The 230,686-nt window shown below is 42.6% G+C and carries 176 protein-coding genes, 2 tRNA genes, 1 pseudogene and 2 riboswitches (2 of these 181 cut by a window edge); of the genes and pseudogenes, 73 read left to right on the top strand and 106 right to left on the bottom strand.

The window, feature by feature from the left end; all coding sequences use genetic code 11:
- The 4 genes from gldG to AC59IL_RS21810 form a co-directional block, all read left to right on the top strand.
- A protein-coding gene (gene gldG / locus AC59IL_RS21825) for a gliding motility-associated ABC transporter substrate-binding protein GldG (RefSeq protein ID WP_496554319.1) crosses the window boundary here: on the top strand, window positions 1–1,061 show its 3' portion. The gene continues 661 nt to the left of window position 1, outside the view; 1,061 of the gene's 1,722 nt are visible here — the last part of the coding sequence; the start codon falls outside the window, past its left edge; the stop codon is at window positions 1,059–1,061.
- Window positions 1,062–1,236: 175 nt separating this feature from the next.
- Complete coding sequence (locus tag AC59IL_RS21820; RefSeq protein ID WP_496554318.1) at window positions 1,237–2,202, top strand: TerC/Alx family metal homeostasis membrane protein; 966 nt, start codon at window positions 1,237–1,239, stop codon at window positions 2,200–2,202.
- A gap of 13 nt (window positions 2,203–2,215) precedes the next feature.
- The gene (locus AC59IL_RS21815) at window positions 2,216–4,708 is read left to right on the top strand and encodes a bifunctional UDP-N-acetylmuramoyl-tripeptide:D-alanyl-D-alanine ligase/alanine racemase (RefSeq protein WP_496554317.1); all 2,493 of its coding nucleotides are present in this window, start codon (window positions 2,216–2,218) and stop codon (window positions 4,706–4,708) included.
- 56 nt (window positions 4,709–4,764) lie between these two features.
- The gene (locus AC59IL_RS21810; protein ID WP_496554316.1) at window positions 4,765–5,439 is read left to right on the top strand and encodes a lipoprotein signal peptidase; all 675 of its coding nucleotides are present in this window, start codon (window positions 4,765–4,767) and stop codon (window positions 5,437–5,439) included.
- 164 nt (window positions 5,440–5,603) lie between these two features.
- Here the strand turns inward: AC59IL_RS21810 and fumC are convergent, their stop codons facing one another.
- The 3 genes from fumC to AC59IL_RS21795 all read right to left on the bottom strand — a co-directional run bounded on the left by fumC (window position 5,604) and on the right by AC59IL_RS21795 (window position 9,272).
- Window positions 5,604–7,001: a class II fumarate hydratase gene (gene fumC, locus AC59IL_RS21805; RefSeq protein WP_496554315.1), complete on the bottom strand. Its 1,398-nt coding sequence runs from the start codon at window positions 6,999–7,001 to the stop codon at window positions 5,604–5,606.
- Window positions 7,002–7,259: 258 nt separating this feature from the next.
- Window positions 7,260–8,273: a LacI family DNA-binding transcriptional regulator gene (locus AC59IL_RS21800; RefSeq protein WP_496554314.1), complete on the bottom strand. Its 1,014-nt coding sequence runs from the start codon at window positions 8,271–8,273 to the stop codon at window positions 7,260–7,262.
- 204 nt (window positions 8,274–8,477) lie between these two features.
- Window positions 8,478–9,272, bottom strand: coding sequence for an enoyl-CoA hydratase/isomerase family protein (locus AC59IL_RS21795; RefSeq protein ID WP_496554313.1), 795 nt, complete (start codon window positions 9,270–9,272; stop codon window positions 8,478–8,480).
- A 159-nt stretch (window positions 9,273–9,431) separates the two neighbouring features.
- On the opposite strand from AC59IL_RS21795, the gene AC59IL_RS21790 reads away from it, so the two are divergent.
- Complete coding sequence (locus AC59IL_RS21790; protein WP_496554312.1) at window positions 9,432–9,851, top strand: cobalamin B12-binding domain-containing protein; 420 nt, start codon at window positions 9,432–9,434, stop codon at window positions 9,849–9,851.
- Window positions 9,852–9,967: 116 nt separating this feature from the next.
- Here the strand turns inward: AC59IL_RS21790 and gltX are convergent, their stop codons facing one another.
- Window positions 9,968–11,494 (bottom strand): glutamate--tRNA ligase, encoded by a 1,527-nt coding sequence (gltX, locus tag AC59IL_RS21785; RefSeq protein ID WP_496554311.1) that lies wholly within the window; start codon window positions 11,492–11,494, stop codon window positions 9,968–9,970.
- 390 nt (window positions 11,495–11,884) lie between these two features.
- Between gltX and AC59IL_RS21780 the strand changes: the two genes are divergently transcribed.
- Window positions 11,885–12,820, top strand: coding sequence for an ARPP-1 family domain-containing protein (locus tag AC59IL_RS21780; RefSeq protein ID WP_496554310.1), 936 nt, complete (start codon window positions 11,885–11,887; stop codon window positions 12,818–12,820).
- Window positions 12,821–12,853: 33 nt separating this feature from the next.
- Window positions 12,854–13,495, top strand: coding sequence for a polysaccharide deacetylase family protein (locus tag AC59IL_RS21775; RefSeq protein WP_496554309.1), 642 nt, complete (start codon window positions 12,854–12,856; stop codon window positions 13,493–13,495).
- A gap of 131 nt (window positions 13,496–13,626) precedes the next feature.
- Here the strand turns inward: AC59IL_RS21775 and AC59IL_RS21770 are convergent, their stop codons facing one another.
- The gene (locus AC59IL_RS21770) at window positions 13,627–14,544 is read right to left on the bottom strand and encodes a hypothetical protein (protein ID WP_496554308.1); all 918 of its coding nucleotides are present in this window, start codon (window positions 14,542–14,544) and stop codon (window positions 13,627–13,629) included.
- A gap of 106 nt (window positions 14,545–14,650) precedes the next feature.
- Between AC59IL_RS21770 and AC59IL_RS21765 the strand changes: the two genes are divergently transcribed.
- From AC59IL_RS21765 to AC59IL_RS21750, 4 genes are all read left to right on the top strand, one after another.
- Window positions 14,651–15,424, top strand: coding sequence for a TatD family hydrolase (locus AC59IL_RS21765; RefSeq protein WP_496554307.1), 774 nt, complete (start codon window positions 14,651–14,653; stop codon window positions 15,422–15,424).
- Between the two features lie 147 nt (window positions 15,425–15,571).
- Window positions 15,572–15,658, top strand: a tRNA-Ser gene (locus tag AC59IL_RS21760).
- 44 nt (window positions 15,659–15,702) lie between these two features.
- Window positions 15,703–15,981: a GIY-YIG nuclease family protein gene (locus tag AC59IL_RS21755; RefSeq protein WP_496554306.1), complete on the top strand. Its 279-nt coding sequence runs from the start codon at window positions 15,703–15,705 to the stop codon at window positions 15,979–15,981.
- Window positions 15,982–16,267: 286 nt separating this feature from the next.
- The gene (locus tag AC59IL_RS21750) at window positions 16,268–17,347 is read left to right on the top strand and encodes a fatty acid desaturase family protein (RefSeq protein ID WP_496554305.1); all 1,080 of its coding nucleotides are present in this window, start codon (window positions 16,268–16,270) and stop codon (window positions 17,345–17,347) included.
- 92 nt (window positions 17,348–17,439) lie between these two features.
- Here AC59IL_RS21750 and AC59IL_RS21745 read toward each other — a convergent pair whose 3' ends face one another.
- The 5 genes from AC59IL_RS21745 to AC59IL_RS21725 all read right to left on the bottom strand — a co-directional run bounded on the left by AC59IL_RS21745 (window position 17,440) and on the right by AC59IL_RS21725 (window position 21,763).
- A complete protein-coding gene (locus tag AC59IL_RS21745) occupies window positions 17,440–18,213 on the bottom strand; it encodes a class I SAM-dependent methyltransferase (RefSeq protein WP_496554304.1) in 774 nt (257 codons plus the stop codon).
- A gap of 102 nt (window positions 18,214–18,315) precedes the next feature.
- Window positions 18,316–19,599, bottom strand: coding sequence for a hypothetical protein (locus tag AC59IL_RS21740; RefSeq protein WP_496554303.1), 1,284 nt, complete (start codon window positions 19,597–19,599; stop codon window positions 18,316–18,318).
- A complete protein-coding gene (locus AC59IL_RS21735; protein ID WP_496554302.1) occupies window positions 19,580–20,584 on the bottom strand; it encodes a FecR domain-containing protein in 1,005 nt (334 codons plus the stop codon). Before AC59IL_RS21735 ends, AC59IL_RS21740 begins: the two co-directional genes overlap by 20 nt.
- Window positions 20,585–20,605: 21 nt before the next feature.
- Window positions 20,606–21,160: an RNA polymerase sigma-70 factor gene (locus AC59IL_RS21730; RefSeq protein ID WP_496554301.1), complete on the bottom strand. Its 555-nt coding sequence runs from the start codon at window positions 21,158–21,160 to the stop codon at window positions 20,606–20,608.
- 117 nt (window positions 21,161–21,277) lie between these two features.
- Window positions 21,278–21,763: a GNAT family N-acetyltransferase gene (locus AC59IL_RS21725; RefSeq protein ID WP_496554300.1), complete on the bottom strand. Its 486-nt coding sequence runs from the start codon at window positions 21,761–21,763 to the stop codon at window positions 21,278–21,280.
- A gap of 167 nt (window positions 21,764–21,930) precedes the next feature.
- Between AC59IL_RS21725 and AC59IL_RS21720 the strand changes: the two genes are divergently transcribed.
- The 3 genes from AC59IL_RS21720 to AC59IL_RS21710 are packed head-to-tail and all read left to right on the top strand — an operon-like array spanning window position 21,931 to window position 24,190.
- A complete protein-coding gene (locus AC59IL_RS21720) occupies window positions 21,931–23,043 on the top strand; it encodes a serine hydrolase domain-containing protein (protein ID WP_496554299.1) in 1,113 nt (370 codons plus the stop codon).
- Window positions 23,044–23,069: 26 nt separating this feature from the next.
- Complete coding sequence (locus tag AC59IL_RS21715) at window positions 23,070–23,501, top strand: DUF2147 domain-containing protein (RefSeq protein WP_496554298.1); 432 nt, start codon at window positions 23,070–23,072, stop codon at window positions 23,499–23,501.
- Window positions 23,502–23,536: 35 nt separating this feature from the next.
- Window positions 23,537–24,190 (top strand): DUF7832 domain-containing protein, encoded by a 654-nt coding sequence (locus AC59IL_RS21710; RefSeq protein WP_496554297.1) that lies wholly within the window; start codon window positions 23,537–23,539, stop codon window positions 24,188–24,190.
- 386 nt (window positions 24,191–24,576) lie between these two features.
- On the opposite strand, the gene AC59IL_RS21705 is transcribed toward AC59IL_RS21710, so the two are convergent.
- The 3 genes from AC59IL_RS21705 to AC59IL_RS21695 all read right to left on the bottom strand — a co-directional run bounded on the left by AC59IL_RS21705 (window position 24,577) and on the right by AC59IL_RS21695 (window position 30,384).
- Window positions 24,577–27,282: a CHAT domain-containing protein gene (locus AC59IL_RS21705; RefSeq protein WP_496554296.1), complete on the bottom strand. Its 2,706-nt coding sequence runs from the start codon at window positions 27,280–27,282 to the stop codon at window positions 24,577–24,579.
- Window positions 27,283–27,337: 55 nt separating this feature from the next.
- Window positions 27,338–29,326: a PKD domain-containing protein gene (locus AC59IL_RS21700; RefSeq protein ID WP_496554295.1), complete on the bottom strand. Its 1,989-nt coding sequence runs from the start codon at window positions 29,324–29,326 to the stop codon at window positions 27,338–27,340.
- Window positions 29,327–29,421: 95 nt separating this feature from the next.
- On the bottom strand, window positions 29,422–30,384 hold the full coding sequence (locus AC59IL_RS21695) for a hypothetical protein (protein ID WP_496554294.1): 963 nt from the start codon (window positions 30,382–30,384) through the stop codon (window positions 29,422–29,424).
- A gap of 256 nt (window positions 30,385–30,640) precedes the next feature.
- Here AC59IL_RS21695 and AC59IL_RS21690 point away from each other — a divergent pair, with 256 nt between their 5' ends.
- From AC59IL_RS21690 to AC59IL_RS21680, 3 genes are all read left to right on the top strand, one after another.
- Window positions 30,641–31,213, top strand: a complete 573-nt coding sequence (locus AC59IL_RS21690) for an RNA polymerase sigma factor (protein WP_496554293.1) — start codon at window positions 30,641–30,643, stop codon at window positions 31,211–31,213.
- 174 nt (window positions 31,214–31,387) lie between these two features.
- The gene (locus AC59IL_RS21685; RefSeq protein ID WP_496554292.1) at window positions 31,388–32,119 is read left to right on the top strand and encodes a tetratricopeptide repeat protein; all 732 of its coding nucleotides are present in this window, start codon (window positions 31,388–31,390) and stop codon (window positions 32,117–32,119) included.
- 11 nt (window positions 32,120–32,130) lie between these two features.
- Window positions 32,131–32,361: a DUF3820 family protein gene (locus AC59IL_RS21680; protein WP_496554291.1), complete on the top strand. Its 231-nt coding sequence runs from the start codon at window positions 32,131–32,133 to the stop codon at window positions 32,359–32,361.
- Between the two features lie 23 nt (window positions 32,362–32,384).
- On the opposite strand, the gene AC59IL_RS21675 is transcribed toward AC59IL_RS21680, so the two are convergent.
- From AC59IL_RS21675 to AC59IL_RS21665, 3 genes are all read right to left on the bottom strand, one after another.
- On the bottom strand, window positions 32,385–32,900 hold the full coding sequence (locus AC59IL_RS21675) for a hypothetical protein (RefSeq protein ID WP_496554290.1): 516 nt from the start codon (window positions 32,898–32,900) through the stop codon (window positions 32,385–32,387).
- Window positions 32,901–32,968: 68 nt separating this feature from the next.
- Window positions 32,969–34,117: a PepSY-associated TM helix domain-containing protein gene (locus tag AC59IL_RS21670; RefSeq protein ID WP_496554289.1), complete on the bottom strand. Its 1,149-nt coding sequence runs from the start codon at window positions 34,115–34,117 to the stop codon at window positions 32,969–32,971.
- Window positions 34,118–34,581: 464 nt separating this feature from the next.
- Window positions 34,582–35,484, bottom strand: coding sequence for a DMT family transporter (locus AC59IL_RS21665; RefSeq protein ID WP_496554288.1), 903 nt, complete (start codon window positions 35,482–35,484; stop codon window positions 34,582–34,584).
- Between the two features lie 221 nt (window positions 35,485–35,705).
- Between AC59IL_RS21665 and AC59IL_RS21660 the strand changes: the two genes are divergently transcribed.
- Entirely contained in the window at window positions 35,706–37,304 is a 1,599-nt protein-coding gene (locus AC59IL_RS21660; protein ID WP_496554287.1) for an FAD-dependent oxidoreductase, read from the top strand.
- A gap of 117 nt (window positions 37,305–37,421) precedes the next feature.
- Here the strand turns inward: AC59IL_RS21660 and AC59IL_RS21655 are convergent, their stop codons facing one another.
- Entirely contained in the window at window positions 37,422–42,728 is a 5,307-nt protein-coding gene (locus tag AC59IL_RS21655; protein WP_496554286.1) for a S8 family serine peptidase, read from the bottom strand.
- A gap of 282 nt (window positions 42,729–43,010) precedes the next feature.
- Here AC59IL_RS21655 and AC59IL_RS21650 point away from each other — a divergent pair, with 282 nt between their 5' ends.
- Window positions 43,011–43,343, top strand: a complete 333-nt coding sequence (locus AC59IL_RS21650) for an ArsR/SmtB family transcription factor (protein ID WP_496554285.1) — start codon at window positions 43,011–43,013, stop codon at window positions 43,341–43,343.
- Between the two features lie 121 nt (window positions 43,344–43,464).
- Here the strand turns inward: AC59IL_RS21650 and tig are convergent, their stop codons facing one another.
- The 3 genes from tig to AC59IL_RS21635 form a co-directional block, all read right to left on the bottom strand.
- Complete coding sequence (gene tig, locus AC59IL_RS21645; protein ID WP_496554284.1) at window positions 43,465–44,844, bottom strand: trigger factor; 1,380 nt, start codon at window positions 44,842–44,844, stop codon at window positions 43,465–43,467.
- Between the two features lie 265 nt (window positions 44,845–45,109).
- A complete protein-coding gene (locus tag AC59IL_RS21640; protein WP_496554283.1) occupies window positions 45,110–45,931 on the bottom strand; it encodes a universal stress protein in 822 nt (273 codons plus the stop codon).
- 187 nt (window positions 45,932–46,118) lie between these two features.
- Window positions 46,119–46,200 (bottom strand) — tRNA-Leu (locus tag AC59IL_RS21635).
- A gap of 129 nt (window positions 46,201–46,329) precedes the next feature.
- Between AC59IL_RS21635 and AC59IL_RS21630 the strand changes: the two genes are divergently transcribed.
- The 6 genes from AC59IL_RS21630 to AC59IL_RS21605 all read left to right on the top strand — a co-directional run bounded on the left by AC59IL_RS21630 (window position 46,330) and on the right by AC59IL_RS21605 (window position 56,600).
- On the top strand, window positions 46,330–48,561 hold the full coding sequence (locus tag AC59IL_RS21630; RefSeq protein ID WP_496554282.1) for a RelA/SpoT family protein: 2,232 nt from the start codon (window positions 46,330–46,332) through the stop codon (window positions 48,559–48,561).
- 475 nt (window positions 48,562–49,036) lie between these two features.
- Window positions 49,037–51,964: a SusC/RagA family TonB-linked outer membrane protein gene (locus AC59IL_RS21625; RefSeq protein WP_496554281.1), complete on the top strand. Its 2,928-nt coding sequence runs from the start codon at window positions 49,037–49,039 to the stop codon at window positions 51,962–51,964.
- Between the two features lie 17 nt (window positions 51,965–51,981).
- Window positions 51,982–53,286 (top strand): RagB/SusD family nutrient uptake outer membrane protein, encoded by a 1,305-nt coding sequence (locus AC59IL_RS21620; RefSeq protein ID WP_496554280.1) that lies wholly within the window; start codon window positions 51,982–51,984, stop codon window positions 53,284–53,286.
- Between the two features lie 155 nt (window positions 53,287–53,441).
- The gene (locus AC59IL_RS21615; RefSeq protein ID WP_496554279.1) at window positions 53,442–54,707 is read left to right on the top strand and encodes an adenylosuccinate synthase; all 1,266 of its coding nucleotides are present in this window, start codon (window positions 53,442–53,444) and stop codon (window positions 54,705–54,707) included.
- A gap of 94 nt (window positions 54,708–54,801) precedes the next feature.
- Window positions 54,802–55,275, top strand: a complete 474-nt coding sequence (locus AC59IL_RS21610) for a hypothetical protein (protein WP_496554278.1) — start codon at window positions 54,802–54,804, stop codon at window positions 55,273–55,275.
- Between the two features lie 35 nt (window positions 55,276–55,310).
- Complete coding sequence (locus AC59IL_RS21605) at window positions 55,311–56,600, top strand: anthranilate synthase component I family protein (RefSeq protein WP_496554277.1); 1,290 nt, start codon at window positions 55,311–55,313, stop codon at window positions 56,598–56,600.
- Window positions 56,601–56,739: 139 nt separating this feature from the next.
- Here AC59IL_RS21605 and AC59IL_RS21600 read toward each other — a convergent pair whose 3' ends face one another.
- The 6 genes from AC59IL_RS21600 to AC59IL_RS21575 form a co-directional block, all read right to left on the bottom strand.
- Window positions 56,740–57,831 (bottom strand): lytic transglycosylase domain-containing protein, encoded by a 1,092-nt coding sequence (locus tag AC59IL_RS21600; protein ID WP_496554276.1) that lies wholly within the window; start codon window positions 57,829–57,831, stop codon window positions 56,740–56,742.
- Window positions 57,832–58,008: 177 nt separating this feature from the next.
- The gene (gatA, locus tag AC59IL_RS21595; protein ID WP_496554275.1) at window positions 58,009–59,454 is read right to left on the bottom strand and encodes an Asp-tRNA(Asn)/Glu-tRNA(Gln) amidotransferase subunit GatA; all 1,446 of its coding nucleotides are present in this window, start codon (window positions 59,452–59,454) and stop codon (window positions 58,009–58,011) included.
- Window positions 59,455–59,513: 59 nt separating this feature from the next.
- Entirely contained in the window at window positions 59,514–59,765 is a 252-nt protein-coding gene (locus AC59IL_RS21590; protein ID WP_496554274.1) for a Sec-independent protein translocase subunit TatA/TatB, read from the bottom strand.
- A 184-nt stretch (window positions 59,766–59,949) separates the two neighbouring features.
- Complete coding sequence (gene rplS / locus AC59IL_RS21585) at window positions 59,950–60,327, bottom strand: 50S ribosomal protein L19 (RefSeq protein ID WP_496554273.1); 378 nt, start codon at window positions 60,325–60,327, stop codon at window positions 59,950–59,952.
- 90 nt (window positions 60,328–60,417) lie between these two features.
- A complete protein-coding gene (rny, locus tag AC59IL_RS21580; protein WP_496554272.1) occupies window positions 60,418–61,980 on the bottom strand; it encodes a ribonuclease Y in 1,563 nt (520 codons plus the stop codon).
- Between the two features lie 296 nt (window positions 61,981–62,276).
- Window positions 62,277–62,567: a cell division protein ZapA gene (locus AC59IL_RS21575; RefSeq protein ID WP_496554271.1), complete on the bottom strand. Its 291-nt coding sequence runs from the start codon at window positions 62,565–62,567 to the stop codon at window positions 62,277–62,279.
- A gap of 142 nt (window positions 62,568–62,709) precedes the next feature.
- Here AC59IL_RS21575 and AC59IL_RS21570 point away from each other — a divergent pair, with 142 nt between their 5' ends.
- Window positions 62,710–62,964 (top strand): hypothetical protein, encoded by a 255-nt coding sequence (locus AC59IL_RS21570; RefSeq protein WP_496554270.1) that lies wholly within the window; start codon window positions 62,710–62,712, stop codon window positions 62,962–62,964.
- A 10-nt stretch (window positions 62,965–62,974) separates the two neighbouring features.
- Here the strand turns inward: AC59IL_RS21570 and AC59IL_RS21565 are convergent, their stop codons facing one another.
- The 3 genes from AC59IL_RS21565 to AC59IL_RS21555 form a co-directional block, all read right to left on the bottom strand.
- Complete coding sequence (locus AC59IL_RS21565; RefSeq protein ID WP_496554269.1) at window positions 62,975–63,262, bottom strand: hypothetical protein; 288 nt, start codon at window positions 63,260–63,262, stop codon at window positions 62,975–62,977.
- Between the two features lie 41 nt (window positions 63,263–63,303).
- Entirely contained in the window at window positions 63,304–65,742 is a 2,439-nt protein-coding gene (gene pheT, locus AC59IL_RS21560; protein WP_496554268.1) for a phenylalanine--tRNA ligase subunit beta, read from the bottom strand.
- A 327-nt stretch (window positions 65,743–66,069) separates the two neighbouring features.
- Complete coding sequence (locus AC59IL_RS21555; RefSeq protein WP_496554267.1) at window positions 66,070–66,318, bottom strand: hypothetical protein; 249 nt, start codon at window positions 66,316–66,318, stop codon at window positions 66,070–66,072.
- A 722-nt stretch (window positions 66,319–67,040) separates the two neighbouring features.
- Here AC59IL_RS21555 and dnaB point away from each other — a divergent pair.
- From dnaB to AC59IL_RS21540, 3 genes and pseudogenes are all read left to right on the top strand, one after another.
- The gene (dnaB, locus tag AC59IL_RS21550; RefSeq protein WP_496554266.1) at window positions 67,041–68,612 is read left to right on the top strand and encodes a replicative DNA helicase; all 1,572 of its coding nucleotides are present in this window, start codon (window positions 67,041–67,043) and stop codon (window positions 68,610–68,612) included.
- Window positions 68,613–68,889: 277 nt separating this feature from the next.
- Window positions 68,890–69,093 (top strand): annotated as a pseudogene (locus AC59IL_RS21545) (type II toxin-antitoxin system RelE/ParE family toxin); the annotation flags it as partial.
- A 52-nt stretch (window positions 69,094–69,145) separates the two neighbouring features.
- Window positions 69,146–69,871 (top strand): RsmE family RNA methyltransferase, encoded by a 726-nt coding sequence (locus tag AC59IL_RS21540; protein ID WP_496554265.1) that lies wholly within the window; start codon window positions 69,146–69,148, stop codon window positions 69,869–69,871.
- 109 nt (window positions 69,872–69,980) lie between these two features.
- Here the strand turns inward: AC59IL_RS21540 and AC59IL_RS21535 are convergent, their stop codons facing one another.
- On the bottom strand, window positions 69,981–70,904 hold the full coding sequence (locus tag AC59IL_RS21535) for a TerC family protein (protein ID WP_496554264.1): 924 nt from the start codon (window positions 70,902–70,904) through the stop codon (window positions 69,981–69,983).
- A 175-nt stretch (window positions 70,905–71,079) separates the two neighbouring features.
- Window positions 71,080–72,198: a quinone-dependent dihydroorotate dehydrogenase gene (locus AC59IL_RS21530; RefSeq protein WP_496554263.1), complete on the bottom strand. Its 1,119-nt coding sequence runs from the start codon at window positions 72,196–72,198 to the stop codon at window positions 71,080–71,082.
- Window positions 72,199–72,533: 335 nt separating this feature from the next.
- Here AC59IL_RS21530 and AC59IL_RS21525 point away from each other — a divergent pair, with 335 nt between their 5' ends.
- From AC59IL_RS21525 to AC59IL_RS21500, 6 genes are all read left to right on the top strand, one after another.
- Complete coding sequence (locus AC59IL_RS21525; RefSeq protein ID WP_496554262.1) at window positions 72,534–73,712, top strand: acetyl-CoA C-acyltransferase; 1,179 nt, start codon at window positions 72,534–72,536, stop codon at window positions 73,710–73,712.
- A gap of 208 nt (window positions 73,713–73,920) precedes the next feature.
- Complete coding sequence (locus tag AC59IL_RS21520) at window positions 73,921–75,615, top strand: DUF1800 domain-containing protein (RefSeq protein WP_496554261.1); 1,695 nt, start codon at window positions 73,921–73,923, stop codon at window positions 75,613–75,615.
- 19 nt (window positions 75,616–75,634) lie between these two features.
- Window positions 75,635–77,224: a DUF1501 domain-containing protein gene (locus tag AC59IL_RS21515; protein WP_496554260.1), complete on the top strand. Its 1,590-nt coding sequence runs from the start codon at window positions 75,635–75,637 to the stop codon at window positions 77,222–77,224.
- A 326-nt stretch (window positions 77,225–77,550) separates the two neighbouring features.
- Window positions 77,551–78,195, top strand: coding sequence for a response regulator (locus tag AC59IL_RS21510; RefSeq protein WP_496554259.1), 645 nt, complete (start codon window positions 77,551–77,553; stop codon window positions 78,193–78,195).
- 155 nt (window positions 78,196–78,350) lie between these two features.
- The gene (locus tag AC59IL_RS21505; protein WP_496554258.1) at window positions 78,351–80,189 is read left to right on the top strand and encodes a tetratricopeptide repeat-containing sensor histidine kinase; all 1,839 of its coding nucleotides are present in this window, start codon (window positions 78,351–78,353) and stop codon (window positions 80,187–80,189) included.
- Between the two features lie 234 nt (window positions 80,190–80,423).
- Window positions 80,424–80,867, top strand: a complete 444-nt coding sequence (locus tag AC59IL_RS21500) for a DUF2721 domain-containing protein (protein WP_496554257.1) — start codon at window positions 80,424–80,426, stop codon at window positions 80,865–80,867.
- A 56-nt stretch (window positions 80,868–80,923) separates the two neighbouring features.
- Here the strand turns inward: AC59IL_RS21500 and AC59IL_RS21495 are convergent, their stop codons facing one another.
- From AC59IL_RS21495 to AC59IL_RS21475, 5 genes are all read right to left on the bottom strand, one after another.
- Window positions 80,924–83,203: a GH92 family glycosyl hydrolase gene (locus tag AC59IL_RS21495; protein ID WP_496554256.1), complete on the bottom strand. Its 2,280-nt coding sequence runs from the start codon at window positions 83,201–83,203 to the stop codon at window positions 80,924–80,926.
- 414 nt (window positions 83,204–83,617) lie between these two features.
- A complete protein-coding gene (locus AC59IL_RS21490; RefSeq protein WP_496554255.1) occupies window positions 83,618–84,058 on the bottom strand; it encodes a DUF983 domain-containing protein in 441 nt (146 codons plus the stop codon).
- Window positions 84,059–84,281: 223 nt separating this feature from the next.
- On the bottom strand, window positions 84,282–86,069 hold the full coding sequence (locus AC59IL_RS21485) for an ABC transporter ATP-binding protein (RefSeq protein WP_496554254.1): 1,788 nt from the start codon (window positions 86,067–86,069) through the stop codon (window positions 84,282–84,284).
- A 258-nt stretch (window positions 86,070–86,327) separates the two neighbouring features.
- Window positions 86,328–87,641 carry an O-antigen ligase family protein gene (locus tag AC59IL_RS21480; RefSeq protein ID WP_496554253.1) on the bottom strand — a complete coding sequence of 438 codons (1,314 nt, stop codon included), beginning with the start codon at window positions 87,639–87,641 and terminating at the stop codon, window positions 86,328–86,330.
- Window positions 87,642–87,669: 28 nt separating this feature from the next.
- Window positions 87,670–88,494 carry a YveK family protein gene (locus tag AC59IL_RS21475; protein WP_496554252.1) on the bottom strand — a complete coding sequence of 275 codons (825 nt, stop codon included), beginning with the start codon at window positions 88,492–88,494 and terminating at the stop codon, window positions 87,670–87,672.
- 74 nt (window positions 88,495–88,568) lie between these two features.
- Between AC59IL_RS21475 and AC59IL_RS21470 the strand changes: the two genes are divergently transcribed.
- Both AC59IL_RS21470 and AC59IL_RS21465 read left to right on the top strand, forming a co-directional pair.
- Window positions 88,569–89,909 carry a flippase gene (locus tag AC59IL_RS21470; RefSeq protein ID WP_496554251.1) on the top strand — a complete coding sequence of 447 codons (1,341 nt, stop codon included), beginning with the start codon at window positions 88,569–88,571 and terminating at the stop codon, window positions 89,907–89,909.
- A 20-nt stretch (window positions 89,910–89,929) separates the two neighbouring features.
- A complete protein-coding gene (locus tag AC59IL_RS21465; protein ID WP_496554250.1) occupies window positions 89,930–91,138 on the top strand; it encodes a hypothetical protein in 1,209 nt (402 codons plus the stop codon).
- Window positions 91,139–91,320: 182 nt separating this feature from the next.
- On the opposite strand, the gene AC59IL_RS21460 is transcribed toward AC59IL_RS21465, so the two are convergent.
- Both AC59IL_RS21460 and AC59IL_RS21455 read right to left on the bottom strand, forming a co-directional pair.
- Window positions 91,321–92,496: a DUF1972 domain-containing protein gene (locus AC59IL_RS21460; protein WP_496554249.1), complete on the bottom strand. Its 1,176-nt coding sequence runs from the start codon at window positions 92,494–92,496 to the stop codon at window positions 91,321–91,323.
- Window positions 92,493–93,572 carry a glycosyltransferase family 4 protein gene (locus AC59IL_RS21455; RefSeq protein WP_496554248.1) on the bottom strand — a complete coding sequence of 360 codons (1,080 nt, stop codon included), beginning with the start codon at window positions 93,570–93,572 and terminating at the stop codon, window positions 92,493–92,495. Before AC59IL_RS21455 ends, AC59IL_RS21460 begins: the two co-directional genes overlap by 4 nt.
- Before the next feature lie 274 nt (window positions 93,573–93,846).
- Here AC59IL_RS21455 and AC59IL_RS21450 point away from each other — a divergent pair, with 274 nt between their 5' ends.
- Complete coding sequence (locus AC59IL_RS21450) at window positions 93,847–95,157, top strand: O-antigen ligase family protein (protein ID WP_496554247.1); 1,311 nt, start codon at window positions 93,847–93,849, stop codon at window positions 95,155–95,157.
- Window positions 95,158–95,346: 189 nt separating this feature from the next.
- Here the strand turns inward: AC59IL_RS21450 and AC59IL_RS21445 are convergent, their stop codons facing one another.
- The 15 genes from AC59IL_RS21445 to AC59IL_RS21375 form a co-directional block, all read right to left on the bottom strand.
- Window positions 95,347–96,084 carry an ABC transporter ATP-binding protein gene (locus AC59IL_RS21445; protein WP_496554246.1) on the bottom strand — a complete coding sequence of 246 codons (738 nt, stop codon included), beginning with the start codon at window positions 96,082–96,084 and terminating at the stop codon, window positions 95,347–95,349.
- A 2-nt stretch (window positions 96,085–96,086) separates the two neighbouring features.
- Window positions 96,087–96,884 (bottom strand): ABC transporter permease, encoded by a 798-nt coding sequence (locus AC59IL_RS21440; RefSeq protein WP_496554245.1) that lies wholly within the window; start codon window positions 96,882–96,884, stop codon window positions 96,087–96,089.
- On the bottom strand, window positions 96,884–99,028 hold the full coding sequence (locus AC59IL_RS21435) for a glycosyltransferase (protein WP_496554244.1): 2,145 nt from the start codon (window positions 99,026–99,028) through the stop codon (window positions 96,884–96,886). The genes AC59IL_RS21440 and AC59IL_RS21435 overlap by 1 nt, the downstream gene beginning before the upstream one ends.
- A gap of 87 nt (window positions 99,029–99,115) precedes the next feature.
- Window positions 99,116–99,856, bottom strand: coding sequence for a glycosyltransferase family 2 protein (locus AC59IL_RS21430; RefSeq protein WP_496554243.1), 741 nt, complete (start codon window positions 99,854–99,856; stop codon window positions 99,116–99,118).
- A 1-nt stretch (window position 99,857) separates the two neighbouring features.
- Entirely contained in the window at window positions 99,858–100,694 is an 837-nt protein-coding gene (locus AC59IL_RS21425; protein WP_496554242.1) for a hypothetical protein, read from the bottom strand.
- Window positions 100,694–101,437: a rhamnan synthesis F family protein gene (locus AC59IL_RS21420; RefSeq protein WP_496554241.1), complete on the bottom strand. Its 744-nt coding sequence runs from the start codon at window positions 101,435–101,437 to the stop codon at window positions 100,694–100,696. Before AC59IL_RS21420 ends, AC59IL_RS21425 begins: the two co-directional genes overlap by 1 nt.
- Window positions 101,438–101,534: 97 nt before the next feature.
- The gene (locus AC59IL_RS21415; protein ID WP_496554240.1) at window positions 101,535–103,136 is read right to left on the bottom strand and encodes an ArnT family glycosyltransferase; all 1,602 of its coding nucleotides are present in this window, start codon (window positions 103,134–103,136) and stop codon (window positions 101,535–101,537) included.
- Between the two features lie 27 nt (window positions 103,137–103,163).
- Window positions 103,164–103,922 (bottom strand): class I SAM-dependent methyltransferase, encoded by a 759-nt coding sequence (locus AC59IL_RS21410; protein WP_496554239.1) that lies wholly within the window; start codon window positions 103,920–103,922, stop codon window positions 103,164–103,166.
- 50 nt (window positions 103,923–103,972) lie between these two features.
- Window positions 103,973–106,108 carry a DUF8201 family protein gene (locus AC59IL_RS21405; RefSeq protein WP_496554238.1) on the bottom strand — a complete coding sequence of 712 codons (2,136 nt, stop codon included), beginning with the start codon at window positions 106,106–106,108 and terminating at the stop codon, window positions 103,973–103,975.
- An 80-nt stretch (window positions 106,109–106,188) separates the two neighbouring features.
- On the bottom strand, window positions 106,189–106,908 hold the full coding sequence (locus tag AC59IL_RS21400) for a glycosyltransferase family 2 protein (protein ID WP_496554237.1): 720 nt from the start codon (window positions 106,906–106,908) through the stop codon (window positions 106,189–106,191).
- Between the two features lie 31 nt (window positions 106,909–106,939).
- Window positions 106,940–107,902, bottom strand: coding sequence for a glycosyltransferase family 2 protein (locus AC59IL_RS21395; RefSeq protein WP_496554236.1), 963 nt, complete (start codon window positions 107,900–107,902; stop codon window positions 106,940–106,942).
- Window positions 107,903–108,020: 118 nt separating this feature from the next.
- On the bottom strand, window positions 108,021–111,230 hold the full coding sequence (locus AC59IL_RS21390; protein ID WP_496554235.1) for a glycosyltransferase: 3,210 nt from the start codon (window positions 111,228–111,230) through the stop codon (window positions 108,021–108,023).
- 194 nt (window positions 111,231–111,424) lie between these two features.
- Window positions 111,425–111,790, bottom strand: coding sequence for a hypothetical protein (locus AC59IL_RS21385; protein ID WP_496554234.1), 366 nt, complete (start codon window positions 111,788–111,790; stop codon window positions 111,425–111,427).
- Window positions 111,791–111,808: 18 nt separating this feature from the next.
- On the bottom strand, window positions 111,809–112,936 hold the full coding sequence (locus AC59IL_RS21380) for a glycosyltransferase (protein WP_496554233.1): 1,128 nt from the start codon (window positions 112,934–112,936) through the stop codon (window positions 111,809–111,811).
- Window positions 112,937–113,034: 98 nt separating this feature from the next.
- The gene (locus tag AC59IL_RS21375) at window positions 113,035–113,880 is read right to left on the bottom strand and encodes a glycosyltransferase (RefSeq protein ID WP_496554232.1); all 846 of its coding nucleotides are present in this window, start codon (window positions 113,878–113,880) and stop codon (window positions 113,035–113,037) included.
- 465 nt (window positions 113,881–114,345) lie between these two features.
- Here AC59IL_RS21375 and AC59IL_RS21370 point away from each other — a divergent pair, with 465 nt between their 5' ends.
- Window positions 114,346–115,104, top strand: a complete 759-nt coding sequence (locus tag AC59IL_RS21370) for a sugar transferase (RefSeq protein ID WP_496554231.1) — start codon at window positions 114,346–114,348, stop codon at window positions 115,102–115,104.
- Here the strand turns inward: AC59IL_RS21370 and AC59IL_RS21365 are convergent.
- Together AC59IL_RS21365 and AC59IL_RS21360 are read right to left on the bottom strand one after the other, a co-directional pair.
- Window positions 115,091–115,498 carry a hypothetical protein gene (locus AC59IL_RS21365; RefSeq protein WP_496554230.1) on the bottom strand — a complete coding sequence of 136 codons (408 nt, stop codon included), beginning with the start codon at window positions 115,496–115,498 and terminating at the stop codon, window positions 115,091–115,093. The genes AC59IL_RS21370 and AC59IL_RS21365 overlap by 14 nt on opposite strands.
- A 435-nt stretch (window positions 115,499–115,933) precedes the next feature.
- Window positions 115,934–116,200, bottom strand: a complete 267-nt coding sequence (locus AC59IL_RS21360) for a magnesium chelatase subunit ChlI family protein (RefSeq protein WP_496554229.1) — start codon at window positions 116,198–116,200, stop codon at window positions 115,934–115,936.
- An 89-nt stretch (window positions 116,201–116,289) separates the two neighbouring features.
- On the opposite strand from AC59IL_RS21360, the gene AC59IL_RS21355 reads away from it, so the two are divergent.
- Window positions 116,290–117,078, top strand: a complete 789-nt coding sequence (locus tag AC59IL_RS21355) for a hypothetical protein (protein WP_496554228.1) — start codon at window positions 116,290–116,292, stop codon at window positions 117,076–117,078.
- Between the two features lie 88 nt (window positions 117,079–117,166).
- On the opposite strand, the gene AC59IL_RS21350 is transcribed toward AC59IL_RS21355, so the two are convergent.
- The 7 genes from AC59IL_RS21350 to AC59IL_RS21320 form a co-directional block, all read right to left on the bottom strand.
- Window positions 117,167–117,706 (bottom strand): hypothetical protein, encoded by a 540-nt coding sequence (locus tag AC59IL_RS21350; protein WP_496554227.1) that lies wholly within the window; start codon window positions 117,704–117,706, stop codon window positions 117,167–117,169.
- Window positions 117,707–117,967: 261 nt separating this feature from the next.
- Complete coding sequence (locus tag AC59IL_RS21345; protein WP_496554226.1) at window positions 117,968–118,474, bottom strand: hypothetical protein; 507 nt, start codon at window positions 118,472–118,474, stop codon at window positions 117,968–117,970.
- Window positions 118,475–118,545: 71 nt separating this feature from the next.
- A complete protein-coding gene (locus AC59IL_RS21340) occupies window positions 118,546–120,090 on the bottom strand; it encodes a YifB family Mg chelatase-like AAA ATPase (protein WP_496554225.1) in 1,545 nt (514 codons plus the stop codon).
- Window positions 120,091–120,251: 161 nt separating this feature from the next.
- Window positions 120,252–121,478, bottom strand: a complete 1,227-nt coding sequence (locus AC59IL_RS21335; RefSeq protein WP_496554224.1) for a M57 family metalloprotease — start codon at window positions 121,476–121,478, stop codon at window positions 120,252–120,254.
- A 125-nt stretch (window positions 121,479–121,603) separates the two neighbouring features.
- Window positions 121,604–123,193, bottom strand: coding sequence for a M1 family metallopeptidase (locus tag AC59IL_RS21330; protein ID WP_496554223.1), 1,590 nt, complete (start codon window positions 123,191–123,193; stop codon window positions 121,604–121,606).
- A 590-nt stretch (window positions 123,194–123,783) separates the two neighbouring features.
- Complete coding sequence (locus tag AC59IL_RS21325; RefSeq protein WP_496554222.1) at window positions 123,784–125,097, bottom strand: MutS-related protein; 1,314 nt, start codon at window positions 125,095–125,097, stop codon at window positions 123,784–123,786.
- A gap of 29 nt (window positions 125,098–125,126) precedes the next feature.
- Window positions 125,127–126,533 carry an amidohydrolase family protein gene (locus tag AC59IL_RS21320; RefSeq protein WP_496554221.1) on the bottom strand — a complete coding sequence of 469 codons (1,407 nt, stop codon included), beginning with the start codon at window positions 126,531–126,533 and terminating at the stop codon, window positions 125,127–125,129.
- A gap of 33 nt (window positions 126,534–126,566) precedes the next feature.
- On the opposite strand from AC59IL_RS21320, the gene AC59IL_RS21315 reads away from it, so the two are divergent.
- Window positions 126,567–128,264 (top strand): hypothetical protein, encoded by a 1,698-nt coding sequence (locus AC59IL_RS21315; protein ID WP_496554220.1) that lies wholly within the window; start codon window positions 126,567–126,569, stop codon window positions 128,262–128,264.
- A gap of 385 nt (window positions 128,265–128,649) precedes the next feature.
- On the opposite strand, the gene AC59IL_RS21310 is transcribed toward AC59IL_RS21315, so the two are convergent.
- Both AC59IL_RS21310 and AC59IL_RS21305 read right to left on the bottom strand, forming a co-directional pair.
- Complete coding sequence (locus AC59IL_RS21310) at window positions 128,650–129,432, bottom strand: LytR/AlgR family response regulator transcription factor (RefSeq protein WP_496554219.1); 783 nt, start codon at window positions 129,430–129,432, stop codon at window positions 128,650–128,652.
- 28 nt (window positions 129,433–129,460) lie between these two features.
- Window positions 129,461–131,278 (bottom strand): tetratricopeptide repeat-containing sensor histidine kinase, encoded by a 1,818-nt coding sequence (locus AC59IL_RS21305; protein ID WP_496554218.1) that lies wholly within the window; start codon window positions 131,276–131,278, stop codon window positions 129,461–129,463.
- Window positions 131,279–131,590: 312 nt separating this feature from the next.
- On the opposite strand from AC59IL_RS21305, the gene AC59IL_RS21300 reads away from it, so the two are divergent.
- Window positions 131,591–134,704, top strand: a complete 3,114-nt coding sequence (locus AC59IL_RS21300) for a T9SS type A sorting domain-containing protein (RefSeq protein WP_496554217.1) — start codon at window positions 131,591–131,593, stop codon at window positions 134,702–134,704.
- 159 nt (window positions 134,705–134,863) lie between these two features.
- On the opposite strand, the gene AC59IL_RS21295 is transcribed toward AC59IL_RS21300, so the two are convergent.
- The 4 genes from AC59IL_RS21295 to ubiE all read right to left on the bottom strand — a co-directional run bounded on the left by AC59IL_RS21295 (window position 134,864) and on the right by ubiE (window position 137,809).
- The gene (locus AC59IL_RS21295) at window positions 134,864–135,496 is read right to left on the bottom strand and encodes a porin family protein (protein ID WP_496554216.1); all 633 of its coding nucleotides are present in this window, start codon (window positions 135,494–135,496) and stop codon (window positions 134,864–134,866) included.
- 105 nt (window positions 135,497–135,601) lie between these two features.
- Window positions 135,602–136,219, bottom strand: coding sequence for a porin family protein (locus AC59IL_RS21290; RefSeq protein ID WP_496554215.1), 618 nt, complete (start codon window positions 136,217–136,219; stop codon window positions 135,602–135,604).
- A 124-nt stretch (window positions 136,220–136,343) separates the two neighbouring features.
- Window positions 136,344–137,093, bottom strand: a complete 750-nt coding sequence (gene porT, locus AC59IL_RS21285; RefSeq protein WP_496554214.1) for a type IX secretion/gliding motility protein PorT/SprT — start codon at window positions 137,091–137,093, stop codon at window positions 136,344–136,346.
- Complete coding sequence (gene ubiE / locus AC59IL_RS21280) at window positions 137,057–137,809, bottom strand: bifunctional demethylmenaquinone methyltransferase/2-methoxy-6-polyprenyl-1,4-benzoquinol methylase UbiE (RefSeq protein ID WP_496554213.1); 753 nt, start codon at window positions 137,807–137,809, stop codon at window positions 137,057–137,059. Before ubiE ends, porT begins: the two co-directional genes overlap by 37 nt.
- A 219-nt stretch (window positions 137,810–138,028) precedes the next feature.
- Here ubiE and yihA point away from each other — a divergent pair, with 219 nt between their 5' ends.
- On the top strand, window positions 138,029–138,682 hold the full coding sequence (yihA, locus tag AC59IL_RS21275; protein WP_496554212.1) for a ribosome biogenesis GTP-binding protein YihA/YsxC: 654 nt from the start codon (window positions 138,029–138,031) through the stop codon (window positions 138,680–138,682).
- Window positions 138,683–138,826: 144 nt separating this feature from the next.
- On the opposite strand, the gene AC59IL_RS21270 is transcribed toward yihA, so the two are convergent.
- The 18 genes from AC59IL_RS21270 to AC59IL_RS21185 form a co-directional block, all read right to left on the bottom strand.
- A complete protein-coding gene (locus AC59IL_RS21270) occupies window positions 138,827–139,300 on the bottom strand; it encodes a ribonuclease H-like YkuK family protein (protein WP_496554484.1) in 474 nt (157 codons plus the stop codon).
- Between the two features lie 62 nt (window positions 139,301–139,362).
- Window positions 139,363–140,949 (bottom strand): T9SS type A sorting domain-containing protein, encoded by a 1,587-nt coding sequence (locus tag AC59IL_RS21265; RefSeq protein ID WP_496554211.1) that lies wholly within the window; start codon window positions 140,947–140,949, stop codon window positions 139,363–139,365.
- A gap of 57 nt (window positions 140,950–141,006) precedes the next feature.
- A complete protein-coding gene (locus tag AC59IL_RS21260) occupies window positions 141,007–141,462 on the bottom strand; it encodes a hypothetical protein (protein ID WP_496554210.1) in 456 nt (151 codons plus the stop codon).
- A 192-nt stretch (window positions 141,463–141,654) separates the two neighbouring features.
- On the bottom strand, window positions 141,655–142,023 hold the full coding sequence (locus AC59IL_RS21255; RefSeq protein WP_496554209.1) for a CoA-binding protein: 369 nt from the start codon (window positions 142,021–142,023) through the stop codon (window positions 141,655–141,657).
- A 181-nt stretch (window positions 142,024–142,204) separates the two neighbouring features.
- Window positions 142,205–143,308, bottom strand: a complete 1,104-nt coding sequence (locus AC59IL_RS21250; protein ID WP_496554208.1) for an epimerase — start codon at window positions 143,306–143,308, stop codon at window positions 142,205–142,207.
- A 25-nt stretch (window positions 143,309–143,333) separates the two neighbouring features.
- The gene (locus AC59IL_RS21245) at window positions 143,334–144,176 is read right to left on the bottom strand and encodes a thiol-disulfide oxidoreductase DCC family protein (protein ID WP_496554207.1); all 843 of its coding nucleotides are present in this window, start codon (window positions 144,174–144,176) and stop codon (window positions 143,334–143,336) included.
- 166 nt (window positions 144,177–144,342) lie between these two features.
- Window positions 144,343–144,849, bottom strand: a complete 507-nt coding sequence (locus tag AC59IL_RS21240) for a GbsR/MarR family transcriptional regulator (protein WP_496554206.1) — start codon at window positions 144,847–144,849, stop codon at window positions 144,343–144,345.
- A 161-nt stretch (window positions 144,850–145,010) separates the two neighbouring features.
- Complete coding sequence (locus AC59IL_RS21235) at window positions 145,011–145,457, bottom strand: energy transducer TonB (RefSeq protein WP_496554205.1); 447 nt, start codon at window positions 145,455–145,457, stop codon at window positions 145,011–145,013.
- Window positions 145,458–145,544: 87 nt separating this feature from the next.
- A complete protein-coding gene (locus AC59IL_RS21230) occupies window positions 145,545–146,036 on the bottom strand; it encodes an energy transducer TonB (RefSeq protein WP_496554204.1) in 492 nt (163 codons plus the stop codon).
- A 32-nt stretch (window positions 146,037–146,068) separates the two neighbouring features.
- Complete coding sequence (locus tag AC59IL_RS21225) at window positions 146,069–146,809, bottom strand: energy transducer TonB (protein ID WP_496554203.1); 741 nt, start codon at window positions 146,807–146,809, stop codon at window positions 146,069–146,071.
- Window positions 146,810–147,009: 200 nt separating this feature from the next.
- Complete coding sequence (locus AC59IL_RS21220) at window positions 147,010–148,596, bottom strand: hypothetical protein (protein WP_496554202.1); 1,587 nt, start codon at window positions 148,594–148,596, stop codon at window positions 147,010–147,012.
- A complete protein-coding gene (locus tag AC59IL_RS21215) occupies window positions 148,580–149,719 on the bottom strand; it encodes an NAD(P)/FAD-dependent oxidoreductase (RefSeq protein ID WP_496554201.1) in 1,140 nt (379 codons plus the stop codon). The genes AC59IL_RS21220 and AC59IL_RS21215 overlap by 17 nt, the downstream gene beginning before the upstream one ends.
- Window positions 149,720–149,819: 100 nt before the next feature.
- A complete protein-coding gene (locus AC59IL_RS21210) occupies window positions 149,820–150,539 on the bottom strand; it encodes a methyltransferase domain-containing protein (RefSeq protein ID WP_496554200.1) in 720 nt (239 codons plus the stop codon).
- Window positions 150,540–150,621: 82 nt separating this feature from the next.
- Window positions 150,622–151,722, bottom strand: coding sequence for a type III polyketide synthase (locus tag AC59IL_RS21205; RefSeq protein ID WP_496554199.1), 1,101 nt, complete (start codon window positions 151,720–151,722; stop codon window positions 150,622–150,624).
- Window positions 151,715–152,578 (bottom strand): UbiA family prenyltransferase, encoded by an 864-nt coding sequence (locus AC59IL_RS21200; RefSeq protein ID WP_496554198.1) that lies wholly within the window; start codon window positions 152,576–152,578, stop codon window positions 151,715–151,717. Before AC59IL_RS21200 ends, AC59IL_RS21205 begins: the two co-directional genes overlap by 8 nt.
- A gap of 147 nt (window positions 152,579–152,725) precedes the next feature.
- Window positions 152,726–154,315 carry a flotillin family protein gene (locus AC59IL_RS21195; RefSeq protein ID WP_496554197.1) on the bottom strand — a complete coding sequence of 530 codons (1,590 nt, stop codon included), beginning with the start codon at window positions 154,313–154,315 and terminating at the stop codon, window positions 152,726–152,728.
- Window positions 154,316–154,351: 36 nt separating this feature from the next.
- Window positions 154,352–154,951, bottom strand: coding sequence for a hypothetical protein (locus tag AC59IL_RS21190; RefSeq protein WP_496554196.1), 600 nt, complete (start codon window positions 154,949–154,951; stop codon window positions 154,352–154,354).
- Window positions 154,952–155,126: 175 nt separating this feature from the next.
- Window positions 155,127–155,684 (bottom strand): DJ-1/PfpI family protein, encoded by a 558-nt coding sequence (locus AC59IL_RS21185; protein WP_496554195.1) that lies wholly within the window; start codon window positions 155,682–155,684, stop codon window positions 155,127–155,129.
- 99 nt (window positions 155,685–155,783) lie between these two features.
- Here AC59IL_RS21185 and AC59IL_RS21180 point away from each other — a divergent pair, with 99 nt between their 5' ends.
- Window positions 155,784–157,631, top strand: a complete 1,848-nt coding sequence (locus tag AC59IL_RS21180) for an outer membrane protein assembly factor BamB family protein (RefSeq protein ID WP_496554194.1) — start codon at window positions 155,784–155,786, stop codon at window positions 157,629–157,631.
- Between the two features lie 70 nt (window positions 157,632–157,701).
- Here AC59IL_RS21180 and AC59IL_RS21175 read toward each other — a convergent pair whose 3' ends face one another.
- Both AC59IL_RS21175 and AC59IL_RS21170 read right to left on the bottom strand, forming a co-directional pair.
- Entirely contained in the window at window positions 157,702–159,363 is a 1,662-nt protein-coding gene (locus tag AC59IL_RS21175; RefSeq protein WP_496554193.1) for a pyruvate dehydrogenase complex dihydrolipoamide acetyltransferase, read from the bottom strand.
- A gap of 377 nt (window positions 159,364–159,740) precedes the next feature.
- Window positions 159,741–161,666 (bottom strand): DNA polymerase III subunit gamma/tau, encoded by a 1,926-nt coding sequence (locus AC59IL_RS21170; protein ID WP_496554192.1) that lies wholly within the window; start codon window positions 161,664–161,666, stop codon window positions 159,741–159,743.
- 419 nt (window positions 161,667–162,085) lie between these two features.
- On the opposite strand from AC59IL_RS21170, the gene AC59IL_RS21165 reads away from it, so the two are divergent.
- From AC59IL_RS21165 to AC59IL_RS21140, 6 genes are all read left to right on the top strand, one after another.
- The gene (locus tag AC59IL_RS21165) at window positions 162,086–162,718 is read left to right on the top strand and encodes a TetR/AcrR family transcriptional regulator (protein ID WP_496554191.1); all 633 of its coding nucleotides are present in this window, start codon (window positions 162,086–162,088) and stop codon (window positions 162,716–162,718) included.
- Between the two features lie 70 nt (window positions 162,719–162,788).
- Window positions 162,789–164,150: a TolC family protein gene (locus AC59IL_RS21160; protein WP_496554190.1), complete on the top strand. Its 1,362-nt coding sequence runs from the start codon at window positions 162,789–162,791 to the stop codon at window positions 164,148–164,150.
- A 10-nt stretch (window positions 164,151–164,160) separates the two neighbouring features.
- On the top strand, window positions 164,161–165,216 hold the full coding sequence (locus AC59IL_RS21155) for an efflux RND transporter periplasmic adaptor subunit (RefSeq protein ID WP_496554189.1): 1,056 nt from the start codon (window positions 164,161–164,163) through the stop codon (window positions 165,214–165,216).
- A gap of 184 nt (window positions 165,217–165,400) precedes the next feature.
- Window positions 165,401–168,439 carry an efflux RND transporter permease subunit gene (locus tag AC59IL_RS21150; RefSeq protein WP_496554188.1) on the top strand — a complete coding sequence of 1,013 codons (3,039 nt, stop codon included), beginning with the start codon at window positions 165,401–165,403 and terminating at the stop codon, window positions 168,437–168,439.
- A 110-nt stretch (window positions 168,440–168,549) separates the two neighbouring features.
- A complete protein-coding gene (locus AC59IL_RS21145; protein ID WP_496554187.1) occupies window positions 168,550–169,497 on the top strand; it encodes an NAD-dependent epimerase/dehydratase family protein in 948 nt (315 codons plus the stop codon).
- 136 nt (window positions 169,498–169,633) lie between these two features.
- A complete protein-coding gene (locus AC59IL_RS21140) occupies window positions 169,634–170,614 on the top strand; it encodes a DUF1444 domain-containing protein (RefSeq protein WP_496554186.1) in 981 nt (326 codons plus the stop codon).
- A gap of 6 nt (window positions 170,615–170,620) precedes the next feature.
- Here the strand turns inward: AC59IL_RS21140 and AC59IL_RS21135 are convergent, their stop codons facing one another.
- Window positions 170,621–171,784: a hypothetical protein gene (locus tag AC59IL_RS21135; protein ID WP_496554185.1), complete on the bottom strand. Its 1,164-nt coding sequence runs from the start codon at window positions 171,782–171,784 to the stop codon at window positions 170,621–170,623.
- 946 nt (window positions 171,785–172,730) lie between these two features.
- Between AC59IL_RS21135 and atpD the strand changes: the two genes are divergently transcribed.
- Both atpD and atpC read left to right on the top strand, forming a co-directional pair.
- A complete protein-coding gene (gene atpD / locus AC59IL_RS21130; RefSeq protein ID WP_496554184.1) occupies window positions 172,731–174,230 on the top strand; it encodes a F0F1 ATP synthase subunit beta in 1,500 nt (499 codons plus the stop codon).
- A 91-nt stretch (window positions 174,231–174,321) separates the two neighbouring features.
- Window positions 174,322–174,579, top strand: a complete 258-nt coding sequence (gene atpC, locus AC59IL_RS21125) for an ATP synthase F1 subunit epsilon (RefSeq protein WP_496554183.1) — start codon at window positions 174,322–174,324, stop codon at window positions 174,577–174,579.
- 249 nt (window positions 174,580–174,828) lie between these two features.
- On the opposite strand, the gene AC59IL_RS21120 is transcribed toward atpC, so the two are convergent.
- Both AC59IL_RS21120 and AC59IL_RS21115 read right to left on the bottom strand, forming a co-directional pair.
- On the bottom strand, window positions 174,829–175,989 hold the full coding sequence (locus AC59IL_RS21120; protein WP_496554182.1) for a sugar transferase: 1,161 nt from the start codon (window positions 175,987–175,989) through the stop codon (window positions 174,829–174,831).
- Window positions 175,990–176,039: 50 nt separating this feature from the next.
- Window positions 176,040–176,432, bottom strand: a complete 393-nt coding sequence (locus AC59IL_RS21115) for a response regulator (protein ID WP_496554181.1) — start codon at window positions 176,430–176,432, stop codon at window positions 176,040–176,042.
- 655 nt (window positions 176,433–177,087) lie between these two features.
- Between AC59IL_RS21115 and AC59IL_RS21110 the strand changes: the two genes are divergently transcribed.
- Together AC59IL_RS21110 and AC59IL_RS21105 are read left to right on the top strand one after the other, a co-directional pair.
- A complete protein-coding gene (locus AC59IL_RS21110; protein WP_496554180.1) occupies window positions 177,088–178,503 on the top strand; it encodes an FAD-binding oxidoreductase in 1,416 nt (471 codons plus the stop codon).
- 124 nt (window positions 178,504–178,627) lie between these two features.
- On the top strand, window positions 178,628–179,197 hold the full coding sequence (locus tag AC59IL_RS21105) for a hypothetical protein (protein ID WP_496554179.1): 570 nt from the start codon (window positions 178,628–178,630) through the stop codon (window positions 179,195–179,197).
- Window positions 179,198–179,293: 96 nt separating this feature from the next.
- On the opposite strand, the gene AC59IL_RS21100 is transcribed toward AC59IL_RS21105, so the two are convergent.
- Entirely contained in the window at window positions 179,294–179,833 is a 540-nt protein-coding gene (locus AC59IL_RS21100) for an LOG family protein (RefSeq protein WP_496554178.1), read from the bottom strand.
- Window positions 179,834–180,062: 229 nt separating this feature from the next.
- Here AC59IL_RS21100 and AC59IL_RS21095 point away from each other — a divergent pair, with 229 nt between their 5' ends.
- From AC59IL_RS21095 to AC59IL_RS21075, 5 genes are all read left to right on the top strand, one after another.
- Entirely contained in the window at window positions 180,063–181,601 is a 1,539-nt protein-coding gene (locus tag AC59IL_RS21095; protein ID WP_496554177.1) for a sodium:solute symporter, read from the top strand.
- A 512-nt stretch (window positions 181,602–182,113) separates the two neighbouring features.
- Window positions 182,114–182,752, top strand: a complete 639-nt coding sequence (locus AC59IL_RS21090; protein ID WP_496554176.1) for an O-methyltransferase — start codon at window positions 182,114–182,116, stop codon at window positions 182,750–182,752.
- A gap of 7 nt (window positions 182,753–182,759) precedes the next feature.
- Window positions 182,760–183,986, top strand: coding sequence for a glucosaminidase domain-containing protein (locus AC59IL_RS21085; protein WP_496554175.1), 1,227 nt, complete (start codon window positions 182,760–182,762; stop codon window positions 183,984–183,986).
- Between the two features lie 3 nt (window positions 183,987–183,989).
- A complete protein-coding gene (hpt, locus tag AC59IL_RS21080; RefSeq protein ID WP_496554174.1) occupies window positions 183,990–184,526 on the top strand; it encodes a hypoxanthine phosphoribosyltransferase in 537 nt (178 codons plus the stop codon).
- Window positions 184,527–184,595: 69 nt separating this feature from the next.
- Window positions 184,596–186,353, top strand: coding sequence for a vWA domain-containing protein (locus AC59IL_RS21075; protein ID WP_496554173.1), 1,758 nt, complete (start codon window positions 184,596–184,598; stop codon window positions 186,351–186,353).
- Window positions 186,354–186,576: 223 nt separating this feature from the next.
- Here AC59IL_RS21075 and dnaJ read toward each other — a convergent pair whose 3' ends face one another.
- Both dnaJ and AC59IL_RS21065 read right to left on the bottom strand, forming a co-directional pair.
- Complete coding sequence (dnaJ, locus tag AC59IL_RS21070) at window positions 186,577–187,734, bottom strand: molecular chaperone DnaJ (protein ID WP_496554172.1); 1,158 nt, start codon at window positions 187,732–187,734, stop codon at window positions 186,577–186,579.
- A 167-nt stretch (window positions 187,735–187,901) separates the two neighbouring features.
- Window positions 187,902–188,471, bottom strand: a complete 570-nt coding sequence (locus tag AC59IL_RS21065) for a nucleotide exchange factor GrpE (protein ID WP_496554171.1) — start codon at window positions 188,469–188,471, stop codon at window positions 187,902–187,904.
- A gap of 794 nt (window positions 188,472–189,265) precedes the next feature.
- Here AC59IL_RS21065 and AC59IL_RS21060 point away from each other — a divergent pair.
- The 4 genes from AC59IL_RS21060 (at window position 189,266) to AC59IL_RS21045 (ending at window position 199,379) form a co-directional block, all read left to right on the top strand.
- On the top strand, window positions 189,266–192,514 hold the full coding sequence (locus AC59IL_RS21060; RefSeq protein ID WP_496554170.1) for a SusC/RagA family TonB-linked outer membrane protein: 3,249 nt from the start codon (window positions 189,266–189,268) through the stop codon (window positions 192,512–192,514).
- Window positions 192,515–192,533: 19 nt separating this feature from the next.
- Window positions 192,534–194,369: a RagB/SusD family nutrient uptake outer membrane protein gene (locus AC59IL_RS21055; protein WP_496554169.1), complete on the top strand. Its 1,836-nt coding sequence runs from the start codon at window positions 192,534–192,536 to the stop codon at window positions 194,367–194,369.
- A 120-nt stretch (window positions 194,370–194,489) separates the two neighbouring features.
- On the top strand, window positions 194,490–198,086 hold the full coding sequence (locus AC59IL_RS21050) for a VCBS repeat-containing protein (RefSeq protein WP_496554168.1): 3,597 nt from the start codon (window positions 194,490–194,492) through the stop codon (window positions 198,084–198,086).
- A 120-nt stretch (window positions 198,087–198,206) separates the two neighbouring features.
- Window positions 198,207–199,379 (top strand): class I SAM-dependent rRNA methyltransferase, encoded by a 1,173-nt coding sequence (locus AC59IL_RS21045; protein WP_496554167.1) that lies wholly within the window; start codon window positions 198,207–198,209, stop codon window positions 199,377–199,379.
- Window positions 199,380–199,541: 162 nt separating this feature from the next.
- On the opposite strand, the gene AC59IL_RS21040 is transcribed toward AC59IL_RS21045, so the two are convergent.
- The 8 genes from AC59IL_RS21040 to AC59IL_RS21005 all read right to left on the bottom strand — a co-directional run bounded on the left by AC59IL_RS21040 (window position 199,542) and on the right by AC59IL_RS21005 (window position 210,303).
- Window positions 199,542–199,883: a T9SS type A sorting domain-containing protein gene (locus AC59IL_RS21040; RefSeq protein WP_496554166.1), complete on the bottom strand. Its 342-nt coding sequence runs from the start codon at window positions 199,881–199,883 to the stop codon at window positions 199,542–199,544.
- A 149-nt stretch (window positions 199,884–200,032) separates the two neighbouring features.
- A complete protein-coding gene (locus AC59IL_RS21035; protein ID WP_496554165.1) occupies window positions 200,033–200,518 on the bottom strand; it encodes a peroxiredoxin in 486 nt (161 codons plus the stop codon).
- 129 nt (window positions 200,519–200,647) lie between these two features.
- Complete coding sequence (locus tag AC59IL_RS21030) at window positions 200,648–201,220, bottom strand: hypothetical protein (RefSeq protein ID WP_496554164.1); 573 nt, start codon at window positions 201,218–201,220, stop codon at window positions 200,648–200,650.
- 596 nt (window positions 201,221–201,816) lie between these two features.
- Window positions 201,817–202,857: a PorP/SprF family type IX secretion system membrane protein gene (locus tag AC59IL_RS21025; RefSeq protein WP_496554163.1), complete on the bottom strand. Its 1,041-nt coding sequence runs from the start codon at window positions 202,855–202,857 to the stop codon at window positions 201,817–201,819.
- An 18-nt stretch (window positions 202,858–202,875) separates the two neighbouring features.
- Window positions 202,876–207,138: a PKD domain-containing protein gene (locus AC59IL_RS21020; RefSeq protein WP_496554162.1), complete on the bottom strand. Its 4,263-nt coding sequence runs from the start codon at window positions 207,136–207,138 to the stop codon at window positions 202,876–202,878.
- A gap of 495 nt (window positions 207,139–207,633) precedes the next feature.
- Window positions 207,634–208,053: a hypothetical protein gene (locus AC59IL_RS21015; RefSeq protein WP_496554161.1), complete on the bottom strand. Its 420-nt coding sequence runs from the start codon at window positions 208,051–208,053 to the stop codon at window positions 207,634–207,636.
- Window positions 208,054–208,080: 27 nt separating this feature from the next.
- Window positions 208,081–209,589 (bottom strand): carboxypeptidase M32, encoded by a 1,509-nt coding sequence (locus AC59IL_RS21010; protein ID WP_496554160.1) that lies wholly within the window; start codon window positions 209,587–209,589, stop codon window positions 208,081–208,083.
- Window positions 209,590–209,685: 96 nt separating this feature from the next.
- Complete coding sequence (locus AC59IL_RS21005) at window positions 209,686–210,303, bottom strand: class I SAM-dependent methyltransferase (protein WP_496554159.1); 618 nt, start codon at window positions 210,301–210,303, stop codon at window positions 209,686–209,688.
- Window positions 210,304–210,557: 254 nt separating this feature from the next.
- Window positions 210,558–210,786: riboswitch (cobalamin riboswitch) on the top strand.
- A 118-nt stretch (window positions 210,787–210,904) separates the two neighbouring features.
- On the opposite strand from AC59IL_RS21005, the gene AC59IL_RS21000 reads away from it, so the two are divergent.
- The 5 genes from AC59IL_RS21000 (at window position 210,905) to AC59IL_RS20980 (ending at window position 220,142) form a co-directional block, all read left to right on the top strand.
- Window positions 210,905–211,876, top strand: coding sequence for a ribonucleoside-diphosphate reductase small subunit (locus AC59IL_RS21000; RefSeq protein ID WP_496554158.1), 972 nt, complete (start codon window positions 210,905–210,907; stop codon window positions 211,874–211,876).
- Window positions 211,877–211,981: 105 nt separating this feature from the next.
- Window positions 211,982–214,354 carry a ribonucleoside-diphosphate reductase subunit alpha gene (locus AC59IL_RS20995; protein WP_496554157.1) on the top strand — a complete coding sequence of 791 codons (2,373 nt, stop codon included), beginning with the start codon at window positions 211,982–211,984 and terminating at the stop codon, window positions 214,352–214,354.
- 114 nt (window positions 214,355–214,468) lie between these two features.
- Window positions 214,469–214,617, top strand: a riboswitch (cobalamin riboswitch).
- Window positions 214,618–214,762: 145 nt separating this feature from the next.
- Entirely contained in the window at window positions 214,763–217,084 is a 2,322-nt protein-coding gene (gene metE, locus AC59IL_RS20990) for a 5-methyltetrahydropteroyltriglutamate--homocysteine S-methyltransferase (protein WP_496554156.1), read from the top strand.
- Between the two features lie 80 nt (window positions 217,085–217,164).
- Window positions 217,165–217,548, top strand: a complete 384-nt coding sequence (locus AC59IL_RS20985; protein ID WP_496554155.1) for an acyl-CoA thioesterase — start codon at window positions 217,165–217,167, stop codon at window positions 217,546–217,548.
- Window positions 217,549–217,661: 113 nt separating this feature from the next.
- Window positions 217,662–220,142: a hypothetical protein gene (locus AC59IL_RS20980; protein ID WP_496554154.1), complete on the top strand. Its 2,481-nt coding sequence runs from the start codon at window positions 217,662–217,664 to the stop codon at window positions 220,140–220,142.
- Between the two features lie 104 nt (window positions 220,143–220,246).
- Here the strand turns inward: AC59IL_RS20980 and AC59IL_RS20975 are convergent, their stop codons facing one another.
- From AC59IL_RS20975 to AC59IL_RS20960, 4 genes are all read right to left on the bottom strand, one after another.
- Window positions 220,247–220,744 (bottom strand): hypothetical protein, encoded by a 498-nt coding sequence (locus AC59IL_RS20975; RefSeq protein ID WP_496554153.1) that lies wholly within the window; start codon window positions 220,742–220,744, stop codon window positions 220,247–220,249.
- Between the two features lie 30 nt (window positions 220,745–220,774).
- A complete protein-coding gene (locus AC59IL_RS20970) occupies window positions 220,775–221,071 on the bottom strand; it encodes a hypothetical protein (protein WP_496554152.1) in 297 nt (98 codons plus the stop codon).
- Window positions 221,072–222,045: 974 nt separating this feature from the next.
- Window positions 222,046–222,846 carry a LuxR C-terminal-related transcriptional regulator gene (locus AC59IL_RS20965; RefSeq protein WP_496554151.1) on the bottom strand — a complete coding sequence of 267 codons (801 nt, stop codon included), beginning with the start codon at window positions 222,844–222,846 and terminating at the stop codon, window positions 222,046–222,048.
- A 385-nt stretch (window positions 222,847–223,231) separates the two neighbouring features.
- A complete protein-coding gene (locus AC59IL_RS20960; protein WP_496554150.1) occupies window positions 223,232–223,804 on the bottom strand; it encodes a hypothetical protein in 573 nt (190 codons plus the stop codon).
- A 423-nt stretch (window positions 223,805–224,227) separates the two neighbouring features.
- On the opposite strand from AC59IL_RS20960, the gene AC59IL_RS20955 reads away from it, so the two are divergent.
- The 5 genes from AC59IL_RS20955 to AC59IL_RS20935 form a co-directional block, all read left to right on the top strand.
- A complete protein-coding gene (locus tag AC59IL_RS20955; RefSeq protein WP_496554149.1) occupies window positions 224,228–225,325 on the top strand; it encodes a Nif3-like dinuclear metal center hexameric protein in 1,098 nt (365 codons plus the stop codon).
- A 113-nt stretch (window positions 225,326–225,438) separates the two neighbouring features.
- Window positions 225,439–226,194: a zinc ribbon domain-containing protein gene (locus AC59IL_RS20950; RefSeq protein ID WP_496554148.1), complete on the top strand. Its 756-nt coding sequence runs from the start codon at window positions 225,439–225,441 to the stop codon at window positions 226,192–226,194.
- Window positions 226,195–226,441: 247 nt separating this feature from the next.
- Window positions 226,442–227,929, top strand: coding sequence for a tetratricopeptide repeat protein (locus tag AC59IL_RS20945; RefSeq protein ID WP_496554147.1), 1,488 nt, complete (start codon window positions 226,442–226,444; stop codon window positions 227,927–227,929).
- Between the two features lie 125 nt (window positions 227,930–228,054).
- Window positions 228,055–229,713 carry a DNA repair protein RecN gene (recN, locus tag AC59IL_RS20940; RefSeq protein WP_496554146.1) on the top strand — a complete coding sequence of 553 codons (1,659 nt, stop codon included), beginning with the start codon at window positions 228,055–228,057 and terminating at the stop codon, window positions 229,711–229,713.
- A gap of 492 nt (window positions 229,714–230,205) precedes the next feature.
- On the top strand, window positions 230,206–230,686 hold the 5' portion of the coding sequence (locus AC59IL_RS20935) for a DUF2059 domain-containing protein (RefSeq protein ID WP_496554145.1). Its footprint extends 104 nt past the window's final position; the window shows 481 of its 585 coding nt (coding positions 1–481); its start codon is at window positions 230,206–230,208; its stop codon lies off the right edge, out of view.

Below are 230,686 nucleotides of genomic sequence, written 5' to 3'. Positions count from 1 at the left end.
AGGAATACCGTTTTGGTTTTGTACCCATCGACAGCGTGCCCGTGATTCCCCGTGTTTTTGATGCCCTGGTGATCGTAAAACCTACCAAAACATTCACTAATGAACAAAAACTGAAAATCGATCAGTACATCATGAATGGTGGTAAAGTAATGTGGCTGGTTGATAGGCTGTATGCTGAAATGGACAGCCTGATGCGTACACAAAGCGATTTTGTGGCTTTTGACCGAAACCTGAACCTCGACGATCTGTTATTTAAATACGGCGTGCGCATCAACGATAACCTGGTGCAGGACTTGCAGTGCGATAAGCTGCCACTGGTGGTAGGCAATTATGGCAATCAGCCGCAAATGCAGTTAATGCAATGGCCTTATTTTCCGGTGTTAAGCAGTTATTCAGGACATCCCATTGCAAAAAATCTTGATAATGTATTATCGATCTTTCCCAACTCCATCGATACCATAAAAAATAATATTCGAAAAACTGTTTTACTGGCTACTTCCGAACGATCACGCATCATAAGCACACCGGCCATTGTAACGCTCAACAGTATTAAAACCGAAGATGACCTGAAAACTTTTAATCAGAAGTATATTCCGGTTGCCGTATTGCTCGAAGGAAGATTTACCTCTTTATACACCAATCGCCTGTCGCCCGGCCAAATGGATACGATGGCCGGCATATATAAACAGCCGTTCAGGGCAGCCACCGAAAAAGAAGGGAAAATGATCGTGGTATCCGACGCCGATATTGTGGCCAATGTGGTAACGCAGCAACAGGGGCCTTTATATATGGGCTACAACCAGTTTACCAACTACCAGTACGCCAATAAAGATTTCTTTCTGAACTGTATTCAATACCTCACCGATTCGTCGGGCATTCTCGACACCCGGTCAAAAGATTTTACCCTCCGGTTACTCGATACCCAAAAAGTTCAGGAAGAAAAAAGCACCTGGCAGCTGATGAACATCGGTGCGCCCATTGTGCTGGTGCTGCTGTTTGGGGCTGTTTATCAGCAGGTGCGCAAGCGGAAATACCAGGGAGTTGTAAATAATAAGTTGTAAGTAATAAGTTATAAGTAATAAGTTATAAGTAATAAGTAAGGCAGAACGCAAAACGCCGAACGCTTAACGCGCGGGAAGCTTGAAAATTAATTTGTGAGCCTGAGTTTAAGGGACTTATCACTTACGACCTACAACTTACAACTAAAGCGTATCTTTGCCGACCATTAACATTGACATGACAGCTGAGCAGATTACGTTCATTACGTTTGGAAGTTTATTGGTACTGGCATTGGCATTTGACCTGGGATTGCTGAGTAAAAAAACTTCAGAAATTACCATTCGGAAAGCTATTTTGCAAACAGCCTTTTGGGTATCGCTGGCCATGTTATTTTTCGGTTTTTTGTGGTGGCAAAACGGCCACAACATTGCTCTTAAATACATCAGTGCATACCTGATGGAGTGGTCGCTGAGCATCGACAACATCTTTGTGTTCATTTTAATCTTCGGTTTTTTTCGCGTTAAGCAAAAATTTTATGCACGGGTGCTGCTGATAGGCATATTAATGGCCATCGTGTTTCGTATTGGATTTATTTCAATTGGAATAGGCCTGGTGCAACGATTTGAATGGATCCTGTACATATTCGGGGCCATTCTTGTTTATACCGGTATTTCAATGTTCAGGGCCAATCATGAAGAAGAAGCCGACCTCGAAAATAACCGGGTATACAAATTGCTGAAACGCGTTTTACCCATAACACCCGATGATGGCGGCGGAAAATGGACAATACGCACAGCAGGAAAAAAATATTATACAAGTTTGTTTGTGGTAGTAGTAATGCTGGCCACAACCGATATTGTTTTTGCGCTTGATTCAATTCCGGCGGTATTTGCCATTTCGCCCGAGCCGCTGGTGGTGTTTACTTCTAATATTTTTGCCGTATTGGGTTTACGTTCCCTGTTTTTTTTACTGAAAGGCGCAGCCAGCAAATTTGCACATTTACAACAGGGTATTGCCATTGTGTTGATTTTTATCGGATGCAAAATGCTGGCAGAGATTTTTCATATTGAAATACCAGTATATATATCATTGCTCGTGATCGTTACCTGCATTGCAGCTTCAATAATTTATTCCGTTACCGTCAGCAACCGCAACAACGAAAACAAACAGAACGATGCAGGAATGAACCGGGAAATTCACTGATCAATTTAACCGGGTGAAATACTTTATTGACAATATTGCTTCGGTAGTAAAAGGAAAGATGCTTGTTAAGCACGACAATGCATTGATTGAACATTTGCTGATCGATAGCCGTAAGCTCATTTTTCCGCAAACCTCTTTATTCTTTGCTTTAAAAGGCCCCCGCCGCGACGGGCATACGTTTATTGATCACCTGTACGAAAAAGGCGTTCGCAACTTTGTGGTAAGTGATGTGATAGATATCAGTCACATGCCCGGGGCGAATTTGCTGCACGTGAACGATACCCTGCAGGCATTGCAGGCGCTGGTAGCCCGGCATCGCAAACAGTTTACCATTCCGGTCATAGGCATTACCGGCAGTAATGGCAAAACCATTGTAAAGGAATGGCTGAACCAGTTGCTCGAAGAACAATACTCCATCATTCGCAGTCCTAAAAGTTATAACTCGCAAATTGGAGTGCCATTGAGCGTTTGGCCCATGAATGAACAACATGAGCTGGCCATATTTGAAGCGGGTATTTCGCAACCCGATGAAATGGAACAGCTGCAAAAGATCATTCAACCAACTATTGGCATTTTTACCAATATCGGCGAGGCGCACAGCGAAGGTTTTGTAAACCTGCGGCAAAAAGTAAATGAAAAAATGCGTTTGTTCACCCATGTGCAAACGCTGATATATTGCAAAGACGATCATGAAATAAACGGTGGTGTGGCCGGTTTATGGCAACAACTGCCCAATAACAAACGCTTTGAAATTTTTAGCTGGAGTACGGTAACCGATGCTACCCTGCAGATAAGCAACATTGTAAAAGAAGGGGCTAAAACCACCATTATTGCCACTTATCAGCAGGAAACTATTTCCATTACAATCCCCTTTACCGATAATGCTTCGGTTGAAAATGCCATTCATTGCTGGTGTGTACTGCTGCATTTGCAGGTACCCCAGGCTGTTATTGAGCGCAACATGTTGCAACTGGGGCCGGTAGCCATGCGGCTTGAGCTGAAAAAAGGCATCAACAACTGCTCTGTTATAAACGACAGTTACAGCGCCGATTTGAGCTCCTTCAACATTGCCCTTGATTTTTTAAGCCAGCAGCAACAGCATGAAAAACGAACCGTTATTCTTTCAGATATTTTGCAAAGCGGACGAAGCGAAAAAGATCTGTATACCGAAGTAGCGCGGTCGCTGCAGCAACGAAAGATAAACAGGCTGATTGGCATTGGAGAACGCATAACACATCACAGCAATATTTTTCAGGCAGCCGGTATTCCCGAGCAGTCTTTTTATTTGTCGGTTGAGGCGTTTAAAAAAGAAATGAGTCATTTGCCTTTTAAAGATGAAACCATTTTATTAAAAGGCGCCCGAATATTTGAACTGGAACAAATCGACCGGTTGCTTGAGCAAAAAGTGCATCAGACCGTACTTGAAATTGACCTCACCGCGGTAGCGCACAACCTGAAGCAGTTTCAAAAATTGCTGCAGCCTTCTACCGGAATAATGGCCATGGTTAAAGCTTTTTCGTATGGCAGCGGCAGTTATGAAATTGCCAATATATTGCAGTTTCATAAAGTCGATTACCTGGCGGTAGCCTATGCCGATGAAGGAGTTGAGTTAAGAAAGGGCGGCATTAACCTGCCCATTATGGTCATGAACCCCGACGAAAGCACCTTTGATGTGCTGCTGCAGTACGACCTTGAGCCCGACTTGTATTCGCCGGGCATACTGGCATTGTTTGAAGATTTTGTTAAAAAACAGGGCATTCAGCAGTTTCCCGTTCATATTGAACTGGAAACAGGCATGAACCGGCTGGGATTTTCCATGGCCGATTTGCCGGTGCTGATCGATGCTCTTCGAACGCCCTGTTTTAAGGTGCAGACTGTTTTTACCCACCTCGCAGCCAGCGAAGAGCCGCAACATGATGCCTTTACGCAGCAACAGGGCACTTTGTATATGCAGATGGCAGAACAACTACAGGCCGTTTTGCCCTATCAGTTCATCAGGCATATCAGCAATACCGCCGCCATCGTGCGCCACCCGCAATGGCAGCTCGATATGGTAAGATTAGGTATTGGTTTATACGGAGGCGACAGCAGCGGGGAAAACCGGCTCGATCTGCGCGAGGTTTCGACCCTGAAATCAACCATTGCGCAAATTAAGCAGCTGAAAGAAGGTGAAACGGTAAGCTATGGCCGTAAGGGTGTGATAACCAAAGATACCCGCATTGCAACTGTGCGCATTGGTTATGCCGATGGTTATCCGCGCCGACTGGGACATGGGGCCGGAAAAATGTGGGTGAACGGGCATCTGGCGCCAGTAGTTGGAACTGTTTGCATGGATATGACCATGATTGATATTACTCAAATTTCACATGTTCAGGAAGGCGATGAGGTAATTTTATTTGGCAGCGACCTGCCGGTAAAACAGGTGGCCCACTGGGCGCAAACAATTCCCTACGAGTTGATGGCCGGTATATCGCAAAGAGTGAAAAGGGTGTATTTTGAGGAGTAGAACATAGAACTTGGAAAAGAACAAAACATTATCTTTGGAAACTAAATTTTAGCGTAGTGAAGATCAGAACAGTTGCACTTGTAATATTAGCGATCATCGTCGCCGATCAGGCTTTAAAAATATGGGTGAAAACCAGTATGAACTATGGTCAGCAGATTTATTTGCTGGGCCGTTTTTTACGCCTCTACTTTATCGAAAATGAAGGGATGGCGTGGGGCTGGAAATTTGGCGGCGATTGGGGTAAACTGGCCCTTACCGTTTTTCGACTGATAGCTGTAATATTTGGGGTGTTTTATATCAAAAGCATTGTACAGAAAAAATATCACCGCGGTTTTATTCTGTGTGTTGCCATGATATTCGCCGGCGCCCTGGGAAATTTGATCGACAGCATGTTTTATGGAATGATATTCTCCCGCAGTGATGACGGATTACCTCTGGCTCAGTTGTTTCCACATGCCGGTGGTTATGCCGGTTTTTTACACGGCAAAGTGGTTGATATGATTTATGCCCCCATCATTGAAAATAAAACATTGCCTTCCTGGATACCTTTCTGGGGTGGCGAACGCTTCACCTTTTTCTCGCCCATCTTCAACATAGCCGATGCTTCAATTTCGGTAGGTGTGATTGCTATACTGATCTTTCAACGCAGGTTCTTCAAAAAGAATCCGCTCGAAGAATCAACATCTCTTGAAACCAGCACGCCTGTAAAAGATACAGTGCAGGTGTCGTAGATAAAAACTGAATAGTGAATTTTTAATAATGAATGTCGAAGTGAATAGCTTCGACATTTTTTTTACTCTTAGTGTCTGAAAAAAAATGTGCCGCGGGTATTAACCGCGGCACATTTGTTTTCAGAATGCCTGTGATTTAACCACAACCACAAACTTCAAACTAACTATATTTTACCTACCATTTTAGCGGGATCAACCCATTCGTCGAATTGTTCGGGTGTTACATAGCCAAGCTTTACAGCCATTTCTTTTAAGGTAGTGCCTTCTTTATGGGCCTTTTGAGCTATTTCGGCTGCTTTGTAATATCCGATCTTTGTATTGAGCGAAGTAACCAGCATCAATGAATTATCAACGTGCTTTTTAATATTGGCTGCAATGGGTTCAAGGCCAACAGCACATTTATCGTTGAAGCTTACACAACCATCGCCGATAAGACGGGCGCTGTGTAAAAAGTTATAGATCATTACCGGTTTAAATACATTCAGCTCAAAGTGACCATTAGCACCACCGATGTTAATAGCTACATCGTTGCCCATTACCTGTGCGGCGATCATGGTTAACGCTTCGCACTGGGTTGGATTTACTTTACCCGGCATGATAGAAGAACCCGGTTCGTTATCGGGAATAAACAATTCGCCGATACCGCTTCTGGGGCCCGAAGAAAGCATGCGAATATCGTTGGCGATCTTCATCAGGCTTACGGCAATTGTTTTTAAGGCGCCATGCGCTTCAACAATGGCGTCGTGGGCTGCCAGCGCTTCGAATTTATTTTCAGCAGTAACAAAAGGCAAGCCGGTTAAAGCGGCAATATGTTTGGCTACATTTTCACTATAATTGTCGGGGGTGTTTATGCCTGTACCAACAGCGGTACCACCAAGCGCCAGCTCGCTTAAATGCGCCAGGGTGTTTTTTATGGCGCGCAATCCATGATTCAGTTGTGATACATAACCGCTGAATTCCTGTCCTACGGTAAGCGGCGTGGCATCCATAAAATGCGTACGGCCGATCTTTACCACGTTCATGAATTTTTTGCTTTTTTCGGACAGGGTATTGCGCAGCAATTCGATACCGGGAATGGTAGTTTCGATAAGAATTTTGTAAGCCGCAATGTGCATGGCGGTAGGAAAGGTATCGTTGCTCGATTGCGATTTATTTACATCATCGTTCGGATGCAGAAATTTTTCTTTATCGGTTAATTTACCGCCTTTTACTACATGTCCGCGATAAGCTATCACTTCATTTACGTTCATGTTCGACTGGGTACCGGAACCGGTTTGCCAAACTACCAGGGGAAAATAAGCATCGAGTTTGCCTTCGAGAATTTCATCGGCAATCTGACCAATGAGGTCGCTTTTTTCTTTGGGCAACACGCCGGCCTCGAAATTGGTAATGGCGGCGGCTTTTTTCAGGTAAGCAAATGCCCGGATGATCTCTTTTGGCATTTTATTGATATCCTGAGCAATTTTAAAATTGTCGATACTGCGCTGTGTTTGTGCGCCGTACAGGGCATCGGCAGGAACCTGCACTTCTCCCATGGTATCTTTTTCTATCCGGTATTCCATATATAAAAATTTGTGGTGCAAATTTAGGAGAATGAAGGCAAATGGGGGATGTTGCAAATCAGGCCAATGACCTGTATTTGTCATTGAAATGGTTTGATTGTTTGATGGATTGATTGTTAGATGGTTGAATGGCAAACTACCTGAGACATGAACTGCTTAAACCGCGAAGCTAACCATCGATCCATCAAACAATTTAGCAATCCTTAACATGACTCATTTGAATAATTTGGAGGATATGACTTATTTGACTGAGTTGAACTATCTGACGATGAGTTCGCTTTTCAGCACAATATTCTCATACGGAACATCCTGTCCGGCGCTTTTTTTGTCGATCAGGCGGAATAATAATTCGGAGGCGCTTACGCCCTGATCGTAGGGGAATTGTTCAACCGAAGCCAGTGGCGGGTAATCAACATACTGTGTAACAGGTACGTTGGCATAGCTTACAAAGCTGATGTCTTTATTGATGATCATTTTTTTCTGGCGGGCATATTGAATGGCATCGAGGGTTACATAGTCGTTAAAAGAAAGTATGGCGGTAGGTTTTTTTCGTTGCTGCATCAATGTATCGAAGGCTTTTTGCGTACCGGCGGCCGACAAATCGGTGCTTACAATAAGTGATTCATCTATGAGGAGCTTATTTTTCTTATGCGCTTCGATATAGCCGTTCAGCCGCTCGTTTTTCATGTTCAGGGTAGGAGGGCCCTGCAGGTAGCCGATCCGTTTATGTCCTTTTTTGATCAGCCATTCCACCGCTTCAACCGAGCTGTCGTATAAATTACAACTTACCGAATAAATATCTTTTACATCGGGAACGCGATCGAAGAACACTACCGGTATATCATAGTTTTTCATTTGTTCAAAATGATCGATATGGGTGGTGCTGCTCGAAATAGAGGCCAGAATGCCATCTACACGGTGGTTCTTCATCGACTCTACCAGCTTTTGCTCGCGTTCAAGATTATCGTGGCTCTGCCCAATGAGAACGATATTATTGTGGTCGAGCGCTACTTCTTCAATGCCGTTGATGGCGGCTGAAAAAAATTCTTCACGCAGGTTAGGTACCACCAGGCCGATGGTAAATGTTTTACGCTGTTTGAAAAAAATAGCTGTTTGATTGGGTTCGTAATTCAGTTCGGCAGCCAGTTTTTTTACAGCCATTTTGGTGCGTAAGCCAATGCTGGGATGATCGTGTAATGCGCGCGACACAGTTGAGGCCGATATATTCAGGCGGCGGGCAATTTCTTTTATAGTGGGCAGTTTTTTTTCCATGATGCTGTTTGCCGGGTTTGGCGAATTGATTGCTGAACCCGAAGATAAACAATGCAATTGAAGCATCGGAAGGCAAACGATTGCACAGAAATAGTCAATGGTGAATGGTCAATGGTCAATGGACAATAGGCAATAGGCAATGGTCAATAGCAAAAGGGTTTTGTGAACTGAAGAACCACAAACTTCAAACTACAAACCACAAACTTACCTGCCAGTGAAATTCGGTTTTCGTTTTTCAAGAAACGCAGCTGCTCCTTCCTTCATGTCTTCGGTGCCAAAGCATTCGCCAAACAAATTAATTTCTTCGTTAAATCCGTTCTTGCTGTTGTCGAAGGCGGCATTGGCGCATTGAATGCAACGGCCAACTGCCAACGGCGCTTTGGTATTTGCCACATCGAGAATTGAACGTGCTTTGGCAAGCAGCTCTTCCTGCGGCACCACATAATTCACCAAACCGTATTGCAGCGCTGTAGCGGCATCGAGCATGTTGCCGGTGATCAGCAGTTCTATGGCCCTTCCCTTGCCAATTAACCGGGTTAAGCGCTGTGTGCCTCCGTAACCGGGTATTAAACCCAGATTTACTTCGGGCTGACCGAACCGCGCATTTTCTGAAGCGATCCTGAAATGACAGGCCATGGCCAGTTCGCAACCACCGCCGAGGGCAAATCCGTTTACAGCGGCAATAACCGGTTTGGGCGAATCTTCAATTTTATTGAAAATATTATGGCCTCTTCTTGCCAGGTCCATTCCTTCCTCGTGTTTCAATCCCTGAAATTCGCTGATATCGGCCCCGGCTACAAATGCTTTGACGCCCGAACCGGTGATAATGGCCGATCTTATGTCAGCATTTTTATATACTTCGTCTATAGCATCGCTTAATTCGTCCATTACCGTTTTGTTAATTGCATTCATTTTGTCGGGCCGGTTGATGGTAATGGTGCAGATGTGATTTTCAGTTTGAACAAGCAGGGTTTGATACATGATAGTGGCTTTTTTCAAAAATAGGATTTTTGCCACGTATTCATGTGTGCCGCCTTCGACTACGCTCAGGATACAGGTCCTTCGACTGCGCTCAGGATATTATGGGGTAATGAACGTGAAAACCATCAGCGTCTTGATTAAGAAACGTATTTTTGGCTCCTTAAAATTGTTGCTTGCATGAATCAGAAATTGAACCGGCCACTACGGGTATTGGTAGCCAAGGTGGGGCTCGATGGCCACGACCGGGGCGCTAAAGTAATTGCTACTGCATTACGCGATGCCGGTATGGAAGTTATTTATACAGGCCTTCGTCAAACACCCGAAATGGTGGTGAATGCCGCCCTGCAGGAAGACGTAGATGCTATTGGTATCAGTATTCTTTCGGGCGCCCATATGACCGTTTTTCCGAAAGTAGTGGCTTTGATGAAAGAAAAGGGTATGGAAGATGTATTGCTTACAGGAGGCGGTATTATACCCGAAGAAGATATGCAGCAACTGAATGCAATGGGAGTAGGTAAACTGTTTGCGCCGGGAACGGCTACCAAAGAAATTGCCGATTATATTGCAGACTGGGTAAGCGCACACCGCGATTTTTAAAATCAATAAGCAACAGGCAATTGACAATAAGCAAAAAATAAAAAAGCAATAAGCAATTGACAAAAATATAAAGCAGAATACAGTTGCCAATTGCTTATTGCCTATTGCCGGTTGGGCTAAAGTTGTTGCAGTACGAGATTGATCCTGTTAATAGTTTCTTCTTTACCAATGATGGCTGCAATTTCAAACACGCCGGGGCCGTATTTGCCACCTACCAGCATAATGCGTAAAGGCATCAGCACATCGCCGGGTTTAATTTGTTTGGCTGCAGCCAGCTCTTTAAAACCCTTTTCAAGATCTGCCGCTTCCCAGGTTGTTGTTTGTTGCAGATAATTTATTACATCAAAAAAGAACAGCTTTTTTGCTTCGTTCCATTTGGGTTTTATGGCATCCACATCCCATTGCTGCGGCGTTTGAAAAAAGAAACGCGCCTGTTCGTAAAAATCTGCAAGCAGGGTGCAGCGATCTTTTACTAAATTAATAACCTGAACCAGTTTGTTCTCATCTTCAATAGAAATATTTTGCTGTGCAAGGACATTTCTGACTTCTGACTTCAACCTTTCGGCTTCAGACTTCTTAATCCATTCGTGGTTGAACCATTTGGCTTTTTCAAAATCGAATTTCGCGCCGCCTTTGTGTACGCGCTCCATTGAAAATTTTTGAATCAGCTCATCGATGGTGAAAATTTCCTGGTCGGTGCCGTCATTCCATCCCAGCATGGCCAGCATGTTTATAAATGCTTCGGGTAAAAAGCCAAGCTCACGAAAACCTTTTGTAAGTTCATTTGCTTTTGGGTCCATCCAGTTCATGGCAAATACCGGAAAGCCCAAACGATCGCCATCACGCTTACTAAGCTTGCCATTTCCATCGGGTTTTAATATCAACGGAAGATGCGCCCATTGCGGCATATCCTGTTCCCAGCCCAGGTATTTCCATAATAAAATATGAACAGGTGCGCTTGGCAGCCACTCTTCACCCCTGAATGCATGCGTAATTTTCATTAAATAATCATCAACCACCACCGCAAGGTGATAGGTAGGCATGCCATCGGCTTTAAGCAATACCTTGTCATCTATCAGGCCGGTATGAAAACTCACTTCACCACGGATCATATCGGTAAATGTTACCGTTTCATTTTCGGGCATTAAAATGCGAATCACATGGGGGATACCGTCGCTCAGTAACCGCTGTGTTTCTTCGAAGGTAAGCGAAAGCGAATTGCGCATTTCCATTCGCACATTATGATCGTATTGTGGCGATGGGTTTTCGGCTGTTTTAAACCGTTCGCGCATAGTTTCCAGTTCCTGCGGGAGGTCGAAAGCATAATAAGCTTTTCCTTCCTGCACCAGCAACTCGGCATATTGCCTGTATAATTTTTTGCGTTCGCTTTGACGATAGGGAGCATATGGTCCGCCTGCCTGCGGACTTTCATCGGGTTGTAAACCGCACCATTTTAAACACTCGAAAATATATTCTTCGGCACCCTGTACAAAACGGGTTTGGTCGGTATCTTCAATACGCAACACAAATTCGCCGCCGTTCTGGCGGGCAAATAAATAATTATATAACACTGTTCTAACTCCACCTAAATGAAGTCCGCCTGTAGGGCTCGGCGCAAAACGAACTCTGACTTTTTTTGCCATAGAGCGCAAAGATAATATGTTCAAGGCACAAGGTTCAAGGCGCAGGAAAAAAGCTCAAGGCACAAGGTACAGGAAACCCGCCTCCGTTAAAGTATTAGCGACACGCGGCGGCGAACAAGCAAGGCACAGGTTGCGGATTACAGGTTTCAAGGTCCGGGGTCTGGCACCATGATCGCGTATTCAATGAAAAATTAAAAATGAGGAATGAGAAATGAAAAAGTAGGGGAACTGCAGTAAGGGTTCACTTTCTGATTCTTCATTTTTCATTTCTGATTTATCATTTCTGTATTGTGCCATCGTGCTTGCATCTTGCGCCTTCATCCTGTATCTTGTACCCGGTGCGCCCTGAACATTGTGCCTTGAATCCTGTACTTTGTAACTTTATATATTATGCCGAAGCCCCTGTTTGTCGTACTTTTTATTTTAATGTATAAGATACTTCCGGCGCAATTGACGTATCAAACATTGTATGTGGATTATGACAGTGCGTGGACATATAAAAATTTAAAAATTATTCCTATTCGTCCGAAAGGATTTGGCGGTGCGGCCAAAGTGGTTCCCGGTGTAATTACATTAAGCCAGGCGCTTGCAAAAGGATCGGTAAAAGTGAGTGAACGGGGATCGGCTTCTACCGAAAATGTGCATTGGTTACGTATTAATAATACTTCTGATCAACACGTTTTTATTGGTTCAGGCGAAATTATAATGGGTGGCCGGCAGGATAGGATGGTTGCAAAAGATACTATTTTACCGCCTTCGGCTTCGGATCAATATATTCCGGTTATGTGTGTTGAAGAAGGACGCTGGAGTGAAAAAGAAAAGAAATTCGCTTATAATAGCTATGCCAATCCCACCCTGCGAAAAATACTGGATCAATCGAAGAACCAGGTGCTTGTATGGAAAGAAATTTTATCTCAGTTAAATTATAGTGGTATCAACAGTCCTTCACTGGCCTATGCGGCCCACCGGGTCGATAAAAAATATACGCCCGAACAGGATGCGTATTACCAATACTTTTATAACAAATTCAAAAATAGCGATAGCACCGTTACCGGTATTGTATGTATAAGCGGCGACAAAGTAATTGGCTGTGATATATTTGCCGGTAATAATTTGTTGTACGGCGGGTTATCGCCTCTGCTGCATGGTTATATTGAAGAGGCTATTACGTTTGGCAATAAACCTGTAATTAAAGATGAAAAAGTAAAAGAATATCTGAATAATATATTGACTGACGAAACCACACAGGAAGCCTGGCTTAAAAAAAATGGTAAGGTTTATAAATACCACGATAAAGTGGTGCATATAACCGGGTACGCACAGTAATTTCAGTTATTTTTGTATTGAGGAAACGATCGCATGCTCTATTTTGTAAAAACTCCCTGGTGGCTGAAAAAGCTTTATCCGCGTTGTGTTTGGGACATACCCGTCAAAGAAAAAATTTTGTACCTCACATTTGACGATGGTCCCCACCCGGTAGTAACTCCGTTTGTACTAAACGCACTGAAACAATATAATGCAAAAGCTACCTTTTTTTGCATTGGAAAAAATGTAGCGGAACATCCTGATATTTACCGCACTATTTTTGATGAAGGTCACCGCGTTGGCAATCATACACTGAATCATTTAAACGGCTGGAAGGTCACCGACGAATTATATTTAAAAAATATTCTTGAAGCCGGTAAGTATATCGATTCGAATTTATTTCGCCCTCCATATGGCAAGATCACACGCTTTCAGGTAAAACTATTAACAGGCATTCGCAATTCACCGGTGAGCAGCAACTTTAAAATAATTATGTGGGATGTGCTGAGCGGCGATTTTGATATTGCGCTTACTGCCGAAACCTGCTCCCTAAACGTAATTAAAAATGCGCAACCGGGATCTGTAATTGTTTTTCACGATAGTGAGAAAGCTTTTCCACGATTAAAAGAAGCATTGCCAAAAACACTTGAACATTTTAGTAAGCTGGGCTACCGGTTCGAAGCTATCCGGCTGTAAAAATTACCCCTTGTACACAGGTGAGTTTTGCGACAGAATGTCCTTAAAAAAAGTTGGGCCTGGGTAGACACCCTGGCCCGTTTTTAATCCGTACCCTATGAAAACTGACTTAAAGGTATAAACTTTTTTGATTAATGCAAAGTAATTTCATGATCCACATTATTTACTGTAAAAATGGCCTTATTATCACAGGTTCCGGGCCCATAATCCAGCACTGCCACGGCGGCATTTCCCTTCTCCAGGGTAATGGTTCCCTTTGAAATCCACCGGCAGGCGTACCGTTTGACAAGTGGGGTGGTTATAATTGTTGACCATTGAAAGTATTTTCCGTCTTTCTGAACCGATCCGCTGGCTTGGCCTGTAATGGCAAAAACATCATCGATTGCCAGGGTAGGGGTAAGCATTCCATCTGTTTGACTGATGGTTTTTTCACTGTTCCACTCGCAGGCATTACCATTTGACTGGCTTAGTTTTGCATTGATAACCAATGTGGTATAGCTTTTTTTATCGATTGTGCCGGTGTTGGTTATTTTTTGCGTGCCTTCAACTTTTATATCATCTATATAATAACCGTCGAAAGTAAGCGTGGCCGAATTGCCCGGGTTTACGAGCCGGCCGGTATATACTATAATAATTTTTCCTTTGCGGGTTCTTCCATAACGATCGGTGCATCCGGCGCCAAAATCGATGGTTATTTGCAGCGGAAAGCGGGTAGCTGTGCTTAATTGAGTGATTGTCAATACATAACAAGTAGTCGAATCTACACCGGTGAGCCGGCTGGTACTGCCATCGGCGGCAGCGCTAACGTTCACACGGCCGAAAATACCGGTGCCGCCAATACCCACTTCGGAATTTACGCCCATGGCGTTATTGAAACCGTCATCAAATATTGATTCAGCCGTAGCATCTGTTTCGGCTGTGGCAGCAGCAAATTCTTCCTGGCCGGAAGCTCCGGCAGAGTTTTCCTGCTTTTTACAGGCCGAAAAAATAACGACTACTACAATAAAAGTAGCCAGTAACCTGGTTATCAGGCTGGGAGCAGTTTTCATAAAACAAATTAAGGGTATTTATGATAACTAATAACGCGGATATGACGCGCAACGGAGTAAATAGTTTAAAAGAATCATAATTTTTTTGAGAATTTTGCGCCTGATTATGAATATACAATTAATTGATACTCATTGCCATTTATACGGAAAGGATTTTACCGCAGACATTCAGGAGGTGATTCAGCGGGCTGAAAATGAAGGGGTTCAACGATTTTATTTGCCGGCTATAGATAGTGAAGTAATTGATGCCATGCTGAAGCTCGAAATAGATTTTCCCGGAAAATGTTTTGCCATGATGGGCCTGCATCCCTGTTCGGTAAAAGAAGATTTTGAAAAGGAACTGGAGCTGGTCAATGAATGGCTGAAAAAAAGAGCATTTGTAGCAGTGGGAGAAATTGGTCTTGATTATTATTGGGATAAAACCTTTGTAAAAGAGCAGCAACAGGCTTTTCACCGGCAAATTGAATGGGCTTTGCAGTACCACCTGCCCATTGTGATCCATTCCCGTGAATCGATGGATGATTGCATTCAAATTGTGCAGGAGCACCAGAAAGGTAATCTGGGAGGAATTTTTCATTGTTTTACCGGTACCCTGCAGGAAGCCCAAAAAATTATCGACGCCGGTTTTTACCTGGGCATCGGGGGCGTTGTAACTTATAAAAATACCCACTTGCGCGAGGTGATAAAAGAACTTTCGCTCGACCATATTGTGCTGGAAACCGATGCGCCGTACCTCACGCCGGTGCCTTTCAGGGGCAAACGTAACGAAAGCAGTTATTTAAAATATGTGGTTGAAAAGATTGCCGAGGTAAAAAATATGCCTGTTGAAGAGGTTGGGAGAATAACTACTGCGAATGCGAAAAAAATATTCGGGGAGTGAGTAGGGAAAATGTAAATTTGCTGCCCCCTGAAAAAATGGAGACTTGTCCGAGTGGTTGAATCCCGACTTTAGTCGGGACGGACACGTCGGGAGAAAGTGTGTAAACGGGAAACCGTATCGAGGGACAATGACAAAGAAATAAAAAAAGGAGACTTGTCCGAGTGGTTGAAGGAGCACGCCTGGAAAGTGTGTATACGGGAAACCGTATCGAGGGTTCGAATCCCTCAGTCTCCGCAGGTAATTAAGGCGTATAGTAGCATTAATAAAATCATGCTAATATGCCAACGCAAAAATTTTACGTGTATGTCCTTCAAAGTTTGAAGGACTTTTCTTTTTATGTGGGTCAATGTGATGATTTAGATAAACGGATGTCGAAACATTTTGATGGCTTTAGTAAATACACGGCTTCAAAAAGGCCTTTACGACTGGTGTACTTTGAAATGATGTATACCCGAAGTGAAGCAATTACAAGAGAGAAAGTTATCAAAAATCAAAAGAGTCGGATGTATATAGAAAAGTTAATTGAGGCCTGGCGAAATTCATGGTTTACTGAATAAATCAATATCATAGATATCCAATGCAAGTTCCCCTGGCTAATACAAAATCATTTTTTTATCCGCATAGACATTACTCAAAATTAATCTTTTTAATTACCTTGCTAACAGCCTTAAAATCAATGTATTTTGTAGATAAATTATTAATTTATAAATCTTCGGTTTGCATAAAAATTCATATAACACTTAATGCCTGGTGAAAGTGCAGTTCAATTCTATAACATTTATTTGATAATAAGTACCGAAAATAAAGGGTACCTTTCACACGTTATTCAAATTAAACCCGATAATGTCAAAAGTCGTCTTCAACAATAAAAATCCGATATTCTTTCAGTCATTGAAATTGGCCGTAGATAAATACTTTCAGGAAAATGGGTTAAAGAAGACAGGCACCCTGTCATTATATGCAAAAACGGTCATACTAATTACAGCAGCCATTGCACTATATATCACCATCATTAGCTTTTCACTTCCGGTAATAACTAACATTTTAATCAGTGCTTTTCTGGGATTTTTATCAGCATGTATAGGTTTTAATGTAATGCACGATGCAAATCATGGTAGCTATTCTTCGAAAAGCTGGGTGAACAATACGTTGGGCCTTACCCTAAATGCGTTAGGCGGCAATAGTTTTATCTGGAAGCATAAGCATAATATTATCCATCATACGTATCCTAATGTAGATGGCATAGATGATGATATTGCCAAAAGTCCGTTTATACGCATGTGCAGTACCCAGCCATGGTTTCCGATTTACAAAATTCAACATCTTTATACACCTGTATTGTATGGCATCAGCTCTATGATATGGATATTGTTCCAGGATTTTGAAAAATACTTCAAGCGGAAAATACACAACACCGATCTGCAGCCAATGAAAATAAAAGATCATTTTATTTTCTGGATCAGTAAGCTGTTGTATGTGTTCTTTTATATTGCTCTTCCTATAATGCTCACCGGCTGGCAGCAATGGCTCACGTTTTTTTTAAGTATGCACATCGGGTTAGGTTTTACGCTGGCAATTGTATTTCAACTGGCCCATGTGGTAGAAGAAACGGAATTTGAATTTGCTGCTGTTAATGAAACTACCCTAATCGAAAATGAGTGGGCCATACATCAGCTAAAAACCACCTCTAATTTTGCGCCCGGCAACAAAATCGTTTCGTGGTTTGCGGGCGGTTTAAATTACCAGGTTGAGCATCACCTTTTTCCCCGTATCAGCCATATTCATTACCCGGCACTGAGCGAAATAGTAAGGCTGAAATGCGCCGAATTCAATGTGCCCTATAATTGCATCCCATCGTTTAATGGCGCCGTTAAATCACATTTCCGTTTTATTAAATCATTAGGAAAAAGACCGGCACTATAATTTCTGATTTTGGGATTTTGTGATTTTTCGATTTCTTTAAACTTAGGATTGCCTTTAAATCTCAAAATCCAGAAATCTCAAAATTTCTAAATCTATTTTGTTGCTGTTACAAAATAATCCAGGCACTCATTTGAAACCTCATCCACATAAAAATCTTCGTAACCGATACCGGCTGTTATATCGGGCGCTTTGCGGGCGATCATAAAACGGTTAACGTTGTTCAGAACACTGTAAATACTTCTTAGCAAAAAGGCGGGAAAACGGTATTGAAAATTAAATATGTCGAAACGGGTGAGGCGCTCAACGTTCTTTTTGTTTTCGTGGTAATACTTCATTACAATATCGTTGCCATAAATACCCTGTACCGTATAGTTATTAAAATAACCGGCCACCAGTTGTTTCATTTCAAATGGGAGGTACTCTCTTATATGAAACGGATTTCTTGTTAATGACGTTAATTTGTTCGGAGTAGTTAAATATAAAGTGCCACCCGGTTTCAATACTCTTTTTATTTCGTGAAGTAAACGGCCGTCGTATTTAATATGTTCAATGACCTGGTAACAGATGATGGTATCGAACCGGTTATCTTCAATACCTGAAAGGGAAGGCAGATTGCATAGTTGAAACGACCTGTTTCCGTTAAATGATACTGTATCGGGCTTTTTTTTGTCAACGGCATGGTACGAATTAGTATGTGCACTTAGTATTTGCATGCCATATCCTTCGCCGCAGCCTAATTCAAGCGCCTGTTTGCCGGCTACCTGATTTTTTATGAACTGGTAAGCAAATACATGTCGCTGGTAAACATAATTGTTGGCATAGGTAAAATTGTTGGTACGTTCTGAGGTTTTCAGTAATGCGATCATTGCTACATTTTTGAAATAAGAATGAGGTGTGCGTTTTAACTTGTTATAATGACAGTTAAAAGCACATGTGCATTACTGATACACGTAACAATGAAAATACCCTTATTGCAATTTAAATAAATACAGATTATAGAAAACACTGACTTGCAATCCTACCCATAATTTGGTGCTTTGGATGTTTTTGAGAGTATAATTATCCGAGATGGTATAAATGGGCCGTATGAGTGTAAATTTTTTATCTGCATTTTCTTCTGTAAATGCCGGAGAAGCTTTTTCTCCATTTCGATAAAATGTTAATCGCATAATATCCAAAACAGGACCAAACTGAATGGTAAACCGGTCATTCAGATTTGTTTCTGCAATGATACCTGCCTTATGTAATTTCGTTTTAAACTGCCAGCTGAGGGAAATGGTATCTGCTGCTGAGGATGAATAATTGCCTGTAGTAAACTGTAAATGCAACTTCCAGTCTTCGTTAAAAGGAATGGAAAAACCGGCGCCATAGCGAAAGCCACTTATTCTAAAATTCGTGCTCCAAGAAGCAATACCATACAAATAAGGATGGCCTATGTGCAGTGTTGGACTAACATAAAAAACGTCATCTGCCGAAAAGCCGGGTTTTACAAACCGGTCGCTGAGTATTGAATTTCTTTCTTTGGCTGGTTTGTTTTTGGCCACGGGGTTGTTGCTGTTGCCTGCAGTGGTGCGGCTTTTAGCAACCGGTTTATTTATTGCTGAATCTTTATGAACTAAAATTGGTGCCGGTTTTTTTAATGAGTCTATACCTGCCTTAACGGCAAGGGTATCTGCAGGTGTTATATCATTTTTACCTGCAGGCGTTTCAGGCTCAGTTGTTGTTGTTTTGTTTGCAATATCAGCCGGGGTAACCGGCGACTGGCTTCTGTTACCTGTTGATAATGGCTTTGCAGTGGTGGGTTTATGGGAGTTTAACCGTGCCTGTGGTGACGTGGTTTTTGCCGGCAACCGGGCCGGTACTGTTTGCGATTTTTTTACTGCGTTAACCGGTTCACTTTTTTTTGTTGGCGGAGGATTGTCTAAAAGAATAATGTGGTCGCCGAGTAAAGCATAATATACGCCGGTATTTCGTTTTATTGTTTGTAACAGATCTTCAATAGTTTGTTTGCGCTGATTTATGTGAATTGATCTGCCGGCAGGAAATTTCCGGCTGTTCAAAGAAAATTTAGCTCCTGTTTGTTTGGTGATAAGGTGCAGCAGCGAATCGAGTTGAATATTGGTTGACTGAACAACAACCGGTTTATTCAGGTTTATGCTGTTCTGTTGTGCGTTTCCTTTTATTACCGTTGTTATCAGAAAAATAATAAAACCTGTTGCGATCACTGTTCTGCTACGTACAACTGTTACCACTGATATATACCGTTTTATTTTCAATTTTATATTGAATGTTTAGCGTCATTGCCAGCACTTCAAAGATGTATTCAACCGATTTATTATCGAAAGAACTGCTCAGTGTGCAGTTCTTTAATTTGTGGTTGTTGAATATGATCGTTATGTTATATGCTTTTTCAAGCTGTGCTGCAATTTCCTGTAAAGAAGCATTTTCAAAATTAAAGATCCGGGTGGCATAACCGATTTCATTTGGCCTGAAAGAATTTTCAACCAGAAACCTGCCTGCACCTGTATTATAAATACCTTTTTTACCTGCCTGTAATGTTATACTGTCGGTATTGCTTATCATGCGCACAACACCGGTTTTTACAGCTACTTCAATAGTTGAAGTGTTTTTTCGAATGTTAAAAGAGGTGCCGATCACTTTTACGCGTATGGGACCAACAGAAATTATGAAGGGCCGGGCAGCATTAGGTGTTACACTAAACCATGCTTCACCGTTTAGTTGTACATTTCTTTCGCTTTTATTGAATTGTGCCGGATATGTTAATGTAGAATGGCTGTTTACAATTGCGAGGGTACCGTCGGGTAACGTGTCGCGCAATACCTGTTGCTGTGTTGCACGGCTGATAACAGCAACAGCAGGGCTTGTTTGATCTTTAAGAAATATAGTAAACAGAAAGGCAGCACCTGTTATAAACAGAATACCTGCTGCAATGCTTAACCAGAATTTTGTTTTTTTCAGCGTATAAACTTTGGCCGTATGCTTACCGGGAACGCTGTTTTTAATCTGTTGAAAAAATGCTTCTTTATCCGGTAATGCGTATTGTTCGTCCTGTGAAAGCTCACCCCATAATTTGCACACATGTTCAAATTGATCGCGATTGTAAGGCGATGCCGATAACCATTGCTCCAGCTCAATTGCCTCGGCAGGAGACGCTTCGCCGGATAAGTACCGGCCAATAAGCGCGTAGTTAATTTCGGTATCACTGTTATTGTTCATGTTATAGGGTCGTTCACTAATTTATGATAGTGTTAAAAGAATAATAAACAAAATGTGCACTCCGGAAAGTTTTTCCCGTAATATTTTAAGTGCTTTACCAATCTGCACTTCTATGGTTTTTACTGAAAGGTTTAACTCCTGTGCAATTTCAGCATATTTCTTTTTTTCAAAACGGCTTTTGAAAAAGATCAGTCTGCATTGCGGCGGCAAACTTTCCAATGCGTCGGTGATGGTTTTAATATTTTCGCGGGTCACCAGCTGATCGCTGTTTATTTGCTGTGTTTGCTGGTTGTTTTGAACATATTCATTTCTTACTTTTTCCTTTCTTTTTACATTCAGGCAATAATTGTACACTGATGTGTATAAATACGATTGAACAGATTGCTGTTCATCGATGGTGGCTCTTTTTTCCCAGAATTTCACAAAAACCGATTGCACGGCGTCTTTCGCATCATCGTTATTTTTTAGTATGGTAAAGGCATAACGATATAAACCTTCAAAATACATTTGAAAGTAACCTTGTACGGCTGCCGTCAGCCTTTGTTCATCGTTTATTATGCCATCCTGTAAATCCAACCGCTATAAGTGCCCCTTTTCAAAAATTATATGTATTACACGCGAACAGTCAAATACCCTTATATCTCACCACCTCACCCTAAATCCCTCTCCTCAAGGAGAGGGACTAAGGTGAGGTCATAATTTGCGATACATGATATAAGCATTCGTTAACCCGTTTTTCGTGTGTTTAAATGCGTCGGGTATTTCGCCGATTATTTCAAATCCGATTTTTTTCCAAAGTGCTACTGCTTTTTCATTCGATTTTACAACAAGGTTGAATTGCATAGCGCTATAACCCAGTTTTTTGGCCTCCTCTAAAGAAAATTCTCCCATAAATTTTCCTATTCCACGACCTGCCATTTTTGAGGCAACCGCATAACCGGCATTGGCTACATGTGAACCCAGCCCCGGCTGATTATTCTGAATAAAAAAAGTGCCGGCAATTTCACCTTGTTCCAGGGCAACATAGGTATGCTTATCGGGATGACACCAGTAAGCAAGCATTTGTTGCTTTGATGAATTTTCAGGATAGGCAAAAACATCGCCCTGCTGAATGATTTCCTGTAAAATCACCCATATTTTGTCGCGGTCTGCCGGTATTGCTTTTCTTACTTCAGGCATATGATACTTCCCCGGATTCAATTATTGGCCCACAAAAGTAATTCACTAAATAATTATAAGAAGGAAAATGGGCATTAAACTATCCTTAATGGGCGAAATCAGAGTTACTACTTATTGCAAACTTTTTATATTTTGTTATTCGTTATATAAATAAAGCTGAACATATCATGAAACAGGCAGTCAATTCATATTTTATCAGGCTTTTTGCGCTGTGTATTTTTACTGGTATAACTACCATTGGCAGGGCACAATTCAATTTTACAAAAGTAGACAACTGGGTCGACGATAATGCAACCACTCTGGGTGGTCGTGTTTTTTTGATAGTGTATAAAGATGGAAAAATTGTACACAGCTATGCTGTTAATGATATGAACCGCCGGCAAAAAGCCGCAGGCCGGTTTGTAGCAAAAAGAACGGGTAAGGAACCTAACCTGCAGGATTATACTTCATCAACCCGGCAATCTATTGCCAGCTGCAGCAAGTGGCTCAGTGCGGCGCTGGTGATGACTTTTGTAGACGAAGGAAAAATTAAATTGACCGATACCGTGGGCATGTACCTGCCGGTACTTTCAACACACGGCAAAGGAAAAATTACCATCAGCCAGTGTCTTGCTCATTTAACTGGTATAAATGAGCCTCCGTTAAAACAAAGTATTAATGAGTTGAGAAGCGCCCGCAGCATGGATGAGACTATTGAAAAAATCGCCGCGTTTCCCATGGAAGGCGAACCCGGAAAAGTATTTCATTACAGTAATGCAGGATTGCAAATTGCAGGGGCGGTTATTGAAAAGATCAGCGGCAAAAGTTTTGAAACGTTGTTTGCCGGGCGAATAGCCGCACCGCTCAATATGAAAAATACCGATTTTGGTAAAGGGCCGGTAGCCTTGCCTGCAGGAGGAGCGAGCAGCACACCCGATGACTACATTAACTTTTTGATAATGATTTTGAACAAGGGCGTTTATAACGGTCGTCGTATATTGAGTGAAAGCAGCGTTGCGACAATGGAAGCAAACCAGGTTACAAAGGATGTAAAAGTGGCATATTCTCCTGCAGAAGCCGGAAACTTCGGTTATGGATATGGGGAATGGGTAATGGAGAATGCAGCAGCAGCCGGCAATGAAAACAAAGCCGTGTGCAGCCCCGGTTTGTTTGGTAGTTTTCCCTGGATTGATAACGAAAAAAGATACGCTGCCTTTTTAATGGCTTTTAACCTGAAAGTAAACGGCCGGCATGAACGCTATACAGCTATAAAAAAACTTGTTGATGAAGCTGTGCAATGAATTATTATTTAAACTTTCCTGTACATATGAACTACGGTAAGCATTTTTTGTTGATTGCAATCCTGGGCTTTTTGATGATCGATGGTAAAGCGCAATCATTCTCAACAGATGATATAACCGGTACCTGGTTAACGGCTGATAAAAGCGGACAAATTTCTATTTACAAAACCGGTACTAAATATTTCGGTAAAATTAAAAGCGGAACACGCCAGGAGCAGTTCGATGTGAACAATCCTGATAAAGCCCGAAGGAAAGATCTGTTGTTAGGCCTTGTAATTCTAAAAGACTTTACCTTCAACGGCAGCGATGAGTGGAAAAACGGCACTGTATATGATCCCGATAATGGAAAAACATACAGTTGTATTATTACGCTGGTAAATAAAAATAAATTAAAGCTAAGAGGCTACATTGGCTTTAGCTGGATTGGCAGAACCGAAGTTTGGACGAGGGCGAACTAATAACCCATGTGGAGCGTGTTATATAAAACTATATTATGACCATTTATCTTTCCAAAACAGAAAATGATAAGGTGCACCATTTCAGGGCCACAGTTGAACATAACGGAGTTGAAATAGTGCAGGGCGTTATGTACGAATGGATAGAAAAAGAATGGCTGAATTTTGAAGATCATACATCGGCAGCAGCGAAGCAAAATGAACTGGTTGAGGAGAAGATAAAAGAAGGTTTTAGGGTAAGTGAATTTCATGAAAGCCCCGAAAATACCCTGGATGTATATGATAAGGCCAAGTGGCATTATTCGGGCGATTTTCCCGATGAGCTGGAGGCTTTTCAGGGGTATGTGCATACCGGCATGTTCCTGGGCTGGTGTATGGATAATGACCTTGTAAGCGAAAGATTTAAAAGCGAACTCAACGAAGAAATAGAGCAATTCAGACAACATAAATTCACCGGCCCACAAATATTTAAACGTTGTTGCGACGGCGTTTTAATGCTCGAAGACTTAAACATAACCGGTAACCGGTTTGCCATGGCATATTTTGAATTTAATAATGGCAGGTATTTGATCGATTATGAACAAACGCTTGGGCAAAATCTTCCCTCGATTTATCATATTGCAGATACCTGGGAGAATTACGAAAAACTAACAAAGGTTATTAACGAAAGATATGCAGCCTGGACCCAATAGGCCGGTTCTTCAGCGCCGGAAGAACAGGAGGCTTCAACCCGCGGGAAAATATAAACCCGGTATAAAATAAAAAAAGGTCCACTGTAGAAACAGCTGACCTCTAACGATTGCTTGCCATATGAAAAAAAACGTAAGATCTTTGTTGTATCGCCCTGAGGCTTTAGCGCCGGGCGGTGAAGCTTTGCTTCTGTTTTTGTAGCCTTTCCCTTCTTTTTCTTTCGCCTCTGCTACTCCGTTGTTTGATGATGTAAAAGTACAGTGCCCTGCTCATATGCCATAACCAACATTTCGATGATTTTATTATGCCTAACGCTGCTGAATATTTGCAAAACCCGCGTCCTGACTGATCTGCAGACAATTTTGTGCATGATGCCCTCCGGGAGATCTTATTGCCGGCGTTTCTTTCTTAATAAAAAATATAATAAACCGGGAATTAGTAACAGGGCCGTTAACCAGTAGTATAATTTGTTTGATTTGATTACAGGCACCTGCACCTGCTGTAAATGGCCGCTATATATAAATCCTGCCCAATAATACGGCAAATACAACATGGCATTTTCCTGTTTTTGTTGTATCCATGTTTGTTTGGCGTTATGCAATGCGATGGCCACATCGCCCTTTTGTTGCAACTGGTTATAAAAAAGCTGCAGCAATGCAATGGCTGTTTTATCATTTACATTCCATAAACCTGAAATAACGCCACCTGCACCTGCTGCCGTAAATCCGCGGCTTATGCTATTCAATCCTTCTCCTTCAAGTAATAATCCATCGGCTGTTTTACAGGCGCTGAGCACCACCAGGGAAGGCGCAAAGTGTTTATACCGCAGGTCGAATAAATAAAATGGTTTGTCGTACAGTTGCAGATAAGGGAATGAGTCAGAGGCAGAAGAAACGGCGTGGGTGCTGATATGCAAAATACCGGTTGAATCGGTTGTTGTATTAAACACATTCCATGTTGCCTGTGTATTGGTATAAAATCGTCCGCTCACCTTTTTTTGCAGGGCTTCATATTCATCCTGTATGGCTAAGGCAACCTGGTTGGCGTTTTTTCCTTTTGATACAAAAAAACCGGTGAAGGTTTGTATGGGGTAATTGGCTGATTGTTGCTCAACCCAGGTGCCCAGCGAATAGGCCTGCGATAAAGTTGCCTGTTTAAAAAGATAAGGCCATTCTTTGAAATCATTGCGATAGCCGGGGCTGGTAAGCAATGCATCGAATGGTAAATAATTAAACATACCGTCGGGCAGTAAAATATAATGGCGATCTTTTTTCCAAACCCTGTTTTTAAAAAGGGCCTGGTATATACCATAACATTCATTGAAAAAAGGGCGAGGTTCGTTCATCATAGCCGATGGCCCATTGGCAAACCAGTGATGCATGAATGTTGCTATTCCTTTGTGCAGGGTGTCGCTTTGATTAATGAGGTGTACCGATTGAATGCCCTTACTATCTAATTCAATTATGAAACTGCTATCGTACCCGGCGAAAAATTCGAGCATGGTTACATGTGAAGGAATAACGGAAAACATACTATTCAGTTGTTGCACGGTAAGTATGTTTGCCTGCTGTTTCATTTGTTTTTGCAATAACGACAGTTCGTATTCGGTTTGCTGCAACAGCGTTGAAATATTTTTTTTGTCGTTTGCAGTAACCAGTTCATGCTGGTAGTATATGATGGCCTGTTGAAGTTGCTTTGTTTTTTTGAAAACCGGATCGGTTGTTGAAGCGCCTGCGGCTTCCATCTTCGACCGGCGTTCATCCATTAATACCTGGGCGCGCGACATTTCGGTGATCAGCAATAATTCATCGAGATATATTTTATTGTTAGAAACGATCCACAGGTTGTATGCCAGTTTTATAGCTGCTTCAACCCGTGAACGACTTTCCTGTAATTCCTGGAGCTTTGATTCTGCATAAAAGAACTCTTTTCTGCGTTTGGCTTCGGCATTAAAAGCAGTTATATAATGTTCGAGCGCCTGTTGGGGCTGATGCAATAGCTGCAGCGCCGCTGCTTTACCACACAACGCATCGGTGAGGGTATTTTCGCTGTATAATAAATTGTTGGCCGGTACTATGCTGAAATCAACCGGTTTAAAGCCGGGCATCAGAATTTGTAATGCCTGCTGATAATACGCAAGCGACTGACGTGCCTGTTGGGTTTGATTATAAATATCACCCAGCAACACATGTACTTTGGCTTTTTCGCGCTGGCGCGAATCGGGAAAATGAGTGTTAAAGATCTTTAAGGCCTGTTGGGCATAGCCGGCAGCCTGTTGGGATTTTTGCTGCTTCATGGCAATTTTAGCTGCCACCTGCAAAGCCGATGTATACCAGTATAAGGCCGCATCTTCGTTTTTATACTGCTGTAATTTTTTTAACGACTGATTACATACCACTGCAGCTGTATCGAACCTGTTCTGCGCTGCCAGTATATCGGCCAGTGTGCTGAGCAATAATCCGTATAATGAAGTTTGATGCGAAACATGCTTTATGCCTTCGCTGCAATATTGTGAAGCGGCTGTTACATCGCCTTGTGAGCTCGCGCATATCGCCATATTGCTATAGGTTGAAGCAATAAGGTTGCTGTAATTTTTTTTGAGCGCCAGCGACATCGTTTTGTGGTAAATGAACAAGGCCGTATTGTAATCGGCCAGTCTTGTATAATTATTGCCCAGCGGTTTTAAAACCGTTTCAATAATATCTGCATCGGGCAGGGGATATGATTCGTAAAAAGACAGCGCTGCTTCATAGGCGTTTATCGAAGCAACGATATTGCCTGTTTGCAACTGGCAATATCCCTGTGCGCTGAGCAGGTCGAACCAGGCCAGCCGTTCATCATAGGTTTTATAAGTTCGCCAGGCTTCCTGTTGGGTGCGCATAAGAAAGTTCACCCGTACAAACGGATCCTTTTCAACGTACATGAGGCGTTCATAGATCCAGTATTCCAGATCGTCTTCCTGTTTAAGTGCTGTTAATTTTTTTAATAATGATGAAGGAAGTGAAAGGCTGTCGGGTGATGCATATACCCGGCAAGCGGCAATAACTAAAAAGAAGAAAATATATAGAACTACCTTGCTCAGGCAGCGGTTCATGCGGTTAGCGATTTAGATAAAGGTAGGTAATTAGCCTGCCTCAATCGCAAATAACTTAAAACTTCCAGCTCGCATACAACATAATGTTCTGATAAGATGGATTAAAGTAGTGTAAAAAGCGTATACCAACAGCAGGACCTGCTCTTACTATTCCCAGCTGCGCATCGGCAAACAGGGCTCCTCTGAAAGTGGCAAACGATTCGTTTTGTTTACCTGTTTCTCCTTCGAACGTAACTGGTAAACCATTAGGGTTAGTTGCCTGTGCACGGATATAATTGGTAGTATTACGACTCACTTCAGCCGCCACCAATGCTCCTGCACCTACCGCAGCAAAGGAACTGAGGTTATACCTGAACTCAAGCGGCACAATTTCCATGGAAGTGATTTTCACTTTTTGGTAGCTGTCGCGGTATTGCACTTTATAAGTAACGCCATTAAGCGTTGTATCGCCTCCCGGCTGCCGGCCAATATATTGTTCAAACGAGCGGTACGACTGCAGAAATAGTTCGCACTGAAAATAACTGCGAAATGCGGCATATTCCGAAACAGTAAATCCAAGCGAATAATTTTTCGATGCAATATCGGCCGGTATTTTGCCGGGTACAGAACCGAATCCTATCATAATGCCCGGTGAAAAACCTTTTCTGAAACTGCCTTTGGAGCGGTTGGTATAAATCGGTTCATTTTTATCGAATACAATAGCAGCACGGCTTTCGAATGGTAACTTGTGCATCTTTTTTCCAAAACGAATACGGTATTTTATAAAACCTTTTGTTGAATCAGGATCCGATACACCGTCCTGTTGCGTGCCCGGCAGGTAAATATTATTGAAGATGAATTGTATGCTGTCTTTGGTAACCACGGTATCAATACAACTTTGTGTACCCGAATTAGCAGTACACCAGGCACATGCCGGTTTCATATCTACTATTTCTATCGAAGAAGTATTTAATAAACCCGGCACTGTTATAGTAATGGCTACTTTTTTTGCAGGGCCTTTGCCTGTATTCTGAAACTGCACCTTGTATGCATTTTCTCTGTTACGACTGGTAAAGCGATAGTTCAGTTTTTTATTTTTCAGCATCATACGGTTGGGATCGTGCGATGCAACCACCTGCATTTCGAGGCTGAATTCTTCCATGGCCATCGAAGGATCATCAGGAACAAATAAGCCCGTAATGGTTACTACTGCATTGGTATCTTTGATCATGTCGGGCAGTGTGTTGATGGTTACAAACATGAACTTTTCTTCGCCTCGTTGCACATTGTTTATCCGCCAGATATTGTGTTGACGAAAATTGTTCATTTGTTGTTTTATCCGTTGCATCATTTGCCGCCGGTCGGCAACAGGCGCATGCTCATTGCCGGATGCGGTAAATAAACCATGTTTGCCCGATTCGTGTTCTTCTATCATATCCGGTTCAGGCATCCATGCCATCATCGTTTCGAATCCAATAGCTTTTTCCTGATTGTAGCTGCGTACATCCGATATGTCGAAACTATTTTGGCGGAATTGTTTTTCGTTATACAACAACATAATTGATCCGCTAAGACCCGAAGCGCTGTTGCCCGATTTGTTGCGATAACCTACCAGCAGCACCATATCTTCGCCCGGTTTGGGCATCTGGTTACATTTAATTTCAAGCGAACCATCACCATTAAAAAACGGAGGTGTTTTATTTTCGGCCAGCATCGATCGTTTGCTTACCCGAAGCCGCCGGGGACGCATGTTGGGCTTTTTGCCGTCATCATAATTGTTAGTTGCATATAACCGTACATCATAATCGCCGGTATCTTTATAAATATGCACCGGTTCTTTTTCGAAGCTGTAAGTGCCATCACCAAACTCCCAGAAGAAAGAATAATATGAGGCCGGTGCGCCGGCTATTTGCTTTAATGGGCGCAATGCTGAACCAAACTTCACCCGGTTATTTTCTATTTGCGGATCTATTACTGCAGTGGCCGAATCATTTATCTGCGCATGTGCTGCATTGATCATACATAACAAAAATGCCGGCCATAACAGGGGTTTGTGTGATTTCATAAATATCAAAAGATTATATAAATGTAAATAATTGTATCTAAAAAACCCGGCCAACAAAAGTCGACCGGGAGAGTACGGATTATTTATAAGCCCCGTTATTTAATGGTAGCGAGGAAAGCATCTACTTCGGCCTGCGTTGACTTATGAATCGGTGCATCGATGTGCATGCCTGCACTGATAGTGATGGGCTGCGTGCCAAACTGAATGAATCCGTCGCTATCTTTTCCCATTATGACAAGGTCGGCTTGTGATCCTATTGGTAATGAATTTTGATAAGACTGGAATTTTTGTACAGTATTATCGAAAGGAAGTGTAATTACTGTAGTGATATTTTTAAACACCAGCATAACCTGCAGATTACTTACCTGGTTATTGTCCTGAAAAGCAGGCAATACAGTTATCGTTGTTTTAGGATTGGGATCACTGTAAAAACGGTCGCAGTTAACCCATGTAAAGCCGGGTAATGAAAAAGAGTAGCTGTTAGGACCATTGCCAAATGGATAGTAGGGGGCAGGCACCCATGTATAAGGGTTTTGTGGCTGGTCGTTGCCGCCGCTGCCGTTTGCTCCACCCTGTTGTCTTTTTTCCTGTACAAACAATCCCAAATCTTTGTTGTTCATCACTTTGGGAACTTCTATCTGCGCGCCTTTATTTTGAAGGGCCGGATTGAGTTGAAGGTCGGCGCCATCTTTTTTAGCTTTCACAAGAATTTCACCCCCCGATTCAAGCAACTGGCCATTCGATTCGGTCATTACACCCGAGAATAAAACATCTTTTTTACTTAATACTTCTTTCATGGTTACGGTTACATTGCCACTTACTACATTACCATTACCATCGACAAATGCATTGGAAGCAAATGTTACTTTCGTTCCTTTTTCACCAGTGATGGTAAACCCGGTGCCGGCATTTCCTGTAAAGGATTGTTCTTTGATGGCATGTGAGGCCATAAAATCATCGGCCTTTGCGTAATCCGGAGTGCTTTTGTCTTTTTTACAGGCTGTTGCACTTACAATTGCTGTAGCCAATATTGCGGCTGATAATAATTTGCGGTTCATAATAAACAGTTTTATTTGATATGGCGCCTACTCTTTTGGGGCTTTTCGGCATCCGCCCTTAGTCGTTTCAGGAGTATATCAACCGCATTGATTTTTTGTTACCCCCCTGCCGCAGATTTTTTTTAAGAGGCCTTAGCCTTCGTTGCGCCGGCAACGATATCCGTGGCAATCTTTTCGCAGAAATGTTATCTTCAATTAATATATTTGGTAGCGAAACCGGGACCATTGAGGTGTGGAAATCATTCACTTATAACTATTGCATATCGCTACTATTATTCATACCGATCAGCGTTATATTACCGCCCTGCTGCAAAATGATGTAGTGGTTGTACGGGAAATCTATTCTAAGTATGCCGGTAAAATCAAACATTATATTATTGCCAACAGTGGTAATGAAGATGATGCCGCCGATGTTTTTCAGGAAGCGCTTATAGATATATATCATCAGGCAAAAGACAAGGAGCTGCAGCTTACTTGCCCCTTTGAACCCTTTCTTTTACTGGTTTGTAAAAGAAAATGGTTAAATATTTTAAAAAAAAGAGGGCGGCAGCCGGTAACAAAAGACGCCGACGAAGTATCTATAGGAGAAGATGTATTTGCTTTGGCCGAACAAATGAAACAAAACGATCAAAGAATGCAGCTTTTTTTGCAATGCTTTGAAAAACTGGGCGACACCTGCAAAGAGATCATTAAAAAGTGTATGAGCGGTGAAGATCAGTCGCTCATTGCAGAGCAATTAAAGGTTACGTACGGATACCTGCGTAAAAAGAAAAGCGAATGCATGGCTGCTTTAACAAAAATGATTCATTCAAAAATGCAAAACGCCTAACGCAAAATGCGTAACGCGCAACGCATAATGCTTAACGCAAAATGCAAAACGCATAATGCCGAACGCAAAATGCACAAGGCGCAACGCATAATGCTTAACGGAAAAGGCAGAGGGTTTTATGAACGAGGGTACAGCGTTCAGCGTTTGGCGTTTAGCGTTCAGCTTTAAAAGATTATGACTACGTTCAACGATATCGCCCGGTATGCTGAAGGAGAAATGACCACCGATGAACAGGCGGCTTTCGAAACAGCATTGGCTTCGGATGAAGCACTGCGCAGGCAACTGGCTTTATACCACGAAGTACACGCCTCGTTGCAACAGCAATTTGGCGCCGATGAGCAGCGCGATCAGCTGCAGCACACATTGCAGTCGCTGCGTGGTGAATTCTTTGAGAAAAGTTCAACACCGGCAAAAGTAATTTCATTTAAACGGTATATGCGTGCTATTGCAGCTGCAGCCGCTATTCTGATTGCAGTGGTGTTTATCTGGCAACCCTGGAAGCAAAATGTGTTTAAAGAGTTTGCCGAAACTACTATGGTGGCGCCGGCTGAACGCGGAGGTACTACTGATAATTTATTGGAACAGGCCGTTGATGCATTTAATAAAAAAGATTTTACTGCCGCAGCTTCTTTATTGCAACAGGTAAGGCAGCAGGATACTGCCAACAGCTTTGCCGGTTTTTATTATGGGGTTGCTTTACTGCAAACCGACCGGTTATCAGAAGCAAGAGAAATCTTCAATATCTTATATGCGGGTCAATCGGCTTTTAAATTCGATGCTGCGTATTACCAGGCATTGGGTTATTTGAAAGAAAAAAATAAAACGGCTTGTGCTGAATGGTTGCAAAAAATTCCTGCTGATGCCAATAATTATAACAAGGCACAGGAATTGTTACATAAGTTATAATTCAACGAAAAATGACATACGGCGAAGGCCCCAATCCTGAAATATTACAACAACTGGTAATCATGAAAATGCCTTTCGGAAAGTATAAGGATACGATACTATGTGATTTGCCGGTTTCTTATCTCGAATGGTTTAAAAAGAAAGGGTTCCCGAATGGTAAGCTGGGTATATTGCTCGAAACGATATATGAAATAAAACTAAATGGACTTGCTTATTTATTGGAGCCACTGAAGAAAAGGTAGGTATTGGGATCACCCGGTTGGTTTTATGCCCGCATCCATTTGATCATATGTGGATAAGAAGGAATATGCAGGCGTTGTGCACTTTTTTCATTAGCTGTTAATCCGATCTTTTCGAGCATTGAAAGTCCGATATAACTTTTATCACTGCAGCTATTGGTTATAAAATCTTTGCCGCCTCTGTATCCCTGCTCATGAAAAACAAAACAAGGGTCAATCAGTAAATGCATACAGGCGGCATACGACCAGGCGATTGCCATAATTTCTTCACCCTCTCTGTTCTTTCGGCCAATGATCGATTTTTCTGACAGGCTCAAACGGTCTGAACCCGGAACTACAGCAATATGACCAGCTTCGTGCAAAATATCACCCGGATGTTCAAGGGCATCTTTGTCGATAATGATCGTTCCTTTATTGATCAAAAGGCCTGGTAAAAAACTTTTGTTGCCGATTTTTCTAAATGTGGTTTCAATGCCTATATTGTTCAAAAACGAGATACATTGTTCAAAAGCGGCCATTTCATCGAAGTCGTTATTACTCATTACAAGGGACGGCGTTTAAAATTGCAAACGGTGAATATACGACTTCTTTAGCAGAGCCCGGAGCTCCGTTAAATCACCGCAGCTTCTTCCTGCATCTCTATCACATTTCCATTTGCTTTTATAACTTTTTTCTTCTTTCGTCCCAGCCATATGAATAAGCCTGTAATGGGTAATGAAAAGGCAAAGAGCGCTGCAATCAGGGCTATGATTTTCGTAGGCCATCCATATAATTTTCCGGTATGAATGGGATATACTATACGCCGAACTTTATAACCTGTTGACGCATTTTTAAATAATTGTTCTTTCAACAGGTTGCCTGTGCCTTTTTCGTAGTATAAAAAGTCGGTGATGTTGCTTACCGATGCCTCATAATTTTGTTTGCTTACTGTTACCGACAAATTTTCTTTTTCAGGCATGGTAATCGTTACCAGTCCTTTGTAGGGTAATTTGTTATTGGCCTGTTGATATATTGATTCATAAAAACCGCCAGCAATTGGTTGCTGAACTTTATTGGCCGGCGCTTCCATTTTTTTCATGGGCTTGCCATCGAATAATAAAAAGATGGCATTGTTAAACCAGGGATAAGCCCAGGTTAAACCGGTTAATGCAATAGCGAATAAAACAAGGTGAACATAAAATCCGGTAACTGCATGCAGATCCCAGTTGAGGCGTTTCCACGGCGATGTCCATTTAATAGTGGTGCGTTGTTTTAACAGGCGCCAGCGTTTAGGCCACCATAAAACAATACCGGTTATGATCATAATTGCGAATATCAAACACGATGCACCGGTAATGGCTTTGCCTGTTTTTTCCATGCATAAGGTGCGATGCAGTTGCAAAACCACAGTAAAAAATCGCTTATTGTAATTAATGCCTTTGATCACTTGCCCGGTGTAGGGATTCACGGCAATTTGCCAGGTTTCTTTTTTCTTTTTGGCCATGAACAATACCGAACGATCGGGTTCAGAAGACTCAATGGCAATGCGTGTAATTTTTAAGCCTTTATTAAATGCAGCTGCAGCATGCACCAGACTATCAATTGGCAACCGTTGTGCATTGGGCGGCACGCTTACAAAATAAAATTTTTGATGGGCCCATTCGTCTAACTCTTTTTCAAATACCAGCAAGCTGCCTGTTGCTGCAACAATTAATACAACCAGTCCCGAAGCCAGTCCAAGCCATAAATGAAGTTTACCAATTACTTTTTTCGCCGTCATTGCCAATTACTTTAAAATATAAAAAGTCCCGATATTAATTAATATCGGGACACTAATCAGTGCCTTTGAACCTGGATGGATGATGTTTTATCAATTCAGCCAACCGGATTAAAGGCTATTTTTTAAAGTAGAATAAAAAGTTCCTGCAAAACCGGCAAACAGCAATAACTTTTACCTGTTATGTGCTGCCTGTAAGTGCAAGCTCTTATAAATTTCTACCTGCGTACACTAATGTAAAGAACTTAAAAGGTATATGCATAAATCCCTTTCATCGTTTTGCGCAAATTTTTGCGCAAATTTCTCAGATAACAGAAAGAATGCTTTACGGTATTAGAAAGAGTTTTTACGCAATGAGGAAAGATTAGGAATTGCTGATTTTGTGATTTAGGGATTTTTTGATTTGGGAGCGACCTCAGAATAAAAGAGATCTCAAAATCTCAAAATCCCGAAATCAGAAATACAAACTACGCTTTATCCTTTTGCACCAGATATAATCCCGCCAGAACCAATAACATACCGGTGATCGTAAACAGGCCAATGGGTTCATGCATGGTTATAGCAGCGATCACAAACCCCGAAACCGGGCAAAGAAACAGCCAGAATGACGCTTTTACTGCATTGTCTTTCAAAAGAAATAGCCATAGCTGTACACCCACTATCGAAACCGGTATCGCCAGCCACAATACCGAAAGGGTCATCTGAAGATTAAATACATTTAGGTTTTTGTCATATGTGAAGAGCGCCAAAGGCAACAAAAACAATCCGCCCAGGAAAGTTTGCCAGCCATTGATGGTGAGAATATGCAGGTTGCTCCAGTTTTGTTTTGAAAAATAAATAACACCGGCTGAATAAATAACCATGCATCCCATTAGCAAAGCTATGCCTCCCGGTGTAGCATGACTGCTTTTGAATAAAGGCCAGGCGGCGAGTAATACACCGCACATGCATAACAGCAAACTGATTAAAGTTATAAACCTTATACGGTGACCGAAAATTAATGCCGCCATCAGGTTAATAAGAACCGGATTGGTGGCTATCGCCAGCGAACCAAGTCCGGCCGATACATGTTGCATCGCCAGCACATATAAACCGAGGTATAACGAAATGTTCAGCAATCCATAAACAGCCAGTTGTTTCCATTCGTTTTTTTGCGGCAATCGTTTATGCATGAGGCCGTGGGCGATGAGCAACATGAGCAAACCGGCAATAAAAAAGCGGGTAATGCAAATCACAAATGGCTGAGCCACCTGCAACCCAAATTTGGTAGCAACCGCGGCCGATGGCCATAGTATCGAAAAGCCTAATCCTGTTAAAAACCACAACCAGCCTGTTGATTTTGTACGTTGTTTTTGCGTGCCGTGCTTCAATGATAAATTTTTTGCAGGGCAAAAGTAGGTTTAAGTTTTGGATCTCCCTTCTATGTTCGGTGTTCGTGAACCACTGGTATCAGCTTTGCAGTTTTGCAATGGACAATTGATTAAATCTTATCACTTTATTCTCATTTGTTTCTGCAATAAAAGTCCGTATTAATCGCCGGAGATGTAGATGATTTACCTCAAAATGAGATCATTAACGAAAAAGTATTGCCATGAAAAACATGTTTTCAAATGCAGGCTCTCTTACTTCGGGCGAAAATATTTCATACTGGATACAGTCGGTTGAACCATTACCGTTTGAACGGGTAAACCAGGATATTGATGCAGAAGTATTGATAGTAGGTGGCGGCATTGCCGGTTTAACAACGGGTTATTTGCTGGCTAAGGCTGGGAAACAGGTTGTGCTTGTTGATGACGGTTTAATTGGTAGTGGTGAAACAGGAAGAACAACGGCGCACCTTACCTGCGCATTGGATGACCGCTATTATAACCTTGAAGAAATTTTTGGTAAGGATGGAAGCCGTCTTGCCGCCGAAAGTCATCGCGAAGCCATTAATCAAATAGAAAGAATTGTACATGAATTGCGTATCGATTGTAATTTTCAACGGTTAAATGGGTATCTGTTCCTGCATCCATCCGACAAAAGAAAGAACCTCGAAAAAGAATTGCTGGCAACACAACAGGCCGGATTAAATACCCTGTGGCTCGAAAGTACGCCTGGCATGCCTGCCAGTGCTGGTCCCTGTATTGAATTTACCGATCAGGCACAGTTTCATATAATGAAATACCTGCATGGCCTGGCAAGAGGATTTACCTCACTGGGCGGAAAAATTTTTACGCAATCAAAAGCGGTAAATATTAATAAAAATGGAGCAGTATGTAATGGATATAAGATAAAGGCACGTCACATTGTGGTGGCAACCAATTCGCCGGTGAACGATCTGGTAACCATGCATACTAAACAATTTCCATTTCGCACCTATGTAATCGCTGCACCCATTCTTAAAGGAGCGGTACAGCCTGCACTATGGTGGGATACCGGTGATATGAAGTCGAAATGGTATACGAAGCCTTATCATTATGTGCGAACAGAGCCTTTTAATGAAAGTTACGACCTGCTGATCAGCGGCGGCGAAGATCATAAAACAGGCCAGGCCGATTCGGAAGATATTCCTGAAGAGGAACGGTACAGAAACCTGATTAACTGGACACGCAACCATTTCCCCGTAGTGAATGACATCGTTTATAAATGGTCGGGACAGGTACTGGAGCCGCTTGATTCACTCGCTTTCATTGGAAAAAATCCTGGCGATGAAAATGTGTACATTATAACCGGCGACAGCGGCAATGGTATGACGCATGGTACACTGGGTGGTATGATCATTACCGATCTGATAACGAGTCGCGAAAATCCATGGACATCGTTGTATTCACCTCGCCGGTTACCGGTTAAAGTACCGGGCATTTATCTGAAAGAAGTAGCCAACATGGCTGCGCAGTATGCCGACTGGATCACTAAAGCCGATATAAAAGATGCCGATCAGTTACGCCCCGGCGAAGGCGCCATTTTAAGTAAAGGATTGAAACGGTATGCTGTTTATAAAGATGAGCAGAATAATATTCATGCCTGCAGCGCCATGTGTCCGCACCTGGGATGCGTAGTGCACTGGAATGCCGAAGAAAGAACATTCGATTGCCCATGTCATGGGTCGCGGTTTACAAAAGAAGGAACAGTGATCAACGGGCCTGCTACAGCTGATTTAAAACAGGTACAGGTGGGCGATCTGGAAGAAGCCGGGAGCAGGAAGTAGTTTCAGTGGGCAGTAGGCAATGGTAAAAGAGCAAAAGTATTAAGGCTGAAAAAGAGAAAAGGAGCAACCCGAAACGAGTTGCTCCTTTTTCTATCCTGAGCGAAGTCGAAGGATTAACTATTCAATAAAAATCTTTTCAACTTTTTTGCCGCTGTCGGTTATTACGGTAATAAAGTACATGCCTTTGGCAACCTGTTGTACCGGTAACTGATTATTGTTGCCGGTTGCATTAACATATTTAATGAGCCGGCCGGTTGCATCTCGCAATTCAATGCGGTTGCAGTTAACCGAAGTAGTGATGTATGCTACACCTTTTACAATCGGGTTAGGCTTTACGTTTATAGTAAAATCATTATCAATGTTATTCAGTTTACGTACCGGCGACCAGGTGAATTTTCCGTCTTTATCTGTTAGTTTTAAACGATAGTAATTAATGCCGGTGGCCATTTGCTGATCGGTAAACTGGTAATTTGTTGCGGTTGAACTGTTGCCTGCGGCACTTACTGTACCTATTGAAGTGAAGGTAATACCGTCGGTACTTCTTTCAATAATAAACTGGTCGGTGTTTATTTCCTGGAATGTTGTCCATTGTAACAAAGCAGTAGCATTATTTTTTACTGCGGTAAACACACCTAATACCAATGGCAAAGGCTTGTTTTGTCCGGGGCCGCCGCTGTTGATCCAGAATTCTGAAAAGTTGCTTACCTGGTATTCGGCATAATACCCGTTGTCGTACGGTATAATATCAACTGCTGATGGACTAATAAAGTTATAGGTTCCGCTTCCGTTATCGGCTAATGTGCCATTTTCTTCTGCAGGCGCATTGCTGTATTGTGTAACGCCTGCTGCATATGCATCGGAAATGGTGCTGCAGGTACCGCAGCCTGTAGCATTGATCAGGTTGTTGGTTTCGGTATTCAGGAAATAATAGCGAACACTAACCGGTGACGTGGGGGCATTGGTGGGTTGAATTACAATATTTCTGTCGAGATAATATTGATATCCATCGTTGCGCACGCTGCCGGTATTGATGTACACTCTAACATCGGTGCTTCCTAAATTCTGTCCGTTTGGATTGATAGATACTACGCGGTTGCCGCCCGAATTAAAGTGTATCCAGTTGTTGCCGCTAACGCTTTGTGTTAATCCGCTTGTTATGTTGGCGCCGCTGTAAATGGCTGCTTTATCAAATACGTGAATGTCGTCGATGCCTACACCTTCATAAGTAACACCCGGGTCGCCGTACATAACAATTCTGAAGCGTACTGTGCCGGGGCTTGCCATTGTTGGTAAATCAAAGCTCGATACCTGCCAGCGGGTTACTGATGTTTTCCATGCCTGGTAGGTGGCATTGTCGTACCAGTTGGTTCCGCTGCCTGTGTTGCCCAGTTTAAGCCAGTTTTGGCCGTCGGTTGAGTATTCGACCCAGTGAAAATCGCAATTGCAATTATCTTCTGTTCTGAAAATATGGCTGAAAGATAATACCGGTTGCGTTAAACCGCTTAAATCGAAACAGGGCGAATACAGGTATGAATATTCATTGTTGTTATAATTACCTGTTAAATTGGTAACCCATGCATTGGTGCCATTGGCTGCTTTATTAATGATGGTACCAGCCGGTTGTCCCCATTGCCAGCTGCTGTTGATACCGCCGGTGTACCAGTCGCCTGCACTTGTTTCAAAACCTTCGAGATAAGGGAAGCTGGTAATAAGTGGTGACGTATGGAATGAATTGGAAATGGTATCGTTGCTTGTATAATTATCGGTTGCGTAATGCGCCCATGTGGTCAACGTATATTGCTGGTAGGCCGACAGGTTGGCTGTTTGCGCAAAAGGATAGTTTATGGTTGCGCCGGCTGCAATAGACGGAATGCTTTCGGTAACAATGGTTCCGTTATTGATTTGATACGAAACGGGCACATTGGTTAATGTAGCGGCACTGTAATTTTTTACCTGAACGGTAATTGTTTCTGCATTACTCATAGCGCATACATTGGTGGTTACCGGAGTAACCAGCTGTACCATGGCCACATCATCGGTTGCCAGCGTAATGGTGATGTCATCATAAGTGAAACCATCATCGAGGTTACCATCCGGTATAACCGAATTTGCAGACCGGTATCCCTGTTCTCCGAACCTGATCTGAAAACTGCTGCTTATTGTTTGTGCAGGAACGGCATTGGCTAAAGTTTCAGTGATATTTATGGGTGCTACAGCACGATATACGCCAAAGTCGGAAGAAGTGTAGGGTAGCGTGAATACAGGCAACCAGATGTCGTATTCACTTCCACGAATCCATATCTTGTTGGCACCGGCACTAAAATCAATTCCCTGGTTGCGGTAATAAAACGACAGCCATATCTGATCGGTAGGCAAATAGCTGCTCAGGTTAAAGGTAGTAAAGAGGCTATCAGCCGAAGCAGTGCCAGTGTATTTTTGATCGAGTGTTACAGCGCGGCTACCGCTACGGGCTATGCCGGTGTTTATAAAAGTACGGGCACGTCCGGTGGTTGTATTCGATGTGAAATCGCAGCGGTCGAGACCATCAAAACCAAGTGTTGTTGAATAATTGGTTTGATCGGTTGCGGTTTCAAAATCTTCTATATAAGATGGACTTAAAGTTATTGGATCGTTTTGCAGCTGCTTAACAATGGTAACCAGTGTATCGTTCGAATGCAGGGCATCGCTGGCATAATCAACCCATGCTTTTACTGTATAGGTTCCTGTGGCAGAAAAATCGAACGGCGTGCTGAATGTATATGTATAGGTTGAACCGGCCGCAATGCTTTGTGTAGATGCTTCGGTTACGGTTGAACCGCCATTTACCTGATAGGATATATTGAACGATCCTGAAGAAGCTACGGTGCTCAGGTTTTTAATGCGAACCTGTGGGGCAACCGATCCCAGTTGCGAACTGGTGTACATACGGCCGGTTACAGGCGCTACGAGTAAATCGGGCGTGAAATCGTTGTCGAATGTGGGCGAAGCGCAGGCCCCGCCAGATGGAACAACGCTTACGGCAATAGAGCGCCGGCCGGCGGTAGTGCCTATCACCGGTCGAACTGCAAGCCAGTAGGTGCTGTCTTTATTTAAACCGCCCAGTAAATAACCGGTGCCGGTGGTGGTGGCCACTGTTTGCATGTCGCTGCCTTTCAGCATCATAATATCGTAGCTGGTGGCAGAAGTAACCGCACTCCAGGTTAAATCGGCATAGCCCGGGCAAGTATTGGTAACAGTTATTGAAGTAGTATCTAATATTACAAAACTAAAATCACTTACATCGCTGTAGCTGGCGCTGTTTCGGCTTACCCGCATCAGGGCGTTTGTTGCAATGAGCGGTGAGGGTATCGTCCAGGCATACAACCGGCTGGTGGCCGATACGTTGTTATCGATGGTCGTCCAGGTACTGCCATTATCTATTGAATATTCAATGGTAAAGTTGCTGGTGTTGGGGTCCGAAGCGCTCCAGCGAATGATTTCCGATTCGCCGGGCACCAGAGTTTCTTCACCAAACGGATATTCGACTTTTATTTCGGGAGCAATTATCTGATAAACTACCACATAGCTCTGTGGTCCCTGTGGAATGCTGGTTCCGTTTACGGTTACCGTAAAATTGCCCGAAGGCGGATTGTTTATAACAACCTGCTCAATATTATTTTTGCTATCAACTCCTTCAACGGCTACATTGCCAACACTACCCGAAGCCGGATTCAGTATTAACGGATAACGAAGGGTAGCATCGGGCGCTGTAACAGTTAAATCGAGGTTGTTCACCAGGGTAGTGGCTGCATAAGGTGCTGCTGCCGCATCGTTCCAGTACAACATGATCTTAATTTGTGCTGTACCGGCTGGTACCGAAGGAATGGTAAAGGTTCCGGTTCCTCCGGTATTCATTATGCCGTTGAAGAAATAATTATTTTCAATAGCCTGCACGGCATTAAAGGCATTCAGGTTTCCAAAGCCATAAATAAAATCGGGCCCTGCATTACCTAAATCGTCGGCTGTGTTACAGGCCATTGCTTTTATTAATTCCGAGGAAGGGTTGGCGCCTCCATGCAACTGGCGGTAGCGTTCGTACAATAATCCCAGCGTGCCTGTAACTGTAGGTGTAGACATACTGGTACCTGAACTGGTGCCATAGTTATTGTAGGGAAGGGTTGAAACTATACCGGATCCGCCGGCTACAATTTCGGGTTTTAAACGGCCGTCGGCAACAGGCCCGCCACTTGAAAAAGTTGATATAATGTAATTTGAATTATTTACTGAACCAACGGTAAGTACGTTTTTGCCGCTTTGAAAACCCGATTTAACCGTGCCGTACATAGCGGGAAAGGGTGAACATGTTAAACTTCCATCATTACCCGCTGCAAATACATGCAACAGCGAAGGCTCGCTGGTCATTTGTGCATCGAGGTAATTACTCAATACATCGTACTGACCTTCGCCCGAGCAACCTGTGGCCGCTGAATGGTATGAATTATTGGTGAGCACCATGTTATAATCATACGCGTAATAAGGCGCGTTTACCAGTATATCGCTGAAATATTGACCAATTATTGTAGCCTGCGGGGCCATTCCTTTATTCTTCGGGTTCACAATACCTGCACCTGCCATGGTACCCATAGTATGCGTACCATGCGAAGCGGGGTTGGCCGGGTTTCTGTTGATCAAACGGCCCGAAAAATCGATATGGGTAGAAGCATCGCCATCGTCGCCAATACCTAATGTAACATTGCTGCCCTGCAAATTACGGCCGGCGGCAGCGCTTAGCATATTCACTGAATGGGCGCCCCGGTTTTTGTAATTGACGGCCACCGGTTTCATTTGCTGGCTGCTTACATAAGCAACAAATGGAAGCGTGGCAATTTTTTGAACAACGTTGGCAGCAGCATCGATAAACACAACGTGGGCCGGCTGAATTTTTGTTTCAGTTATATGGGCGCCGGCTTCTTTTAATTCGGCAATGGCTTCGGTTTTATTGATATTTCCAAAAATACTAACTGCAATCAGTTTGTCGGGATCGCGCATGGATTGTTTTAGCTGTTGTACCAGGTCGGGCGCTATCTTGTTTTTTGCATCCAGCGTATATACTCCGGCGATATTGCTTTTTTTAAGCGTAGCGGAACTAAGCTGATCATTTATTTCGGCCAGAAAAGTGTTGTCGGGAATATAGTCGAACAATAAAATACCCTCGCTTGCCAGTGCCTGCCGCTCAGCTGCATCGGGCAGTTTGTTAAACTGAACAAGTGTATAAAACCTGTTTTTGTAATGAAATTTATTTAATGAATCTGAAATGTGTACATCGTTCCGTAAGTTCTTTAACCTGCTAAGTGTACCGCTTTTTAAACGAACCGGCCGGGAAATGTCCTGAGCTGATGCGGCACCAATAAGCAATAAAAAAGAGAAGAGTAAAGGGTATTTCATCTACGGATTTTTTAATAGGAAAATGGGTTTGCAAGGTTATTGCCAATGGAGTTAAAATGCTGCCTGTTATAAACGGATTTAGGACAATATTATTATCGTGTATATTTCTGTGCAATTAGCTTAAAGTCAATTAAATAAGATTTGTGAAGTGTATAAATAATTCCTATTAAACAGTTGCGGGGAAATTATTTACTGTTTAACCAATGGCCGGGGCCGGTACCTGCTTGTTAACCGGCCGGTTATCGATAAATTTGCAACCGAATAGTTACATAAATTGATCTTATGCGACGTGATGTTTTTCAGGCAATAGCCGACCCCACCCGGCGGGAAATTATCGGCCTTTTGGCCATCAACACTTTGACGTTAAATGGTGTGGCCGAAAATTTTGATGTTAGCCGGCCGGCCATTTCAAAGCATATAAAAATATTAACCGAATGCGGACTGGTTGAAATTACCCAACAGGGCCGTGAACGGTATTGCCGGGTTAATTTCAATAAACTAAAGGAAGTGAGTGACTGGGTAGCGCAGTTTCATGAGTTCTGGTCGAAAAAGCTGGATGCGCTGGGTGATCTGCTGGAAGAAGGGGAGAAATTAAGAATGAAAAATAAAAAATGAGAAATAAGAAATGAAAAAGTAAGGGGAAAATAAAAACCGGAATTTGAGAGCGTTACTTCCAAATTCCGGTTTTTGTATTCTAAACTTATTACTTACAACTTACTACTTACTACTGTTTCTACTAATGATGATGGTGCTGATGTTTGTCTGTTTCTTTAGTAAATTCTTCAACGCTTACCGGTTTTTCGGTGGCTTTAACATGTTGTTCGGCCCATTCGAATACTTTTTCAGTTTGAATGCGATGGTAGCTGTCTTCAACAAACTTTTTGTCATTCATCATGCGGGTGATGTAATCGGCAATCCAGGGTTGCTCTTCTTCCTGCATGTTCATGCCCATATAACCGAATAACTGTTGTTTGGCAAAAGCCTCGATGTCTTCTTTCTTCACTTCAATATTGTTTTCCTGAACAACTTTATCGGTAATCAGCGTCCATTTAAGCTGGTTGATAAAGGTCGGGAATTCGTGCTCCACTTCATCCTGTGTTTTGGGCTCTTCGCCATTGGTTTGCATCCAGCGTTTGAGGAACGATTCAGGGAATTCGATTTTGGTATGGTCTACCAGTACGTGATATACTTCGTGCTGTAAATGATTTTTCGCCTGTTTATCCCAGTATCCCTGAATTTCTTCTTTTATTTCGTTACGAAATTCAGCTTCGGTTTTTATTTCTTTTTTGGGGTAAGCTGCTTTAAAGAATTCTTCATTCATTTCGGCCTTTTCAACCAATCCTACTTTGGTGATGGTCATTTTAAAGAATTTGCCGGCAGCGGCTGCATCGTGTTTATCAAGGCCAAGGTCGTTCAGTACCCATTCTCTTTCTTTTTCATCGAAAGTCTTGTTCAGCTGAATGGTGAACACATCGTCTTTCTTTTTGCCAATGAGGTTGCTGCGGAATGATTCTGCAAAGTATTTTACCAGTAACGAATTGTCTTTTGTAATGCCGCCTTCAACTTCGTTGCCGGCTTCATCGCTTTCGGTAAAAGTTACATTCAGCACATTATCGTCGCCGGTTACTGTTTCGGGATCGGTCATTTTACCATGGCGCAGCTGTAAACGGTTCACTTCTTCGTTGATCATTTCTTCGGTAACCGTTACTTTGTAGCGGGTCATTTTTTCTTTACCCAGATCGATAACGGAAAAGCCCGGTTTTAAACCCACTTCAAAATCAAATATATATTCCGTGGGGTTATTCATGTCGATCTTCGGACCTTCCGATTGAGGCAGTGGTAAAGGCTGGGCAAAGATTTCTATCTTTTCATTCACCATGTAACTGCTCAGTTCTTTTTCAACTGTTCTGATCACCTCATCGGCAAAAACCGACTGGCCATGCATTTTTTTGATGACTCCCGAAGGTACCATACCCTTACGGAATCCTGGTATATTTGCTTGTTTACTATAATTTTTGAGTGCTTTTTCAAAAGAAGGCAGATAATCTGCACCGGCTACCTTTATGGTAATCTTGTCGTTCAGCAGACCGATATTCTCCCTGGTTACTGTTGCCATAGCTCTTTTTTTTAAATTGGGTTGCAAAGGTAAGGCAATCGCGCAAATCGGTCAAATGAGTCGTAGTGTTCAAACGGACCGGACAGGCCTTTTGAGTCATTTTAATCAAAGATTGTGAGTTAGGGCAACCTTTCCGGAGCATAACCCTACTGGCCTGAACCATTGATTAGTAATTGTTTAATACTATACATTCCCTTTAATTGCCTGACCGGGCTCCCCCTCTTGGGTTCTGATAATTTTAGATTTTTTTGACTTTTTTCAACTTTCAAAGCTTATCCTGCAAAATCAGCAGGGGTACATGGGTTTCATAGGCCATGGCCGTAGTGTGGTTTTTTGAAAAAACCCTTTCAAGGAAAGTGTGCTTATGGGCAACCATTGCCAGCAGTTCGGCTGATTGCGATTTCAGGTATTTATTAATGCCCTGGGTTACGGCAGGGTCTTCGATAGTAACATACTCGTGGTTGTAACCTTCAAAAATTATTTCAGAATTTTTTTTGCCAACCAGTTCCTGTTCCGAAATACCGCCATGATTTTGGCGCACATATAAAATATGAATGGTGGCCTGAAAAGCTTTTGCCAGCTCAAGCAGGGGTTGAAATAGCTGAATACTCGTTTTATAGGTAAAGTCGCTGGCATAGGCAATATTTTTTACCGGCGTATAGGTGGCGTCGTGTGGAACAATCAATACCGGTGTTTTTACCTTGCGCGATACATTGGTGGTAGTGCTTCCTATGATTTTATCAAGGCCGCCGGCTCCCTTCATACCCATTACAATTAAACCGATTTCCTTTTCGCGGGTAATGGTTTTTATTTCGTCGGATGCTATGCCGATGCGTACCAGCCACTCGATTTCGAGCCCGTATTTCTGATGCAGGAAATCGGCCTCTTTTTTTATGGCCTCTTCATTTTCTTTTTGCAGGGAATCTACAGTAACCATGGCATATGGCACTTCACTGATAGGTGTTGGCAGCATATACGCATGAAAAAGAAGTAGCCTCGCATGTAACAACTTAGCCAGCTCGGCTGCAAATAAAGATGCGTTTCGCGAGGCGGGCGAAAAATCAACCGGCAAGAGAATCGTTTGCATACATAAATAGTTAAGGCTCTATAAAGTTAACAAGTTTGGGTATGTGACGGATAATAAACATCAGTAAAGTAAATGATGATGGTTAGGTAGTTGATTATTATCACTTTTTAGGGAAAAGCTTATGTCAGTTCGGGGAATAAAAAAAGGTGGATCACTTTTGAAAAAGTGATCCACCTTTTAACTTCTGTGCGCATGGAGGGACTCGAACCCCCATACCTCGCGGCATCAGATCCTAAGTCTGACGTGTCTACCAATTTCACCACATGCGCTTATTTTAGTTTTTTGTTCTATATTCTTAGTTCTCAATTAAGTTTAATAAACTTTGAACTCAGAACTTTAGAACTCAAAACTGAATTCGGGGTGCAAACATAGGGCATTTTTACGTAAATTCGTTAACTATGGATTCTGTTGCCGCGATACCGAAATATAATTTGAATGACGACCAAGAAAAAAAGCTCATACTTCGTGAATACCGCGCCCTGTTACGTGTGCTGAAACCCAAATTGAAGCCCGGGGATAAAGAATTGATCCGCCGCGCCTTTGAAATGGCCGCCGACGCCCACAAAACCATGCGCCGTAAAAGTGGAGAACCTTATATCCTTCACCCGCTGGCCGTAGCACGTATATGTGTTGAAGAAATCGGTCTGGGGGTGCGGTCAACTATTTGTTCCCTGTTGCACGACACGGTTGAAGATACCGACGTTACCCTCGAAGACATAGAAAGAGAATTTGGCAGCGAAATCGCCCGCATTGTAGATGGGTTAACGAAAATTTCGAATATAATAGATGTAAATGCTTCGGCACAGGCCGAAAATTTTAAGAAAATCCTTCTCACGCTAACCGATGACCCCCGGGTAATTCTTATAAAGCTGTCTGACCGCCTGCACAATATGCGTACGCTCGACAGCATGAAGCGCGAAAAACAGCTTAAAATTTCTTCCGAAACGGTTTATGTGTATGCCCCGCTGAGCCATCGTATGGGCCTATATAACATTAAAACCGAGCTTGAAGACCTGGCCATGAAATACCTTGAACCTGAAGCGTACAAGGAAATTGCCCGTAAACTGGCCGAAACAAAGCGCGAACGGTCGAGATACATTAATGAATTTATTAAACCGATCAAGGATAAGCTCGATAAAACCGGATACAATTTTGAAATATACGGTCGCCCCAAAAGCATTCACTCCATCTGGAATAAAATGAAAAAGAAAGGGGTGGCATTTGAAGAGGTGTACGACCTGTTTGCCATCCGCGTTATTTTAAACATTCCCCAGGAACAGGAAAAAGAAGGTTGCTGGAAAGTATATTCTGTAATTACCGACGAATATACCCCTTCGCCCGAACGTTTGCGCGACTGGCTCAGCAACCCCAAATCGAATGGGTACGAAGCCCTGCACACAACCGTAATGGGTCCCCAGGGTAAATGGGTGGAGGTTCAGGTGCGCACGCAACGTATGAATGAAATTGCCGAAAAAGGCCTGGCCGCTCACTGGAAATATAAAGAAGGCACTGCCGATGAAAGCCGTTTCGATAAATGGTTTCAACAGATTCGTGAAGTGCTGAATACCCAGGATAGCGATTCCATCGACTTTTTGCACGATTTCAAGACCAGTTTCCTGGCCGAAGAAATATATGTGTATACGCCAAAAGGCGATGTAAAAATGTTGCCGGTCGACAGTACCGCGCTTGATTTTGCTTTTGCCATTCACAGTGCCGTAGGATCGCAGTGTATTGGCGCCAAAATAAACCACAAACTGGTTCCCATCAGCCATAAGCTGCGCAGCGGCGACCAGGTTGAAATTATTACGTCGGCCAAACAGAAGCCAAATGAAGACTGGTTGAATATTGTAGTTACGGCCAAGGCAAAAAGTAAGATAAAGGACGCCCTTAAAGAAGAAAAACGAAAAGTAGCCGACGAAGGAAAGTATGTATTACAGCGGAAGGTCGAACATATGGGAGCCGCCTTTAACCAGCATAATGTTGATGTATTAACTACTTTTTACAAGCTGCAGTCGCCGCTTGATTTGTACTACCAGATATCTATCAAGGCCATCGACTTGAAAGAGCTGAGCGAGTTTCACGTGCTGGGCGATAAACTGGAGCCGCCAAAACCCGTTCGGTTACCTGAAATCAAGGAAACCACACATGCCTTATCGAAAAAAGACGCCGAGCTGATCATCTTTGGCGAAAGCAGCGATAAAATAATGTATACGCTGGCCAACTGCTGTAAACCTATTCCCGGCGATGATGTGTTTGGATTTGTAAGCACCGGAAAAGGGCTTACCATACATCGCACCAATTGTCCGAATGCCGCCAGGTTGCTGGCCAATTATGGACATCGGGTGGTTAAAACAAAATGGGCGAAAAATAAGGAGATATCTTTCCTTACCGGTTTAAAAATTGTTGGCCTGGACGATGTAGGCGTTATTCACAAGATCACCAACCTTATTTCAGGCGAAATGAAAATAAATATTAATGCCATGACCATTGAAGCCAGGGAAGGATTGTTCCATGGCAATATCAGGGTGTATGTGCATGATAAAGAAGAGCTCGACGATCTGGTAAACCGGTTAAAAAAACTACCCGGTATAGAAACCGTTGATCGTTATGATACCGAACAGCAAAATTAAACCGGCGCTTATCTTCCGCCATAACAGCTATAACGTTTCTCCTGTTATATGATACATAATATTATTCTGTTTGACAATACAAACAGCCGGTTATAGCATTATAGCTTTCTTCAGATTTTTCTAACTTCACATATGCATATGGTATACCGTTAGTTATAGTAGTATCACATCTTACTGTAATACATGGTTGAAAACTTTAGCGCATGTTGCACCCGCGGCATGTGCAGCTTATGCAAGGTTGTCTTTGTCTTCACCCACACAATGCCCCGCAACATTTTTTAAATCACGCAAAACCTTATCAGTATGCAATCTGCTTCAGGATAATAATATAACTTTTTCGTCCTCTGTCTTCAACTAACGTTTACGCTTATGTTTAAGCAGCGTTTTTCCTGTCTTTAAAGGGCCGGGACGGAATCCTATTTTCCCGCATTAGTCTCTTTTTTAATACATATTATAAATCAAAAGCTACATGAGTATGAGACAAACTTTGAAACAAGCCCTGCTTGTATTCATAGTGATTGCCTTGCCTGCAATCCTATTGGCACAGACTACTGTGTCTGGTATAGTTACCGGCCCATCCGGCCAACCGATTCCTTTTGCATCTGTTAAAGTGCGTAACACCGCTATTGGTACCGCTACAGATGCTAATGGAAAATTCATCTTAACGGTTCCGCGCAAAGGGACTGTGCTGGAATTTTCAATTATAGGTTATAAAACCCAATCAGTTACTGTAACTGAAAATAGCTCCGGCCTGGTGGTTCAGTTGCAGGAAGACGTAGCCAAATTGGATGAAGTAGTTGTAACGGGCCTGGCTACAAGTACCAAAAGAAGAAACCTGGCTAATGCCGTGGGTACCATATCTGCCAGAGAATTAACAGGTGGCGCGCCGGCACAAACGCTCGATGCAGCCATGAATGGCAAAATTACCGGTGCCTATATCAATGCCAATTCGGGTGCTCCCGGTGGTGGTATTTCTATCAAACTGCGGGGCGTAACCTCTGTATATGGCAATACACAGCCCTTGTTTGTTGTTGATGGAGTGTTTGTTGATAATTCAGCCACACCGGCCGGTTTAAATTCGGTAACCGCAGCAGCGAGGGGAGGCAATTCATCAAACCAGGATAATCCTTCAAGCCGTATAGCCGATCTGCGGGCCGAAGACATTGAGAGCATTGAAATTTTGAAAGGTGCTTCAGCCGCAGCCATTTATGGTTCAAAGGCCGCGGCCGGCGTAGTATTGATCACCACCAAACGCGGTAAACAGGGACAAACAAAAATTAGCTTTTCGCAAAGTCTGGGTTTTGTAAAAGCCCGAAAGCTGCTGGGTACCCGCTCGCTTACTGCCAAAATTGTGCAGGAGCAGAAATGGGATGTTGCTGAATACAATGCTGCCGTTGCTGCCGGCAAAATATATGATTACGAAAAAGAAATATATGGCGAAATCGGGTTTACCCGAAATAGTGCATTAAGCATTAGTGGCGGCAACGACAAAACCAGTTTTTATTTTTCTGCCGCACAAAAAGACGAACAGGGTATTATTAAAAGAACCGGATACCGGAATAATAGTATACGATTAAATGTAGATCACCGCTTAAACGATAATATCCGAATTGGCGTTTCAACCAATTATATCAATTCATCGGCCGACCGGGCATTAACCAATAACGATAATAATTCGGTGACGCTCGGCGTGGCGCTGTCTTCTACGCCTGGGTTTACTGAGCTGCACCCCGATTCACTGGGCAATTATCCAAAGAACAAATACAGCGCTTCGAACCCTATTGAAACAAGGGATAAGGTTACCAATAACGAAGCAATTGACCGTTTTGTAACAGGCGTAAACGTAGATGCCATTTTTCAAAAATCAAACCGCTCAACCACCCGTTTAATAGGCCGTGGAGGTATTGACTTCTATAGCATGAAAACAACTGCCTTATTTCCCAATTCATTACAATTTCAAACAGTAAGTCAGGGAACCAACATACATGGATTTACCAAAAGCCTGAATGCTAACTATATTCTTTCTGTTGTAAATAATTTCATGCCGCTGGAGAATCTTGGTTTTACTACTTCGGCCGGTATTACTCAGGAGCAGGGAGATTTTGATAACCTGTTGAATGTAGCCACCAAAACAGTAGCCGGCCAAACGAATGTTGACCAGGCCAGTGCATTAACGTCGACACAGTTGCGTAATAAATATCAGGACAACGGCATTTTTGTGCAGGAAGAAGCAAACATTTTCGATGCTGTTATTCTTACTGCCGGTATACGATTCGATAAATCAACCAATAACGGCGATGCGAATAAATATTATGCTTACCCTAAGGCTGCTTTATCATGGAATCTTACCCACATGGGTTTTTGGAATATTCCCTTTTTTGATAATCTGAAAATCAGAACTGCTTATGGCCAGGCGGGTAACTTTCCTGCTTTTGGAAGCAAATTCAGCACCATGAGCATATTTAACATTGATGGCAGCATAGGGTTATTGGTGAATACCCTGCGGGGAACTCCCAACATTAAGCCCGAAAGAACCTCTGAAATAGAAGGAGGGGTTGACTTTAGTGTTCTGAAAAGCAGGATTAATGTTGAGGTTACTTTTTATGAAAAAAATATTCAGGATTTTTTGCTGCAGCGTCAAACAGCAGGCTCCAGCGGTTTTTCGAACGAATGGGTGAATGCAGGCAATTTGCGTAACAGGGGTTTCGAAGCAAGTATAAACAGCCAGCCTGTATCTAACAAAAATATTCGCTGGAACACAACAGTAAATTTCTGGACTAATCGTTCCAAAGTAACCAAACTAAATATACCCTCTACCGATCTGGGCGTTTTTGGCCCTTCGTTAGGCACGTTCAGAATTGAGGAAGGGCAATCGGCCACGCAAATCGTTGGCTCGGCCGGCGCTGCGGGCGTAATTAAACTGGGAGATGCGGCGCCAAAATTCCAGATGAACTTTTTTAACGACATCACTTTTCTTAAAAATTTCAGCTTCCGCTTTCTGCTGCATTGGAAATACAAAGGCGATAATATTAACCTGAGCGAATTATTGAACGACTTCGGTGGTACCAGTCCCGATTATGATGAACCTACAAAAGATGGCAGTACAAAAGGTGCTCAACGACTTGCCCAGTACTCTGCAGGTAACAGACAATACCTTATACAAAATGCCAGTTATCTTCGTTTGCGCGAAGTGGCTTTGTATTATACTTTTGGCACTTTGCCGGTACATTTTGTGAAGAACCTGCAGGTAGGCGTTTCGGCAAATAATTATTTTACCCGTACCCCTTACAAAAACTACGATCCTGAAGTATCCAACTTCGGAACCGGTTTTTCTACAAACGTAGATGTAATGCCTTTCCCCTCTTCAAAGCGGGCCACCTTTCATTTATTGGTCGACTTCTAACAACAAAAATTATTATTATGAAGAATATTTTCATCAATTATATTACCTGTTTGCTGGTATTAACAGGTTTGCTGCCATCGTGCAAAAAAGAATATACCAGCATGAACGGTTCTACTATCGAAGACCTCACCGGCAACGCTACCAAATTTCAATTGAACAACGTTGTTACAGGAACAGAATCGGGTATGCGTAATGCCACAGATTTTTACCTCGATGCAGCAGGTGTTATTGGGCGTGAAATGTATCGTTTTGCAGGTTCAGAGCCCCGGTATACTTCTGACTTACTTGGTAAAGGCGCACAAACGCTCGATAATAATACTTTTTATTTAACCAATTCGTGGAACGCCCGTTACCGGGTGGTAAAGAATTGTAATATTTTGATAGCTGCAGCCGGTAATTCAACCTTAATTACTGCAGCAGAAAAGAAAGGATATTTAGGCTTTGGCAAAACAATTAAGGCGTATGAGTTATTATTGAATCTCAATGTGACTTATACCAACGGTGTACGGATCCAGGTCGAAGATCCCGATAAGCCGGGTCCTGTAATAGGGTATGCCGAATCGCTCACGGCCATTGCAGCTTTGCTGGATGAAGCCAATACTGATTTAAGCGGCGCCGGTTTTGCCTTTACGCTTTCTTCGGGTTTTGGCAATTTCGGTAGTGTGGGTGGTTTTATTAAATTTAACCGGGCGCTGGCAGCCAGAGTAGCTGTTTACCGTCAGCAATGGTCTTCAGCACTTACCTTATTGAATGAATCTTTTTTTGACCTGAATGGAGGTTTCAGTACCGGGGTGTTTCATGTATATTCAACAGGCCCCAATGATCAGTTGAACCTGGCATTTTTTCCGCAAAACAATAATGGAGAAGTAAGGGTGGCGCATCCGTCGTATGCTGCAGATATAGCTGCAGGCGACGACAGGATCGGGAAAGCTACTTTACGGGATGCCCCTGTTACCAACGATAATTTAACAAGTGATCGCGATGTTTGGGTGTATACTTCCAGCACAGCGCCTATGCCTGTTATTCGCAATGAAGAGCTGATTTTGATTTATGCCGAAGCCAAAATACAAACCAATGCATTTCCCGATGCAATTGTAGCCCTGAACCGAATCAGAACGGGTCATAATCTTCCGGCATATACAGGCGCCATTACACAGGCTGCTTTAATAACTGAAATGCTGAATCAACGACGGTATTCTTTATTTTTTGAAGGTCATCGCTGGGTAGATATGCGGCGGTATAACCGGTTGAATGAGTTGCCGCTTGACCGGCCCGATGACAATGTGTGGGAAAAATTCCCGCTGCCATTAACAGAAAATTGAGATTTATATAAGGTTAACTTTCAATAAGGTTAAAAACAGAGGCGATTATTTTTTAAAAAATCGCCTCTGTTTTATTTTTCCGGCTTTTACCACATTCGCCTATTTTTGCGCTCCCGTCACTGGCGGTATTTCAGCATTTATACAAAAATATTTCAATGGTAGATGTTTTATTAGGCCTTCAATGGGGCGACGAAGGTAAAGGTAAGATCGTGGACTTTTTTGCGCCTGATTATGATGTTATTGCACGTTTTCAGGGAGGGCCCAATGCAGGCCATACTTTATACGTGAACAATAAAAAAGTAGTTCTGCATCAAATTCCTTCGGGCATTTTTCACGAGAATACCGTTAATCTCATAGGAAATGGCGTGGTGCTCGATCCGGTTATTTTAAAAAGAGAATGCGAAACGGTTAAATCGTTTGGTATTGATTACCGGAAAAATTTATTTATTTCAGAAAGAACACATTTGATACTGCCCACACACCGGGCATTGGATAAAGCATCGGAGCTTTCGAAAGGGAACGACAAAATAGGTTCTACATTAAAGGGTATAGGACCTGCGTATATGGATAAAACAGGTCGTAACGGGCTTAGGGTAGGAGATTTGTTAGATAAGAGTTTTACCACCCAATACATCCGTTTACGCCTGAAACACCAGAAATTGCTCGATAGTCTTAACTTTCATGAAGATATTTCGGCCTGGGAAGAAGAGTTCTTTGAAGCGCTCGAGTTTATGAAACAATTCAAGGTTGTAAGTGGTGAATATTTCATAAATGAAAAAATCAGCCAGGGCAAAAAAGTTTTAGCAGAAGGTGCACAGGGAAGTATGCTCGATGTTGATTTCGGAACATTTCCTTTTGTAACTTCATCAAATACTATATCGGCTGGCGTTTGTACCGGTTTAGGCGTGGCCCCGCAAAAAATTCGTGAAGTAATTGGCGTAACCAAAGCTTATTGCACACGTGTTGGAAGCGGTCCTTTTCCTACAGAGTTACACGATGCAACGGGCGAAGAATTACGTCGTATAGGCAACGAATTTGGAGCAACCACCGGCCGTCCAAGACGTTGCGGCTGGATTGACCTGGTAGCCCTGAAATTTGCCTGTATGGTAAACGGTGTTACCAAACTGGTTATGACCAAAGCCGACGTACTGGATGCTTTTGAGGAACTAAATGTGTGTACCTCTTACGTAGTGAATGGTCAGAAAACCGAAGCTGTTCCTTTTCAGATGACTAAAGTGGATATTACACCGGAATGGAAGAGTTTTAAAGGCTGGAAAACGGGAATCGAAACATTTAGGTCGGCCAGTCAGTTACCTGCAGCAATGACAGACTATGTATCATTTATTAATTCATATTTAGGTGTGAATATAAAATATATTTCAAATGGTCCGGGACGCGAACAATTGATAGAAATTCAGTAGTTTTCATATCGGATTTTTGACAGAAAAAATTATTCTAAAAAATTTGGCGAATTAAAAACTTCGCTGAAATTTTACACCTCAATCTTACCAGACAATGGCAGCAAAATCTGACAAGGAAAAAAAGACTGGCGGAAACCCTGCACCAAAGTCTTCTAAGGAAACTCCCAAAAAGGCCTCATCGAAACCTAAGAAAGAAGAAGATGAGGATGATGAAGACATGGAAGATGAAGAGTTAGAAACGCCGAAAGTCGCTAAAAAAGCAGGTAAAGCATCTTCAAAAAAATCCGATGAAGAGGGCGATGACGATGATGACGACGATGCGGATCTTGATGATGAAGTAGATGATTGGGATAAACCCGAAGAGGAAGAAGACTGGGACCCTGACTTTGAAGAATTTGATTTACCCAAATCAAAAGGAAAAAAAGTTAGTGGTGGCAGTAGCGGTGGTGGTAGTGCCGGAAAAAAAGGGAAAGGAGGCGACGACGACGACCTCGGCATCGATGATGAGTTCAAAGATCTCGATCTGTTCAACGATCGTGGATTCGATGACGATGAGGAGGATTTTTAGTGATCACTAATGTAACTGCTCACCCTGTTTCTACAGTGCGCAGACAATTTATATCATTTCCCGTAGCTGATTTTCAGCAAACGAAATTACAAATGTTGAGCTGGGCTAACCGGTTCAACATTTGTTGTTTTCTCGACAACCAGCAATACCATTTGCCGCATCACAGCATCGAATGCATGGTGGCAGCCGGGGCAATTCATACCCTTACCACAACGGCTGGCAATGCATTTGACCAACTATTGCATGTATACGAAGAAAATAAAGACTGGCTTTTTGGTCATTTAAGCTATGACCTGAAAAACGAAACCGAAGGGCTTACCAGTCATAATGCCGATGGCATCGGCTTTCCCGACCTTTGCTTTTTTATTCCAAAAGTTGTTCTGCAGCTAAGCCAGCATGAATTAAGCATCGGCGCTTTTGACGGGCAACAGGAAGCTGTTTTTCATGAAATATGTGCCGCCGAACCGGTAACTGCATCGCCCGCTCAGTTGCTAACACATATCAACAGCCGCATAAGCAGGGACGAATATATTCATACCATACAGCAGTTGCAGCAGCACATTTTGCGCGGCGATTGTTATGAGATCAATTTCTGCCAGGAATTTTATTCCGAAAATGTTTCTATTGATCCGCTGCAGGTTTATTGTTCGCTAAGTAACACATCGCCCAACCCGTTTGCGGCATTTTATAAAACCGGCTACCGGTATCTATTATGCGCCAGCCCCGAACGCTATCTCAAAAAAACAGGCGATAAAATATTTTCCCAGCCCATCAAAGGCACTTCGCAACGGAATCTGTTTGATGTAAATGAAGATGTAAAGAATAAAGAACTTTTGTACTACAGCGCCAAAGACCGCTCAGAAAATGTAATGATCGTTGATCTGGTTCGAAACGATCTTTCGAAAATATGTGAGGAGGCTTCGGTGCAGGTAGATGAATTGTTTGGCATTTACAGCTTTCCCCAGGTGCACCAGATGATTTCTACCATCAGCGGTCAGCTTCGGCCCGATATACATTTTATTGATGCTATAAGAGCTACGTTCCCCATGGGTTCCATGACCGGCGCTCCCAAAAAAAGGGTGCTGCAGCTCATTGAGCAATACGAAAAAACCAAACGCGGTATTTTTTCAGGCGCTTTGGGTTATATAACACCTGAAGGAGACTTCGATTTTAATGTAGTGATCCGAAGCATCATGTACAATGCCCAAAGCAAATACCTGTCGTTTCAGGCCGGCTCGGGCATCACCTTTTACAGCGATCCCGAAAAAGAATATGAAGAGTGTTTATTAAAAGCCGCGGCGATTAAGAAGGTATTAGGGAGTTGATCCGTCGATCCTTCGACTACGCTCAGGATCGATTGTTTTATTCTTCGACTACGCTCAGAATAAATTCGACAAACCTCAAAATAAAAATGCCACCCTTTCGGATGGCATTCAGATAATTATTTTTAGCTGAGCCGAAAAATTATTTTCCTACCGTAGCGCCGCTTAACATCATTTGCACCGATTCGTTGAGGATAATATATTTATTGGCTACAAAAAGCTCCATTTTATCGGTTGGCAACTTCATTTCGTACGCATTATTATTGCTGGCCATAATGGCGTCGAAATCGGGATTATAGCGGTTAAATTCATTCAGGTCCATCATAATGTTTTTGGCAATGGCGGCTGAATAGTACTTACCCGACACTTCGAGGCTTTTGGCATCGTTCATTTCGGCGGTAGATAAACGCCGGTTTAACAGGTAAGTGGCCGTAACACCTATTTGTTCGGTTACTTCGGCCTTGGTTAAGGTGGTAACACTGCCCTGGCCTTCAAAAACATAGTGAGTGCCGATGAATTTCTTCACATGCATACGGGTTTCGGTTGGCAGGTAATACTGAATTTTCCAGAAGTTGCGGCTGCCCTGGCTTTTTTTGATGGCTGCATATACATTGACCGGACCTCCGTTGTAGGCGGCGATAACCAGCAGCCAATCGCCAAATTCCCTGTAAAGATCACGAAGGTACAAGGCGGCTGCCTGTGTGCTCTTGGTATAACTTTTACGTTCGTCGATGGAGCGGTTAACCTTTAGGCCCAGATCACGGGCTGTTTGAGGCATCAGTTGCCAGGGACCAACAGCGCCGGCCCATGAGGTGGCGGTTGATTTCAGCTCTGATTCAATAACGGCGAGGTATTTTAATTCAGAAGGCAAACCATATTTTTTCAGAACGCCATCTATCATATTAAAATACGGTCGTGCCCAGCCCTTCATTTTGCGAAGGTCATCGCCATTTTTTTCCATATAATCCTGCACAAACTGTATGGCGCGGGGATTAAGTCTGATGCCATTAGAGGAGTTATAACCCATTTCAAATGCATGGGTTAAATCGTCTTCCTGGGGATCTGCGGAATCATTGGCTATTTTTCCAGGGAATTCGAATTGTTGCGAAAGAACAATTGTGTTTAGCTTTTTAACCTTTGAGTCGGGGTTAATTGCAATTCCGTGGTCACTACTGTATGCCATGCACAACCAACCCAGACCTAATGAGCTTGCAATAAAAAGTTTTCGTTTCATCATCGTTTTTTAAAACTACTAATGATCGACCCGGCGGTATGGATTCAACGTAACACGTAACACGAACATGGTAACATGTTTGACACAGGATGAAACGGATGATGTTGTTTTCTTAGGATTCTTGGGAGAAACAGTTCCAGATTAAAGGCCGGGGGTCGAAGGGGTTTAGGCTTTTCATTAGCCGGCGTGCCTGAACTGTTGCATCCACTGTTGGGATAGCTGCAGCAAATATAACTCGGAAAATTGGTTTGTCATAATCTGCAGACCATAAGGCATACCATTACTGTGCCAAAAGAGCGGAATTGAGATGGTGGGAATGCCGGTAAGGTTCGAAAAAACTGTAAAAATGTCAGCTAGGTACATCGAAATCGGGTCTTCGGTCTTTTCACCGATCTTAAAGGCCGTGGAAGGGGCGGTGGGCAACAGTACAGCATCGAACTGGCTGAATATCATATTAATCTTATCAACCAGTAACTTACGCACCTGTTGGGCTTTCGTAAAATACGCATCGTAGTAGCCCGCGCTTAAAACGAAGGTTCCCAGCATAATGCGTCTTTTTACTTCCCATCCAAAACCCTCTGACCGGGTGGCACAATAAAAATCTGTTAAAGAAATGTTTTTGCCCGTATTCCGGTGCCCATATTTCACCCCATCGTATCGTGAAAGGTTTGATGAGGCTTCGGCGGTGGTTAATATATAATAGGCGGGAACAATATAATCGAGGTATTCAAAGTCAACTGCTTCAACCGTATGCCCATCGGCTTTCAGCTTTTCGGTAAAACCGAGAATCGATTCGCCAATCTCTTTATCAAGGGCAGGGCTTTCGAGCGCTTCTTTAAAATAGCCTATACGAAGCGGTTTTGCGGGCAATGCGGGTAGATCGCTGTAGGCATCCACTTTTTGAGGAGCACTGGTGCTGTCGAAATCATCAGCGCCGGCAACTACTTCCAGCACAATGGCCACATCGGGCACATTGGCGGCGAAAATGCCTATCTGATCGAATGAAGAGGCGTAAGCGATGAGGCCATAGCGCGAAATTCGGCCATAGGTAGGTTTAAGACCTACCACACCGCAAAAATCGGCCGGCTGGCGTACCGAGCCGCCGGTATCGCTGCCCAGGCTTACCATACATAAGCCAGCCTGCACAGCTACGGCAGAGCCTCCTGAAGATCCACCGGGCACTCTTTGTTCGTCGAGCGCGTTCAATACCTTGCCGAACGATGAATTTTCGTTGGTTGAGCCCATAGCAAATTCATCGCAGTTGGTAGAGCCGATGATAATGGCTTCTTCGGCCAGTAATCTTTCAACGGCCGTTGCATTATATATAGGAGTAAAACCTTTTAAGATTTGTGAAGCGGCCGAAAGCGGATGATCTTTAAAGGCAATCACATCTTTCAGCGCTATTACTACGCCATGCAGTTTGCCTGTGGAATGACCGGCCTTGCGGCGGGCATCCAGATCAGCAGCACGTTGTAAAGCTTCTTCTGAATAAGTATTTATATACGCATTTAAGTTTCTGCGTGCATCGATCTGCTGCAGGTAGTGTTGAACCGCTTCAACACACGTAGTGGTGCCGGTAAGCAGTTCATTTTGATATTGCGCTATTGAGTGATACTTAAACAATGCTTGTTACCGGCTTTGAAATACAAAACGGGTGCAAAATTTTTGTTATGTGAAGGCGATTAGTGGGTCTGAGAAGAAGTCGTAGTTGTAGATTGTTTGTTGTTGGTGTCCTTCTCATTAATACCATCTTCGATTTCCTTCTTCACGTTGTTTTTGGCATCGTTAAATTCTCTGATACCACGGCCGATACCGCGCATGAATTCAGGAATTTTACGTCCACCAAACAGCACCAGCACAGCCAGTACAATCAGCAACCACTCACTACCACCAGGCATTGAGATGAACAACAGGTTATTAATACTCACTAACATGATAAACTTTTTAAATAGTTATAAATGCAAAATTAAGTCCTTTTGCTATGTAAAACGCAGAAATGTGTTGCAAATTACATGATGCCATCGGTACAAATAGCCAATTAGCCGATGCTTAACATACTTAATTAACGAAAAAATCCCGCCTTATGCGGCGGGATTAAATAGTTTTATGTACCAGTGATTATGAAACCACTGCTGTAGGAGTAGTGTTAACGCGCTTTTCTTTGATACGGGCACTTTTACCACTGCGCTCGCGCAGGAAGTAAAGTTTTGCACGGCGAACACGACCTGTTTTATTCAACTCTATCGACTCGATATTGGGTGAATAAATAGGGAATGTTCTTTCAACACCCACACCATCGGAGATCTTACGAACGGTAAAGGTTGCGGTACCGCCCTGGCCCTGGCGTTTGATAACATCACCACGGAAGCTTTGGATACGCTCTTTACCACCTTCGATGATTTTATAGTTCACAGTTATATTGTCACCCGCTTTAAACTTCGGGAACTCTTTTTTTCCTGTCAACTGCTCATGTACAAATTGAACTGCTGCATTCATGACATTCAAATTTTGGGGAGGCAAAGGTAATTAAAAAATCCAATTTCTTACTTTTAATTTCCGAAACCTGCCTGATTACTGCATTTTTTTCTATTTCGCCACATTTACAGCCCGTTTTTCCCTGATCACGGTTACCTTGATCTGGCCGGGATAGGTCATTTCGGTTTGTATTTTCTGGGCTATATCAAATGAAAGCTTGTCTGAATCGGAATCGGTAACTTTTTCAGCTTCAACGATTACACGCAATTCACGACCGGCCTGAATAGCATAGGCTTTTTCAACCCCCTGGTATGCCATGGCCAGGTTTTCGAGCTCTTTAATACGTTGCAGGTATTGTTGCATGATTTCCCTGCGTGCTCCCGGGCGGGCGCCGCTGATGGCGTCGCAGGCCTGCACAATGGGGGAGATCACATACTGCATTTCCATTTCGTCGTGGTGGGCGCCGATGGCGTTTATCACAGCCGGGTTTTCGCCATATTTTTCGGCCAGCTTGGCTCCCAGCAGGGCGTGGCTCAGTTCAGATTCCTCGTCGGGCACCTTACCAATATCGTGCAGTAAACCGGCGCGTTTGGCCAGTTTGGGGTTCAAACCAAGTTCTGCAGCCATTACACCGCACAGGTTGGCAACCTCGCGGCTGTGCATGAGCAGGTTTTGACCATACGATGAGCGGAAACGCATTTTACCAACGATACGAACCAGCTCTTTATGTAATCCGTGAATACCCAGTTCAATAACTGTACGTTCACCTATTTCTATTACCTGTTCTTCGATCTGACGGCGGGTTTTTTCAACCACTTCCTCAATACGTGCCGGGTGAATACGTCCGTCGGCCACCAGTCGTTGCAAACTTAAGCGGGCGATTTCGCGGCGAAGGGGATCGAAAGATGAAAGAATGATAGCCTCAGGGGTATCATCTACGATAAGATCAACACCGGTAGCGGCTTCAATGGCCCTGATGTTACGGCCTTCGCGACCAATGATCTGACCTTTTATTTCATCGCTTTCGAGGTTAAATACTGTGATTGAATTTTCGATGGCCTGTTCGGCAGCAGTGCGTTGAATGGTTTGGATGATGATCTTACGGGCTTCCTTATTTGCTTTTTGACGGGCGTCGTCAACGATTTCCTGCTGCAGGGCAAGTGCCTGGGTGTGGGCTTCCTGTTTAAGACTTTCAACCAGTTGCTTTTTCGCTTCTTCGGCTGTTAAACCAGCAATTTTTTCCAACCGGCGGATGTGCTCTTCCTGATGCTTTTCGAGTTCGGTGCGTTTGAGGTTTACAACTTCTATCTGCCGGTTCAGGTTTTCTTTAATGGCTTCGTTTTCTTTAACCTGTTTTTCGAGCTGATCCATTTTTGAATTAATGGATTGTTCTTTTTGTCGTACCCTGTTTTCGGTTTCACTTAATTTACGGTTGCGGTCTAATACCTCTTTGTCGTGCTCGGCGCGCAGTGCCAGAAATTTTTCTTTTGCCTCAAGTTGTTTTTGCTGTTTAATTGTTTCGGCACTGGTTTGTGCATCTGAAACAAGTTTCCGGGCCTGTTTTTCTGCTTCGTCGATTTTTTGCTGTGTGTTCTTGGCAAATATGAATTTGCCGGCAACTATACCGGCCAGTAATGCCACTACCCCTATAATTAAGGTTAAAATGCTCTCCATTGTGTTTTACATGTTTAAAGGTTTCTACATTATCTCTCCCTCTCTATGTTTCGCAAGATTTAGCATAGTGAGATCTGAATGTGCGAAAATACAAAAAAAGAGGCAGTGGTACTTAAAGCATTTTGAAGTTCAGCCGTTTGAAGATTTGAAAATTTGGAAATCTGAGAGAATGATTGTTAAATGGTTGGATGGTTTGCCGGCTGAGGCTTCCAATAGTTTGAATTGTGTTAAAAAGCAGGGAAGGGCTGTTGCCAGTTACCGGTTACCTGGTACCCGGTGACTGGCAACTGGTAACTTCAATCCAGCAACATACGGTCGAGTAACTTTTCTATCGCATGTAATTGGGTCCCGGTTTCATTGTCGACCAGGGGCTGGCTGTCGCCGGCTTTTTGCTGGGTAGCGTACCAAAGTACCACCATGGCCACATAATCCTGCATGTCTTTGCCGGCAAAAGTGGTTTTAAATTCTAAAATTTTATCATTTATCAGCTTTAGTGTTTTACGAACCACTTCTTCGTCGGTTGGAGCAATACGAATGCGGTAGGTTCTGTCGCCGATTAACACATTTATTGGAATTAATTCTTCCATTGCTTGCAATTTTGAAATGCTTGTTCTATTTTTATCCACACACATTACACAAAGGAATATCTCTGGACTTCAAAGGATCGTTTTGGATGGTTTAATTCAAATTTCGTATTCTATGATTACTCACCAAAACCAAACGATTAACATGTTCGCTAAACTTAGGTCGAACGTCTTTATTGACGCGCTGACACTGGAGTTGATTGCGCCATTTCAATCCAGTATCAAAGCCATTTTACGTGACGAAACAGGTTACGAATGCAGCCGCCTCGAAGCAAACATTCCTAATGGTGATAAAACCGTAACCTGGAAAGGCTTAAACGATCTGCCATACGGTGTTTACACCCTGGAACTTTCACAGGGGGAAGATGAAATGAAAATGCGCCTCGTAAAACGTATTTGAACAAAAGCTATTATTCGCTTAATAAGGCAATGCACCGGTCAATTTCCCGGATGTAACGGTTGATTCTTTTTTCCACTTCTTTCTTTTCCGTTTCATTCAGTTGGCCGGTAGCGGTTTGCAGTGCCATCATTTTCATTTCAAGCTCATCAATACGTATTAACCGGGCTTTTTCTTTATCACGCAATATGACCACCTCTTTGTTCAATTGCTCATGCTCCTTTTGCAGCAACTGATAGCGGTGAACCACCTGTTGCAACTTTTCGGTTATGCGTTTTAATTGTTCCTGTAATCCCTCCATTGAACAAATTTTAGCCTGGCTTTACCTACCCTTCACAAACATCATTTTCTGATCTCTGCCTGCAGGGTTGTTTCCAGGGCATTCATAATTTTATTCATCATAGCGTCGATATCTTTATCGGTGGGTGTTTTTTCCTCATCAAGGAAAGTAAAGCTAACCGCGAGCGATTTTTTACCTGCTCCCAGTTTTTCACTTTCAAAAATATCAAACAGCTGTATTGACTGTAATTTGTCGAGTTTTACCTTTTTCACGGTGTTTTCAACGTCGGCAAAGGGAAGGGATTTGGGTACTATCATGGCGAGGTCGCGCCGTACGGGTAACTGCCTGGGCAGTTCTTTTGCTTTTAAAGTGGTAGCGGATATATATTTAAGCAATAATTCGTAGTCGAAATCGGCATAAAACACCGGCTGCTTTATATCAAACCGTTTCAGCTCCTGTTGTTTCACCTGGCCAAACTCAGCTATAACATCCTTATTTATAGTAACCTGTAGCACATTTTCCAGGTTATTGTCGAATACCTTTTCGCCGGCCGGGGTAAAGGCAGCTTTGGAAATGCCAGTCAATTGCAATATTCTTGCCACGATGCCCTTTAAATAAAAGATATCTGCCGCTGTGCCTTTGCCTTTCCAGCTATCTTCCTGTACCTGACCTGTAATATACAAACATAAATGCTCGTGTTCATTATAAACGCCCTGACCTGCGGTACTGTATGTTTTACCAAATTCAAAAAAGCGCAGGTCGTTGTTTTTGCGGTTAAGGTTATGCGCTATTGCCTCCAAACCGGTTTGCAGCATCGAAGGGCGCATGATATTATGATCGGCGCTGAGGTTGTTAAGCAGCTTTACGGCCTGGCGCAGTTCATCATCGCTGAAATATGCGGCGTTGGTAATTGAATTGGTAAAAATTTCATTAAAGCCCAAACCTACAAGGTAGTTGGCCGCTTTTTCGTGGTTAACGTATTTAATGCGGTTGGAATCTACCGAAGGTGAAATGGTGATCGCGGTTGGAATTTCAACATTGTCGAGCCCATCAATACGCATGATCTCTTCAACCACATCGGCCGGTAAATGAATGTCGGGTTTGCTGAAGGGAGCTGCTACCAGTACAGCATCGGCGCTTTCTTTCACGATATCGAAACCAAGCCCGGTGAGAATGGTTTTTACTGTAGCCGCATTATATGTTTTACCGCTCAGCTTATGCAGGAAGCTGTGCTTCAGCAGTACCTGCGATTTTTCGGCCGGTTGAGGATATAAATCTATTATTTCAGAAGTTATTTCGCCGCCCGCCAGTTCTTTGATCAGCAGGGCCGCGCGCTTTAACACATTTACTGTATTGCTGATGTCGATATTCTTTTCATAACGGGTAGCGGCATCGGTACGAAGACCGTGGCGGAACGATGTTTTGCGAATATCTACCGGGTTGAACCAGGCGCTTTCGAGGAAAATGCTTTTAGTAGCATTGGTTACGCCGCTGTGTTGCCCGCCGAATACGCCGGCAATGCTCATCGGTTCGTTGTTGCCGTTGCAGATCATCAGGTCTTCGGCGCTGAGCTTTCTTTCTTTTTCATCGAGCGTAACAAATGGCGTGCCTTCGGGCAGGTTTTTTACCAGCACTTTACCGGCAATGAAACCGGCATCAAAAGCATGCAGGGGCTGACCGGTTTCGTGCAATACAAAATTGGTAATGTCTACAATATTATTAATAGACCGCAGGCCGATGGCGCGTAATTTATCCTGCAACCATTGAGGGCTTTCCTTTACGGTAACATGGCTTATGCTTACACCGCTGTACCGCTGACAGGCTTTTGTATTTTCGATGGTAACGGCAATGGGCAGCGAATAGTTATCTACTTTAAATGCTTCTGTAGCCAGCGCCTTTACCTTTACTTCTTTTTTATCATGGAAAGATAAAAAAGCGCACACATCACGGGCCACTCCGCGATGGCTCATAGCATCCATACGATTGGGGGTAAGACCAATTTCATAAATCCAATCTGAATAAGGTTTAAAATATTCAGCTGCAGGTATGCCCACTTTTACATTGGCAGGCAATACCATAATTCCGGCATGGTCGTCGCTGAGGCCGATCTCATCTTCGGCACAGATCATTCCATGACTTTCAATACCCCGGATTTTGGCCAGTTTCATGGTAAGGGGATCGCCTTTTTTGGGGTAGATGGTTGCACCCACGGTAGCCACCACTACTTTTTGACCTGCAGCCACATTGGGCGCTCCGCAAACTATTTGCAGAGGTTCGCCCGAACCTATATTTACTTTGGTAACAGTTAATTTATCGGCATTAGGATGTTTTTCAGCAGCCAGCACTTCGCCAATTACCAGTCCCTGTAAACCGCCTTTCAGGCTTTCATATTTTTCCAGGCTTTCTACTTCAAGTCCAACCGAGGTCAATAATTTGCTCAGGCGCTCAGGATCAATAGTTACAGGCAGGTAGTCGTGTAGCCAGTTGTACGAAATGGTCATGAATCAGTGTATTGTTTGTTGTTTGTAGTTTGATGTTTGTGGTTTCCCGGCCGGCGTAGCTCCCGTTTATGGTAACTGCCTTGCAGAGATGGCAGCAAAGATAACGGATTGAGGGAAAAGGGAGCAAGACACGAGGCATAAAGGCATAAGGTATAGAGGCACAAGCACATCGACCTTTGTTCGACTTTTCTCCGACCTGAAGTCGGACAAAACCCGGACGAAAGTCGGACAAGACTCGGATAAAATACAAATCTTGTACGAAGCTGCTATGAAGCTGGCCCCTGCTAAAACAGCTATCCATTCTGATCTGTAGTCTATCGCGGGAAGTCAGTTTTTACAAACGATAAAGCAAAACGGGGGTATTTCGGCGGCGCTTAAAATGCGGTGGATGCGACCGGGGCGTTGCTCAACCCGGCCCTGTTTTAACCTGATCACCTCTACTGCGTGCGAAAAACTTATAGCATGTGCCGTAAGCAGATCGTAACATAGCCTTTCATAGTACAGCAGGTGCTGTGCCTCTTCACTATTTTCTTCCGGCATCATCACTTCATAATGCCTGAGCTGGTATACACGCATGGTCGGAATTGAAATTAAAGAATCTAATTTACGGTTAGTCTGTTAATATTTTAACCCGGTAACGATCTTTTTGTTTGACGGCTTAATTTTCGGTTTCCTGTTTTATATATACGCGAAATTTATGCCATGGGTTGAAAAAAATGCTGAAAAGTACGCGCATGGCCCGCTTGAAGGAGGTAATACCCCTGAAACAACCGACGATAGGGGGTTACAGCTATGCTAATACCGGAAAATGCTGTAGTGATAAGCGTTTTCACTAAGTAAATTTCGGAAATTCCCATCCCGCCTGAGTCTTATTTTTTCATGCTTTTCACCAAATATTCTGCCTATAATTCTTTCGCACACAATGTGTGCATTTCGTTTTAACAAGGGTGCCAAACTTTTGTAAATTGTGGATATATGCTGATCAACCTGTGGATAAGCGCCTTATTTTCGTGGATTGATTTGTGGATTACTGTGATTAAATATAGAACGGAAAAAAAAAATTTGGCGCAGTAGAGGGGTATATATTCGCCGTCCTGACCTAAAGGGGTAACATTGCGGTAACAGTGCAATAATATTTTCGTAACATAAACCTTATCTCCTATAACCCTAAGCGTCATTGGTTGGCAGTATTAAGAAGAAGTGGCACCACGCTAAAAAAAGCACTTCAGACCTTGAGAAATCCTGTTTTGTAAAAAACTTTATCAAACCAATGGTTTAATTTTTTGTAGTCGTTAAAGATGGATCTAACTAACCTTAACAAAGACCGGAAAGCACGTCGCCGTAGCTCTATTGATCTGAGTACCATGGTGTACGGCAAAGTTCCGCCCCAGGCTAAAGACCTGGAAGAAGCGGTGCTTGGCGCCATTATGCTCGAAAAATCTGCCTTCGACACGGTCGTGGAGATTTTGAAACCCGAGTGCTTTTACGTAGACGCACACCAGCGTATTTACCGCGCGATGCAAAGCCTGCAGCAAAAAAGCCAGCCGATTGATATTTTGACGGTGGTTGAAGAGCTGCGTAGCAAAGAAGAGCTTGAGATGGTAGGAGGTCCCTACTATGTTACCCGTTTAACCAATTCTGTTGTTTCTTCAGCCAACATTGAGGCGCACTCAAAAATAATTCTTCAAAAATTTATACAGCGCGAACTGATACGTATCAGCGGTGAAATCATCGGCGATGCGTATGAAGACAGCGCCGATGTATTTGACCTGCTCGACGATGCCGAGGCCAAATTGTTTGAAATTACCAATAACCACATGCGCAAGAACTTTGACAGCATTGATACGGTATTGGTTCAAACTGTTCAGCGTATTGAAGACATGCGCCACCGCACCGAAGATATAACCGGGGTGCCCAGTGGCTTTCCTACGCTGGATAAAGTAACCTATGGCTGGCAAAACTCTGACCTTATTATCCTCGCCGCCCGTCCTGCGGTTGGTAAAACGGCCTTTGCGCTGAACCTGGCCCGTAATGCAGCATTGAACAATTCGCGGCCAACGCCTATTGTATTCTTCAGCCTTGAAATGAGCTCGGCACAGCTGGTACAACGTATTTTGAGTGCCGAAAGTGAAATATGGCTCGAGAAGATTTCCCGCGGTAAAATGGAAGATTATGAAATGAAGCAACTGTACGCCAAGGGTATTCAAAAGCTGGCGCAGGCGCCGATTTTTATTGATGATACCGCAGCATTGAATATTTTTGAGCTGCGCGCCAAATGCCGCCGTTTAAAAAATAAACACAACATCGGTTTAATAATCATCGATTACCTGCAGCTGATGAGTGGCGCCGGTAAGAATACGAACCGCGAACAGGAAATCAGCCAGATATCGCGTGGATTGAAACAGCTGGCCAAAGAATTAATGGTGCCCATCATAGCCCTGTCGCAGTTAAGCCGTGCGGTTGAAACGCGTAAAGATGGTAACAAAATGCCACAACTGAGTGACCTTCGCGAATCGGGCGCCATTGAGCAGGATGCCGACATGGTTATGTTCATTTACCGTCCTGAGTATTATGATATCACCAGCAATGAAATGGGTGAAAGCAATAAAGGCGAAACGCACGTGCGCATAGCCAAACACCGTAACGGTTCGCTGGAGACTATTAAGCTGAAGGCCCTGCTGCATATTCAGAAGTTTACCGAGTTTGAAGGCGATGACTTCAGTGGTTTGGGTATGGGTGGCGGAAGCTGGAAGCCGGTGCCTACCGAAGGCGGCGGTGCCGCCGGTGGTGATGGCGCCAAACTATACATACAGGCCGGCAGCAAAATGAACGATATGCCGTTTGGTGATGATGATGAAGCTCCGTTTTAAAAAATAACGAATAACGAATGTAGAATGATGAATATCGAAGTAGAATACTGAGACCAGGCACTTCAACATTCGACATTGAACATTCAACATTCGATATTATAAATCTTTAGGTTGCTATTCTTATCAAAAAGCTTTCCGGAAACGGGAGGCTTTTTTGTTTGGGATAAGATCCAATGCCTTAGGCTAATCATTTTCATTTATCTCATTTAATCATAGAGGAGCGGCTGACGAAGAAATTTTTGAGGCATTTAAATAGTATGAACAACAATCGGCGGGCCTCGGTGATCGATTTATTTATGAGCTCGAATCAATATTTCAAAAATTAGCAGTAAACCCACATCATTATAAAACTGCAAGGTCTGTATTCAGACAAGCTTCCCTGAAATCATTTCCTTTTGTTGTATATTTTGAAATTGCCAATAACGCCATAATCGTTTACTCTGTTTTTCATACTAAAAGAAAACCCGGGAATCCATTTTAACTTAGCTTATTTCTGGCTTTAAAATTCTTATTACTTTGCACAAAAGAACACAATGAACCTGCCGCTTTTTTATGTTTCGGATGTGGCTGCCGGTCAGCCACAGATTATGCTGGATGAAGATACTTCAAAGCATGTGGTGAATGTATTGCGCATGAAAAAAGGCGAACAATTACATATTACCAATGGCAAAGGTTTTTTGCTGCTGACAGAAATTACCGACGATCATAAAAAACGCTGTACGGTAAAGGTGCTGAACGAAACGTTCATACAACAACCAAACCGAAAAACAAGCATTGCTATTTCATTGCTTAAAAATACCAACCGCTTCGAATGGTTTTTGGAAAAAGCCACCGAACTGGGCATTGCCGAAATTATTCCCATGATTTGCGACCGAACCGAAAAACAACATTTTCGTTTCGATCGCATGCAAAGCATACTGGTGAGCGCCATGGTGCAATCGCAACAGGCATGGTTACCTGTACTGCATCAGCCGGTTGGTTTTGGTCAGCTGCTGAAGCAGGAAGATGTAATTGCTGCCTCACAAAAGTTTATTGCGCATTGTATACCTGAGTCAAAACAAAATCTGGCCGAACTGGTGAACGAATCGCTTCCTTCGCAAATTATTTTAATTGGCCCTGAAGGTGATTTTACCAAAGAAGAAATATCCTTTGCCACCGACCATTATTTTATGCCTGTTAGTTTGGGTAATACCCGTTTGCGCAGTGAAACGGCGGGGGTGGCGGCAGCGGTGGTGTTGACGGTAGGCAGTAGGCAGTAGGCAATAAACAATTGACAATAAACAATTGACAATAAACAATTGACAATAAACAATTGGGAATTGCTGTTGGGGTTAAACTTGCCTATTGTCTATTGCGAATTGCCAATTGCTAAATTGTATTCCGTTCTTCTTTCTTAACAATCGGCTCGTGCAGTTCAACCGTTTTTTGTGTTTTGGCTCTTTTGCGCATCCACATGTTCAATATTTCTACACCAAATGAAAAGGCCATAGCAAAATAGATATATCCCTTATCGATATGGCTTTTATGTATCGGTTCCAAACCTTCAAAAAACAAACTGAAACCAACCATTAATAAAAATGCCAGGGCCAGCATTTTAAGTGTGGGATGTTTGTGTATGAAGTTGGCGATTTTATCAGAAAAAAAGAACATGATGATCATGGCTATGATCACGGCTATGATCATGATTTGAATTATACGCGCCAGTCCTACCGCAGTAATAATACTATCGAAAGAGAACACCATATCAATGATAATGATCTGGGCAATAATAGCGCTGAATGAAGTTTTTTTGGCATTGGCTTCGAGCATGCCTTCATCACCTTCGAGCTTGTGGTGAATTTCTTTTACGGTTTTATATAAAAGGAATAATCCACCGGCCAGCATAATCACATTGCGCAGGTTAAAAGAAAATCGCTGAGCGCCAAAATGGATGGGAAATAGCTCAGCATTTCCATTTTTCACCAGCCAGCCTATACCCATTAATAACCCTATACGAACGGCAATGCCGGCAACCATCCAAATGCGTCGTGCGTTGAGCTGTTGCCGTTTATCGAGCCGGCCCATTAAAATAGAAACAAAGATCACATTGTCGATGCCCAATACAATTTCAAGTATGGTTAAGGTTAATAAGCTGATGAATGCATCTACAGTAAACAATTGTTGCATGATGGAAGTATAAATATTATGTGGCTCAAAAATAAGCGGCTGTCGTGAAACGGTCCCGCTATGGCGGGATGAAACAGCAAACGTTTTCGATGGCCATCTGTCAATTACACAAAGCAAACGCCTCATTTTTGATGGTTACCCATTAGTAGCTACTGATGCCCCGATGTTTCAATAAACTTTATAAAATTTTTATACCAGCAGGAAAGACCGAAAGTCAGTAAAGTCGGAAAGTCAGAAAAGATTGAAGAAACCACAACCAGTGATCTACATCTTTTCGGACCGTCTTTCCGTCTTTCGGACTTTACAACATCCCATCAACAATCTTTTTCACAATACCCGGACCTTCATATATAAAGCCCGTCCACACCTGCACCAGTGAAGCGCCGGCGTTTAATTTTTCAATCGCATCTCCGGCGGTAAAAATACCTCCCGATGCAATAACGGGTAATTGTCCGTTGGTTTTTTGATGTATATATTGAACAATTTCTGTAGCGCGTTTGCGAACAGGTGCGCCGCTTAAGCCGCCTGCTCCTATTGCCTGCAGTTTGTTGTTTTCGGTTTGCAGTTGTTCGCGGCTGATGGTGGTGTTGGTAGCTACCAGTCCATCTAATTTTATTTCCATGGCGAGGTCAATCACATCGTCGATCTGTTGCCAGGTTAAATCGGGCGCGATCTTTAATAACAGGGGTTTGGGTTTTCGTTCGGCTTCCGTTCCGCTTTCCTGCTGGTTGATGGTTTGCAGGTGCGATAATATTTTACGAAGCGAATCTTTCTCCTGCAGCTCACGTAATCCCGGTGTATTGGGCGAGCTTACATTTACAACAAAGTAATCAACACAATCAAATAAGGCACGGAAACATATTTCATAATCTTTCCACGCATCTTCATTTGGAGTTACTTTGTTTTTGCCAATGTTGCCTCCGATTATTAATCGTGAATGGTTTATGGTCAATGGTGAATCGCCGGTTGCTCCCGCACTTTTTGGGGACCGATTGCCGATTGCCATTTGTTTTTCTTTCCATTCTTTCAATCGCTTAGCTACCACGGCAACACCATCATTATTAAATCCCATGCGATTGATGAGTGCCTTGTCGTTTGGCAAACGGAATAAACGGGGTTTGTCGTTACCGGCCTGTGGTTTGGGCGTTACGGTTCCGATTTCAACAAATCCAAAACCCAGGGCCTCAAGTTCGGTAAGGTACAGGGCATTTTTGTCGAAACCTGCGGCCAGTCCTACAGGGTTTTTAAACCCGATACCAAATAGTTCTTTGGATAATGACCCGTTTGCGGGGGCACATTTTGCAGTAATTATTTTCCTGATGAAACCTATATTGCATCCGAGCTTCATCATATTCATACTAAAATGATGTACTGCTTCGGGAGGAAAACAAAATAAAAGTCGGCGAAGTAAGTTGTACATAAGTCGGTGCGAAGATAATTGTAAAATCAGTTACAGGTTACAAGTTTCAGGGGCTGGTCACCGGTTACCGGATTCCGGATTCCGGTTACCTGATTCCGGGTTCCAGGAAACCGGTAACTGGTACCCGGCAACCTTCCTTTGAAAGCAGTTTTGCCATCACCGGGGCAATTCTTACCTTTGATATAGAAGGTTGCATAAACAACTAATGAGTTGTAAAGTCATAAGTTTTAAATTTAGCAGTTCACAGGTAGTGGTAACCAATTCACTACTGAACAACTTAAAAGCTGAAAACTCAATACTTATAACTTATTACTTAAAACTTAAAACTTTTTCATATGCAGGAAGCGTATATAGTAGCCGGTTATCGAACAGCGGTGGGAAAAGCAAAACGCGGTGGCTTCAGATTTTACAGACCCGATGACCTGGCAGTTGAAGTTATAAAAGGAGTAATGGCTTCGGTGCCGCAACTCGATGCCAAACGGGTTGATGATGTAATTGTTGGCAATGCGGTGCCTGAAGCTGAGCAGGGTTTACAGGTAGGCCGGATCATTGCCGCCCGCGCCCTTGGTTTCGAAGTGCCCGGCATGACTGTAAACCGTTATTGTGCCTCGGGGCTTGAAACCATTGCCATTGCCACCGCCAAAATACGTATGGGTTTGGCCGATTGCATTGTTGCCGGCGGTACCGAAAGCATGAGCCTGGTGCCAACAGCCGGATGGAAAACCGTACCGGCTTATTCCATTGCGAAAGATGAACCCGATTATTACCTGAGCATGGGCTTAACAGCCGAAGCGGTTGCCAAAGAATATAATGTTAGCCGCGAAGACCAGGATACCTTTTCGTACCAGTCGCACATGAAAGCGATCAATGCTATTTCGAACGGATATTTTAAAAGCGGTATTCTGCCCATTACCGTTGAGGAAGTATACCTCGATGAAAATAATAAAAAGAAAACTAAAACGTTTGTTGTTGATACTGACGAAGGTCCCAGAAAAGATACAAGCATCGACGTGCTTACAAAATTAAAACCTGTATTTGCTGTGAATGGATCGGTAACTGCAGGTAATTCGTCGCAAACTTCCGATGGGGCTGCTTTTGTAATTGTAATGAGCGAAAGAATGGTGAATGAACTGGGGTTAAAACCAATTGCACGACTGGTGGCCTGTGCATCGGCTGGTGTACATCCACGTATTATGGGTATTGGTCCGATTGAAGCCGTACCTAAAGCATTAAAGCAGGCATCGATGGATCTTAATCAGATCGATCTTGTTGAATTAAATGAAGCATTCGCATCACAGGCTATAGCAGTTATACGAAAACTCGGCATCAATCCTGATATCGTTAATATTAATGGCGGCGCTATTGCATTAGGTCATCCTTTGGGTTGTACCGGTTGCAAATTAACCATACAAATAACAAATGATCTGAAGCGGTTGAACAAAAAGTATGGTATAGTTACCGCTTGTGTGGGTGGCGGACAGGGAATTGCAGGAATTATAGAAAATATTAATTAGTAATAAATCGTGTTATGTATAAAGCTGCTTCTCAAAAAGAAGCAGCTTTTTTTTGGGGTAAATTTCTTACTATCAGGCACTTGGGCTGCATTGTAGTTTTCCCCCATTACATCATATGGCAACATTTTTGTTTGGTGTTCGCCATAATTAGATGGTTTTGTGTAGTCATAAGGCCGACTACCTGAAGCAATCTGCCAAAATCAACCTTATGGATAGAAGAGAATTCTTCACGCTGAAAAGAAGAGCTGCGGCTCCTTCTTCAAAGCCTTATGCCGGCTTGCGCCAGGTTTACTCGGGTTTGAATCCTTACTCAGGTACCTGGACAACCAAAGAAGTAGCACACCTATTGAAAAGAACGATGTTCGGAGCCCAGAAAGCAGACATCGATTATTTTTTAGCCATGTCGCCTTCACAGGCAGTTGATGCATTACTGACAGTTCCCACCGATTTGCCCGCACCTCCTTTAAAAAATTATGATAATACCGACATCGATGCAGCCGATGGCGATATTAGTGTAGCCACAGGCGCTACCTGGGTGAATACTGTTTCTGCCGATGGTACAGCCAACGGCCGCAGGGTTGAATCATTAAAGTCGTGGTGGATTGGAACAATGATCAATCAGGACAGAAGCATTCGTGAAAGAATGACGCTGTTCTGGCACAATCATTTTTCAACCGAAACCGCCACGTACGAAAGAGGTACCTACGGATACCGGTACAGCACCTTATTACGGCAAAGCGCAGTTGGTAATTTTAAAAAACTGGTGAAAGATGTAACGCTTAACATTGCCATGTTGCGTTACCTCAATGGTTACCTGAATACGGCCACTGCACCCGACGAAAACTATGCGCGTGAATTGCAGGAACTGTTTACACTGGGAAAAGAAAACAATCCCAACTACACCGAAGATGATGTAAAAACAGCAGCAAAAGTATTAACCGGCTGGCGTATTAAGGAAGATGATGAAACCATCTTTTTCAAACCGGCAGATCATGATAAAACCAGTAAAACTTTTTCTTCTTTCTATAACGGTACCACAATTGCCGGCCGAACCGATGCTGCAGGAGCAGATGCCGAACTGGATGATTTGTTTAACATGATCTTCAGTAAAAGTGTAGAGGTATCGGAGTTTATTGTAAAAAAATTGTACACATGGTTTTGTTATTACACAATTGATGCAGATACGATAACCAATGTTATAAAACCACTGGCGCAACAGTTTCGCGATGGCGGCTGGGAAATTAAACCCGTGCTGGCCACCTTATTAAAAAGCGAACATTTCTTTGATCCGCTGAACCAGGGTTGCCTTATTAAAAGTCCGCTTGAAATGATCATTATGATGATGCGCGAATTTCAGGTGACTTTCCCCGATAGCAGCGACTATGCCAATCAATACAACATGTGGGATTACCTGCATAGCGAGGCTGTTATGATGCAGCAAAGTATCGCCGATCCGCCAAGCGTATCGGGATGGCCTGCCTATTACCAGATTCCCATGTTTTACGAAATGTGGATCAATTCTGATACAATGCCCAAACGTGAGCGTTTTATCGATCAGCTTATCGTTAACGGGTATATGCGCAATAATATAAAGCTTATCATTGATCCGGTTGAGTTTACCAAAAAATTAATGCCCCAGGCACAAACCGCTCCCGGCGATCCCAATGCCCTGATCAATGCGGCAGTGGATTTATTGTACCGTGTGCCGGTTTCGGATACGTTGAAGGCAACCATCAAAACGCAGATATTGCTCAGCGGACAGGTGCAGGATTATTATTGGACCAACGCCTGGAATGCTTACATCGGCGCTCCCACCGATATGACAGCGTATAATATAGTATACACCCGCCTGCAAACGCTGTACAAGTATTTGATGAACCTGGCCGAGTATCAATTAGCTTAAACACTTTAACACCCGTCTTATGAAGCGCAGAGATTTTTTTAAACAAACCTTGCCTGCATCTGTAACGTTGCCAGCAATATTGAATGGCTTTTCGGTAAAAGCCTTCACCAATGCATCGCCCCTGGTACAAGCTTTAATGGGCGCTACCACCGACACCGACAAAGTGCTGGTAATGATCCAGCTCAATGGTGGTAACGATGGATTAAACATGGTTATACCCATTGATACCTATTCAGCTTATTACAATGCCCGTTCAAATATAGCGATCGCCCAAAATAAAATTCTTGCCTTAAACGGCACCTCAAAAACAGGTTTGCATCCCAGCATGACCGGTTTGCAAACGCTGTATAACGAAAATAAATTAGCTATTGTACAGGCGGTAGGTTATCCTTCACCCAACTTCTCGCACTTCAGGGCTACCGATATATGGATGACCGCTTCCGATTCGAACCAGGTGCTTAACAGCGGTTGGATCGGCCGCTATCTTAATGTTGAGTTTCCCAACTATCCAAACGGGTATCCAACAGCGCAAATGCCCGACCCGCTGGCCATACAAATCGGTTCGGTATCTTCACTTGCGTTACAGGGCCCTGTAGTAGGTATGGGTATGACTATCAGCGACCCTACAAGCTTTTATGATTTTCTCGATAACGTGGGAGATCCGGTTCCCAATACGCCCTGGGGTAAAGAGCTGGCCTACATAAGAATGGTGATGGGACAAACCGAACAGTACAGTAACGTAATCAGAGCCGCTGCTGCAAAAGTTACTTCACAAGGGTCGTATCCCGGCAACAACGACCTTGCACAACAATTGCGCATTGTTGCCCGCCTGGTGAAGGGAGGATTGAAAACGAGGGTGTACATGGTGAGTACCGGTGGATTTGATACCCATTCGAGCCAGGTAGAGGCTGCCGATACCACGGTGGGTTCACATGCCAAACTGATGGCCCGTGTTTCAGACGCTATTAAAAGTTTTATGGATGATTTAAAAGGCCTGGGTATCGAAGACCGAGTTATTGGTATGACCTTTTCGGAATTTGGCCGCCGTATTAAATCAAACTCAAGTTTGGGTACCGACCACGGAGCGGCTGCACCGGTATTTGTGTTTGGTAAGAATGTAAGACCCGGTATAGTCGGAACCAATCCTGCTATTCCTACCGGCGCTTCATCAAACGATAACGTTCCTTTTCAATACGATTTCCGAAGTATTTACGCATCGATACTTAAGCAATGGTTCTGTGTGAATGATACCGATCTGCAAACCATTATGCTTAAAAACTTCCAGAACATTCCCATAGCTATTAATGCTGCCTGCGGCAGCACGGGTGTTGATGATGTGATAAGGGGCGATGGCGAACAACTGATCGTTAACTATCCCAATCCGTTTGTTGAAAATACCAACATCACCTTTAATACAAAAGGCGGACATACCCTGGTGCAGGTAATTGACCCATTGGGCAGGGTAATCAAAACACTAACCGATAAAGTATATACATCCGGTACCTATACTGTAACATTCGAAGGGCATGGCCTGCCGTTGGGTGTTTATTATGCCCGTTTTCAAAACGGCAGTACCCAGCAGGTTCGGCCAATGCTGAAGACACGCTGACGTAGAAAAGTTTAATCCGTATATTAAAGGGCTTTCCCGCTTCAGCGGGAAGGCTTTTTTATGTTTTTCCCCTGGTTTGATAGCCCAAAGCGACGCCAAACCGGCACGCCAACGACCTGCTAAAGACAAAAAAAGGGCAACAGAAAAGTTTTTAAAAAGAGATTTATTGAAGAAATAGCGCTGAGTTTATATAAATTGTTTTGCTTTGCATGATTTATTTTTAGGGAAAGGCCTGTTTTTTGTTATCATTCTTTAATAGTTTAATTTGCCGTGGACCGGTACACCTGTATGATTATTCCCGAACCTCCCGGTCTGCCAATTTTATTATGCTTAAGGTTTTTATCACAGATGACCATGAATTATACCTGGAAGGGCTGGTATTGTTATTGAATAAACAGCCGGGCATCCAGGTTACGGGCTCGGCATTTACCGGAGAAAGCTTGTTGAACCAGTTACCCGATCAGGACATCGACATTCTGCTGCTCGACGTGCATTTGCCCGATATAGGAGAAGAAGAACTGTTACTGAAGATCCGGGAAATTAAACCTTCGCTCAGGATCCTTTACCTTACCATAATGCGCGGCACCCGCTATATTCATAAACTGCTCAAATATGATATACAGGGCTACCTTTTAAAAAATACCAACATCACCGAACTTACAAAAGCGCTTGAAACAGTAGCCGAAGGCAAAAAATACTTCAGTAAGGAAATAAATATTCTCGATACCAACCAGGACTTCAGAAATACGGTTACTATCGAAGACAAAAAGGTTGATGAAATATTATCAAAACGCGAAATAGAAGTACTTACGCTCATTTGCAAAGAATACAGTAATTCAGAAATTGCAAAAAAGCTTTTTCTGAGCGTTAGCACGGTCGAAACTCACCGCAAGAACCTCATCGCAAAGCTGGGCGTAAACAATACGGTAGGCCTGGTTAAGTTCGCCCTGAAAAATAAGTTAATTGATTAAAGCCGCCTACCCCCTGCTACCTAAAGGGGGCATTATGCCGAAAATATTTTAGGGTTTTCTCTTCTCACTTCAACAAACGGTAAATAAGCCGGGATTAATGGGGTTGACATAATAAGTAAAAACCATTAATTTGCTATTTCAATTCAAGGATACTATTGAAATACTTCCTGCTATTAGGGGCTTTGTTGGGATTCGCATGCTCATATGCACAGGTCGATACTGCTCAGTTAAAAAGCTTGTACGACCGATGCCTTGATTTTTCTGAGGATAAGATCGACTCTATTCATTACTATGCCGAATACATAGCAAAGGAAGCTGAACGCCTGCAATACAACAAAGGCGATGTATTGTCGCTTCGTTTAAAAGGGATATACGAAGACCTGAGCAATAATTATGAAAAGGCCATTGAATACTATTTGCAGTCGCTCGAAGCCTCGCGAAAAATTCATGCGCCCGAATATGAAATGGTTGCATTGAGCGATCTGGCCATTGCCTATTTTTCAATCAGGGAACCCGAAAAGGCAAAGCAGTTTTATATGCAATGCGCCCGTATGTCGGAACAAAGCGGCAAAATTCCAACTCTGATCAATACCTACAACAATCTCGCCGTTATATATACGCAGTTAAAGCAATACGATAGCTCGCGTTTATTGTTATATAAAGCGGTTCGGTTAGGAAAGCCATTGGAGCAGCAGGGGCGTATTAACCTGGCCAGCACCTATAATAACCTCGGTAACTTATATTTTAAAGAAAAGAAATTTGATGATGCCTTGCCGTATTTCAGGCGTAACCTCGAAACACATGCGCGTGATAGTAACCTGAACGGTTTGTGGGTAGCTATGCTTAATCTGGCCGATGTATATATTGAAAAGCATCAGTTCGATTCGGCCGGCCATTATGCTCAGGGCGCCATGCAGCTGGCGCAGCGGTTAAATTCAAAAAGCAAAGAGGCCGATAGTTATTCCATATTGGCCAAATTATTTGAATACCGGGGTAATTACAGCAAAGCCTATCAGTATATGAAAAACTGGTATGCATTGGATACGGCTATTCTGCACAGCGATACCTATAAAACCATTGCCGGTTTGCAGGAGCGGTTTCATGCAAGTGAGCGGGAGACGGAAAATAAACTGTTGCAGGAGAAAATCGAAAAGGAAACCATCAGAACGAGAGAGCTGGCGCTGATAGCGCTGGCTTTGGCCATTATAGGGATTTTGATTGCCGTAGGATTTGTTATTAAGCGAAATGCCCACCGGCGCCTGCAGGCTACCAATGAGCTGATTGTACAACAAAACGAAAAGCTGTCGGAGTTAAATTATGAAAAGAACTCGCTGATCAGCATTGTATCGCACGACCTGAATACACCTTTTGCTACCATTCAGATATGGGGGCAGGTGTTGCAAAACGAAAGCGATCATTTTACCGCCGAACAAAGAAAAGCCATGAGCCGCATAATTCAGGCCGGGGAATATGGCGAAAAAATGATCAGGCGAATATTGGATGTTGAGAAGGCCGATATCGGTAATCATAAAATGCAGCTTGAGAATTTTGATATGAAGTTGTTTGCCGAAGAAGTAATTGAAAATTTTAAACCAATGGCTGCCCGAAAGAACATTAAGCTGAATGCACAGTTTTTTGGAAAAGAAATGCATATAATGAGCGATCGCTACCTTGTTAGCCGCATATGTGAGAACCTGCTTTCAAATGCCATTAAGTATACGCCACAGGGCAAAAACGTATGGATCAATATCAGTGATGAACTGGATGCCATAAGCATAAAAATACGCGATGAAGGCGTTGGCATAGATAAGGAAGAACTGCCTTACCTGTTTTCGAAATACAGCAAGATATCATCGCAGCCAACAGATGGTGAAATGTCGAATGGTCTTGGACTATCTATCGTAAAAAGGATTGTAGAAGAACTAAACGGCAAAATTTCATGTGAAAGTGAACCGGGGAAAGGTTCTTTATTTACTGTAACATTGAAGAAATAGAATACCGGTGGCTATAACCCATAAAAGCGGATTAGGTAGTGCATAATAATAAGCGTATTTTAACGTTATTATTTAATGGGACTTACTAACCCACATTAATAGGATTAGAGAGCCCTGCCATCGGCGGGGCTTTTTTGTATTTCTGATTTATAGATTCAGGGATTTTGAGATTTAATTAAAGACTCCGAATTTCATATAATCACAAAATCCAAAAATTCCGAAATCCCGAAATATATGGAGTTATCTATTACTACACCTGCTTTATTATTCCCTGCTATTTCATTATTGATGCTGGCTTATACCAATCGTTTTCTGGCGCTTGCCACTCTTATAAGAACCCTGCACGAAAAATACAAGACAGATCCCAATCAAAAACATATTGTTGAACAGATACGTAACCTGCGTGCCCGTATACGGCTTATCAGATCCATGCAGGCATTTGGGGTAATAAGCTTTTTATTTTGTGTGGTGTGTATGTTTTGCATTTTCAAAGGGTGGAATACTGCAGCCTATATTATTTTTGCCCTTAGCATCATAGCGTTTGTTGTTTCTCTTATTCTTTCACTTATTGAAATAATACTTAGTACAAGGGCGCTTGAAGTAGCTTTGAGCGATATGGAAGAATTAACCCGTTCGAATTTATTTGGTGTAAAATTGAAAGATGATAAAGAAGAGTAGGTGCAATAATAGGTGTGCCACACTTTTGAAGTGTGGCACACCTTATTATCAAGCTTTTATTTCTTTGGCTTATCGCTCATATAAAAAACCAATGAGCCTCCATTTATTATGTCGTTGTGGGTAATAACCGGTTGGGCAAGTTGCTTTCCGTTGAGCATGGCCTTTTGCACATATACGTTTTTATCGCTTTGATTGATGGCTTCCACCGTAAACGTTTTTCCATTTTCAAGCTGAATGACGGCTTTGTTGATGGCCGGACTTCCCAACTGGTATTCAACCGAGCCTGGCGCTACCGGATAAAAGCCAAGCGTTGAAAAAAGATACCAGGCGCTCATTTGTCCGCAATCATCGTTACCGCCTAAACCGTCAGGAGCAGGCTTATATTGATTTTTCAGGATCATTCTTACGCGTTGTTGTGTTTTCCAGGGCTGTCCGGCAAAGTTGTATAAGTAAGCAACATGATGGGCTGGTTCGTTGCCATGTACATAGGTTCCAATAATACCGTCGCGGGTAATGTCTTCTGTTTCGGCAAAATATTTATCGGGCAGGTACATGGTGAACAGGGTGTCTAACCTGGCTGAAAAATTCTTTTTACCACCCATTAAGGTCACCAGCTCATTGGGTTCGTGCGGAACAAAAAAGCTGTAATTCCATGAATTGCCTTCAATAAAACCCTGTCCATGCGTGCTCAGTGCATCAAATTCATTTTTAAAGCTGCCATCTTCTTTACGGGCGTGCATAAAACCAACAGATGCATCGTACAGGTTTTTATAATTGGCCGAACGTTTTGTAAACTCATCATATATATCCTGTTTGCCCAGCTTTTTGGCTGCCTGTGCTATGCACCAGTCGTCAAAGGCATATTCAAGCGTGGTAGAGGCCGATGTGCCCAGTTTTTCGTCGGGGATAAACCCTTTGTCGATATAATATCCCAGGCCCTCATAACTTTTATGTGAGGCGGTGGTAACACAAGCCTGTAATGCGTTGACAGCATTGAATGAAGTATTGCCTTTGATAATAGCATCTGCAATAACCGAAACGCTGTGATAACCGCTCATGCACCAGTTGTCGTTGTTGTAATGGCTCCATATGGGCAACATCTTTAACACGCTTTGGTCGTAATGCGCCAGCATACTGCTTACCATATCGCCATTGCGGGTGGGTTGCAAAATGTTAAAAAGCGGGTGCAGGGCCCTGTAAGTATCCCATAATGAAAAAGTAGTGTAGTTGGTAAAGTTAGTGGCCGTATGAATGTTCTGATCTAATCCTTTGTAGCGGCGATCTGCATCCATATAAACGGTAGGGCCCAGAAAAGCATGATACATGGCTGTATAAAAATTTTGCTTTTCAGCTTCAGAAGCGTCGATCACTACTTTGTTCAATTCTTTATTCCAGGCCGCCTGTGCTTCCTGTTTGGTTTTATCAAAATCCCAGTGGGGCAATTCGGTTCTTAAATTAAGCAATGCGCCTTCGGTGCTAACAGAAGATAAAGCAAATTTGATCTTTATTTTTTCTTCAGCTTCTGTATTGAAGTCGAAATACATGCGCAGTTGTTTGCCTGCCAGATCGGGAAAGTTTTTGGTTTGATCGAACTTGCGCCAGAAGCCGCGGTATACCTGTTTTTTACTGAAATCTTTACAGCCATAAGCTACAAATGGTTTCGAGAATGTCATGGCAAAGTATACAGTGCGGGTACGGGCCCAGCCATTTGTTTGGCGGTAGCCTGTAACCAGGGTATCGTTTTCGACCCGTATAAAGGTCCATACATCCTTATCGTCGTAGTTATAAATGCCATGCATTAAATCGAAAATAATATGGGCTTCATTGCTTTTGGGAAAAGTATATTGATGAAATCCTACGCGGGTGGTAGCCGTTAATTCGGCAGTAATATTATCATCGTCGAGCTTTACCTTGTAATAACCCGCTTCGGCTTTTTCATTGGCATGTGAAAAGGCAGAGCGATAGCCGCTTTTGGGATCTGCTGCAGTGCCGGGGTTCAGTTGAAGCGGGCCGGCAGCAGGCATTATCAAAAAATCGCCCAGATCGCTGTGGCCGGTGCCGCTGAAATGCGTATGGCTAAAGCCTACAATCGTTTTATCGTCGTACTGGTACCCCGCACAGTACTTATATACATCGGTATTGTATTTGCCATTCATTTCATAAGGAATAGTATCTGTATCAGGACTTAACTGAACCATACCAAACGGAACGGTAGCGCCGGGAAAAGTGTGTCCCATGCGCTGGGTTCCGATCAACGGATTCACATACTGAATAACATTTTGTTGGGCAAAAGCAGATAAGGGTAACAGGAATAGTGACAAAAAGCAATTTCTCATGTGAAAATTTTGTTTTAGTAAGGTCTGACGAAAAGGAAGGTATAAGCGGCTTCGGTATTTCTGACTAACGGTACTAAATAACGAATACTGCACTATATAAACAAATGCAAAACTTTTTTTGCATTAAAGTTTGTTGTTAAAAGAACAGGCGCTTTTCGCCTGTAATGCAGTAAAAACAATGTAATTGTAAAAATTACACCTGTTATTATGTTTTTGTTTAATCTATTATGCGGTGAATATTGCCTTTGCTGGTGTAGTAAATGAGCTGTGTATTACAGCTGAATTTTTTTGTTCAGCTGCTAAAGTTTTTCAGCAGTAAAATAAGCAGAACGAAAAATTGATGCAATGGGCTGGCCTTACGGCAGAGCCATTCGAATAAAAATCCGGGGTTTAAAAATTATAATGGAAGTAGCGTTATTGCTGTTTGGGGGTTTCGCCTTCGTAATAGGAGCCGGTTTCGTAATCGAATTTTTTTACACCGGTACTTTTATAATTGGGATCGTACTTAACGAAGAAATACAGGTATATAACACGACTGAGACGCATGATCCAGGGTTGCATTACAATAAGCAGTACAACATTGAGACCCAGCCACCAGAAGAAGCGGTTATCTTTTGTTGACATGCCTATAAGAACAAACCAGGCAACAAAGCTGGTTACAGAAAGCGCAACAGACAGCGCATAGCTAACATAACCGGTACCATACCAAAACCCTACTTCCAGTTCAAAAGGCTGACCACATTCTTTGCAATGCTTCGGCATATCAAACACCTTCTTCAGATTCCATGGATTGTTGTTGTTGAACATGGATCCTCTGCGGCAACGGGGGCATTTCATGGTAAAAATGCTCCACATGAAATTGGGTTTGGATGAAGCGGGCATGCGCACTTGAGTTGATGAGCCGCAAAGATAGTTTAAAAGTTTGTGGTTTTAGGTTTGTGGTTTGTAGTTCTTCAGGTGCAGTTCACCTAATTACAATGTTAACATTTTGGATATAACACCTCGTAAAGGTTACCTAAACAAGGTATTTCCAGATCGCGGCAGCAACCACAAACTACAAACCACAAACCATAAACCTTTACGCAGCCAGTATTTTCTTGCGTTCGCCGATTTGCTGGCGCCACATGGCGTAATACAATCCTTTTTCTTCGAGCAGGCTGTCGTGGTTGCCTGTTTCAACGATATCGCCTTTTTCAAGCACATATATTCTGTCGGCATGCATAATGGTCGACAACCTGTGTGCTATAAGAATGGTGATCTGGTTGCGTTGTGAAGAAACTTCTTTGATGGTATTGGTAATTTCTTCTTCGGTAAGTGAATCGAGCGATGAAGTGGCCTCGTCGAATATCAATACCCGTGGTTTGCGCAAAAGGGCCCTGGCAATTGACAACCGTTGTTTTTCGCCACCCGATAGTTTTAAACCGCCTTCACCGATCATGGTATCCAATCCTTTTTCGGCCCGCGCCAGTAAATTGATGCAGGAAGCTTTTTTCAAAACATCGATCAGATCTTCTTCAGTTGCATATGGGTTTACGAACAACAGGTTTTCTTTGATGGTTCCTGAAAACAACTGGGTGTCCTGCGTTACAAAACCGATCTGGTTACGCAGGTCTTCGAAGTTGATATCGGTTTCGTCGATGCCGTTGTATAATATTTTTCCCTGTTGCGGGCGATATAAACCTACTAACAGTTTCATCAGCGTGGTTTTGCCTGAACCTGAGGGGCCTACAAACGCAATGGTTTCGCCGGTTTTTACCGAAAAGCTGATATCGTCGATAGCTCGTTGCTGAGCGGTTTGATGTTTAAAACCTACTGCCTGAAACACGAGCGATTGAATGTCGCCCAAATGTTTCGGTTCTTCGGGCATGCGTTCGGGCGCTTTCTGCATCAGGGTATTAAAGTTGTTCAGGGAGGCTTCGGCTTCGCGATAGGAAACTAATATATTGCTGATTTCCTGCAAGGGGCCAAACACAAAGAACGAATAGATCTGCATGGTAACCAGTTGTCCGAAATCCATTTTACCCTGGTAAATAAGCCACATCAAAATAAATAAGATCACCTGGCGCAACGTATTTACAAATGTGCCCTGCACAAAACTTATGCTGCGCACCCGTTTTACTTTGGTCAATTCAAGACCCAGTATCTTATAGGTGTTCTTATTCAGCCGTTCAACTTCCTGCGTGGTAAGGCCAAGGCTTTTTACCAGTTCAATATTGCGTAATGATTCAGTAGTAGAACCAGCCAGTGCCGTGGTTTGCGATACGATAGTTTTTTGAATGCCTTTTATTTTTTTGCTCAGCACGTTAGTGATCCAGGTGAGCAAAAAGATACCGAGAAAATACACAAAGGGAACCGACCAGTGGATTCTGGAAGCATATACCATTACAACAAGCACTCCTACAAGTACTCCAAATAATATATTGATAAAGTAGTTAATGAATTTTTCGGTATCGGTTCTTACTTTTTGTAAAACACTCAGGGTTTCGCCACTGCGCTGATCTTCAAATTCCTGATAAGGCAATTTCATGGCGTGCCGCAACCCATCGGTAAACACTCTGGCGCCAAACTTTTGCACAATAACATTTAAAAAATAGTCCTGAAAGTTTTTGGCAATACGGCTTATCATGGCCACGCCAATGGAAGCGCACAATAACCAAAGTACTCCCTTGATTGGTTGGGTAGTGGTTAAAAACGACCACCAGACGGGATAATGCTCAGGATGCGATTTATAGTCGCCTGCCAGGCGAATGAGGCTACCAAAAATGATGGGGTCCATCAACGAAAACCCCTGATTTATAGCAGCCAGCAAAAGCGTTAAAAAAACCAGCCATTTATATGGTTTCAGATACTGTAATAAAATCTTCATAAATGCATTTAACAGTTAAGTAGTTAGAATGTTTGAGTACGGTGAAACTGAAATGTTTTACAAGTTATACAAAATGACTAAAATGGCATTGCCGGGGTTGAAGAGTGCAGGTAAAACCGGGAAAAGTACAATTGAGACCGAAAGTCGGAAGTTGGAAAGTCCGAAAGTCAGAAGGGTAGGTTTCTCAGGTGGATGCGGCATGGCGCCGGAGCGAAAAACCTTTTTCTTAGCGTTCTTAAAGATCGCGAAGCGATCAATTTAGCGCCCTGGCGGCTTTGCGGGAATTTCCTGCCTCTTAATGAAGAGATCCGATTTTGTGAAAAACAGCGGCAGAAAGGTAAAGATCACCAGTCCGTACTGTGTTTCAAAAACCGATTCGTTAAAGGCATAGGCCAATAACAGAATAACAATGGCTGTAAGCAGACTATTTTTTTGCTTCACTGCCATGCGCACCATTTCAATGCAAATAAATATAAAAATTAATAAACCAAAAACGCCGGTTTGCAACAGCGATTCAAGAAACTGATTATGCGTATTATATCCTAAATATCCATGATTGCTGCTTCCGGGTTCGCCGGTGAACATATTAGTGGCCGTGTATTTTTTGTTAAGCAGGGTTTGGGCGTTTGCCGGCGATACGCCGGTTAACCAGGCTTTGTTCTCCTGCATAATTTCTTTTACAAAGCGCCATTGCAACAGGCGGAACTGAACACCGTTAAAATAGTTTCCGGGGCTGAAAGTGGTTTGTTGCACAATGCTGATATTACCGTGCATTACGTCGTTAAAGCGGCGGCTTACCGGATTATTCGTAAACAATAGGACGCTGCTAAACAATATGCCTGCAACAGCAACTATAGCAATGGTAAATTTTACAGAAGTATTTTTTTTAATGATCGTGAACAGGAAATAAAATAAGTAAGCTATCAAAAACAATATTACCAGTTTTGAAGAAAGCAATAAAATACCGCCAATAAAGTAAGCTACAATGCCTGCATGTATCACTTTGTTAACCAGGTATTCGCCTTTGGCGGCCATACGCAACAGGTAAATAAGCGCTGCAAAAATGATTATCGAAAACTGAACTGCATGATGGCCTAAAGAACTTACCAGCTGATGATAAAAAAATACCGTAGCCGGCGCCTGGTGAAACTGATATTCGATAAAGGCCGTTGTTAAACACCATGTGATTACTATAACAAGCATGGCCACCCAGGCTTTCATTAATTTACTGAACCTTGCAGGGTTTAAATAATTGCAACTATAAAAACACAGGGGAATGAAAAGTAAAGCGCTTTTTATTTGCACATGTTTCAGCCCTTCCTGTACATTGCCGGAATATAAAAGGGCGATTATTTGTAAAACAAAGAATAAGCTGCAGGCCGCCAGGTATCCGTTACGTAAACGGGGGTTGAAAAAAGAACCGGTATCTGCTTTGTTTTTGATGAACGAAGTGGCCAGTATACAACCTATCGAAATGCTGCTGACAGCCCGAAAAGCGCACACCATACCTGCCAGAAAGCACAGGTAAAAAAAGAATAGAAGTGCGTTGATCAGTTTATCTTTTTCGATCATGCGTGGCCATATAATTTCGGATTTGAAGTTACTGGTTTAGCCTTTTTCTGCGAACATGCAGAAAAAGAGCAATGAAAGTTCCCATCATTAGTCCGCCAGCCAGCCCTGTCAGCAACGATGTCACCAATTTAGGGTTTTCGGGTTTGGCAGGCGTATAAAAGTTTTGTAACACATGCACTGCAGATGTAAAGGTGAGGTTTTCTTCAAAAGATAATTTTTTTTCCTGTAAGGCTGCTATCTGGCCGCTGATGCCTGATACATCAACAATAATACGACCTGAAGAATTATTGTCTGATTGTAAATTGCTTTCAACTGCCGTTTGCATATTGTTCAGCCGGCCGAGTTCGTGCTGCACTGTTTGAATAAGGGATGACAGAATGCCTTTCCGGGCAATTAGCTTGTCTTTTATAAATTCACTATTATCGAGCCCATATACAATTCCTTTTTGTAATGGCCGCAGCACCGATGTGTCGGTTACCATTACCGAAAGTGTAAAAGCAGTATAATTGTTAGGGGCAAAGGATTTTTGCAACTCTTCGGCCGAAATAGATTTCACTTTTTTAAGCAGTTTTACATCTACCCTGAGTTGTTGTGCCAGTACGGGATATTCTTTTTTCTTTAATAGCAAAGTCCAGTTATTGATCAGTTCTATTTGTTCGGGGTCGCTAAGTATGGCTGGTTGTAACACCAGCGACGAAGCATAGGTTTTGGGTGTTATCCAGAACCTTAGCAATCCTGCCAATATACCGGCCAAAGCAACTGTCAATAATAGTTTTCCGTAATGGCTGAAGAAATAAATAGCCTTGTCGAACATTACGGTTAAATCGAGGTCGTCGGGGTGTTGATGTGCCACTATCTTTACCTGTTTCATCAACCTGCAATACGGAAATTAATAAATAAAGGTTGCGTTAATTGTTTTAATTTGAAATGGAAGCAGTTAGTAAATGGCGGGCAGCCGCCTGGTTGCAGAAGAGAAGTTATATTTACTATTTTTTTGAATTATTAAATATGGAAAGCACCAGTGGGCGCAGCCGGTTATTTTCGAATTTTTTGGCATTAAGTATTTTACAGGGAGCCAATTTTTTGCTGCCGGTGCTGGTAATGCCATTTGTAATAAAAAAAATTGGCGCCGATGGGTATGGGGTGGTGGCAGTGGCGCAGGTGATAATGCTGATCATGGGCACCGTGGCCGATTATGGTTTTAATTTAACCGCCACCCGGTCAATTGCCCTGAACAGGGGCGATGCACAAAAAAATGCGCGCTTGTTTTTTACGGTGCTCGCCTGTAAAATGTTTATCTGCCTTGTATTGCTGGGCATTTTATTGCTGCTTGTAACGCTTATTCCTTTTTTCAACAATCATGCATCACTTTACCTGTTGGGGTTTACTTACGTAATTGGTCAATCATTGCTCGTAAGCTGGTTTTTTCAGGGCGTTGAGAAAATGAAATACATTACCATTTTCACTTTACTGGCGCGTTTGCTGTTTGTTGTATTGGTGTTTGCCTTCATCAGGCAAAAGCAGGATTACAGGTTCTTTATTTTTTTTATGGGGGCAGGAAGCATGGCGGCAGGCCTGTTCAGCATTTACCAGGCGATACGAATTTTTAAATTGCCTGTGACCAGGCCTGTTTGGAGCGATGTAGTACATGAACTGAAAGAAGGCTGGCCGGTAATGCTGTCGAATATTTCGATAAACACATTTTTGAGTATCAATGTTTTCATATTGCGGTTGTTTACCAATGATCTGCTTGTAGGTTATTATAGCGTGGCAGAAAAAATTTTTCTGGCTACCCGGCAAATACCGGTAATATTTTCACAGGTTATATACCCGCCCCTGTGCCAGCTTGTTCAAAAAGGAAAACAACCTGTCAGTCGCTTTTTTAAATCGGTGTATTTGCCTTTTGTGGGGTTGATGTTTATTGCAAGTGCTGTACTGTTCGCGTTTTCTTCTTTCATTGTTTCCCTGTTTTTGGGCAATGAAAGCGGACCGGCTGTTTTGCTGTTGCGCTTATTTTGCCTTGGGCCATTAATTGTTTGTTTACATATTCCTGCGAGCCAGTTACTGATGGCGTTTAACCAAAAGAAAAGTTACCTGCGGGTATTAAGTTATGGAACCATCATTAACTTCATCAGCAATCTGTTGCTGGTTAATATATGGGGCGCTGTTGGTACTGTAACCAGCGTGTTAATAACAGAATTATTTATAACTATTGCATTTAACAGAGAATTGTTCAGGAATAAACTGGCCGGATATATTAGTAAATAGCTCAAACATTACGTGAATTCATGCGAATCAATAAATATTTACCAATTGCTTTATTATATTTCTTTGTTAACTCGCTGGGTTTGCCATTCGGATTAACCTATACGGCTTTATTAAGTCCGTTTTTGTATAGGTACGTTGTTTATGCAAGAAAGCAGGAAGTTATGTGGCCTTTTTTGCTGGTGTTGGCACCGTGGGTTATTATACATCTTGTTATGGGTGTTGACAATAAGAGTTATTTTATTTCGCTGTTGAATATGGCAACGGTGTATGTTTTTTGCCAGGCCTTTTATACGTTTTTACAAAAATGCGAGCATCCTTCAGCTATATTTAAGCCAATACTGATTATAAACTTTGTTCTTTGTATTGTTGCCATACCGCTTTTTTTTACATCGCAACACTGGTTGTGGTCGCAACAATTTTTAACTACCGGGGTGCATGATTTTAAAAGGCTGAGTTTGTTTACCTACGAACCATCGTATTATGCACTGTTGTTTACGCCTTTGTTTTTGTATTTCTTTCTGCAAATAATATTTAAACAAAATAGCAGCAATGTTTGGTTGTTGATGGCCATGCTTTTTTTGCCCTATATTCTTTCGTTTTCGCTGGGGGTGATCAGTGCGCTGGCAATAGCTGCTCTAATAACCTTTGTTGCGTATTTCAAAACGTTTATCAGCAAAAGGCGTGTAGTAAATATTATTTTAATGGCCGGCATAGCGGCCATAACTGCGTTGGCTGTAACAGTGATATTTTTTCCGGATAATATTCTTTTTGTACGAATAGCCAATGTATTGAACGGAAAAGATCCATCGGGTAAGGGAAGGACCTTTGAAGCCTTTTGGTTGTCGCAACAGTTGCTTGAGCAAAAAAGTTATTTATGGGGCATTGGTCCGGGGCAGATTAAAATACTGGGCTTTGATTTGATTCGCGATTATTACGGTTATGGAAAAGATACCATAAGAGTGGCTATTCCCAATGCGGCTGCAGAAACGCTGGCTATATTCGGATACGTTGGTTTAACGTTAAGAATACTGGTTGAGTGTGTGCTTTTCTTTTATACCCGTGTATGGACCAATTACTACCGCTTATTATTGTTTGTATTTGTTTTTGTTTACCAGTTTACGGGCAGCTTTATAACCAATATTGCAGAATATGTGATCTGGATTATGGCGTTTACCAGGGTGTTTCAACAGTTTGATGTGAAAAATAGGGCAATAGGCAGTAGGCAGTAGGCAATGGAAAAAGGCAATGGGCAGCCCTCCGGCTCCGCTCATGGCCAGTAGGCAACCCTTCGGCTCCGCTCAGGGTCACCAGGCAGCCCTTCGACTACGCTCAGGGTCATTCATGGCCAGAAGGTAACCTTTCGGCTTTGCTCAGCGCCACCAGGCAGCCCTTCGACTACGCTCAGGGTCGCTCATGGCCAGAAGGTAACCTTTCGACTCCGCTCAGGGCCAATGATCGCCCGTTCTCTATTCAATGCTGAGGCTTTTTTCAGCGCACATCTTTGAATAAAATCTTCATATTTTTTGATCACATTTTCCCAGCTGAAATGATCGTGAATTTTTTGCAGATTATTATTGATAAAAGATGCTTCGCTGCCATCGCGAACGGTGTTTTCAATAATAGCAGTAACCTGCTGCGCAGTAGAAAAATAAAACGAATCTTTCTGCAATACCGAATGGTTAAAGGGATTGTCGTGGGCAGCGATCAGGGAGCGGCTGGCCATGGCTTCGAGCAGGGAAGGGTTGGTGCCGCCTACACTGTGCCCATGAAAATACAGGTTTGAATATAATTTAAGCGAATGAATTTTTTGAGGGCTGTTGTATATGCCGCCGGTAAACTGAATGCGCTGGTCGTGTTTATATTTTTGCACAAGCTGTTTGCCCAGTTTATTTTCAACGGAACCTACTACCAGAAATTTTTTATTTGAATGGCTGGCATGAAAGCCGTCGAGAATCATTTCGATGTTATTCTCGGCGGCCATTCGGGCCATCAAGATATAATATTCGTGTTTTTTTACACCATATTCCTGCAACAGGCTTTCGTCTTCGTTATTAAAAATTTCGGCGCCGTAAGGAATATGTTCGCTGGCTATGGCATATTTGTTTTGCAGGTACGATTGTATAACAACCGAATCGGCGATATAATAATTGCTGAACCGCACCGCCATTTTTTCGGCCAGTTTTAAAAACTGCTGAACCGGTTTTGAGTATTTGGTGCGCTTCCATTCCAATCCATCCATATTGAAGATAAGAGCGCTTTGGTTGGGGTAAAACCAGCCCCAGGCCGAGCTGCTGGTAAAACCCAGCATCAGAATTACATCGAACTTTCTTCGGCGTGCATCCAGTATGCAATTGAAGTCGTAAATAAACTGCCCGAAGCTTCCTAACTGATATTCGGGATCGTAACAATGGATCAGCTGCACATTTTTCCATTCAGTTTGCTGATACGGATGATTGTGCGAGTTATATACAAATACCTCATGTCCCTTTTCTACCAAACCGGTTGACAGGTATTCGGCAAATTGTTCAAATCCGCCATAATGATTGGGTATGCCTCTGGTTCCTAATATGCCTATGCGTAACGTCATTGTAATAAAACTTGTTTATAAGCGGCTGCCGTTTGAAAAGCTGCCTGTTGCCAGGTATAATGATCTGTTATTTTTTGCCGTAGTTTTTCGCTGTGGCTATTTGTAGCTGCTTTTTCAACAGCCTCTAAAATGCTGTGCGGTGAACCGGGGTCGCAATATGCTGCCTCGTTATCATAATACTCCCTCGTATATCCCTTGTCGGTGATCACAATATTGCAACCCATAGCGGCTGCTTCGAGCGATGAAAGACCGCAGGTTTCGAACCAGCTTGGTAAAATATGCACATTGGCTTTCTGGTACCACTTCACCAGTTGCTCCTGTGGCAAATGATTTATAAATGAAATGTTGGGCGCTGCCAGTTTTTTGCATTCGTTATAATACCACAGCTGGTTAGGGGCCGGCGCACCAATAATAATGAGCCGGTATTTTGTGTTATTAAGCGCTTTGATAAGATTTAACTGGTTTTTTATGCCTTCTATTCGTGCCACACATAATATCAGCGAAGGATCTTTTGGTATGCCGGTGTTATAGCTGAACAATGCCGGCTCAATGCCATTGTGAATTACTGTATAACCGGGCAGCCGGTTGCTGTACTCATACAATTGCTCATATTCCATTTTTGAATTTGGCAATATCAGTGAAGCCCTGTTCAAAATTTTTTTGATACTCTGCTTATGCCCTTGCCATAAGTAGGAGGGCGTCATCAGGGCATCGGTGCCCTGGGCCCACCGGGCAATAGTTTTTATGTATTCAGTACTGTTTTTCGATAAAATGCGAAACAACTTACCGGCCAGGCCCTGCCGGTATAACTGATCGTACTCATGATAGTTTACAAGGTTGGGCGATACAACAAAAGGTTTGTTCGATTTATCGATATGGTACACGATATCGGCCGGCCTTACAATATTGAAATAGTGTAACAGGTCGTATTTTTTGTAATCAATGTGCTTGTTGGTTAATTTAATATCAACCACTACTCCCAACCGGCGTAACTGTTGGGCTGTATTAATGATCTGAAAGGTATCTCCGCCTTTTACCGTAAATAATGTTGACCGGGTGATGAATGCTATTTTCATGTTAACCTTCCTGAAAATATTATTCGTTGTATTGGCTCCTTAAGTTGCCTTGATGGAATTTTATTTTGATCTGTGGGTAGCCGTGCCCGCTGAAGGGGCCGGCAGATGCCTGAAAAGAATAGTGAAGAGGGGTAAATAAGCAGGTTTTAACAGGGGAGGAAGGTCCCGGGTGCCATATTGTCGTTTGAATAAGGAAATCGTTAAACCCTGCGTATAATATTACCTTAAGTAACCCGGTAAATGTATTTTTGCCGGCAAAGGAGAAAAGATATTTATGCGATCCCTGTTTTTGATGGATGATCAGGCGACTCAATTAAGTAAAAAAGAAAAAATATTATATGCGCTGATAGTACTGTTTATTTTCACCTTTTACCTGCCCAAAGTACCCGTTATAAACAATATTGTTATCGGGGGTTTTTCCTTTTTCTGGTTTTTTTATAATTCTTTTAGTGAAAAACTTAACCTGTTGCGCCGGCGAAAAGAGGTTGTTTTAATGATATTGTTTTATGTGCAACATGTAATCAGCGCTTTTTTATCGAATAACCAGCACGAAGGATTTTCGTGGGTAATTATCAGAATGCCGCTGCTGGTATTTCCGGTTACTTTAGGTTTAATGTATATACGGCAACCACTGAAAGAAAGGATTATTTATGCATGGGCCGTTATTACCACCATTGCTGCGTTTGCCTGCATCGTATGGGCGGTTAAACGAATTATTTCTACTGCCGATGCTTCGCTTTTGTATAATGATAATTTAACCGACCTGATCGATAAACAATCAGTATACGTGGCGCTGATGGTGAACCTGGCTATTTTTTGTTACGGTTATTTATTGAGCATTCAATCGGCTCTTGTTTCAAAACGGGCCTTTGTTTATACCGGCATCTTTGTTTTGCTGATAGCGAATTTTTTGATGGCAAGCCGCATTAACATAACCATTTTATATACCGGCATTTTTTGTTACACGGTATGGTATGCAATAAAGAAAAAGCGATTTATGCCGTTTATCGGGGTTGTGGCAGGTGTAGGTATTGCGTGGTTATTGCTGGTTAATTTCTTTCCTAAAACAATAAATCGCTTCAGGGAACTGGGTTATACAAACTATGAATATTCGCACCACGGGGTCGAAAGCCATTTTAATATGGAGGTAAAAAGTGATCAATGGAACGGCGCCAACATTCGGCTGGCCGTATGGACCTGTGGCTGGGAAGTGGTTAAACAACATCCGTTGGTGGGCGTGCAGTTAGGCGATAAAGTAGATAGTTTGATGAAAGCATATGCCGAAAAAAAATTTGATTTTGGCTACGACAGCCGCCGCAATATGCATAACAACTATCTCGACATACTGGAGTCATTTGGCATAGTGGGATTGCTGTTGTTTTTGACAGGATTTATACTGATGCCCCTGTTTAAATGTATTCGTAGCAAAGATTATTTTGGAGTAGCGGTTATACTGGCGTTTATGCTGGTTTTTGTACCTGAAACCTATTTCGACCGAAGTATGGGGAATATGGTCTTTGCCTTCTTTATTTCTCTTATTATAAGCTATAAGGGCGCCAGCGCCTCCCGCCTTGCGGGACAGTAGCGCTAAGAGCTTAAAGGAGCAAAAGAGAAGAAAGAGTTGTTGATATACAATTTAACGTTTCCGATTGCCTATATAGACATTGAAATTTTGAGAACAAAATATCTCTTTTTTCTTTTTTTACTCTTATACCCTCTTAGCTAAAAAAGAGAAGTCCCGCGAAGCGGGACTAAAAGAGTATATCCCAGAAAATTATTTGTGGTTATCGTCAACATACATTTGAACCGCTTTGTCGGTATCGCCAAAATACACCAGGCTGCCATTTTTCATAAAGGCTGTGCGGTTACAGTATTTCTGAATAACACCCATACTGTGGCTAACCAGTATTACTGTTTTACCTTCTATCCAGCTCGATTCAAATATCTTAATGGCTTTTTCCTGGAATTTCATATCGCCTACAGCGAAAATTTCATCGAGGAACATAATGTCGGCGCCTGCATTAACGGCAATGGAAAAGCCCAGGCGCGCCACCATACCTGATGAAAAGTATTTGATCTTGGTATCAACAAACTCTGTCAGTTCGGCAAAGTCAACGATCTGATCAAAAATTTTGTCGATCTCTTTAATTTTTAAACCCAATAGTGAAGATGAAACGTAAATGTTTTCGCGTGCAGTAAGCTGGTGGCTCATACCAACGCCCAGGTTCATTAACAGGGTGCTGCCATAGATATTGATCTGACCTTTATCAACGGGGAACACGCCTGCCAGTATCCGTATCAGCGTCGATTTGCCGCAGCCGTTACGGCCCAGCAAGCCTATGCACTCACCTTTGTATACATCGAAGTCCATTGTTTTAATGGCTTCTACACGTTTTGAACGGGGGGGATTGAACAGGTTAAATAGCCGGTGTTTAACGGTATTATGACTGTCTTCAGAAATGTGAAACGTTTTACTGATTCCTTTGGCCCGTATCGCCAGTTCCTTTTCCATGTTTATAATTTTTCAGCTGCTTTGGATCCTAATTTATTTAAGAGGAACAACCCCAGCATAAGCAATAAAATGGCATATGAAAAATCGAACAGGAACAGTTTAAAATCGGGGTAGGTTCCTTGCATGGTTGCTTTTCGGGCATTTATAATGATGCCCGCTAAAGGATTAAGGTAATCAAAAGATGGTAGTCTTTCTTTAAAAGTATCGAGTCGGTATAGAATAGGTGATAAGAAAAAAAGAAATTGGGTAAATACCTGCCACACCTGTGCAATGTCTTTACCTATAATGTATATGTTAGACAAAATTAATGAAGTTGCCAGGGATAACATATACAGATTAACGAAAAGTGGAATGATCCAGAGCGTATTAAAATTACTTAAAGGCACTCCCTTTTCAATTAAATTAAAGAACAGCAAAAACATCACGAAATTGAAAAAGAATCCAATGGAATTGCTCAGCAGCGTGGAAACATAAATTTCCAGCTTATTCATATTGCTGTACTCGTACAGGTATTTCTTGGTATGAAGTATCTGTACAGTGCCGGTAGTTGATTCAACAAAAAAGTTCCAGGTTATTAAGCCGATAAAAAGATAAGATGCAAAAGCCGGAATATTTTGCTTTAATATGATTTGAAATACCACATAATAAATGGCAATATCCATTATGGGTTTAATCAATGCCCAAAAGAGACCAAGTTTGTTTTCGTAGTAACGTAATTTAAATTCAATTTTAGCAAGCAACCATATACGCTCGGACTTGTTGGATCGCCTGAACCAGTCCGTTAAAATTGCTATGATCATTATTTATTTTTTAAGCGTAATGCTATTTTTTTTAACGTTTTATTCTTCTTAATAATTGCTTTTGCCTTTCTGATAAGCCAGCTGTTGTTTTCGGTATTTGAAGATACTGTAACTGCAAATGTTGGATTATCAAAAAGAAAACCAGGGCCATTTGCATTCAGCAAATTATTTATTTGGGTTGCAAAGGTAGCATAATAACGGCTATGTTTTTCGGCTATGTATTTATAGGAGTAAAGTAGCTTTTCCCGGGTTATTTTTCTGATCATCGAATCCTGGCGTACCCGGTAATGGAAGAGAAATTCAGGGAGCACAACCCCGTTATAACCATTTGATATTAAATGTACTACACTTTCATAATCTTCCAAACCATAATCTACTTTTTTATCATTCAGGCCCGATTCCAGGAAGGCAGCTTTTTTATAAACAAGGCCGCTGCTGTTTACCGGGTTGTGCACAAGGGTATAAGGAGGCTGTGGATTAAACGTTGCCCATTTTCGGGGGGTATCGCCAAAATACTGTACAAAACAGCCCACGAAGAACACATTTTCGTATTGTTTTAGAACCCTGATGGCTTTTTCATAGTAGTCGGGTGTTACTATATCGTCGGCATCTAAAAATGCCAGCCAGTCGCCGGATGCCTTTAAAGCCCCGAAATTGCGGGTATGGGCCAGCCCTTCATTGGGCTTATGCAATACTTTAACGCCATAGGTACCCGGTAGTGTTTTTAAAAGCGCCTGATCTTCTGCTTCGGTACTTCCATCATCAATGATCAGAATTTCAATATCGGCATACGTAGAGGCTTTCACTGAGTTTATACATTCAATGATGTATTTACTCATGTTGTAATAAGGAATAACCACGCTCAGCAGGTTGCCACTGCTTTTAACCGGTTTATACTGGTTCTGATACAGAAAAGGAAAATGCGTACCGGTTTTTTTATTTTGGATGATGTTGTTCAGCAACTGTAATTTTTCTTTGCCAATGGTAACAGGATCATACATGGCTGCTACCTTTTCTTTGGCTGCATAACCAATGGCTGCTATTTGTTCGCTGGTCAGCGAAAGTACCAGTTTCAGTTTTTCTTCAAAGTCGCCCTCGATGGTATGATCGAATAAAAAGCCGTTAATGCCATGGTCGATCATTTCGCGCTGGCCGCCCTGTACCGATGCAAGCACCACTTTGCCCACGGTCATGGCTTCAATAACCACATAAGGCAAATTATCGACTATACTGGGCACAATAATTACATGCGCGCTTTGCAATTCATTTTCTATATCGGCTGGTTTTATTTTACCCCTGAATTGCAATAATCCCTGATTGATATACTTTTCATATTTTTTATTGAATATCTGACCCATTGTCAACTGCTCGGGGTGATAAACGATATCGGTACCGCCTATAATATGTAAAGCATGTGCAAAACCATTATCCCATAATTTTTTGAAATACGACATCAGCTCAAAGCTGCCTTTTTGCGGGGATAGCTTGCCATAAAAAACAATTTTATTGCGTTCAATGGCATGGGGCTTATTCAATGAGGGCTTGTAATAGTAAGGATTACGTATTACAATTTTATTTTTTTGGGTGATATCAACATAAGGCTGAATGGCATCGGCAATAAATGCGGTTGGAGCAACCAGGTAATCGGCCATTTTAATGGCCTCTTTTTCCATTTCGCAGGTATGAAAATCGGGGAACCTGTACACCGGCACCCGGTTGTACTCGAGGTACAAAAACGCGGGCGAATGAAGTGTAATAATGACGGGTATATCTTTTACGGCCGGATACAACAGGTGTTTATATTGAAGTAAATAATATCCGATACCGAGATAATCCTGTGCTTCGATTATATCGGGTTGTCCTTCAATTTCTATTATTTGTTGAACTATAATTGCAAATTCGTAGCTGAGCCGGGCCGTATAGCCTAAATAGTCGGCGGTTTTGCTTCGGTTGGTATTGAACCTGATAATCCTGTTGCCTTCGGGTGTATTGGAAATTTTATAGTCTGCAATTGTATCGTCGGGTACAAAAGTGGTAATCGTTATTTTCAGATCAACGAGCATACAGGCTGTATGGTAACAGTAGGTACTGATGCCACCGCCGTGAAATGGGGGATATTCTGTTGTAAGAAGCCAGTAATTCAAATTATACTATTTGATTGGCCGCAAAGTAATGAAATCTGTGCGATATCCCCTTTAACGCACCCCACCTCAATGCTATCGAACAATCAATTACCACTTCTTTTTGAAATCGCCCCTTGAAAAGAATTTTTCAATGAGGCAATAGAGGTAAATAAAGAAATAGCGGCTTCCCATTTCCCTGATCTTGAGCTTCGATTCGCCCGATTTTCGGTTTCGCCACGAATTGGGGATGCTGGTATAAGAGTAATTTCTTACTATGGCTTTGAGGGATAATTCGAGGGTTAAATTAAAGTGTGGTGATAAAAAAGGTTTTAATCCCTGTATGGTTTCTCTTTTATATAATTTAAAAGCATTTGTAAGATCGTTGTATCTGAGTGCCAGGCTCCAGCTGATGAGGTTGTTCACCAGCCTGTTTAAAAATCTTTTGGGCTGAGGATAATCGTATACTTTGCCGCCTTTCGTCCACCGGTTACCAAAAACACAATCGTAATTATGTTCAACCATGGTGAAGTAAAACTTTACCAGGTCGGCCGGGTCATCGCTCAGGTCGGCCATCATTATGGCAACACATTCGCCGGAAAACCTTTCCAGTCCGAACCTGATGGCAAAGCCAAAACCATTTGGTCCCGGGTTGGTATAATAAACAAGGGTAGGGATGTATGTTTTAAGCTGTTCTAATATTGATAGTGTATTATCTTTTGAGTTGTCGTTTATTACCAGTATTTCATGGTCGATATTTTCTTTTTTCAAAGTTTCATATAAAGTAGTTATTGTTTCGACAATACTTCCTTCTTCATTGTAGGCTGGTATAACTACAGATAATTTCATCATGTCAGCTTTTATACTTTTTTATATTATCGTTGAAAAGTGATCTGAATGTACGTTTGCCGGTAAAAACTTTTATTAAATGGCCCAGGCGCTTATACCATAACGGAAGCACCTCGTATTCGTTGTTATAATAGTTTTGCAGCGCAGTGGCCTGCGACGACGATCGTAAAATGCGATTGTGCTCAACCTGATTACTGATTTCCTGTTGGGCAGCGCCTGACAGCACCTCCAGTTGTTGTACCTGTTGCTGCAACTGTTTTACCCGTTGTTTTAACGCATACATCAACGGGTTTTGCTGCTGAAACAGCATTTCTTCTGCTGCAAGCGCCTGGTTAACCGCCATTGTATCGCCGGGTTGTAAAACTTTTATAAACAAGGCATTTTCGGGCGTCGTATTGTTTAATAAGTTATTGTACGCCTTTTGTATTAATGATGGATTGTTCGCTGTGTAAACTGCAGTGGCTTCATTTGCGCCGGGTTGCAGGTACTGTATTTGCAATTGCAAATAACCCTGTGCTTTTGCAACCTGTTGTAACTGATCGGCGCCGGCTTTCAGGTCATTTGCATTTACTGATTGCAATAACACCAGCGGTATTCCCTGTAGTTTATAATAATTGCCAAAGAAAAAGAAGGAAACAATATCCCTTGCTATTTCATGCGTAATGGCTTCGGTAATATTGAGGCATAAGCAAAACCGGTTGCTCACAGGTAATGCCGTAGCCGTTTTAAAACAAGCTGTGGCATTATCGCCCGGTAGGTTTATTTCCAGTACAGGTATGCTTTCGGCGATAGCTTCGGGCTGTATGCCCTGAGGTATTATATAAAAAACGTCGATTAACATTACACCCCCTTTATTTGAAATCCTTTACTGGTTACCAGCCAGCATAACAATCTTTCCCAGGCGTGGGTGGTGGTTGGCCCATCCACATCGGTAATATTGCCCGGTTCCAGTTCGCCGCGAATTTGTAATGGTGGGTTGATGCTGAAAAATTCCTCAAATAAAGATGCCCGTACCCAAAACATGGTGCCGGCTACATATTGTAATCCGGGCGGGTTGATGCCGTATTTATTTTTCAGATTTTTAATAAGGCCTGAATCGGTATAGGCATTGCTTTTTTGTTCGTTATCGAGCTCATTGCGAATGGCGTTTTCAGAAGCTACAATACCGGTTTGCGGATTATTGAACAGTTCAATTATTTTTTGCTGAAATTCTTTTTCGGCAATGCGAAAAAGGTCTTTTTTCCATTGTTTGCTGTGGCTGTGGTACGGACTGTGCTTATCGTGCAGTAATAAAATATAATCGCTTTTCAGCCCCAGTTTTAAATACGCATCCATCAACACGAGTTTGCCACCGATATCTTTACCCTGGTTGGTTGATTGTTTTACGATCAATTGCCTGCATTCTGAAGGCGGTTCGGTGTATAGTGAGTCTGTTTGGGAAATTCTGTAATACGAGCCGGCCACGCCATTATACAATAAATACCAGGGCAAGGTCAGTTCACTGGCAAAAAAGTTCATCCATTCCTGGTCGTTGCCATAGTAATTATGAAAGAAAACAGATAATATGGGCGTGGCTTTTTCCAACGGAGTATGGTATTTTTTGAAACGGGGTGAAAGTAGTGCATTTTTTGTAATCTTTCAGGTTCGCCGGGGCAATAATGGGGCTGGTGCCCAACAGCCTTTACGGACCCGGGGGCGTCCCGGGCATAAGTATGGCAGGCACTCGCAACACTTCTATCATAGGCTCTCCTTTCCAGTTAGGGAATACTTTATAAAGCTGCGCGTTAATATTATTTTTTTGCAGTGCGTTGAGAACATTTGCCCTGTTGCCCTTGAAATTTTCAAATTCAGGCCGTAAAGTATAAATGTATGTATCCTTCCCGCGGTTGATGTTTTTGAAAATAGTTACAGCATCTTCTTCTTTGGTGAATGAAGGCCATGCATCGTTAATATTTTCAAAAGATTTGCTGTTGCCAATGGCCAGGGTGCCCATTCCCCAATCGGTGCATATAAAATTGGCATCAGGATAATTTTTTACCAATAGAGCCGCCTTAGTATTTGCCGGATCCCAGTTTGAGTTGATCGGTTTGGCAAATGCCCTGATGCAAATAACGGTAGCAGTAATACTACCGGCTGCTACCAGCACCAGTGAAAAAAGAGTTGCAATTCGTACAGGTTTAATAGCAACACCATAGCTGCTCCATACTGCGCCAACAAGCGGCGCCAATATAAATTGCCATAATCCGCATAATATAGATGAATGGTGCGGACCGGTGGCTGTTTTTGTAAGTACAAAGGCCATTGTTACAAATGCGAATAATACAAGGGCCCATATAAAAAGGCGTTTGGCTTCTTCGTTTTTTATTATTTGTCTGATGCCCCATATGCCGATGATAATAGCAACCGCATATCCTGCCCAAAACCATGGTTCGGGGCGCAATCCATCGCCCGATATAAAATTAAGCGCACCTCCTCCGGAGAGTACATATCTGATCAGGTTTACAGCGTTACGAAGGCGGCTGCCCCAGCCGATATCAGTATGCTCGGCTACAGAAATACCTCGTACCACTGCTGCTGCAAGGCCACCGGTTGCCATCGCTGTTAATAACAAGGCATGGGTTGGACGATTGCGGGTAAATTCTTTCAATTTGCCTGAATACACTACAACCAGCGAACCGAATGCTGCACTCGCCATCCATATAAAATTCAACTTATCAAATATGCCCAATGCTGCTGCAATCGCTGCTATCCAGGCCCATTGTACTTTCATAGTGCGTATCCAGCTTACGATCGACAATACCAGCAAGCCTCTGAAAAAAAACATCAACGCATTCGGTCCCCAATCAAGGCGGGAATGTATTATAATGGTAGGATCTAATAAAATCATTACAGCCCCGGCTACAGCCGCACGCGGACCAAAGCCTCGCCACAGAGCGGCCACCAGCATCATTGCTCCGGAGGTACCAAACAAAATTGCAGGTAATCGCACACTCCAGGTGTTAACACCGAATATCGAAAAAATGGGATAATAGATCCATGCTTTCAACGCACCAATATACTCCATGAGAAATACGGGCACGCCCATAAACCGGTAATTGATGAAAATGTTTGATTTGCCGCCTAATGCAGCATTCACAAAAAGCATTTCATCATAATACAAACCCGGATTATTAAGGTTACAGCAAGCCAGAATAACGGCCGTTATAAAGCAAAACAAAAAAAACAGTACATAATAACGGTTGTCTTTGCTTTGGATTTCTGCAATAAAAGCACTTTTCTTCATTGAATATATGTGTGTTTGAGGTGCGAATTACATTTTTTGCAGTATTATATAGGAAGAAAACAATAGCTTCGACCATAATCCGTATTGAGACACTTCCATATCGTTTTTTTGATGCCCATACGATAAAAGCAGGTTTTCGAGATATACGTTTCTGCAATAACCCTTTTCAAGCGTAATTAAATTCAACGAATTTACATAAGCGCCTATTTCATCAAGATTTATGGGAGCAATGTGCGTATGGTCGTCGAAGAAGTTTATTGTTGTACAGGGAAATCCTTTTTCAATATAATGCTTTTTCGACGGCAGGTTTGCTGTATGCATTGAGGGTGTTTCAATATATATAACACCATTTGGTTTTAGAACCTTGTTGCACTTTTGAAGTAACAATTTCCAGTCTTTAACATGCTCAATTAAATGCGAAAGTATGATACAATCGAAAGATTCTTTTTCAAAAGGAAGCTCATCATTATCGAGGTTCAGTATTGCATATTTTTCATACAGATGAAAAAACTCACCTTTTTGCATGTCTACCACATTCATCTTCAGATCTTTTCTGACCGGCAGCAGATAATCCTTCCAAAAAAACAAACCACCGCTTCCTCCACCAACATCCAATATGTTTCCACCTGTTACTGAAAATATTTTAAATGATTTGAACCGTTGATGATATTGCCAATGTAATTTAATTAATTCATCCCGGGTATATGCGCCCAATGGCAGTGGTTTAAATGATTCCAGATAATCAATGGCGTTTTTAACCATCGGTTCTACATGTTGTGTAAACATAAAGTGCTTTTTGATGTATGGTTAACAATTAAACAAGGGTGTTTTAATTTTTATTTGCTCATGATTTCCTGGGTAAAAATTAAATAGGGAACGTTTTCAGATTTATGAACTATAACGCTATCAGAATCAACAGTAAATATTTTTTTGCCGGCAAATCTGTTATTGGTTGTATACCGGGTGCCGTTTATAACCAGGTCGTATTTATTGGGCAGTGAATACCAGTTATAAACAAAAGGCGCTTCCATGATAAAGGCCTTTACTTTATCGGGCGATTTGTAATTGAAATCGTTTCTCAGGTCGGGTGTGTTCTCGTCTTTAAGGGAATATTTGCCGGTTTTGATGGTGAATTTAGCGCTGTCGTAATAAACGATCTTAAACAGAAAAACCGGTTCATTAGGTTGTGTAAATTTGGGGTATACTTCGTACATATCAGCAACCAGATAACCTTTTTTATTCAGCGCCTCTATCATGCCCCCGTCGATAGACTCATTATTGGCGGCAACAAATAGATTTTTAGTTTGTGATTGCGGTCTTATTATATTTTTTTCGAATTGCTTTATTGAATCAGGTGTTCGCCCATAAGAAGTGAGATCGTAAACAGGCACCTTGTTGTTCAGTAGTTTGGAAAGCCCGTCCCAGGCAAACGGCTCCATGCTCACAAACGCATCAATTTTGGGAAGTATATTGCTTTTATCGATAACGGTATTGTAATCAGAGAGCATACGATTGAGATTCGCTTTTCTGATTTTTTTATCGTGCAGTAATAAAGAATAATTATGCCAGGATAAATTTACGTTTTTAATGTAAATGTTTTTTGTGGTGTCATATACCTGAAATAAAGCGGCAGCGAGCATAAGAGCAATCGCTGCTTTGTTTTGCAGGTACAGTAGCCATAAACTGATTGTTATACCATACAATATTTCAACAATAACGCCATACCGGTAATACCCTGTTGTTATGCAGCAGGCATAATCGAGTGCAATTGCCAACAGCGAAATGAAAAATATTATGCGAATGAATTCATTTGATCTTTGTTTTCGTGCCTGTATTAAGTAATACACAACCGATCCGATGCTTATAAAATAACCGAATAAAAGCCGGTAGCTATAGAGCGCCCATTCGTTGCACCGGTTTTTGTTTAACAACGTTACTACCGGGTAAATAAATAATTCGTAGGTTTTTTGGTAACCCCATCGCGAATCTTTCCAGTTTTCGGCGGGGAACAGCGTGGAATGAAATAATTTATTAAAGAACGGAAAAATAGGGTTGCCGGTTTCTATTTCATTATACAACAGATAAATTCCGGGAAATACGAGAATGGTTAACGGAATAGCGAACGTTTGAAGAAGCTTTTGAGCTTTAAAGTTTTGTATGAAATAAATTAAGCAAAGGATACCTACATAGGGCAGATAGGTTAGCTTATAGGTTAATGTTAATGACGCAAGGAGGAAAAAAAACAAATAATCTGTTGATTTGCGATCGTGTTGTTTTACGAAGAAGATGAAATATATCATTTCTAATAAAAAAGGAATTCCTATAAGATCGGGTTTATAGGATCCGATAGTAAAGAAAGTGTTATCGGCAAAAACAACAAACAATGAAAGCAACGCTGGTATTATCAGGTGAATGTTTCTGCCGGTACCATACAATGCAAGTATCTTTTTTAAAAAATCATATACAGATGCAATAATGGTAAGAAGAAAAAAAGTATTTAGTATGGTTCCAAGCCGGTAACCTAATATATGCCTGAATAACCCAAACACTCTTTCGGGTAGAGGAAAATAATAAGTTCTTATAGCTGCAGCGCCAAAGTTGGCTTTGCTTTCGGTAAAATCAAATTCCTGAAGATATAATTCAAAATGAAAAGTATCGAAGTTCGAATCGGGGAATACGCTTCTGAACAGCCCCAGCCCGATCACAGGCAGAGATACTATCAATAACAACAGCCATTCTTTTTTTCTGTGAGGCTGAAAGATGTTTTTAAGAAACTGATAACCGGATCTTTTATAGTTGAGGGCTACCCATGTGCACAAACCAATCAAAAAAATAAGACTACTGATTACGGTGCTATAAATGTGTTTATGGGGGCTGCTTATATGAAACAGGTAAAAAATAATGTTTATGACATCTGCGAGCCAGCAATAAATGCTAATTAAAACAATAAAAAGAAGAAATGTTAAGCGCATTTTTCATGTTTTAGCTTTAGGGGGTACCGGATCCGGTATTTGTTCGTGTCAGGGCATTCCTGAAAACACTTTCAGGAATGCTACAATTTAAATGCGCCATATTTCAGAATGCAGAAAATGGCCCGAATTCCATCCTTCCAGCTTATTTTTTTCCCTTCGGCATAGGTTCTTCCGTAGTAGGAAATGCCAACTTCATATATTTTAATATTCGGTATTCTCGAAATTTTGGCAGTGACTTCAGGTTCAAATCCAAATCTTTTTTCCTGTAGTTTAATATTTTGGATAATGTCTCTTTTAAAGAGCTTATAACAGGTTTCCATGTCGGTTAGGTTCAGGTTGGTAAACATATTCGACAACATGGTAAGGAACTTATTTCCGATACTATGCCAGAAAAATAAAATTCTGTGAGGCGATCCGCCCATAAACCTTGATCCGTAAACTACGTCGGCAGTACCTTTTAATATGGGTACTATTAATGTATTATATTCATCGGGATCATATTCAAGGTCGGCATCCTGAATCAAAATATAATCGCCTGTTGCTTTGGAAATACCTGTATGCAGGGCAGCCCCTTTGCCCATATTTACCTCATGTTTAAAATAGGTAACAGGCATGTCGGGATTTTTTTGCATATAGCTTACAATGGCTTCTTCCGTTTTGTCTTTTGAGCAATCGTTTACAATAATGATCTCTTTTTTAATATCATTAATTAACTCAACGTCGCGTACTCTGTCAAGTATCAGGTGAATGGTGTTTTGTTCGTTATAGGCAGGAATAACAACAGATAATTTTGTAATCATTGGCGCTATGTAAATAATGCTTAATTGTTAATTAAAAAATGGCACGATCAGCTTCTTTTTGCCAGGTTCTGTTTTCAATGAACTTGAATAAAGTTGATTGCTGCTCATGCAACATTTTCCCATGCTTTACTGTTGTGTCAAGGATCAGGCCGCAGGCAAATAGCAGCAGCGCAATTATTTCAAGAGAAGCTGCCAAGATAGTGGATGGTACTTTCCAAACGTATCCCTGCTCCATATATTCAATAACCGGGGGAACGCCAATAATTAAGCCCGAAATACATAAAACCAAACCCATGATGCCAAAAAATGCGAGGGGTTTATAATCTTTGAAAAGAGAAAACACAATTTTAAGCACTTTAAATCCGTCGGTATAGGTGTTTAATTTTGATACACTGCCCTCGGGCCGGTCGCGATAATCAATTGGAATTTCCTTTACTCTGTAATTATTATGTAATGACCAGATCGTCATTTCCGTTTCAATTTCGAAACCTTTACTAAGTACCGGAAATGTTTTAACAAAGTACCTGTTGAATACGCGGTAGCCGGTCATAATATCGTCTACGTTTGATTTAAACAGGGTATTAATCAGTTTTTTCACCAGATTATTTCCAAAACCATGAAAGGCTCTTTTGTTTTCCTTTGAATAGGCGCCATTTGAAATTCTGTCGCCAAGTACCATGTCGGCCTGGTTTTCTGCTACCGGTTGTATCAATTCGTGTACAAATTCTGCGGGATACGTATCATCTCCGTCTACCAGAACATATATATCGGCGTCTATATCTTTAAACAAAGTTCTTACTACATTACCCTTTCCCTGGCGTGGTTCTTTTAGTACAATTGCCCCATTTGCCAAAGCAATATTGTAGGTGTTGTCGCTTGAGTTGTTGTCGCATACATAAATCTTCGCTTCAGGTAATTGAGTAGCAAAGTCTCTTATTACTTTTTTGATAGTTGCTTCCTCGTTGTAACAGGGTATCAATACAGCAATTTTCATTTCGATTTATCGGGGTTTATAAGCAATTAGTTAGGGGTAATTGAATTTTATTATAAGTTTTATTTTGTCAACGACTTATTTGATTTGCTAAATCACACTTTTCCCGGCACCTTCTTTACTAAAGCTGAAACAGCGATTTAAAAAATTCCTTCGCTGCCTTTTTCGTAAAGTGTTGCCCGGAATATGCAGCGGTTCGCTCACTTAGCTTCTCAAGAGCATTGGCGTCATTATAAAGCGCTGTAATAGCGTTGGCAAAATCCTGAGCCGTATCGTAGGGTTGTAAGATATCGCCAAGATCATTTAATCCTTCGATTCCAAAGGAGGTGCTTACCACCGGTAATCCTTTTGCCATTGCTTCTACCGTTTTGCCTTTTAAACCGGCTCCAAAGCGTAGAGGAATAACTGCAATTTTACAGGTATTATATAACCGGTCTAATTCCTTGTCACTTACAAATCCTTTTATGACAACATTTTCAGAAGAAAATTTTGCTATTCTATCGGGAACATTTGACCCTGTTACAATAAACTGAATATCGGGAATTTGTTTGCGTATAATGGGAAGTACTTCTTCAACAAACCATATAACTGCATCAATGTTGGGTGAATGTTTAAAGCCCCCTACGAAAAGGAGGTTTTTCCGTTCATTGAAATTTGTAATGGGGCTGCCTATTTCATCGTAAAAGAATGCCGGCAGTACTTCAATTTTCTTATCGCGGAAGTCCTTACCGATTATTTCTTTTTCTTTTAAGGTTGGAGTAAGTACTACGTCTGAGTTCTTAAATAAATTATATTCAATGGTTTTCCACCGGTTAGACGATATCAGTTTCTTTTCGTCTTTGGTAATTTCATATTCTTTCAGCTCTCTGATAAAATGCAAATCGTGTCCGTAGTAAAAAATTTTAGCGTGTGTTCTGTTTTGCAGAATTTTTATATACTTCTCAGATATGTGTGGCCGGTTTAATAATATGTAGTCAAAGTTCTTTTCATTTTCCAGGAGCCATTTTTGATAATTTTTGGCGTAATAATTACCATATATTACTTCAATACCTTTTTGCTGGAGTATAGTTGAATAGGGCTCATATTTATAAAAATTATCGCCCATGAATTTCACGTTCATCCCCAGTTCGGTGAAAGCTTCAAGGTATTGATAGGTTGTTCTTGAGCCGGCATCTTTGTCGAACTGCGGTACGTAATGGTCAATTACCAGTATTGTTTTTTTGCCATAGCTTCTGTCTCTTGCATGAAAAACATCTTTTCCATTCGGTAATTGCCGCTGTAATTCTTCGTTCCATGTGGCAGCAAATTTCTTTTTATTTATTTCCTGGTATTGTTTGATATTGGTTAAACCGCTGTTTTTGTTTTGATCGGTGCCATGTGAAAAGCCTTCGTAATGAACAACCTCCGATAAAGGTTGATACACCACCTTCATATTCATTTTACGTATTTTAAAGGCAAAATCAGAATCTTCACAGTAGGCAGGTACATAGGCTTCGTCAAATCCGCCTAATTTATCCCACACCTCTTTCCTGATAAGAATGCTGGCCCCCGAAATGTAATCAACTTCTTTTACGTAGTTAAATTCGGAGGCATCAGGATTTTGTTTATGCCCGAAATTCCATCCCGATGCATCTTTCCATATAATACCTCCCGCTTCCTGCAAACGGCCATCGGGATATATAAGTTTTGAGCCGACCATACCAATTGCAGGATCTTTTTTCATCAGTTCTACCAGCGAGGTTAACCAGCCGCGGGTTACTTTTGTATCGTTATTGAGGAAATGTATGTATTCGCCCCTTGCAAAGGTGGCTGCATGATTACAGTTTTTTAAAAAACCCTGGTTGGTTTCATTTCGTACAACTATAATATTATTTATATAGCTCTCAATGTCTTTTGTTTCATCTGTAGATACATCGTCGGCAAAAATTACCTCATAGGTTACTCCATATGTATTTTGTTTAATGGAGTGAAGGCATTGGTAATTCATTTTCCAGCCATTATATGCGGGAATGATAATGGATACTTTGGGCTTTTCGTATACGGGAAATTCAATTATATCGAAACTGGTAATCTCAACTTCAGCTTCTCTCTTTAATTGTTCGCTATAATCGGTGATTACGTAGTCGTCGTTTTTTTTGTTTCTTAACTTATTGAATATTTTTTTTATTCTGTCATATCTTTTTGAACCGGGTGGCAATATTTTCGCTTTCAGCCTATAATAAACCGAAAGAAGTTTCCACCCTTCTGATGAATAGATTTCTGCCAATTTATTATTGATCTGATCGGCTTCCTGGTAAATGGTAGCGATGCGGTGGTTTTGATCGGATATGATATTTTCTTTTTCATTTAGAAGTTCTGATGCCTGATCTACATTTGTGATATGCTCGGTGATTTCTGCCTTCAGTTCTTCTATCGCAGCCGATTGTAACGCAAGATTTTTTTTGTCTTCAGCTGCTTCTTCGGTAAGTATTTTTATTTTTTCGTGCAGGGAGGCCAGTTGCATTTCGTATGCTTCTGTATTTGCTTCCTTCGGTTGATCGGTTTTCTGATCAACCAATTCATTTTTTTTCAAGGATGTGTTTTGATTAGTGGTTTGCATAAGCTCTTTATTTACCTGAAAAACTATTGAGGACAGGTTGTTATAATCTGCTACTTCTTTATCACTGGCAATGCAAATCAGGTATTTGCGGTTTACGTCTTTCAATTCTCTGTCCCAATTGCATACCTGCAACCGGGTAAGGTTCTTTATATTGTTGCCGGTTATTACACTTACAATTTCATATCCCTGTTCAAACGGGTACACGTATTTAAAATGAGCTTTTAAAAAAGAATGCAATTCTTCTTTTTGAAACTCTTTTATATGAAACTGATTATGAACATTGTGTGTGCCGGAATAAATGTCGGTATTGGGAGTAGAAATAATTAATATGCCATCTTTTTTTAAAACTCTTTTTATTTCATGTGCAAAAAGCTGCTGGGCATCTACGTTAACATGTTCAATGGTTTCAAAAGATATTATCACATCAACACTGCCGTCCTGAAGTGGAATATTTTCAATGGCCCCTTTCTTAAAAGAAAGCTTGTTATCAATGGCGCCATACCGGTCAGATGCCCATTGAATGCATGATTCATCAATATCAACGCCGTAAGCTTTTTGTGCATATTTTCCTATCAAAGCGGTACCATATCCTTCGCCGCAGGCAATGTCGAGAACAATTTTGTTGCGGATAAAGGGTATGATACAGTTATATCGATGCAAATGTTCGAAACCCATTTCATCGTTAATAAGCTCTTTAGTCGGAATAAACCTTTCCCCCGTAAATTCAAGCATAATAATTTTTTTGCAGCAGTTAATTATGGACTAAATGCTTCTTACGTGTTTAAGATAGGGGTGCAATTTTAAGAATACTTCCCGTTTTACAGGGTAACATATTTTAAATTCCGGCATATACAACAGTAACGGCCGTAAGGTTATTCAATGAAAATTAAATGCCAGGGGTAGCAAATTCCTGTCAGACTACACTATTATTTATTTTTTTTACCCGCTCCGCCTGAGAGTTTTTCTTTTAACAAGCCAAGAAAACTTCTTTTTTCATATGTGCGTCTGTACCAGTCCACATCATTTTGTAAGCGGCTGATATCTCCCAAAAGTTTATTGATCAGTTGTCGGTTGCCTTCGGCGGTTTCCTGAAATTCCCGGTTATTGGCTTCAAACATGCTTATTGCCACGTCTTTCTGTTGCAATGCTTTTTTCAGTTCATCAATTTCCCGGGCCTGTTCTTTTATGGTTTCTTTTTTTTCGGCCAGCTCTAATTCAATAAAACTCCTGATCTGATCAAGATTTTGTTTGATCATATCATGGCTCATCACACCGTTGAGTTGCTTCTCCATTGTAGTTAACAAATTTTATTATGCATTTACAAGGGCTGGCTTTAAGTATCCATCATCTTGTTTTCGGTTACCCTCGTACAAATACCTGTACCGGGTAAAGGTATGGTTAACATTAAAAGATTCCTTTCCATGCATGGCCGAATATTCTCCCATGATATTCAGCATGCTTACATTATTAAAATATTGAAGCAGTTTAATAATGGCTTCGGAGTGGTGTTTAAACAGGTCACCGTTTAAACACGATTTTACCAGATCACGGTTCCCTACGCTGTCTGTTAACAGAACCGGTTTTTTGAGTGCAAGGGCTTCCAGTACGGCGTATGGTAGCCCTTCAAAATTAGCTGTGGACAAATATACGTTAGCCGAGGAAATTAAGCGGGCAACATCTTCGCCGGGCTGCCAGCCGGTGACGGTAATATTTGAAGATGTTAGCAATTCTCTTTCGGGCCCATCGCCGATCCAGATAAATTCGAATTGTTTAAATTCTTCAAAATACCGGGCGATAGCGTTGAAAAGAGCGGGATTTTTTTGATTGATAATGCGTCCGCTGGTAACAATACAAAACTTTTTATTGGAAGGTTCCATATCGTACCCGCTGATCTTATCGAATGTGATACCATTATTGATGGTAATGGCCGGAATGCCGACTTTTTCATATTCGGCCTGTTCTGAGGGTGAGCAGCAAACCACCTGCCCTCCGAAACCATGGCCCAGCCGTTCGAGCTGCTTATAAAGAAAGTTTGAGATTTTACTGGTCCCTACCAGAAAGGGGGCTCCGTTAGGGGTATATATTACATTATTGATTCCCAATAACCTGCACACCATTCTTCCGATAAATCCGCTTTTTGAAGAATGTAAATGAACGGCATCTATCTGGTGTTGTTTTTTTAATCTTTTTAAAACCTTGTATAGTTCCCAAAATGCCGAGAAATCTTTACTTAGGCTAATGCTTCGCTGAGCCGAATGCCAGCGAACAAAACGGGCATTGGTTCGGGCGAATTGTTTTCTGATATCAGTAAAACTTGTAACATGAGCTCTTTCGCCATGAACAATAATATGCTCGTCGTTCGGTAAATTTTCAACCAGTGATTTTACAAATACAACGATGCCTCCTGCAAAAGCCTCAGCCACATGTACAATTTTCATAATAAATGGATTTAGACTTTGTTAAACAGCAAAAGTAAAATGTGTTACATTTTGCTTTTACGCCATGTATAAACTACTGATTTTCCCTTCATATGGCTTTATACCGGAACATTGTCTGTTGACCGTACTCCATATAATGCTCTTTTTAAGAAAAAAATGATATTATATGGGATGATCAGAAGCAATCTTAGTTTAAAAACGCCCAAATAACGTAAAACCCTATTTTTTCCGTATTCACGCACCACCTTTATACGACTTTTTAGCTGTTTTTTTCTGGAACTGATCGAAATGCCTTTGTGATTTATTTCGCAGGTTACCAGATATTCGGGAATAATAGCACATTCGCCTTTCATCAAAAGCTGGTAAAAAAAGCCATAATCTTCGGCATCAGGATAGTTTTCGGGGTAAAAACCACTTTCTTTCACAGCCTCACACCTCCACATAACAGTTGGATGGATGAAAATATTTCGAAAATGCATACCCCGGGTTATATTATTATGCCGGGTAGGGGTAATATACTTGTATGCAACATTTGTTGAATAATCTTTAAAAATGCACCAGCTACCTACCAGGTTTATATTGGAATATTGTGTTAAAAAGGCTACCTGCTTATAAAACCGATCGGCCGAGCAGGTATCGCCGCAATCGAGCCGGGCAATGAAATCGGCATTTTTTTGCTGCAGTATCCATTGTAAACCAGTATTTAAGGCAACGGTAATGCCCTGGTTTTGAGGCAACCGGATTATTTCGGTTTTTATTTCTGAAGCAATGTGCTGGTATAGCGTTTCATGGGTAATAGGATGCTTACTACCATCGTCAACAATCACCACAACAAACTTATCTGCATCATATTGTACACTGTGTAACGAATGAAGCAGGCCCGGAAGGTTATTGAAGAAGGGTATTAACAGGTAAAAATCAATTTTTTGGGGATAAGATTTCATCTTCAGTTTGCGGTTATGATTTAACCTGCATGCAACAATGTTTTATTTTTTATAATTGGTGCAAAGGTAAACGCTATTTTAAACATTACTGTATTTATGGAGCGCAATTTGCCTTAAAACGTTGCTTTACAGAATGAGTAAAATTTTTTTGAATGTGTGATTTGAACAATAACCGTGCAGTTTTCAGGAGTAAGCGTGCAGATTTGATATAAAATCGTGTAAATGACGGGTTTTAAAAAAATTGAAATAAAATTTTTAAACTTTTTTTGGTGCAACCTTTCTTAAGTTTGCCGTGTCATTGACAAGGGTTATAATTTTTTAAAATCCTGTTTTAACATTTAATTATTAACGAATTAAGCTGGTTTGGTGTTTTAGATGTTAAAACTGTAATTAAAGACATTTTCAGGTACTAATAACCTGTTTATTACGTTAACAAAATCCTTGAGGAACCCAAATACCTGTACTATGATTGAGCGACCCGATAATTTAGTTTATAAGCGAGTTAAGTTTTTTACCGAGCATCCCCCGTCACTCAGGTTATATTTGGAACGTAAGCAAGGGTATTTCGTTGCAAAACGGTGCTTTGATATAATGATATCTTTGGCGATAATAGTGTTTATGTTATCATGGTTACTTCCTGTTTTGATGGTGATGATAAGGCTCGATTCAAAGGGACCGGTGTTTTTTAAACAAAAGCGGGTGGGTTTTCTTGGACGTGTATTTTGGTGCTATAAGTTACGTACCATGTACATGAATTATGAAGCTGATATTCGTCAGGCCAGCGAGAATGATCCCCGTATTACCCGTATCGGCCGGTTTTTACGTGTTACCGGATTAGATGAATTTCCTCAGTTTTTCAATGTATTGTTGGGGCATATGAGTATTGTGGGTCCGCGCCCGCATATGTATGCCGACTGCAATAAATTTGCGAGCGCTATTAGTGGTTATAAATTCAGAAACCTGGTAAAACCTGGTATTACCGGTTTGGCCCAGATCAAAGGATATAAAGGCCCCACTAAAGATTTTGAAAGCATTTTTCATCGCTACCAGTTCGACGCTTTTTATGTACGCAATGCGAACTTTTGGTTAGATATTCGCATCGTTCGTAAAACCGGCGCTCAGATTATAGGTGAAGTTTTTTCAAGGATCTTTAAAACCAAAGATGCCGGTAAAACTACCGCCGAAGAATGGAACACGCCTTCTCTTAAAACTATACAGAACTGATAGAGTCAGTTGCTAACGATTGCTTGCTTTTTCTTCTTCTTTTCCTGCCATTGCTTTTTTGCCATTGCTTTCTGCCAGTTAATGTTTTCATGCCGCAGATCGAATTGAACGCTACACCTGCCTGAATTTTCATGCTGCAAGCTGAGTTGTATATATCACCTGCTTTTTTCTTCAGACCGCAAACTGAGTTGTAAACTACGCCTGCCGGTTTTTTCATTTGGCGAGTGGTGTTGAGCCTATAACCTGCCGGGCTTTTCATTCCGCAAGTTAAGTTGCACCCATCACCTGCTGTTTTTTTCATACCGCAAGCTGAGTCGTAGCCCTGACCTGCCAGGCATTCCATTCTGCAAGTTGAGTGATACTCTTTACCTGCCGGGATTTTCATTTCGCGCATTGGTTGTACCATTCAACATGCCGGGTCGTTCGTGCCGCCTATTGAGTATTAGGTACTGCCGTATCAGGTAGTGGTAACAACACGTCATGCGATAACTACTACCCGGCATGCGGCGCCATCAATTCGTGTTGCGGAAGCTACAACTCGTGTTGCGGTCGTTAAGACTCGACTGGTTGAACCCTAAACACGCGTTGCAGTGAGGTAAAATCAAATGGTAATGGTTAATTATCGGCATGCAGGCGTTATGATTCGGGTTGTCAGGGCATTAACTCAATGTGTTGAAGCTTATGCTCAGCGTGCAGAAAAGCTTAATACAGATTGCAGGCAGATCAATTGGGAGCGACAATGATTTAGTTGGCTAAGCAGTTTAAGGGTAAATGAGCCAATGGTATTTCACTTGAAAAGAATACCCAAAAACCAGATCAACGATATTTTTCACCCACCCCAACCTTCTCTATCGAGATTTCTATAGGTAATCGCCTCTGCCAGATGCTCGGGTTGAATACTTTCACTACCCGCCAGATCCGCAATGGTTCGGCTAACTTTTAAAATACGATCATAGGCGCGGGCAGATAAATTCAGTTTGTTGATGGCCGTTTTTAACAGGTTTTGGCCGGCTGCATTGATGGCGCATACCTTTTTCAGCAGCTTGTTGTTCCATACTATTTCAAAAAAAGTACCAATTGCATGGGGAAAATGCAATGAGTTGCCTGTTTTGAATATAATTTATTTTGTTTACTTTGTAATTCAAAGTGCTTTTATATAGATAGTTTAATCTGACATTGCAGCTAATGGGAAGGACAATAGACGAGATAAAACATAAAACTATTCGTGACCATCAACTCAACTTTTATTTTATGAGTATATCAAGCAGGCTTAATCGCGTGTATTATGAAGCAAAAGGAAACAAATGGTTTCATTATTTTGCCATTTTCTGTCGCATCATGTTGGCCCTGGCATTTATTATATCTGGGCTTGTAAAAGTCAGGGGAGAACGGTTCGCCAGCGGCTTATCCGTTAACAACCCAATGGGTCATTATTTAGAAGCACTATACCACACCGGATACTACTATACATTTATCGGAATTGCGCAGTTATTAATTGCTATTTTATTACTCATTCCAAGAACAGCATTTCTTGGTGCATTGATGTATTTTCCCATTATCCTGAATATTTGCATCCTGACTTATGCTGTCCGGTTCGAAGGCACCCGTAGCACAACGTTTATGATACTGGCCAATTTATATTTATTGTTTTGGGATTACGAACGTATAAAATATATTTTATCATTCAAACAAGTTAAAGAGCATGGTCCTTCAACAAGGGAAAAACAGTTGAGCAACAAATTCCCATTCCTGTTTTTCGGAAGTGTTGTGGCAATTCTTGCTGCAGTTATATTTTTAAACAATATCATTTATGACATTCGACCCGGCAATTCCCCAGAGGAATGCACAAATGGTTGTCCTGGCAATAGTGATCCAAAAGCCTGCGAAAAATTTTGTGATTGCATTTATAACCAGGGCAAACCGCTTGAAGAATGTCTAACCGAGTATAACAAAGCAAAGAGAACGAATCAATAGAATTGCGAACGAATTTTGTCCTCCCGCAAACAAGTGCTGCTGGTCAAGCCATGCTTTTACAAATGCATTTGTTGGCTGCTGTACATTGTCAAAATAGTTTCAGTCCAATTGATAAACTTAGTGAACCAAAATCTTCTTTGGCAACTCTTGTCCGATTAAACACATTTATGTAAGAAAGTTTTCCAGTCCATCTTTGAGTTTTAGAAAAATAAATCCCAAATGAAGGCTTAATGCCTAACAACGTCTGTCCGCTAATAAAACTTGGTCCTGCAACAAATGATAAATAAATATTTTGTTTTGGATGAAATGAAGAACCGACAAAAAGATTTACCATCCCACCAACAGTATTGTCGTTTTGAGGAATACTCCCATCAGGATTTAGCTTCAAAACTTTGTTGTCCTCTAAGTAAATGTCGCCAGTAAGCTCAAGTGTTGGCTTGAACTTCGTTTTGTTATTTAAAAAGGTTTGAAGTCCAAGTCCAACTCCCCACGGATTATTGCCAATTGTATAGTCGTAAAGTGTATGGTTATATTCTGTAAATAAATAAGTTGAAACTTTTCTTTGTGTCTGTCCAAAACTCTGTGTCAAAAGAAAACAGCAAAGAAAAATTGCAAATATTTTTCGCATATGAAAAGCGTTATGGAATTTGACAACTGCTTAAACGTAAACGTTGCTTTTGTATAGCAGTCAACGGCCAAGTATTGGCAAGGCTGGGAATAGTATTCCGTCCGCCCGGCTACCGATGATGAAAATAGAAAATAAAAGTTGATGTTTGATATTTGGCTGAAAGCTGCTTGTCAGCCCGAACAACTGACCAACGATGCTGCAACTGCTGAACCATAGCTTCCGTCTGCCCAGCTTTTGCCAATACCATGTTGGTGGCAGTTTTTAGTGGATATAGTTACCAAATTTAATTACAATTGTTTTGTTCTGGCTGTGAATAACCAGAACTCGTTCAAGACTACCATCTCTGGTGTCAATCAAATATTCAGTTCCATTTGGATGCCAATTTTCAAGAAACATAATTATTTGATCTTCTACTTTCTTTACTAAGTCCTTTAAATTATCATAATGAAACTCGCTTTCAAAAAGTTTTGGGACCTGACTAAAACCAACTATATGTTCTAAACACCATTGAAAATTTTCATTAATTCGCTTTTGGATAAAATTAACATTTGTCTTAGTTGGTAATATTCTTTCTTCGTAATATTCCTTTGTCCCAATCCAGTTATGTGTCTTATAAATAAATATTTCTTCATTCTCAATATTCTTTGTCAAGTCAATTGTCACAGATATTAATGCAGGGTTATATCCATCCGAAATAACATTAAAAAAGTCTGTTAAAAGACTAACGGAATTTTCTATAAGCTTACTCTTTAAATAATCTTCTTGCATTGCTGTACGGTTTTTTAAAATTGCCACCAACACATAAATATATGCCGTTATTTAAAAAATGACGTTGAGGTTCACCCTCCCCATCCCTCTCTATCCAAATTCCTATACGTAATCGCCTCCGCCAAATGTTCAGGTTGAATGGCCTCACTACCTGCCAGGTCAGCAATGGTTCGGCTAACTTTTAAAATGCGATCATAGGCGCGGGCCGATAAATTCAGTTTGTTGATGGCCGTTTTTAACAGGTTTTGGCCGGCTGCATTGATGGTGCATACTTCTTTTAATTGTTTACTGTTCATTTGGGCATTGCAATAAATACCGGGATTGCCATTATATCTTTCTGCCTGTATTTTACGGGCATCGATCACCCGTTGGCGAATTGCATCAGATGGCTCGCCGTTTTTTTGTTTACTTAAATCGGAAAAAGATACCGGCGTTACTTCAACGTGCAGGTCTATACGATCTAATAAAGGACCCGATATTTTATTCAGGTACTTATGAACGGCGCCGGGCGGGCACGAGCACTCCTTGTCAGGATGGTTATAAAAGCCACAAGGGCAGGCATTCATAGAACTGATAAGTTGAAAATTCGCCGGGAAGTCAATTGCTATTCTTGCGCGGGATATTGTTACTCTGCGTTCTTCCATCGGCTGGCGCATTACTTCCAGCACACTGCGTTTAAATTCGGGCAGCTCATCTAAAAACAATACGCCGTTATGCGCCAGTGATATTTCACCGGGTTGCGGCATGCCACCGCCACCAACCAGCGCTACATCACTGATGGTATGATGCGGCGAACGAAAAGGTCGTTTGGATATCAGTGTTGCATTGGCCGGCAGCTTGCCGGCAACCGAATGGATCTTCGTTGTTTCCAACGCTTCCTGCAAAGTGAGCGGCGGTAAAATGGTCGAAAGCCGTTTGGCCAACATGGTTTTACCGGCGCCCGGCGGACCGATCAATATAGCATTATGTCCACCGGCTGCAGCAATTTCAAGAGCACGTTTAATGTTTTCCTGTCCTTTTACATCGGTGAAATCAAATTCAAAATCGTCTTTGGCCTGAAAAAATTCTTCACGTGTATTCACTACTACCGGTTGTATAGTTTTATCGTTGTTAAAGAATTCAATTACTTCGGCAAGATGTTCTACACCGTATACCGGCAGGGTATCTACCATACCTGCTTCGCGGCAATTTTGTTTGGGAACTATAAGGCCTTTAAAGCCTTCTTTGCGCGCTGTAATGGCAATAGGCAATGCACCTTTTATGGGTTGAACCGTTCCATCGAGGTTCAGCTCACCCATAATCATATAGTCTTTTAATTTTTCGGGATTTTTTAATTGTTCATTGGCGGCCATTATTCCAATGGCTATAGCAAGATCAAAAGCAGAACCGCTTTTTCTGATATCGGCAGGAGCCAAATTAATTACCAGTTTTGTGCGTGGCATCTGGTACCCGATTGTTTTTATGGCGCTTTCGACCCGTTGTAAACTTTCTTTTACAGCAATGTCGGGCAGGCCAACAATGAAGTAAAACCGGTTCCCTTTCATTACGTTTACCTCTATAGTAATCGTAATAGCCTCCACACCGTATACGGCACTTCCAAACGTTTTGACAAGCATGAATAAAGTGTATGGTTAAACGTATGGGAAGATATGAAAAATATTAATATGTTCGGTTTTGACTGGTATTGAATTGCTGCAGGTGATTACCCATAGCCATAAAAAAAATGCACCAACCCCGGGTTGATGCATTTTTTTTTTGTGTGAAAAACCGTACTGACTTAGTAAGCATACCAGCCAATGCCTTCGTATGTATAACCCGGCAGGGACGACATTTCATTTGGATTTTTTGTGTAAAAGTGGTCGGCAGTGCTGTTATTGTAATATCTATACACAGGTACAGCGCCATTAATGGCCGAAGAATAGCCATAAAAACCAATGCCCTCGTAAAATGTAGTACCAAGTTCACCAAAGTTGGTAGTATAAAAATGGTCCCCGGCATCTCCTGTTCTCCAATAACGATAAACAGGTACTGAATTTGCCACCTGATTGGGGAAGGCAAAAAAGCCAATTCCCTCAAAAAGGTAATTACCATTATTACCATTTCCGAGCTCACCTAAACTCGTAGTATAAAAATGATCCTGGATATTATTTTTTTCGAAATAACGAAATACCGGAACTGTTCCTGCTACCGGAGCATTGGCCGGATATAAGAACTGTACCGCCAGTATATCATAGCTCGAAAGCGTGGTAGCGCCAATGCCGCATTCTCCGCCGTTCATTAACGAGTTGGCATCACCGCCGGTGGGCGTACCCAAAATATGCATGGCATCGAAATAAGCGCCATTGTCTGATAATTGTCCCGACTGGGGTTCGCCCGACGCCCAGTTGGTATGCCTGAAACCTATACAATGGCCCAACTCATGTGCAATGGTGCGCTGCTGTTGTGCAAAAGAGTTACCCGAAATTTGGCTGATATTAATTCTTATAAGTGACCCGGGCAACCCATTCAGTGGAAAATAAGACGCACCGCAAACGCCCGAGCCTAAATTCTGATTTGTTATGGTAATGTTAGCGCCGGATGAAGCAACCCGGGTAAATTTAACCCTGCAGTTGGTAACATTATTCCATAAGGCAATAGCGCCGTCTATCTGACTTGAATAAGCGTTCATCGAGGCATCGGCATATACACTGATAGAAGGCTGTATATCGTAGCCTACGTAATTGGCGGTGCCGTACTGTTCGGTTTTGGGGCCATCGAATAATGAAAAATCAGGCTTGCTTTCTTTTGAAAATAACAGGTCGCCATCAACCAGATACTCTTTACCGATGTCCTTTATCTCGCTATCCTTATATCCTAATTTTTGAATGTAGGAATACATGGGATTGTCTTTGTCGATACCGGAATCGGTAGATGCAATTTCATTTTTTTTACAGGAGAATAAAACGATTGAAGATGCGGCCAGCGCAAAAAAATACCGGCCGAAGAGAATGGGTAATTTTCTCATTCGATAAGATTTAATGGTTAAAAAATAAGGAGCCTAAATTACTAACATAAACGATTACCCCAAAAAAAATTTATTCTGCTAATAAAAATTTAATTCAGGACTTTGCTAAATGTTACCAGTCAGCGCTAATTAATTTCATTAACCTTTCCTTCGAATAGCAGGTTCACTGCAGCATCGACGGTCACAGAAACGGGTTTTTCCGTAGCCGGAATCGTGAAAGTGGTTTGTTTGTCTTTAATGAAAAGGGATTTTGAAATAGAAGATCCGATGGCTATATCGAGGGGGAATTGAAAAAGTTCGGCCTGTTGCTGTATAACAGTAATGATCACTTCTTTCTTAACGCCATCGTATTTCCATTGTATATCGAGCTTTGGATGTCCGGCCCTGAACAGCCATTGGTAAAAGAATGGCGCCAGGTCCTGGTGCGAAACTTCTTCCATTACTTTACGCAAATCATCGGTAACGGCATTTTTACCGGCATAGCGGTTGTAATAGGCTTGAATGCCTTTCCAAAAAGTTGAATCACCCAGCCGGCGGCGTAACATATGCAATACCCAGCCGCCTTTTTGATAAGAATTGGCATTCAGTAATTCCATATAATCGGTAACCGATGAATCTACCACAGGATGTAATTTTTTCCGGGCGAAATCTATAACAATGTTCCTGTTTTGCCTGAGCATATAGCGGGCTGTATCTGCGCCGTATTTATTTTCGAAGTACAAAATAGTCATGTAGGTGGCAAATCCCTCACTTAACCACAAGTGGCTCCAGTCGGCTTCGGTAGCCATATCGCCAAACCACTGGTGTGCTATTTCGTGGGCCAGCAACGATTCGCTCTTGCGTGTGCCGCTTATTGATGATTCATCAGAATAAAAAATAGCGCCGGCATTTTCCATACCGCCAAACCGGGTGGTTGATTCAACGTTGGCTAATTTTTTATACGCGTAGGGTCCTACATTTTTTATAAACCAGGGAAGAATATCCACTGCCAGGGCATAGTCGTAAAAGCCTTTGTCTTTTTCTTCGGGATACACCCAGCTGTATACCGGAATGCTGTTTACTTCGCCTGCCTTTTGCACCGCAAAATCGGCTACTCCTATTACCATAATTTTGGTCGACAGGGGAGTGGTTTCTTTATAATGCGTGCGGCGATAATTATTATTTATTGCAGTGTCTTCGGTTTTAATACCATTTGAAATAACCCGATAATGCGATGGGGCAGTTACAATAAAATCGAGCGATGCTTTATCGGAAGGGTGATCAATACAGGGTATCCAGTTGCGGGCCCGGTTGGGCCAGTTGTCGGCAAAAAATCCGCGATGGCCATATTTGTTTTTTTCAATGATCAGTCCGTCGGCGGGAATGCCTTCATAAGTAATAACTACGCTCTTTTGTTCACCTGCTTTAACCGTTTGTGGAAAGGTAATGGCGAGCAGGTCATTGGTGTGTGCGTAGGGGAGGGGCTTTCCTTTTTCGGTAACCTGTATTACCGTCATGCCCTTTTTATTGTTCTTCGAAATGAGGTCGAGCGTGATAGTTTTAGCGTCTTTAATAAACGTAAGATCAATGGCTGCTTTTCCCTGAATGTGATCGGTAGTGTCGTTAAGCGTTATGGCAAATTCATAATGCTGAATATCTATAACAGCGCCTGGCTTTTGGGCAATAATAGCGGAAGAAATAACAATAGTGCTAATCAGCAGCAATATCTTTTTCATTAAACGTAGTTTGCTGCAATGAAATTAAAGTAAATGATGTGGAATTGTTTAAAAAATTTGCTTAAAGAGACTTGTTAATCTTTGTTAGGATAGGGGTAAGATATATTCAATGAATTAATCAGCTGATAATACCCCTGCCAGTTGCTGCATTCTAAATTTGGTAGATGAAGAACAGTTTTGCCTTTTCGTACGCTAATAAAAGTGGTTGTGGTACTAAGACATGAATCTTTACTGTTTAAAAACTGTTCGCAACTTTTGTAAAATGCATCGATGTGCCTGGCAAATTTTGAGTCGAGTTCTTTTTTGAAAAGTATTTGTATGCTACCCCGGTTTGTAAAAAATGATACCGAGTAGCGCTTATTTCCCTTATTAATAATCATCTTTTCATTGTACCCGCCAAAGCAGCCGATGCTTTCCAGATTAATAATAATATCGCCTTCGTCATTTGTTACAGGGCGGAGTTGGGAAGTCCAGGAACTATCCTTTTTTATATTTTCATTCGAATTGAAACAGGAGGCCAGCGCTAAGGATAAAATTAAAGTTATCAATAATTTATAATGGTGCATACAGTTAATGCTTAATTATAAACATCACAACTTCTCCAGCATATCCACCACTTTCTCACGCTTCAATATCAGGTAACCCAGCCGGTCGTTGCTGATGCCTTCGCGCAACTGGTAACTGAACTCAAGCTGATCTTCTTTGGCCGTGGTTTCAAAATAGCGGAAAGAAATATTAGGATATTGTTTTAACTCTTCACCAATTTCATACAGGTGGGTTGATAAAATAAATAAAGAGCTTTTTATCCTGATAAGTCCTTTTATAACCACCGACGAGCACTTCATGGCATCCTGTACATTGGTGCCTTTAAACAGTTCATCAATAAGCACCAGCCATTTGCGGCCGTCGTTAATTTTTAAAATGGTATTTTTTATGCGCTGTACTTCGTTGAAGAAATAACTTTCACCTTTAATTATATTGTCAACTACATTGATATTACTTAACAGGCCATCGAACAATGTGAGCCGCATCGTCTGGGCAGGCACGCCCATTCCGAGGTGAGCCAAAAACACGGTGCTGCCAACAGCTTTGATGAAGGTGCTTTTGCCGGCCATATTGGCGCCCGTTAAAAACAGAAAATTGGTTTCCTGGCTTAACTGCACATCATAAGGTGTAGGCGTGGGCAATAATATATGATACAGTTGTTTGGCGTCGATCAACGGTTGTACCTGGTTGATGAATTCAGGAAAGCATAATCCCAATTTTTTAATAGCCACGGCCATCGAATACCAGGCATCTATGCGTCCGTAAATGGCAATAAGATCATGGGCCGATAATCTGAACTCATCGCGTATATAACCACCATAATGAAGGGTTTCGGTAAGGGTAAATTGTTTACCCCGTTCGTGATCCTTCAGCGCATTCAACACCGGTTTATTCATTAAATCGGCGGCGCGGCGTAAATAAGTGCGGATCATTAAAGGTGCATCATCTTTATCGAGCAAATAGATAAGCTGATGCATTCCCTTTAAAAAATCAGAAAAATGTGAAATGGAATATCGTACCAGCGAAAAATCGGCGCCGTTGAACAGCTTATAGGTTAAGGCGTGTACAATATTGGCGTTAGGTATAGCATCTACATTATTGTCGTAAAATTTTTCAATCACCATCAGGGTGCCATTGGTGATTTCGTTAGGCCATTGGTCCATGCCCGCCAGTATCAAACGCAGAATTTGCTGCGTATCCTGAATAGGCCGGATATCGTTAAAAGGATTGCTGAAGAATTTCAACAGCCATTCACGCCCCTGTGATGTTCGGGTAAAGCAAAGCCTGTGAAAAATTGAAAATTCTTCCTCATGCTGAAAAATCGACAGGTCGTTGTACGTGGTATTATCTAATTCCATGGATCTTACTCCAATATTGTTTTCGTAAGTTACCGATTAAATAACAATCGTGCTCCCTTCTGAGATTCATTCCACTGCCCTTTTCCATAAACAAGATTACCATTTATAAAGGTATGGGTAACGGCGGCCGGGCAGGTAAACTGTTCCAGCGGGCTCCAGCCACATTTGTATAGTATATTTTCTTTTGAAATAGTAGTAGTTTCATTCATATCAACGATCACCAGATCGGCCCAATAGCCTTCGCGAATAAAGCCTCTTTCGGCAATCTGGTAACAGGTAGCTACGGTATGGCTCATTTTTTCAACCACTTTTTCAAGCGAAATGCGGCCTTCTTTTACATAATGCAGCATCAGTAACAGCGAGTGCTGCACCAGGGGTAATCCCGAATGGGCTTTTTCCAGGTCACCGGTGCCAAGTCCCCCTCCTGATTGCCCCGGAGCCAGCGCAAAGGAGCCATCAGCATTTCTGATAATACCTTTTTCCTCCAATGTATGCGGTGCATGGTCGGTTGCAATAACATCTAACCTGTCGTCGAGCAATGCCTGCCATAATGCTTCACGGTTGTGTGGCGCTTTAATGGCGGGATTACATTTTATAAGATTACCGAGTTGGCTGTAATCGTTACTCGTAAAATGAAGGTGATGCACACATACCTCGGCCGTGATGTTTTTTTGATCGAGCGGCTTCATATTCGAAAACAGCGCCAGTTCTTTTTCGGTGCTGATATGCAATATGTGCAGCCTGCTGTTATGTTTCTGAGCAAACTGAATGGCGGCGAGTGAACTTTCAAAACAGCCGAACTCATCACGCACCAACGGATGATCGGCCGGCTCCAACACACCTTTTTCTTTTTTTAATCTTTCATAGTTTGCTTTAATGATCTTTTCATCTTCACAATGGGTGGCGATCAGCACTTCGCTTTCCTGAAAAATTTTATCGAGTGTGAGATAGTTATCTACCAGTAAGCCGCCGGTTGATGAACCCATAAAAATTTTAATACCACAGATCTCGTTTTTACGCTTATTGGTTTTAAGGGCCTCACCGGCATTATCGTTCGACGTGCCCATGTAAAACGAATAGTTCGCCAGCGAGGTTTCGGCTGCAACAGCATATTTTTGCTCAAGCAGCTCCTGTGTGAATACAGGGGGCATGGTATTGGGCATTTCCATAAAAGAGGTAACGCCCCCTGCAACCGCAGCTTTTGCTTCGGTATAAATAGTAGCTTTATGGGTGAGGCCGGGTTCGCGAAAATGAACCTGGTCGTCGATGGCGCCGGGTAATAAATGCAAACCCTCGCCGTTTATTTCTGTAACTAATATGTCGGGCTGAATGGTACGATCTATCTTTTCGATGCGGCCGTTTTTAATGAGAACATCTCTGATGGCCGATTCTCCTTCATTCACGACCATTATATTTTTAATCAGGTAATTTTGCATATCTTGAAAAAATAATATAATTAACTACTGGCCATGCAATATATTATAAAAACTGTTGTACCCTTATCGTTTTTATTTTTTCCTTTTTTGCTGTTTTCCCAAAGTACTTATTTACCACAGGGTAACAAACACCAGGCTTTTTTAAACAGGCTCGAAATTTTACTGCAAACCAACGACGATCTGAACCTGGGTACCGTTAAACCGCTTAGCCGCAAAATTGCCGTACGGGCAGCAGAATATGCCGATTCGGTTCAAAAAGCATCGGGTAATTTATTAACGCCTGTTGACCAGTATAATCTTCGCAGCTTATTAATGAATAATTCTGAGTGGGTAAAGGGCGATACCAGCGATTTTGCCAGCAAAAAAAGTTTGTGGAATGTATTTTATAAACGGAAAGCCAATTTTCTGGAAGTAAATGAAAAAGATTTTTTTCTGGCAGTGAACCCGGTTATCCAGCAGCAACAATCTATCGAAAGCAATAACAGCGATCAACGCATATTTTTAAATTCAAAAGGGCTTACACTTCGCGGATTAATTGCTAACAAAATCGGTTTTTCGTTTTATGTAACCGATAACCAGGAAAGGGCGCCGCTATTTGTGCAGGACCGTATAATACAATATGATGCCGTGCCGGGCGAGGGTTTTTACAAGCCTTTTAAAACAACCGCTACAGATTATTTGGATGCGCGTGGCTCAATTAATTTTACAGCCGCCAAATACCTCGATTTTCAGTTTGGGTACGATAAAAATTTTATCGGCAATGGCTACCGCAGCCTGTTTTTGAGCGATTACGGCAATAGCTATTTGTTTTTGAAGATCAATACCCGCATATGGAAGTTCAATTATATGAACCTGTTTACCGAATTAACGCCTCAAACTGTAGATATCAATGCCGGCAACAAGCTGCTCGATAAAAAATATATGGCCATGCATCATTTAAGCATGGACGTGACCCGGTGGCTGAACGTAGGCGTGTTTGAAGCTATTGTTTTTGGCCGAAGGAACCATTTTGATTTTACCTATCTGAACCCTGTTATATTTTTGCGACTGTCTGAGCAACAGAACGGCAGTGCCGATAATGCATTTGTTGGCTTTGATATAAAAGCGAATGTGGCAAAACGATTGCAGTTTTATGGCCAGGTATTGCTCGACGAATTTTATCTGAAAGAAGTGCGCGCCGGCAAAGGATGGTGGGCTAATAAGTTTGGATTACAAATGGGCGGTAAATACATCAATGCATTTAGCATAAAGAACCTCGATCTGCAGGGTGAAATCAATCTCGTGCGTCCGTTTACGTATTCGCACTATGACAGTTTGGGCAATTACTCACATTATAATCAGCCGCTGGCGCATCCGCTGGGTGCAAATCTGGTAGAGGCCATTGGTATTATCCGTTACCAGCCACACCCCAAATGGACTACCTCGGCCCGTTTGATCGTTTGGAAGCAGGGTACAGATACTGCCGGCAGTAATTTTGGATCGAATATTTTTCAGATAAATAATACGCGCCCTGCCGGTGATTATGGCTACAAATTACCCAGCGGTCCGCGTGCTACAGGGGTAAATGCCCAGTTGCTGGTATCGTACGAAGTGAAAGAAAATGTGTTTCTCGAAGCCAGTACCCTGATCAGGAACTGGAAATCGGGCGTGCCAACTATTGCCGACAGAAATACTTCTGTGTTTACGGCCGGTATACGAATGAATATGTTTAGGAGAGAGTATGATTATTAATAAAGCTTAACGCTTAATGCAGAACGCTTAACGCAACACAAAAATAAAAGGGCGCCCTGGTATATTACACCCCTTTAGGGATAGGACTAATAAAAAAGCAGGAGGCTTATGGCTACCTGCTTTTAACATTGGTGATATACCCACCGACCGGGCTTAAGGGGATTAACCTTTTGGAACCACCATTTGATTACCTGTTAAATAATCAGAACCTCTCCGTACAAAATAATATTATGGGATTAAATGATGCAAGGGCTAATAATCTGCTGCTAAGCTACCATGGAAATTGTGCCGTATGCGGAGCTTGTATGTAAACGACCCTGTTTTGTATGTGAATGGGGCAGGGTGAGGGGCGAGTAGGAAGTGATAAGTGGCGAGGCATTCCTTCTCAGCGAAAATTGAAATTCCGCATAAACTCATCTTTATAATTTCTGCCGATGGGTAACTGCTGCTGATTGATCTGTACTTCCTGGTCGCTGAAACTTTGAATGGCATTGATATTTACGGCATATGACCGGTGAATGCGAACCAGTTGTTTGCAATCGATCTTTTCCAAAAGCTGGCTCATCGACAGGCGCAGTAAGAATTTTTTTTCGGCCGTAATAAGCGATGTATAATTATTATCTGCTTCAATATACAGCAGATCGTTAAGCTTCAATTTTACAAATGAATAATTGTTCTTTACAAAAATATAATCGTTCAGCCTGAGAATCATTTCTTTTTCGGGCGATGCAGCTGTGCGTGCATTTTTATCGAGCGGTATTATTTTACCCGTTTGCTGTTCGCCGGCAACCGCAAAATTGCTTACTGCCAGATCAATGGCAATACGAACATTGGTAAGATTATAAGGCTTTGATAAAAAGGCGGCAGGGTGGGTTTGTTTTATGCGATCGATCGTAGTTTGATCGGTAAAAGCAGTGAGGTAAATAATAGGCACCGCTTTTTGTTTTAGTATTTCTATGGCGGCATCAATACCGTCTTTTTCGCCAATGATGTGTACATCCATCAAAATAATATCAACTTCCTGTTCACTGAATAGTTGCCGGGCTTCTTCAGCATTGTCGGCAATGCCTGCAATATTGTATCCGTCTTTTTCAAGGCCATTTGCCAGGTCAAGCGCTACGATCGATTCATCTTCGACTATTAAAATATTTATTTTTTCTGCCCCCATAACTTATTGATTAAAGCATTCACTGCAACTAAGCCGCCTGTTTTGGTATGGTAATCGTGAACTGCGTGCCTTCGTTTACCTCAAGGGTTTGCTGTGCACGTAGTTGTTTACACAACGCTGTTATTAATTGTTTGCCGAACGAGTTTTTCTTTTGTTTCCACTGCTGTTCATTAATGCCGATGCCATTATCTTTTATAAAACAAACCATTTTGGTGGCTTCGTCTTTTAGCGCAATTTGTAACGAAGGCCGCGATATATCGACAAACGCGTATTTTAAAGCGTTGGTCACAATTTCATTAATGATAAGTCCAATGGGCAGGGCCCTGTCGATATCCAGCATTTCTTTTTCTACTGTAATATGCAGGTCGAAACCATCTCTGTCGTACCCATACGACGATACCAGCGATTCGGCCAAATCGGTAAGGTATTGTTTCATATTAACTGCTGTAAGCGCTTCGGTTTTATACAGGCGCTGATGAATAAAGCTCATGGCCTGTACCCGTTGCTGGCTTTCTTTTAACACCAGTACGGTTTCTTCGTCCTGCACCTTATAGGTTTGCAGACTTAATAAGCTGCTTACGATCTGCAGGTTATTTTTTACCCGGTGATGCAGTTCTTTCATCATTACCTCAAGCTTTTGCGATTGCTGCGCAATCTGCTGCCGCTGCTTTTTGATGCGATGATACAACCACAGCATACAGGCTGTTAGTACTGCAAACAGCACAAGTGCCGAAATCAATATAATTATCTGTTTGTTTTTTGCGCGACTTTCGGTTTGCAGTTTTTGGATCTCCGATTCTTTTTTACCGGTTTCGTATTTTGTTTGCAGATCCATTACCTCGCGGGTTTTAGCCACGTTGGTCAGAGAGTCGTTTAACAGGTCGGCCATTTTATAATAGTGCAATGCCGAATCAAAGCGCCTATTAACACTGAACGCTTCGTACATTGAATTATAGGCATTGCGCAACCTTTCGGGGCGATTGAGCAATTGGGCTGTTTCAAGCGTTTTACGTGCATACACCAATGCGTCGTCGAAGCGCAGCATTTTTGTATAAACGCTCGATATATTACCATAGTTAAATGAAAGACTCGAAATGCTGTTATTGCTTTTATTAAAATCTACTGCTTTGAACAGGTATTCAAGCGCTTTGTTATAATCCTTTTTATACTCGTTATATACCTGGCTGATGTTGTTGTATAATCTTCCAATGCCTTCTTTTCCTTTTCCAGATGTTTCTATAAGTGCCAATGCTTTGGTATAAGCTGCAAATGCCGTATCATAATATTTTTTGCGGCCGTTTAATTTAGCAATATCCCTATTTAATATACCAAGCATGTTCAGGCTGTTTGCCATGCCTGCTGTATCGTGAATGTTTTCATAAAGGGTATATCCATACCGGCTATAGGTTATGCCTTTATTCATATATTCCGGTGTAAGGCCCGAGCCTACCATGTCTTTATACACCTGCGCAATATCAAGGTAGTTTTGAGCCATGGATGATTTGTTCTGCAGGTTCTCATATAATTTAAAACTGTGCAGCAAACTGTTTAATGCGGTAGTGTAATCACCCTTAACCCTGAAAAATATGCCTTTGTATATTTCCGCATCTGCCTGGCCTTTGGGGTAAGATAATCGTTCGGCCAGTGAAAAAGCCAAATGAGCATAATGGCCAACGGAGTCGTTACTGGTTTGAATGTAAGAGGCTGCCAGCCTGTTTAATAAATTCACTTTTGCCGTATCATCTGCTTTCGTGGCGAGCACCATTTTGATGCTATCCTGCTGCAGCATACGATTCTGTGCATGCACACACGTATAACTGCCAACCAGCAGCAAGACGGGAACCACTGCGAAGTATGCTCGTTTACTAATCAGGCAGAAAAGGGTTTAGGTGCAAATTTAATAGAAAAGGAGGCCGGATATTGATTTATAAACCATTGATATAAAATTTAATTTGAAAGTGAGGCCCCGGCTTTTGTGATTTTGCCAATAGGCCGACATGCCTGCCGGAGTATAATTTAAATGAATAAAAAAATAAATATGTAAACGCAATTATGTATTATTGTAAGTGTTTTCATGTATATACATATTAATATTCTAATGAATCAGAATATTAATGTGCTCATGACCTTTATTTTTCATGTTTTAACCCAATACGCTATGACCCGACTTCTACCGTTATTGCTTGCATTTGTCTTAATTACTACATATGTATCAGCCCAGTCGCCCGGCACTATTGTGCGACCTGCTGCCGGAAATGGCGTAACGATTTTGAACCCTGATGGAAACGGTTTTTCTTCTTCTTCAACCAGTGGTTTTACCACCAGCGATATTACCCAAAGTGAAATACCATACAAAACTGTTCCTCCTGTTTTTCTGGAGCCTACATCAGATTTGTTACGCGGACCCGGCGACCTCTATAGCGATCTGGTGCGCCAGGTAGATGGCAGCGGTTTTTATGTGTATAGTGATGGCACCAACCTGTTGTTCAGATTACGGCTGGGCAGTATAGTTAGTGGCTCAAAGGGATATAGTGTATTGATAGATACCGATAATAAAATGGGTAATACGGGGCCTTATGCCGATCCCGATTACCAGGCTGCCACCACCGGTGTAAATGGTAATCCCGGATTTGAGCTGGAAATAACTCTTGAAACCAATTTCAGAGTGGCTGCCTATAATGTAGCCGGAACCAGCTCGCCTACGTTGATCAACAGCTATAGCATTAACACCAATTCGCAGATATCTGTTGCTTTGTCGACTGTTTCGGGAACACCCGATTATTTCTATGATTTTTATGTACCCATCAGTATACTGGGAATTACAAATAGTACACCCCTTCGCATGGCGGCCACTACGGTAATGGCGCCCATGGCGGCTATCGGCGGACCCAAGTCGGATATTTTTGGGGTGAACGATGCTTCTTACAATGATCCCATGAAAAGCTGGGAAACGGTGATCAATAATACGCCTACGGTTACACTAACCAGTTTAACCAGCGGCGGCAGCGGGGTAGGATCAACCTGTACGGCTGCACCTACGATCGCCAGTTCGGTAACTGCCGGCAGCGGGATTACTGTAACCGGTAGCTGGACGGCGTTGGATGGCACCAAACCCTCAACAGCAACTATTACATTATACAAGAATGGTGTATCGGCAGGAACAACCACCGTCACTTCGGGCAATACCTGGAGCGTTACGGGTATTACTGTTGCTGCCGGTGATGTATTGTACGCTAAAGCACAGGCTTCGGGCGAATCGCAATGTTTGCAATCGGCGAATGTAGTGGTTACCAGTTGCTCTGCGGCCAATACATCATCTTCGAGCGGATTAACCTTTACCTGCTCAACGAACAGGGGTTTCGACGGCACCCGTGCAGCCAACACCAGTATAAAACTTTACCAGGTAACCTCATCGGGTATTACCCTGCTGGCAGATGATGCCACCACCACTTATAAAGTGACATACCCTACCTCAACAACATGGCGATATGATGATGCCAATGGACAAGGCAACGCAAGCGCCTGTAGCGGTGGCGCTCAGGAACTGAGCGACGGATCGTATATGGCTACCGCCACAGAATCGGGCAAATGTGAATCTTCGGGTATATATGCCTGTATAGCGCTTAGTGCGGCGGCTACTCCCACCATTACACAAACCACCTTATACAATGGGGCAAGTACTGTATCGGGTACTACCGTTGCCGGCGCTACCGTTCGTTTATACAATAATGGCAAGCTTACAGCTACTGCAACTGCAGATGGTTCGGGCAATTATTCTTTTACAGGCCTTGGATTGGTAACCGGTGATGTGGTTTCGGTTATAGCACAAACTTCTACAACCTGTATCAGTGCATCGGTAAGCCGAACTGTTACCTGCTTTACCACACCGCCGGTAATTACTACCGATAACAATGGTAACCTGAGTACCGGTTCCACTACTATTTCGGGTAAATCGGGCGAAACGGCAGGCACTGTGGTAACGGTGCTTGAAAACGGAGTAAGTATAGGAACAACCACTGTGCAGTCGGGCGGTACCTGGAGCCTTACTTATACCCCGGTTGCCACCAAAAGTTATACGGCCACGCAACAAAACGGCAGTTGCGCCGCCAGTGCCGCTTCTGCTGCCGCTACGGCATTAGCCGCTACAACAGTATGCGCCACCATAACCGGATCGTATACTGCTGCTGCCACATCTGTTTCGGGTACGCTGGCATCTTCTTTCACCGGTAAAGTGAGGTTGTATATCGATGGTGTTAAACTTGATTCGGTGAGTGTTACCAGCGCCACTACCTGGACCATAAGCGGCTTAAATGCTACTTACTCAAATACGATTTATCCGGGCGGAGTATTAACTGTAACTACTCAGGCCACCGGTGCGGCTGAAAAAACTGATTGCAGTTCGAGCGTAACCGTTAGTTGCGCCCTGCCAACCACACCGGTTATTTCGCCTACTTCGTCAACCATTCAGACCGGACAATCTGTTACATTCAGTATAACCAGTACCCAATCGGGCATTGTTTATTCGGTAACCGATGCCAGCAGCACCACAACCAATTATGCGGTTTCAAAATGGGGAACCGGCAGCGGTTTATCGTTACCTACCAATACCTTTAATACAACAGGAACCTATAATGTGCTGGTGAGTGCGATTTCGGTATCGGGTGCAGGTTGTTCAACCACGGCGGCTGCGTCAATTGTTGTAAACAGCGCTTTGCCGATTACCCTGTCGTATTTTACCGGTCGCTATGCAAACAACCGCTCGCAATTGGAATGGGAAACGCTTACCGAAGAGAACGTTGATTATTTTGCTGTTGAACGCAGTAACGATGGGCGGCAGTTTACACAAATTGGTACAGTAAAAGCTACCGGTAACAGTTTCGGCGCCGTGAAATACGCTTATAACGATAATACGCCATTGAACGGCACAGCCTGGTACCGTTTACGAACAGTAGATAACGACCTGAAGGCCGAATACAGCAATGTTATCCGTTTAACCAATACTACTCAAAGCGTGCTGGTATTGTCGGTAACTCCCAATCCGTTCGAAAGCAATATGCGTATGCAGGTATATTCGAACAAAACGATGCCTGTTTCCATTCGCCTTACCGATATAAACGGCCGCGAGTTATACAAAACCAATAAAGTATTTTCAACCGGTAATAATAATATTTCCCTGAACCCGCCGGCTTCACTGGCAACAGGCATGTACATATTGCAGGTGATCAGCGGCAGCGAAGTGATATGGAAACAGAAGGTGCAGAAGTTGAAGTAAGATGTATGATGAACCGGACTGAAGAATTACTATGTAGCTGATGTTGCGTCGCACACTTGTACTTAAACAATTCTATTCAACTAATAAAAAAGAGCCGTTGGGGCTCTTTTTTATTTGGAGTTTAAGAGAGGATGGCGCAAGCTCAATATTTCCTGTTGCTTATTTTAGCGAGTACGTTATACCTGCCTGTACAACGCGGTTATATCCGTCTCTGCTAAAATAATTAACGATACCCATTCTGGTAACTGTTTGATCGAATAAACCTGTTACGCCAAATACATAACGGGCTTCTATCTTTAGCTTATCTGTAATGGCAAAGGCGACTCCTGCATCGGCGTCAACACTAAATCTGTGATCTACATACTTTGTTACATTACTTGTGTAGCCATTTGAATGTGCTTTAGCCGATATCAGGTATCCGGCTTCGGGACCTATCATAACAGCTAACTTTTTAATGGGCCTGTAGCCGATCATCAGGGGAACAGACAGATAGCTGAATCGTACAGTTCCTGATGAAGTATATCCTGTATAACGACATCCGCGTAATGAATACAATAGTTCGGGCTGAAAAAAGAATTTACCTAATGTGGCGTTGGCCATGAAGCCGCCGTAATAGCTTGTAACCGGTTTGGTGTCATTGCCAGGTTTGAAAACATCGTACCCGGATGAGCTTTGATAAGTAACGTCAGAAATGCCGGTTCCCACTTTTATTCCATAATCAATGTGGAATTGTGCCAATGAAGTGGTGCTGATAAACAAACTTAAAATAACAAAAGCAAAAAATAATTTCATGTTTCAGGGCTATTTAAATAGTAAACAAATCCATTGCATTGTTACAATGGGTCTCATCACTTTTGCCCTGAGCCTTGTTTCGTGTATCCTGGTTTTTGTGCCTTATCAATTAATTCTGTACGTTATTCCAGCCTGTAAAACACGGTTGCGTCCTGTATTGGTGGTTTCTACATTGTTCCCGTTATTATCAACATAGGCAACGCGGTATAAACCGGTCATTCCTATAACAACACGGGCTTCTATTGCCAGTTCGGGAGTGAGCGATAGAGCGGCGCCTGCCGTGGCATCAACACTAAACCGGTTATTTACATTACGCGCATATAGCACATTGTTATTATCCGGATGTGATCTGGCAGATAGCAGGTATCCCGGTTCGGGCCCTACCAATACCGACAGGTTTTTAGCGGGCTTATAGCCTGCGAGCAGGGGTACCGACAAATAACCATAGCTGATATTGGTGCTGTTAGTATTGCCAAAAGCACCGGCATTCAACCGGTAGCCCCGTAATGAATACAATAATTCAGGTTGAAAAAAGAATTGATTTTGGGTTTCGATGTGCACCAGTAAACCGCCATACCATACAACCCGACCCGGGAAGTTGTTTTCATATTTAGGCTTAAGGGTCGCAAATCCGCCTCCTGCCTTAATTGCTGTATATACCTGTGCACTAAGGTTGTTGCCTGTAAGCAGGATTATTAAAAGCAGGTAATGTAAATATTTCATGCAAAGCAGTAGTTTAACAGTTATTCAATTACTGTTTCCCTGCTCCCCGGTTTTATGTCTCCGTCACCCTAAATGGGTGCCTATGCCTGTTAACTTGTCAACTTATCAACTTGTTAACGTTTAACTATCCCTCAAAAATAAGCGAAAACACGATCATTCTTGAGTTCAGCTTATCAATGGCGCTGGAGAATTTAAGATTGGGGTCGCGCGAGTGTATATTGGAGAGGCCGTTGCTGACCTTGATCTCGGGCGATAAAATGAATACCGGAAAATAGAAATTGAATCCGATGCCGGCTTCTACCCCAAAATCGTATTTGGTCAATTTTACCAGGTCTTCGGCTTTGCGGGCTGTTGAATTGGACGCCAGGTCGTACTCGAACTTGGCGCCGCCAAACATGTATACCCTGAAATTGCCGATACGGTCTGACCTGAATTTGATATGAACCGGTACGCCCAGCAAAATCGACTCAACCCGTTTTGTCATAACGGACTGCTCATTTTTGCTGCCATCGGGATATTTTAAATGGTAGGTGAGATTTTTATACGCGAATAACAACTGTGGGAAGATGGCCCGTATTTCGAACCGGGGCGAAATGCGCAAGGTGTGCATACCTGCCAAACCGAAACCTCCGGTATTTTCAGGTTCAACTACCATTACACTATCGTTTTGCAAAAACACAGGGTGCTGGCTCACCTGAAAGCGGGAATTATTATAAATTAGCCCAATACCGAGATAGTATTTTTTACTATCGTGGTCTGGTAAATTTAACTCATCCCGTAATTGTGCGTTTACCTGTTGAGCCGCCATCATAAGCATTAGCCCTGCCGCCCATCCTGTTAACTGGCTTTTTTTCTGCCGCAATAAATTGTACATATTCCTAAACTCAGCCGTTTTAGTGTGGTATTAGAAAACCCAACTTGTTGTAAAATATGTAGAAATGTTTCGCCTTCGGGAAATGCTTTTACTGATTGATTTAAATACTGATACGCGTCTTTGTTTTTTGAAAGCCATTGTCCGGCGCGCGGAGCAATGAGATTCATATACAGGTTATATAAATTTTTGAATCCCGTTTTGCGGGGTTTCGAAAATTCAAGGATCACTACTTTACCACCGGGTTTTAATACACGAAACATTTCAGACAACCCTTTTTCGAGATTTTCGAAGTTTCGCACACCAAAAGCTACGGTGATAGCATCAAACGTTTCGTTTGGAAAGTTTATTGCCTCGCTATCGCCCTTTAACAATTCTATTTGCTTATCAGGCAATATTTTATCAACTTTCTGCTGCCCTAATTTTAACATTCCCTCCGAAATATCTATGCCAATGATTTTTTCGGGTTTCAGGTATTTGTACGTCATGATAGCTACGTCGGCGGTGCCGGTAGCTACATCGAGCACTTTGCGCGGCTTCAGCTCTTTCAGCTCGGAAATGGCGCGTTTTCGCCAGTACATATCAATACCACCCGATAAAAAGCGGTTGAGGAAATCGTACCTGAAGGCAATCTGGTCGAACATGGCCGCTACCTGCTGCTTTTTGCTCAGCTCCGAATCATTGAATGGTACTATGGTATCGTGAGAATATTTTGACATGGGAGGGCAAAGATAATGCAGTTTATAGTTTGAGGTTTGTAGTTTGTTGTTCCCGGCTGTTGATTTACGATCGACTTCTGTTGCGTCGCACACTTCAGGGTTCTGTTTGCTAATCAACTATTTAAGTTCAAGAGGCTCAAAATTAGGAGAGGTCTATAAAATGCGGCAGCAACCACAAACTATAAACTACAAACCACAAACTAAATTATCTTGCAGCCTATGATCATTCAATCTGCCTCCTATCTTATCAGCAGCCCTGATTACACCAAATGCCCAAAGGCCGACCGGCCCGAATATGCTTTTATTGGCCGAAGCAATGTGGGTAAATCGTCGCTGATCAATATGTTGTGCGATAATCAAAAGCTGGCCAAAACCTCAGCTTCGCCCGGAAAAACCCAGTTAATCAATCATTTTGATATAAAAAGTCTTCCCCCGGTAACGGCCGGAGCTGCCAGAAAGGGGGAGGTAATAGCCTGGTACCTGGTAGATTTACCGGGATATGGCTTTGCCAAAGTTTCGCAAACGCAGCGTAAACAGTGGGAAAAGATGATCGAAAACTACCTGCGCAACCGCGAAAATCTGATAACTGTATTTATACTCATCGATAGCCGCCATGAACCGCAAAAGCTTGACCTTGATTTTGTGGATCAGCTGGGCGAATGGCAAATTCCCTTTTGCCTGGTGTTTACCAAGGCCGATAAAGAAACTCAGAAAGAAGTGAGCAAAAATGTAAAGGCTTTTTTAGACGCCATGCGAAAAACCTGGCAGTTTTTACCGCAGCATTTTGTTACCAGTGTTATGAAAAAAATGGGTAGGAATAAGATATTGCAGTTTATTGAGGGGTGCAATGAAGAATTTTCGAATCAGAGCTAAGCATCTTCTTTGTCTATTGACTACTGGTCCTGAGCGAAGCCGAAGGGTTGACTACTGCCTTGTATGGGGGAGACAATCCCCTGAGCTGTGGTACGGCCACAACTGCGCATTAAAAAACCCTCCGTTTTATTCGAGAGGGTTTAATCAGTTAACCACCTTATTTGCACAACTGCTGCTGGCGAAGGCTTCGGGTTTGGCTTTAAAGGCAAACCCCATTCCCAGAATGTAGCCCATGGCTTCTTTAAGGGCATCATTGCTTTTGAAATGCGGATTGGTGTTTATGTCCGCATGAACCTCCATGTCAACATTATACGTTGTAAAAAGGTGACAGAGGTCGTAGGCAATTTCAATGCTTTTGGCCACTTCTACCAGCATGCGTTCTTTGATGCTGTATTGTTTCCTTGTTTTTTCGTTGTGAATGAACATAAATCCACCATGTCCTTCACGAAGGAAAACAATTACAGTTGCAAATTCTGTTTCAGCTCCCTTTACCTGCGAATCGGTGCCTATGCAAACTTTAAGGTGATAGCCTTTTTCAGTTTCGCGTTTGATCGCATTTTCAACGGCATCGAGGATTGGCAAGTCAATCGGGTCGCCATTAAATTTTCTCCATATCATCATAGTGAAACGGGTTTTTCGAATTTACCGAAAAACCCGTTTTTCACCAAATCATATGATTATTATTGTTTTATTAATTTCCAGGTTTGGCCTGTTTTAGCATCAATTATTCTCAATAATAACAAACCTTTTTGAGCGGTATTTGTTACATCGATGCTGTTGGTGCCGGCCACCAGTTTTCCGTATTGCAGCATGCGGCCTGTTGCATCCATCAGTTGAAAGCTGCATTCTTTTTCGCTGTTTACAACGATGTTGTTAACTATTATGCTGTTTATTACTTTGATAGGAGCGTTATCATCGCCCTGTTCGCGTAAAGTAATGATGTTGGAATAGAACGATTTTTCATCGCCGGCTGTAATCACCCTGATGCGATAGTAAACCGGGTTGCTGTTTAACGGCTTCCAGCTAAAATTCTTACTGGCGGCATTGGTTGATGTTAAAGCCTCAAAGTTCACACCGTCTTTCGACTCCTGTATTTCGATCAGTTTTACATCTTCGTCGCTTTCGTAAATCCAGCTAAGGTTGTGAACGCCTGCATTTACCCTGCCCGATAAAGTTAAACGGCGTATGGGCAGTGTAGATATGGGCGCAGCAGCGATTGAATAGTATCCCATGCTTTTATCTGCCAGGTAAGCGTTTGATATTCCTTCAACAACCACATAATAGGTGCCACTGTTAAGGTTGCTGTCTACGGTGGCGCTTAATAAATCGGCCGGATTGTATCGCCCGATAGTATCTGATTTATAGTCGAGTAAACTTAATTTAATGTCGAGGTTGGCGCCCGAATTGTTGGTGCCTACGTTGTCGGGTACGGCGCTCAGGTGTACATAGGTAGGCGATGAAAGAGTAAATTGGAAAACGTCTTTATCGTTTGCTGTATTAATTAAACCGGTGGTTGAAAAGCCGGTAGTAGTAAACCCAACAGAAGTTGCAGTAGCACTTGTATTGCCAACATCGTCTGTACGGTATCCAAAGTTATTGGCAGAGCCGGAAATAATGCTCAGGTCATCCTGGTACGTGCTGCAGCCAATGGTGCTGGTGCCGTAGTGCCAGGTGGTAAGATTTTTATAATAGCCAACGCCCATGATCGGCGCCCAGCCTGTTTCGCCTGAGCCGTTTCCGGGGTTGTATTCTGTTTTGGTGCATGTGTTTGTGTAATAGCTTTGGTGTTGCAGGCCCAGTGTATGGCCGCCTTCGTGCGAAATTGCTTCAGCAACTTTTTTGGCACTGTAACCTAACAGGCCGCTGAATACCCAGCCCGGAGTATCATCGCCCCAGGTAAAAGAACCTACAAATGATACTCCACCGGCTGCACCGTACCATTGATACGTAGGGGTAACAATAATACGCATACGCTGGCGCGCGGGGGCTGCCTTATAAACGGTAGAATCGGTGGTAATGTTTACATTGAATATGCGGTAGTCTTCTGATACGCGGTTAAATATTTCAGTGATAGCATCGGTGGTTAAACCTGAGGGTTGCGCATCAATAGCTCCGCTCCAGTTCCAGGAGGTGCCTGTTACATATTGTCCGTCAAAATCCAGGTATAATGTTGCCCTGGCCGACGGATAGCTGTTGAGCAACGGAACCTGGGCAGAAATGCCTGTTGCTACAGATAATCCGAATAGTACGGATAGAATGGTTTTCATGGACAGATCAGGATTTGAGGGTGGTTAATTAAAATAGTGTTTTCAAAGAGTATCAGATCATTCAGTCATAAAAAGGTTACGGGCTTGCTTTACCAGAAAGTATTTGTTGTTTTCTTCGGTTAGCACCAATACTTCATCCGACTGCGGATTGATAATTCTTCCTACAAGTTTTTGAGTATTATCAGCATTGGTAATAACCGACAATGTAAACAGAGCTCCTGGAAAATTGGTTGAGCGAATATTCATGCTCACCACACCTGCAGAGCGCTGTATTTTATCGGTTACTTGTCCGGCAAATTCAAAATTGCCAAGCGGCAGGGAAATATTTTCTGATTTACGAAAGGCAGAAAGCTTCTGCAGTAATAAGCTATTGCATTCAAGCTTTTCAGGAAGCTGAGCGAGTGTTAAAGCCTTTTGAACCGGCTTTTGGGTTACGGGTTGTAGCTGGGCGTTTATTGACTGGAATGCGAAAATGCATACCACTAAGAGCCCTGCAGTGCATAGGTTTTTCATTGTACTGGATTTAGTTTTTCAGGTTTCGGATTAATAAGGGTACGGGTCTTAGAGGCGTACCTCGTTAAACTGTTTCATTAACGTCGATACAAAAATAAAACGAAAATGAGGTGCTGTTATTTTGTCGTTGTGAATAATTCACTTTTTGTCAGTGAAATATATAAAGATTACTAAGGGTATTTACTATGGCACTTAGTATTGTCCGGTGCTAAGCAGCACTAAAGTACAGGCTTCCAATGGCTGGATGCCGTTTTTTTGGGCCAGATGATACAGTTCATCGTTTTCGGCGCCGGGGTTGAAAATGATCCGTTTAGGTTGAAGTGATAGTATATAATCGTAGTATTCCTTCTGATTGTTTGAGTTTATGTATAAAGTAATTGTATCAACTGATTGCATGGGTTTTTTTTCAGTAGAAATATCAACATCGAGCACTTTTCCCTTCCTTCGGCCAATGGCTTCAACATCATGCTGATGTTTGCGTAAACTGTTGATCGCAAGAAAACTATAACGCGCCGGATTTTCTGACGCACCCAGTACCAATGTTTTTTTACCTGTTTCCATATGTTATACAAAACAACATTACTGCCGAAAAGGTTTAATAATGTGTACTACGAATACTTTATACAATCAATATGTTAATAAAACTACAATCCAAATGTAAATAATATATTGACCGTTAAAATCTTTCGCATCGTGTTTTGATAACATGAAGAATGTTGTTTTGAATGTCTTTCATAATGTTTTAGAATAAATGATATTTCCTGCGCGGAACCTTTTTAACTATATCTGTAAGCGCTTCTTCAATTTTGTTGTAGGTAAATGTGAATCCTGTTTGCAATAATTTTTCGGGATATACCCACCGGCTTTTCAGCATCAGCTCGGTTTCGGAACCAATGAGGGCAGCACCTGCTTCGAGCATGGCCGTGAAAGCAGGTGCGCCAACTTTATGACCTGCAAAGCGTCGCAATGTTTTCATAAAAAAATCATTGGTAACTGCGTTGGGCGCAACGCAATTGTATACGCCTTCCATTTCTTTGCGATCATAACACCATTCTACAATGCGGCAAAGATCTTCCTCATGAATCCAGCTATACATCTGACGGCCGTTGCCCTGGCGCCCACCCAATCCGAATTTCAGCAGGTTAAAATAGGGTACCATTACGCCACCGCTTCCGAGCGTTATGGCTGTGCGTAATGCAATTTTGCGCGTGAACGGCGTTCTTTGTTCAAAAAAAGTGAGCTCCCATTGCCTGCATACGTTCACTGAAAAATCTTTGTCGATGTTTTGATAGCGGTTTGAATTTTTTCCAAATCGAATGCCCGTGATCCATTTTTTGCAATGGTACCGTACACGGTCAAAAAATGAATAAGGCATGTTATCACATTTCCATTCGCTTATTATGCCTGTTGATTCGCCGTTCGGTTTATTGATTTCGTGGTGGTAAATAGTAGCTGAGGATGCATTGATCCACAATTTGGGTGGAATGGTTGTGTGGCTGATGGCTTCGCCAATGATCTGTGTTGCTTTTGTGCGGCTGTTGATGATTTCCTGTTTGTTTTTTTCATTATACCGGCAGTTCACCGATTTGCCGCAAAGGTTAATTACAATATCTGCTCCTTCCAACTCCTGTGCCCAATGCTTTTCGATGTGCTGGCCATCCCATCGCCAATAGGTAATGTTATATCCATCGGCTGATTTTACTAAATGATCACTGTATTTGTTATTAGGTGCGTATACTGATTGGCGACTGAGAATGATAACATGATTATTCTTCCCGAAATAACGGGCCATAGCCTGACCGATAAAGCCGGTGCCGCCTGCTATGATTATTTTTTTGTGTTTCATGATGAAGGGTTTTGAATGAAACGGATCATATAAAAACGGGCGTAAACAGATACGTGCAAAAAGCAATGGCGCACAACAGATTTATTAATATGATAAACCGGTACCGGTGCAGAATATTCGCATAATCCATACGGCGAAAAAATTCCATGATAACAACAATGGCCAGTAAAGCCAGGTATATCAGGTGTATCGAATTGCCTGTTTTAATATATGAATCGGTGATCAGCAGCGGAATCAGTAACAGCGTTGTTATCAGCGCCAGCATGTTTATTTGCCCCAGGTAATCAAAGGCAGTATGTTTTGGTAAGCATACAGCCACCGTGCAATGAACGCCCACCAATATAAACTGTAGCAGTAACAACTGTTTTACCGAAAGCGAATAAGCAGGGATTTGTGATAACAGGTTATGATGCAGGGGAAACAGCAATATGGTATTGGTCAATAAAAATACCGCCATAAATAAAATGCGATAGAAACCATTGAATGAAGGCGAGCAGTCGATTTTTGCCGGCGAACTTTTGGCTGCTACTATTACTTTCCGGTTGTATGAAATGAAGCTGTACATTTTTTTCAGCAGCCAGTTAACCGGTTTATATTGGCCAATGGTTTTGATAACCGGAAACCGTTTACCCAGTATTTCAAGCAGGGCATCGATGCCATACCATACCTGTTTGGTTTGCGGATCGAACAATGGAATTTCATTTTTACTGCGCTGCCAGTTAATGGCGTGCAGTAATTCGGGAGTGGCATTAGAAAATGGTTTGCGTCCTTCGGCAGTTAGCAGACCGGTTTTAACAAAGGCGCCCGTATAGGCCACACAAAGCGGACAGGCATCATCGTATACCAGTATCTTGTCTGTGTTTTCCATATTTTCAGAAATAATTGAAATAATCGGGTTAAATAAAAACCGGCGTACCGGTTGAATATTGAAGTCGGATGTCGGATGTCAGAAGGTCCAAAAGTTTACATCCTCCTAACTTGTTTTATCTTCCTGCTACTGAACCCTTGTTCCTTGTGCCTTGAATCTTGTGTCTTTACTTAAACATTTTCATTAGATTACCTAAGAACCAATTCTCATCGGCTTTCACCAATACATCTAACATTTTATCGGCCTGGTTCCCAAAACGACGAATGCCGTTGATGGTTTCGGTGAATTGTTTAATGTTCTTATCTTTTTTATCGCCTTCTATATCTTCAAGCTGATCTAATAATTTCAGCATAGGGTCGAGCTCTCTTTTTTTACGCTCTTTTACAATCTGCGTGGCCACTTTCCAGATATCTTTTTCGGCCGAAAAAAATTCTTTGCGCTCACCGGGTTTCAATATGCGATCTACCAGGCCCCAGTCGATCAGATCACGAATATTCATGTTAACGTTTCCGCGGCTGATTTCCAGTTTTTCCATGATATCATCCTGACTCAGCGGATCGGCACTGATGAGCAACAGGGCATGTATTTGCGCCATGGTGCGGTTAATGCCCCAATAGGTTCCGAATGCACCCCACGATGCAATGAATTGCTGCTGCGCTTCTTCGAGTTTCATATTTTTTGTCTGGTTCTACTCAAAGATACAGTCTGTTTCTGAATTTTCAAAACTTTTTGAAAATTAATAGAAGTTTGAATTCTTCATCGCCAGGGCTTTCATACAAAAAAGCCCATTCAACATGCAGTTGAATAGGCTGGATATATTTCAGGAGCTGAAATTTATTTTTTAGCTATACGATAAACAATAGGTTGTTTTTTATATGCCATAACATAACGGCCATTTTGTATTGCAGGAGCCCATTTGGGTGTTTTTTTCATGGCGTTAATGGCTGCTTCCTTTAATTCTTCAGGGCCGCTGATTGCCTGTATGTCGCATACTGTTCCATCTTTGCAAACTATAAACTGAAGAATTACAGTTCCCTGAATATTGTTTTTGATAGCATTTGCAGGATAGATCAGGTTTCGCTGCAGGAATGTTCTCCATGCATTAACGCCTCCCGGAAATTCAGCTTCTATTTCTACTTTAAATATGCAGCCCACGATATCTTCGGTTGTATCTGCTATAACGCTATCTGAAACGATTACCTGTTTTATCGTAGTGTCGGTTTGCGCATAGCTGCTGAACATACAAAGGACCAGGATGGCTGCAGATAAAAGTATTTTCATGCTCTTAAAAGTTAAGCATTAAAATTTTTTTGCCTAAATCAGATGCAAAGCAGCCCGTATTCCATATAATGTATCGTAGAAATTTTTTTAATTCCTGTTCGGCCAGTTGTCGGTTTGATTAGCATTGCCGGCAGGCCTTGGGGGTAACTGAAAAACGATGGGCTGAATTTTATACGACTTTACCGGTTTGCCACCCTGAGTAGCAGGAATCCAGTTGGGTGTTTTTCTGAATGCATCTACAGCTGTTTTTCGAAGTTCGGCCGGTCCTGCAATGGCTTTCACATTACAAACCGTTCCATCGGTACAAACAACAAATTTAACTACTACCGCTCCCTGAATGTCGTTGTTTTTTGCATCTGAAGGATAATACAGATGCTTTTGCAGGTAAAGCTGCCACTTTTCTATGCCACCTGGGAATGCAGCTTCAACTGCTACTTTCGAAAATATGGTATCGGTATTAGCGGTTTTAACCGTATCGCCTTTGGTTGAAATAAGAACCGGATTGTTGTTTGAATCGGTTTGGGCATAGGTTGTAAACATGCCGCAAAACAATACAGCGGCGGATAAAAGTTTTTTCATGTTATTTATTAAAGGGTTGGTTAACTATTCGTTTATTGTAGCCTGAATCCAATGGGTTGTGCCTTATATGATTTTATATTTTTGCCATTTTGCACCGCCGGTACCCACAAATGTGAATTTTTGATAACCCGCAGGGCTTCATCATCTAATGACAACTCAACTGATTTAAGAATAGTAAAATCATTGGTTTGTCCATCTGTATTTACTTCAAATCCCACTGTTACCAATCCTTCTTTATTAATATTTATAGCTCGTTTGGGATAGGTCAGATTCCGGTTCAGATATTTTTGCCAGGCGGGAGCGCCGCCCGGATATTCCGATTCTTTATCATCAATTTGTTTTTCATTCTCTGCTACTTCTTTCCAGATTTCATTTACTGATACTAATGCACCCTTATTATATTCTTTTATTATAATAACCTTATATTTCTCATTGTAAATGTACCAGGTACCATCCTGTTTTCCATTTGAATAATAACCACTGGAATCAAGCCGCCCCACGCTGTCGTAGTATGCAAATTTTCCATGCATTATTGAGCCTTCTTTATCTTTGAATGATTCGCTTTTTATGAGTGGCCCATAGGTGTTATAGGAATCCCACCGGAAACAGGTGTCATTTATTTTTGTTTCTCTGGCTATGAATTTTGCCTTTTTGATGGTAGTACCCTTCCAGTTTTCATCGAGCGCATAAAAATTTTCTTTTGAATTTGTTTGACTATATAGGATGGAACTACTAAGCAGCAGCAATGAGAAAAGTGCTGTTAAACGATACATATTTTGGGTTTTTGGTTGAGAACGCCAAAATATAAATTAATTGCGATAAGCAAAAGATGATTTGAGCGAGGAGGGCGTTTTTAACTTAAATGCAGTGCCGTAACAGGCTATTGGCTAAGCCAAAAAACGTATTACCGGTGCTGAAGCGCCCAGCCATTGGCGGTGCTTCCGGCGTTCAGGTGCCAGGCAGTTTGTGCCATTTAATTTCGCGGACAGCTTAACTTTTGGCCTAAACGATTTTTGGTAAATTTTGGTCCAACTCCCCGTGGGCAATCGAGTCTTTTGTCTAACCGGGTTTGTGTGTTTTTCCTGGCGCGTATTACAAGCGCTATATAGCCGCCGCCGTTTTGCATTTTGTTTTTGGCAAAGATGTTGGCCCAGTTGTGAAACCCTATCAGCAACGGCCCTGCTTTAAAAGCGCCACCTACCCAAAACTGGTTTTTGGTGTTGAACTGCACCGGAAGATATAAACCCCAGCGTTTGGTTTCCCAGCGGGGCGTGAGGGTAAGCATATTTAATTCGGTAACCCGCCACTGGCTGCCGCTTAATGATGAAAGGTTTAACGACAGATTGCCGTTTATATAGAATGCATCGAACAAATAATGATCAACATTCAACACGGCGCGCGTTGGATTTATAACATGAAAGATGCCTGCCGGTTGTTGTATATTTTGTACCACCCCCTGCAGATTGTCGTTGAAGTTTTGCAGTTTTTCAACATGTAAAAAGCGTTCATCTAATACGCTGTCGGTAATGTTATTCTGAAACCCGCTGATGACGCGACTGTTTTTGCCATACTTGTATTGGTTAAAGCCAATATCGAGTATCGATACACCAATCTTCCAGTCGTAATCGTAATAGCTGTCATCATCTGTATCAAAAACCGAAGCCGTTTGTGCAGGTTTTATCAGGTATTCAGCCCCAATATCAAATGAAAAACCGCCTCTTGTATTGGAAATAAATTTGTTCAGGTTTTCGCCGGTGCTGTTTTGCTTTTGCCATAAGTCATAGTTATATGAATAACCGTATTCGGCAAAAACGTCCTGCATTGTATACACATAGGTGTTCCCATGCAGCGTTTGCGCAGCGCTTCCGTTTTGCAGCGTGGTATAAGCGCCTGATATGCCACGTGAAACTTTTGCGGTAATACCGGCGTTCAAGCGGCTATCGGTGCGGTCCCATATAGTTTGTGCCCAGGTAACAAATGCTTCTGCCCAGCTACTGTGTGTGAAATCGCCATATAATTTTCTGTTGTAATTGCCCAGATCAAAAAAATCGCCGGTTGTTTTTAATGTATCGATAAAATTATACGGACCGGTGCTTAGCTGAGCATACCCCCGCAGATTAATACCAAAGCCCAATGCCTGTTTACGGTTGATGGCAATGCGGCCGTTTAACAGATTAATATTAAAATCGGCATAGGCGTACCGCCGGTAATCGCCTTCGTCGAAACTGTATTGTGATTTTTTGGGCGAACTGATCAGCGAGTAATTATGTACCGTTACACCATTGGTAGCATTTTTGGCCTGAACCGAAAAGATGTCGATATCCCAGCTGTAAGGTGTGTTTACAATAGAGGCAGGGTTGTTACCAATGCCCAAACTGCCGGCATAGTTTGAACCCTGTATGCCATAATAGTTTTGCGCAAAGGAGATCTGAAATAAAAATATACCAGGCAAGGCCCATAGCAACCTGTTAACCCGTTTATGCGCATCGGATGAATTTACTGAATAAAAGAGCCTTGTAAAAAAATCACCGGATGCGCCTTTTTTAAAATGGCTTTCCATGTGTTTGTTGTATTAAAAAAGACACAAACTTTGGAAAAGGTTTTACCGTTTTTATGAGTAGGTTGGATAAGAAGTTGCTGCCAAAAAAACTTTGCAACAATCGCCCTGCCTGTAACCGCCTGCCGAAATGTTTTTCCCATTGCTGGGTATATTGAATTTCCATTTCGTACCGGTTGATCTTTTGCTGTAAAAAAGAATTGATTTCTTCAAATGCCAGCTTACTGCTGTGCAAAGCCATACTCATACCATTACCGCAAAGCGGAGCTATAAGACCGGCGGTGTCGCCAATCATCAATACGTGATTTTCGACCTGCGTTTTTTTATTGAACGAAATGCGGGAAATAGTAAGCGGTTCTGTATACAGTATTTCTGCGGTGGAAAAAATCTTCTCGAGAAAAGGATTTTTCATAAGAATATTTCTTTCCATACTGCTAATATCATTCCTGTTGTTTCGCAAATTGGCAGCAGTTGTTAAGTAGCAAAGGCAATATTTATTTTCCTCAATTTGGGAAATTCCACAATATCCATTCTCGAAATTGTGGAGGGCGATGAGGTCGGCCGGATGGTGGGTGCGGATATGATATTTTACTGCTATGTAGTGGTTGAGCTTGTTGGGTTTTACTTTGGTGAATTGCCGTTTCCATTTAACATCGAGGTTACCACGTTTGCCATAGGCGCCGGCGGCTACGGATACTTCGGTTTCGCCTTTTGTGGTAAAAATCAGGAATGCATTATTGCGGTATACTACATTCATTACTTTGCAATCTTCAAACAGGTCAACACCTTCCTGACGGGCAATATTGGCCAGTAAATGATCAAGTGTATACCGGCTGATGCCAAAACCGCCTAACGACAAAGGCGATTCAATATAATTTCCGTTTGGTGTGGTAATGAGCACCCGGTTGATGATAGGTAATTGCATGTCGCTGAGCGGAAGGCCCAGGTCCTGCAAAAAGTTCCAGCTTTCGAAGCTGATGTATTCACCGCAAACTTTGTGAAACGGATATTTTTCTCTTTCGAACAGAACGGTTTTATAACCTGCACGCACGCTTTGAATGGCAAGTCCCAGTCCTGCCAGGCCTCCACCTATGATGGCTATATCATATTTGGGTTGAAGGTTCAAAATTTATTTCGTGAATGGTGAATGGTCAATAGTGAATAGTTCCCGATATTTCAATTACCCCAACTGATTACAAGTACTCCTCAATTTCCAACATCTTACTTCAGACTTCTGACTTCAGACCTCCGACTTCGGTTTTCTTCCAAACGATCAACCAGCGGAAAGCCCATTTCCATTCGATTGAAAAGTTACCGATTCCGGCGATATTGAAAAATTGCATCCATTCATTTTTAGTAAAACCGCGTGCAACAGATAACGGAGCGTCATGTTTCACCAGGTAACTGTTCGAAAAAAGCCGGGTAAGCACTTTAATTGAATAATATGCGGCGCGATGCCGGTGCAGATCGTTGATAAAGAAACCGAGCCGCGCATTTTCCTGCATCCATTGCAGTTGCTTTACCATTTCCCGGTCGGAAAAATGATGACAAAACAATGACGAAAAAATGATATCAGGTTGTTTCTCCAGTTTAACTTCTTTATAGTCCGACGTTATTAACTGTGTATTCTGCGGCAACCGTTTTTTGGCAACTTCAATACAAAACGGATTAATATCGACTCCTATAAAGCTGGCTACAATATTTTTTTTACTGCACCACTTTTGAATGGCAGCCAGGTTATCGCCACCGCCGCAGCCGATTTCGCAAATGACAACCGGTTTTGGTGATTTGATGAGCGATTGTATTCCTGATAATGTTATGGCGTGTCCTCCCAGCCAGGTATTAATAAAATTCAATTCCTGCATATTTCTTTTGATGTCTTCAAATGGAATATCAGGCTGATCCAATAATTCGGGCTGGTATGATCTATGGCGAAAATTCACCATTGTAATATAGGATTTTCTACCGTTTTAATAATAGGGATAAGATGGTTGTTCAATTTTAACATTTCTGCAGTGCAAATGGGAGTCACCTTTCGGCCGATGCAACAAAGGTTTCCATAGTTAAACCGGGACCAAAGGCAGCGCAGAATATGTTTTCTTTCTTATTGTGGTTGTAAAGGAGCGAAGCGCTTATTTTTTTCAAAATAAAAAGAATGGTGGGCGACGACATATTTCCATAATTCTTTAATATGTCGTACGAGGCATTCAGTTCACCATCGTTAAATGACAGTGTTTTGTAAACGGCTTCAAGAATTTTTTTACCTCCGGGATGAATGCACCAGTGTGAAATATCTTCTTTTGTTAAACCAGTTTGGGCAAGGGCTCTGGCGGTAAACATCGTAAAATCTTCTTCAAGCAGGTCGGGTATATAACTGCTGAGCGTCATTAAAAAACCGGTTGAAGAAAGTTCCCAGGCCATGTCTTTTTTGCCTTTGGGAATTACTTCAGAGTAAAAGCTGTTCAGGTGAAGGCCTTTCATAGGATGTTCGTCGGCGGTAATAACCGCTGCTGCGCTGCCGTCGCCAAATAACAGGCTCGATGCAATATTGTCGATGCTTGGCTCGCGCTGAAAATGAAGGGTGCACAACTCGGTACAAACTACCAGTACCTTTGCCTGTTTGTTGGTTTGGCAAATGACATCGGCTGTTTTCAGGGCATGAATGGCGGCATAGCAACCCATGAAATTAATAGAGCTGCGCCAGGTGTGCCTTGGTAAATCGAGTAATTCCATTATCTGTAAATCGAGGCCCGGTGCGCTCATGCCCGTACAGCTGACCGTAATTAAATGGGTAATATCCGATTCCTGTATTTTTCCATCGAGGCAATCGCGAATGGCATTCACCGATAAGGGGGCTGCAAATTTCTGGTACCAGACCATTCGTTGTTCCAGCGAAGGAAATGGCTCCAGGTTTTCGGTATGCGGATAAAATTTCCATTCATTGACGGAGCGACTGTAGTCGGGAATAACAGAATAACGGCTATCAATACTGCTTTGGTGGTATAAAAAGCGCAGCCGTCGTTTGTCGGCTTCAGTATACGAATAAATTAGCTGCATGAATTGCAGTATATCCTGTTGCCGGTGTTTGAACGCCGGCACTGCTGTACCAATGGCAATAATTTTACTCAAATCCCCTCCAGATTAATAAGGCCAGAAAAGCAAGGTTTGTACAGATAGACGCCAGTATATTCATACGCATGGTATTGGCAAAACTGGCATAACGTACATCTTTCCAAACCAAACCGGCCCAGCTAAAAAAATATACGAGAATAGGAAGCATCATAGTTGCTAAGGCCAGAAACTTTTTTTGTTCACCACGCGAAAAGAACATCCAGGCCAACACACCCATGGCCAGTGAATACACAACAGCAGTAAAAATGAACGTACCGCGATAGCCCAGCAGGGCACTGATGGTAACAACACCATCTTTTTTATCGGCCTCGTGCTGGTAAATTTGCGTAAGCGGGTAAAAACCTCCGATTAGCAGCCCTGAGGCTATTATACCAGCGGCAGGCACCTGTAGCGTTTTATTGATGCTGCTTCCGTGATACACCATAAAAAAAGTTACGGCACCCTGAAATATAATTACTGTAAGATAGCCGGCAACAGGGTACTTTTTTAACCGGATGCCCCTGTAACTATATGCCCGTGATGCAGCTATATACGCGATAATGCAAAATGTAAACCAGTAGCTGATGAACAGGCTTAATAAAACGGCTGCCGTATCCATGATAAGGCTTATTACAAACAACTGGCGGGTAGGGGGCAGGGGAGCTTTTACACCGCCGATGGGGGTTTCGTCGCGGTCCATAAATGAATTATAGCCGTTGCTTGCAGGATAAACCAGAAAATGCAGAATGAAAAATATCAATACCGTGTGTGCGATATTGATAGCAGGCACCTGGCTCAGTGCAAATAAAAATACCGGTAACAAAAAAAGTGAAAAATGAAACCGGAGCAATTGTATGGTGGATCGTTGTAACATAATACAGTCACGCCGTGTGGCGTGACTGTTTAAAGATAGCATTTAAATTGTTACATTGTTAGATGGCTTGATTGTTGGATTGTTGATTTATAATCCTGTTGATTATTGTTGATCTGCGTGATTTGCGAGAACCAAACCATCAAACAATCAAGCCATCGAACCATCATCTGAACTACTATCTGCTACGGGGGCAGATGCTTCTTCTATATTTTTCTTATTACCAAGGTAAGAGGGGAGGTCCATACCGGCCATGTCGAAAATATCTTTTAACGGTGGTACTGCCTTGTACAAGCCCGATACAAAATTGGCGGTTGAGTTTTTTCCGGAACCGTTTTGTCCGTTTTCCCAAACCGTAATTTTATCGATCTTAATGTTTTTGATAGCGTCTGTTTGCATTTTCACCAGTTCGGGCAGTTTGTCGGAAATAAGCAGCAGTACAGCGTCTTTAGGATTGTTGCCGGCTGCTTTTACGATTCTGTCTAAACCTTCGGCCTGTTTAGTGAGTATTTCGTACATACCCCGTGCTTCGGCTTCGAGTTTGGCGTAAATGGCATCGGCCTCTCCTTTTGCTTTTTCACGAATTTTTTCAGCTTCGGCCTGTGCTTCAATAATGGCTTTTTGTTTTTGAATTTCGGCCGTTACCACAATGTTGGCGTTTTGCGAAGCGCGTTCCCTATCGGCTCTCGCTGCTTCGGCTTTTTGTTCGGCCAGATAAGCTTCTTCCAGTGCTTTAGCGGCCTGAACTTTTTCTGCAGCCATAGCTCTTTTCAAAGCCTCGGCTTCCCTTTCTCTTCGTGAGGCTTCTGAATCGGCTATTTGAATTTTGGCCATGTTTTCACCCTGTACGGCTACCGAATTGGCTTCGGCCGATTTAATACGGGTATCTCTTTCTGCTTCTATTTTACCAATTTGTTCATCTCTTTTGGCCCCGGCGATCAATACTTCTTTATCTTTTGTAGCTACGGCAATCTGCGAATCACGGTCGCGTTGTGTTTCGGCTATTTCCACGTCGCGCTCTTTTTCAGTTTGCTTCATGCTAACATCACGCTCTCTTTCGGCGATGGCTTTACCTATAGCACCCACTTTTTCCTGCTCGGCAACGCTTTTCTTAGCCTCGTTAATGGCTTTGGCCGATGCTTCTTTGCCGAGCGCTTCAATGTAGCCGCTTTCGTCTTTAATATCCGTTACGTTAACATTGATCATTTTTAAGCCGATCTTGTTCAACTCTGCTTCAACGTTAGAAGCGATATTGGCCAGAAATTTATCGCGGTTGTTGTTGATCTCTTCAATATCCATCATGGCCACCACCAGTCGCATCTGGCCAAGTATGATGTCTTTGGCAAGATCATGTATTTGTGGTTGCTGCAAGCCCAAAAGCCGCTCCGCGGCATTTTGCATAACACCCTGTTCGGTTGAAATACCAACCGTAAACCGCGATGGTACATTCATCCGGATGTTTTGTTTACTCAGCGCATTGGTTAGGTTTACCTCAATGGAAATGGGTGTAAGATCAAGAAATGAATAGTCCTGAATAATAGGCCAGATAAAGGCAGCGCCGCCATGTATACATTTGGCGCTCAGGTTGCCTTCAGTGCCGTCTGTTGACCGGCCAACTTTACCGTATACCACCAGTATGCGGTCGCTCGGACATCTTTTGTACCGCCTGAACATAGATATCAGTAAAATGAACAAAAAAAGCACCGAGCCTGCAATCACCAGTAAAAGATAATTCATCATAACGTTCGTTTAAGGTTAAAGTAGGATAGATATATATTAATAAAGTGTGTTTTCGGCGATTGTTACCAGCAGTATTCTGTCGTTTACAATATTTTTTACCCTGATGAGCTTACCGGTAGGGATATCTGTTTCATCGTCGGTCATGGCCGATAATTCGTGCAGGGTACCCTGTACCTTGATATGTACCTTGCCAAGGCCCGACCGTTTGGCGGGAATAAACAGGTAGGTGGTACCTGTTTGATTGATGGCGTTTTTTGTTTGCATTATGCCATTATATTTCAGGCGGCTGAGATACTTTAATAATATGACCATTAAAACTACTATAGCGGATCCGCTTATAAGGCCCAATAAAATGGCTGATGTTTTGCTTAAACCGCCGCTTACTGCTCCCAGGGCTACCCAGCCGAACATCGTAAAAAAGGCGATCATATTCTTAATAGTGAAAAACTGGTATCCAATGCCGTTATCATGGTTTACATAGGCATCAGCATGGCCCGAAGCATGGTCTGCATCGCCGCTTACCAGCGAAATAATAGTTTGAAGCAAAAAAAGGAAAGAAAACAAAACGGCAATCGTCCATAAAATTTTTTCAAAGGATTGCAGTTCCTGCCACCAGGAACTAATGCTGAGTAGCATGGTTGAAGGGTTTAATTGTGAAAGTATGTCAAAAAAAAACGGGTTAGTATGCCGGCCTGGTATGGCCGCTGATCATTTGTTTCTATAGTACATAGGTAGAAATTAAAGCAAAAACATTACAGGTAAAACAGGCGTTTTAATATTAAATTAACACTGGCGTGAGGTCGCTGAAAAATTATCCGCGATAATCCATTCGTTTTCTGATTTCTGCCGCTGCTTCGGCGCCGGCCCATTTATTACAAAGAAATAAGCCGAGATCGAGTGAAGAGGCAACTGCACCCGCCGTAATAATATTTCCGTCTTCAACGATGCGGTCGGTAACTACTTCGCGACAATAATTCTTTAGCGTTTCATATTCAAGGAAATGCGTAGTCGCTTTTTTGTCTTTTAAAAAACCGGCAGCACCCAACAGTAAACTTCCGGTACATATGGAAATTTTAAATGCGTTATTTGAAGTCGTGCGCAGCCAAACAATAAAATCGTGGTCGTGTTGCAATGTTCTGGTGCCTATACCTCCGGGAACAATGATAGCGTCATAATTTTCCAGGGTGCCACCGATTTTGGTTGGTAGCATGGGTAAGCCATAGTTGTCGGCAATGGGTGAAGAAAGTGCACAGATATCCCATTCCAGATCGGGTAGATAACCTCTGCTTTTTAGCCGGCTTACCGAATCGTATACTCCAATAAAATCGAGCCAGGTAATATTATTGAAAAGTATGTAGGCTAATTTCATCTTAAAAAATTGTTTGATTGTTCCATCGAACCATTAAGTTACTGTATTTGCAGCTTTCTGCTGGTAATTCGCCTGTGATATTATATTAATTTGGCAGGCATGAAAAGGCTTTTTATTATTTCGTTGTTGCTTGTGTTTACAATAACCGCAACTGCTCAGATTAAACCGTTTCGTTTTGTTCATATCAGCGACACGCATATCGGATCGCCCAATGGTTCGGCCGAAGAAGACCTGCGGCGAACCGTTCAGGATATCAATCAACTGAATGATGTGGCGTTTGTAATTATTACCGGCGATATCACCGAACTGGGAACAGATGCGCAACTGATGCTTGCCAAACAAATACTGGATAGCTTAAAAGTTAAATATTATATCATTCCCGGTAACCACGATACAGGGTGGAGCGAAAGCGGCGGGGTACATTTTACAACCATCTTCGGATATGATAAATTTCAGTTCGATTTCAATGGTATCCGTTTTATAGGCTGTGCATCGGGGCCTTATGTTCGCATGAGCGATGGACATATTCCACGTAATGCCATTGTTTGGTTAGACAGCCTGTTGCAAAAAACGCCTAAGCAGCAGCCTGTAATATTTTGCAATCATTATCCGGTTGATAATAGTTTGGATAACTGGTACGAGGTTACCAACCGGTTAAAGCGTGTTAACACGCTGATGATTATGTGCGGACACGGCCATGTAAATAAAGCTTTCAGTTTTGAGGACATCCCGGGTGTAATGGGCCGTTCGAACCTGCGGGCTAAAGCCGCGGTGGGAGGGTATAATCTCGTAGATGTTTACAGCGATTCGATTGTTTACACCGAAAAACTTCCGGGTGTTGCAGCGACGGCTTCGTGGACAACCGTTAAAGTACTATCTCATCAATATGATACTTTAAAACAGTTCGATCGTCCTTCTTATGCTATCAATAAGCAGTACAACCATGTAAAAGCAAAATGGGTGTTTTCGGCGGATGCCAATGTAATTTCTACGCCGGCCGTTTCAAATAACCTCGTTGTTTTTGGCAACCAGAACGGAGAAGTAATGGCCCTGTCGCTGAAAGATGGTAAAAAGAAATGGACGTATAAAACGGGTGGCGCTGTGTTCTCTTCTCCTGCCGTTCAAAAAGGGAAAGTGGTATTGGGCTCCGGCGACGGTTATGTGTATTGTTTAGATATATTGACCGGACGTATAAACTGGAAAACAAAAACCGGCGCTTCGGTGCTGGGTTCGCCGGTAATTGCCGGCGACACGGTGTTTATTGGTGGTAGTGATCATAATTTTATGGCGCTGAGTGTAACAAATGGTGACGTGTTTTGGAAATTCGGCGGTTTGCAGGGACCTGTGGTAAGCACACCATTGCTTTATGGCAATACAGTGATCTTCGGCGCCTGGGATAAAAACTTATATGCCGTGAACAAAACTAATGGCTCGCTGCTGTGGCAGTGGGACCCCGGTTTTTCAGTCATAAACTTTTCGCCGGCCGCGTGCATACCGGTAGCGCATGATGGTGTTGTATATGTGGTTTGTCCGAACCGTACGCTTTATGCAATCGATGCTTTATCGGGTACTACGCTATGGCAGAATGCTGAAACGAGAGTTCGCGAATCGATCGGCATTGCAGAAAACGGGCAATATGTTTATGGAAAAACCATGCAGGATACGGTGGTGGCTTATGCTACAAGCCATAGCGCCCAGCGGCCAGCCTGGGTAATGAATGCCGGTTTTGGCTACGAGCATGTGCCTTCGATGCTGATCGAAAAACAGGGCCAGGTATTTTTCGGCACCCGTAACGGAGTCGTATATGCTATTGATCCGGCTCAGCAAAAGATCAGCTGGGCATATAAGATTGATAACTCTATGGTAAATACAGTAAGGGTATTAAGCAACAAGCAGGTAGTGGCAAGCACTATGGATGGGAAGGTGGTGATGCTTCAGGTGTTGTGATACTTCTACCTAAAAAAAATCCCGCCATTACAGCGGGATTTAATATTATAATGACTTATCAAATTCATCTTTAAACCAGCATTCTCAACGGTTCTTCCAGTAAACCCTGCAGGGTTTGTAAGAAGGCAGCGCCGGTAGCGCCATCTACAACGCGGTGATCGCAGGTTAAGGTAACTTTCATAATGTTACCAACTTTAATTTGCCCGTCTTTTACAATGGGGATCTGGTTAATAGCGCCTATGGCCAGTATACACGCATCGGGCGGGTTGATAATGGCAGTAAACTCTTCTATACCAAACATACCGAGGTTCGAAATGGTGAAAGTGCTGCCTTCCCAATCGCTCGGTTGTAATTTTTTGTCTTTTGCTTTTTTAGCGAAGTCTTTTACTTCACCGGCGATCTGTGATAATGATTTCAGATCGGCAAAACGTACAACGGGCACCAGCAAACCCTCTTCAACCGCTACGGCTACGCCGATGTTTACATGATGGTTGATGCGAATTTTATCGCCCAGCCAGCTGCTGTTTACTTTGGGATGTTGTTTCAACGCAAGCGCACAGGCTTTTAACACCATGTCGTTGAACGAAATCTTAATGGGAGAAATATCATTTAATTTGGCTCTGCTTTCTACCGCTTTGTCCATGTTGATTTCCATGGTGAGGTAAAATTCAGGAGCGCTGAATTTTATTTCAGACAATCTTCTGGCGATTGTCTTACGCATTTGTGATACCGGTACTTCTTCAAAGCTAACCTGACCGGCAACCTGGGTAGCGGGTGCGGTAGTTTTGCCGGGAGCGGCGGTAGTAGTTGCAGCGGCGGCAGCAGGAACGTAATTGTCAACGTCTCTCTTTATAATACGTCCGCCATCGCCAGAGCCCGGAACTTTTGAAATATCGATGCCTTTGTCTGAAGCTAATTTTTTGGCGAGCGGCGAAGCTTTTACCCGGCCGTTTTCGGTTGAACCGGCATGGGTTTCAGTTTCGGTTTGTGCGGCAGCAACCGGTTGAGCGGTTTGAGCTTCCTGTGTTTTCGCCTGTGGTGCAGCGGCACCGGCAGATGAAGCACCGCCTTTGGATGCGGCAACAATTTTTTCTACATCCACTTTCTTTTCATCGCCAATGATGCACAGCAGGGCATTCACCGGAACTTTGTCGCCTTTTTGCGCACCTATATATAATAATTTACCTTCTTTATAGCTTTCCAGCTCCATAGTAGCCTTATCGGTTTCCACATCGGCCAGCAAATCGCCTTTTTTCACTGTATCGCCAACCTTTTTGTGCCAGGCAGCAATAACGCCTTCTGTCATGGTATCGCTCAACCGGGGCATCAGAATAACTTCCTGCATATTAGCCAGATCGAGCGATTCGCCGGTAGGAGCAGGAGCTTTTGCCTCGGTTTTTGCCGGTTCGGCCGCAGGTGCAGGTGTTTTGGAAGGAGCGGCCGAAGCGGCTGTTTTTTGACTTCCACCTGAAATAAGAGAGCTGATATCTTCGCCAGGGTTGCCTATAATTGCCAGCAGGTCGTTTACCTGTAGTTTTCCCCCTTTTTCGGTACCAATGTGAAGAAGGGTGCCATCTTTATAACTTTCCAGTTCCATGGTAGCTTTATCGGTTTCTACCTCAGCCAGTAAGTCGCCTTTCTTTACTTTGTCGCCTACCTTTTTATGCCAGGCCGCTATCACGCCTTCTGTCATGGTATCGCTCAGGCGGGGCATTAAGATCACTTCAGCCATAATTATTTCTTATTTGATATTTCTGATTTTTTCGATTTGAGGTGTCGAAATTACAGCAAAATGAGGAATTGGAAAATTTATGCATTGAGACTGTTTTCTCAGGGGCATTGCCGGCATTTCCGGCATATTTTGATACATCTCGCTTCGGGAGGGGCTGTCGTGGTCATTTTATATTAATTTTTAATGGTAAATGACGCCATCTTTTTGAATTGTTCGAATATTTCGCTTTTTTTCGGGAACCTAATTGAAAAATTTTTATGCCACCCCCTGTATCGATTTTCCAATCTCGCCCGGCAATGTTCCGGCCGCAGATACGGCCCCGTCGTCTGCAGCATTTAAAAAAGAAGTGTTGAAAGTTATGGGATCGGTAGTACTGTTTAATAATCCAGCCCCAGCTTCAGCTTGTTTTTCAATTCATTTACCAGCGGGTACTGCTCCACAATTTTCTGGTACTGCTCTTTAGTATTCAGCGGGCGTTCAATAGGCACCTGCGATACCGGGTTGTCGCTTACAACAATGGTAAACATCAGGGCGCGGTTATTGAATAGCGTTTGTAAATATTCTGATAATCCGCGCCGTTCCCCTTCAATGAATTTTTGTTCGAGATTGTTATTGGTAGTGATCTCGAATACGCCTTCGTTTAGGATAGCTAACCTCGCCATGTCGAAACTCTGTGCAGCGGGGTTTTTATTATCTTTTAATTTTTGAGAGAAGTTTTTCCAATGTTCTTCCAGCTTTTCGTACGATAGCGGTATAATGGGATTGGCTGTACCCGCTTGTTTATTGGCAAATTTCTGTCGTATCGATTCAAGAGTGCCCAGTTTGGAAGTTTTGCCTGCACCAGCAGTATTTGTTTGCTGGTTAGGAGTAGGGGAGCCGGTTGATGTGCCGGTATTTTGACCTCCCTGTTGCTGCGCTAATAAATAGGCCTGCTCTTCTTCTTCAGGGCTGATGTAGCTGTCATCATACGATGATTCAATGATCAGTTTTGCTTCAGTATTTGCTTTTGGAGCAACAGTTTCCGGCTTCTGATTTGCCTGTGTAGCGGGAAGGTTTCCTGCTTCGGTTTTCTGACTTCCCACATCAGACTTCCGATTTCCGGCTTCCGCCTTCTGTTCAACTATACCCAGTTTTCTGAAAGCTACCGGCTGTGCTGAATCAACTACTTTTTTTTTACCGGTTCCATCGCCCGAAACGGTTAGTTCAAGCGCCTGTTGCAGATAGGTTAATTTAATAATCGCCAGTTCGGTATGCAGTCTTTTGTTGCGTGCTCCTTTGAAATTAATTTCTGCTTCGTTCAATATGTTCAGCGCGCTGATCAGATAGGATACCGGTATTTTTTTGGCAGTAGAAATGTATTTGTCTTTAAAACTTTCCACTACTTCGAGCAAACCTGCCACTTTTTCATCTTTACAAACCAGCAGGTTCCTGATAAATTCTGCATAACCATTGATCACCAGGTCGCCTTCAAAACCTTTACGGTCTATGTCATCATACAACAGCATGGCGCCGGCGAGGTCCTGTTGCTGCATGCAGTCCATCAGTTTAAAATAATAATCGGCATCCAGAATGTTCAAATGTTCCAGCGTATTCTGATAGGTAACCGTACCGCTGGTAAAGCTTACGATTTTATCAAGAATACTCAATGCATCGCGCATACAGCCTTCGCTTTTGCGGGCAATAACCTGCAGAGCAGGTTTTTCGGCATTGATTTCTTCCTTTTCACAAATGCCTTGCAGGTGATCTACCGTATCGTTGCTGGTGATGCGTTTGAAATCGAATATCTGACACCGGCTGAGGATAGTCGGCAGAATTTTATGCTTTTCGGTAGTGGCCAATATAAATATGGCGTAGGAGGGCGGCTCTTCGAGCGTTTTCAAAAATGCATTGAAGGCCGAAGAACTGAGCATGTGCACCTCGTCGATAATATACACTTTATATTTTCCGGCCTGCGGGGCGAAGCGAACCTGCTCAACCAGGGAGCGGATGTCATCGACAGAATTGTTACTGGCCGCGTCGAGTTCATGAATATTCAGCGAAATACCATCATTAAAAGCCACGCATGATGAACACTGGTTACAGGCTTCCCCATCGGGCGTTGGACTTTCGCAGTTGATGGTTTTTGCCAAAATACGGGCACAGGTGGTTTTACCCACACCACGCGGACCGCAAAACAAAAAGGCATGCGCCAACTGGCGGTTTTTGATGGCATTTTTGAGCGTAGTGGTAATATGGCCCTGCCCCACAACCGTATCAAATAGTTGCGGGCGATATTTTCGTGCTGAAACTATAAACTTCTCCATGGTATGCAGCAAATGTAAGGAATGGCGATAATGTGAAAATGTGCAAATTTGAAAATGTGCAAATGTGTCCCGCCGAAGGCGGGATGCAAAGCAAAATGTTTTTGGGTGAAGCCTGAATGAAACACCTTACCCCCTCCATGCTTCGCCACTTAAGCTCCGGTGCAGGCCCTAAAGTGTAGGCGGCGCGTAGTCGCGAGGCCTCAGTCAGGCGCGCCATCCAGGCCAAAGTTGCAGATTTGGTAGTTTGGCGTGTAGTCGCAAGGCTTCAGCCAGGCGAGGACAGCAACCCTTGCTTCCTCTTTCTCTCCCTGCATTTTGGTCCCAATCGGCGCAAACGCAGAAATCTTTTTAAAAAAAGGCTGCAGAAAGTTTGGAAACTTAACGGTGTTAAGTATATTTGTGTTGTTAACTTATTTACTATGGGCATACCGGAAAGAAAGGAAAAGCAAAAGCTCGAGATCAGGAAGGCGATCCTGGAAGCATCGATGAAACTGTTTGTGGAACAGGGGTTTGAGAATGTTTCGATCCGTAAAATTGCCGATTTAATTGAATACAGCCCCACTACCGTATACCTGTATTTTAAAGACAAGAATGAAATCCTGTACAACCTGCACGAAATAGGCTTTCAGAAAATGGCTGAATATACGGCCGACCTGTGGACAATAAATAATCCGCTCGTTCGTCTGCATAAAATGGGGGAGTACTACATCAAATTTGGCCTCGAAAATCCGGCATTCTATGATCTTATGTTCATTTTGCAGGCCCCTATGGAAGCGCTGGCAGGTATGGTAAACTGCGAATGGAAAAATGGTGAAGACACATTGGGCCGGCTGAAAGGCACACTGCAGGAATGTATGGACAAGAACCTCATTGTAAAAGGTGACGTCGATGCTATGGCAATGCCTATCTGGGGTATGGTGCATGGTATGGTATCACTCGCCATTCGTAACCGGTTCGAAAAAGTAGTAACGCACGATCAGATAGTTCCTATGATGAATAAGGGGTTGACCTGGTTCCTGAATGTATTGGATGCTTCCGGCAGGAAGGAGTAGCCAATTTTTTTTGCCTCCGTACTTAACACTGTTAATAATATTTACATTATAAAATTAAACGGATTGACTTATGAAACGAAGTCTGTCGGTCCCGATTGCTATCGGGATTGTAGGGATCCTTGCTGCCTGTTCCACGGCCAATGCACAGCCTGTGCTGGACAGTTATATTAAAAAAGGGCTATCAACCAACCTTGCCCTTCAACAAAAGAATTTCGACCTGCAGAGGGCCCAGATCGATTTGCAAAGAGCAAAAACTTTATTCTATCCGCAGGCCGGTATCGCTTCGCAATACACGCTGGCCAATGGTGGTCGTAAGCAGGACCTGCCCATCGGCGATATGCTGAACGGCGTATACTCAACCCTGAACCAGTTAACCGGTCAGAGTAAATTTCCACAGATCGAAAATCAAACCATCAATTTCCTGCCCAATAATTTTCACGATACACGCGTGGAAGTTTCTATGCCCATTGTGAATGCCGATATATATTATAACCGCGCCATTAAAAAAGAACTGATACAAACGCAACAGGCCGAAATTGATATTTACAAACGCGAGTTGGTTAAGAACATCAAAGAAGCCTATTACCAGTATTTGCAGGCCGGTAAGGCGGTTGCTATTTATACCAATGCAATGGCGCTGGCAGGTGAAAATTTGCGGGTAAGCGAAAAGCTGATGCAAAATTCAATGGGCACCAAAGAATCGGTTTTACGTGCAAGGGCGCAGGTTAGCCAGGTGAAATCTTCGTTTATAGCAGCAGGTAACCAGCAGCAAAATGCACTTGCCTTTTTTAATTTTTTACTCAATGAGTCGCTGGATGCACCGGTTACCTCCGATACTACTGTGTTTGAGCAGATGAATACTTCTATTAATCCCGCTTTGGAAGTGCCCGTTCGTCGCGAGGAACTGGCCAAATTGCAAAGCGCGCAAAAGGTAGTAACAACCGGTATCAAAATGAATCGCTCGTACATCGTTCCCAAACTCAATGCATTTTATAACATCGGTTTTCAGGGTTTTGGCTTTCACTTCAACAGCGATCAGTTTTACCAGTTAGGTGGGTTGCAACTGAAATGGGACCTATTTAAAGCCAACGATAATAAATATAAAATTAAGCAGTCGCAATTAGATCTGCAGGCGCTCGAAACACAGTATAAAGATGTAGAACAGCAGTTAAGTCTGCAGGTGCGCACCGCATTGAATAATTACAGGTCGGCCATACAAACCCTGCAGGCGAATGCCGATGAAGTGCAAAGCACGCAGGAAACGTATCGTTTTGCCGAACGCCGTTTTCGCGAAGGCCAGGCGCTGCAGATTGAATTGATCGATGCGCGCACGCAATTAACCAATTCGCAACTGAATTACTCGCTGGCTCAACTGGCCGTATTAACCCGCGCCGCCGAATTAGAACGTGTTACTGCTTCCTATACTTTTTAAAATTTTTGTTATGAGCAAGATATTCTTCCCCCTTACCTTTTTAACAGGTTTATCAATAGCAATCATAATAACCGCATGCAATGGCCGGTCGCAAACCGCCGATATTAAAGATGAAGCCATTGCCGTGAAAGTGCAATCCGTTACCACCGCCAGCTACGCCCCGGTATTAAAATATTCAGGCAGCATGGCCTCTACCGCCGAAGCCCGCCTGTCGTTTAAAATTGGCGGCATCATTTCAAAGATATATGTAAAAGAAGGCGATGCCGTAGTGAAAGGACAACTGCTGGCAACGCTCGATCTTACCGAAATCAATGCCCAGGTGCAACAGGCTTCGCAGGGTGTTGAAAAAGTACAACGTGATGAAAAAAGAATAAAAAACCTGTATAACGATACCGTAGCAACGTTGGAGCAGGTGCAAAATGCCACCACCCAATTACAGGTGGCTGAGGAAAGTTTGCGTATAGCCCGGTTTAACCAGCAGTACGCTCAGATACGCGCCACAGAAAACGGCACTATTCTAAAGAAATTAATGAATGAAGGAGAGATGGCTGCTTCGGGCGCTCCTGTATTTATGTTTAGCGGAACCGCAGGGAACGATTGGGTGATACGATTTGGCGTATCTGATAAAGATTGGGCTATTTTGAAAAAAGGCGATAAGGCCCGTGTTGAATTAGATGCATATCCCAATAAAACATTTACCGGAATTATAACCGAAATAGCGCAGGGTGCCGATGCAGCCAGCGGTACCTACGAAATAGAAGTAAAAGTATTGCCCAATGGCGCCCGCTTTGCCAACGGTTTGTTTTCAACCGTTCATTTACAGCCCACGGCTCAACAAACTGTAACGCTTGTTCCGATTGAAGCAGTTACCGAAGCAAATGATAAAACAGGTTATGTATACACCGTAAATGCCGATGGCAAATCCCTTACCAAAAACAAAGTAGCCATCGCTTTTCTCGAAAATAACCAGGCTGCTGTTATCAGCGGATTAGATAGTGTGCAGGAGGTAATAACCCAGGGCGTAGGTTATCTAACGGAAAGATCAGTAGTAAAAATCATTAAATAACTGATGTGATGGTTCGATGGTTAAATGGTTTGATTGTTGGGCATACGTTGTTCGGAGAGCCCGCGAATTAGTAACCTGTTGATCATTCAGGCACCAAACCATCGAACAATTAAACCATCAAACAATCAGCTCATCTGCTCCATTTTCAAATTTTCAAATTGGCTCATTTTCAAATTAAGGTGTTATGAAGATAACCGACTTCTCAGTAAAAAACTATCAGTTCACGCTCATCGTATTCGTGATGCTGATAGCCATTGGCATAAACTCCTTATTAAATATGCCGCGCGGTGAGGATCCCGACTTTCAGGCCCCGCAATTTAATGTGGTGGTGGTATATCCCGGTACCAGCCCCAAAGACATGGAAGAACTGGTGGCCGATCCCATAGAAAAAAGAATGAATGAACTCGACGATATCAAACGCATCGTAAGCCGCATCGACGACGGACTGGCGGTAATACGCGTTGAGTTTAAATATGAAACCGATCCCGATAAAAAATATCAGGATGTTGTGCGTGAAATGGATGCCCTCCGCAACAAATTACCACAGGATATACTGAATATCGATATTCAAAAATTCTCTCCTTCGGATGTAAATATTCTACAGATCGGTTTGTTAAGTGAAACAGCGCCGTATAAAGACCTTGAAGAATGGAGTAAAAAATTAAAAGAGCGGTTGGAGAAGGTTAAAAGCTTAAAGAATGTCGACAACTGGGCTTTCCCGCAGCAACAGGTACGCGTATCACTGCAGATCGAAAAACTGGCGCAATATAATATTCCGCTCAATAAAGTGCTGGGAGCCATTCAAAGCGAAAATGTAAACATTCCCGGCGGCAGCATCGAAATGGGTGAAAAGAAATTCAATATCAAAACAAGCGGCAATTATAAAAACATCGATGAAATAAAAAATACTATTGTAAGCAATGTAAACGGCAAACTGGTGTATGTAAAAGATGTAGCCGATGTTGAATTTAATTATGAAGAACAAACGTACATGGCGCGTTTAAATGGTAAACGCGGGGTGTTTGTAACGGCCAGCCGCAAAATGGGCACCAATATTTTTGCGGTTGAAAAAGAAGTAAAACCGGTGCTGCAGCAATTTCAAAAAGAGCTGCCAAAGAATATTGTATATGAACAAAGCTTCGATAATGCACACAGCGTTCGCACCCGGCTTGGCGGCTTTGCCCGTGATTTCGGCATAGCCATTTTTCTGGTATTGTTAACGCTGCTGCCATTAGGCGTTCGTGCTTCTATTGTGGTAATGATATCAATTCCTTTATCGCTGGCCATAGGGTTGTTTTTGCTGGATATGTTCGGCATCACCATCAACCAGCTGAGCATTGTAGGTATGGTGGTAGCACTTGGCTTGCTGGTCGACGATAGCATTGTGGTGGTTGAAAATATCGAACGTTATCTGCGTATGGGCTATACCCGTGTAGAGGCCGCTATGGCCGCTACCAAACAAATAGGGCTGGCGGTAATTGGCTGTACCATTACCCTGATCTTTGCTTTTTTACCGCTGATGTTTTTGCCCGAAGGCGCCGGTGATTTTATTCGCAGCTTACCGGCAGCGGTAGTAACTACGGTACTGGCCTCGTTATTTGTATCGCTTACCATTGTTCCGTTTTTATCGAGCCGTATTTTAAGCAACCACGAAAATCCCGAAGGCAATCTGTTTATGCGTGGGTTAAAAAAGTTCATCGGAGGGTCGTATCGCCGGTTGCTGCACAGCGCTATTGCACGGCCTGTGACAACGTTGCTGATTGCGCTGGCGATTTTTGCAGGCTCGGTAGCCCTGGTACCAGTGGTAGGGTTCAGCGTTTTTCCGGCTTCTGAAAAACCAATGTTCTTAATAAATATCGAAACACCGTTGGGTACCAGTTTGTCGGCAACCGATCGCGTGGCGCGCTATGTTGAAAAAGAGATCAGCAACATTCCCAATCTAAAGAACTATGCAACCAATATAGGCCGTGGTAATCCGCGCATTTATTACAACGTAGTGCCGCAAAATGATGTAAGCAATTACGCACAGTTGTTTGTACAGTTAAATGAAACACCGCCTGCCGAAAAACGAAAACTGATCGACAGGTTACGTACCAGATTCAAAGATTATCCCAATGCAAAAATTGAGGTAAAAGATTTTGAGCAGGGCCCGCCGGTTGAAGCACCTGTTGCCATACGTTTGTTCAGCGAAGATTTGGATACATTGCGCAGCCTCGCTTTCAGGGTAGAAGCCCTGTTGAAAAAAACACCGGGGACCATTTATGTAAACAACGAGCTCACTACCTTAAAAACCGATCTGCGCGTAAAAGTAAATAAAGAAAAAGCCGGTTTGCTGGGTGTACCTGTTCATGAAATTGACCGTACAGTGCGGTTGGCCATTGCCGGATTAAACATCGGCACTTTTCGTAAAGAAAACGGCGATGAATATAATATTTCGGTAACCCTTCCCCGTGAAGAACGGCAAACTTTCGATGCTTTTGGAAAAGTATATGTAAGCAGTGTTACCGGCGCATCGGTTCCGTTGAACCAGGTGGCCGATATCCGGTTCGAAACATCGCCGGTTACTATTAAACACTACGATAAAGACCGATTTACGGTGGCTACCGCATATGTTCAGAGCGGATATAATACCGGTAAAGTAACCGAAGGATTGCTGAAGCAATTAGACACCATGCATTTTCCACCCAATTCGCATTATGTGGCAGCGGGCGAAGTAGAGGCCAGTCAGGAAAGCTTTGGCGGTTTGGGCACCATTGTATTAATAACCATTTTTGGCATACTGGGCGTGCTGATCCTTGAGTTCAAAACATTCCGCGGAACATTAATTGTGTTGTCGGTTATACCATTGGGTATTATCGGGGCGGTGCTGATGTTACTGGCAACCGGTAATACATTTTCGTTTGTTGCAGTAATTGGTTTGATAGCACTTATTGGAATTGAAGTAAAAAATTCTATTTTGCTGGTTGATTATACCGATCAGCTGCGCAAACAGGGGATGAGTATTGATAAAGCCATTCAGGAAGCCGGCGAAACCCGCTTTGTGCCGATTATTTTAACAACATTAACTGCCATCGGAGGATTGCTGCCATTGGTATTAGAAAATAACCCATTGTATTCACCACTTGCCCTGGTGATCATCGGCGGGTTGATCAGTTCAACCCTGTTAACACGGGTGGTAACACCGGTGTTGTATAAATTGCTTGCACCGAAGATTAAAGAATAATGCATATCGAATGTTGAATATTGAAGTGCATTTATTTCGACATTCAACATTTGATATTCGATATTTAATAAAATTAAACATAGAACTTAAAACTTATAACTTACAACTTTATGAGTGTTCATACCATTTTTGGCGCTGGTGGGGCAGTAGCCGATCAACTGTTACCGGTTTTATTGAAAAATCAGGAAAAAGTAAGGCTGGTATCACGACAGGCAAAACCTGTTACCGGTGTAGAAACCGTATCGGCCGATGCTACCGATTACCAGCAAACATTACAGGCCATTAAAGGATCGGCTGTGGTGTATTTGTTAATAGGCTTACCTTATGATGTGCGCATTTGGCGCGTACAGTGGCCGGTTATCATGACGAATGTGATCAATGCCTGTAAAGAAACCGGCGCCAGGCTTGTTTTTTTCGATAACGTATACATGTACGGTAAAGTAAACGGCGTGATGACGGAAGAAACTCCGTTTAACCCGGTTAGTGAAAAAGGAAAAATAAGAGCAGCGATCGCCAATCAATTATTACAGGAAACAAAAACCGGCAACCTGAAAGCATTGATTGCCCGTGCGGCAGATTTTTACGGACCCATTGGTTTTAAAACCAGCGTACCCAATTTGCTGGTAATTCAAAATCTGTTAAAAGGAAAAAAAGCGCAATGGTTAGGTAGTGCCGATCAGCCGCATTCAATTACCTATGTGCCCGATGCAGCACAGGCATTGTACCTGCTGGCAAAGAGGGAAGATGCATTTGGCCAAACCTGGCATTTGCCAACGGCAGACAATCCGTTAACCGGACGCCAGTTTGCGCAACAGGCCGCTGCTGCCATGCAAAAACCCAATGGGGTTACTGTTGTTCCCGGTTGGATGCTGTCATTAGTCGGATTATTTAACAGAGTAATGAAAGAGCTGGTTGAAATGAATTATCAGAACGAATACCCATACCTGTTCGATTCATCCAAGTTCAACAAAGCCTTTGGTTTTACGCCCACGTCGTATGCCGAGGGAATAAAGGATACGGTAAAATGGGCAGTGGACCAGGAGGGAAGTAAGAAATAGGAAGTAAGAAATAAAGTAATAATGAAAAGACGTGGTACTAACCGGGCCACGTCTTTTTTTTATTTATAATTTTTCTAACTGTTTGCAGGGTTGATGGATTGTATATACTTTTAACATAATTGTACAACCATACTGTATGAGATTACTTTTTATCCTTGGTTTGATATTGTTTCATCAAATCGCTGTTGGTCAGAATATTGATTATACCATTCCCGCCGGTTTTGAAAATGAAATTAGTAAACAGGATTACAAAAAGCTGGTAGACCTTGCTGTTGTTCAGGTTTCAAAACGATATAAGATCGACTTTGTAAAAGATGGTACTATTCAGCTGAAAGAGGGTCAGGACCTGGGTGCGTTTAATTTGGATAACCTTATTATGAAATGTAAGGCAGAACCTGATATATCACAATGGAGTAAAGTGGTACAGGAGCATTTCAATAACATGTTTATCGCTATAGATGAACATAAGAAAATTGATCCGAATAATTTTGAAACGATATCCAAATATTTAAGCCTGCGTATTTATTCCGAATCGTTTGCGAAACAAAAGAACCTCGATGATTGCTTTTACAGGATCGATCTTGAAGGAACATATACTGTGCTGATGCTCGATTTGCCGGGTATGTTTACTGCAGTATCCAAATCGATGTTCAGTACCTGGAAAAAAGATACTGCTACAGTTTTTTCAATTGCCAGGAATAACCTCAATCAACACCAGATACAAAAGGTGAGTAAAACTTTTGACTCAGATGGGCAAAAGATTGAAGTCATTTTATTAGGGGATAATGAAGATTATGCTGCAAGCGTTGCACTTGACCTTGATCATAATGCGAGTGACGTAGTAGGTGAATGGGGCTCGGTAGTTGCCATGCCCACCAAAGGTTTTGTAAGTGTTTGCAGAGTAACAAAAGAGCAACCACTTAATTTTGTGAAATACATTCAGAATATAAAGTCGACTATAGACAACTTTTATACGACTCTACCACAACCTGTTTCTAACCAGTTTTTCTGGTATTATAAAGGTACATTTACCCGAATTAATGTAACGGAGGAAGATGGCCACATAAATGTTGTTGCTCCGGCAGGGTTGACTGCATTAATGACTAAAAAACTATAAGAAAACTTAACTGATCATCGGATGCGGCTTAAATTCTCTCGTTCTGTCGAACAAATACCGGTAGGTGGTTAGCACCCTGCTTCTAAACGTATCGCCCAGGCCGGCGGCTACATTCAGCATTTTGGGGTTGAAGTCGCCGATCCATTGCATTTCATATTCTGTATACGGCGTTTGCCATTGTATAACCCTGCCCGATTCAACGATCATATAGGCATCAATACCCTTCCCCTGAAACTCGGGCACCACGCCAAATACCAGCCCCGTACATTTTTTACAGGGCTTTGTTTTTTTGATCCACAGGAATTTTAGTTTATGGTACCAGTTGAACTGACCGTTCAGGTATTTAAACCATTGGTTCAGGTCGGGCAGGTTGATGAACATGGCAATGGGCTGATCTTTATGATAGGTAAACCATATGATGCGCTCATCCATCACCGGTTTCATTTTTTTGAACATGAGCAATACCTGGTCTTTCTTCAGTTCTTTTACGCCACCATGACCGGCCCAGGCCTTGTTGTATACAATGGTAAAATCGTTTGCGAATTTTTCGAGCTTCTTTTTATCGATGGGTATTGCTTTGTAATCGGGATTGCTGTAATGAGCATGCCGCTCGAACAGTTTATCGCTAAGCTTCTTTTTGGGGTTTAGTCCAAAACAGATCTGGTTAAAAAAAGGACGAAATCCATAGTGTTCAAAAAGTGAGTTGTAATAAGGCGGATTGTAGTTCATGCAATAGAGCGGTTCCTGAAATCCTTCGGTAACCAGCCCCCACCAGCGATCGCGCTCGCCAAAGTTAATAGGGCCGTCCATGGCTTCCATGCCACGCTGTAGCAGCCAGTGTTTGGCCACGTCAAACAACATGTCGGCAGCCTGCTGGTCGTTGATGCAATCGAAAAAACCGATACCACCCACAGGAAACGCATCTCCCTTATTCCGGTATTTTTTATTTACAAATGCGGCAATGCGGCCAATGCATTTTCCTTCGGCATCGTGCAATACCCAACGGGTACATTCGCCATGCCGGAATGCTTTGTTTCTGGCCGGATTGAATACCTCATTCACGTCCTTATCGAGCGGACGTATATAGTTAGGGTTCAACTTATTCAGTTCAACATTAACCCTAATGAACTCATTGGCAATGGCAGCATTAGTAACTTCGGCTAATTGCATGTTCGGATAAAAGGGAATCGCAAAATCCATATTCAAAATACAAATAAAACGAAAAAGCAGTTATGGCGAGTGCTTTAAACGGTTGGGCAGGTATTTTAGTCTTATTCAATGGATTAATAAGGTTGCTAACATTATGGCATAACCCGGTGTTCAATAATTAATGCTCGTTTTGGAGTAAAAAAAGGAGCCGGCTAACCCTTTTTAGCCGGCTGCGGACATAAATGGTAAGCACATTATTTCTTATATATAGTTACGTAAGATGCCGGGGTTTGGTTTGCTGTGATGGAGGTCAAAAGTCTGAAGTCGAAGGTCGGAAGTCGGAAGTAAGATGAGTCTGTTCACCAGCGCGCAGCATAATTCCGCCTGCAAACAAAATCTTTCCACCTGCAAACTGTATGATTTTGCATACAAAAAGACTCCGCTGATTTATAATCATACCATTTTTCAGCTGATTTTCAGTAAAATATATGTGATTTGAGTTTTTTTATTCAAAAATTCACAATTTTTATATGAGAAATTTGAATACTTATATGAGTCTTTTATTTTTCTAATTAAAAATTGTTATTTCTTATATGATGAATTTATATTTCCTATTAAGAAATTTGTTTTTTTCAATCAGATAATTATTATTCCTATCAGCAATTAATAATTCCTATATAAGAGTTGTACCATCCTATATAAGAAAAAGCAATTCCTTTTAAGTAAATGATGTAGTTGGATGAAAATAGCATCATTTTGTATGAGAAACTCCATTTTGCAGGTGCGTTTTGTTGTCGGGAAGCCTGTTACCCCGCATCTATAAAAAATCTCCCGCATTCAAATTGCCAAATTTATCACCGTTCCCTTACCTTTGCAGCCGAAAATGAAAATGCTGCTTTAAAACGTAAATAAATCGTTGAAAATCAAAGCAGTTTATTAAAACGCTCACGCAAAATCAAACTATTATATGCCAAATGTTGGTAAGATCAAGCAGATCATCGGTGCTGTAGTAGACGTGCAGTTTGAAGGAAAACTCCCCGAAATTTATAACGCACTGGAACTTAAACGTCAAAATGGTGAAGTGCTGGTGCTTGAAGCACAGCAACACCTCGGTGAAGACAGCGTTCGCTGTATTGCCATGGACGGTACCGAAGGTCTGGTGAGGGGTATGGTAGTAACAGATACCGGCGCTGCGATCGCCATGCCAACCGGTGAAGCTATCAAAGGTCGTTTGTTTAATGTAACCGGCGATCCTATCGATGGATTACCTGCTGTTCCTAAAACCAATGGCCGTCCTATTCACAGCAAACCGCCGGCATTTGAAAACCTGAGCACTTCTGCCGAAGTATTATTTACCGGTATTAAAGTAATTGACCTGATTGAACCTTATTCAAAAGGGGGTAAAATCGGTTTATTCGGTGGTGCAGGGGTAGGTAAAACCGTATTGATCCAGGAATTGATCAACAATATCGCCAAAGCGTATGCAGGTGTATCAGTGTTTGCCGGTGTGGGTGAAAGAACCCGCGAAGGAAACGACCTGATGCGTGAAATGATCGAAGCCGGCATTATGAAATACGGCGAAGAGTTTAAACATAGCATGGAAAATGGCGGTTGGGATTTGAGTAAAGTGAATATGAAAGAGCTGAGCGATTCAAAAGCCACCTTCGTATTCGGACAGATGAACGAACCCCCCGGAGCCCGCGCCCGTGTGGCCCTGAGCGGTTTGACTATTGCAGAATACTATCGTGATGGCGACGGACAAGGTAAAGGTCGCGATATCCTTTTCTTCGTAGATAATATCTTCCGTTTCACACAAGCCGGTTCTGAAGTATCGGCTCTGTTGGGACGTATGCCTTCTGCGGTGGGTTACCAGCCAACACTGGCTACCGAAATGGGTATCATGCAGGAGCGTATCACTTCTACCAAAAACGGTTCTATTACATCAGTACAGGCGGTGTATGTACCAGCGGATGACTTAACTGACCCTGCTCCGGCTACTACCTTCGCCCACCTGGATGCTACTACCGTATTAAGCCGTAAGATTGCCGACTTAGGTATCTATCCTGCGGTTGACCCGCTCGATTCTACCAGCCGTATTCTTACGCCGCGAATTGTGGGAGATGCCCATTACAATTGCGCTAACCGTGTAAAACTGATCTTACAGCGTTATAAAGAATTGCAGGATATCATCGCCATCCTTGGTATGGATGAGTTGAGTGAAGAAGATAAACAAACCGTATTCCGTGCACGTAAAGTACAGCGCTTCCTTTCGCAACCTTTCCACGTGGCTGAGCAGTTTACCGGTTTGAAAGGGGTACTGGTTCCCATCGAAGAAACCATCCGCGGCTTTAACATGATCATGGATGGTGAAGTAGATGAATATCCCGAAGCAGCCTTCAACCTCGTTGGTACTATCGATGACGCCATCGAAAAAGGTAAGAAGCTGTTGGCACAGGCACAAGGATAATTAACCAATTACCTAATGTGCTAATGTGCTAATGAAAATAATACAAAGTGTATTCAATTAGCAAATTAGCATATTGGCAAATTAGCACATTATGAATTTAGAGATTTTAACTCCTGAAAAAAAGCTGTTTAGCGGCGAGGTATTCGGTGTACAACTGCCGGGCATAACCGGTTTGTTTGAGGTGCTTGATAAACATGCTCCGCTGGTAAGTGCGCTGAAATCGGGTCGTGTAAAAGTGTTAAAAGATAAAAGCAACCACCTGGCGTTTTTCGATATTCAGAGTGGTTTTGTAGAAGTGCTTAATAACAAAACTACCGTACTGGTAGAAGGCGCCAAAGCTGCCGAATAAATTAAATTCAGCTTTTTTAAAGTATATATCCCTCCGGTGTAGCCGGGGGGATTTTTTTATTCCTTCGCTTCGCTCAGAGATGTCACAGAGGTTGATGCGCCCGCCCTCGCTTCGCGAGAAAATTTGTCGTATTGATCGTTCGCCGCAGGCGAACAATACAATCAGAGGCAATCGCGTGCTGCGTGAAGCGAAGCACAAAAAAAATCTCCCCGCTCAGGAGGAGATTTGACTGTTGAAATATACTGTGAATCAGGCATTCGTTTTTTGAATAATGGCGGGCGGCGTATTGGCCATGATCCAGAAATCGTACAGCAGGTCGCTCTTATCGGCATAATCATTATCAAGCGAAATACGCTCCTCGGCCGACATAACATTCCTGCCTCTTTTCTGTATCTGCCATAAACCTGTTATACCAGCAGGGGCCATAAAGCGTTTGGCCCACTCATCGGTAGTTAACCGCGCCGCTTCGTACAATGGCAAAGGACGGTTACCCACCAGCGACATATCACCTAACAACACGTTGAACAATTGCGGTAATTCGTCTAAACTGGTTTTGCGCAAAAATAAACCTGTTCGGGTTATGCGCGGATCGTTATGGAACTTATGAAATACCGCTTCCTGTTGTGGATTGGTATATTGATTTAGATGTGCCAGCTCATTCAGCTTTTCATCTTCACCTGGCGCCATGGTCCTGAATTTATAAAAATCAAAGATCCTGTAGCCGCGCCCGGCGCGTTTTGAAACATACAGCACCGGTCCACCGGTTTCGGCCTTTATTGCCAGCGCAATCAGCAACATTAGCGGACCAAATACGATCAGCAGCAATAAAGACAAAACCAGATCGAGCCCTCTCTTAAAAAACGACCTGACAGTTGGAAAAACAGGGAACGACCGTTCTACCTTGCATGTAGCCGGTTGATGCACCCATTGCTGTTTTACTTTTTTCAAAAAGTTTACTTTCTGCAGCAGGGCAGGGGCAGTAAACTCATTCAAAAAAATCAGCTCATCAATAAATGTATACTGTTTATACGCCGTTAATTCCTTTGCCGGCAATCCGGTTGCTTCAACAATAAATGGCACATCGGCCAGTATTTGATGTTCGCTCAAAAAGCGATGCAACGCTACCAGATTGTCGATCCCAAGGGCTGCTTCGGCAACGATCATATCAGGGATGGTTACATCTTCTTTTTTCTTCAGTAAACGCTTTAAAGTATAAATGGCACTTTCGGTTGAAGCGCTCGTATAACCGAATTCAAAAAAATCTTTCAGCTTTTCGATATATAATTTGTGAGCGCCAACATAAAAGAACTGCAGTTTTTTATTGGCAGCAGAAGGTGCTTCAGCCATCGGAAGGCTGAAACGCTTGTATGTTTTTAATAATTTTTCGGTTGGTAAAATTGTCACATCCATAACACGTCATTTTGGTGATTGTTTCCGGTAGGGTAATTAACCGGCTTTCTTCATTTTGAAACCGATGCCGCTGCACCCTTGTTAATTATCCTGTGAACGGTTTCATGCAATTCAATCGGATTAAATGGCTTGGTAAAATAATCGGCAATGCCATATTTCAAACATTTGGCAGCTGTCGTATTCTTATCAAGTGACGATAATACTATTAAGGGAATATCCCGGTAAATAGCGCTCGAAGTAAATTCTGCGATCAGTTCCCAATCCTGCATATCGGATAACTGCGGGTCGGCGATAATTACATCGGGCAAATTCTTTTTCGATAGCCAGAACATGGCCGAACAGGCATCAGGTGCCGTAACTACCTGATAGTCTTTTCCCAGCAACGTATGCAATAAAAACCTGATAGCCTTGCTGTCCTCTACTGCGAGTATACTTCTCTTCATGGGCGAATACTTTAAATCCTCAAACCATATGTTTTTTATGGCATATGGGTAACCGGTTTACACAGGAGGGATTGGGAATACATATCCGGGAGCTATGGCAGCCCGGAATACAATGGTAAATCGTACCAGAAACGGCTTTACAGGATTGTTAGATTAACTACATTAATCGTTAACCAGGTTGTGGGGAATTTCTAAGGATTTGTGGTGATGATAAGCTACAAATTGATAATCCTTAACGACTTTTCAAGGGATATGTGAGATAAAAATAGTAACAAAAGCCAATAAATCAAATACCCACCAGTACGCATCCATTGCATGTTTTTTATTGATGCAGTATAACCTGTTCTTTAAGTGTTGATTATGCCAAAGTTTTGTTAAAGCAGGTTTTATCCACATCTTTCGCTGTTATAACGTTGATCATATCACGCTGATTAATAAACAGTCAGACCCATCGAAATGTTTGAATTTCGAAAACCTTTATAGTTTAATTTAAAAAGATAGGATTTCAATTTGTCATCTATTTTTGGCGCCTGAAGCCGGGTAGCGACTTCTGACATCAGACTTCTGACATCAGACTTTCGACTTCCGATTTCAGGCTTCGGCAACTATTCAAAATGTAAAGTGTTTAGCTAATAAGATATATTCTTTCATTTATATGCAACCAGTAGCAACCAGAGGAACACTAACAACTGCACTTATTGAACAATTCAAACAAATTATTGGAAACGATTATGTGTTGATCGATGAGGAATCGTTGAACAGGTATGGCCACGACGAAACCGAGCATTTATTGTATCCGCCGCAGGTAGTGTTGCGCCCGCGAACTACCCCGGAGGTCAGCGCCATTATGAAAATCTGTAACCAGCAGCATATTCCCGTTACGCCCCGCGGCGCGGGAACCGGTTTAAGCGGCGGCGCGCTGCCTCATTTAGGCGGTGTGCTTATTTCAACCGACCGCATGAATACCATTTTATCTATTGATGAAAGAAACGGCCAGGTTACTACCGAACCGGGTGTTATTACCGAGGTATTACAAAATGCAGTAAAGGAAAAAGGATTGTTTTATCCGCCCGATCCCAGCAGCCGCGGATCGTGTTTTATCGGCGGAAACATTGCTGCCAACAGCGGCGGGCCAAAAGCAGTTAAGTACGGTGTGGTAAAAGATTATGTGCTGAACCTCGAAGTGGTTTTGCCAACCGGCGACGTTATTTGGACGGGCGCCAATGTATTAAATAATTCCACCGGGTATAATCTAACGCAACTGGTAGTGGGCAGCGAAGGAACCTTAGGCATTGTAACAAAAATTGTTTTGAAACTGATCCCATTGCCCAAATACGATCTGCTGATGCTGGTTCCTTTTGCATCGCTTGAAAAAGCCGGCGAAGCAGTTAGTGCCATTTTTCAGGCAGGCTTTACGCCGAGCGCACTTGAGCTGGTTGAAATTGATGCGCTGAAAATTGTAAGTCGTTTTGTTGATAGTTCCATAGTGCCGGTACACGATAATACCGAAGCACATTTAATTATTGAGGTAGATGGCAACCATATGGATACACTGATGACTGAAATGGAATCTATTAGTAACATCTTAACACAATTTGAAGCCGGTGAAGCGTATTTTGCAGACGATGCCCAACAAAAAGCCGAACTATGGAAACTGCGCCGCCGGGTGGCAGAGGCAGTGAAAATTGCAGGCTATACTATAGAAGAAGATACCGTTGTGCCCAGGGCCGAATTGCCGGCATTGATACGAGGTGTAAAACAACTGGGAAAACAATTTAATTTTGAGGCAGTGTGCTATGGTCATGCAGGCGATGGTAATTTGCATATTCGCATAAAAAAAGAAGGCGTTGCCAATAGCCTCGATGATGCAGATGTGGTAGCAGGAATTCGCGCTTTATTTAAACTGGTGCATCAATTAGGCGGTACCATCAGCGGCGAACATGGCATAGGGTTGATTCAAAAAGGATATATGGATATTGTTTTTAATGAAACGCAACTGCAACTGATGCGTGGAATTAAAAAGATATTCGATCCCAATAATATTTTAAACGCAGGTAAAATCTTTGACTAATACACAATTTGAAAATTTGAAAATGTGCAAATTTGAAAATACTTCACAACAGCAAAGTATGTTACTTCCTTCGGGAGCCTCATTTTCAAATCTTCAAATTGGCTAATTTTCAAATTAATTTGCTATGAAAAAATATCTATTTGCTGCCTGTTTATTTGCTTGTCTTGGTTCTATAGCCCTTGCGCAGGACGAGGAACCTCCTGTTAAAAAAGGTTTCGACAGAGATAAGCTTTTTATCGGCGGTAACTTTGGTTTAGGCTTTGGTAGTTGGTCTACTCTTGTAAATGTATCTCCGCAAATAGGCTATCGTTTTAACAAGTATCTGGCCGCAGGAACGGGTGTTAATTTTATTTATTCAAGTTACAAATACAGCAGGTACAGCCAGGGCGACGAGAAACAAACCTATGGTGTAGCCGGATTAAATGTTTTCGGCCGGGTATATCCTATTGAATTTATTCTGGTGCAGTTACAACCCGAGGCCAATTATGTATGGGGCAAATACAAATTTTTTGATGGAACTACCGTTAAAATGGATAGTAAAATTGTTCCTTCTTTATTGGGTGGTGTAGGTGGCGCACTTCCTATGGGGCGCGGCGCTTTTATTATAATGGTGCAGTACGATCTGTTGCAAAATACCAACAGCCCTTATGGCAACAGGGCGTTTTACAATTTTGGATACAACATCGGGTTTTAATTTGATAATGTGATAATTTGCTGATGTGCTAATTGGCTGATGCGCCAATGTTTTCAATTAGCAAATTATCACATTAGCTAATCAGCAAATTTTGTATTATCCGATCTTATTAAATATCTCAACCGGTGAGTTGCAGAAAATGATGCGTTCATCGAGCTCTTCGTACAGGAAATCTTCTTTCTTTAATTGTTGTAGATGAAGCCGCAGGTGATTATAAAAACCTTCGGTATTCAGCACGTATATTTTTTTATCGTGAATTTTAAGCTGGTTCCAGGTGAGCATTTCAAACAATTCATCGAGGGTGCCAAAACCGCCGGGCAATACAATGGCGGCATCGCACATTTCATACATCATTTTTTTGCGGGTATGCATATCGGGCACAACAAACAGCTCGGTTAATCCTGTATGCTGATGTTCCCATTCGGTAAGTATTTTGGGAATTACACCCATAACAGTGCCGCCGTTGGCCAGCACCGCATCGGCAATAGCGCCCATTAACCCTACTTTACCACCGCCGTAAACCAGGCGTAAATTCAACACGGCAATCAGTTTGCCGAGTTCTGCTGCATGACGCATAAATAAAGGGTTCTGTCCTGTTTTGGAACCGCAAAAAACAACCACCGATTCTAACTTCATACCTGCTGTTTTAAATAACCAATATAATGTTTAAAAAAAGTGCCCTTATGGCTCTAAGATAAAAGGATTATCAGCAATTGTAAAACACAATTTTGCTATCTTCATTCCACTTAGGCCGAAAGTCAAATTAGTCAGAAAGTCCGCAAGTCCGAAAGTCCGAAAGAATTTTCCCTTTTTGTGAATTACTTTCCGTCTTCCGGACTTTCGGACTTCATTAATTATCTTCATTATGTCTGCATCCCTGTTGTTTTCATTTGTTATCGGGTATTTTATTCTGTTGCTGGCTGTTGCCTGGGTTACTTCACGCAACTCGAACAATGATTCGTTTTTTATTGGTAACCGCAGCTCTAACTGGATGCTGGTGGCTTTTGGTATGGTGGGTACATCGCTGAGCGGAGTAACTTTTGTTTCGGTACCGGGCACAGTAGGTGATTTTGCGGGTAATGTACATAAGGGTTTTGCTTATTTTCAGGTAGTGATCGGATATTTCTTTGGCTATCTCGTTGTGGCGTTTGTATTGCTGCCGTTGTATTATCGCATGAACCTTACTTCTATTTACAATTACCTGCAAAAGCGGTTTGGGACCATAGCTTATAAAACAGGGGCATTGTTTTTTATCATTTCGCGTACAGTAGGCGCTACCGCCCGTTTATACCTCGTAATATTTGTATTGCAGGAATTTATTTTAAAAAGCTTTGGTGTTCCTTTTGTTGTTACCGCTTTTATTATTCTGCTGATGATATTGTTATATACGTTCGAAGGCGGCGTAAAAACAATTGTGTATACCGATACTTTACAAACAACTTTAATGTTAGTGGGGCTTATTGTTTCGGTAGTGTATATTCTTCAAAACCTGCATTTATCAGTAGGCGGTGCCATGAAAACCCTTACACAGCAGGGATACACCGAAATTTTTAATACCAATGTAAAAAGCGGCGGATTTTTTCTGAAGCAGATCATCGGCGGTGCATTCATAACCATTTCGATGTTTGGACTTGACCAGGAAATGATGCAGAAAAACATCAGTGTAAAAACGCTGAAAGATTCTCAAAAGAACATGATCACCTTTAACCTCGTGAGCGCGGGCGTAAATTTTTTGTTTTTGTTGCTGGGTGGTTTGTTGTATCTGTATGCTTTGAATCATGGCGCCGACTATGCACAGGTAACCAACCCCGATGGAAGCACCAAATGGCAATTACTGGCAGATAATAAAAATATTATGGGTGATGCCATTTTCCCCACCATGGCCCTGCAGTTAATGCCCCAGGCGATATCGATCATATTTATTATTGCACTGATAAGCGCCCTGTTTCCAAGTGCCGATGGTGCGCTTACTGCCCTGACTTCTTCTTTTTGTATCGATATGCTGGGTTTAAAGAGACGTGAAGACCTTTCAGAAGCGCAGCGAAAAAAGATCAGGCTAACGGTGCATTTGACTTTTGCCATAATATTCCTTATTTGCATTATGATCTTTTATGCTATTGGCAGCCGGTCTATTATCGATAAAATTCTTACCCTTGCCGGTTACACGTACGGTCCGCTGTTGGGGTTATTTGCCTTTGGAATTTTAAGCAAACGCACACTGCCGCAAACACCGTTAATTACCATTATTTGTGTGGCTGCACCGGTGATCTGTTATTTTATCAGTCAGCATTCCAAACAATGGTTTAACGGATTTGAAATTGGCATTGAGCTGCTGATCATAAACGGACTGCTTACCTATCTTGGTTTATTAAGCATTTCAAAAAAACAGGTAGCTGCACAATAGGTACAATTATTTATTTGAGTGCCGCACGGCCTTCACACAATAAGGCAGTGCGGCACTTATTGTTTAACCGGTAATGAAAATTTCAACCGGTTCATTTGCTAAAGCTTTGTAAAAAAATAATTGAGCGATAAACTAAAAGTTACTTTCCCTCGTTTAATAGTCTCAAATGCCATTACCGTTGTGCAGTAAACGAAATTGAAGGCACAAGGTACAAGGCACAAGAAATAATCAAGAATAGTTATTACTCATATAACTGAAAAAGCTGGAGTGTTTAGTCTGAGGTCGGGAGGCCATTTTGAAGGTGAATGGATTTTCTGACTCCCGACTGATGACTACACAATAGCAGTTCTAAGTTTTAAGTAATAAGTTCTAAGTGCCCGCCGGTTTGCAGTCTGTTCTTACTTCCTTCTTAACTACTGGCTATTGCCTACTGCCCACTGCCTTCATTCCCATGGGCTGATCACTGGTTCCCTACTCGCATATAATCCCGATCTTTACAAAAAAACAACGCATTGGAAATCATTGATCCACAGGCCGAGGCCTATGCGGCACAATTTACATCGGCCGAGGAAGTATTGTTACAGGAAATAGCCGCTTCAACACAGGCTGTGCATCCGCATGCGCATATGTTAAGCGGCCATGTTCAGGGAAAATTTCTGGAAATGATCAGCAGCCTTATGCAGCCGCGCCGCATTCTCGAGATCGGTACATTTACCGGTTACAGCGCCCTGTGCCTTGCTAAAGGGTTGTTAAATGACGGAAAATTACATACAATTGAGCTTAGGGAACAGGATGTAACCCTTGCCCGGGCAAATTTCAGTAGGTCAAATGCCGCGGGAAAGATAATTTTGCATGAGGGAAACGCGTTAAACATTATCCCTCAGTTACAGGAAACATGGGATATTGTATTTATTGATGCCGACAAGGTGAATTATATAAATTACTACCAGTTGGTGTTGCCAATGGTACGGCCGGGCGGAGTGATATTGGCAGATAACGTGTTGTTTCATGGGCAGGTGCTACAACAACCGGTAACCGGGAAAAATGCAAAGGCCATACAGGCCTTCAATGAATACATACAGCAGGATGGAAGCGTTGACAAAGTACTGCTTACCATTCGCGATGGTTTACTAATGATTCGAAAAAAATAAAAAAAGAATGCCGTTGAAACGACTACTGGTTGTACTATCGTTACTCGCCGTGAAGGGAGTGTGGGCACAGAATAGCAGCGACGTAATTGATTACATTAACACGTACAAAGAGCTGGCCATTCGCGAAATGCAGCGTAGCGGCGTGCCTGCATCCATCACCCTGGCCCAGGGCATTCATGAAACCATGGCCGGAAAAAGCGACCTGGTGCTTAAATCGAATAATCATTTCGGTATTAAATGCCGGGCCGAGTGGACGGGCGAAAAAGTATACCACGATGATGACGCCCGCGGTGAATGTTTCAGAAGCTATCCTACTGCGGCCGAGTCCTATGCCGATCACTCAGATTTCTTAAAAAAAGGCCAACGCTACGCCTTTTTGTTTCAGATAGATCCTGCCAACTACAGCGAATGGGCATATGGTTTAAGAAAAGCAGGTTATGCTACCAACATAAAATATTCGCAGATACTGATTAAATACATCGAAGATTACAACCTGCAGCAATACACGCTCATTGCCATGGGCAAATTGTCGCCGAAAGATGAAGTACTGGCCGGCAACGGCAAGCCGCTTACTATCAGCAATGGCGTTGCCATTCGCGATATTAGCGTTCCGGCTGTTGCAAAACCTGCCGTAAATTATCCCACCGACGAATTTAAGATCAACGAAACCCGGGTAATGTTCGCCAAAGCAGGTACTTCGTTTTTGGCCATTGCCGAACAATACGATGTTAAGTTGAAGCACCTGCTCGATTTTAATGACCTCGACGATGAAGGCGACGGCGTGTTGAAACAGGATCAGCTGATCTTTTTACAACGCAAGCGCAAAACAGGAGCGGCAGAGTTTCATGAAGTACAACCCGGCGAATCGCTATACGACATTGCACAGGCAGAAGCCATCCGCCTCGAAAGCCTGATCGGTTATAACCACCTGCAGGACCAGCCGGTACCTGCCGTTGGCGAAAAGCTGTATTTGCAAACCAAAGCGCCGGCAAGGCCCCGCCTGGCCGAAGAAGTAGTGAATACAGCGCCCAAACCGGTGGTTGCACCCACTGACCAGCTCACTGCCGCCAACTCTTCGGCAGTAACCGCCAGTTTACACATTGTTCGTGATAAAGAAACTTTGTATAGTATTGCCAAAAAATACAGTATTACTGTTGATCAACTGAGAGAATGGAATAAATTAGCAGGGAATGAACTGAAGACAGGACAGGAACTGGTTATATTCAAAAACTGACTTATGGGCGATATTCGCGTACACGACAAACAATTCGAACCATATCTTAATGCCGAAACGATTGCTGCCAGAATTAAAGAAATTGCCGGAAAACTGAACCGCGATTATTCCGGCCGCAAGCCATTGTTCATCGCTATTTTGAATGGCTCCTTCATGTTTGCATCCGATCTTTTTAAGGAGCTTGCCATCGATGCAGAGATCTGTTTCATAAAGCTGGCTTCTTATAAAGGAACCAAATCAACCGGTCATGTTATTACTGCCATTGGCCTCGACATGGACCTGTTTGGCCGGGAAGTAGTTATTGTAGAAGATATTGTAGATACCGGAAAAACATTGAGCGAATTTCTTCCACAGTTAAAGCACCAGCAACCTTCATCATTAAAAATTGTAGCACTGCTGCACAAACCGGAAGCAACGGTTTTTCCCATTACCATTGATTACCTTGGATTTTCAATTCCGAATAAGTTTGTTGTGGGTTATGGCCTGGATTATGACGGACTGGGTAGAAACATTCCGGAAATTTATAAGCTGATTGAGTAGTAGTTGATGAGCTAACAAGTTAACCTGTTAACTGGTTAACCTGTTAACTCGTTAACTTGCATCAACATATTGAAAACTGCTTTCGCCATATTATTTGCATTCCTGTTATTCGTATCCGCACGGGGACAGTATTATTTGCGGGGGGAAATCAGGGACGAAAAGAATAATCTTCTGTCGAATGCCCGTATTTTGCTGCATTCAACAGGGTATGTTTATTACTCCGGCAGCAGCGGCTCCTTTGGCATAATGACCACCAAAAAAATTGATTCAGTTACCGTTTCGCTCGAAGGATACCAGTCGCTTTCGATAAAAATAGAAACTGCCAGATACCACTCCCTTATTTTAAAAACTTTATTCACCACAGCCAATACACAAAAGAACCGGCTGCTGAGCTTTACCCGGAACTTAAAACCCGAAGATCGCCGCAACTGGACGGTTGGCACCGAAACTTACAATTCGTTACTGGAAAATGATTTTGTGCAGGCGCAGAAATATCCCGAAACAGGTTTTGCCATCAATACCGATAAAGCCTCTTACAGCAACGTGCGCCGCTTTTTGAATATGAGCACTACCATTCCGCCCGATGCGGTTCGCACCGAAGAGCTGTTGAACTATTTTAGTTTTGGATATGTTGAACCGCCACGCGACAGTGTATTCGGATTTCAGTCGTACATATCAGAATGCCCCTGGAATAAACAAAACCAGTTACTGGCTTTAAATATCTCTGCCCGCAAGCTCGATCCTGAAAAAATTCCGCCAAGCAATCTCGTGTTCCTGATTGATATTTCAGGGTCGATGGACATGCCCAATCGGCTGCCCCTGCTGAAATCGGCTTTTACATTGCTGGTAAATAACCTGCGCGATAAGGATACCATTTCGATAGTCGTATACGGCAGCACCATTGGCATTTGGCTGCCACCAATATCGGGAAAAGAAAAAGAGAAGATCCGCAAGTCGATCGAAGAGCTGTATCCCGGAGGAAGCACACCCGGTGAATCGGGGATCAGAACAGCATACACCCTTGCCAAAAATCAGTTTATCAAAGGCGGCAATAACCGCGTGATACTGGCTACCGACGGCGACTTTAATGTTGGCCAAACAACCGACGATGAACTGGAAAAGCTGATCATCCAGCATCAGCAGTCGGGCATTTATTTAACCTGCCTGGGTGTTGGCATGGGCAATTATAAAGATTCGAAGCTGGAAGTGCTGGCAAAAAAAGGGAACGGCAATTTTGCCTATCTCGATAATGAACGCGAAGCTGAAAAGGTATTGGTTAAAGAACTTACCCAAACATTATACAGCGTAGCCGACAACGCTTTTTTGAATATAGAATTCAACCCGGCGCTGGTAAAACAATACCGGCTGATTGGGTTTGATAATAAAATGAAGGCGCTGGTTGATTCGGTAAACGAGCTCGATGGGGGCGAAGTAGGGTCGGGTCATTCGGTGATAGCGCTGTTTGAAATTGATCCTGTATATCCTGCTGCCGGTATTATAACCGATAAGGGCAGCCTCGCCAATGTTGCGGTGCATTACAAATTGCCTAATGATACCCTGCATCGTAGTACCTTATATCATTGTGCGTATTCGGTTACTGAATTTAATAAACTACCCGCCACATACCGTTTTGCTGCTTCGGTAGCTATGTTTGCCGCTCTGATCAAAAATTCGAAGTATGCCCGCAGTTACGGCTTTACAGATGTAATACGCCTGGCCACGGATTCGGCCGACCCGCAGGATGCCATTCAACATGAGTTTATAACGATGATTGAGAAGGCGAAGAAAATTTACCCGAAAGAAAGGAAACGACGAAAACAAATTTGAAAATTAGTTAATTTGAAAATTTGAAAATGAAAGCAGAAAGCTGAACGCAAAATGCTTAACGCTGAACGCCAAACGCCGAACGTGGAATGCTAAACGCTAATACAGAAAGCCGATGAGCGGCAAAAAACAAAACGCAAAACGAAGCGTTTTGCGTTTTGTTTTTTGCGTTATGCGTTATGCATTAAGCGTTATGCGTTAAGCCTTCAGCGTTAAGCGTTTTGCATTAAGAAAACATTTCCCGCACTTTATCGAAAAAGCTTTTATCTGATTTTTCGGGTTGTGGTTTAAAGTTGGGCGAATCGTTCATTTTATCCAGCATGGCTTTTTCTTCGGCAGTTAAATTCTGCGGCGTCCATACATTTACGTAAATCAGCTGATCGCCTTTTTCGTAGGAGTTTACGCCGGGGAAACCTTTGCCTTTCAGACGGAATATTTTACCGCTTTGAGTGCCAGGTGGTATTTTAATTTTTGCACGACCGTCGATAGTAGGTACTTCTACATTGGTGCCAAAACAGGCATCGGGGAAAGTGATGTGTAATTCGTAAGCCACATTCAATCCATCGCGGTGCAGTTCTTTATGTTGTTCTTCTTCAATTAAAACAATCAGGTCGCCGGGAGGGCCTCCGCGTTCGCCGGCATTACCGCGGCCACTCAGGCTAAGCTGCATGCCTTCGCCCACACCGGCCGGAATATCTAACGTAACTGTCTCTTCGCCATACATTCTTCCTTCGCCTTTACAGGTGCCGCATTTGGCGGTTACCACCGATCCTTCACCATTACAGGTAGGGCAGGTAGTAACAGTTTGCATTTGTCCCAGGAAAGTATTGGTAACACGTCGAACCTGTCCGCTGCCACCGCAGGTGCCACAGGTTTGCACACTGCCTTTATCTTTCGCACCGCTGCCATGGCAGGTGTTGCAGGGCACATGTTTTTTTACTTTTATTTGCTTGGAAACACCTTTTGCGATCTCTTCATAGGTGAGTTTTATTTTAATGCGCAGGTTGCTGCCGCGGGTACCGCGCATACGCTGACCGCCACCTCTTCTTCCACCACCGCCAAAAAAGCTTCCGAAAATATCGTCGCCGAAAATATCTCCGAACTGACTGAAGATATCTTCCATATTGCCATTACCACCACCAAATCCACGGCCATTGCCTTGCACGCCCGCATGTCCAAATCGATCGTATTGTGCACGCTTATCGGCATCGCTTAATACTTCATATGCTTCGGCCGCCTCTTTAAATTTTTCTTCGGCGGCTTTATCACCCGGGTTACGGTCGGGGTGAAACTGCATGGCTACTTTGCGATAGGCCTTCTTTATTTCGTCTGCCGACGCTCCCTTCGCTACACCTAATACTTCGTAATAATCTCTTTTAGACATCGTATTAATTTGAAAATTTGAAAATGTGCCAATTTGAAAATGTAAAAAGCACAATTTCTGATAACTACTCTTGTATTTTTGCAAATTTGAAAATGAATCAGGCCTGTTGTTATGCGGGGTGTTAAACCGCGGCAACCATTTTCAAATTTTCAAATTTGCTAATTGGTTCATTTACCTACTACCACTTTGGCAAATCTGATAATCTTATCATTCATCATATATCCTTTCTGCACTTCGTCAATAACCTTTCCTTTCATTTCTTCGGTGGGAGCCGGTATTTCGGTAATGGCCTCATGCTGGTCGGGATTAAAATCGGTGCCGATCGTTTGCATCGGTTTTACGCCCTTGCTTTGCAAGGTGCTTCTTAATTTATTAAATACCAGCTGAATGCCTTCCTTAATGGCGTTTACATCGTTACTGGTTTGCAATTGTTTTTCGGCCCTGTCGGCGTCGTCGACCACTTCGAGCAAAGAAGTGATCACTTCCTTACCGGCTGTTTGAATCATTTCAATTCTTTCGCGGGCTGTACGTTTTCTAAAGTTTTCAAACTCAGCCACATGGCGCAGGTATTTGTCTTTCAGCTCCTCAACTTCCGATTTCAGCTTTTCTACTTCATCCTCACACGCAACGGGTTCTTTAAGATGAGAGCTGCCGCTGATGCTTTCGTCGGTATTAATATCTATCGGGCTATTGGTACCGTTTTCACGGTTAACGGTGTTTTTTTCATTATCTGCCATAACTATCGCTTACGTTTTTTATTCTTTTTCATTAACTGAAATATTGGCGTATTTGCCGGCTGACCATACGTCAATCCGGTCAGTTTTTACGTCTGACTTTCTGCCACCCGAACGGTCGCTTCAAAAATAAGTGGTTTTCACGGCTAAAGCCTATATATGTCAATTATTTTGCCAGTGCGGCCGGTAAGCCAAATTGTCTTATTTACAGCCGGTTAACTGAGAAAAGTACAGCTTTTATCCCTCGCGAATGACCGCCGCGAAACTGCCAGGGAAACTACAAAGATGCTAATTTTTAGTGGGAAGAGGCTGACCAGTTGATAAGTTAACAAGTTGATTAGTTGACCAGTTAACCCATTGATAAATTGATAAGTTAACCGTTGATTAGATGACAAGTTGAAAAGTTGACCAGTTAACTTGTTAACCTGTTAACTGATTAACTTTTCAACTAACAGCTAACTCTATGAATATTTACCAATTAATAGCATTATTTCTACCGGTTGCTGCATTTGCCATGGCTTTCTCTAAAAGAAATAAATTGAGAGTAAGTTCTTAGAAACAGATAGCAAGCATATTCATATACGTTACGTTATAATGTAAAGAATATTAATTTTCAACAGTTAACATTGTGTAGCCTGCTGAAAGCGCTTTTCTGCGGGCGTAGCGACCGTTATATTATTAAATTCTTAATATAACGATGTACCATATGTGAAAAATTATTTTATCGGGCCTGATTTTATCATTAAATTTAGAAGCATCTTTTTCACAACCAAACAATACACATAAACCATTATTTTATGTCCTCAAAGCTAACTGTTAGGTTGTGGCTGGCCATTCTATTGCTATTACTACCTGCCACAACGATTCTTGCCCAACAAAAATCTGTTACAGGAAAAGTCACCGATTCAAACAATCAACCTGTTGTTGGAGCAACCGTAACTGTAAAAGGTTCAAATGTAGCGGCGCAAACCAATGCCGATGGTTTTTTTACAATTTCAGTTCCAAATGCATCTGCTGTTTTAGTATTCACTTCAATTGGCTACGAGCCAAAAGAATTACCGGTTGGTACAAACGCCAACTTAACCGTATCACTGAAAACAACAACATCAAGTTTAAATGAAGTAGTTATCACCGGCTACACTGCACAGCGAAAGAAAGACATTACCGGAGCCGTTGCAGTGGTAGAGGTAGATAACATGCGACAAATTCCCACCGGTACACCCGAAAAGGCCCTGCAGGGTCAGGCTTCGGGGGTAACCATCGTTACATCCGGCGCACCGGGTGGCAACAGCAACATTCGAATTCGTGGTATTACTTCTGTTGGGTCAACCGATCCGCTGGTGATCATCGATGGCACACAAGGAAGTATGCACGATCTGAATGTGAACGACATTGAGTCGATTCAGGTGTTAAAAGATGCAGGCGCCGCAGCCATTTATGGTGTTCGCGGTTCAAATGGTGTGGTAATTATTACTACCAAAAGAGGCAGGTCGGGCAAACCCAAAATAAGTTATGATTCTTATGTGGGCACACAACGGCCTTTAAAAGATGGTTTTAACATTGCCAACACCCAGGAAACAGCCAATGCCATTCAGCAGAGTTACATAAACAATGGTCTAACGCCGGGGAACAAACAATTTGGTGCGGGCAATACACCGGTTATACCCGATTATATTACACCCACTGCAGGCAAAGAAGGCGACGCCAATACCAATCCTGCTACCTATGCCTTGTACACCAACCAGATCACCAAAGCCAATAAGCAGGGAACAGACTGGTTTCACGAAATATTTAAACCGGCATTGATTACAAGTCATAATTTGTCGGTATCGTCGGGCAACGACCGTTCAACATTTTATTTTTCAGTGGGCTATTTTAATCAGCAGGGCACGCTCATCGAAACCTATCTGAAAAGATATTCGGCCCGTATTAATACAACATTTAATTTAAACAATAAGATACGTATAGGCGAAAATGCCTATTTCTTTTACCGCAAAAACCCAGGCATTCCCGGTGATAACCAAAACGAGGGAAATGCCATTTCATTCAGCTATCGCGAAAGTCCCATCATTCCGGTTTACGACATCAAAGGCAACTTTGCAGGTACCGGATCACAGAATCTTGGTAACTCCGAAAATCCGGTTGCCAATCTGAGACGTATTCATAATAATTGGGGTAACGATTACCAGATGAACGGAAACGTTTTTGGCGAAGTAGATGTGTTGAAACATTTTACCGCATGCACCAGCTTTGGAGGCTTTGTAGATAATGATAACTGGGCGCAATTTGATTATACGCAATATGAAAATGCCGAAAACAATAAAAATCCCAATGCCTTTACTGAATACTATATGCGTAATAATAGCTGGACATGGACGAATACATTAACGTATAGCAACATTTTCGGCGATCATACTATAAAGGTATTAGTTGGTACCGAAGCTATCAGCAACTACCAGCGTGGCATATACGGAACCAGGACCAACTACCCGATTACCACTGCAGGCAACCTTACTGTTGACCCTAATTTATGGACGCTTTTATTCGGTTCACCCGGTGGCCAGATAAATGGTAACCTCAATGTAAACAACGGCGTTACCATCGACAAAAACAATCCCGCAACACCTGTGCAAAGCACATTGTACTCGCAGTTTGGCCGCGTTGATTATAACTATGCCGATAAATATTTGGTGGCAGGTACCCTTCGCCGCGATGGCTCATCGGTATTTTCAGATAATAAACGCTGGGGTATATTCCCATCTGTTACAGCCGGCTGGCGGTTATCGCGCGAAACATTCATGAATGATTTCAGATGGTTAAACGACCTGAAGCTGCGGGCTGGCTGGGGTAAATTAGGTTCTATCAGCAACATCAGACCTACCAACGCCTTTAACCTGTTTCAACAATTGGCGCCCAACTCGTTTTACGATTTAAATGGCTCGAATAACAGTTCAGTTGCCGGTATTTATTCCAGCCAGCTGGGGAACGTAGAAACTACCTGGGAAGAAGATATTGTAACCAATATCGGTGTAGATGCAACGGTTCTGAATAACCGGCTTACCTTTTCAATTGAATGGTACAAAAAGGCAATCAGTGGTTTGCTTTTCGACCCAACACCAGCTGCTACACTTGGTGGTGCGCGGCCTGCTTTTCAGAATTCGGGAAATATCCAGAATACCGGTGTAGATATTTCTGCTACCTATAATGGCGATATTTCAGATGTTAAATTTGGTGCTACGGCTACTTTCACTTCTTATAATAATAAGGTAAAAACTTTACCACCAGGTGTAAAGTATTTCAACAGGGAAAGTACCGGTTCAACCCGTATTGGTGCATTTTCGCGGCTTCAGGCCGGTCAGGCCCTTGGTGCCTTTTATGGATATAAAGTGGTGGGCTTATTCCAGAGCGATGACGATGTAAATAAATCACCCAAACAGGATGCTGCCGCACCCGGCAGGTTCAAGTATGCAGATGTAAATGGAGATGGGAAGATCAGTGACAGCGACAGAGTATTCTTTGGTAATCCCAACCCCAAATTTACGCTTGGCTTAAACCTCGAAGCCAGTTATAAAAACTTCGATTTCTCTGCCTTCTTTTATGCTTCCGTAGGAAATGATGTTATCAACTACGTGCGTTACTGGACCGATTTTCCACAGGTGTTTGATGGCGCTGTAAGCAGAGATGCTGTTTATAATTCATGGACACCCGCTAACCCCAATGCCAAAGTGCCGCGACTTGAACGAACAGCTAATTTCAGCAATACCACCGAGTTTAACTCATATTACCTCGAAAACGGTTCATTTCTGCGATGCAAATCAATGGTGCTCGGTTACTCTCTTCCATCGGCCCGGCTGAAAAAATTTGGTATTGACCGGTTCAGACTGTACATACAAGCTGCCAACCTGTTTACCATTACAAAGTACACAGGGCTCGATCCTGAGTTAACCGGTTCTAATCTGAAAGACAATACCAACTTCGGTATCGACTTCGGGAACTATCCTGCAAATCAGAAAAACTTTTTGGTGGGCGTAAACCTTTCTTTCTAACACTGTAATGAATGCTATTATGAAAAAGATTTCTTTAACATATAAATGGATCATGGCCTGTTGCCTTGCAACACTGCTATTGGTATTTGCCTGCGGTAAAGGATTTCTCGATAAAAAACCGCTGGGAGCTTATAATCCCGATCAGCTGGTTAATCAGTTAGGTATTGAAGGATTGTTGGTTGGCGCTTATCATATGGTAAGCGGCCAGGGTGGGGCTGCCGACAACAGCTGGGGCTCTGCCGCTTCGAACTGGGTATTTGGCAGCGTAGCTGCCGATGATTCGTACAAAGGATCAACGCCTTCTGACCAGGGCGATATTGTGCCTATTGAAACATGGGCATACAATACCAGCAATCCCTATTTCAACCAAAAATGGCTGGCCGTGTATGATGGCGCACAAAGAGCTAATGATGTATTGCGCTTTCTGGCAAAAGATACAACCATAACTGCCGACAGAAGAAAAGTAATGAGTGCCGAAGCACGTTTTTTAAGAGGTCATTTTCACTTTGAAGCAAAAAAAATGTGGAACAACGTGCCTTATGTTGATGAAACCATAACGATAGTTAATAATAATGGAAATGTGCCTAATGTAGATGGTTCGGGTAATTTTATTGATATATGGCCGAAAATTGAAGCCGATTTTCAATATGCCATCGACAATTTACCCGATGTACAACCGCAAAAGGGAAGGGCCAATAAATCGGCGGCCATTGCCTACCTGGCCAAAGCCTATATGTTTGAACACAAATATGCACAGGCCAAAGCCATGCTCGATAAAATAATTCCGGCTGCCTATGGCGGTACCGGAAACGGACAAACAGCAGGCGGTCTCACCTACAAACTGGTGAATTTTGAAGACAATTTTAACGCCGCTACCGATAACAGCGCCGAATCGGTATTCGCCTATCAGGCTTCAGTAAACGATGGATCAGGCACCAATGGTAATTATGGCGATAACCTGAATTTTCCCAATAGCGCCGGCCCGGGCGGTTGCTGCGGTTTTAATAACCCATCAATATCTCTGGCAAATGCCTACAAAACAGGAGCCGATGGATTACCCTTGTTCGATACCTATAATACAGCGCCTAATGTAAGCGACCCCACCACACCCTATACAGGAACGTTAGATCCCCGTCTTGACTGGACGATGGGACGCCCCGGCATTCCTTATTTCGACTGGGGTCCAACACCTGTAAATACCTGGATCCGCGACCCGGGTACCGATGGGTATTTCAGCCCCAAGAAAAATGTGTATGCCAAATCGCAGCAGAATGTTCTTTCTTCGTCTGAAACCAGTTTTTGGGGGCCAACGCAAATGAGTGCCAATAATGTAAACCTCATTCGTTTTGCCGATGTATTGTTGTGGGCGGCAGAATGTGAAATTGAAGTGGGCAGCGTTGAAAAAGCGCGTGAATATGTTAATTATGTTCGTAACCGCGCGGCAGATGCCACTGGCTGGGTGTATAAGAATGCCGAATATGATGCAAACCTCGGAAAATACAAATCAACTACTACGGCGGCCGATAACTACCTTATAAAGCCATACCCTGCGGGTGCATTTAACGATAAGACCTTTGCCCGCAAAGCAATTATGTTTGAAAGAAGACTGGAGCTGGCTATGGAAGGTCAACGGTTTTTTGATCTGGCACGTTGGGACAATAATACGGGAACCATCATGGCGCCTGCAATGAATGCCTATGCAGCCGCCGAAAAAACAAGGCCTACTATTTTTGCCGTTAACCAGTCGGCTACGTTTACTCCAAAAAAGAACGAGTATTACCCCATTCCGCAAACGCAGATCGATATTGAAAATTCAACCGGGCCAATTAACCTGAAGCAGAACACCGGGTATTGATGATACCCTGCTTAATAATTGTACTTAAGAGTTTCTAAATAGCCGTGCCGCGGTCCTGAGCGAAGTCGAAGGAAAACCGTGGCACGGCTTTGTTAAATAATAAACCTTTAGCTTGTTCGCATGAATTGTAGCATTAAATTATTACCGGCTTTTGCCTTATTGCTTTGCCTGTTACAGGGTTGTAATAATAACCCAACCTTATTTCAGTTTGTTTCTTCGTCACACTCGGGCATTCACTTTAATAATACCATTATTGAAAATGACTCCATTAACCCGCTCGATATGACCAATATTTATAACGGCGGGGGAGTGGGCATCGGCGATTTTAATAAAGACGGGTTGCAGGATATTTATTTCACCGGCAACCTCGTGCCTAATAAATTATACCTCAACAAAGGCGATTTTACCTTTAACGATGTAACGCAGCAGGCTGGTGTAACAGGCGAAGGGCGTTGGTGCCGTGGCGTTACAGTAACCGATATCAACAACGATGGGTGGCCCGATCTGTATGTATGCGCCACTATGCTGAAAGAGGCGGCTAAACGGCAAAATTTATTGTATGTAAATCAGGGAGTAAATAAAAACGGCATTCCTGAGTTTAAAGAAATGGCAGCCGAATACGGATTAAACGATACCACCTATAGCACTATGGCCTCTTTTTTTGATTATGATAACGACGGCGATCTTGATATGTACCTTGTGGTAAACGAAATCAGGGATAAAGACAATCCTTCGGTATTTCGTCCGAAAATAACCGATGGGTCGCACTTTAGTACAGGACGACTGTTTCGTAACGATTATAATTCATCTCTTAAACATCCTGTATTTACCAACGTAACCAAACAGGCCGGTGTAACCATCGAAGGCTATGGCCATGCTGTTTCCATTGCCGATTTTAATAAAGATGGTTGGAAAGATATTTTTGTTACCAATGATTTTTTGTCGAACGACCTGTTGTACATCAATAACCACGATGGAACATTTACCGATAAAGCTGCTGCTTATTTTAAGCATACATCTGCCAACGGTATGGGGCAGGATGTAATGGATATCAACAACGATGGTTTGGCCGATGTGGTAGAACTGGATATGAACCCCGAAGACAACTATCGTAAAAAAATGATGATGGGCGCCAACAGCTACCTTATTTACCAGAACTCAGATTATTATCATTATCAGTACCAGTATGTGCGTAATACCCTTCAATTAAATCTGGGTCCGCGTGTATTGGCAAAGGATTCCATTGGCGATCCTGTATTTGCCGATATCGGGTTTTATTCGGGTATTGCCGAAACCGACTGGAGCTGGGCGCCGCTGGTGCAGGATTTTGATAACGACGGCTTGCGCGATATTTTAATAACCAATGGCTACCCGAAAGATGTAACCGATCATGATTTTATCGCCTTTCGGCGGCAAACGGGCAATGTAGCCAGCAAGCAATATACCCTAAGCCAGATACCACAGGTTAAAATTCATAATTACGCCTACCGGAATAATGGCAATCTTACATTCGATAATGCCACTACCGAATGGGGTTTAACAACGCCTTCTTTTTCGAACGGCGCTGCTTATGTCGACCTCGATAACGACGGTGATCTTGATTTTGTGGTGAATAATATCAACGACGAAGCCATGCTGTATAAAAACACGCTTCGCGAAAAGCAAAATGAAAACGCACACTATTTACGCATTCAGTTAAAGGGCGATACCCTGAACCGCAACGGCATTGGCGCCTTTATAGAATTGTATTATCAGGGGCATCAGCAGGTGTATGAGCAAATGCCGGTGCGTGGTTATTTATCATCTGTTCAGGCCGATGCCCAATTTGGACTGGGCAGCTGTACACAGGTTGATTCTATTTGCATTAAATGGCCCGATGGCAACATGCAGGTATTGCAACAGGTAAAAACCGATCAGCTGATTACTGCCGAATATGCAAAGGCTGCTATACCTTATACCTGGCAGCAACCGGTTTATGCCGCCAATACTTTATTTACCGATGTTACTGCGGCTACCGGTATACAATACACCCAGCAGGAAAATGATTTTATCGACTTTAATATTCAAAAACTGTTGCCGCATAAATTTTCAGAGTATGGTCCCGCGCTGGCAGTGGGCGATATAGATGGCAATGGATTAGATGACCTCGTATGCGGCGGATCGGCCGGTTACAGCACCATGTTGTTTTTACAAACTGCCTCAGGGAAATTCACGTCGAAACAATTAACCCGCACACCCGGGCGTATCAATGAACAAACCAAACCGGGCGATAACATGGGCATTGTGTTGTTTGATGCCGATGGCGATAAAGACAATGATATTTTTATAGCCGGCGGTGGCTATGAACAGGTGCCTGACGATGCCGCCTATGCTGATAAATTATATATAAATGATGGCCGGGGTAATTTTGCGATCGACTCCCTGGCAATACCAAAAAACTATACCAGTAAATCGTGCGTTCGCGCAGTTGATTTTGACAAGGATGGCGACCTTGATCTGTTTATAGCCGGCAGGGTACAACCGGGGCGTTATCCCGAACCGGTATCATGCTTTTTGTACCGCAACGATTCAAAACCCGGTAAAATACAGTTTACCGATGTTACCGGTTCAATGGCACCTGCATTGAATAAAGTGGGATTGATAAGTGATGCGTTATTTACCGACTTTGACAATGATGGCTGGCCCGATCTGATGCTTGCCGGTGAATGGATGCCCCTGACTTTTTTTAAAAATACCAATGGTAAGTTTACCAATATCACCCAACAAACGGGCATGGGCGATAAATACGGCTGGTGGACGAGTATTGTTCCCGGTGATTTTGATAACGACGGAGATATAGATTATATAGCGGGCAACCTGGGTCTTAACTCGTTTTATCGCGCCAGTGATCAATATCCTGTACACATGTATGCAAAGGATTTTGATAACAATGGTGTGTATGATGCGGTGCCTACCTTATATCTTCCGGCTTCTTCCGAAAATCCGCTGCGGAGCGAATACATAGCCGAAGTGCGCGATGACGTGGTAAAACAAATTGTAAGCTTCAAAGCCAAATACCCCAATTATAAACGCTATGCAGCCGCACCATTTGATCAGATGTTTACAAAGGAAGAAATGAAAAATGCGCTGGTGGTAAAAGCAAACTGGTTTTCTCATTGCTATATTAAAAACCTGGGCAATGGCCGGTTTGCTATGCAGCCGTTACCCGTGCAGGCGCAATTTTCGTGTTTGAACGGAATGCTTGCCGAAGATTTCAATGCCGATGGCAATCTGGATGTGTTGATTAACGGAAATGATTACGGTACTGAGGTATCGGTTGGCCGCTACGACGGCTGCAACGGCCTTTTATTACTGGGCGATGGCAAAGGCGGGTTTACACCCGCATCGATGTTGCAAAGCGGCATTTTTATTCCCGGCAATGGCAAATCGCTGGTGAAATTGCAAAGCGCTATATCCGGCGGTTGTTTGCTGGCGGCTGCACAGAACAGGGGGCCGTTAAAAATATTTGCCCTTAAAAAACAGGAACATTGCATGCCGGTGAACTACAATGATGTACGGGTAGCGTTAAAATATAAAAACGGAAAAACGCAGGTACGTGAAATCAATTACGGGTCTTCCTTTCTGTCGCAATCCGGCAGGTTCGTAATGTTGGATGAAAATGTAGTTGATGTTGAGATTACGGATAACACTAATAACAGGCGAAAGATCGCTTTATAGATTGTTTGATGGTTTGATTGTTAGGCTGCCTGAATTTAGTAATATTTACAAAAATCAACGGTTCAGCTATCAAACAATCAAACCATCAAACAATCAATCCGTAAATGTATATTTGCGCGAATGATACAGGTACATCTTAAAAAGAAGATCAGTCAGCGCGTAGCCAATGGCCATCCCTGGATTTTTGCCAATGAAGTAAATGAGGCGCCCGATTCGTTACAGCCGGGTGAGATTGTAGAAGTATATACCCACGATAAAAAATTTATAGGTAAGGGATATGTGAATCCCCGCTCTCAAATATTGGTTCGTTTATTAACGCGCAAAAAAGAAGATGTAATAAACGAAGATTTTTTTTATAACCGTTTGCTCGAAGCCTGGAAGTATCGTCAGCAACTGGGGTATGTAGAGAATTGTCGCCTTATTTTTGGGGAAGCCGATTATTTGCCGCAGTTAATTATCGACAAATTCAACGACTACTTTGTTATACAAACACTGGCGCTTGGTATGGATGTTTGGAAACCTGCCATTGTAGCTGCACTGGAAAAAATATTTCAACCCAAAGGTATCTATGAACGAAACGACGTACCGGTGCGTGAACTGGAAGGATTGCCGCAGCAAAAGGGCTTTTTGAGTGCCCCGTTCGACACAAAGATCACCATACAGGAAAACGGGCTGAAATTTTATGTTGATATAGAAAACGGGCAGAAGACCGGTTATTTTCTCGATCAGCAGGATAATCGCCGGGCCATTCAGCATATTGTAAAAGGAGCCGATGTATTGGGCGCCTTTACCTATACCGGTACATTTGAAATTCATGCAGCGCATTACGGAGCGCGTTCGGTACTGGGGCTCGATATTTCTGAAAACGCCGTTACGCAGGCCAATCGCAACGCAGCGCTTAACGGGTACGAAAAAATTGTGCGGTTCGAATGCATGAATGCATTTGATGTGTTGAAAGTGTGGGCGCGCGAAGGCAAACAATACGATGTGGTAATGCTCGATCCGCCATCATTTACCAAAACAAGAGATAATATTCAAAAGGCCATTACGGGCTATAAAGAAATTAATTTACGCGGGATGAAGCTGGTAAAACCCGGTGGTTTTTTGGTTACATCAAGCTGCACCAACCTGGTTCAACCCGATTTATTTTTACAGATCATTCAACTGGCGGCAAAAGATGCCCGCAGAAAAATAAGGCAGGTAACTTTTCAAACCCAATCTTCCGATCACCCGATCGTTTGGGAGTGGGAGAATACACACTATCTGAAATTCTTAATAGTGCAGGTGCTGTAGGCATTTGGGGATTTAGAAATTTTTTGATTTTGCGATTTATTAAATCCAGAAATCTCTAAATCACAAAATCAAAAAAATAATGTAAAGCTTTGATTGTGGATTTTTGAAAAAGAGGATTTGGGATTTCAAATCCAAAAATCTCAAAATCTCTAAATCAAAAAATTACTTCGATACCTGGAATTTACCGGAGTCAACTACTTTGCCGGTTTTGTCTTTAAGCTGGAAGATATAAATACCGCGATAGAAATCGTTAAGGTTAACGATTGTTTTGGGAGAAACATTGGCTATTTCCTGCACCTTTTTACCAATGAAATTAAATATCTGCAGGTTGTATGATTTATCGTATCCCTGTTGAAAATCGAATGTTATAATGGAGGTGGCGGGGTTAGGATAGAACTTTACGATTTTAGACGCAGGTTCTTCTCCGGGGCCTGACGCCCGGCCCTGGCTTTTTGCCTGAATGCACAATAAAAGGATGATGGATAATGCGTAAAAAATCTTCATGTATGATGATATTTTACAGTTCCCGCTCAAGATATTTCCTTTTAGTCAAAATTACAACTCGTTTATCAATAAACTTCGTTTTTATAGGGGATTTCGCTTACAAATTTTACTCACAATACAATATTTAACCATTTTTTAATTGATAATAATCAATTGATTGTAGTCAATGTTGATTGTATTGCTTCGAAATCAGGCATGTCACCCGCATTATTCTGAACGGCGGCATATTGAACAATTCCCTCCCGGTCGATCACAAACGAAGCCCTTTTTGATACCCCTTTCATATTATAACTAAATTCATCATATAAAGCGCCGTAGGCTTTTGATACGTCTTTATTGAAATCGCTCAGTAACGGAAAATTCAGTCCCTGTTCTTCTTTGAATTTGGCAAGTGTGTACAACGAGTCAACGCTGATGCCTAACACCTGCGCATCGATATTATTAAACAGGGTAATATGATCGCGCACATAGCAAAGTTCCTTGGTGCAAACACTGGTAAAAGCCAGCGGAAAAAACAACAGCACCACTTTTTTGCCTTTATAGTCGTGCAGGCTCACATTATTTTTTGCCGAATCGAATAAGGTAAAGTCAGGGGCAGGTGATCCTTTTGTAAGGACAATGGTTTCTGAAATCATAATGCTAAATATGCTAATGTGATAATTTGCTGATTAGCTAATGTGCTAATGGTTCAATACAATAACAAATGTACCGCATACCGTCAATATTCATTTTCAAATTTTCAAATTGACTAATTTTCAAATTGGTCAATTCGTGGCGAGTGAGAGTATATTTTTCTGCAACTCGATATACCGTTTATAAAACCTTCGCAGCGGTTCATATTGAGGATCACGGAACGACATGTCGGCGAGGCCACTACCAACAGTAACATATTGTATAAGCATGTCGTGATCGAAGAAGAATACCTCGCCATGCCTGATCTCATCTTCGTAATAACTGAGAAAGTCTGTTTCGTACAACTCCATGCAAATCAACCTGCCTCTGTTCATGTAGTAGGTTTCGGTGTATTCGAGCGAATCGATGCGATAGCGCACTTCAAATACAATGATATTATTGTTATGCACGGTATAATACCAGGTTTCTTTCAGCGGTTCATCTTTACGAAGAATTTTGTTGAGATAGAACGTGCGCTGCGATTTAAGCGACAGGCTATCCGTTTCGTGAATAACCTGGTCGATATTCGATCGCCAGTCATATCGGTTTTGAGTAAACGCACCTGAGGAAATGATCAGGGCAACAATGGAAAGAAACATTGATTGAGCCAGTCCGTTTGGTTGGTTGGGACGGCAGTAGGTCAATATCGCTGCCAGGATTCTCATGTTTATTAAATTTAAGATTTTATCAGCGAATTAAAAATAGCCGGGCTGTAAAAAATACCGAATGTGAAAAATTTCACGGGGCTGGAAAAAATCTTCAAATACAAGCTGCTTCAAAAACAGGAATCTGGTTCTCAGGAGGAAGGATTACAATGCTGCAATGTTGACCTACCTATAAATTAAGTGCATCCGAAGACTTGTTTTGTACCGGTGCCGGCACAAAAAAATTATTTTTTACCACGGGTCTGATCCGGATCATCATTAAATGCCGGGCAATTCCCGAAGTAAGTTTAATACAGGGCGGGCAAGCCTTTTACATATATGGTATTAAACCCGTTTATGGCAAATACCGGCGCCCTTGCAAGCCATCAGCGTTTTGGTTATTAATGTAAGTCAGTAATCACGTAGTGGTTTATGGTTATCGGGAGGTAAGAACAACAACAATGATCTGCATTTATTGCTCGTAAACCAATGCAATATTTGTTCCGTCTTTAACTTTTATCAGATGGTTTTGTATTTTTTTATTTGCGCAACCATCCTGTTTTTACATATTCGTAAAAGTCAGATGCTGAGTTGCCTGAATATATAATTTGAGCCTGTTAAAACTTCGGACATAACATCTTGTATTCGCTGCTGTTATCGCGATGTAAAAAGCCGATGTAAGAAAGCGATAACTCAAATCCGCCCTGACCCATGCTGGCGGTCTTTAACTGCGAAACGTTTACATCATAACTTATGGCGGCTGCTACATGTCCCCATTCAATTTTAGCAACAGGTACCAGCGCATCTTTCCAGCGTAACATTAAACCACCGCTGAGCGTGTATAAAGGGTTGTCGACATCGCCGCCAATCTTATACGAATATAAAACGCCGCCAATCGTTTCCTGATAGCTTCCCTGTTCCGAATGATCGGCCTGCAGGGTAATGGCGCTAAAATCGTCAACATGCCATTTAATACCCACCGAGCCAACATATTTCGCATGCAGTTCAATGCCGGCATTGCGATAAAATGAATTTTTAGGCCGGTTCAAATGATGATAAGCGCCGCCGATAAATAAACTATTGCTTTGGTCTACGCCGAAGGTGGTGTTAAAGCTCATGCCAACGCTGGCATCCCAGGTAGTGAAGTTGGGCGTTAAAAAGGTTTCGCCGGTTGGCAGTGATCCGTTGTATGAACCTCCGTTAAATTGATTATCAGTAGTGACTTTTGAAATGTCGATACTTTTATGGATCAAACCACCCATAAAGCCGAGCGACAGGTACATGGTTTTTTCGTTGCTCAGCGATTTGTGATAATTCAATGCAGGTAAAATATGCGTGGTGGTAAGACCAACCGTTCCTGCTTTGTCGAACACTGCCTGAATACCGGTGGTCATAAAATCGTTTCCGGTACCCATCGGCATTTTATATTCTGCGTTCAGCGAACCTGTGCGGTAGGCATTGGTAATGCTATTCCATTGATCGCGGTAAACGCCCTGTATGCGATAATCGCCGGTATAAATGCCGGCCAGTGAGGGATTACGTAACAGGGGCGCTTCGAAGAATTGCGAAAAATGAATATCCTGCCCTTTGGTATGCAACAGGCTAAGCAGCAATATAAAGCCGGCAATCAATCGTTTATAACTACGGCCGGTGATCATGGTTGCGTGGTTTTAAAGTTATCGTACAAGCGCCACATTTCCTTTAACGGGAACAATGGCGGCATTTTCGCACACAAATTCAATTATATAAACATATACATCGGGGCTGGCCGGTTTGCCTTTGTAGGTGCCGTCCCAGCCGCCGGTGGGCGTACGGTCGTTTGCCACAAAATTCATTTTTTCATAAACCAGCTCGCCCCAGCGATTAAAGATGCGCATACTGTTCACCCGGGCAAGCCCTACACCCCGTGGCGCAAACACATCGTTCACACCATCGCCATTGGGTGAAAAAGTGTTCGGTATAAAATAGTTCAATCCGTTACAAACAACCGTAACTGTTATATCCCTGTTATTGGTGCATCCATATTTATCCTGCACCCGAATGTTGTAGGTTGTTGTGAATTTCGGATTGGCATATGGATTCGGACAATCAATACAGCTCAGGTTTTTGGCCGGTTTCCACGTATAGCTGGTTATATCGGGCCCATAGGTTACAGGTAATGTAACGCCTGTGCTTACCGGTATTACCGGGTTGGTGGTAATGGTAATAGACGGTATTGGCGGAACAAACAAGTTTGTACTGGTGGAATCTGTACAACCAAGTGCATTGGTGGCCTGCAGGTAAACCGGATAAGTGCCGGCTGTAGGAAAATTAAGCGAAACATCCTGGGTCGACAGAAAAGTATTGTTTCCAAAACTCCATTTCCAGGTAATGGCCGTATCCGGTACTGCCAGCACGCCCTTCAGATTTAGCGCCTCGTTCAAACAACCTATACTATCACCGGTAATGGAGGGGTCGGGCGTGCGGTACACCTTTACGCTGTCGGTGACTGTTTTTGTACAGCCGGTTTGTGTTGTTACTGTTTGCGAAACGAGGAATGTTCCCGGTTGCTGGAAATAGTGAATAGGATCAACATCAGAAGACGTTGACGACCCATCGCCAAAATCCCATGTTCGGGTTACCACCGGGTCGTTACCTATAGTATAATTCGTAAAATAAACTATACCCGAATCGCAGAACTTTTTCCGGTCTAACGAAAAGAACGGATCGGCGCCGATTACTTTAATAACCTTGCTGCCGCCTACCCAGGTCTGACAGCCAACGTTATCTTTTAGCAGCACAGCAGGATAGTAAAATGCCGGCGAGTTATAAAAATGCTGAAAGTTGGTTGCCATGGAAGAATCCATTGCGCCATCGCCGAAGCTAAAGGTGAATTTTAAATCGGGAGGTGTTGTAATAGAAAAATCTACCAGTAATTCATTGCAGGCATCCGTTGGACTATAAGTGAGGTTGGTAACTCCACCAGGATTATATACATGCACCATTTTCGAGGTAGAATCGATGCAACCACCATAACCGGTTAAGTACAGTTTTGCGGTAAAATCGCCGTATGAATTATAAAAATGCGTTGGATTTAAAAGTGTTGAAGAAGCACCATCGCCAAAATCCCATTCAAAAGATTCATAATTGCTGCCGCGGAAAGTGAAATTCGTTTCCAATGGCGGACAAATGGAACTGGTATCCATAATGTCAAATGCGGGTACGGGTTTTATAGTGGTGATATAGGTGTTTCGGGTAACAGAATCTGAACAACCGCTTCGATCGGTAATTACCAGCTTTACATTATAGGTTGCATTGTTACCGCCATAGCTGTATACAGGGTTTTGCTGATTACTTGTATTGCCATCGCCGAAGTACCATACCCAGTCAACGACTTTACCTTCCGATGAATCCTGGAAATGTACCGAAGAGCTGGGGCAAATAGTAGTATAATCTGAATTGAACCAGGCTTTGGGTCTTGAAATAAACACCGTATCAGGATTTTTCCAGGTGTCTGTACAGCCCATTGCATCTGTTACGGTTAGCCTTACAAGGTACTCGCCTGTATCTTTATAAATATGGGTAAATGGCGGGCTGGTAAAAGTTTTTACCTGCAGATCGCCAAAATTGAATTTCCATGTTTGAATACTGCCGGCTGGTGTGGAAGCATCATTAAATACAATTGACGTGTTGTCACAACCGCCTAATGTAGCAGCCGTAAAACGCGCAACTGGCCCAACCACGGTAGTTGCCGCCGGATCATCTTTTACATCAACACAGCCATTAACATCGGTAATCCTGAGCGTAATGCGATGTGGCCCGTTGGTGGAAAACAGGGGTGAATAAGTTTGTCCGCCGGTGGTATACCCTCCGCCATCAATCGACCATTCATACTTCGAAACATGCTGATATGGATTGGATGACGTTATTAGCACAACAGTGTTTCTGCAAACAGGGGAGGCAACAGAATAATCAGCCTTCTCCTGAATTAGTAATACGGTATCATAAAACACATCGGAACACGAACCGTTTGTAACAGTTAATTTTGTTATATAGGTGCCTAAAGATGGGAACGTGAATACGGTGTCTTTTTGGTGCGATGTGCCAACTAAAGGATTGCCAAATTCCCATAAATACGAAACGGGGCCATAAGAAGGATCTGTTTCAGATTGATTGGTAAAGCTAACCTGCAGACTGCCGCAGGTGACCGTATGCATTGCTTTGGCAATAGCTGGTTTTATATGTACAATCTGGCCGGCGCTTATAAACGGACAGCGGTTGTTATAGGCAGTTAGCTTCACTACAAAAGTTCCGGTATCTCCAAATTTGTGGTCAGGGTTTTGGGCTTGCGATGATCCGCCATCGCCAAAATTCCACGACCATTCATCAGCGGGCGGGGGTGTAAGATCGGTAAAATGAATGGCATCTGAGGCGCACACGTCTGTAGCCGACATGCTGAAATTGGTAGCAGGTGGCGTACCGGTTTTAACCGCACCATTTACTATTTCCGTTGCTGTGCATCCTCCGTTTGTTGTAATGGTAAGCTTTACATCATATGTACCTGTATTGTTGTATACATGTGTTGGATTTGCGCCGGTGCCGGTAGCGCCATCGCCAAAATCCCAGGCATAGGAAGCTATGCCATCAACCGTACTGTCTTTAACGCCGGGTTTAAATGAATACGGCACGCAGCCGCCCGCAGGCACGTTGGTGATTTTTACCGTGGGTGTCACAATCTGCACAACTGCCGGTTTGGTGATCTTTCCCGGGCACCCTGCATTATCCGTAAACGTTATTGTTACATCAAATGTTCCGGCCGAATTATATGTATGGCTTACCGAAGAGCCGCTGCCCGTGCCGCCATCGCCAAAATCCCACTGCCAGTTTACAATCGGGGCCGGTGAAGCATCACTGAAGTTTACCACCAGGGGCGGTTTACAGCCCGAAGCATTCGAAGCTGTAAAGTCCACATTCGGGCTTGGCCGTACATAAATGTTTTTTGTGGCAGAATCAATACAGCCCGAATACGCGTTGTATAATTTTACCACATAGCTGCCGGGGGTTGGATATTTCGTAGAGTCGCTGGTGGCTATCGATTTCTGGCCATTGCCAAAATCCCATACTGTTTTTTGCGGGGTTATCGAATTGTTTGTAAACCACACTGTAGAATTCTGGCAAACCGTATCGGGGGCCTTAATACTGGTAACCGGACCGTTTAAATTAAGTGGTTTGGTTATCGTTCCCGAACAACCGAAATCGCTGGTGGCCGTAAGGGTAACATTAAAAGTGCCGTTTGCGTTATAGGTTGTTGTGGGGTTTATTTGGTTTGAGGTGGTTCCATTACCCAAATCCCATTGGTAGGTCATGTTACCGGGGCCTGAAGACAGGTTGGTAAAGCTAATATCGTAAGGAGCACGGCAGGTGGGCGCCTGGCTGTTGTCGAATTCGGGTTTTACGCCGGATACAATTCTTATATATCTGCCAATACTGGCAGTGCTTTTACAACCTGTACTGCTGGTAACTGTAAGGGTAACCGAATAAAATCCAACCGTTGAGTAGGTTTTTTGGGGATTTTGAGCAGTAGAAGTGGTACCATCGCCAAAGTCCCATAACCACGAAACAATGCTTCCCGCAGCGGAAGTGCTTTTATCGGTGAACTGGATGTTTACGGGTACACACCCCATAGTTATATTAGCCGAAAAGGCAGCCGTGGGTGAGGGGAAAACAGTAATGTAATTGGTTTTTGTAATGCCATTGGTGCCATCGGCATTGCGTACAACCAGTTTAACCGTATAAGTGCCGGGGGTAGAATAGTTAACTACCGGGTTTTGAACATTGCCAAGGGTCCCATTTCCAAAATCCCAGTTCCAGAATTTGGGATCGCCTGTTGTTAAATCCCTGAAACTTACGGTTAATGGCGCGCAGCCCGAGGTTTGGTTGGCCGTAAATTCAGGCACCATTGTTTGTGAATATGTTTGGGATGCCAATAGCAATATTACTGGTACAAAAAACCATTTGCAGGCAAGCATTCGTTTTTTAACCTTGTTGAAGCAGTCACTTTCCCATTTGCTTTCACAAGGTGATACTTTCAGGTTACTCAAGTGCAATTAATGTTTTATGGTTTACAGGTTGCACGCCCACTCCTCACGCACGGAATTAGTGTTATGCAAACCTTATTCCGGGGTAAATTATATTTGTTTAAAAGCACATAACTTACCTGTTAAGATCATGCATAACATGTTGATCAGGTCTTAACCAGCTGTTGGGCAATGCGTTAATTGGTTTCGGATACCTGGACCGCAGATGCATTACATAAGATATTAAGGTCGGATGGAGGTTGGTTATAAAGTTGCGTTATGATCAGGGAAGAGGCGTTACAACTTTGTAACCGTACGTGTTACTTTATAATTACGAAAGAACTAAAAGCGTCGTTGGGATATTGTGATTTCTGTTTGTTATTTTTTACGCAGGTACAACGTATTGGTTCCCGATGCGGTGGTCATTTCGGCTTTCACAAAGTCATAGTCACTGTCTTTTATTTTCCACGTACCATTCAGCTTTTTAATCGGGTCTTCGGCCGAAGGAAAGTTGGAAGTAATGGTATAGTCAGAAATACTTCCCGACCAGGTACCATTGGTGCTGGTGGTATTTATGGTACCCGTTACGGTACCGTTTTCATAAAACTGGAAGGTGTAGTTTAGAAACTGACTTGAAATATTATTGGATCCCTCAATATACTGCTCCACTATCCAAACGCCATTGGTAATAGCGTCCATCAGCATGTCCTGTGCTTTCTTTTCAAGAGCTTTTTTGCACGACATGCCAATAACAAGGGTAAAAAACCCCATAACGATCAGAGGTAAGCTTCTTTTCATAATCAGGCCACGGCTTGGTTTCAGATATTAAAATTTATAAATATCTCTGTATTTACCAAGTAAATAAGTAATAAAATATTCAATATTCAGGGTTTCTGCGCATACTTCTTTACAAAGCTGCTCGCTGGTAAAGCGGCGACCTTTGATATGTACCTGATTACGCAGCCATTGCAGTAAATCGCCGGTATTTCCCTGCTCAATTTGCCGGTTAAGCGACGGAATCGCCTGATTTGCAAAAGAATAAAACTGGGCGGCATAAAAACTGCCCAGGCTGTAAGTAGGGAAATAACCAAAGCTTCCATGGCTCCAGTGCACATCCTGCAGGCAACCCTGTTTATCGTTAGGCACTTTTACCCCTAAAAACCGGTTATAATGGTCGTTCCAGTAAACCGGTATATCGTTTACGGGCATTGCGCCTTCTATCAACGACTTTTCAAGCTCATATCGTATCATGATATGAAAATGATAGGTTAATTCATCGGCCTCGGTACGTATAAGCGAGGGTTGTACTTTATTAATGCCTTTGTAAAACTGATCTGCTGATACGTTGCCCAGTTGCTGTGGAAAATACTGCTGCAGCACCGGCAGCCAGCGTTCACAAAAGGCAAGGCTGCGGCCAACATGGTTTTCCCATAAGCGCGACTGCGATTCATGAATAGTATAGGATGCCGGCTCGCCAAGGGGCAATCCGTATTCACTAAGCGGTAGCCCTTGTTCATACAGGGCATGGCCTGCTTCGTGAATGCAACTCCAAACCATATTGCTCAGGTCGTTTTCGTCGATTCGGGTAGTTATACGCACATCCTGGCTGTTGAAGTTAACGGTGAACGGATGTTCCGAAATATCCTGGCGGCCCGCCTGCATATCGTATCCCAGTTCTTTCACAACCTGCAAACCAAACTGCCATTGTTTATCCTTATCGAAGTGTTGGTGCAAAAAGCTGTCATCGACAGGTGGCTGCTGTTGTATTTTATCAAGAATGTCCTTTAACGGTTTTTTTATTGAATTGAACACGCCATCGAGCAATTGAACGGTAGCGCCTTTATCGTGATCGTCGAGCAAAGCATTGTACGGATGATGTTCATAACCCAGCATATCGGCTTCCTGCTTTTTCAGTTCGATCAGGCGTGCCAGGTCTTTGGCGAAAATTGAAAAATCGTTTGCTTTACGGGCTTCTATCCAGCTGTGAAAACTTTTGTTCACTGCTTCGGCCATAGTTCGAACAAAGGAAGAAGGGAACTTTTTTTGTTTCGAATAGTCTTGCCAGGTAAGCTCTACATTTCTTTTTTCTTCGGCTGTTAATTGATTCCCGCCGAGCAGTTCCTGCAACTGTGCTCCCAGCTTTTCATCGGTGAAATGGCGATGGGCTATTTCAGACAGGGTGGCAATTTGCTGACCGCGTATAGGCGCTCCCTTGGGGGGCAGATAAGTTTCCTGGTCCCATTGCAACAGGGCCGCTGCATATCGCAAATCGGCAATAGTATTCATAGCTGTTACATATTCACTATATAATGATTTTGCAGCTGTATTTGTCATGCCTGAGGGTTTTGTTGTAATAACAGGAGGCGAAATTCGGTCAAAAGAGGCAAACGGGCAAAAGTGCGATACGCCGGAGTATTATAGCTGGCCTGTTTAAACCCGCCTTAACCCGCAAAACACAAAATTCTGTATCGTATTAAACGGTGTAGTATGATCGTGATAGATGCACTTTATTTTTTCAAATGCCGGTTCGAAGCGTTTGGCAAGCGTTACATCGGAATATTGTGTAACGGGAAGACCGCTGCATTTTGTGGGGCCTTGTTCAGAAAATGTTCCTATTACCATATATCCATTGGGGCTTACCGCTGATGCAGCTACATTAATATATTGATCAATTTTTTCGGGTTCGGTTAAAAAATGAAACGCCGCTCTGTCGTACCAGAAATCGAACAATACAGGTGGTTGAAAGCTGGTAACATCGCTCACTATCCAGTTTATTGCCGAAGCTTTTTCGCCCATGCGGGTTTTTGCTTTTTCAATAGCATGTTCCGAGATGTCAAGCACCCAAATATTTTTATATCCTTTTTCGAGCAAAACTTCTGCCAGGCGGCTGTCGCCTCCGCCAATATCAATAATATGGGCGGTATGCGGCAACTGAAATAAGTTTAAAAACTGAATAGCTGTTTCAGGATATAATTGATACCAGCTTACTTCCTGCTCGTTTTTTGTTCGATACACATGTTCCCAATGCTCTTTCAATGATAGATACATAGTAATTTCTTTTCACAAAAGCAGTCATAAAGTTAAATACTACATTACCCAAAAACCGTGACCAAAATCACGCATTGGTTTTTATTATAACACCGGAAATATTATTGCATGTAACCGGTTCTTTATCTATCTTTTATGCATACCGTTAGAAGGTGGTGCAGTAATCATTGAAAGTTGTTTATAAAACTATCAACACCTTGTGAAAAACTCAATTGTTGATTATTTCACAGGCATGTTACTTTCGCTGTCGGGTCTTACAAATAATTTGTTGCGGTGCCGGCTGATGATCATACCATTTAGCAGGCTTAAAAGGGAACCGTGTGCAAATCACGGGCTGACGGGCAACTGTAAGTTGGGTGAATGGCTCCTACTACTCCCCATTCACATAGCTGATTCTTCAAAACCACTGTGGCGCCTTGGCGCCATGGGAAGGTGTTCAGCAATTCAACAAGCCAGGAGACCTGCCGTTTCAGGTATGTTTGGAACCTTCCCGATAAGGTACAGGCAATTGATTGATGCTTCAGCTTTATTTTAACGCGAGGTATTGGAGTTACTGTCTGTTGTTGTACCGCATTATTAACCTTGAAATCAGTATATTATTATGCAGTACGAAGACGAAGTGTTGCTTAGAGAAAACAAAGACCGGTTTGTTATTCTGCCTATCAAATATCCGCAAATATGGGAAACGTATAAAAAGCATGAAGCAAGCTTTTGGACTGCCGAAGAAATTGATTTAAGCGGCGACCTGAAAGACTGGGCCGGCCTTAATGATGGGGAGCGTCATTTTATATCGCACGTACTGGCATTTTTCGCAGCAAGTGATGGCATCGTAAATGAAAACCTTGCAGTGAACTTTATGAGCGAAGTGCAATTGCCCGAAGCCCGTTGCTTTTATGGTTTTCAGATCATGATGGAAAACATCCATTCCGAAACGTATGCATTGCTGATAGATACCTATATAAAAGATCCGAACGAAAAAGATCGCCTGTTTCATGCCATTGATACAGTGCCCGCTGTTAAGAAAAAAGCCGAATGGGCGCTTCGCTGGATCGAGCAGGGAAATTTTGCCGAACGCCTTGTTGCATTTGCAGCTGTGGAAGGCATCTTTTTCAGCGGCAGCTTTTGCTCAATTTTCTGGTTAAAGAAAAGAGGACTGATGCCGGGACTTACTTTCAGCAATGAACTTATTAGTCGTGATGAAGGGTTGCATTGTGAGTTCGCCTGTTTATTGTACAGCATGTTGAAAAATCAATTAACGCAGGAACAGGTGTATATGATCATTGGTGATGCCGTGCGCATTGAAAAGGAATTTATTACCGAAGCGCTGCCGGTTGATTTAATTGGTATGAACTCTCGGCTGATGCAACAGTACATTGAATTTGTGGCCGACAGATGGCTGAGCGAATTAGGTTATCCCAAAATGTTCAATGCAGTTAACCCATTCGATTTTATGGAAATGATTTCGCTGCAGGGAAAAACCAACTTCTTCGAAAAACGTGTGGGCGATTACCGCAAAGCCGGTGTAAATACAACCAAAGAATCGCAACAGTTTTCGCTCGATGAAGACTTTTAAAATTATTGCTGATTTTGGGATTTAGGGATTTTGTGATTTATTAGAAAGTCACAGTTAAAGAAATCCCGAGCTCTCAAAATCTATAAATCAGAAATTTTTTAGATTATGTTCGTAATTAAAAGAAATGGCAAGAAGGAAACTGTAAAGTTCGACAAAATCACGGCACGTGTTCAAAAACTATCGTATGGATTAAGTTCGCTGGTAGATGTAATTGAAGTAACTAAGAAAGTTATCGAAGGTATTTATGATGGTGTTACTACTACCGAGCTCGATAACCTGGCTGCAGAAACAGCGGCCTCTTTAACCACCAAGCATCCTGATTATGCGTTGCTCGCTTCGCGCATTGCTGTAAGCAACCTGCATAAGAATACCATAAAATCATTTTCGGCCACCATGCGTAAACTGCATCAGTATACTGATTCAGCTACAGGCCGTAAAATGCCGTTGCTGGCCGACGATGTAATGGACATCATTGAAGCCAATGCCGAACTGCTGGATAGCTCAATTATTTATGACCGCGATTTCGGGTTCGACTATTTTGGTTTTAAAACACTCGAAAAGTCGTACCTGCTGCGCATCGATGGCAAAGTATCTGAACGCCCCCAGCATATGTACATGCGCGTGGCAATTGGCATTCATAAAGAAGATGTTGAAAGCGCCATTAAAACCTATCATTTAATGAGTGAGCGCTGGTTTACACATGCCACCCCCACATTATTTAATGCAGGTACGCCAAAACCACAGATGTCGTCGTGCTTTTTGCTGACCATGAAAGACGACAGCATCGATGGTATTTACGATACGCTGAAACAAACCGCAAAAATTTCACAAAGCGCGGGTGGTATTGGTTTATCTATCCACAATGTACGTGCAACAGGTAGTTATATCGGCGGCACCAATGGCACCAGCAATGGTATTATTCCCATGCTGAAAGTGTTTAACGATACAGCCCGTTATGTTGACCAGGGCGGTGGCAAACGCAAAGGCGCCTTTGCTATTTACCTTGAACCCTGGCATGCCGATATCATAGAGTTTCTTGACCTGCGTAAAAATCATGGTAAAGAAGAAATGCGCGCAAGGGATCTGTTCTATGCCTTATGGATATCGGATTTATTCATGAAGCGGGTTGAGGAAAATGGCAACTGGAGTTTGTTTTGCCCCAACGAAGCACCTGGTTTAGCAGAGTGTTTTGGTAAGGAGTTTGAAAAATTATACGAACAATACGAAGCCGAAGGCCGCGCCCGCAAAACCATCAAAGCGCAGGAGTTGTGGTTTGCTATTCTTGAAGCGCAGATCGAAACCGGTACGCCGTACATGTTGTATAAAGATGCTGCCAATAGTAAAAGCAATCAGCAAAACCTGGGAACTATTAAAAGCAGCAACCTGTGTACCGAAATTCTGGAATACACCAGTGCCGATGAGGTAGCTGTTTGTAACCTGGCTTCACTGGCCCTGCCGCGTTTTGTGAATGAAAACAAATTCGACTTCGATAAATTATATGAAGTTACTTACCAGGTAACACGCAATCTGAACCGTATTATCGATAACAATTATTATCCGATAGAAGAAGCAAAGCGCTCGAATTTACGTCACCGCCCTATTGGATTAGGTGTTCAGGGACTGGCCGATGTATTTATCTTATTGCGTTTGCCTTTTGAAAGCGACCTGGCGAAGATGTTGAATCAAAACATTTTCGAAACCATTTACTTTGCCGGCATGACGGCCAGTAAAGACATGGCTAAAGAACAGGGCGCTTATGAAACCTTTGCCGGTTCACCATTGTCGAAAGGGCAGTTCCAGTTCGATTTGTGGAATGTGCAGCCTTCGAACCGCCACGACTGGGATACACTAAGAGCTGAAGTTATGCAGCATGGCGTTCGTAATTCGCTGCTGGTAGCGCCTATGCCTACCGCTTCTACTTCACAGATATTGGGCAACAATGAATGTTTTGAACCTTACACTTCAAACATTTATGTGCGCAGGGTATTAAGCGGCGAGTTCATTATCGTAAACAAACACCTGCTGAAAGATCTGGTGCAACTGAATTTGTGGAACGATACCATGAAGAACAAGATCATTGCAGCGAACGGGTCGATTCAACATATAGAAGAAATTCCGGCCGATATCAAAGCGTTGTACAAAACCGTTTGGGAAATAAAACAACGTACATTAATTGATATGGCTGCCGATCGCGGCGCCTATATTTGTCAGTCGCAATCATTGAACTTATTTGTTGATAGTCCTACCGTAGCCAAATTAACTTCCATGCACTTCTATTCCTGGAAGAAAGGATTAAAAACCGGTATGTATTATTTACGTACACAGGCTGCTTCGCAGGCGGTTCAGTTTACAGTTGAAAAGCAGGGCAGTCGCCAGATGGAACCTGTGGTTCCCAAATCGGCCGAAGCAGTTGAGAGCGAATTGCTCAACGGCGGAACCTGTAGCATGGAAGATGGTTGTGTTACCTGCTCAGCGTAAGCAATATCGAATATCAAATAATAAATGTCGAATGTTGAAGTGTAAAAGACTTCGATATTCGACATTTTACATTCTATATTCATTATTTCCTATCTTCGCCTTTCAGTTCTTTACTTTAACACTTTGTTTTCAGGTTAATCCCGTTGTACCAACGTGGATTATTAAAAAGGAACCGTGTGCAATTCACGGGCTGTCGCGCAACTGTAATTCCCGACTCACAGAGTGGGGAGAAGCCAGATACTTGCCTGCAAATTAAGACGAATGCTTTCGCGGTTTGAAGCAGCAGTCAGGAACAGTATATCACCCCATTCATCACTGTTTCTCTCTAACACTTTATCACGAAAGCATACTCATTAAACGTAAAGACATTAATACTATTCATTAATGTTTAATTAAATGTTTATGCGTATGCTAACACACACTCCTGGGTTCCCCCGTATTGGGGCGCAACGCCAGTTAAAGAAAGCCTGTGAGCAATATTGGGCAGGCAACACAACCAGAAGCGAATTATTTCTTGCCGCAAAAAAGATCAGGGAAGAAAACTGGTTATTACAAAAGCAATCGGGTATTGATTTAATACCCTGTAACGACTTCAGCTTTTACGATCAGGTGCTCGATATGTCGTTATTGCTGGGCGCTGTGCCTGCAAGGTACACACCGGTGGTAACTGATGTTAAAGACAATGCTGAAATCGACCTGTGTTTTGCCATGGCAAGGGGTTATCAGCAACATGGGCTCGATATAACGGCCATGGAGATGACAAAATGGTTCGATACCAATTATCATTACATCGTTCCTGAGTTCACGGCCGGTCAGCAATTCAGGATATTATCCGATAAACTGTTTCATGAATTCAATGAATGCCGGCGTGTAACAGGCATTTTACCCAAACCGGTATTGATAGGGCCTGTATCTTATTTATTATTGGGTAAAGAAAAACAAACCGGAGAATCTTCTGATAAGCCATTCGATAGAATTGATCTCATAAAACAACTGTTGCCCGTTTATATAAAGGTTTTAAAGCGGCTCGAAGAAGCAGGCGCCATTTGGGTACAGCTCGATGAGCCGTTTCTGGTAACCGACCTTACACCCAAACAGCAACAGGCTTTTCAATATGCCTATCAGGAAATCAGAAAGCAAACGAACCTCAAGATTCTGTTAGCTACTTATTTTGAAGGGCTGCAGGAGAATACCAGCGTAGCTGTTAATCTTCCCGTTTGCGCATTGCATCTTGACCTGGTGCGCGCGCCGCAGCAGCTTGATGACGTATTACAGGTTATTCCTCCTAAATTATCTTTATCGTTAGGCGTTGTGGATGGCCGTAATATCTGGAAGAACGATTACAAAAGATCAATAGCGCTGATCGAAAAAGCAGTTGCTGCTATCGGCAGGGAAAGGGTTATGCTGTCGTCGTCGTGTTCATTGCTGCATACACCTGTTGATCTCGATGGCGAAAATGTTATAGATGCCGAAATCAAAAGCTGGATGGCATTTGCCAAACAAAAGCTGATTGAAATAAACGAACTGAACCAGATCGCTGAAGGCAATGGCGAATTGCTTGCTATTAATCAACAGGTTATTGCCGGTCGCCAAAACTCAACACGCATTCATAAACAGGCCGTAAAACAACGGGTGACTGCTATTAAAGAGGCTGATGCAAAACGTACCAGCGAATTTGGCCTTCGGCAAAAAATACAACACAAACGCTTTCAGTTGCCGATGTTCCCAACAACAACCATCGGTTCATTTCCGCAAACCGATGTAATACGCCAGTTAAGAGCCAAACTGAAAAAAGGAGAGCTTACCACGCAGCAATATGAAGCGGCCATTGAAAACGCCACCATAGATGCCATTCGCATTCAGGAACAGATTGGGTTGGATGTACTGGTGCATGGTGAGTTTGAGCGCAATGATATGGTTGAATATTTTGGTGAGCAGCTCGATGGGTTTTTGTTCACCCAAAACGGATGGGTGCAAAGCTATGGCAGCCGTTGTGTAAAACCGCCCATCATAGGAGGCGATGTAAGCCGCCCGCACGATATGACGGTAAGGTGGAGCCGCTTTGCACAATCGCAAACCAGCCGCTTAATGAAGGGTATGCTTACGGGTCCGGTAACTATTTTGCAATGGTCGTTTGTGCGCGACGATCAGCCGAGGTGGCAAACCGCTTTTCAGATTGCGCTGGCTATTCGCGATGAAGTGGTGTCGTTGGAACAGGCAGGCATTCAGATCATACAGATCGACGAACCCGCCATTCGCGAGGGATTGCCTCTGCGCAAAAAAGATGGCCCCGCTTATCTTGATTGGGCGGTGAAAGCATTTCGCCTGGCAGCCAGCGGCGTGCACGACGAAACGCAGGTACATACCCATATGTGTTATAGCGAGTTTAACGACATAATGGAGCATATTGCAAAAATGGATGCAGATGTGATCACCATCGAAACCAGCCGCTCGCAAATGGAATTGCTCGAAGCGTTTGCACGGTTTAAATACCCCAACGAAATAGGTCCCGGTGTATATGATATTCATTCGCCCCGCGTGCCGTCTGTTGAAGAAATGAGCTATCTGTTGCAGAAAGCCGCTACGCTGCTGCCTGCAGAAAACATATGGGTAAATCCTGATTGTGGATTAAAAACCCGTCGCTGGCCCGAAACAATGGCTGCATTAAAGAATATGGTACAGGCTGCCCAAAAAGCAAGGGAGGGTGTGAAGGAAACACAGGCTATTTAGTAATCTCAAAAATAGTTACCGGTTGCCGGTTACCAGTTCCCGGCAACTGGCATCCGGTAACCTGTAACATTATTTCTATTATGACTATTGAACAAAAAATACAACAATCCGAAACAAGAATATTCAAGGCTGTTTTTCCCAATACAACCAATCATTACGATACCTTATTTGGCGGCACCGCCATGGCTTTGATGGATGAAGTGGCTTTTATTGCCGCCACCCGCTTTGCCCGGAAACGAATGGTTACTGTTTCATCAGATAAAATTGATTTTACACGGCCTATTCCCGCCGGCACTATCATTGAGCTGATCGGTAAAGTGGTGCATACCGGTAAAACAAGTGTAAAGGTGCTGGTTGAAATATATATTGAAGAAATGTATTCTTTTGTTCGGGAAAAAGCCATCAGCGGCACATTTACCCTGGTGGCGATTGATGACAATAAGCGGCCGGTTGATATATTATAAGTGCTGAAAACGCAAAAAACAGGAGATCCGCCTTTCTTTAACAATTCATGTACAAAAATTTATCAATTTTAAGCTGCGAAAGCCATTAATTTGTTAAAAGTTATATTGCCGACATGAATTGCACCCAAATGTTTCGCTTCCTGTTTGCCTTGTTATTAATGATTACCGGAGTAAAGGCCGGCCATGCACAGCAAATCGACTCTATGTTAAACCTGTACGGAGAAAAATATCCGCAGGAAAAAATATATGTTCAGTTCGATAAGCCAGCCTATAATACCGGCGAAACCATCTGGTTCAAATCTTATTTGTTTGCGGGTATTATACCTTCACTCATCAGTAAAAACTTTTATGCCGAACTGCTCGATCCTTCGGGCAAAGTAATTCAGCAAAAGTTGCTTCCCATTTATGAGGCTTCGTCTGCAGGTTCTTTCGATCTGCCGGCCAATCTTCCGTATCCAACAATAATCTTTCGCGCCTATACCACCTGGATGCTGAACTTCGATACCACTTTCCTGTTCAGCAAAACCATTCGCATATTAAATAAATCAGCCGCTGCCACTGCAGATGCTGCTACAACTTCGAAAGGTACCGGGGCAAAACCTGCTACCCAGGGTGCTGCTGCTGCCACTACTGCCACTACAGTTAACCTTCGCTTTTTTCCTGAAGGTGGCGACCTGGTAACCGGGCTCGAATCGCAGGTGGCCGTAAAGGTTACCGATGCTTACGGGTTACCGGTTTCGGCTGTAGGAACCATCAAAGATGCAGGCGGTGCGGCTGTTGCAACTTTCGGTACGGTGCACGATGGCATGGGCCGGTTTGCTATTGAACCGCAGCCCGGCAAAACATATTATGCCGAATGGCAGGATGAAAAAAAGCAAACGCATAAAACGCCCTTGCCTGCAGCAAAGGCAGTTGGTGTGGTGATGCAATGCGCTCCTTCGGGCAGCCGTCAGGCTTTTATTATAAAAAGGCCGATGGATGCGCAGGACAATTTAAAAACACTGTACCTGCTGGGCTATTTCAATCAGCAGGTGGTTTATAAGGCCCGGCTCAATATGCGTGAAAGTTTTATGGTAAGCGGATCAATACCGCTCGAAGGCATTCCTACAGGCATGTTGCAAATGACCCTGTTCGATGCAGACTGGAAGCCGCTGGCCGAGCGCATTACCTTTGTAAACAAGGAAGATTATTTCTTTGCTACCCGTCTGGTGCCGGCTATAAAAAATACCGAAAGACGAGGTAAAAATGTGGTGGTCATCGATGTGCCCGATACTTTGAAATCGAACCTGAGTATTGCCATCACCGACGCCGGATTAAGCAAAACAGATCCTGATGCCGATAATATTGTTTCGCATTTGTTATTGAGCGGCGATCTCAGAGGCTATATTCATAACCCCTATTATTATTTTACCGGAAACGATGATACGGTGCGGTCGCACCTCGACCTGGTAATGCTTACTAACGGCTGGCGCCGTTTTAAATGGGAAGATCTGGCTGCCGGTAAGCTGCCGCAGATTAAATTTCCGCGCGACAATTATTTATCGCTTAGTGCTACTTTAACCGGTTTATTACCCAGCCAGGTGCCGAGAAATACACAGATGAACGTTTTTTTGGAATCCAAAGATTCGTCGCGACAGATGTTTTTTCTGGGTATGGATTCAACCGGTAAGTTTAAGCAGGATGGACTTGTTTTCTTCGATACGGTAAAAGTGTTCTATCAGTTTAATAACAATAAAACGCTGAGTACACGCGCCGTTGTTAATTTCAGCAATGGTACCTGGAAGGGGAGTGGTGCTGTTAAACCCGATTCGGCCTGGCGTATACCCATGCCATTAGATACCAGTTTGTTGAACAGGGGCCGTTATTTTGCTTCGGAGGCCGAACGTATAAAACCCGAGCTCGAGAAAAAAGTAAAAGTGCTGGAAACCGTTACCGTTAAGGCAAAGCAAAAGAGCAAGCAGCAGCAAATGGATGAAAGGTACACCAGTGGCTTTTTTGCAGGAGGCGATGCCACTTCATTCGATTTAACCGACGACGTATCGGCATTAGGGGCGCTCAATATTTTCAGTTACCTGCAGGGGCGTGTAGCCGGATTGCAGATCACTACCGGCGGTGGCGGCACGCAGATGCAGTGGCGTGGATCAACACCATCGTTGTTTTTGAATGAAATGCCGGTTGATGTAACCGCCATTGAAAATATACCGGTTTCGGATATCGCTTATGTAAAGGTCTTCCGTCCGCCCTTCTTTGGCGCAACCGGTGGCGGCGCCGGCGGGGCCATTGCCATCTACACCAAAAAAGGCGGTGATCAAAAATCAACCTCAACTGAAGGCGGTCTCGAAAAAGGCAGGCTCACCGGTTATTCGGCACCTAAAGAGTTTTATGCTCCCGACTATAGCAAGGAATCGGCATTAAACGATGTACCTGATATTCGCAGCACGCTGTTTTGGGCGCCTTATATATTGACCGATAAAAACAACCATAAAATAACGATAACGTTTTATAATAACGATGTATCGAAGCGACTGCGCATTGTACTCGAAGGCATGAATGAAGATGGTCAGTTAACGAGGGTTGAAAAGCTTGTTGAGTAGCTGTATCCTATATAGCCCTGTCCTTTAGGGCATGAACGGAAAAAAATATATCCCGGCTGAGAACAGTCGGGATTGTTGTATGTATGAAACGTTAAGAAGAAAATTTATTTTTTGCCAAAGCCATTCAACCGGTTCATCAGTTCTTTTTTGAATAAAGAAGTATTGAGCTGGTTCAGGTTGTGTAATTCCATTTCAGATTGCTGGCGCACTTTGTTGATGTTGGTATCGAGTTGCTGCAGCTCGTGCAGCAAAATGGCATAGTAATGTTGAATATCTTCCAGTTGAATTTTTTCCTGTACCTCTTTATGCGATTGTTGCTGCAGGTGCATCGAAATAGAAATGGAATCGGTTGTTTCTGCCGCCTGGTTGCCGGTCATGTTCATCTCCTGCGTGCGGCTACGGAAGTATAGGCTGAAAACCTGTTCCTGTATCTTCTCAAGATTATTAGAAACAGATTGCTGGTTCGAACAGATCCAGTTACTAAGGTTCCTTATACGATTATCGATTATTTTCGATCGTCTTTTTACCGATTCCAGAATCCTCTGGTAAAAAATGAAATGAATTATCTGACTTACAATCAGAACTATTACCAGATAGATCATATGCAGCTGATTTTAATTGAGCCGGAACCTTTACACCAATTGTGATCCTGCTACACCCGAACCGGCAAACTTGTGTGAAATCTCAGATATCGTACTTATAAAATCTTTGATGATATGGGCATCCTGCGCCTGATTGCTTCGCAGATTTAAGCTTGTACTTTCGCCCCAGCAATACACATCCACATCATAGGTTGTTACGCGTAAAACGAAGAACCCGGCTGATTGTCCCTCCTGTACCACATTGCTGTGCATCATTTCGAGAGGAAACATAATGGGCATACCGTTTACAATTACGTACTTGCCAATTTTAAGCTGCTTCGTCTTCATAAGATTAAAATTGTAAAATGATAAAAAAAGCGGTGGTAGATACCACCACTTTAAACCCTCAAAACCTGCCTTATGATACACCAGGATGTATCAGGCTTTTTTTTCCAGGATAGAACATTGAATATAAAGTGGGCTTCAAACGACATTGAATTAGGGGTTCCACAGACACCGATTTAGGGATATTTCATTTGTATTGGAATATCTAAGGTATCAGATGCAACCTAATTGCGACGTACCCAGAAATAAATAAGATATAAGGACTTTCAGCGATCATTAGGATTATTGAACATCAGTTTTTAGTCGAAGATTGGATTTTAGGCAATTGATGTTCATCTGTGATGTAAAGTTGGTAACGAAAAAATGAAATCAAAAGAAAACAGGGAGGACAACAAGTGGATGTACCACTTAATGGCAGGTGACCAGAAGGTGACTAAAATCTCTATTAGCAGATAATGAGAAACGTTATGCAGTAGTGAATTAGATAATATTAATGAAACAGTATGATGTTGTTATAGTATCGCAAAAATGATACCACACTAAGTTTATTGAATAAATATAATTATTCAGTATATATCCCGGATATATAACCGCAAATTATGATAAGTTCAGCACTCAAAGATTACTATTGAAATAAATATGTTCCGATGATTTTATACATCAGCATGGCAATGTGCGATGGTTTGCCTGACGATCTGTAGCTTCTTTAAAAGTCAATACAACATTTTATGCTGCTACGATGCAGCAAATGATTGAAGGGGATTATACAGGCTTTAAAGTTGATTTGGGAGAAAGAAAAAAAGAAAATAGGATATTGGGTTTGGTCAGAAGTCAGATGTAAGAAGTATGAAGTAAGAAGACGTTGACAAGTTAACAGGTTGACAAAGTCCATAAGTTAAAAAGAACAGAACGCTTTGCCGATTCATCCCGCCCTGGCGGGACCGTTTCACGATTAACCATTGACCATTGACCATCCACTATTCACTATTGCCTACTGCCTGTTCACCGCGCAGATTATGCAGATAAAAACTCAGGCTTTCTTCTTCGTTCAGATTTAATTTTTTCTTTAAGCGATAGCGGGCCTTTTTAACACTTTCGGGTTCAACAGAGAATATACCGGCAATTTCTTTGTTGCTTAATCCTGAAAGAATGAAACATATCAGCCGCACTTCATTGGATGTAAGATCGGGGTGCTTTTTAATGATGTGATCAACGTAGTGCGAGTGTAACAGGTTAAAGTTTTTAATAAACTCCGACCAATGATCTGTTTCGGTAAGATTGCTTTTAATTTCTTTGGCGATCCTTTTGTATTCGTTGTTGTCGCTCGACTTTAGCTTTTCCTGCAACTGTAGCAGGTAATCGGTTTTGTTGGCCAGCATCACCGTAGTGGTGGTAACCTGGGCCTGCAACTGCCTTGCTTCTTCTTTTGCTTTTTCAATGATCTCGAGCGCTTCCTGTGCGGCCAGCTCTTTTTTTTCTTCGACCATTTTATTGGCCATCTGCATTGCTTTCTGCTTCTCCGTTTCTACCATGCGGCGTGCTTCCAAAAAAGCAGCTTCCTTTTCCTGCTGAATGCGGGCTTTCATTTTACGGTACCTGTAATGCAGTATTATACTCAACGAAGTCATGATGAGTAACAGCAATACAATAGCAGCCTGCCACATGGCAATTTCCGAAAAGTGAAAGGGGTGCAAATGTGGTTTTTGCGCGCACGACAAAAACAGCACGGTTACGGGCAATACATAAATAACACAAAAGGGGTTCACGATCCTTTTCATGGGATTTAGGGAATTTTGCTTAGGGTTAAGATTGCACAAAATACTGTTTCAATTGCGAAATAACAGAAAAGTAGCCTTTGTACACTTATTTGATACCATAATGTTGATAAAAGACTACCATATGTCTACCCCCATTGTTTTGGTAATATGCATCTGTTTTATAAATGCTATAAGTATAAACAATATGAATAACAGAACTTTAAAATAAATTATAAATATGTATTCGGCTGAAAGCCGCCACAGGCAACATTTTTTCCACAATTGATGAATGGTTTGTTAAATAACCATTACATGAAAAAATAAACTTATTTCAAACGGTTTTTGAAATAGGTTATGCATCCGGGTTACAATAAAAAAGAATATGATATTTTGTATATATGGGCGGTTAGTTCTTTAAAATAGTAACTGTTTTGCTGGCGTCATGTCCTTTAATGGCCGTAGAATCGGGTGGAGGTTGAGGAAGTTTATAATTGTAGGTAACTACAAATTTTGAATACAGCTTCATCATGGGATTGCGGAAGTGCATGGCATCGCCTTCCTGAGGTTGAATCAATCCATCGACAATAAGCGTGTCGTTGTTCTGCGGTTCTATCTCTATGTTGATATTATAAGCCAGTTTGGGATTAGGCTTTTTTAATTCAAGGTCATAAAACGAATGATTGTCGTATGTGAGGTACAGGGTAATGGCCGACCACTGCTTGTTCATGGTATCCTGCGCCACCCCATCCAACACCTGTTTAAGCGGGGTTGAATCAGATTGCATCCAAACACTGTCGAGATACATCACCTCTTTGGGGTCATTTGCCAGGTAAACCTTCATCTTTTTGATGATGGAATCGGGTGTGTTTTTAAACGCAATGGTATCGGAACCGGCTGGTTTGGGTTTGCGCTTCGATAAAAAGTACATACCGGTACCAACAAGTATTGTAATTAAAAGGATGATCCAGGTTGCCCGCATAAGGTTCAGTTGATTGTCGTAAAAGATATTAAAGTAAGAAATACTTGCAATTAATATGCCTTATTGGCACCAGTATTTTTTTGTGAATGCCCAAAAAACCATTGTTTTCAATTATTTAACCTTGCATCCTTTGCTGACAGGTTAACATTTCAGTCGCATCTTCTCTTTTTTGAATGCCATTTGTTAGGACTACTTATCAATATGAGTGGCCTGAAAGATCTGCCTTAGTTCTACTATAATAGGGTCATATTAGGTTCATCTTAGGATCATTACAGGCTTTTGACCCTAAAATAACCCTAAGAATACCCTAAGATGACCCTGGGATGTTACTTCTTTGAAACATACCTTACAGTCAGTAAACCATCAAACCATCTAACCATTGAGCCATCAAAAAACTATCTTTGGCATCAATCGTTTTGCGTTATGAAAATTGCCGAAATCATTGCCTTGCTTGAATCAATAGCACACCCTTCGTTACAGGAACAATATGATAATGCCGGTTTATTGACCGGAGATCCCGGCTGGACCTGCACCGGCGCCCTTTGCACGCTCGATGCTACCTCAGCAATAATAAACGAAGCCATCAGCCGGGGCTGCAACCTCGTGATAGCCCATCACCCTATTATTTTCGGCGGTTTAAAAAAGATCAACGGTAAGAATTATGTAGAAAAGACAGTAATAACGGCTATTAAAAATGATATCGCTATATACGCCATCCATACCAACCTCGATAATGTAATTGCCGGAGTAAATGGTATGATGGCCGATAAACTGGGATTGATCAACCGCAAAATACTGGCCCCCAAAGAAGGGACCCTAAAAAAGCTGTACACTTTTGTACCCGTTGAACAGGCCGAACAGGTGCGCGCAGCCCTGTTTGCCGCAGGCGGCGGGCAAATAGGCAACTATAATGAATGCAGTTTTGGGGTTGAAGGCGCCGGTACCTTTAAAGGCGATGAAGGCACCAATCCGTTTGTTGGCCGGCCGGGGGAACGCCATTATGAAAAGGAACTGAAGATAGAAGTAATTTTTCCTGCTTACCTGCAGGCGGCCATGGTGCGGGCTTTGCTGGCTGCCCATCCTTACGAAGAGGTAGCCTATGATGTGGTTGGTTTGACCAATACACATCCCGGCATTGGCTCAGGACTTATTGGCGAATTGCCGGATGCTGTACCCGAAACCAGCTTTATGGCTCAGTTGAAACAGGCCTTTAACCTGGCGGTGATCAGGCATACGGCTTTTACGGGGCGACCGGTTAAAAAGGTGGCCGTAAGCGGGGGCGCCGGTAGTTTTCTGGTTTCCAAAGCGTTAGCAGCCGGGGCCGACATCTATATTACGGCCGACATGAAATACCACGAATTCTTTGACGCCAACGACCGCCTGGTTATTGCCGATATAGGCCATTTCGAAAGCGAGCAATTTACCATAGATTTACTGGCTGGCATTTTGCAGCAAAAATTCCCTACCTTTGCCGTCCTTAAAACAGCTATAAAAACCAATCCGGTTCATTATTTTATTTGATTTTGTTGAAGTGGATTCCGAACGCAGAAGGGAGTGACACAACAAAAGAAACATCAGGGTACTGCAGCCGGCAATCAACTTCAAACCATAAACAACAAATTATAAACTCATTTATGGCTAACGTAAAAGAATATTCTGTAGAAGAAAAGTTATACGCTCTCGTTTCATTGCAAAAGATTGAATCGAAGATTGATGAAATTCAGATTCTGAAAGGTGAGTTGCCAATGGAAGTAAGCGATCTCGAGGATGAGATTACAGGTTTGCATTCGCGCCAGGTTCGTATCGAGGAAGAGATCAACGGTATACAGGAATTTATTAATCAGAAGAAGAATATCATTAAGGAAGCTGAAGCGCTGATTAAAAAATACGAAAAGCAAAGCGAGAATGTAAAAAACAGCCGTGAGTTTGAAGCTATCAATAAAGAAATTGAGATGCAACAGCTCGAAATAAAACTGGCTGAAAAACATATTCGCGATGCCAATGAAGAAATTGCCGAAAAGGTAGTGGTGCTCGACAAAGCGAAAAAGAACATTGCCACCAAAGAAGGTGTTTTGAATACCAAAAAAGGCGAGCTCGAAAAGATCATCGCTACTACCGAAAAAGAAGAAAAACATTTCAATAAACAGTCTTCTGAAGCCCGTGAAAAGGTCGATGAGCGCCTGCTGCATTCATACGACCGCATTCGCAAAAACTATCGCAATGGTTTAGGTGTGGTACCGGTTGAGCGCGATGCCTGCGGTGGTTGCTTCAACGCTATTCCTCCTCAACGCCAGAGCGAGATCCGTCAGCGCAAAAAGATCATTGTTTGCGAAAACTGCGGACGTATTTTGGTTGACCGCGATTTGTTTGATACTGTAGAAGTGAAGTGAGTCAATAGGCAATAAGCAATTGGCAATAGGCAATTGGCAAATAAGATATTTAAAGGTGTTCAGCAATGAACGCCTTTTTTATTGAGGATGCACCCGAAGGATATCGATTGCCGGCGCCATCAAAAACAGGTTGCCACAGATTTTGTGGCAAAATTGTCTTCATCCCGCCGAAGGCGGGTAGTTGTAATCAGTGGCAAAGTTGTTAGCCCGGGGTGGAAGGTTGGCATCTGTGACATATCTTGCACATATGGAGCGCTTGTTGCGTTTAATCATTGCTTTTTGTTTGCTACCCGCCTTTTCGTTGGCGCAAAAGGTGTTTGATTTTAACGACCGGTGCAGGCAGGCTTATCACGAGATCGTTCAATTGAAATTAGCGGCTGGTCAGCAATTGCTTAATGTTGAAAAAACACAGAACCCCAACAACCTGATCCCCTGCTTTCTTGAGAATTATATCGATTTTTTTACCCTGTTCTTTAACGAAGATCCTGCAGAATATAAAAAGCGGTTGCCCAACCGCGAAAAACGGCTCGATCTGCTGTCACAGGGCCCTTCAGATTCCCCTTTTCAGTTATTTACCCGTTCGGTTATACATTTTCAATGGGCGGCAGTACGCGTAAAATTCGGGAACAACTGGGATGCCGGCTGGGAGTTTCGCCGTTCGTTTTTACAGATAAAAGAAAATCTTTCGTCCTTCCCCGATTTTTCGCCTAACCTGTTATATGCCGGCGCCATGCAGGTAGCCGCCGGTACCATCCCCGACGGATACAAATGGCTGAGCAATTTGCTGGGCATTAACGGCAGCATAAAAAAAGGCATGGTACGGATGAATAACTTTTTTCAACGCACCGATGAATGGTCGGTTTTGTTTCGCGACGAAGCCATATTTTATTACTGCTACCTGAAGTTTTATATCGAAAACGATAAACCCGGTGTTTTTCAGTTCATCGAAAAGCAACAACTCGATGTGGTGAATCATCACCTGTTTGCCTTTCTGGCCGCCAACCTAAATTTAAATAATCAGCAGGCCGAAAAAACCGAACAAATTATAACAGGGTTAAATACCGACCCCGGTTATCTGGCAATGCCCGTGTGGGATATGGAAATGGGTTATGCAAAGCTGCACCATCTCGATGCCACTGCGAATATTTACCTGGAGCGTTTTCTGGCATCGTTTAAGGGCAAATTTTATGTAAAGGAAATATTACAAAAGTTAAGCTGGTATTATTATCTGCAGGGCGATGATGCAAAGGCCAATATGTACCGGCAGAAAATTTTGCAAAGCGGCAGTACCGATGCCGAGGCCGATAAACAGGCACAACAGGAGGCTTTAGGCAATAAATGGCCGAATAAATTATTATTACAGGCACGGTTGTTAAACGATGGCGGCTACTACCGCCAGGCGCTGGCCCTTTTGCATGGTAAAAACACCAATAATTTTTCGCTGATCGAAGATAAGCTGGAGTTTGCCTACCGCGCCGGGCGGCTGTACGACGATGTAGGGAACGATAGTGTGGCTATTGTATTTTACAAACAGGCCATTGTTTTCGGTGAACATCGCAAAGAGCATTATGCGGCCCGCGCCGCCTTACAAACCGGTTTTATATTCGAGCAACGCGGCGATAAAGCAACCGCCATACAATGGTTTCAGCGATGTATTGATATGAAAGATCATGATTTTAAAAATTCGTTAGATCAAAGAGCCAAGGCGGGCATCGCCCGGTGTAAAAATGAATAAATTTTGGTTACCGGTTTCCAGTTACCGGTAACCGGGAACTGGTAACTGGCAACAAAACAATGGGGAAAATCCCCTAATAATAAATCCACAATCCCGATTATATTTGTCGGGTTCAAAACAGTAATGTGCTTAAAAAACTTTTCATACAGAACTACGCCATTATCGACGAGATAGAAATCGACTTCTCGCAAAAGCTGAATATTATTACCGGTGAAACCGGTGCGGGTAAATCAATTCTGATGGGTGCATTATCGCTTATACTCGGCGATCGCGTAGATACCGCAGTATTGCTGAACCGCGATAAAAAATGTTACGTAGAAGGAATTTTTGTTATAGAAGAAAAAAAGGCGGTAAAAGCATTTTTGCGCGAACAGGACCTCGATGTGGATGAAGAACTGGTAATTCGTCGCGAAATTGGCAGTAATGGCAAATCAAGGGCATTTGTAAACGATACACCGGTAAACCTTGAGCAGTTACGTCAACTGAGCTCCATGCTGGTTGACCTGCACCGGCAGTTCGATACGTTGGAACTGGGCCAAAGCGATTTTCAGCGCCAGGTGCTCGATGCACTGGCGGGTCATGCAGATGTACTGCAACAATACCAGGGGCTATATTCGCAATGGCAGCAGGCACAACATGAGCTAACTGCTTTGCAGCAACAAAAAGAACAGTTCACCAAAGAATACGATTATAATAAATTCCTGTTCGGCGAATTGAACGAGGCGGCCCTGAAAGAAAACGAACTGGAAGAAGCGGATGCAACTTTAAAATTGCTCAGCAATACCGAAGGCATTAAAACAGCTTTAAGTAAAGTGTCGTATGAGTTAAGCGAAGGCGAATCGCCCGTTGTGCAGCAGTTAAAAACCCTGTACAACCAGCTGGGGCCTTATAGCGATCATCACCCTGCATTGCCTGCTTTATTACAGCGATTGTTATCGGCGCAAATTGAGTTGCAGGATATAGCCGATGAAGTGGAGCATATAAATAACCAGGTACAGTACGACCCGCAAAAAATTGAACAGCTGAATGAACGCGTATCAGTAGGGTACAAACTGTTAAAAAAGCATGGTGTGCATACCACTGCCGAACTGCTGGCAATAAAAAATAGTCTTGAAGAAAAATTACAGGCTGTTTTGAATATCGATGAAGCTATTCAAAGCAAAGAAAAAGGGGTACAGCAGTTATTGCAAAAAGCCACTGACCTGGCGGGTAAGTTATCGGCCAACCGCACCAAACAGGTAAAACCCCTGCAGGATAAAGTAAACAAATTATTAAACCAGGTAGGCATGCCCAATGCCCGCGTGCAGGTTGATATAAAGCCGTTGGCATCATTGAATGTATACGGACAGGATGCTATTGAATTTTTATTCGATGCCAACAAAAGCAACCGGTTCGAGCCCATTCGCAAAGTGGCATCGGGCGGTGAATTAAGCCGGTTGATGCTTTGTATTAAATCGCTGGTAGCGCAATCGCTCGATTTGCCTACTATGATCTTCGATGAAATAGACACCGGTATTTCGGGCGAGGCCGCCAAACAGGTTGGAATTATCATGAAAGATCTGGCCCGCAAACGGCAGGTGTTCAGTATAACCCATCAGCCGCAGATCGCCGGAAAGGCAGATGCCCATTACTTTGTGTACAAAGAGGTTAAAGGCAACGCCATAAAAACGAATATCAAACTGCTGTCGCAGGATGAACGTATAACCGCTATTGCCAAAATGCTCAGTGGCGAAAAGCCAACAGCCGCCGCATTGGAAAATGCAAGGGAAATGGTGATGAATTAAAGTCGTGAAACGTGAAACGTAAAAAGTGCGCTAAGGATGGATGAAACTATGGCAAAAACGCAATCCTGTAAATTTTAGCTGTTGCCAACTGCCAGCTGCCAACTTGTTATTGCCGTTTGCCGTTTCACGTTTGCCGATTCATCCTGCCTTAGCGGGGACCGATAGCCAACTACCCACTGCCAATTGCCTATTGTCCATTGCCTGTTGCCTTTTTGCCTATTGCTTATTGCCTATTGCCTTTTTGCCCATTGCTGCTATGTTCCCAAATATTCAAATAATATTTTACCTCATTTTGGCTATGATCCCCGCCTGGATCATAAGCCGGTATTTAATGAAATGGATACAGCCGCGGCGATCATTTAAATACTTTCTATTGTATCTGCTGGCCTTACTGGCAATGATGTTTTTGTACACATTCATAATAAGCTGGGTGTTGTTGAAATATGTTTTGCCTGTTAAATAATCTTATTTTTACCGGTTAAAATCCTTATTATGAAAAAAGCAGTCACCCGGTTTATTTGCTTTATGCTATTGGTGTTGTTGGGTATTGAGGGGTATAGTCAAACCAAGCCAGCTCCTAAAGCAAAATCGCCTGCTCCCAAAACAATCACCACAACCACGGCCCCGGCCGAACCAACTCCCGCTATACCGCCATTACCTGAAATAGATACTACAGCTGCACCCGATGATGATTTAACCAAAGAAATTAAATCGATGCTGAATGTTTCAGGCGCCATGAAGGCGAGTGTGGAAACGATGAAGTATATGATCGAAATGCAGAAGAAAAATCCTTCGCAGACCTTGCCGGGTGAGTTTTATGACCGTTTTTTGCAATCTATTGAAAGTGGCCGGATAGGCAGGTTGCTCGAGAATGCCATTGTTAAAGTGTACCGTGAAAAATTTACACTGCAGGAGATGAAGGAGGTGACCGCATTTTATGCTTCGGCTACAGGGAAGAAGATGGCATCAGAGC

Source organism: Niastella sp. sgz303648 (genome assembly GCF_059587045.1).
The sequence above is the reverse complement of the archived record's forward strand: the minus strand, read 5'-3'. Positions and strand labels throughout refer to the sequence as shown.

Excerpts from the sequence above, each read along its gene's own strand:
- AC59IL_RS21820 (WP_496554318.1), top strand. The coding sequence starts at position 1,237 with ATGACAGCTGAGCAGATTACGTTCATTACGTTTGGAAGTTTATTGGTA.
- fumC (WP_496554315.1), bottom strand. The coding sequence starts at position 7,001 with ATGGAATACCGGATAGAAAAAGATACCATGGGAGAAGTGCAGGTTCCT.
- AC59IL_RS21800 (WP_496554314.1), bottom strand. The coding sequence starts at position 8,273 with ATGGAAAAAAAACTGCCCACTATAAAAGAAATTGCCCGCCGCCTGAAT.
- AC59IL_RS21790 (WP_496554312.1), top strand. The coding sequence starts at position 9,432 with ATGAATCAGAAATTGAACCGGCCACTACGGGTATTGGTAGCCAAGGTG.
- gltX (WP_496554311.1), bottom strand. The coding sequence starts at position 11,494 with ATGGCAAAAAAAGTCAGAGTTCGTTTTGCGCCGAGCCCTACAGGCGGA.
- AC59IL_RS21780 (WP_496554310.1), top strand. The coding sequence starts at position 11,885 with ATGCCGAAGCCCCTGTTTGTCGTACTTTTTATTTTAATGTATAAGATA.
- AC59IL_RS21775 (WP_496554309.1), top strand. The coding sequence starts at position 12,854 with ATGCTCTATTTTGTAAAAACTCCCTGGTGGCTGAAAAAGCTTTATCCG.
- AC59IL_RS21770 (WP_496554308.1), bottom strand. The coding sequence starts at position 14,544 with ATGAAAACTGCTCCCAGCCTGATAACCAGGTTACTGGCTACTTTTATT.
- AC59IL_RS21765 (WP_496554307.1), top strand. The coding sequence starts at position 14,651 with ATGAATATACAATTAATTGATACTCATTGCCATTTATACGGAAAGGAT.
- AC59IL_RS21755 (WP_496554306.1), top strand. The coding sequence starts at position 15,703 with ATGCCAACGCAAAAATTTTACGTGTATGTCCTTCAAAGTTTGAAGGAC.
- AC59IL_RS21750 (WP_496554305.1), top strand. The coding sequence starts at position 16,268 with ATGTCAAAAGTCGTCTTCAACAATAAAAATCCGATATTCTTTCAGTCA.
- AC59IL_RS21745 (WP_496554304.1), bottom strand. The coding sequence starts at position 18,213 with ATGATCGCATTACTGAAAACCTCAGAACGTACCAACAATTTTACCTAT.
- AC59IL_RS21735 (WP_496554302.1), bottom strand. The coding sequence starts at position 20,584 with ATGAACAATAACAGTGATACCGAAATTAACTACGCGCTTATTGGCCGG.
- AC59IL_RS21725 (WP_496554300.1), bottom strand. The coding sequence starts at position 21,763 with ATGCCTGAAGTAAGAAAAGCAATACCGGCAGACCGCGACAAAATATGG.
- AC59IL_RS21720 (WP_496554299.1), top strand. The coding sequence starts at position 21,931 with ATGAAACAGGCAGTCAATTCATATTTTATCAGGCTTTTTGCGCTGTGT.
- AC59IL_RS21715 (WP_496554298.1), top strand. The coding sequence starts at position 23,070 with ATGAACTACGGTAAGCATTTTTTGTTGATTGCAATCCTGGGCTTTTTG.
- AC59IL_RS21710 (WP_496554297.1), top strand. The coding sequence starts at position 23,537 with ATGACCATTTATCTTTCCAAAACAGAAAATGATAAGGTGCACCATTTC.
- AC59IL_RS21705 (WP_496554296.1), bottom strand. The coding sequence starts at position 27,282 with ATGAACCGCTGCCTGAGCAAGGTAGTTCTATATATTTTCTTCTTTTTA.
- AC59IL_RS21700 (WP_496554295.1), bottom strand. The coding sequence starts at position 29,326 with ATGAAATCACACAAACCCCTGTTATGGCCGGCATTTTTGTTATGTATG.
- AC59IL_RS21695 (WP_496554294.1), bottom strand. The coding sequence starts at position 30,384 with ATGAACCGCAAATTATTATCAGCCGCAATATTGGCTACAGCAATTGTA.
- AC59IL_RS21685 (WP_496554292.1), top strand. The coding sequence starts at position 31,388 with ATGACTACGTTCAACGATATCGCCCGGTATGCTGAAGGAGAAATGACC.
- AC59IL_RS21680 (WP_496554291.1), top strand. The coding sequence starts at position 32,131 with ATGACATACGGCGAAGGCCCCAATCCTGAAATATTACAACAACTGGTA.
- AC59IL_RS21675 (WP_496554290.1), bottom strand. The coding sequence starts at position 32,900 with ATGAGTAATAACGACTTCGATGAAATGGCCGCTTTTGAACAATGTATC.
- AC59IL_RS21670 (WP_496554289.1), bottom strand. The coding sequence starts at position 34,117 with ATGACGGCGAAAAAAGTAATTGGTAAACTTCATTTATGGCTTGGACTG.
- AC59IL_RS21660 (WP_496554287.1), top strand. The coding sequence starts at position 35,706 with ATGAAAAACATGTTTTCAAATGCAGGCTCTCTTACTTCGGGCGAAAAT.
- AC59IL_RS21655 (WP_496554286.1), bottom strand. The coding sequence starts at position 42,728 with ATGAAATACCCTTTACTCTTCTCTTTTTTATTGCTTATTGGTGCCGCA.
- AC59IL_RS21650 (WP_496554285.1), top strand. The coding sequence starts at position 43,011 with ATGCGACGTGATGTTTTTCAGGCAATAGCCGACCCCACCCGGCGGGAA.
- tig (WP_496554284.1), bottom strand. The coding sequence starts at position 44,844 with ATGGCAACAGTAACCAGGGAGAATATCGGTCTGCTGAACGACAAGATT.
- AC59IL_RS21640 (WP_496554283.1), bottom strand. The coding sequence starts at position 45,931 with ATGCAAACGATTCTCTTGCCGGTTGATTTTTCGCCCGCCTCGCGAAAC.
- AC59IL_RS21630 (WP_496554282.1), top strand. The coding sequence starts at position 46,330 with ATGGATTCTGTTGCCGCGATACCGAAATATAATTTGAATGACGACCAA.
- AC59IL_RS21625 (WP_496554281.1), top strand. The coding sequence starts at position 49,037 with ATGAGACAAACTTTGAAACAAGCCCTGCTTGTATTCATAGTGATTGCC.
- AC59IL_RS21620 (WP_496554280.1), top strand. The coding sequence starts at position 51,982 with ATGAAGAATATTTTCATCAATTATATTACCTGTTTGCTGGTATTAACA.
- AC59IL_RS21615 (WP_496554279.1), top strand. The coding sequence starts at position 53,442 with ATGGTAGATGTTTTATTAGGCCTTCAATGGGGCGACGAAGGTAAAGGT.
- AC59IL_RS21610 (WP_496554278.1), top strand. The coding sequence starts at position 54,802 with ATGGCAGCAAAATCTGACAAGGAAAAAAAGACTGGCGGAAACCCTGCA.
- AC59IL_RS21600 (WP_496554276.1), bottom strand. The coding sequence starts at position 57,831 with ATGAAACGAAAACTTTTTATTGCAAGCTCATTAGGTCTGGGTTGGTTG.
- AC59IL_RS21590 (WP_496554274.1), bottom strand. The coding sequence starts at position 59,765 with ATGTTAGTGAGTATTAATAACCTGTTGTTCATCTCAATGCCTGGTGGT.
- rplS (WP_496554273.1), bottom strand. The coding sequence starts at position 60,327 with ATGAATGCAGCAGTTCAATTTGTACATGAGCAGTTGACAGGAAAAAAA.
- rny (WP_496554272.1), bottom strand. The coding sequence starts at position 61,980 with ATGGAGAGCATTTTAACCTTAATTATAGGGGTAGTGGCATTACTGGCC.
- AC59IL_RS21575 (WP_496554271.1), bottom strand. The coding sequence starts at position 62,567 with ATGGAAGAATTAATTCCAATAAATGTGTTAATCGGCGACAGAACCTAC.
- AC59IL_RS21570 (WP_496554270.1), top strand. The coding sequence starts at position 62,710 with ATGTTCGCTAAACTTAGGTCGAACGTCTTTATTGACGCGCTGACACTG.
- AC59IL_RS21565 (WP_496554269.1), bottom strand. The coding sequence starts at position 63,262 with ATGGAGGGATTACAGGAACAATTAAAACGCATAACCGAAAAGTTGCAA.
- pheT (WP_496554268.1), bottom strand. The coding sequence starts at position 65,742 with ATGACCATTTCGTACAACTGGCTACACGACTACCTGCCTGTAACTATT.
- AC59IL_RS21555 (WP_496554267.1), bottom strand. The coding sequence starts at position 66,318 with ATGCGTGTATACCAGCTCAGGCATTATGAAGTGATGATGCCGGAAGAA.
- dnaB (WP_496554266.1), top strand. The coding sequence starts at position 67,041 with ATGGATCTAACTAACCTTAACAAAGACCGGAAAGCACGTCGCCGTAGC.
- AC59IL_RS21540 (WP_496554265.1), top strand. The coding sequence starts at position 69,146 with ATGAACCTGCCGCTTTTTTATGTTTCGGATGTGGCTGCCGGTCAGCCA.
- AC59IL_RS21535 (WP_496554264.1), bottom strand. The coding sequence starts at position 70,904 with ATGAGGCGTTTGCTTTGTGTAATTGACAGATGGCCATCGAAAACGTTT.
- AC59IL_RS21530 (WP_496554263.1), bottom strand. The coding sequence starts at position 72,198 with ATGTACAACTTACTTCGCCGACTTTTATTTTGTTTTCCTCCCGAAGCA.
- AC59IL_RS21525 (WP_496554262.1), top strand. The coding sequence starts at position 72,534 with ATGCAGGAAGCGTATATAGTAGCCGGTTATCGAACAGCGGTGGGAAAA.
- AC59IL_RS21520 (WP_496554261.1), top strand. The coding sequence starts at position 73,921 with ATGGATAGAAGAGAATTCTTCACGCTGAAAAGAAGAGCTGCGGCTCCT.
- AC59IL_RS21515 (WP_496554260.1), top strand. The coding sequence starts at position 75,635 with ATGAAGCGCAGAGATTTTTTTAAACAAACCTTGCCTGCATCTGTAACG.
- AC59IL_RS21510 (WP_496554259.1), top strand. The coding sequence starts at position 77,551 with ATGCTTAAGGTTTTTATCACAGATGACCATGAATTATACCTGGAAGGG.
- AC59IL_RS21500 (WP_496554257.1), top strand. The coding sequence starts at position 80,424 with ATGGAGTTATCTATTACTACACCTGCTTTATTATTCCCTGCTATTTCA.
- AC59IL_RS21495 (WP_496554256.1), bottom strand. The coding sequence starts at position 83,203 with ATGAGAAATTGCTTTTTGTCACTATTCCTGTTACCCTTATCTGCTTTT.
- AC59IL_RS21490 (WP_496554255.1), bottom strand. The coding sequence starts at position 84,058 with ATGTGGAGCATTTTTACCATGAAATGCCCCCGTTGCCGCAGAGGATCC.
- AC59IL_RS21485 (WP_496554254.1), bottom strand. The coding sequence starts at position 86,069 with ATGAAGATTTTATTACAGTATCTGAAACCATATAAATGGCTGGTTTTT.
- AC59IL_RS21480 (WP_496554253.1), bottom strand. The coding sequence starts at position 87,641 with ATGATCGAAAAAGATAAACTGATCAACGCACTTCTATTCTTTTTTTAC.
- AC59IL_RS21470 (WP_496554251.1), top strand. The coding sequence starts at position 88,569 with ATGGAAGCAGTTAGTAAATGGCGGGCAGCCGCCTGGTTGCAGAAGAGA.
- AC59IL_RS21465 (WP_496554250.1), top strand. The coding sequence starts at position 89,930 with ATGCGAATCAATAAATATTTACCAATTGCTTTATTATATTTCTTTGTT.
- AC59IL_RS21460 (WP_496554249.1), bottom strand. The coding sequence starts at position 92,496 with ATGACGTTACGCATAGGCATATTAGGAACCAGAGGCATACCCAATCAT.
- AC59IL_RS21455 (WP_496554248.1), bottom strand. The coding sequence starts at position 93,572 with ATGAAAATAGCATTCATCACCCGGTCAACATTATTTACGGTAAAAGGC.
- AC59IL_RS21450 (WP_496554247.1), top strand. The coding sequence starts at position 93,847 with ATGCGATCCCTGTTTTTGATGGATGATCAGGCGACTCAATTAAGTAAA.
- AC59IL_RS21445 (WP_496554246.1), bottom strand. The coding sequence starts at position 96,084 with ATGGAAAAGGAACTGGCGATACGGGCCAAAGGAATCAGTAAAACGTTT.
- AC59IL_RS21440 (WP_496554245.1), bottom strand. The coding sequence starts at position 96,884 with ATGATCATAGCAATTTTAACGGACTGGTTCAGGCGATCCAACAAGTCC.
- AC59IL_RS21430 (WP_496554243.1), bottom strand. The coding sequence starts at position 99,856 with ATGATGAAATTATCTGTAGTTATACCAGCCTACAATGAAGAAGGAAGT.
- AC59IL_RS21425 (WP_496554242.1), bottom strand. The coding sequence starts at position 100,694 with ATGTTAATCGACGTTTTTTATATAATACCTCAGGGCATACAGCCCGAA.
- AC59IL_RS21415 (WP_496554240.1), bottom strand. The coding sequence starts at position 103,136 with ATGAAGAAAAGTGCTTTTATTGCAGAAATCCAAAGCAAAGACAACCGT.
- AC59IL_RS21410 (WP_496554239.1), bottom strand. The coding sequence starts at position 103,922 with ATGTTTACACAACATGTAGAACCGATGGTTAAAAACGCCATTGATTAT.
- AC59IL_RS21405 (WP_496554238.1), bottom strand. The coding sequence starts at position 106,108 with ATGCGCTTAACATTTCTTCTTTTTATTGTTTTAATTAGCATTTATTGC.
- AC59IL_RS21400 (WP_496554237.1), bottom strand. The coding sequence starts at position 106,908 with ATGATTACAAAATTATCTGTTGTTATTCCTGCCTATAACGAACAAAAC.
- AC59IL_RS21395 (WP_496554236.1), bottom strand. The coding sequence starts at position 107,902 with ATGAAAATTGCTGTATTGATACCCTGTTACAACGAGGAAGCAACTATC.
- AC59IL_RS21390 (WP_496554235.1), bottom strand. The coding sequence starts at position 111,230 with ATGCTTGAATTTACGGGGGAAAGGTTTATTCCGACTAAAGAGCTTATT.
- AC59IL_RS21385 (WP_496554234.1), bottom strand. The coding sequence starts at position 111,790 with ATGGAGAAGCAACTCAACGGTGTGATGAGCCATGATATGATCAAACAA.
- AC59IL_RS21380 (WP_496554233.1), bottom strand. The coding sequence starts at position 112,936 with ATGAAAATTGTACATGTGGCTGAGGCTTTTGCAGGAGGCATCGTTGTA.
- AC59IL_RS21375 (WP_496554232.1), bottom strand. The coding sequence starts at position 113,880 with ATGAAATCTTATCCCCAAAAAATTGATTTTTACCTGTTAATACCCTTC.
- AC59IL_RS21370 (WP_496554231.1), top strand. The coding sequence starts at position 114,346 with ATGATTGAGCGACCCGATAATTTAGTTTATAAGCGAGTTAAGTTTTTT.
- AC59IL_RS21365 (WP_496554230.1), bottom strand. The coding sequence starts at position 115,498 with ATGCGCGAAATGAAAATCCCGGCAGGTAAAGAGTATCACTCAACTTGC.
- AC59IL_RS21355 (WP_496554228.1), top strand. The coding sequence starts at position 116,290 with ATGGGAAGGACAATAGACGAGATAAAACATAAAACTATTCGTGACCAT.
- AC59IL_RS21350 (WP_496554227.1), bottom strand. The coding sequence starts at position 117,706 with ATGCGAAAAATATTTGCAATTTTTCTTTGCTGTTTTCTTTTGACACAG.
- AC59IL_RS21345 (WP_496554226.1), bottom strand. The coding sequence starts at position 118,474 with ATGCAAGAAGATTATTTAAAGAGTAAGCTTATAGAAAATTCCGTTAGT.
- AC59IL_RS21340 (WP_496554225.1), bottom strand. The coding sequence starts at position 120,090 with ATGCTTGTCAAAACGTTTGGAAGTGCCGTATACGGTGTGGAGGCTATT.
- AC59IL_RS21335 (WP_496554224.1), bottom strand. The coding sequence starts at position 121,478 with ATGAGAAAATTACCCATTCTCTTCGGCCGGTATTTTTTTGCGCTGGCC.
- AC59IL_RS21330 (WP_496554223.1), bottom strand. The coding sequence starts at position 123,193 with ATGAAAAAGATATTGCTGCTGATTAGCACTATTGTTATTTCTTCCGCT.
- AC59IL_RS21325 (WP_496554222.1), bottom strand. The coding sequence starts at position 125,097 with ATGGAATTAGATAATACCACGTACAACGACCTGTCGATTTTTCAGCAT.
- AC59IL_RS21320 (WP_496554221.1), bottom strand. The coding sequence starts at position 126,533 with ATGCAAAATTACCTGATTAAAAATATAATGGTCGTGAATGAAGGAGAA.
- AC59IL_RS21315 (WP_496554220.1), top strand. The coding sequence starts at position 126,567 with ATGCAATATATTATAAAAACTGTTGTACCCTTATCGTTTTTATTTTTT.
- AC59IL_RS21310 (WP_496554219.1), bottom strand. The coding sequence starts at position 129,432 with ATGGGGGCAGAAAAAATAAATATTTTAATAGTCGAAGATGAATCGATC.
- AC59IL_RS21300 (WP_496554217.1), top strand. The coding sequence starts at position 131,591 with ATGACCCGACTTCTACCGTTATTGCTTGCATTTGTCTTAATTACTACA.
- AC59IL_RS21295 (WP_496554216.1), bottom strand. The coding sequence starts at position 135,496 with ATGAAATTATTTTTTGCTTTTGTTATTTTAAGTTTGTTTATCAGCACC.
- AC59IL_RS21290 (WP_496554215.1), bottom strand. The coding sequence starts at position 136,219 with ATGAAATATTTACATTACCTGCTTTTAATAATCCTGCTTACAGGCAAC.
- porT (WP_496554214.1), bottom strand. The coding sequence starts at position 137,093 with ATGTACAATTTATTGCGGCAGAAAAAAAGCCAGTTAACAGGATGGGCG.
- ubiE (WP_496554213.1), bottom strand. The coding sequence starts at position 137,809 with ATGTCAAAATATTCTCACGATACCATAGTACCATTCAATGATTCGGAG.
- yihA (WP_496554212.1), top strand. The coding sequence starts at position 138,029 with ATGATCATTCAATCTGCCTCCTATCTTATCAGCAGCCCTGATTACACC.
- AC59IL_RS21270 (WP_496554484.1), bottom strand. The coding sequence starts at position 139,300 with ATGATATGGAGAAAATTTAATGGCGACCCGATTGACTTGCCAATCCTC.
- AC59IL_RS21265 (WP_496554211.1), bottom strand. The coding sequence starts at position 140,949 with ATGAAAACCATTCTATCCGTACTATTCGGATTATCTGTAGCAACAGGC.
- AC59IL_RS21260 (WP_496554210.1), bottom strand. The coding sequence starts at position 141,462 with ATGAAAAACCTATGCACTGCAGGGCTCTTAGTGGTATGCATTTTCGCA.
- AC59IL_RS21255 (WP_496554209.1), bottom strand. The coding sequence starts at position 142,023 with ATGGAAACAGGTAAAAAAACATTGGTACTGGGTGCGTCAGAAAATCCG.
- AC59IL_RS21250 (WP_496554208.1), bottom strand. The coding sequence starts at position 143,308 with ATGAAACACAAAAAAATAATCATAGCAGGCGGCACCGGCTTTATCGGT.
- AC59IL_RS21245 (WP_496554207.1), bottom strand. The coding sequence starts at position 144,176 with ATGGAAAACACAGACAAGATACTGGTATACGATGATGCCTGTCCGCTT.
- AC59IL_RS21240 (WP_496554206.1), bottom strand. The coding sequence starts at position 144,849 with ATGAAACTCGAAGAAGCGCAGCAGCAATTCATTGCATCGTGGGGTGCA.
- AC59IL_RS21235 (WP_496554205.1), bottom strand. The coding sequence starts at position 145,457 with ATGAAAATACTTTTATCTGCAGCCATCCTGGTCCTTTGTATGTTCAGC.
- AC59IL_RS21230 (WP_496554204.1), bottom strand. The coding sequence starts at position 146,036 with ATGAAAAAACTTTTATCCGCCGCTGTATTGTTTTGCGGCATGTTTACA.
- AC59IL_RS21225 (WP_496554203.1), bottom strand. The coding sequence starts at position 146,809 with ATGTATCGTTTAACAGCACTTTTCTCATTGCTGCTGCTTAGTAGTTCC.
- AC59IL_RS21220 (WP_496554202.1), bottom strand. The coding sequence starts at position 148,596 with ATGGAAAGCCATTTTAAAAAAGGCGCATCCGGTGATTTTTTTACAAGG.
- AC59IL_RS21210 (WP_496554200.1), bottom strand. The coding sequence starts at position 150,539 with ATGGTGAATTTTCGCCATAGATCATACCAGCCCGAATTATTGGATCAG.
- AC59IL_RS21200 (WP_496554198.1), bottom strand. The coding sequence starts at position 152,578 with ATGTTACAACGATCCACCATACAATTGCTCCGGTTTCATTTTTCACTT.
- AC59IL_RS21195 (WP_496554197.1), bottom strand. The coding sequence starts at position 154,315 with ATGATGAATTATCTTTTACTGGTGATTGCAGGCTCGGTGCTTTTTTTG.
- AC59IL_RS21190 (WP_496554196.1), bottom strand. The coding sequence starts at position 154,951 with ATGCTACTCAGCATTAGTTCCTGGTGGCAGGAACTGCAATCCTTTGAA.
- AC59IL_RS21185 (WP_496554195.1), bottom strand. The coding sequence starts at position 155,684 with ATGAAATTAGCCTACATACTTTTCAATAATATTACCTGGCTCGATTTT.
- AC59IL_RS21180 (WP_496554194.1), top strand. The coding sequence starts at position 155,784 with ATGAAAAGGCTTTTTATTATTTCGTTGTTGCTTGTGTTTACAATAACC.
- AC59IL_RS21175 (WP_496554193.1), bottom strand. The coding sequence starts at position 159,363 with ATGGCTGAAGTGATCTTAATGCCCCGCCTGAGCGATACCATGACAGAA.
- AC59IL_RS21170 (WP_496554192.1), bottom strand. The coding sequence starts at position 161,666 with ATGGAGAAGTTTATAGTTTCAGCACGAAAATATCGCCCGCAACTATTT.
- AC59IL_RS21165 (WP_496554191.1), top strand. The coding sequence starts at position 162,086 with ATGGGCATACCGGAAAGAAAGGAAAAGCAAAAGCTCGAGATCAGGAAG.
- AC59IL_RS21160 (WP_496554190.1), top strand. The coding sequence starts at position 162,789 with ATGAAACGAAGTCTGTCGGTCCCGATTGCTATCGGGATTGTAGGGATC.
- AC59IL_RS21155 (WP_496554189.1), top strand. The coding sequence starts at position 164,161 with ATGAGCAAGATATTCTTCCCCCTTACCTTTTTAACAGGTTTATCAATA.
- AC59IL_RS21150 (WP_496554188.1), top strand. The coding sequence starts at position 165,401 with ATGAAGATAACCGACTTCTCAGTAAAAAACTATCAGTTCACGCTCATC.
- AC59IL_RS21145 (WP_496554187.1), top strand. The coding sequence starts at position 168,550 with ATGAGTGTTCATACCATTTTTGGCGCTGGTGGGGCAGTAGCCGATCAA.
- AC59IL_RS21140 (WP_496554186.1), top strand. The coding sequence starts at position 169,634 with ATGAGATTACTTTTTATCCTTGGTTTGATATTGTTTCATCAAATCGCT.
- AC59IL_RS21135 (WP_496554185.1), bottom strand. The coding sequence starts at position 171,784 with ATGCAATTAGCCGAAGTTACTAATGCTGCCATTGCCAATGAGTTCATT.
- atpD (WP_496554184.1), top strand. The coding sequence starts at position 172,731 with ATGCCAAATGTTGGTAAGATCAAGCAGATCATCGGTGCTGTAGTAGAC.
- atpC (WP_496554183.1), top strand. The coding sequence starts at position 174,322 with ATGAATTTAGAGATTTTAACTCCTGAAAAAAAGCTGTTTAGCGGCGAG.
- AC59IL_RS21120 (WP_496554182.1), bottom strand. The coding sequence starts at position 175,989 with ATGGATGTGACAATTTTACCAACCGAAAAATTATTAAAAACATACAAG.
- AC59IL_RS21115 (WP_496554181.1), bottom strand. The coding sequence starts at position 176,432 with ATGAAGAGAAGTATACTCGCAGTAGAGGACAGCAAGGCTATCAGGTTT.
- AC59IL_RS21110 (WP_496554180.1), top strand. The coding sequence starts at position 177,088 with ATGCAACCAGTAGCAACCAGAGGAACACTAACAACTGCACTTATTGAA.
- AC59IL_RS21105 (WP_496554179.1), top strand. The coding sequence starts at position 178,628 with ATGAAAAAATATCTATTTGCTGCCTGTTTATTTGCTTGTCTTGGTTCT.
- AC59IL_RS21100 (WP_496554178.1), bottom strand. The coding sequence starts at position 179,833 with ATGAAGTTAGAATCGGTGGTTGTTTTTTGCGGTTCCAAAACAGGACAG.
- AC59IL_RS21095 (WP_496554177.1), top strand. The coding sequence starts at position 180,063 with ATGTCTGCATCCCTGTTGTTTTCATTTGTTATCGGGTATTTTATTCTG.
- AC59IL_RS21085 (WP_496554175.1), top strand. The coding sequence starts at position 182,760 with ATGCCGTTGAAACGACTACTGGTTGTACTATCGTTACTCGCCGTGAAG.
- hpt (WP_496554174.1), top strand. The coding sequence starts at position 183,990 with ATGGGCGATATTCGCGTACACGACAAACAATTCGAACCATATCTTAAT.
- dnaJ (WP_496554172.1), bottom strand. The coding sequence starts at position 187,734 with ATGTCTAAAAGAGATTATTACGAAGTATTAGGTGTAGCGAAGGGAGCG.
- AC59IL_RS21065 (WP_496554171.1), bottom strand. The coding sequence starts at position 188,471 with ATGGCAGATAATGAAAAAAACACCGTTAACCGTGAAAACGGTACCAAT.
- AC59IL_RS21060 (WP_496554170.1), top strand. The coding sequence starts at position 189,266 with ATGTCCTCAAAGCTAACTGTTAGGTTGTGGCTGGCCATTCTATTGCTA.
- AC59IL_RS21055 (WP_496554169.1), top strand. The coding sequence starts at position 192,534 with ATGAAAAAGATTTCTTTAACATATAAATGGATCATGGCCTGTTGCCTT.
- AC59IL_RS21050 (WP_496554168.1), top strand. The coding sequence starts at position 194,490 with ATGAATTGTAGCATTAAATTATTACCGGCTTTTGCCTTATTGCTTTGC.
- AC59IL_RS21045 (WP_496554167.1), top strand. The coding sequence starts at position 198,207 with ATGATACAGGTACATCTTAAAAAGAAGATCAGTCAGCGCGTAGCCAAT.
- AC59IL_RS21040 (WP_496554166.1), bottom strand. The coding sequence starts at position 199,883 with ATGAAGATTTTTTACGCATTATCCATCATCCTTTTATTGTGCATTCAG.
- AC59IL_RS21035 (WP_496554165.1), bottom strand. The coding sequence starts at position 200,518 with ATGATTTCAGAAACCATTGTCCTTACAAAAGGATCACCTGCCCCTGAC.
- AC59IL_RS21030 (WP_496554164.1), bottom strand. The coding sequence starts at position 201,220 with ATGAGAATCCTGGCAGCGATATTGACCTACTGCCGTCCCAACCAACCA.
- AC59IL_RS21025 (WP_496554163.1), bottom strand. The coding sequence starts at position 202,857 with ATGATCACCGGCCGTAGTTATAAACGATTGATTGCCGGCTTTATATTG.
- AC59IL_RS21020 (WP_496554162.1), bottom strand. The coding sequence starts at position 207,138 with ATGGTGCCTGAATTTACGGCCAACCAAACCTCGGGCTGCGCGCCATTA.
- AC59IL_RS21015 (WP_496554161.1), bottom strand. The coding sequence starts at position 208,053 with ATGAAAAGAAGCTTACCTCTGATCGTTATGGGGTTTTTTACCCTTGTT.
- AC59IL_RS21010 (WP_496554160.1), bottom strand. The coding sequence starts at position 209,589 with ATGACAAATACAGCTGCAAAATCATTATATAGTGAATATGTAACAGCT.
- AC59IL_RS21005 (WP_496554159.1), bottom strand. The coding sequence starts at position 210,303 with ATGTATCTATCATTGAAAGAGCATTGGGAACATGTGTATCGAACAAAA.
- AC59IL_RS21000 (WP_496554158.1), top strand. The coding sequence starts at position 210,905 with ATGCAGTACGAAGACGAAGTGTTGCTTAGAGAAAACAAAGACCGGTTT.
- AC59IL_RS20995 (WP_496554157.1), top strand. The coding sequence starts at position 211,982 with ATGTTCGTAATTAAAAGAAATGGCAAGAAGGAAACTGTAAAGTTCGAC.
- metE (WP_496554156.1), top strand. The coding sequence starts at position 214,763 with ATGCTAACACACACTCCTGGGTTCCCCCGTATTGGGGCGCAACGCCAG.
- AC59IL_RS20985 (WP_496554155.1), top strand. The coding sequence starts at position 217,165 with ATGACTATTGAACAAAAAATACAACAATCCGAAACAAGAATATTCAAG.
- AC59IL_RS20980 (WP_496554154.1), top strand. The coding sequence starts at position 217,662 with ATGAATTGCACCCAAATGTTTCGCTTCCTGTTTGCCTTGTTATTAATG.
- AC59IL_RS20975 (WP_496554153.1), bottom strand. The coding sequence starts at position 220,744 with ATGATCTATCTGGTAATAGTTCTGATTGTAAGTCAGATAATTCATTTC.
- AC59IL_RS20970 (WP_496554152.1), bottom strand. The coding sequence starts at position 221,071 with ATGAAGACGAAGCAGCTTAAAATTGGCAAGTACGTAATTGTAAACGGT.
- AC59IL_RS20965 (WP_496554151.1), bottom strand. The coding sequence starts at position 222,846 with ATGAAAAGGATCGTGAACCCCTTTTGTGTTATTTATGTATTGCCCGTA.
- AC59IL_RS20960 (WP_496554150.1), bottom strand. The coding sequence starts at position 223,804 with ATGCGGGCAACCTGGATCATCCTTTTAATTACAATACTTGTTGGTACC.
- AC59IL_RS20955 (WP_496554149.1), top strand. The coding sequence starts at position 224,228 with ATGAAAATTGCCGAAATCATTGCCTTGCTTGAATCAATAGCACACCCT.
- AC59IL_RS20950 (WP_496554148.1), top strand. The coding sequence starts at position 225,439 with ATGGCTAACGTAAAAGAATATTCTGTAGAAGAAAAGTTATACGCTCTC.
- AC59IL_RS20945 (WP_496554147.1), top strand. The coding sequence starts at position 226,442 with ATGGAGCGCTTGTTGCGTTTAATCATTGCTTTTTGTTTGCTACCCGCC.